Annotated in this window: 152 protein-coding genes, 1 pseudogene and 3 riboswitches (1 of these 156 cut by a window edge); of the genes and pseudogenes, 83 read left to right on the top strand and 70 right to left on the bottom strand. The window is 71.9% G+C overall.

Annotated features, from left to right (window positions below; translation table 11 throughout):
* Positions 1-1,317, top strand: a 1,317-nt coding sequence (locus tag ACGFIV_RS06585; protein WP_392832606.1) for a vitamin B12 dependent-methionine synthase activation domain-containing protein, incomplete at its 5' end; no start/stop codon positions are given.
* Between the two features lie 76 nt (positions 1,318-1,393).
* On the opposite strand, the gene ACGFIV_RS06580 is transcribed toward ACGFIV_RS06585, so the two are convergent.
* On the bottom strand, positions 1,394-1,900 hold the full coding sequence (locus ACGFIV_RS06580) for a DUF1772 domain-containing protein (protein ID WP_392832604.1): 507 nt from the start codon (positions 1,898-1,900) through the stop codon (positions 1,394-1,396).
* A 105-nt stretch (positions 1,901-2,005) separates the two neighbouring features.
* On the opposite strand from ACGFIV_RS06580, the gene ACGFIV_RS06575 reads away from it, so the two are divergent.
* Positions 2,006-3,010: an AraC family transcriptional regulator gene (locus tag ACGFIV_RS06575; RefSeq protein WP_392832601.1), complete on the top strand. Its 1,005-nt coding sequence runs from the start codon at positions 2,006-2,008 to the stop codon at positions 3,008-3,010.
* Between the two features lie 3 nt (positions 3,011-3,013).
* On the opposite strand, the gene ACGFIV_RS06570 is transcribed toward ACGFIV_RS06575, so the two are convergent.
* From ACGFIV_RS06570 to ACGFIV_RS06545, 6 genes are all read right to left on the bottom strand, one after another.
* A complete protein-coding gene (locus ACGFIV_RS06570; protein ID WP_358561592.1) occupies positions 3,014-3,766 on the bottom strand; it encodes a VOC family protein in 753 nt (250 codons plus the stop codon).
* A gap of 29 nt (positions 3,767-3,795) precedes the next feature.
* Positions 3,796-4,137 carry a hypothetical protein gene (locus tag ACGFIV_RS06565; protein ID WP_358561595.1) on the bottom strand — a complete coding sequence of 114 codons (342 nt, stop codon included), beginning with the start codon at positions 4,135-4,137 and terminating at the stop codon, positions 3,796-3,798.
* Positions 4,138-4,306: 169 nt separating this feature from the next.
* Positions 4,307-5,647, bottom strand: coding sequence for a lipase family protein (locus ACGFIV_RS06560; RefSeq protein ID WP_358561598.1), 1,341 nt, complete (start codon positions 5,645-5,647; stop codon positions 4,307-4,309).
* A gap of 186 nt (positions 5,648-5,833) precedes the next feature.
* Positions 5,834-6,514 carry a pyridoxamine 5'-phosphate oxidase family protein gene (locus tag ACGFIV_RS06555; protein ID WP_392832595.1) on the bottom strand — a complete coding sequence of 227 codons (681 nt, stop codon included), beginning with the start codon at positions 6,512-6,514 and terminating at the stop codon, positions 5,834-5,836.
* A gap of 165 nt (positions 6,515-6,679) precedes the next feature.
* A complete protein-coding gene (locus tag ACGFIV_RS06550; RefSeq protein WP_392832592.1) occupies positions 6,680-8,152 on the bottom strand; it encodes a sensor histidine kinase in 1,473 nt (490 codons plus the stop codon).
* Between the two features lie 581 nt (positions 8,153-8,733).
* On the bottom strand, positions 8,734-10,269 hold the full coding sequence (locus ACGFIV_RS06545) for a discoidin domain-containing protein (protein ID WP_392832589.1): 1,536 nt from the start codon (positions 10,267-10,269) through the stop codon (positions 8,734-8,736).
* Positions 10,270-10,808: 539 nt separating this feature from the next.
* Between ACGFIV_RS06545 and ACGFIV_RS06540 the strand changes: the two genes are divergently transcribed.
* The 10 genes from ACGFIV_RS06540 to ACGFIV_RS06495 all read left to right on the top strand — a co-directional run bounded on the left by ACGFIV_RS06540 (position 10,809) and on the right by ACGFIV_RS06495 (position 24,288).
* Positions 10,809-12,098, top strand: a complete 1,290-nt coding sequence (locus ACGFIV_RS06540) for an ROK family protein (protein WP_392832586.1) — start codon at positions 10,809-10,811, stop codon at positions 12,096-12,098.
* A 208-nt stretch (positions 12,099-12,306) separates the two neighbouring features.
* Positions 12,307-15,135: a carbohydrate-binding protein gene (locus tag ACGFIV_RS06535; protein ID WP_358560918.1), complete on the top strand. Its 2,829-nt coding sequence runs from the start codon at positions 12,307-12,309 to the stop codon at positions 15,133-15,135.
* Between the two features lie 143 nt (positions 15,136-15,278).
* On the top strand, positions 15,279-16,799 hold the full coding sequence (locus ACGFIV_RS06530; protein ID WP_392832583.1) for a ThuA domain-containing protein: 1,521 nt from the start codon (positions 15,279-15,281) through the stop codon (positions 16,797-16,799).
* A gap of 194 nt (positions 16,800-16,993) precedes the next feature.
* Positions 16,994-18,211, top strand: coding sequence for an inositol-3-phosphate synthase (locus ACGFIV_RS06525; RefSeq protein ID WP_358560912.1), 1,218 nt, complete (start codon positions 16,994-16,996; stop codon positions 18,209-18,211).
* Entirely contained in the window at positions 18,208-19,128 is a 921-nt protein-coding gene (locus ACGFIV_RS06520) for an SCO3242 family prenyltransferase (protein WP_392832580.1), read from the top strand. Before ACGFIV_RS06525 ends, ACGFIV_RS06520 begins: the two co-directional genes overlap by 4 nt.
* Positions 19,125-19,994 (top strand): sugar phosphate isomerase/epimerase family protein, encoded by an 870-nt coding sequence (locus tag ACGFIV_RS06515; RefSeq protein WP_392832577.1) that lies wholly within the window; start codon positions 19,125-19,127, stop codon positions 19,992-19,994. Before ACGFIV_RS06520 ends, ACGFIV_RS06515 begins: the two co-directional genes overlap by 4 nt.
* A gap of 52 nt (positions 19,995-20,046) precedes the next feature.
* On the top strand, positions 20,047-20,715 hold the full coding sequence (locus ACGFIV_RS06510; protein WP_392832575.1) for an EboA domain-containing protein: 669 nt from the start codon (positions 20,047-20,049) through the stop codon (positions 20,713-20,715).
* 16 nt (positions 20,716-20,731) lie between these two features.
* Entirely contained in the window at positions 20,732-21,586 is an 855-nt protein-coding gene (locus ACGFIV_RS06505) for a TatD family hydrolase (protein WP_392832572.1), read from the top strand.
* Between the two features lie 18 nt (positions 21,587-21,604).
* Positions 21,605-22,906, top strand: a complete 1,302-nt coding sequence (eboE, locus tag ACGFIV_RS06500; RefSeq protein WP_358551654.1) for a metabolite traffic protein EboE — start codon at positions 21,605-21,607, stop codon at positions 22,904-22,906.
* Entirely contained in the window at positions 22,903-24,288 is a 1,386-nt protein-coding gene (locus tag ACGFIV_RS06495) for a nucleotide pyrophosphatase/phosphodiesterase family protein (RefSeq protein ID WP_358551656.1), read from the top strand. The genes eboE and ACGFIV_RS06495 overlap by 4 nt, the downstream gene beginning before the upstream one ends.
* A 115-nt stretch (positions 24,289-24,403) precedes the next feature.
* Here the strand turns inward: ACGFIV_RS06495 and ACGFIV_RS06490 are convergent, their stop codons facing one another.
* The 3 genes and pseudogenes from ACGFIV_RS06490 to ACGFIV_RS06480 form a co-directional block, all read right to left on the bottom strand.
* Complete coding sequence (locus ACGFIV_RS06490; RefSeq protein WP_358551658.1) at positions 24,404-25,336, bottom strand: carbohydrate kinase; 933 nt, start codon at positions 25,334-25,336, stop codon at positions 24,404-24,406.
* 58 nt (positions 25,337-25,394) lie between these two features.
* Positions 25,395-25,940: an NUDIX hydrolase gene (locus ACGFIV_RS06485; RefSeq protein WP_358551660.1), complete on the bottom strand. Its 546-nt coding sequence runs from the start codon at positions 25,938-25,940 to the stop codon at positions 25,395-25,397.
* Positions 25,941-26,103: 163 nt separating this feature from the next.
* A pseudogene (locus tag ACGFIV_RS06480) lies at positions 26,104-26,454 on the bottom strand (DUF6010 family protein); the annotation flags it as partial.
* Positions 26,455-27,015: 561 nt separating this feature from the next.
* Between ACGFIV_RS06480 and ACGFIV_RS06475 the strand changes: the two are divergent.
* Both ACGFIV_RS06475 and ACGFIV_RS06470 read left to right on the top strand, forming a co-directional pair.
* Entirely contained in the window at positions 27,016-27,591 is a 576-nt protein-coding gene (locus tag ACGFIV_RS06475; protein WP_392832566.1) for a GNAT family N-acetyltransferase, read from the top strand.
* Positions 27,592-27,785: 194 nt separating this feature from the next.
* Entirely contained in the window at positions 27,786-28,700 is a 915-nt protein-coding gene (locus ACGFIV_RS06470) for a GNAT family N-acetyltransferase (RefSeq protein ID WP_358551670.1), read from the top strand.
* A gap of 5 nt (positions 28,701-28,705) precedes the next feature.
* On the opposite strand, the gene ACGFIV_RS06465 is transcribed toward ACGFIV_RS06470, so the two are convergent.
* The 6 genes from ACGFIV_RS06465 to ACGFIV_RS06440 form a co-directional block, all read right to left on the bottom strand.
* The gene (locus ACGFIV_RS06465; RefSeq protein ID WP_392832562.1) at positions 28,706-29,536 is read right to left on the bottom strand and encodes an SDR family NAD(P)-dependent oxidoreductase; all 831 of its coding nucleotides are present in this window, start codon (positions 29,534-29,536) and stop codon (positions 28,706-28,708) included.
* A gap of 40 nt (positions 29,537-29,576) precedes the next feature.
* Positions 29,577-30,269: a GntR family transcriptional regulator gene (locus ACGFIV_RS06460; RefSeq protein ID WP_358551674.1), complete on the bottom strand. Its 693-nt coding sequence runs from the start codon at positions 30,267-30,269 to the stop codon at positions 29,577-29,579.
* A 71-nt stretch (positions 30,270-30,340) separates the two neighbouring features.
* Positions 30,341-31,123 carry an acetoacetate decarboxylase family protein gene (locus ACGFIV_RS06455; RefSeq protein WP_358551676.1) on the bottom strand — a complete coding sequence of 261 codons (783 nt, stop codon included), beginning with the start codon at positions 31,121-31,123 and terminating at the stop codon, positions 30,341-30,343.
* 48 nt (positions 31,124-31,171) lie between these two features.
* The gene (locus ACGFIV_RS06450; protein ID WP_358551678.1) at positions 31,172-31,921 is read right to left on the bottom strand and encodes an amino acid ABC transporter ATP-binding protein; all 750 of its coding nucleotides are present in this window, start codon (positions 31,919-31,921) and stop codon (positions 31,172-31,174) included.
* Positions 31,922-31,925: 4 nt separating this feature from the next.
* The gene (locus ACGFIV_RS06445) at positions 31,926-33,029 is read right to left on the bottom strand and encodes an amino acid ABC transporter permease (protein WP_358551680.1); all 1,104 of its coding nucleotides are present in this window, start codon (positions 33,027-33,029) and stop codon (positions 31,926-31,928) included.
* Positions 33,030-33,031: 2 nt separating this feature from the next.
* Positions 33,032-33,901, bottom strand: a complete 870-nt coding sequence (locus tag ACGFIV_RS06440; protein ID WP_358551682.1) for an ABC transporter substrate-binding protein — start codon at positions 33,899-33,901, stop codon at positions 33,032-33,034.
* 289 nt (positions 33,902-34,190) lie between these two features.
* Here ACGFIV_RS06440 and ACGFIV_RS06435 point away from each other — a divergent pair, with 289 nt between their 5' ends.
* Positions 34,191-34,991, top strand: coding sequence for an SAM-dependent methyltransferase (locus ACGFIV_RS06435; RefSeq protein ID WP_358551684.1), 801 nt, complete (start codon positions 34,191-34,193; stop codon positions 34,989-34,991).
* Positions 34,992-35,116: 125 nt separating this feature from the next.
* Positions 35,117-36,517, top strand: coding sequence for a protein kinase (locus ACGFIV_RS06430; RefSeq protein WP_358551686.1), 1,401 nt, complete (start codon positions 35,117-35,119; stop codon positions 36,515-36,517).
* 113 nt (positions 36,518-36,630) lie between these two features.
* On the opposite strand, the gene ACGFIV_RS06425 is transcribed toward ACGFIV_RS06430, so the two are convergent.
* Both ACGFIV_RS06425 and ACGFIV_RS06420 read right to left on the bottom strand, forming a co-directional pair.
* On the bottom strand, positions 36,631-37,407 hold the full coding sequence (locus tag ACGFIV_RS06425) for an alpha/beta fold hydrolase (RefSeq protein WP_392832556.1): 777 nt from the start codon (positions 37,405-37,407) through the stop codon (positions 36,631-36,633).
* A 153-nt stretch (positions 37,408-37,560) separates the two neighbouring features.
* Positions 37,561-38,949 carry a tannase/feruloyl esterase family alpha/beta hydrolase gene (locus tag ACGFIV_RS06420; RefSeq protein WP_358551690.1) on the bottom strand — a complete coding sequence of 463 codons (1,389 nt, stop codon included), beginning with the start codon at positions 38,947-38,949 and terminating at the stop codon, positions 37,561-37,563.
* Positions 38,950-39,371: 422 nt separating this feature from the next.
* Between ACGFIV_RS06420 and ACGFIV_RS06415 the strand changes: the two genes are divergently transcribed.
* The 8 genes from ACGFIV_RS06415 (at position 39,372) to ACGFIV_RS06380 (ending at position 48,335) form a co-directional block, all read left to right on the top strand.
* Positions 39,372-40,130, top strand: a complete 759-nt coding sequence (locus tag ACGFIV_RS06415; protein ID WP_358551692.1) for an ABC transporter ATP-binding protein — start codon at positions 39,372-39,374, stop codon at positions 40,128-40,130.
* Positions 40,117-40,881: an ABC transporter ATP-binding protein gene (locus ACGFIV_RS06410; protein ID WP_358551694.1), complete on the top strand. Its 765-nt coding sequence runs from the start codon at positions 40,117-40,119 to the stop codon at positions 40,879-40,881. Before ACGFIV_RS06415 ends, ACGFIV_RS06410 begins: the two co-directional genes overlap by 14 nt.
* Before the next feature lie 94 nt (positions 40,882-40,975).
* The gene (locus tag ACGFIV_RS06405; RefSeq protein WP_392832552.1) at positions 40,976-42,220 is read left to right on the top strand and encodes an ABC transporter substrate-binding protein; all 1,245 of its coding nucleotides are present in this window, start codon (positions 40,976-40,978) and stop codon (positions 42,218-42,220) included.
* 113 nt (positions 42,221-42,333) lie between these two features.
* Positions 42,334-43,197, top strand: a complete 864-nt coding sequence (locus ACGFIV_RS06400) for a branched-chain amino acid ABC transporter permease (RefSeq protein ID WP_358551698.1) — start codon at positions 42,334-42,336, stop codon at positions 43,195-43,197.
* Positions 43,194-44,213: a branched-chain amino acid ABC transporter permease gene (locus ACGFIV_RS06395; RefSeq protein WP_358551700.1), complete on the top strand. Its 1,020-nt coding sequence runs from the start codon at positions 43,194-43,196 to the stop codon at positions 44,211-44,213. Before ACGFIV_RS06400 ends, ACGFIV_RS06395 begins: the two co-directional genes overlap by 4 nt.
* 64 nt (positions 44,214-44,277) lie before the next feature.
* Positions 44,278-45,063 carry a 3-hydroxybutyrate dehydrogenase gene (locus ACGFIV_RS06390; RefSeq protein ID WP_358551702.1) on the top strand — a complete coding sequence of 262 codons (786 nt, stop codon included), beginning with the start codon at positions 44,278-44,280 and terminating at the stop codon, positions 45,061-45,063.
* A 54-nt stretch (positions 45,064-45,117) separates the two neighbouring features.
* Positions 45,118-47,022 carry a helix-turn-helix domain-containing protein gene (locus ACGFIV_RS06385; RefSeq protein ID WP_358551704.1) on the top strand — a complete coding sequence of 635 codons (1,905 nt, stop codon included), beginning with the start codon at positions 45,118-45,120 and terminating at the stop codon, positions 47,020-47,022.
* A 290-nt stretch (positions 47,023-47,312) separates the two neighbouring features.
* Positions 47,313-48,335 carry a LacI family DNA-binding transcriptional regulator gene (locus tag ACGFIV_RS06380; RefSeq protein WP_392832546.1) on the top strand — a complete coding sequence of 341 codons (1,023 nt, stop codon included), beginning with the start codon at positions 47,313-47,315 and terminating at the stop codon, positions 48,333-48,335.
* Positions 48,336-48,353: 18 nt separating this feature from the next.
* Here the strand turns inward: ACGFIV_RS06380 and ACGFIV_RS06375 are convergent, their stop codons facing one another.
* The gene (locus ACGFIV_RS06375; protein WP_358551708.1) at positions 48,354-51,437 is read right to left on the bottom strand and encodes a BTAD domain-containing putative transcriptional regulator; all 3,084 of its coding nucleotides are present in this window, start codon (positions 51,435-51,437) and stop codon (positions 48,354-48,356) included.
* 1,000 nt (positions 51,438-52,437) lie between these two features.
* Between ACGFIV_RS06375 and ACGFIV_RS06370 the strand changes: the two genes are divergently transcribed.
* The 3 genes from ACGFIV_RS06370 (at position 52,438) to ACGFIV_RS06360 (ending at position 57,876) form a co-directional block, all read left to right on the top strand.
* Positions 52,438-52,899 carry a hydroxyisourate hydrolase gene (locus tag ACGFIV_RS06370; RefSeq protein ID WP_358551710.1) on the top strand — a complete coding sequence of 154 codons (462 nt, stop codon included), beginning with the start codon at positions 52,438-52,440 and terminating at the stop codon, positions 52,897-52,899.
* Positions 52,900-53,008: 109 nt separating this feature from the next.
* On the top strand, positions 53,009-54,859 hold the full coding sequence (gene leuA / locus ACGFIV_RS06365) for a 2-isopropylmalate synthase (RefSeq protein WP_392832625.1): 1,851 nt from the start codon (positions 53,009-53,011) through the stop codon (positions 54,857-54,859).
* 224 nt (positions 54,860-55,083) lie between these two features.
* On the top strand, positions 55,084-57,876 hold the full coding sequence (locus ACGFIV_RS06360) for an AAA family ATPase (protein WP_392832542.1): 2,793 nt from the start codon (positions 55,084-55,086) through the stop codon (positions 57,874-57,876).
* A gap of 48 nt (positions 57,877-57,924) precedes the next feature.
* Here the strand turns inward: ACGFIV_RS06360 and ACGFIV_RS06355 are convergent, their stop codons facing one another.
* Both ACGFIV_RS06355 and ACGFIV_RS06350 read right to left on the bottom strand, forming a co-directional pair.
* Positions 57,925-59,196 (bottom strand): hypothetical protein, encoded by a 1,272-nt coding sequence (locus ACGFIV_RS06355; RefSeq protein WP_392832539.1) that lies wholly within the window; start codon positions 59,194-59,196, stop codon positions 57,925-57,927.
* 150 nt (positions 59,197-59,346) lie between these two features.
* On the bottom strand, positions 59,347-62,802 hold the full coding sequence (locus ACGFIV_RS06350; protein WP_392832536.1) for an AAA family ATPase: 3,456 nt from the start codon (positions 62,800-62,802) through the stop codon (positions 59,347-59,349).
* A gap of 121 nt (positions 62,803-62,923) precedes the next feature.
* On the opposite strand from ACGFIV_RS06350, the gene ACGFIV_RS06345 reads away from it, so the two are divergent.
* The 3 genes from ACGFIV_RS06345 (at position 62,924) to ACGFIV_RS06335 (ending at position 65,643) form a co-directional block, all read left to right on the top strand.
* Positions 62,924-63,964 carry a GTPase family protein gene (locus ACGFIV_RS06345; protein WP_392832532.1) on the top strand — a complete coding sequence of 347 codons (1,041 nt, stop codon included), beginning with the start codon at positions 62,924-62,926 and terminating at the stop codon, positions 63,962-63,964.
* Between the two features lie 55 nt (positions 63,965-64,019).
* Positions 64,020-64,232, top strand: a complete 213-nt coding sequence (locus tag ACGFIV_RS06340; protein WP_392832529.1) for a hypothetical protein — start codon at positions 64,020-64,022, stop codon at positions 64,230-64,232.
* A gap of 220 nt (positions 64,233-64,452) precedes the next feature.
* On the top strand, positions 64,453-65,643 hold the full coding sequence (locus tag ACGFIV_RS06335; RefSeq protein WP_358555379.1) for a hypothetical protein: 1,191 nt from the start codon (positions 64,453-64,455) through the stop codon (positions 65,641-65,643).
* Here the strand turns inward: ACGFIV_RS06335 and ACGFIV_RS06330 are convergent.
* Complete coding sequence (locus tag ACGFIV_RS06330; protein WP_392832628.1) at positions 65,618-66,091, bottom strand: hypothetical protein; 474 nt, start codon at positions 66,089-66,091, stop codon at positions 65,618-65,620. The two genes, ACGFIV_RS06335 and ACGFIV_RS06330, sit on opposite strands and share 26 nt — an antisense overlap.
* Between ACGFIV_RS06330 and ACGFIV_RS06325 the strand changes: the two genes are divergently transcribed.
* The 10 genes from ACGFIV_RS06325 to ACGFIV_RS06280 all read left to right on the top strand — a co-directional run bounded on the left by ACGFIV_RS06325 (position 65,976) and on the right by ACGFIV_RS06280 (position 77,895).
* The gene (locus ACGFIV_RS06325) at positions 65,976-68,099 is read left to right on the top strand and encodes a tetratricopeptide repeat protein (protein WP_392832622.1); all 2,124 of its coding nucleotides are present in this window, start codon (positions 65,976-65,978) and stop codon (positions 68,097-68,099) included. The two genes, ACGFIV_RS06330 and ACGFIV_RS06325, sit on opposite strands and share 116 nt — an antisense overlap.
* Entirely contained in the window at positions 68,096-69,010 is a 915-nt protein-coding gene (locus ACGFIV_RS06320; RefSeq protein ID WP_358555371.1) for a protein phosphatase 2C domain-containing protein, read from the top strand. Before ACGFIV_RS06325 ends, ACGFIV_RS06320 begins: the two co-directional genes overlap by 4 nt.
* Positions 69,003-70,292, top strand: a complete 1,290-nt coding sequence (locus ACGFIV_RS06315) for a VWA domain-containing protein (protein ID WP_358555368.1) — start codon at positions 69,003-69,005, stop codon at positions 70,290-70,292. The genes ACGFIV_RS06320 and ACGFIV_RS06315 overlap by 8 nt, the downstream gene beginning before the upstream one ends.
* A 2-nt stretch (positions 70,293-70,294) precedes the next feature.
* Positions 70,295-71,152, top strand: a complete 858-nt coding sequence (locus ACGFIV_RS06310; protein WP_358555365.1) for an FHA domain-containing protein — start codon at positions 70,295-70,297, stop codon at positions 71,150-71,152.
* Position 71,153: 1 nt separating this feature from the next.
* Positions 71,154-72,620 (top strand): hypothetical protein, encoded by a 1,467-nt coding sequence (locus ACGFIV_RS06305; RefSeq protein WP_358555362.1) that lies wholly within the window; start codon positions 71,154-71,156, stop codon positions 72,618-72,620.
* A gap of 13 nt (positions 72,621-72,633) precedes the next feature.
* Complete coding sequence (locus ACGFIV_RS06300; protein ID WP_358555359.1) at positions 72,634-73,479, top strand: glutamate ABC transporter substrate-binding protein; 846 nt, start codon at positions 72,634-72,636, stop codon at positions 73,477-73,479.
* A gap of 267 nt (positions 73,480-73,746) precedes the next feature.
* Complete coding sequence (locus ACGFIV_RS06295) at positions 73,747-74,982, top strand: amidohydrolase family protein (RefSeq protein ID WP_392832522.1); 1,236 nt, start codon at positions 73,747-73,749, stop codon at positions 74,980-74,982.
* Positions 74,983-75,038: 56 nt separating this feature from the next.
* Positions 75,039-75,494, top strand: a complete 456-nt coding sequence (locus ACGFIV_RS06290) for a TIGR04076 family protein (RefSeq protein WP_358555353.1) — start codon at positions 75,039-75,041, stop codon at positions 75,492-75,494.
* A gap of 88 nt (positions 75,495-75,582) precedes the next feature.
* Complete coding sequence (locus tag ACGFIV_RS06285; RefSeq protein WP_358555350.1) at positions 75,583-76,728, top strand: LLM class flavin-dependent oxidoreductase; 1,146 nt, start codon at positions 75,583-75,585, stop codon at positions 76,726-76,728.
* Between the two features lie 3 nt (positions 76,729-76,731).
* Positions 76,732-77,895 carry an alpha/beta hydrolase gene (locus tag ACGFIV_RS06280; protein ID WP_358555347.1) on the top strand — a complete coding sequence of 388 codons (1,164 nt, stop codon included), beginning with the start codon at positions 76,732-76,734 and terminating at the stop codon, positions 77,893-77,895.
* A 10-nt stretch (positions 77,896-77,905) separates the two neighbouring features.
* On the opposite strand, the gene ACGFIV_RS06275 is transcribed toward ACGFIV_RS06280, so the two are convergent.
* Positions 77,906-78,337 carry an Lrp/AsnC family transcriptional regulator gene (locus ACGFIV_RS06275; protein WP_358555345.1) on the bottom strand — a complete coding sequence of 144 codons (432 nt, stop codon included), beginning with the start codon at positions 78,335-78,337 and terminating at the stop codon, positions 77,906-77,908.
* A gap of 145 nt (positions 78,338-78,482) precedes the next feature.
* Between ACGFIV_RS06275 and ACGFIV_RS06270 the strand changes: the two genes are divergently transcribed.
* Positions 78,483-79,367, top strand: coding sequence for a tryptophan 2,3-dioxygenase family protein (locus ACGFIV_RS06270; protein WP_358555342.1), 885 nt, complete (start codon positions 78,483-78,485; stop codon positions 79,365-79,367).
* A gap of 86 nt (positions 79,368-79,453) precedes the next feature.
* Here ACGFIV_RS06270 and ACGFIV_RS06265 read toward each other — a convergent pair whose 3' ends face one another.
* Entirely contained in the window at positions 79,454-80,083 is a 630-nt protein-coding gene (locus ACGFIV_RS06265) for a cupin domain-containing protein (RefSeq protein ID WP_358555339.1), read from the bottom strand.
* Positions 80,084-80,308: 225 nt separating this feature from the next.
* Here ACGFIV_RS06265 and ACGFIV_RS06260 point away from each other — a divergent pair, with 225 nt between their 5' ends.
* From ACGFIV_RS06260 to ACGFIV_RS06225, 8 genes are all read left to right on the top strand, one after another.
* Positions 80,309-80,848 carry a 2Fe-2S iron-sulfur cluster-binding protein gene (locus ACGFIV_RS06260; protein WP_358555394.1) on the top strand — a complete coding sequence of 180 codons (540 nt, stop codon included), beginning with the start codon at positions 80,309-80,311 and terminating at the stop codon, positions 80,846-80,848.
* Positions 80,845-81,822 carry an FAD binding domain-containing protein gene (locus ACGFIV_RS06255; RefSeq protein ID WP_392832515.1) on the top strand — a complete coding sequence of 326 codons (978 nt, stop codon included), beginning with the start codon at positions 80,845-80,847 and terminating at the stop codon, positions 81,820-81,822. Before ACGFIV_RS06260 ends, ACGFIV_RS06255 begins: the two co-directional genes overlap by 4 nt.
* Positions 81,822-83,912 carry a xanthine dehydrogenase family protein molybdopterin-binding subunit gene (locus tag ACGFIV_RS06250; protein ID WP_392832512.1) on the top strand — a complete coding sequence of 697 codons (2,091 nt, stop codon included), beginning with the start codon at positions 81,822-81,824 and terminating at the stop codon, positions 83,910-83,912. Before ACGFIV_RS06255 ends, ACGFIV_RS06250 begins: the two co-directional genes overlap by 1 nt.
* Positions 83,913-83,927: 15 nt before the next feature.
* Positions 83,928-85,856, top strand: a complete 1,929-nt coding sequence (locus tag ACGFIV_RS06245) for an FUSC family protein (protein ID WP_392832510.1) — start codon at positions 83,928-83,930, stop codon at positions 85,854-85,856.
* Between the two features lie 315 nt (positions 85,857-86,171).
* On the top strand, positions 86,172-87,062 hold the full coding sequence (locus ACGFIV_RS06240; RefSeq protein WP_358561434.1) for an ABC transporter permease: 891 nt from the start codon (positions 86,172-86,174) through the stop codon (positions 87,060-87,062).
* 95 nt (positions 87,063-87,157) lie between these two features.
* Positions 87,158-88,219 (top strand): glycine betaine ABC transporter substrate-binding protein, encoded by a 1,062-nt coding sequence (locus ACGFIV_RS06235; RefSeq protein ID WP_392832507.1) that lies wholly within the window; start codon positions 87,158-87,160, stop codon positions 88,217-88,219.
* Complete coding sequence (locus ACGFIV_RS06230; RefSeq protein WP_358562116.1) at positions 88,206-89,012, top strand: ABC transporter ATP-binding protein; 807 nt, start codon at positions 88,206-88,208, stop codon at positions 89,010-89,012. The genes ACGFIV_RS06235 and ACGFIV_RS06230 overlap by 14 nt, the downstream gene beginning before the upstream one ends.
* Before the next feature lie 66 nt (positions 89,013-89,078).
* Positions 89,079-89,951: a TauD/TfdA family dioxygenase gene (locus ACGFIV_RS06225; protein WP_358562113.1), complete on the top strand. Its 873-nt coding sequence runs from the start codon at positions 89,079-89,081 to the stop codon at positions 89,949-89,951.
* A gap of 33 nt (positions 89,952-89,984) precedes the next feature.
* Here the strand turns inward: ACGFIV_RS06225 and ACGFIV_RS06220 are convergent, their stop codons facing one another.
* The 11 genes from ACGFIV_RS06220 to ACGFIV_RS06170 all read right to left on the bottom strand — a co-directional run bounded on the left by ACGFIV_RS06220 (position 89,985) and on the right by ACGFIV_RS06170 (position 103,389).
* Positions 89,985-92,144 carry a hypothetical protein gene (locus tag ACGFIV_RS06220; protein ID WP_392832503.1) on the bottom strand — a complete coding sequence of 720 codons (2,160 nt, stop codon included), beginning with the start codon at positions 92,142-92,144 and terminating at the stop codon, positions 89,985-89,987.
* Between the two features lie 270 nt (positions 92,145-92,414).
* Positions 92,415-93,479: an L-histidine N(alpha)-methyltransferase gene (egtD, locus tag ACGFIV_RS06215; RefSeq protein ID WP_392832500.1), complete on the bottom strand. Its 1,065-nt coding sequence runs from the start codon at positions 93,477-93,479 to the stop codon at positions 92,415-92,417.
* A gap of 69 nt (positions 93,480-93,548) precedes the next feature.
* Complete coding sequence (gene egtC / locus ACGFIV_RS06210; RefSeq protein WP_358559145.1) at positions 93,549-94,271, bottom strand: ergothioneine biosynthesis protein EgtC; 723 nt, start codon at positions 94,269-94,271, stop codon at positions 93,549-93,551.
* A 1-nt stretch (position 94,272) separates the two neighbouring features.
* On the bottom strand, positions 94,273-95,571 hold the full coding sequence (egtB, locus tag ACGFIV_RS06205) for an ergothioneine biosynthesis protein EgtB (protein WP_392832497.1): 1,299 nt from the start codon (positions 95,569-95,571) through the stop codon (positions 94,273-94,275).
* A complete protein-coding gene (egtA, locus tag ACGFIV_RS06200; RefSeq protein WP_392832494.1) occupies positions 95,568-96,803 on the bottom strand; it encodes an ergothioneine biosynthesis glutamate--cysteine ligase EgtA in 1,236 nt (411 codons plus the stop codon). Before egtA ends, egtB begins: the two co-directional genes overlap by 4 nt.
* A 514-nt stretch (positions 96,804-97,317) precedes the next feature.
* Positions 97,318-98,427, bottom strand: coding sequence for a glycerophosphodiester phosphodiesterase (locus ACGFIV_RS06195; RefSeq protein ID WP_392832491.1), 1,110 nt, complete (start codon positions 98,425-98,427; stop codon positions 97,318-97,320).
* A 144-nt stretch (positions 98,428-98,571) separates the two neighbouring features.
* On the bottom strand, positions 98,572-99,105 hold the full coding sequence (locus ACGFIV_RS06190) for an HAD domain-containing protein (protein WP_392832488.1): 534 nt from the start codon (positions 99,103-99,105) through the stop codon (positions 98,572-98,574).
* A 93-nt stretch (positions 99,106-99,198) separates the two neighbouring features.
* Positions 99,199-100,377: an MsnO8 family LLM class oxidoreductase gene (locus ACGFIV_RS06185; protein ID WP_392832485.1), complete on the bottom strand. Its 1,179-nt coding sequence runs from the start codon at positions 100,375-100,377 to the stop codon at positions 99,199-99,201.
* Positions 100,378-100,440: 63 nt separating this feature from the next.
* Positions 100,441-101,496, bottom strand: a complete 1,056-nt coding sequence (locus tag ACGFIV_RS06180; protein WP_392832483.1) for an LLM class flavin-dependent oxidoreductase — start codon at positions 101,494-101,496, stop codon at positions 100,441-100,443.
* A gap of 61 nt (positions 101,497-101,557) precedes the next feature.
* A complete protein-coding gene (locus ACGFIV_RS06175; RefSeq protein WP_392832480.1) occupies positions 101,558-102,136 on the bottom strand; it encodes a GNAT family N-acetyltransferase in 579 nt (192 codons plus the stop codon).
* Positions 102,137-102,183: 47 nt separating this feature from the next.
* Positions 102,184-103,389, bottom strand: coding sequence for an LLM class flavin-dependent oxidoreductase (locus ACGFIV_RS06170; protein ID WP_392832477.1), 1,206 nt, complete (start codon positions 103,387-103,389; stop codon positions 102,184-102,186).
* A 99-nt stretch (positions 103,390-103,488) separates the two neighbouring features.
* Positions 103,489-103,596: riboswitch (SAM riboswitch) on the bottom strand.
* 316 nt (positions 103,597-103,912) lie between these two features.
* Between ACGFIV_RS06170 and ACGFIV_RS06165 the strand changes: the two genes are divergently transcribed.
* On the top strand, positions 103,913-105,064 hold the full coding sequence (locus tag ACGFIV_RS06165) for a glutathione-independent formaldehyde dehydrogenase (protein ID WP_392832474.1): 1,152 nt from the start codon (positions 103,913-103,915) through the stop codon (positions 105,062-105,064).
* A 59-nt stretch (positions 105,065-105,123) separates the two neighbouring features.
* Here ACGFIV_RS06165 and ACGFIV_RS06160 read toward each other — a convergent pair whose 3' ends face one another.
* Positions 105,124-106,164, bottom strand: coding sequence for a fatty acid desaturase family protein (locus ACGFIV_RS06160; RefSeq protein WP_392832471.1), 1,041 nt, complete (start codon positions 106,162-106,164; stop codon positions 105,124-105,126).
* A gap of 230 nt (positions 106,165-106,394) precedes the next feature.
* Positions 106,395-106,499: riboswitch (SAM riboswitch) on the top strand.
* Positions 106,500-106,537: 38 nt separating this feature from the next.
* On the opposite strand from ACGFIV_RS06160, the gene ACGFIV_RS06155 reads away from it, so the two are divergent.
* Complete coding sequence (locus ACGFIV_RS06155) at positions 106,538-107,875, top strand: NtaA/DmoA family FMN-dependent monooxygenase (RefSeq protein ID WP_392832469.1); 1,338 nt, start codon at positions 106,538-106,540, stop codon at positions 107,873-107,875.
* A 229-nt stretch (positions 107,876-108,104) separates the two neighbouring features.
* Here the strand turns inward: ACGFIV_RS06155 and ACGFIV_RS06150 are convergent, their stop codons facing one another.
* Entirely contained in the window at positions 108,105-109,016 is a 912-nt protein-coding gene (locus ACGFIV_RS06150) for a TIGR03619 family F420-dependent LLM class oxidoreductase (protein WP_392832466.1), read from the bottom strand.
* A 423-nt stretch (positions 109,017-109,439) separates the two neighbouring features.
* On the opposite strand from ACGFIV_RS06150, the gene ACGFIV_RS06145 reads away from it, so the two are divergent.
* Positions 109,440-109,673: a hypothetical protein gene (locus ACGFIV_RS06145; protein WP_358560308.1), complete on the top strand. Its 234-nt coding sequence runs from the start codon at positions 109,440-109,442 to the stop codon at positions 109,671-109,673.
* Positions 109,674-109,707: 34 nt separating this feature from the next.
* Here the strand turns inward: ACGFIV_RS06145 and ACGFIV_RS06140 are convergent, their stop codons facing one another.
* Positions 109,708-110,697: a nucleoside hydrolase gene (locus ACGFIV_RS06140; RefSeq protein ID WP_358560306.1), complete on the bottom strand. Its 990-nt coding sequence runs from the start codon at positions 110,695-110,697 to the stop codon at positions 109,708-109,710.
* Positions 110,694-111,773 carry a hypothetical protein gene (locus ACGFIV_RS06135; RefSeq protein ID WP_358560304.1) on the bottom strand — a complete coding sequence of 360 codons (1,080 nt, stop codon included), beginning with the start codon at positions 111,771-111,773 and terminating at the stop codon, positions 110,694-110,696. Before ACGFIV_RS06135 ends, ACGFIV_RS06140 begins: the two co-directional genes overlap by 4 nt.
* Before the next feature lie 336 nt (positions 111,774-112,109).
* On the opposite strand from ACGFIV_RS06135, the gene ACGFIV_RS06130 reads away from it, so the two are divergent.
* A complete protein-coding gene (locus tag ACGFIV_RS06130) occupies positions 112,110-113,453 on the top strand; it encodes a lanthionine synthetase LanC family protein (protein WP_392832461.1) in 1,344 nt (447 codons plus the stop codon).
* Positions 113,454-113,539: 86 nt separating this feature from the next.
* Here ACGFIV_RS06130 and ACGFIV_RS06125 read toward each other — a convergent pair whose 3' ends face one another.
* The 3 genes from ACGFIV_RS06125 to ACGFIV_RS06115 all read right to left on the bottom strand — a co-directional run bounded on the left by ACGFIV_RS06125 (position 113,540) and on the right by ACGFIV_RS06115 (position 115,870).
* Positions 113,540-113,695 (bottom strand): hypothetical protein, encoded by a 156-nt coding sequence (locus ACGFIV_RS06125; RefSeq protein WP_358561992.1) that lies wholly within the window; start codon positions 113,693-113,695, stop codon positions 113,540-113,542.
* 262 nt (positions 113,696-113,957) lie between these two features.
* On the bottom strand, positions 113,958-115,028 hold the full coding sequence (locus ACGFIV_RS06120; protein WP_358561989.1) for an ABC transporter ATP-binding protein: 1,071 nt from the start codon (positions 115,026-115,028) through the stop codon (positions 113,958-113,960).
* Positions 115,025-115,870, bottom strand: a complete 846-nt coding sequence (locus tag ACGFIV_RS06115; RefSeq protein ID WP_392832457.1) for an ABC transporter permease — start codon at positions 115,868-115,870, stop codon at positions 115,025-115,027. The genes ACGFIV_RS06120 and ACGFIV_RS06115 overlap by 4 nt, the downstream gene beginning before the upstream one ends.
* A gap of 109 nt (positions 115,871-115,979) precedes the next feature.
* On the opposite strand from ACGFIV_RS06115, the gene ACGFIV_RS06110 reads away from it, so the two are divergent.
* The gene (locus ACGFIV_RS06110) at positions 115,980-116,801 is read left to right on the top strand and encodes a DUF1206 domain-containing protein (RefSeq protein ID WP_392832454.1); all 822 of its coding nucleotides are present in this window, start codon (positions 115,980-115,982) and stop codon (positions 116,799-116,801) included.
* 113 nt (positions 116,802-116,914) lie between these two features.
* On the opposite strand, the gene ACGFIV_RS06105 is transcribed toward ACGFIV_RS06110, so the two are convergent.
* Both ACGFIV_RS06105 and ACGFIV_RS06100 read right to left on the bottom strand, forming a co-directional pair.
* Positions 116,915-118,012: an arabinogalactan endo-beta-1,4-galactanase gene (locus tag ACGFIV_RS06105; RefSeq protein WP_392832451.1), complete on the bottom strand. Its 1,098-nt coding sequence runs from the start codon at positions 118,010-118,012 to the stop codon at positions 116,915-116,917.
* An 89-nt stretch (positions 118,013-118,101) separates the two neighbouring features.
* A complete protein-coding gene (locus tag ACGFIV_RS06100; protein WP_392832448.1) occupies positions 118,102-120,135 on the bottom strand; it encodes a beta-galactosidase in 2,034 nt (677 codons plus the stop codon).
* A 207-nt stretch (positions 120,136-120,342) separates the two neighbouring features.
* Between ACGFIV_RS06100 and ACGFIV_RS06095 the strand changes: the two genes are divergently transcribed.
* The 5 genes from ACGFIV_RS06095 (at position 120,343) to ACGFIV_RS06075 (ending at position 125,089) form a co-directional block, all read left to right on the top strand.
* Complete coding sequence (locus ACGFIV_RS06095) at positions 120,343-121,659, top strand: ABC transporter substrate-binding protein (protein ID WP_392832445.1); 1,317 nt, start codon at positions 120,343-120,345, stop codon at positions 121,657-121,659.
* A 2-nt stretch (positions 121,660-121,661) separates the two neighbouring features.
* Positions 121,662-122,549 carry a sugar ABC transporter permease gene (locus tag ACGFIV_RS06090; protein WP_358555711.1) on the top strand — a complete coding sequence of 296 codons (888 nt, stop codon included), beginning with the start codon at positions 121,662-121,664 and terminating at the stop codon, positions 122,547-122,549.
* Between the two features lie 5 nt (positions 122,550-122,554).
* Entirely contained in the window at positions 122,555-123,430 is an 876-nt protein-coding gene (locus ACGFIV_RS06085) for a carbohydrate ABC transporter permease (protein WP_392832443.1), read from the top strand.
* 36 nt (positions 123,431-123,466) lie between these two features.
* On the top strand, positions 123,467-124,468 hold the full coding sequence (locus ACGFIV_RS06080; protein WP_392832440.1) for a LacI family DNA-binding transcriptional regulator: 1,002 nt from the start codon (positions 123,467-123,469) through the stop codon (positions 124,466-124,468).
* Between the two features lie 210 nt (positions 124,469-124,678).
* Positions 124,679-125,089 (top strand): hypothetical protein, encoded by a 411-nt coding sequence (locus ACGFIV_RS06075; protein ID WP_392832437.1) that lies wholly within the window; start codon positions 124,679-124,681, stop codon positions 125,087-125,089.
* 180 nt (positions 125,090-125,269) lie between these two features.
* Here the strand turns inward: ACGFIV_RS06075 and icmF are convergent, their stop codons facing one another.
* The 3 genes from icmF to ACGFIV_RS06060 form a co-directional block, all read right to left on the bottom strand.
* Positions 125,270-128,482 carry a fused isobutyryl-CoA mutase/GTPase IcmF gene (icmF, locus tag ACGFIV_RS06070; RefSeq protein ID WP_392832433.1) on the bottom strand — a complete coding sequence of 1,071 codons (3,213 nt, stop codon included), beginning with the start codon at positions 128,480-128,482 and terminating at the stop codon, positions 125,270-125,272.
* 147 nt (positions 128,483-128,629) lie between these two features.
* Complete coding sequence (gene glyA / locus ACGFIV_RS06065) at positions 128,630-129,955, bottom strand: serine hydroxymethyltransferase (RefSeq protein WP_392832430.1); 1,326 nt, start codon at positions 129,953-129,955, stop codon at positions 128,630-128,632.
* A gap of 125 nt (positions 129,956-130,080) precedes the next feature.
* Positions 130,081-130,647 carry a YceI family protein gene (locus tag ACGFIV_RS06060; protein WP_392832427.1) on the bottom strand — a complete coding sequence of 189 codons (567 nt, stop codon included), beginning with the start codon at positions 130,645-130,647 and terminating at the stop codon, positions 130,081-130,083.
* 118 nt (positions 130,648-130,765) lie between these two features.
* Here ACGFIV_RS06060 and ACGFIV_RS06055 point away from each other — a divergent pair, with 118 nt between their 5' ends.
* The 3 genes from ACGFIV_RS06055 to ACGFIV_RS06045 all read left to right on the top strand — a co-directional run bounded on the left by ACGFIV_RS06055 (position 130,766) and on the right by ACGFIV_RS06045 (position 132,137).
* Positions 130,766-131,296, top strand: a complete 531-nt coding sequence (locus ACGFIV_RS06055; protein ID WP_392832424.1) for a MarR family winged helix-turn-helix transcriptional regulator — start codon at positions 130,766-130,768, stop codon at positions 131,294-131,296.
* A 378-nt stretch (positions 131,297-131,674) separates the two neighbouring features.
* On the top strand, positions 131,675-131,917 hold the full coding sequence (locus ACGFIV_RS06050; protein ID WP_358555677.1) for a DUF6400 family protein: 243 nt from the start codon (positions 131,675-131,677) through the stop codon (positions 131,915-131,917).
* On the top strand, positions 131,904-132,137 hold the full coding sequence (locus ACGFIV_RS06045) for a hypothetical protein (RefSeq protein WP_358555680.1): 234 nt from the start codon (positions 131,904-131,906) through the stop codon (positions 132,135-132,137). Before ACGFIV_RS06050 ends, ACGFIV_RS06045 begins: the two co-directional genes overlap by 14 nt.
* A 38-nt stretch (positions 132,138-132,175) precedes the next feature.
* On the opposite strand, the gene ACGFIV_RS06040 is transcribed toward ACGFIV_RS06045, so the two are convergent.
* Positions 132,176-132,940: an MOSC domain-containing protein gene (locus ACGFIV_RS06040; RefSeq protein WP_392832419.1), complete on the bottom strand. Its 765-nt coding sequence runs from the start codon at positions 132,938-132,940 to the stop codon at positions 132,176-132,178.
* Positions 132,941-133,033: 93 nt separating this feature from the next.
* On the opposite strand from ACGFIV_RS06040, the gene ACGFIV_RS06035 reads away from it, so the two are divergent.
* Positions 133,034-133,660 carry a YigZ family protein gene (locus ACGFIV_RS06035; protein ID WP_358555686.1) on the top strand — a complete coding sequence of 209 codons (627 nt, stop codon included), beginning with the start codon at positions 133,034-133,036 and terminating at the stop codon, positions 133,658-133,660.
* Here ACGFIV_RS06035 and ACGFIV_RS06030 read toward each other — a convergent pair.
* On the bottom strand, positions 133,657-134,238 hold the full coding sequence (locus tag ACGFIV_RS06030; RefSeq protein WP_358555689.1) for an XRE family transcriptional regulator: 582 nt from the start codon (positions 134,236-134,238) through the stop codon (positions 133,657-133,659). The genes ACGFIV_RS06035 and ACGFIV_RS06030 overlap by 4 nt on opposite strands.
* Positions 134,239-134,285: 47 nt before the next feature.
* Here ACGFIV_RS06030 and ACGFIV_RS06025 point away from each other — a divergent pair, with 47 nt between their 5' ends.
* The gene (locus tag ACGFIV_RS06025) at positions 134,286-135,152 is read left to right on the top strand and encodes a class I SAM-dependent methyltransferase (RefSeq protein WP_392832415.1); all 867 of its coding nucleotides are present in this window, start codon (positions 134,286-134,288) and stop codon (positions 135,150-135,152) included.
* Between the two features lie 53 nt (positions 135,153-135,205).
* Here the strand turns inward: ACGFIV_RS06025 and ACGFIV_RS06020 are convergent, their stop codons facing one another.
* The gene (locus ACGFIV_RS06020; protein WP_392832412.1) at positions 135,206-136,861 is read right to left on the bottom strand and encodes an ATP-binding protein; all 1,656 of its coding nucleotides are present in this window, start codon (positions 136,859-136,861) and stop codon (positions 135,206-135,208) included.
* A gap of 267 nt (positions 136,862-137,128) precedes the next feature.
* Between ACGFIV_RS06020 and ACGFIV_RS06015 the strand changes: the two genes are divergently transcribed.
* On the top strand, positions 137,129-137,809 hold the full coding sequence (locus tag ACGFIV_RS06015) for a TetR/AcrR family transcriptional regulator (RefSeq protein WP_392832409.1): 681 nt from the start codon (positions 137,129-137,131) through the stop codon (positions 137,807-137,809).
* A gap of 119 nt (positions 137,810-137,928) precedes the next feature.
* Here the strand turns inward: ACGFIV_RS06015 and ACGFIV_RS06010 are convergent, their stop codons facing one another.
* Complete coding sequence (locus ACGFIV_RS06010; protein ID WP_358555705.1) at positions 137,929-138,495, bottom strand: helix-turn-helix domain-containing protein; 567 nt, start codon at positions 138,493-138,495, stop codon at positions 137,929-137,931.
* A gap of 123 nt (positions 138,496-138,618) precedes the next feature.
* On the opposite strand from ACGFIV_RS06010, the gene ACGFIV_RS06005 reads away from it, so the two are divergent.
* A complete protein-coding gene (locus tag ACGFIV_RS06005; RefSeq protein ID WP_392832406.1) occupies positions 138,619-140,232 on the top strand; it encodes an MDR family MFS transporter in 1,614 nt (537 codons plus the stop codon).
* Between the two features lie 131 nt (positions 140,233-140,363).
* Positions 140,364-140,774 carry a DUF3592 domain-containing protein gene (locus ACGFIV_RS06000; protein WP_392832403.1) on the top strand — a complete coding sequence of 137 codons (411 nt, stop codon included), beginning with the start codon at positions 140,364-140,366 and terminating at the stop codon, positions 140,772-140,774.
* Positions 140,775-140,802: 28 nt separating this feature from the next.
* Here the strand turns inward: ACGFIV_RS06000 and ACGFIV_RS05995 are convergent, their stop codons facing one another.
* Positions 140,803-142,782: a serine protease gene (locus ACGFIV_RS05995; RefSeq protein ID WP_358561806.1), complete on the bottom strand. Its 1,980-nt coding sequence runs from the start codon at positions 142,780-142,782 to the stop codon at positions 140,803-140,805.
* Between the two features lie 142 nt (positions 142,783-142,924).
* On the opposite strand from ACGFIV_RS05995, the gene ACGFIV_RS05990 reads away from it, so the two are divergent.
* The gene (locus ACGFIV_RS05990) at positions 142,925-143,857 is read left to right on the top strand and encodes a Ppx/GppA phosphatase family protein (protein ID WP_358561809.1); all 933 of its coding nucleotides are present in this window, start codon (positions 142,925-142,927) and stop codon (positions 143,855-143,857) included.
* Positions 143,858-144,011: 154 nt separating this feature from the next.
* Entirely contained in the window at positions 144,012-144,431 is a 420-nt protein-coding gene (locus tag ACGFIV_RS05985; RefSeq protein ID WP_392832399.1) for a hypothetical protein, read from the top strand.
* A 102-nt stretch (positions 144,432-144,533) separates the two neighbouring features.
* Here ACGFIV_RS05985 and ACGFIV_RS05980 read toward each other — a convergent pair whose 3' ends face one another.
* From ACGFIV_RS05980 to ACGFIV_RS05960, 5 genes are read right to left on the bottom strand one after another with little or no spacing between them, the layout of a single operon-like run.
* On the bottom strand, positions 144,534-145,844 hold the full coding sequence (locus ACGFIV_RS05980; protein ID WP_392832395.1) for an AAA family ATPase: 1,311 nt from the start codon (positions 145,842-145,844) through the stop codon (positions 144,534-144,536).
* A 34-nt stretch (positions 145,845-145,878) separates the two neighbouring features.
* On the bottom strand, positions 145,879-147,348 hold the full coding sequence (locus ACGFIV_RS05975) for a hypothetical protein (RefSeq protein WP_392832392.1): 1,470 nt from the start codon (positions 147,346-147,348) through the stop codon (positions 145,879-145,881).
* Between the two features lie 57 nt (positions 147,349-147,405).
* Positions 147,406-148,515, bottom strand: coding sequence for a hypothetical protein (locus ACGFIV_RS05970; protein WP_392832389.1), 1,110 nt, complete (start codon positions 148,513-148,515; stop codon positions 147,406-147,408).
* 28 nt (positions 148,516-148,543) lie between these two features.
* Complete coding sequence (locus tag ACGFIV_RS05965; protein ID WP_358553731.1) at positions 148,544-149,326, bottom strand: hypothetical protein; 783 nt, start codon at positions 149,324-149,326, stop codon at positions 148,544-148,546.
* A 54-nt stretch (positions 149,327-149,380) separates the two neighbouring features.
* Entirely contained in the window at positions 149,381-151,057 is a 1,677-nt protein-coding gene (locus ACGFIV_RS05960) for a protein kinase (protein WP_392832386.1), read from the bottom strand.
* Between the two features lie 164 nt (positions 151,058-151,221).
* Here ACGFIV_RS05960 and ACGFIV_RS05955 point away from each other — a divergent pair, with 164 nt between their 5' ends.
* A complete protein-coding gene (locus tag ACGFIV_RS05955; RefSeq protein WP_358553727.1) occupies positions 151,222-151,833 on the top strand; it encodes a TetR family transcriptional regulator in 612 nt (203 codons plus the stop codon).
* A 22-nt stretch (positions 151,834-151,855) separates the two neighbouring features.
* Here ACGFIV_RS05955 and mctP read toward each other — a convergent pair whose 3' ends face one another.
* The 3 genes from mctP to ACGFIV_RS05940 form a co-directional block, all read right to left on the bottom strand.
* Positions 151,856-153,463: a monocarboxylate uptake permease MctP gene (mctP, locus tag ACGFIV_RS05950; protein ID WP_358553726.1), complete on the bottom strand. Its 1,608-nt coding sequence runs from the start codon at positions 153,461-153,463 to the stop codon at positions 151,856-151,858.
* Complete coding sequence (locus ACGFIV_RS05945; RefSeq protein ID WP_392832382.1) at positions 153,460-153,690, bottom strand: DUF3311 domain-containing protein; 231 nt, start codon at positions 153,688-153,690, stop codon at positions 153,460-153,462. Before ACGFIV_RS05945 ends, mctP begins: the two co-directional genes overlap by 4 nt.
* 336 nt (positions 153,691-154,026) lie before the next feature.
* Positions 154,027-155,625 (bottom strand): CocE/NonD family hydrolase, encoded by a 1,599-nt coding sequence (locus ACGFIV_RS05940; RefSeq protein ID WP_358553723.1) that lies wholly within the window; start codon positions 155,623-155,625, stop codon positions 154,027-154,029.
* Positions 155,626-155,955: 330 nt separating this feature from the next.
* On the opposite strand from ACGFIV_RS05940, the gene ACGFIV_RS05935 reads away from it, so the two are divergent.
* Positions 155,956-158,109, top strand: a complete 2,154-nt coding sequence (locus ACGFIV_RS05935) for an anthranilate synthase component I (RefSeq protein WP_358553721.1) — start codon at positions 155,956-155,958, stop codon at positions 158,107-158,109.
* 178 nt (positions 158,110-158,287) lie between these two features.
* Positions 158,288-159,514: an FAD-dependent thymidylate synthase gene (thyX, locus tag ACGFIV_RS05930; protein WP_358553719.1), complete on the top strand. Its 1,227-nt coding sequence runs from the start codon at positions 158,288-158,290 to the stop codon at positions 159,512-159,514.
* A 103-nt stretch (positions 159,515-159,617) separates the two neighbouring features.
* On the opposite strand, the gene ACGFIV_RS05925 is transcribed toward thyX, so the two are convergent.
* Together ACGFIV_RS05925 and ACGFIV_RS05920 are read right to left on the bottom strand one after the other, a co-directional pair.
* Positions 159,618-159,923 (bottom strand): hypothetical protein, encoded by a 306-nt coding sequence (locus ACGFIV_RS05925; RefSeq protein WP_358553717.1) that lies wholly within the window; start codon positions 159,921-159,923, stop codon positions 159,618-159,620.
* Positions 159,924-160,114: 191 nt separating this feature from the next.
* A complete protein-coding gene (locus ACGFIV_RS05920; protein ID WP_392832377.1) occupies positions 160,115-161,338 on the bottom strand; it encodes a globin domain-containing protein in 1,224 nt (407 codons plus the stop codon).
* A gap of 544 nt (positions 161,339-161,882) precedes the next feature.
* Here ACGFIV_RS05920 and ACGFIV_RS05915 point away from each other — a divergent pair.
* Positions 161,883-162,569: a gamma-glutamyl-gamma-aminobutyrate hydrolase family protein gene (locus ACGFIV_RS05915; RefSeq protein ID WP_358553713.1), complete on the top strand. Its 687-nt coding sequence runs from the start codon at positions 161,883-161,885 to the stop codon at positions 162,567-162,569.
* A 34-nt stretch (positions 162,570-162,603) separates the two neighbouring features.
* Here the strand turns inward: ACGFIV_RS05915 and ACGFIV_RS05910 are convergent, their stop codons facing one another.
* Both ACGFIV_RS05910 and ACGFIV_RS05905 read right to left on the bottom strand, forming a co-directional pair.
* A complete protein-coding gene (locus tag ACGFIV_RS05910; RefSeq protein WP_358553711.1) occupies positions 162,604-163,785 on the bottom strand; it encodes an acyl-CoA dehydrogenase family protein in 1,182 nt (393 codons plus the stop codon).
* Between the two features lie 62 nt (positions 163,786-163,847).
* Positions 163,848-164,438 (bottom strand): methyltransferase domain-containing protein, encoded by a 591-nt coding sequence (locus ACGFIV_RS05905; RefSeq protein ID WP_358553709.1) that lies wholly within the window; start codon positions 164,436-164,438, stop codon positions 163,848-163,850.
* Positions 164,439-164,667: 229 nt separating this feature from the next.
* Between ACGFIV_RS05905 and ACGFIV_RS05900 the strand changes: the two genes are divergently transcribed.
* The 8 genes from ACGFIV_RS05900 to ACGFIV_RS05865 all read left to right on the top strand — a co-directional run bounded on the left by ACGFIV_RS05900 (position 164,668) and on the right by ACGFIV_RS05865 (position 174,998).
* Positions 164,668-165,246, top strand: coding sequence for a CDP-alcohol phosphatidyltransferase family protein (locus ACGFIV_RS05900; RefSeq protein ID WP_358553707.1), 579 nt, complete (start codon positions 164,668-164,670; stop codon positions 165,244-165,246).
* 99 nt (positions 165,247-165,345) lie between these two features.
* A complete protein-coding gene (locus ACGFIV_RS05895) occupies positions 165,346-167,847 on the top strand; it encodes a mannose-1-phosphate guanyltransferase (protein ID WP_358553705.1) in 2,502 nt (833 codons plus the stop codon).
* A gap of 363 nt (positions 167,848-168,210) precedes the next feature.
* Complete coding sequence (locus ACGFIV_RS05890) at positions 168,211-168,714, top strand: FHA domain-containing protein (protein ID WP_358553703.1); 504 nt, start codon at positions 168,211-168,213, stop codon at positions 168,712-168,714.
* A gap of 12 nt (positions 168,715-168,726) precedes the next feature.
* Positions 168,727-169,401: a MerR family transcriptional regulator gene (locus tag ACGFIV_RS05885; RefSeq protein WP_358553701.1), complete on the top strand. Its 675-nt coding sequence runs from the start codon at positions 168,727-168,729 to the stop codon at positions 169,399-169,401.
* Positions 169,402-169,532: 131 nt separating this feature from the next.
* A complete protein-coding gene (locus tag ACGFIV_RS05880; protein ID WP_248958545.1) occupies positions 169,533-170,003 on the top strand; it encodes a bifunctional nuclease family protein in 471 nt (156 codons plus the stop codon).
* 146 nt (positions 170,004-170,149) lie between these two features.
* The gene (locus ACGFIV_RS05875) at positions 170,150-170,773 is read left to right on the top strand and encodes a MerR family transcriptional regulator (RefSeq protein WP_358553699.1); all 624 of its coding nucleotides are present in this window, start codon (positions 170,150-170,152) and stop codon (positions 170,771-170,773) included.
* A 144-nt stretch (positions 170,774-170,917) separates the two neighbouring features.
* A riboswitch (glycine riboswitch) is annotated at positions 170,918-171,043 on the top strand.
* A gap of 170 nt (positions 171,044-171,213) precedes the next feature.
* Positions 171,214-174,072, top strand: a complete 2,859-nt coding sequence (gene gcvP / locus ACGFIV_RS05870) for an aminomethyl-transferring glycine dehydrogenase (RefSeq protein ID WP_358553697.1) — start codon at positions 171,214-171,216, stop codon at positions 174,070-174,072.
* 104 nt (positions 174,073-174,176) lie between these two features.
* On the top strand, positions 174,177-174,998 hold the full coding sequence (locus ACGFIV_RS05865; RefSeq protein ID WP_358553695.1) for a tetratricopeptide repeat protein: 822 nt from the start codon (positions 174,177-174,179) through the stop codon (positions 174,996-174,998).
* Positions 174,999-175,038: 40 nt separating this feature from the next.
* On the opposite strand, the gene ACGFIV_RS05860 is transcribed toward ACGFIV_RS05865, so the two are convergent.
* Complete coding sequence (locus ACGFIV_RS05860) at positions 175,039-175,437, bottom strand: hypothetical protein (RefSeq protein WP_358553693.1); 399 nt, start codon at positions 175,435-175,437, stop codon at positions 175,039-175,041.
* Positions 175,438-175,517: 80 nt separating this feature from the next.
* Here ACGFIV_RS05860 and ACGFIV_RS05855 point away from each other — a divergent pair, with 80 nt between their 5' ends.
* Complete coding sequence (locus ACGFIV_RS05855) at positions 175,518-176,111, top strand: alpha/beta family hydrolase (RefSeq protein WP_392832365.1); 594 nt, start codon at positions 175,518-175,520, stop codon at positions 176,109-176,111.
* 30 nt (positions 176,112-176,141) lie between these two features.
* Here the strand turns inward: ACGFIV_RS05855 and ACGFIV_RS05850 are convergent, their stop codons facing one another.
* Entirely contained in the window at positions 176,142-176,342 is a 201-nt protein-coding gene (locus ACGFIV_RS05850; RefSeq protein ID WP_363918037.1) for a DUF5999 family protein, read from the bottom strand.
* A 324-nt stretch (positions 176,343-176,666) separates the two neighbouring features.
* Positions 176,667-177,266 carry a TetR/AcrR family transcriptional regulator C-terminal domain-containing protein gene (locus ACGFIV_RS05845; RefSeq protein WP_358560477.1) on the bottom strand — a complete coding sequence of 200 codons (600 nt, stop codon included), beginning with the start codon at positions 177,264-177,266 and terminating at the stop codon, positions 176,667-176,669.
* 160 nt (positions 177,267-177,426) lie between these two features.
* On the opposite strand from ACGFIV_RS05845, the gene ACGFIV_RS05840 reads away from it, so the two are divergent.
* Complete coding sequence (locus tag ACGFIV_RS05840) at positions 177,427-177,804, top strand: hypothetical protein (protein ID WP_392832361.1); 378 nt, start codon at positions 177,427-177,429, stop codon at positions 177,802-177,804.
* A 194-nt stretch (positions 177,805-177,998) separates the two neighbouring features.
* On the opposite strand, the gene ACGFIV_RS05835 is transcribed toward ACGFIV_RS05840, so the two are convergent.
* The 3 genes from ACGFIV_RS05835 to ACGFIV_RS05825 form a co-directional block, all read right to left on the bottom strand.
* A complete protein-coding gene (locus ACGFIV_RS05835) occupies positions 177,999-179,435 on the bottom strand; it encodes an RNA polymerase sigma factor (RefSeq protein WP_358560481.1) in 1,437 nt (478 codons plus the stop codon).
* 279 nt (positions 179,436-179,714) lie between these two features.
* A complete protein-coding gene (locus ACGFIV_RS05830) occupies positions 179,715-180,068 on the bottom strand; it encodes a hypothetical protein (RefSeq protein ID WP_358560483.1) in 354 nt (117 codons plus the stop codon).
* A gap of 78 nt (positions 180,069-180,146) precedes the next feature.
* Positions 180,147-181,104, bottom strand: the 3' portion of a protein-coding gene (locus tag ACGFIV_RS05825; RefSeq protein WP_358560494.1) for an AMP-binding protein. The gene runs 176 nt beyond the window's last position; only the last 958 of its 1,134 coding nucleotides appear in the window; the start codon falls outside the window, past its right edge — the gene reads right to left on this strand; the stop codon is at positions 180,147-180,149.

The raw sequence follows: 181,104 nt of genomic DNA, 5'->3' as shown, positions 1-181,104 counted from the left end.
GTGGAGGGGGAGTCCAAGGGGCGGATCGTGCTGGCCACGGTCAAGGGTGATGTGCATGACATCGGGAAGAATCTGGTGGACATCATTTTGTCCAATAATGGTTATGAGGTGGTGAATCTCGGGATCAAGCAGCCGGTGTCGACGATTTTGGAGGCGGCTGAGGATGGTAAGGCCGATGTGATCGGGATGTCGGGGTTGCTGGTGAAGTCGACGGTGATCATGCGGGAGAACCTGGAGGAGATGAACGCGCGGGGGATTTCGGGGCGGTTCCCGGTGCTTTTGGGTGGGGCGGCGTTGACGCGGGCGTATGTGGAGCAGGATCTGGCCGATGTGTTTCAGGGTCAGGTGCGGTACGCGCGGGACGCGTTCGAGGGGTTGCGGTTGATGGACGCGTTCATGGCGGTCAAGCGGGGGGTGGAGGGGGCGGCGTTGCCGCCGTTGCGGGAGCGGCGGGTCAAGGCGGGTGCGAGGTTGGTGCGTACCCCGGAGGCGGAGTTGCCGGCTCGTTCGGATGTGGCGGCGGGTAATCGGGTTCCGGTGGCGCCGTTTTTGGGGGAGCGGGTGGTGAAGGGCATTCCGCTGGGGGAGTACGCGGCGTTTTTGGATGAGCGGGCGACGTTCATGGGGCAGTGGGGGCTGAAGGCGGCCCGGGGGGGTGAGGGGCCCTCGTATGAGGAGTTGGTGGAGTCTGAGGGGCGTCCGCGGTTGCGGATGTGGCTGGAGCGGATGCAGACCGAGGGGCTTTTGGAGGCGGCGGTGGTGTACGGGTATTTCCCGTGTGTCAGCGACGGCGACAGCCTGATCGTCTTGGATGAGGCGGGGGGCGAGCGGACGCGGTTCACCTTCCCGCGGCAGCGGCGTGACCGGCATCTGTGCCTGTCGGACTTCTTCCGCTCCCGGGAGTCGGGGGAGGTGGATGTGGTGGCGTTCCAGGTGGCCACGATGGGGAGCAGGGTGTCGGAGGCGACGGCGGAGTTGTTCGCCAAGGACGCCTACCGCGACTATCTGGAGTTGCACGGGTTGTCGGTGCAGCTGACCGAGGCGTTGGCCGAGTACTGGCACGCGCGGGTGCGTTCGGAGCTGGGGATCGGTGGCCGGGAGTCGCTGCAGGACATGCTGAAGGTGAACGTGACCGGGTGCCGGTACTCGTTCGGGTATCCGGCGTGCCCGAATCTGGAGGATCAGGTGCAGTTGTTCGAGCTGCTGGACCCGGCGCGGATCGGGGTGTCGTTGTCGGAGGAGTTCCAGTTGCATCCCGAGCAGGCGACCTCGGCCCTGATCGTGCACCACCCCGAGGCCAGCTACTTCAACGTCTGAGACGCTGGACGGGTGCCGTGCGCCGGCGGCGTACGGCACCCGTAGGGGAACGACTCCCGTAGGGGAACGACTCCCGTCACACCGAGGTCGAGTTCTGCCCGAACAGGACGAGCGCCCAGGTGAGGCAGCCGAAGGCCGCGGTGGAGGCCACCGCGCGGACGACGTTCCAGCGGACCCACCGCGCCTCGAACCGCTCGCGCACGGCCGCGAGCGACATGGCGTGATCGGATCCCGCCGCCTCCAGCTGGTCGTTCAGCGGCACGTTGACGGCGAAGGTGACGATGAGCACCACCGCGTACAGCGCGAGCGCGGCCACGATCCAGAGCAGCGCGGCGCCCGTGCCCGCGCGGAGGGCGAGCACCGCGGCGAGCGCGGTCAGCACCGGCGCGCCGAGGAACGCGAGCAGGAACCAGCCGTTGAGGATGGCCACGTTGATCGATCGCATGGCGCTGACGAAGGTGCGGTCGTCCGTCCGGTTCAGCCCGAGCATGACCGAGATGGCGTAGGCGTAGAACAGGCCCGCGACGAGCCCGGTGATGATCGTGGCGGTGACCAGGGTGGCTCCTCGTGCCAGGTCCGTCATCGCGTCCTCCTTGGTCTCTTCATGCCGACAGTCAATCGCCCGCACCATGAGACGGGCCATGGTCGAGAAGCGCGATTCCATGTTCAGGCGTCTAGAGTGAGCCGTATGGACACCCTCGCGAGCATGCTCGACGGGCCGAGGGCCAGGGGCGCCTTCCTGCTGCGCTCGATCCTCACCCCGCCCTGGTCCCTGCGCGTCCAGGACGGGGCGCCGCTCACCCTGGTGGCCATGGTGCGGGGCGAGGCGTGGGTGGTGCCCGACGGCGGCGAAGCGGTCCGGCTGAGCCCGGGGGATGTCGCGATCATCCGGGGCCCCGAGCCGTACACGGTGGCCGACGACCCGGCCACGCCTCCCCAGGTGGTCATCCATCCGGGCCAGCACTGTGCGACCCCCGAGGGGGAGCCCCTGGCCCAGGCGATGGACCTGGGCGTCCGCACCTGGGGCAACAGCCCGTCGGGGTCGGCGGTGATGCTCACCGGCACCTACCAGATGCGGGGAGAGATCAACCGGCGGCTGCTCGCGGCGCTGCCCACGCTGCTGGTCCTGCCGGGCGACGCCTGGGACTGCCCGTTCATCGCCCTGCTCGGCGACGAGATCGTGAAGGACGAGCCGGGCCAGGAGGCCGTTCTCGACCGGCTGCTCGACCTGCTGCTCATCGCCGTCCTGCGCGCCTGGTTCTCCCGTCCCGAGGCCGGGGCGCCCGCGTGGTACCGCGCGCACAGCGACCCCGTGGTGGGCAAGGCCCTGCGCATGCTGCACAACAACCCCGGCCATCCCTGGACGGTCGCCACGCTGGCCGAGGGCACCGGCGTGTCCCGCGCCGCGCTGGCGCGCCGGTTCACCGACCTGGTCGGCGAGTCTCCCATGGCCTACCTCACGGGCTGGCGGCTCGCCCTGGCCGCCGACATGCTGCGCGAGTCCGACGCCACCGTGGGCGCGGTGGCGCGGCAGGTCGGGTACGGCAGCTCCTTCGCGCTCAGCACCGCCTTCAAGCGCGTACACGGCGTCAGCCCGCAGGACCACCGCAGGCACCGCGTCCACGAGGAGGCCGGCGGCGCGGGCCCGGCGCCCCTCCGCGAGAAGGCCGCCGTGGCCGGGACGCCGCTCTGAGGTTCAGGCGCTGGTGATGACGGCGAAGCGCGCGCCCGACGGGTCGGCGAGCTCGGCGAACCGGCCGACGCCCTCGGCGCCCACAGCGGGGGCGACGACCCGGCCGCCGAGCTCCCGCGCCCTGGCGACCACCTCGTCGCAGTCGGAGACCTCGAAGTACGGAAGCCAGTGCGGGGTGTCCCCCTCCTGCAACGGCATGACGCCGCCGAGGCCCGGGTCGTCCCCCTCGGCGGTAGAGACGACGATGTAGGTCATCTCGCCGAACGGCATGTTCTCGCTGGTCCAGTCGAAGACCTGCGCGTAGAAGGCGCGGATCGCGTCGGGCACCGGGACGTACAACTCGGTCCAGGCGAGGGACCCGGGCTCGGCGACGAGGTCGAGCCCCCTGACCTCGCGGGGCTCCCACAGGGCGAACTCGGCGCCTCCGGGGTCGGTGCACCCGGCCATGCGGCCGCTGGTGAAGACGTCGAACGGCGAGACGCGCACGGCGCCCCCGCACTCCTCGACCGCCTTGGCGGTGGCGTCCGCGTCAGGGGTCTGGAAGTAGAGCGTCCACGCCGAGGCGCCGGGGTTCGGGCCGGCGGCCGCGACGGTCAGGCCGTCGAGCCGGAAGAAGCCGTAGCCCCCCGAATCGGGGCCGGCCGGCTGGAAGCTCCAGCCGAACAGGGCGCCGTAGAAGGCGGCGGCGGCCTCGGGGTCGGGGGTACCGAGCTCGACCCAGTTGGGGGCACCGTCGACGTGCGGGGTGGTGAGCATGGCTGTGCTCCTTCGCAAGAGTCTGGGGGTCAGGCGGGCTGGACCTGGACGCTGTGCGTGCCGGTGAGCGTGCGCTCGCCGACCGTGCCCGCCGGCACGCGCGTCGCCGCGTGCAGGAGGCCTGACCTGCAGTTCGCGCCGGAGTAGACGATGACGTCGGCGTTGGTCGCGTTGATCACCTGGACCCGGCTCAGAAGGCGGAACGAGGGAAGCCCGTAGCACCCGGGCGCCGGATCGAAGAACTGGTTGCGGGTGACCCCTTCGGTCGTGATGATCAGCTTCCCCGTGGCCGCGACGGCCGGACCTGGGGCCGCGAGGATCAGTGGCGCGGTGGCGAGCAGGGCGCTGAGGGTGGTCAGGACACGTCGCATGGCTCTCTCCTCAACCGTGGAACTCCAGCACGATCATCGTAACCGAGAGTGACCACAAGCTCACTGAAGTGTCGCGCCGCCGGGTCGGAACGGGAACGCGACCGCCGGCCCGCCCGAAGGCGGACCGGCGGTCGCGAGGTGCTCTGTCCTGGGGCCTGACCCGCGGTCCCTAGTCCCCGAACTCGTTCTGCACTCCGGGCGGGGTCAGCGCGGAGATGTAGTGCTGCGGGAGATGGTCGTCGATCGAGTAGACGGCGGGCAGCGAGCGGGTCGCCTCGAACCTGCGGGCGATGTAGGCCATCGCCGACATCGGGATCCCGAGCAGGCCCGCCATCTGCGGCGTCGGATGCTTCCGCGTCTCCCAGTGGCCCTTCCTCGACTGCGAGGCGCACCGCGGGTAGGTCAACATGTTCACGATGCTGTTGCGCAGGTGCGGCACCCGGTAGTGGTGCTCGCGGCCGAAGTGGCGGAAGGGTCCCGACGCGGTGGACGGCAGGTGCGGGACGACGTCGCTGTCGTAGACGTAGCGGATGACGTTGTCGCGGAGGAACTCGTCGGTCTCGCACGCCTCGGCGAAGCTCGGGTCGCCGATCATGGGCTGGCCGTAGGTGTAGACGGCCTTGAGCCGGTCGGCGAACGCCTCCCTGTACTTGCGCTCGTGCCTGATCATGACGCCCATGAGCGCGGCCATGGCCCCGCCCATGCTGTGCCCGGTGATGTACAGCGCCTCCAGGTTCCCGTCGAGCCGGGAGGGGTCGACGCCGTAGCCGCCCTCGCCCTGCGAGGAGCCGTTGGCCGAAGAGGCGCCGTCGCCGCGCATGCCGCGTATCGGCCGGCGGTCGCACGCGTGCCGTAGGGCGTCCATGACCTCGTACCGGGTCGCGCGTACGTTGCGGTAGACGCCGGCGTGGACCGTCGAGCACGGGTCGCTGATCTGGTAGCCGATGCGCTCCGGTTCGACGTCGATGTTGCTGAGCCAGTCGATGAAATTCAGCGGGTCGGTTCCGCGGTAACACAGGATCCCGACTTTGCCGTTCCTGCTCTGGATCAGGTAGGCGGTGGAACTGATCAGCATGGCGTCCACGGACGTCTGGATCATGCGGACCTGGTTGTCCTCCAGGCCCATTCTCGCCATGATCATGGAGAGGGTTCTGGGGTCCGAATAGGAATAGGCCGCGCAGGTGGCCATGAGATGCGCGATTTCGGGATCCGGATGGTCGACGGCGTTCAGCAGCCGCGTCTCCAGGTTCTTGTAGACCGGGAATCCGGATGTCTCGCGATGTCCGTACGGCCGGAGTTCGTCGTAGGTAGGCGCCTTGGCGTCCCGGTTCCACAGGCCGGTCATTTCGAGGATGTCCCGCATCCTCTGGTCCGACTCCCGTGAGAGGTCTCCCGCGACGTCCGGTTTCCTGGCCCCGCTCACCACCTTTCCGGCGCTGGGCTGGCCGACCGCGGCCCCGACTGGCTTATCCGACTGGCGACTGTTCCTGGTGGTATCCACGCTTGCCACGCCATACACCTTCCGTCATCGACGGTGCTCTCGATTGATACGCGGTCTCCGTGATGAGCAGGACAGCATCGCCACTCGCGCTTGACGCGCGCCCGAGATCCGCCTGTCTTTCACAATTTCCTAGACATCCCGGGTCAAATCTCATGCGCTCGCAAACTCATTTCCAGAGCGGTGCCGCGTGCGGTCCTAAACGAACCGCCGGTGCGCGCGGCCGGCGATGTGGGGCGGCGGGGTGAGGCCTTCGGGCAGCAGCGGATCGGGCTCGGCGTCGCCCCAGACGGCGTGCAGGGGCAGGACGCCCGCCCAGATGCCGAGCGCGGCGTCGGGCCCGTCCCCGTCGTCGGGCGGGCCCGTGCGCACCTTCACCGACGCCTCGTCGAGCGAGAGAGCCAGAAGCGTCGTGGCCGCGAGCTCCTTGCGGCTGGGGCGGCGCGCGTACTCCCACTGGCCCGGAGCGGCGTGCTCGGTGAGCAGGCGGAGACCGGCGAGCTTCTCCTCCGGGCCGGTCACCACACGGGGGACGCCGTAGATCATCGCGCTGCGGTAGTTGACCCCGTGCTCGAAGACCGAGCGGGCCAGCACCAGCCCGTCGACGTGGGTCACCGTGACGCAGACGGACGTCTCCGGGGCGGAGATCAGGCTGCGGCCGGCGACCGAGCCGTGGAGGTACAGGGTGTCGCCGTCGGCGCCGTACACCGTCGGGACGACCATGACCTGTCCCTCGACGGTCACTCCCAGGTGGCACACGAAGCCCGCCGCGAGGATGGCGTCGAGGACGTCGCGGTCGAGGCTGCCCTGTTCCCGCAGGCGGCGGTGCGTGGTCCGGTCCGTCTGGGTCAGGCTCCGGCGCTGGGGGGACGTGGTCATGCCGGCTCTCTCCCTGGGTACGGTCGGCGCCCGGCCCCGGGCGGGGGGCCGGCCGAGCGCGCGCACGCCGCCGTGATGCGTCGGCGTTTCGAGCCGATGCTACCGATTCCGTGGTGTTGGTACGAGATCTGGCACTGAATCCGTTGTCGCGGGGCCTTGGAGGCCTCAGCGGGAGGAGGAGGCCGCGAGCGTCACCGGGACATCCCGCGTCAGGGCCGGAAGGTGCTCGGAGATCGGGAGCCGCAGGACGAAGCGGGCACCACCGGCCTCCGATTCCCCGGCCTCGATGGTTCCGCCGTGGGCGCGGGCGATGTCGCGGACGATCGCGAGGCCGAGACCCGTGCCTCCCCGGTCGCGGCAGCGCGAGGCGTCCAGCCGGGTGAAGCGCTCGAAGATCCGCTCCCGGTCCGCCTCGGCGATGCCGTCCCCGTCGTCGGCGACGACCAGCTCGGCGAACTTCCCGTCGCGGCGCACCTCGACCAGCACGACGCACCTGGCGTGCCGCTGGGCGTTGTCCAGCAGGTTGGTCAGCACGCGCGCGATCTGGGTGTCGACGGCCCTGACCATCACCCCGGGGGTGAGCCGCAGCCGCACGGGCACCCGGTCGGCGCGCCGGGAGACCTCCATGCGGGCCGACTCCGCCAGGTCCACGTCCTCCAGGGCGCTGGGCGCGCCCGCGCCGACCTTCGCCAGGAGCAGCAGGTCGGTGATGATGGCCTGGAGCCGGTCGACGTCCCCGAGCGTACGGTCGAGCAGATCGTCGAGGTCGGTGTCCTCCGGATGCATCCGCGCCTCCTCAAGCTGGGCACGAAGGCCCGCGATGGGGGTACGGAGCTCGTGCGAGGCGTCGGAGGTGAACTGCCGCTGCGCGGCGAGGACATGGTCCATCCGCTCCTTGGCGTTCTCCAGGCGTTCCAGCGTGCTGTTGACGGTCCTGGCGAGGCGGGAGATCTCGTCGTCGCCCGCGGGCTCGGGAACGCGGCTGCTCAGGTCGTTGACGTTGGTGGCGGCCAGCTCGGTGCGAATGGCCTCGACCGGCCGGAGGGTCCGGCCGGTGATCTTCCAGGTCGCCCAGGTCGCGAGGGAGACCAGCACCGCGACCTGGATCGCGAACAGGGCGTCGAAGACGCCCGCGGACACGACCCCGCGGATCGGGCCGCCCGCGTAGACGGTGTTGGAGTCGGGGCCGAGGCTCACGCGGACGGCCGAGACGCGGACGCAGCCGAGCTGCGCGAAAGCGCAGGTCTCCACGTCCTTCTGCGGGTCCGCCGCCGTGGGCCGCACCGTGCTCAGCGGCGCGAGCCCGCGCACGGCGGGGGAGGAGGCGATGACGCGGCGGTCGGGCCCGACGAGCTGGACCAGGTCGACGCCGGGGACGCTGCTGGTGATGACGGGGTCCGTCAGCTTGCCCGCCCGGTCGGCCGCCGCCATCAGGCCGGCCGCGCGCCGGGCGTCCAGCCAGCCGGCGTTGTCCAGTTGCTGGCGCGCGACCATGCCCGCGAGCACCCCCGAGGGCACGAGCAGGAGCATCGCGAGGATGGCGACCAGGGCGGTCACCCGTCCGCGGATGGACCGAGGCCGCCACGACGTCAGCGCCCGCCGCAGCGGGGGTGACGGGGATGGGAGTCTGGCACGCACGCGGGTGTCCTCCTGATGGCGTGGTCATCGGAGCTGACCACGGTGGCGATGTGACCCCGGGCGCGGGATCGCCGCACGTCGGGTTCCAGGGCTGCCGTGTGGTGGAGCAGTCGGGCGGATCATCGCCGGGACCCTGGATGTGGTGGTCACGACTGCCCCGGATTTGGAGCCCCGTCACCTCGTCGCGCGTGATGCCGGGGCCGCGCCGCATCGGCGGGCGCTCTGCGGGAAGCGCCGGCAGGACGTACGGCACGCTGGGCGCCGCCGGACGTGCTCCCGTCACCCGGGCACGGACCATGCGTTCGCGGTCTGCGCGCCAACGGGCGACTCGCCAGGCAACAGCAACTTAGCATATGCCCCAAAATGGCGCAAATCGGGCAAAATTATAGCGTGATCAGGTCACACCGGGGTCAAGCACGGGCGATGTTCGCCTGGACGGTCCAAGGGGGGCCCGGCCCGTATGCCGGAAGACCGCCCGGCTGGAAGCCGGACGGTCACCTGGCGCCTGGTTCCGAGGACCTCCCCCTCCGGCCCGGCCGCGATCGGCGGCGGCCCTCAGGGCGTGGAACCTCGATGGGCCACTACGTGCGGTAGACCTGGAACTCGGAGATCTGCGCGGCGGGCCAGCCGGTGTTGCCGGTGAAGTAGAGCTGGAGCCCGCGTACCGAGGTCGGGGGGAAGGTGATCGTCACGGTGTTGCCGGTCGCCGGGTTGAAGGTGTAGTCCCGCGACCCCACGATCGTCGCGTACGGCCAGCCGGGGGTCTGGTTGGCCTTCACCGTCAGGGTCTGGGTCCTCGTCCCCCAGGACGAGGACGGCGGCAGGGTGAGCACGATCTTGCTGACGCTCGTGAGGGGCGCCCCGAGGTCGAGGGTGAGCGTCTGCGGGAAGGCGTTGTTGGCGCTCTCCCAGTAGGAGAGGGCGTTGCCGTCGTTGGCGTAGTACTGCCAGAAGCCCGGTGTGGAGCTGCTCGCGGTGATCGGCTTGCCCAACGCGAGGTTCGGGTTGGGGGGCGTGGTGGTGCCGGTGAACTGGTCCACCCAGTACTTGGTCCGGTCCAGGTAGGCGGTCTCGGCCGCCACGCCCGTCTTGCCGTAGGCGCCGTTGAAGGTCTGGTAGCCGAACCCGGCGGGAGGGGCCGAGGACGCCGGCTCCAGCACCGATCCTTCGTGCCACTCGTTGAACGAGGTGACCGACACCCAGCTCGGCGGCCCGCCGTTGGCGGCGGACAGGGCGTTCTGCCACTCGGTGTCGTAGGTGGCGCCGTTGTTCCGTGCGAGCGTCGGGGTGGTGTTGCCCGGCACGGCGCGGTCGTCGATGTACCCGGGGCCGACTGACGGCGCCCAGACCAGGCCGTTCGCGTTGCAGAAGTCGGCGGCGCCCTTCCAGCCGGGCGCGGTCGCGCCGGCGATGGCGTCGTAGGTGTACATGCCGCCGAAGTGCGCGACCTTGGAGGTGTCGGTGGTCTGCGCCAGCACGATGCTGCTGGACTTCACCTGCTCCAGCGCGGTCCAGTCGGTGATCCGCAGGCTCTCGAAGACGTAGAACGCGCCGCGGTTGCCGTGCGCGGCGTCACGGTAGAACGCGGGGCTGCCCCCGTACCGCGAGTTGATGTAGTTGACGTCGGCGACCGTCGACGCGGCCGTGCGGCCGGGGTACGGCTCCAGGTGCCAGGCCACCTTGATCCCGAATCGCGCGGCCGTGTCGAGGACGCCCGCCGCGAGCTGGTCCTCGTACGAGCCCTGTCCCCACCAGCTGAAGACGATGACGCCCGCGCCCGACTGCTGGATCCACCGCATGTGCTGGCTCACCGCGCCGGCGAGGTCGCCGGAGTCGTACGCGCCGAACTTCGGGTAGAGGTCCGCGCCGATGTCGTTCGGCGGGGTGTGGCCGCCCTGTTGCCAGTGCCGGTAGCTCCCGGCCACGGCGGGGGAGCCGTACCACGGGTAGTAGAACAGGTGGACGTCGGTGTTGGTGCGCGCCGCGGCGGCGGCCGGGGCTCCGGGGGCGACGTAGGGGGCGGCTCCGGAGGCGAGGGCCGGTTGAGCCGGGACCGACATCAGACCGGACGCCACGAGCAGGACGGCAGCGGCTGTCACGCTGCGCCAGTTGGGCATGGTGTTGACTCCTCGCGTCGATGGGGGCCGCGCCCGCCGGTGCCGCGCCGGCGGGCGCCCCGCGTGTCCGCTTACTCCGCGTTGATGCCGGCCGGCCATGGTAGGTCCTGGTCCTTCCATGGCCGGCCGGAGAGGGGGGTCCCGTCCATCCGGCCGATTCGAGCGGCACCACCGCGGCGGAGCCGAAGTCGGCGGGAACGGCTCCGTCGCGGGTCTTGTCGGCCGGACGGACGGGGGCATCAGGGGACGATCACCGCAAGTCTTCTCGTGAAATTTCATGCATCAACGAGCAACTTGCGGGCTTACGGAACTTATTTGCAGGACTTGTCGAATTAAAGAGCGCCCTTCGGTCACGTGCAAGTGTCGAAGCGCTTCGCCTTTCGTAACGCTTCCGTAACGCGAGCCGCCGTGCTGGGCCGACCTCGGCGAGTCCGGGGATGCGAAGTCGTTACCACCTGCGGGTGTTTACGTCAGCATCTCGCCGTGTTAGAACTCGGTTAATTGTTCTTGGATACATACAAACTGGGTCTGGTGATGGCGTGGCGCAGAGGCAGCCTCCGGCTCGCGCGGCAGGAGTCCGCGCGCAGGCGGCGGGTCACGCCTCGCTCCGCCGCGCCAACCTGGCCCTTGTGCTGCGTCACCTGCGCGACGAGGGATCCTGTTCCCGCTCCGACATCGCGGACGCGACCGGCCTGCACCGGGCGACCGTCTCCAGCCTGATGGCGGAGCTGCTCGACCGCGGCCTGGTCCGCGAGGTGGGCATCGAGCACGTGGGCGCGGTCGGCCGCCCCCGGCGGGCCGTGGCGCTGGACGGCTCCCACGTGGGCGTCCTCGGCACGGAGATCAACGTCGACTACGTCGCCGTCTACGGCACCGACCTCGGCGGCCGGGTGCTGGTCGAGCGGCGGGTCGGCTTCGACGCCATGGGCATGGGCCCCGACCGCTCGCTCAAGGAGCTGGGCCGGGTGGCCAAGGACGCCATCGACGACCTCGTCCGCGCCGGGGCCTCCCCGGCGGGCATCGGGGTGGCGGTTCCCGGCCTGGTGGACGTCGCCCGTGGTCACGTGGCCTTCGCGCCCAACCTCGGCTGGCGCGACCTGCCCCTGGCCGAGCGGCTCCGCGCCGAGATCGGCGACGTCCGGGCGCCGGTCATGGTCGACAACGACGCCAACCTCGCGGCCCTGGCCGAGTACACCGGCGGCGTCGCCGCGGGCACGGCCGACATGGTCTACCTCACCGGCGAGGTGGGGGTCGGCGGCGGCATCGTCGTCGGCGGCCGGCTGCTGCGCGGCGCGGACGGGTTCTCCGGGGAGGTCGGGCACCTGCCCGTCGACCCCACGGGGAGCCGCTGCGGCTGCGGGCGCACCGGCTGCTGGGAGACCAAGGTCGGCCTGGCCACGCTGGTGAGGGCGGTCACGCCCGAACTGGCGTACGAGCTCGGGACCGCGCCGATGCCCGACCCCGAGGAGCGGGTGGCCGACATCGCCCGCGGCCTCGCCCAGGGCGACCCGCGCATGCTGGCCGCGGTGGCGGAGGTCGGGCGATGGCTGGGGCTCGGCGGCTCGATCCTGGTCAACCTCTTCAACCCGAGGGTCATCGTGCTCGGCGGCTACTTCGCGAAGCTGGCCGAGCGGCTGATCCCGCCCGCCCAGGCGGAGCTGGAGCGCCTGGTGATCGCCGGGCCCGCCGCCCGCTGCCGGTTCCTGGCCTCCGGCCTCGGCTTCGGCGCCGCGTCACGCGGCGCCGCGAGCATGGTGGTCGACCAGGTGATCAATGACCCCGCCGCGATCGGCCTCGCGGCGACCCCAACAAATTTGGCAAGGAGCTGACGATTTCTTTCATGATTTGATAGGGTTTTTGCAGAGCAAATCAGAGCCGGGTCGTACGCGGGCCCGGCGGCTTCGCAACCTGGAGGCGGCACTCCTCCGGAGGCACGGCGGCACAGCACAGAGCACCCCCCAAACCGCAGTACCCGGCAACAAGCGCGGCGGCGCGCGCCTTGCCTGACTGACCCCCCAAGTCAGGAAAGGACCCCCCATGTCACCACGTCCTCGGTCGTGGACACGACTACTCGCCTCGGTCACGCTGGTGATCTCCGGCGGCTTGGCGACGGTTTCGGCCACCGGTCAGGCGGCCGGCGCCTCCGTGATCCCGGCCTCCGACTACCAGCAGGTCAGCCTGGCCACCGGAGGCGCGGCGCTCGGCGAGGCCATGTCCCTCGCGGTGCTCCCCAACCGCTCGGTGATCCACACCGCCCGTGACGGCACAGTCCGGGTCACCACCGCGGCCGGCAGCACCAAGCAGGCCGGCAAGCTCAACGTCTACACCCACGACGAAGAGGGCCTCCAGGGCGTCGCGGTGGATCCGGGCTTCGCGACCAACCGCTACGTCTGGCTGTACTACTCGCCGAGGCTGAGCACGCCGGACGGCGACGCGCCGACCAGCGGCACGCAGGCGCAGTTCGACGCCTGGAAGGGCAACCTGAACCTGTCGCGCTTCACCCTGAACGCCGACGACACGCTCAACATGGCCAGCGAGAAGGTCGTGCTCCAGGTCGCCAACGACCGTGGCCAGTGCTGCCACGTCGGCGGGGACATCGACTTCGACGCGGCGGGCAACCTGTACCTCACCACAGGTGACGACACCAACCCGTTCGAGTCCAACTCGTACTCGCCCCTGGACGAGCGCACCGACCGCAACCCGCAGTTCGACGCCCAGCGGTCCTCCGGCAACACCAACGACCTGCGCGGCAAGCTCCTGCGCATCCACCCGGAGCCCAACGGCACCTACACGATCCCCTCGGGCAACCTGTTCCCGCCGGGAACGGCCAAGACCCGGCCCGAGATCTACGGCATGGGCTTCCGCAACCCGTTCCGCATGTCGGTCGACAAGGCCACCGGGATCGTCTACCTGGGCGACTACGGACCGGACGCGGGCGGCCCCGACGCCAACCGCGGCCCCGGCGGGCAGGTCGAGTTCGACCGGATCACCAGCGCGGGCAACTTCGGCTGGCCGTACTGCACCGGTACGAACACCACCGCCGAGACCTACAACAAGTACACCTTCCCCAGCGGCCCCTCGGGGGCGAAGTTCGACTGCGCGGGCGGGCCGACCAACGCGTCCTTCCGCAACACCGGCGTGGCCAAGCTGCCCGCGGCCAAGCCGAGCTGGATCAGGTACGGCGGCGAGGCCGGCTCCCCGCCGGAGTTCGGCGGCGGCTCCGAGTCACCGATGGGCGGTCCGGTCTACCGGTACGACGCGAACCTGAACTCCAGCGTGAAGTTCCCGCAGTCCCTCAGCGGCAGGTTCTTCGCCGGCGAGTACGGCCGCAGGTGGATCAAGGCCATCGAGGTCAAGGCCGACGGCGCCTACGGTGACATCGGCGACTTCCCGTGGACCGGCACGCAGGTCATGGACATGGCCTTCGGCCCGGACGGCGCGCTGTACGTGCTCGACTACGGCACCGGCGGCAACAACCAGGCCCTGTGGAGGATCGAGTACATCGGCGGGACCAACCGCAACCCGATCGCCAAGGCCTCCGCCAACAAGACCTCGGGTCCGAGCCCGCTCGCGGTGACCTTCTCCTCGGCCGGAAGCTCCGACCCCGAGGGCGGCGCGCTGACGTACTCGTGGAACTTCGGCAACGGCGCCACCTCCACCGCGGCCAACCCCTCGTACACCTACACCACCAACGGCACCTACACGGCGACGCTGACGGTCCGCGACCCGCAGGGGCTCACCGGGACGGCCAGTGTCATCGTGAGCGTCGGCAACACCGCCCCGACCGTGACGCTCACGCAGCCGGTCGACGGCCAGCTGTTCTCCTTCGGCGACACCGTGCCCTTCCAGGTCACGGTCAGCGACCCGGAGGACGGCACGATCGACTGCGGCAAGGTGACGGTCACCTACTCGCTGGGTCACGACAGCCACGCCCACCAGATCACCTCCAAGACCGGCTGCAGCGGATCCATCGCGGTCCCGGTCGACGGTGAACACGACGCGGCGGCGAACATCTTCGGCGTCTTCACCGCCTCCTACACCGACAAGGGCGGCCTGACCTCGACCAGCACCCGGACCCTGCAGCCGAGGCACCGCCAGGCCGAGCACTTCGGAGCGCAGTCGGGCATCCAGACCGCCGACCACGCCGGGGCCGAGGGCGCCAAGACCGTCGGCTTCACCGACAACGGCGACTGGATCTCCTTCACGCCCTACAACGTCTCCAACGCCCAGAGCATCACCGCTAGGGTCTCCTCCGGCGGCGCCGGCGGCACGCTGGAGGTGCGCGCGGGATCGGCGACCGGCACCCTGCTCGGGTCCGTGGCCGTCACTCCCACCGGTGGCTGGGACACCTTCGTGAACGTCACAGGGAACCTGAGCAACGTCCCGGCCGGCACCACGACGCTGTACCTGGTGTTCAAGGGTGTGACCGGTCAGGGCAACCTTTTCGACCTCGACGCCTACACCCTCAACACCGGCGCCGGCACCTCCACCACGACCGAGGGTGAGGCCTACACCTCGCAGTCCGGCGTGCAGCCTGCCGGCCACGCGGGTGCCAGCGGCGGCACCACGCTCGGGTACATCGACAACGGCGACTGGGCCGGGTACTCGCAGGTGAACACCTCGGGCGCGAAGACCTTCTCGGCCCGGGTGTCCTCCGGCGGCCCCGGCGGCACCATCCAGGTCCGCTCAGGCTCGCAGACCGGCACCCTGCTGGGCTCGGTCAACGTCGCCAACACCGGCAGCTTCGACAACTTCACGACGGTGTCCACGACGCTGACCGGTTCGGCCTCGGGGCCGCTGTTCCTGTCCTTCACCGGCGGCTCGGGCTCGCTGCTCGACGTCGACACCTTCACCATCACCCGCTAGCGGCACGGCCGGCGCGGCGCGAGGCACCCGGTAGGGGCCCGCGCCGGGCCGGGATCGGCGAACCCGGCGCGGGGTCAGCCCGCGCCGGTCGCGCCGTAGACGAAAGGACAGCCATGTTCCGCGCCCTACGAGGTGGTCTGGCAGTGATCGCCGCCACCCTGATCGTCACCCAGTTCGCTCCCACGGCCGCTCACGCCGCGGACCCCGCCTACAAGGTGCTGGTCTTCTCCAAGACCGCCGGATTCCGGCACGACTCCATCCCCACCGGCATCCAGATGATCCGTGACCTCGGCACCGCCAACAACTTCACCGTCACCGCCACCGAGGACGCCACGGCCTTCACGACGGCCAACCTCGCCCAGTTCAAGACGGTGGTCTTCCTCAGCACCACGGGCGACGTCCTCAACGACGCCCAGCAGACCGCCTTCACCTCCTACGTCAACGGTGGCGGCGGCTACGTCGGCGTCCACGCCGCGGCCGACACCGAGTACGACTGGCCGTACTACGGCCAGCTGGTCGGCGCGTGGTTCAAGAGCCACCCGGCGATCCAGCAGGCGACGGTCAAGAACGAGGACCGCACGCACCCCGCCACCTCCGGCCTCGCGGCCACGTGGTCGCGCACCGACGAGTGGTACAACTACCGCACCAACCCCCGCTCGACCGTCCACGTGCTGCAGAGCCTGGACGAGAGCAGCTACTCCGGTGGCGAGATGAGCGGGGACCACCCGATCACCTGGTGCCACCCGCAGGTGAGCGGCCGGTCGTTCTACACCGGCCTCGGCCACACGATCGAGTCCTACGCGGACCCGGCCTACCGGGCGCTGCTGCTCGGCGGCATCAGGTACACGGCGGGCATGGTCACGGCCAACTGCGCCCCTCCCACCGGACCCCCTCCGGGCGGCACGATCGAGGCGGAGTCGTTCACGTCGCAGTCGGGCGTGCAGGCCGCGGGCCACGCGGGGGCCAGCGGCGGCAACACGCTCGGATACATCGACAACGGTGACTGGGCCGGGTACGCGTCGGTGAGCACCGCCGGGGCGACCGGGTTCACCGCCCGCATCTCCTCGGGCGGGCCGGGCGGGACGATCACGATCCGCTCGGGCTCGCAGACCGGGACCGTGCTCGGCTCGGTGGCCGTGCCCTCGACCGGTGGCTGGGAGAACTTCCAGAACGTGTCCACGACGCTGACCGGTTCGGGGTCGGGGCCGCTGTTCCTGACGTTCACCGGTGGCGCCGGTTCGCTGTTCGACGTGGACACCTTCTCGCTGACCAAGACCGCCGTCCCCGCGACGGTGGAGGGCGAGGCGTACACCTCGCAGTCGGGCGTGCAGGTCGCGAACCACGCGGCGGCCAGCGGCGGCAAGACGGTCGGTTACATCGACAACGGTGACTGGGCCGGGTACGCGTCGGTGAGCACCGCCGGGGCGACCGGGTTCACCGCCCGGATCTCCTCGGGCGGCGCGGGCGGGGCGATCCAGGTCCGCTCGGGTTCTCAGACGGGCACCCTGCTGGGCACGGTGACGGTTCCGTCGACCGGCAGCTTCGACACCTTCCAGAACGTGTCCACGACGCTCAGCGGTTCGGCGTCCGGACCGGTGTTCCTGGTGTTCACCGGTAACGGGGGCTCCCTGTTCGACGTGGACACCTTCACGCTCACCAAGTGATCCATAGCAATTCGTAGGGGTCATCTCTGCCCGGAACACCCTCATTTGGGTGTTCCGGGCATCGGCGGTGTTCCGGACGTACAGATGTACGGTCCCGCGGGCGTCCCGGCGATGGGAGCCGGGGCGGAGACCCTGTGCACGACAGCAAGAGGCCGGCCAGTCGGCGGCCGGCTCGTGAGAAGAAGGAGATGCTGATGGACGTCGGGATCTGGCTGGTGGGGGCACGGGGATCGGTGGCCACCACGGTCGTCACCGGGGCGGCGGCGTTACGGTCCGGGCTCGCGGCGCCCATCGGATGCGTGACCGAGGGGCCCGATTTCGCGGGTGCGGGACTGCCGCCACTGGACAGACTGGTCTTCGGCGGCCACGACATCGCGAGCACGCCCCTGCCCAAGAGGGCCGAGGAGCTCAGCCGGGCCGGGGTCATCCCCCCGCCGCTCGCCGAGCTCGTACGCCACGACCTGGAGGCGGCCGACGCCGAGATCCGGCCCGGCATCGCCGCCGCCGCCGAGACCCGGCCCGGCCCGTCCGCCGGAGAGCGGGCCGGTTCCGTGGAGGGCACCGAGATCGGCGACACGGCCGGGGAGGAGACCCAGGCCGCCGTCGCGCGCAGGCTGATCCGCGACATCACCGACTTCCGCGAGCGCCGGGGCCTCGCCCGCGTGGTCGTGATCCACGTCGCCTCCACCGAGCCGCCCGCCGTGCCGCACCCGGCACACCAGAGCCTGGAAGCGCTGACCGGCGCCCTGGAGCTCCCGGGGAACGTGCTGCCGCCCAGCTCGCTGTACGCCTTCGCCGCGCTCAGCGCCGGCTGCCCGTACATCGACTTCACCCCCTCCACCGGCGTGTCCCTCCCCGCGCTGGACGAGCTGGCCCGCGCGCAGGGGGTTCCGTACGCGGGCCGTGACGCCAAGACCGGGGAGACCCTGGTCAAGACGGCGCTGGCCCCGATGTTCGCCGACCGCGCCCTCGCCGTGCGGTCCTGGTCGGGGACGAACCTGCTCGGCGGGGGAGACGGCGCCACGCTGGCCGACCCCGCGGCGGGGGAGAGCAAGAAGATCTCCAAGGACCGGGCGCTGCCCGGCATACTCGGTCATCAGGTCGAGGGCCAGACCCACATCGACCACGTGCCGCACCTCGGCGACTGGAAGACGGCCTGGGACCACATCACCTTCGAGGGCTTCCTCGGCGTGCGGATGACGCTGCAGTTCACCTGGCAGGGCTGCGACTCGGCGCTCGCCGCGCCCCTGGTGCTGGACCTCGCCAGGCTGATCGCGCGCGCGCACGAACGCGGCCGTTCGGGGGCGGTGAAGGAGCTCGGCTTCTTCTTCAAGGACCCCCTCGCCCTGGACGAGCATCGCCTCCAGAGCCAGTACGACCTGCTCCGCGCCTTCGCGGGGACGCTCGCGTGAGCCTGGACCTCGCGACGCTGGCCGAACTGGTCCGGGCCCCCGCCGCGCTCACCGTGCCCGGTGACGTCTCCGCCGGGGGAGCGGTCAGGCCGGGCCTCGCGCTGTCGTCGGTCTGCCTGTACTGGGCCGGCATGGCGCTGAACGACTACGCAGACCGCGACCTGGACGCCGTCGAGCGGCCCGAACGTCCCATCCCCTCCGGCCGTGTGCGGCCGGGCCAGGCGCTCGGCCTCGCCGCCGGGCTGACCGCCGCCGGCCTGGTCGCCGCCGCCCGTACCGGAGGGCGCGGAGCGCTCGGCGTCGCCGCCGGGCTGGCCGCCGTCGTGTGGGCGTACGACCTGGGCCTGAAGGACACGGCGGCGGGCCCGCTGGCGATGGCCGCCGCGCGCGGGCTGGACGTGGTGCTCGGAGGCACGTCGGGCGCCTCACCCGGACAGGGGAAGGCGCGCATGCTCGCGGCCGGAGCCGTGGCCGCGCACACCTACGGTGTCACGGCGCTGAGCCGGGGGGAGGTCGGGGGAGGATCGAAGGCCAGGTCCGCCACCGCACTCACCGCGACGGCCGTGGCCGCCGGGCTGGCGGCCGCGCACGTCTCGTCGGTCACCTCCGGCCCTGCGGCCGATGGCGGACCCGCCGTCCCACGGGGGCGTGCGGGCGGCGCGCCGGTCGCGATCCGCAGGCTGGCCGGGTTCGGGCTCACGGCGGCGTACGCGGGGCTGGTGGGGCGGGCGCAGCTCGACGCCGCCCGCCACCCCGACGCCGGACGGACCCGGGCGGCCGTGGGACAGAGCATCCTCGGGCTGCTGCCCCTGCAGGCCGCCCTCACCGCAGGGCGCGGGCGGCTCGCCACGGCCGTGGCGCTCACGGCGGCCCACCCCCTGGCCAGGAAGCTGTCGAGAAAGGTCTCCCCGACGTGAGATTCGGCTACGGCACCAACGGCTTCAGCAACCACCGCCTGGACGAGGCGCTCGTCGTGCTGGCCGACATGGGGTACGACGGCGTCGCGCTCACCCTGGACGCCGGGCACCTCGACCCCTACGCCCCCGGCCTCGGCCACGAGGTCGACCGCGTCGCCAAGCGGCTGCGCGACCTCGACCTGTCCGTGGTGATCGAGACCGGCGGGCGCTACGTCATCGACCCGTTACGCAAGCACCACCCGACGCTGCTCCACCCCCCGCAGGCGGCCGCGGCCCGCGTCGACCTGCTGCTGCGCGCCGTACGGATCGGCGCGGACCTCGGCGCGGAGGCCGTCTCCTTCTGGAGCGGGATCCGCCCTCCCGAGGTCGGGGAGGACGAGGCCTGGCGGAACCTCGCCGCCGGGGTCGCGGCCGTACTGGAGGAGGCCGGCTCCCGTGACGTCACCCTCGGCTTCGAACCGGAGCCGGGCATGCTCGTCGACACGATCGGGGCGTTCGAGCGCCTGCGCGAGCTGGCCGGAAGGCCGGAACGGCTCGGCCTGACCCTGGACATCGGCCACTGCCGGTGCCTGGAGCCCGAACCGGTGCCCGACTGCGTGCGCAGGGCCGGGCCTCACCTGGTCAACGTACAGATCGAGGACATGCGGCGGGGCGTGCACGAGCACCTGGAGTTCGGCGAGGGAGAGATCGACTTCCCGCCGGTCCTCGCCGCACTGGAGGAGGCCGGGTACCGGGGCCTGGTCAGCGTGGAACTGCCCCGGCACAGCCACGCCGCACCCCTGGTCGCCGCGCGCTCCCTCCGCTTCCTGCGCGAGCTGGAGCCACCCGGCGACGCCCGGGGCCGGCGCGAGGGAGCCACGCCGTGAAGACAGGCCACGCCCTGCGGGGCGTCCGAGCCTTGAGAGGTGGGAGACGACGATGACCACGTCATACGTACCCGGGACCGCCCTGAGCGAGGAGGGCGCCCGCTGGCTGCGGACGTCCGCCGAACGGATCCGCGCCGACGACGGGGCGCTCGCCGCGCTGTTCCCCGCGGCCGGGCGGGCCTGCGGCCGGGCGCCGATCCCCGGTGAGCCGGACTGGACCGTCGACCAGGCGGTCCGGGCCGAGCTGCTGCTGGCGCTGTCCAGCAGGGGGGCGGCGCTCGGGCGGACGCTGTTCGACCTGTACGCCCACGGGGACGCCGCCGAGCGGCTCGCCGTGCTCAAGGGGCTGCCGGCGCTCGACGCGGACAGGCGGCTCGGCGACCACGGGCTGCCGATCGTGCGCGACGCGCTGCGCACCAACGACGCCCGCCTGGTGCGGGCCGCCCTCGGCCCCTACGGGGCGGAGCACCTGCCCGACCACTCCTACAGGCAGGCCGTGCTGAAGTGCGTGTTCATCGGCGTGCCGCTCGGCTCCGTGTCCGGCCTCGACCGGCGGGCGGACGCGGAACTGGCCAGGATGCTGGCCGACTACGCGCAGGAGCGCCTGATGGCGGGGCGCGAGGTGCCCTCGGACGTGTGGCCCCTGGTGGAACCCCATCCGGCCGTGCTGACGAAGGTCCGCGCCCTGCTCGCCGAAGGTCACCCGCACGCCTCCGCCTGATCGAAGAGGAACCCTCATGCGTATTTTCGACCCGCACATCCATATGACCTCGCGCACGACCGACGACTACGAGCGCATGTACGCCGCCGGCGTGCGCGCCGTGGTCGAGCCCGCCTTCTGGCTGGGCCAGCCGCGCACGTCCCCCGACACCTTCGCCGACTACTTCGACGGACTGCTCGGCTGGGAGCCCTACCGGGCCGCGCAGTTCGGGATCGTCCACCACTGCACGATCGCGCTGAACCCCAAGGAGGCCAACGACCCGCGCCTGCGTCCCGTGCTCGACCTGCTCCCGCGCTACCTCGCCAAGGACCGGGTCGTCGCGGTCGGCGAGATCGGCTACGACGACATCACCCCCGCCGAGGACGAGGCCCTGGCCCGCCAGCTCGCCCTGGCGATCGAGCACGACCTGCCGGTGCTCGTCCACACCCCCCACCGCGACAAGGCCGCCGGCACCCGGCGCACCCTCGACGTCGTCCGCGAGTCGGGCCTGCCGCCCGAGCGGGTGCTGGTCGACCACCTCAACGAGATGACGGTCGGCATGGTCAAGGAGAGCGGCTGCTGGATGGGCTTCTCGGTCTACCCCGACACCAAGATGGACGAGGACCGGATGGTCGCCATCCTCAAGGAGTACGGGGCGGAGCGGACGCTGGTGAACTCCGCCGCCGACTGGGGGCGCAGCGACCCGCTGAAGACCAGGGCCGTGGGCGACGCCATGCTCGCCGCCGGGTTCTCGGAGACCGAGGCGGAGACCCTCCTGTGGGACAACCCGGCCGCCTTCTACGGCCAGAGCGGCCGCCTGGACCTCACGGACGTGACCTCCGGCCAGGACTACGCCGGCAACAGCATCCTCCGCGGAGCCCCCCGTGACTAGCCGGATCGGAGCGTCGTCATGAGGTTCCTGCATCCGGACGGGTCGGTGGTCCACGTGGCCTACTGCACCAATGTCCACCCCGCCGAGGACGTGGCCGGGGTGCTCGGACAGTTGCGGCGGTACGCCGGGCCGGTGCGTGAAAGGCTCGGCGTGCCCCGGCTCGGGGTCGGGCTGTGGCTGTCGCGGCCGGTGTGCGACGCGCTGACGGCCGAGCCCGGTGAGGCCGTACGGCTGCGGGAGGCGCTCGCCGAGCACGGCCTGGAGGTCGTCACCCTCAACGGGTTCCCCTACCAGGGATTCCACGACTACGAGGGAGAGAGCGACGCCGGGTCGGCCGTGCCGGGGTCGCCCAAGCTGCGGGTCTACCATCCCGACTGGACCACCGAGGCGAGGCTCGACTACACGCTGGCGCTGGCACGCGTGCTCGCGGGCCTGCTGCCCGACGATGTCCGGTCGGGCAGCGTCTCGACCCTGCCGCTCGCCTGGCGCACCCCCTGGACGCCCGAACGCTCCGATGCCGCGATGCGCGTGCTCGACCGGCTCGCCGAGGGACTGGCGGAGGTGGCCGCCACGACGGGCCGTACGATCCGGGTCGGGTTCGAGCCCGAGCCCGGCTGCGTCGTGGAGAACACGACGCAGGCGGCGCGCCACCTCGGAGGGGCCGACCACGACTACCTGGGCGTCTGCCTGGACGCCTGCCACCTCGCCGTGCAGTTCGAGGACCCCGGCCAGGCGCTTGCCCGCCTCGCCGGGGCCGGGCTGCCGGTGGTGAAGCTCCAGGCCTCCTGCGCCCTGCAGGTCGACGACCCCGCCGACCCGGCCGCCCGCGAGGCGCTGGCGGCCTTCGCCGAGCCGCGCTTCATCCACCAGACCCGCGAACGGGGCGACGGCACGCCCCGGCCGGAGACGGGTCACGACGGCGAGGCGGCGGACCGCCCAGGCCACGGCGACGTCTCGCACGGGACGGACCGCCCAGGCCACGGCGACGTCTCGCACGGGACGGACGACCTCGGGGAGGCGCTCGGCGGGGAACTGCCGGGAGAGGCGCCGTGGCGGGTCCACTTCCATGTCCCGCTGCACGCGACGCCCGCCCCGCCACTGGCCTCGACCCAGGAAGTGCTCGACGAGACCCTGCGCGCGCTGCTCGCGGGACCCTCGGCGCTGACCCGGCACGTCGAGGTGGAGACCTACACCTGGCAGGCGCTGCCAGAGGACCGGCGACCCGAGACCGACGAGGCACTGGTGGAGGGGATCGCGCTGGAACTCGCCTGGATGCGCGACCGCCTCATCGACCTCGGACTGAAAGAGGAGACCCCGTGACGATCGGAACGAACGGCGCCGTGAGGCCGCTGGTGGTCATCGACGTGGTCGGCCTGACCCCCCGGCTGCTCGAATCCATGCCCAACCTGGGAAGGCTCGGCCGCCCGGCACCGCTCGGGACGGTGCTCCCGGCCGTGACCTGCTCGGTGCAGTCGACCCTGCTCACCGGAGCCCTCCCGCGTGACCACGGCATCGTCGGCAACGGCTGGTATTTCCGCGACCTCGGTGAAGTCCTGCTGTGGCGCCAGCACAACGCCCTCGTCGAGGGGCCCAAGATCTGGGACGACGCCCGCAGGGTCCATCCGGGCTACCGCGTCGCCAACATCTGCTGGTGGTACGCCATGGGCGCCGCCACCGACTTCACGGTGACGCCCCGGCCCATCTACCACGCGGACGGCCGCAAGGGCCCCGACTGCTACACCACCCCGCCGTCGCTGCGCGTGGACCTGACCCGGGAGCTCGGCAGCTTCCCCCTGTTCTCGTACTGGGGCCCCAAGGCGGGGATCGCGTCCAGCCAGTGGATCGTGGACGCGTCCAGGATCATGCTCGCCCGGGAGAAGCCCGACCTCACGCTCGTCTACATCCCGCACCTCGACTACGACCTCCAGCGGTTCGGCCCGTCGGGGCCCGAGGCGGTGGCCGCCGCCCGTGAGATCGACGCCGCGCTGAAGCCGCTGCTCGACGACGCGGACGCCATGGGCGCGGTGACGGTCGTGCTGTCGGAGTACGGCATCACCGACGTCTCCCGCCCGGTCGACGTCAACCGGGTCCTGCGCCAGGAGGGCCTGCTGTCGGTCTACCGGCAGGCCGGGATGGAGTACCTCGACCCCTGGACCTCGCGCGCGTTCGCCGTCGCCGACCACCAGCTCGCCCATGTCTACGTCAAGGACCCCGCCGACGTGGCCAAGGTGCGGTCCATCCTGTCGGCTCTGCCGGGCGTCGACGAGGTGCTCGACGAGGCGGGCAAGGCGGCGCACGGACTCGACCACGCGAGGGCCGGGGAGCTCGTGGCCGTCGCCACTCCCGAGTCGTGGTTCACCTACTACTACTGGCTCGACGACGACCTCGCCCCGGACTTCGCCCGGCTGGTCGACATCCACCGCAAACCCGGCTACGACCCCGCCGAGCTGTTCCTCAACCCCGAGGACCCGTTCGTGAAGGCCAAGGCCGGGATGGCGCTCGCACGCAAGACCCTGGGCTTCCGCTACACGATGCCGGTCGTCCCCCTGAACCCGGCCCCCGTGCGCGGGAGCCACGGCCGCCTCCCCAGCGACCCCCGCGACGCCCCCGTCCTCCTCTGCAGCGACCCGCTGGACCAGGACGCGTACGCCGCCACCGAGGTCAAGTCCCTGTGCCTGCGCCTGGCGGGGATCACGACGTAACCCCTCGCGAAGGAGCGACCGCCTCGGAAGCCATGCCCGGCATGGTTTCCGAGGCCCCCTCCGCTGGGCGATCCCGCTTGCCGTCCGGTCGTGAGCCTTGGTCGTACCAGGGCGGTCAGGTGCCGAGGAACCGGTCCACGTCGCCGCGACCCGGAGGGTCGGCACCCGGGCGGGTACACGTCAGGGCGGCGACCGTGATCGCGTCGTCCAGCACCGACGACAGCACCTCCGGGGCGACGGCGCGCAACGTATCCGGCTCGACCAGGTTCCTCCGTACCAACGAGGAGAGCAGGCCGGCCGTGAACGCGTCGCCCGCGCCGACCGTGTCCGCCACCCGTACCCTCGGGGCCGGCCGCTCGATCGCGACCCGCCGTGTCACGGCGAGCGCGCCCGCCGCGCCCAGGGTCAGCAGGACCAGGCAGGGGCCGGCGGCCAGCCAACGGCGGGCGACCGCGCCCGGGCTCTCCCCTGGGTACAGCCACGCGACGTCCTGTTCGCTGGCCTTGACGACGTGGCAGTGCGTGATCAGTCGCTCGACGTGTTCGCGTGCGGCCTCGGGTGGGCCGAGCAGCGCCGGGCGGACGTTGGGGTCGAAGCTGACCAGCAGCCCCGCCGTCCTGGCCGACCGCATCGCGGCCTCGACCCGCGCGGCGCCCGGTGGCAGGAAGCAGGCCAGCGAACCGGTGTGCAGGACCTGGGCGGCGGCGGGAAGCGGCTCCAGTTCGCCCTGGGCCCACTGCCAGTCGGCGGTTCCTGTGACATAGAAGTCGTACTCCGCCGAACCATCGGGCGTGAGTCCGACGACCGCCAGGCTGGCCGGTTCGCCGGCCTCCACCGCGCGGGCCAGGTCGACGCCGCTGGCCTCGGCGTGCTCCCGCAGCCGCCGGCCGAACGCCGACCGGGACAACCGCGCGAGCAGGCTCACCTGCTCGCCGAGCCGCGCCAACCCGACCGCGACGTTGAGCGGGCTCCCGCCGGTATGGGCGGTGTACCGTCCATCGTCGTCCTGGATGAGATCGATCACCGCTTCACCGACTACCGCCAACACGACGCCGCTCCCATTCTGTCCGTGGCCGGTTTCCCGGTATCGGGGGCCGGATGCCCGATTATGGCGGCGACGCGTCCAGAGGGAGTCCGTCTTCCAGGTACGCCGTCCGCCCGGCGCGGAGCGCGGACGTCGCGGCCCTGATCCGGCGGGCCGGCCGCGGCTCCAGCGGGACACCGTCCATCTCGTCGGCCGCGACGAACTCGAACCGCTCCAGCTCGTCCGGGCACAGCCGGATGCCGGGGACCTGCTCGGTGGAGAGCATCCCCGCGTCGAAGACGAACATCAACCCGCTGTCCCATGGCGGGCGGGGCGGAACCCAGTCGACGCAGAGCAGGCGTCCTACCGGAAGTTCGAGGCCGAGCTCTTCTTCGAGCTCGCGAGCACATGCCGCGAACGGCGACTCGTCCGCCTCCAGCATCCCGCCCGGGATGTCCCAGTGGTCCTTGTAGGTGGGGCACACCACCATGATCCGCTCCGCCTCGTCCCGGATCAGCGCCCCCGACGCCGACCGCACCCGTGGAAGTCCGGCGATGAACGAGATGTCGGGACTCCTGCCCTCACCCGCCCGCCGTTCCTGATCGGCCCTCTCCGGGAACACGCTCATACCGCGATGCACCTCTCTTCGGAGTAGTCGCCCGTCGTCGACGTGCTTCACCGGTACGGCCTCACCACCGGTGTCCGCGTCGACGGCGGTTGTTCCCTGGGGCCTGCCCGTTCACTCATGGGGCGGTGGCCGCGGAGCGCACGCGGAGATGCTTGAACAGCCCTCAGGTCGCGCCGCTTCGCGACCGGTCCAGCGTTCCTCGCCGGGAACGGACGAACTCCACGAGCGAGGGGCCGCCGCGGAGGCACCACAGGGCGATGACCGGGTCGCAGATGGCGCAGCCCAGGGAAGAGTCATGGGCGAACGGGATGATCGGGTTGCCCTTGAGATGGTGCAGGACATCCCACGCGGTGTGCAGCAGCCAGCCGACGCCGATGAACGTCCACGACTCCAGCCCCCGGTAGGCGCAGTAGGTGGCGGCGGGGACGAAGGCGAACTCCCAGCCGCCCAGGCCACCGCCGCTGAGGTAGGCGGCGCCCGCCCCTGCCACCATGACGGCGTTGAAGGGGCGCCGGTGCGGTTCGGTCGGCGTCGCTCACCGCGCCCGGGTGACGCGCCTCGGCGGACTCGCCCGACGCCAGCGGTTCGGCGTTGTCGAGCGTCAGCGACCATTGCACCGCGACGAGTTGGGCCGAAGCCAGCCGGGCGGTGAGCGGCGGGACGTCCGCCGTCTCGCGCAACGCCTCGGCTGTGGGGATGGGTAACGTCCTCCCTCGTCGCGCCGCCACAGTGTTCAGTGTTCGGCCGCCGCCCTCCTTCTCCGTCACAGGTGTGCTTTGTGTTCGGCGCCGAAGCGGTGGGGTGTGGTACGGCGATCTCGGCGCCGCCGTGCGGCGGCCGACCCAGTGAGCGTTCGTGGACACCGCCTAAGACTGGAGGTGGGATCGGTGGCGGCCCAGGTGTAGGAGGGCCGGGCAGGTCAGGCGGGCGCCGGAGCGGGTGGGAGGGCCTGGGGTGACCCGCATCGGCTTGTACGTCAAAGGCTCATGGCCCGGCCCCTGCCAACGCCACCACAGGATCCTGACCGAACGTTCTGTGTACAACCCCGTGCTCCCGGAGACGCGATAATCGAGGGATGTCGATCTTCCTGGAGACCAACCGACTGACGCTGCGTCGCTTCACCGATGCTGACGAGGACAACCTGGTTGAACTCGATAGTGATCCTGAGGTCATGCGCTTCCTCAACGGTGGCAGGCCGACTCCCCGCGAGGAGATCCGCTGCCAGGTCATGCCGGCACTTCTCGGCTGCTACGAGCGATTCAAAGGTCTCGGGTTCTGGGCGGCGGAGGAGAAGGCCACCGAACGGTTTCTGGGCTGGTTCCACTTCCGACCGCGCAAGGACGAACCACGTGACGGCGAGCTCGAGCTCGGCTATCGGTTACGCAGGTCGGCGTGGGGCAAGGGCTACGCCACCGAGGGGTCGCGTGCATTGGTCGACAAAGGGTTCACCGAGTTGGGAGTGGAACGGGTGCTCGCAGAGACGATGACGGTCAATCTCGGCTCCCGGCGCGTGCTGGAGAAGGTCGGCCTGACACTCGTACGCACCTTCCACCGCGACGGGCTGGACGCCATCGAGGGCTTCGAGCATGGCGTGGTCGAGTACGCGCTGGCCAGAGCTGACTGGGAACGTGAGCATCGAGAGATTCGCTAAGAACTCGCCGGCCTGATCGAGTTCCGCACTTAACGGAACAGCCGGTTCGCACGCAAGGCCATGAGGTCCACTGTCCCCTCGCGTGGTGCGCGATCCGGTGCCCCTCAACACGCGGTGTTCCTCCTGGCAAGGAGGACGGGCGAACGCGTCCTAGGGTAAGGAGCGTCGCGGATGTTCGCAGGTGGGGAGTGCCGGTGGGGGAATACAGCGTGCGGGTCGCGGGGGACGCGGACATGCCGGGCGTGCGGGAGGTGGCCTCGCACTTCGAGCTTCTGGACGACTGGGAGGGCATGCCGGACTTCCTCGACGCCGAGCGGGAGTTCGGGACGCTGCTCGTCGGCGAGGTCGACGGGCGCGTCGTGGGTTTCGGCGGGGTGATCCGCCGGGGCGAGGTCTCCCACCTGGGTGACCTGTTCGTCCTGCCCGACCATCAGTCGTCCGGGATCGGCCGGACGATCCTGAGCCGGTTGCTGCCGTCCGACACGCCGCGGGTCACGTTCGCGTCGGACGACCCGAGGGCGCTGGGGCTGTACATAAGGCAGGGGATGCGTCCGGTGTGCCCCCTGATCTACCTGATCCACCATCCGGGGGAGGATTCCGGGCCGCGAGGGTCCGGGGTACGGGATGAGAAGGCGCCGGACGGGCCGTCCGCGCGGGGACCGTTGGCCGGGCCCCGGGCGGAGGCCGGCGGACCGTCCAGTATGCGGGAGGCCAGTATGCGGGAGGCCGGTGTGCGGGAGGCCGTGAAGCTGGACGCCCGGATCTCCGGGGGTGACCGGGCCGGGGCCCTGGCCTGGTACGCGGGCCTTCCGGGGGTGACGGTGCACGTCACCGGCGGAGGGTACGCGTTCGCCCGGCGGACCGTCGAGGACCTGGAGGTGGGGCCGGTGGGTGGTGAGACCCCGCAGGACTGCGCCGACGCGGTGTTCGCGGCGGTCGCCGCGCATCCGGGTGTCGACGAGGTCCAGGTCGCGGTGCCGGGCGTGCACCCGCTCCTGCCCCGGTTGCTGGACGCCGGCTGGGAGATCGACGACATGGACACGTTCATGTCGACCGAGCCGGGCCTGGTGCGGCTGGACCGCTACCTCCCCCATACCGACCTTGGATAGGCCCTCTACACGGCGACCAGCCAGCCCCCGTCGACGGTCAGAGTGTGGCCGGTGACGTAGGCGGACGCGTCGGAGGCGAGGAAGATCACGGCCCCGGCCAGATCGCCCGGCTCTCCGACTCGGCCGAGCGGGATGTGCGTCCTGACCAGTGACTCCTCGACGTCCTTGGTGGGCAGCAGGTCCGAGGTCATCGCGGTGCGCATGTATCCGGGGGCGATGGAGTTGACCCTGATCCCGTACTTGCCCCACTCGTAGGCCATGTTCTTGGTCACCTGGACGACGGCGGCCTTCGAGGCGTCGTACACCGAGGAGCGCTCGCCGTCCACGACGAGGCCGCCGATGGACGACACGTTGACGATGCGCCCGCCGCCGCGCTCGCTCATCCGGCGCGCCGCGCGCTGGGCGACGAAGTACGTGCCGCGCAGGTTGATGGAGAGCGTGGTGTCGAACTCCTCCGGTGTGGCGTTCAGCGCGTCGTTGCGCAGGGAGACGCCCGCGTTGTTCACCACGATGCCGGGGCACTCACCGGCGGCGTCGAGCGCGTCGAACGCGCTGTCGATGCTCTCCAGTGAACGGGCGTCCATCTCCAGCGGCAGGCAGTCGACGCCGTTCTCCTCAAGGTACGCGCAGCACCGGCGGGCGGCGTCGAGGCTGACGTCCGACGCGACGACCCTCGCGCCGGCGGCGCCGAGCGCGAGGGACTGCGCGCGCCCCAGCCCTCCGGCCGCGCCGGTGACCAGGGCCGTCAGGCCGTCCAGTGAGAAGAGGCCGTTCGGGGAGAACAGGGTGTGCGGGGAGGGCAGGGTGTGCGGGGCGGAAGTGGTGGTGGCCGGCATTTCGCGGAACTCTCTTTCGAGCCAGGCCCGCCTGGGTGGCTTACAGGCCGTAGTTGGTGAGGATGTCGGCGATCTGCTGAGAGTCGTGCAGCACGTGCTTGCGGATGTGCTCGCTGGCGGCCTCCGGATCCCCCTCGGCGATCGCGGCCGCCAGAGGGCGGTGGTCGACGCCGGTCCAGTCGGGGGTCTCGACCACCTTGGAGCAGAAGTACCACTGCCGCAGCGCGAGGTTGAAGTGGATCTCAGCCGTGGTCGCGAGGTAGTCGTTGCGCGTCATCTGGTACATGCTGCGGTGGAACGCCGCGTCGAGGTCGATGCACTGCTGCAGGTCGTCGGTCTCGTACTGCCGCTCGGAGATCTCGGCGAGCCGCTCCTTCTCCGTGCGTGAGCCCCGGCCGCACGCGAGCGCGGCCGAGAGCCCTTCGAGCTGGAGCCTCAGCTCCATGACGGACCGCGAGTCCTTCAGCGCGATGTCCGTGGCGAACGTGCCGCTGCGCGGATAGATCACGACCAGCTTCTCGAACTCAAGCCTCCGGATCGCCTCGCGCACCGGAGACGTGCCGACCCCGAGGGCGGTACGGAGCTCGGGCTCGCTGAGCCTCTCTCCGGGCATGATCTCCACGCGCACCAGTCGCGACCGCAGCCTGGCGGTGGCGGACTCGCTCAGCAGACTGCTGGCCGATGGCTCGCCGGCGCCCGTCTTGGCGTTGTCGCCGACGTAGGCAGAACACACTTTGCGACCTCTCCGCACGAGGCCGCCCGTAGGGACGGGCCACCGCGTGCACGACTCTCAGCGGCTGTTGGTCAGAGGGAACGGGCCTCGCCGGGGTCGTGCGCGGTGCTCGCCAGCACATCGTCGACGACGGTGGAGATGCCGTTCTCCACGGTGCAGGCGTAGTCGCCCACGGAGTACTCGCCGCCCAGGACCTCCACGATCTTGAGGCTGACACCGTTGACGGAGAGCGCGGGGCCCAGCTCGACCTCGGCGGGCCCGAAGGTCTTGCGCTGGAGCGCGAAGTCCCTGGAGGTGTCGCGGGAGATGATCTCGAAGGTCGTGAAGCCGGGGCCGTTCGCCTCGGGGAGAGCGTGGACCTGCAAGTGGGGGTACATCGTCATGTCTGCCCAGGACTCGTTCGAGTAGCCGTCGTCGGAGGTCATCGAAATGCCGAAGATCAGGCTACCGGCTCTGCTCACCGTGCCCGCAACGGCGTTCCCGTCCTCGACGAGCCCGATCTCGCCGTACTGCTTGGGATAGCCCCACACCTCACGGCCGAACGCCACGCTCCACGGCTGGTCCTCGAACTCGAAGAAGTAGGTGACGCCCACGTGGTCGCGGTACCGCACGGGGATCACCACGCCGGAGTCGTAGAAGGGACCCGGGGTGGCGTTACCGAAGTCCGCGATCTGCACCACGAACCGGTCGTCGGCGAGTTCGAACGGGGTCGGCTCCAGCAGTGCTTCGAGGTTCGCCCGGTCGCCCCGGCAGTAGACCGACAACGTCCGCAGATCCTTGGACCAGTACGGCTGGTCGCCGCTCGGGTAGCCGAGGTAGGCGAAGAAGTTCTTGACGTCGTAGTTCTGCTTCATGATTGAGATTCCTGTTGTCGTGATGTGGTGACAGGCCCGCCGGGACGGTCAGTTCCGGCCGGCCTCGTGGATCTTGCGAAGGAACGTCCGCAGTTCGGGCGCGCGAGGAGCGTCGAAGATCTCCTCTGGGGGGCCCTGTTCGAGGATCCTGCCCCTGTGCAGGAAGCAGATCTTGGAGGAGATCTCGCGGGCGAAGGGCATCTCGTGGGTGGTCATCATCATCGTGATGCCGTCCTCGGCCAGCTCGCGGACCAGGTTGAGCACCTCGATCACCAGCTCCGGGTCCAGGGCCGAGGTGATCTCGTCGAGCAGCAGGACCTCGGGCCGCATCAGCATCGCGCGTGCGATGGCCACGCGCTGCTGCTGGCCGCCCGAGAGCTGGTCGGGATAGGCGCCGACCTTCTCTTTCAGGCCCACGCGTTCGAGCATGACCCTGGCCTCCGCCTCGGCCCGCTCCTTGGTCGCCACCCCGGCGCGCACGGGCGTGAGCGTGCAGTTGCGCAGCACGCTCATGTGCGGGAAGAGGTTGAAGCTCTGGAAGACGATGCCGACACGGCGGCGGAGCCTGACGAGGTCCACGCCCTCCCCGGAGATGACGTCGCCGCCGAGCGAGATCCGCCCGCCCTGGATCGCCTCAAGCCCGTTGACGCATCGCAGCAGCGTCGACTTCCCCGACCCGGAGGCACCGATCAGGGTGACCACCTCGTGCCGGTCGACGGCCAGGTCCACCCGGTCGAGCACCGTGGTGTCGCCGTACCTCTTGGTCACCTGGTCGAGCTCGACGAATGCGCTCCCCACCGGCTCAGCCCCCCTTCTTCTTCGTGCTCGACCTGGCGAGCATGTAGTCGACGAGACGGGTCTGCGGGATGGTGACGAGCACGAACAGGACGCACACGGCCGTCACCGCGGAGAGGTTGAAGTCGTTCGCCGAGTAGATCTTCGCCTGGCTGAACGCGTCGATGATGCCGACCACGATCACCAGCGAGGTGTCCTTCTGCAGCCCGATGAACGTGCTCAGCATCGGCGCCGCGATGTTGCGCGCCATCTGCGGCAGGATGACGAACCTGAGCACGTCGGGCTGGGAGAGTCCCATCGACAGCGCCGCCGAGGTCTGGCCCTTGTTGATGGACTCGATGCCCGAGCGGTAGAGCTCGGCGTTGTAGGCGCTGTAGGTCAGGGCCAGCGCCACGACCGCGTACAGGATCGGGCCGCCCTCGCTGAGGACCGGCACCTCCGTGATCGGGAGCCCGAAGCACACCAGGTAGATGAGCACCACGGACGGGATGCCGCGGAAGACGTCGATGTAGGCGACGCACAGGGCGCGCACGGGCCAGAACCCCTTGCCGGGGAGCAGCCTGCCGACGGCGAGCACGAGCCCGAACAGCATCGCCAGGACCTGCGCGCCGAGGGCGATCTCGACGTTGACGAGCAGCGCCCTGCTCATGTCCGCCATGCTCTTCGCCATGAACTCGGGGTTGAAGAACGTCTTCTGCACCGCGCCGTCGTTGGTGAAGACGAGCAGGCCCACCAGCGAGACCAGCACGACGAAGCCGGTCAGCCCCAGCGAGGCGATCGAGGCGTTCCTCGACCGAGCGGCGGCCTCGCGCGCGGCGACGTACCGCTTGGCCTCCCATTCCTGCTCCGACAGCCTGCCGCGCCGGTACGCCGCCAGCAGCGGGCCGCCCACGATCGCGGCCGGCAGCACGAGCCCGAGGACCACGCGCGGCGGCCCGCCGATGGTCATGGTCGCGCCGGCCAGCTGGTAGCAGAGCACCAGGGCGAGCAGGGCCAGGACGGCGGCGCCGTTGAGGTACCCGCGCGTGCTCAGCGGGCGGGCGTACGCCACGGCCGTGCCGCCGGGCGCTTCCCCGCCGGAGGTCCGCGCGCGGGAGCCCCGGACGCTCATGCTCAGGCCGCCCAATCGGGAAGCGCGTTGGGGTCGCCGCCGAGGATCGGGTTGAGCCACTTGTTCATGATCGCGTCCAGGGTGCCGTCCTTCTTCATGTCGGCGATGATCTGGTCGACGACCTGGACGTTCGGCGATCCCTTCGGGAAGAGCGGGGCGACGTCGCCGCCGACCGGGTACTGCCCGATCACCTTGAGCTTGCCGCCCGAGCTCGCGGCCCGCGGCATGACGGTGGCCGTGTCGTTCAGGGCGGCGTCGATCTGGCCGGCGAGCACGGCGTTGAAGAGGTCGTCGTTGGAGTTGAACACCCGCACCTGCTTGGGCTTGAGGGTGTCCTGGACGAATTTCAGCTGCACCGAGCCGGCGAGCACGCCGACGGTGGCGTCCTTGATGGTCGCGGACGTGAGGGCCGAGCCGGGCTTCACCAGCACCCCCGAGTGGTAGGTGTTGTAGGGAGCGGAGAAGTCCACGACCTTGCGACGCGCCGGGGTGTCGTAGATGTCCCACACCGCGAAGTCGAAATCGGATGACTTGGCGGTGACCAGGGCCTCGAACGAGGCGTTGACCAGCTTGATCTTCTTCAGGCCCGCGCGGTTGGCGATCTCCGCGTCGAGACAGTACATGTACCCGCCGTCCACGCTCTCCAGCGTGTTGCCCCGATAGCCCGCCGGATAGGGGAGCGACGCGGCGACGGTGAGGGCGCCCTCCCGCATGGTGGTCAGCTTGTGGATGGGCGGGTTCTCGGTGACCTCGCACTCTCCGAAGGACGACCCGCTCTTCGCGGAGGTGTCCTGGCCGCCGCCGCAGCCGGCGAGCACGAAGAGCGCGGCCGCCACGGCCGCCGCGCCGCTGATCTTGAACGGCTTGTTCACGCTGCACCTTTCCCTGGTTGGTCTGACCGCAGCGCCGTGGACCCCCGGCTCTGCGCTTCACTCAAGTTGATATTTATCTAAAATGTCAGTGATGTTCGGGTGACATTACACAGGTGTTCTAGGTTGTGCCAGTGTGGGCGAAGTGTCCGTTATGGAAATGAGCTGTGCCACCTGGCCTACGGGTGCGGCGGACAACCGCGGCGAAGCCTGAAATGATCAGACCCGACCGCATGCCACCAGAACCCCGCTCACCGGTGGCGTCCCGACCTCCACGACGAAGAGTGCTCTCATGGCAGATGAAAAGCCCTCCGCGCAGATCGACACCACGACCCCGCATTCGGCCAGGGTGTGGAACTACTGGCTGGGCGGTAAGGACAACTACTCCATCGACCGGCAGGTCGGCGACCAGGTCCTCCAGGTGTACCCGGGGATCGTGGACGTCGCCCGGCACTCGCGGGCCTTCCTGGGCCGGGCGGTGCGGCACCTGGCCGGCGAGGCAGGGATCACCCAGTTCCTGGACCTCGGCACCGGGCTGCCGACGGTCGACAACACCCACGAGGTCGCCCAGCGCGTCAACCCCGCCTCCAAGATCGTCTACATGGACAACGACCCGCTGGTGCTGGTACACGCCCGCGCCCTGCTGACCAGCACGCGGGAGGGCGTGTGCGACTACGTCGACGCCGATGTCCGCGATCCCGCGTACGTCCTCCAGCAGGCGGCCCACACCTTGGACTTCACCCGGCCGATCGCGCTGATGATGCTGGGCATCCTGGGCAACGTGTGGGACGACGAGGAGGCGACCGCGATCCGCGACCACCTGGTGGCGGCGCTGCCGCCGGGCAGCTACCTGGTCCTGGAGGACGGCACCAACGCCGTCGACCCCGAGGCCGCCGCCCAGGCGGAGAAGACCCGCGCCGAAGCGGGCGACCCCTACAAGCTGCGCACCCCGCAGCAGATCGCCGCCTACTTCGACGGCCTGGAACTGCTGGAGCCGGGCGTGGTGTCGGTGTCACGCTGGCGGCCCGAGGCCACGCCCTGGGGACTGCCCGACGAGGTCACCGCCTTCTGCGGCGTCGCCGCCAAGCTGTAGACGAGCGGTGGAGCCGCCCTCCGGGAGCGTCCCGCAGGGGCCTCGCCGCCGGTGATGACATGGACGGCCGGTGATGCGTTCCATCCGGTGGAATACGAAGGTAAAGCCAGGGTACGGTCCCGATCATGGCCGATTCGGAGAAGCCGGGACGATTGGTGGCAGGGCGCTACCGGCTTGAGGAGCCGCTGGGGCGCGGCGGCATGGGGATCGTCTGGCGGGCCTTCGACGAGCTCCTCGGGCGGGGGGTCGCCGTCAAGGAGCTGCACTGCATCAGCGGGCTCACCGCCGAGGAGCGCGAGATCTTCACCACGCGCACGTTCCGTGAGGCCAGGGCCGCGGGGCGGCTGAGCCATCCCGGTGTGGCGGCGGTGTACGACGTGTTCGAGGAGGCCGGGCACCCCTGGATCGTCATGCAACTGGTGCCCTCCCGGACGCTCGCGTCCATCGTCGCCGAGGAGGGTCCGCTGCCGCCCCGGCGGGTCGCCGGGATCGGCGTGCAGGTGCTGGCGGCACTGGGCGCCGCTCACGCGGCGGGCGTGCTCCATCGGGACGTCAAGCCGGACAACGTGCTCGTGACCAGCGACGGTGACGCCGTGCTCACCGATTTCGGCATCGCGACGCTGGAGGACGACTCCCCGATGACCCGGACGGGCGTGCTCATGGGCACGCCCGCGTTCATCGCCCCCGAGCGGGCGGCGGGCGGCCAGGCGGAGCCGGCCTCGGATCTGTGGTCGCTCGGCGTGACGTTGTTCCTGGTGGTGGAGGGCAGGTCGCCGTTCCACCGGGGTCACGCCCTGGCCACGCTCGCCGCCATCATGTGTCGCGATCCGGCGCCGTTCTCCCTGGCCGGCGCGCTGGCCCCGGTGATCGAGGGGCTGCTGGTCAAGGACCCGGCCGAGCGGATGACCGCCGCCGAGGCGGAGCGGGGGCTGCGGGCGGTCGCGAGCGGGCAGGCACCCGAGCCTGTACGGACGGCGGCCAGGGGCCCGTCCACACCACCGGTAGGACCTGCGGCAGGGGGCTCTTCCACGCCACCGGTATGGACGGCGTGGGGGCGTTCCGTACCACCGGCTGTGGCGGGTGGCGGGCGGCGGGACCTCGTGGTCAGGAGCGCGGCCCTGGCCGTGTTCGTGGGCCTGGCGGTGGGCGGGGTGGCGTATGCGACGGCGTCCGGGCCGGCTCCCGGGCTGGCTCCCGGGCTGGCCGCTCCCGGCGTCGGCACCCCCACCGTGACGGTGTCGGCGATCCGCACCGTCACCCCCGGGCCCAGCGCGCGTCCGGTTGTGACCGATCAACCCACGACTCAGCCCACGACGGTGCCGGTCGCCGGCAGGGAGACGCGCGAGCCGTCCACAGGGGCTCCGCCTTCCAAGGCACCGGTCACGTCACCCACAGGCTCCGGCCAGAGCAACGGCAACGGCAACGGCAACGGCAACGGCTCGAACGGGAACCACTACGGCTGGACCAAGAACAAGAAGAAGAAGCCGAAGAAGGTCACGTCCGCCGGGAACGGCAAGGGCAACTGATCTCGCCCGGGCGCCCGCCGGCGCCCGAGCCGGCCGCCCAGATGATCGCCGGTCGGCATGGCGTGGTCGATCGGCGAGGCGTGGGTGGTGGTGTTCGAGGCGGCCAGGGCGAGTCAGGTGGTGAGGAAGTCCTTGACGACGGGGGCGACGACGGCGGGGACTATGTGGTGGGTCTGGCCCGGCAGGGAGACGAGCCGGGCGTGGGGGAGGGCCTTCGCGACCGTCCGCGCGGCCTCGCGCATCCCCTCGGGGCTCTCCTCGCCGGCGATGACGAGCGTGGGCACGGTGACCGCGGCGGCCAGTTCGGCCGGGATCGACCCGTCACCGGTGATGGTCACCTCGTAGACGAGGGTGTGCGCCATCTTCTCCAGCGCGGCGCGGAAGGGCGCGTCGCGCAACTGGACCACGACCTCGGCGGGAATCCCGACCACCTTCGCCTGGAAGTACTCGACCGCGTCGCCGCGGCGCCCGGCCGACACCAGCTCGGACAGGCGCGCCGCGGCGTCCTCGGTGGGCGCGGGCGCGCTCCCGGCGGTGAACGGCGGCTCGTACAGCGCCAGCCTTGTGATCGCGAGCCCACGGGCCGCCGCTCTCATGGCCAGGACGGCGCCGGAGGAGTACCCGAACACCGCCGCCGATCCGCCCGCTTCGGCGATGAGGGCGTCCAGGTCGTCGATCTCGCGGTCGACCGCGTACGGCGAGGTGTCCCCGCTGTCGCCCCGGCCACGGCGGTCGTAGGTGAAGACGGTGAAGCCGGGTGCGAGGGCCTCGGCCAGCGGCGTGCCCGCCGACCGCTCGTTGAACGCGCCGACCACCATGATGAGCGGCGGCCCCTCGCCCACCCGGTCGTACGCGATAGGGGTGCCGTCGCTCGAACGCACCTTGTTCATGGGGATCACTTCCATTCGTGAACGCGTGGGCCCGTCCCACCGGCGGACAGGTCCGCCGGGAGGATCCGGTCGCTCTCCCGATCGGGCGTCTCGGCTCGGCCTGCCCATCACAGCGGTGAGCCTATCCGCTCGGTGCTTCACCAGGGACGACGCTCACCTCGCGGGGAGCGAGCAGGTGTTGGCCAGGTCACCGGAGGCGGGGCGGGGGAGGGTCGCGTCGGCGGGTGGCGCGTCGCCGCGCGTGGTCCAGCCCTCAAGGGCGGTGAAGGCGCTGCGGAAGCACGGCAGGATCGGGCGCAGCAGGCCGGGGAAGGCGTCGTAGAGTCCGTCGACGTGGTTGCCGCCCTCGACCCGGTAGTAGCGGTGAAGCGGGTCGCGTCCCTTCGACCTGATCAGCTTCTCGTAGACGTCGGAGTCCTCGCCGATGGGCAGCAGCGTGTCCAGCGTGCCGTGCAGGGTGATGAGGGGCCGCCCGATGCGCCCGGTGAGGGCGATGCGCCCGACGGCCTTCTTCACGGCACGGGGCCGGGCGGCGTAGTCGTAGTCGGTGTCGCACCCCGGCGTCCCCGAGGCGCAGTACGGCGTGCCCGCCTCGGTGGCGCCGTCGTAGGTGGGGTCCAGTTCCTCACGGTAGAGCCGCTGCGTGAGGTCCCAGTAGACCTTGTAGTGGTAGTCCCAGAGCGGCTCCGAGCCGGGGGCGAAGCCCGCGGCGATCATCGCGTCGTGGGCGGCGGGGTCGCCGGTCGCGGCGTACGCGGGGTAGGCCCGGAGCGCGGCGGGCAGGGAGGTCATCAGGTTCGGCCCGTTCTCCCGCCAGAGGGCGCCCTCCCAGTCGACTCCGCCGCTGTACAGCTCGGGGTGGTTCTCCAGTTGCCAGCGCACGAGGTAGCCGCCGTTGGAGATCCCGGCCGCGTACGTCCGGCGGGGCGCCCGGCCGTATCGCTGCGCCACGACCGCCTTGGCGGCGCGGGTGAGCTGGGTGACGCGGTCGTTCCACTCCACCAGGGCGTCCCCGGGCTTCACGCCGTCCTGGTAGAACGTCACGCCGCTGTTGCCCTTGTCGGTCGCGGCGTACGCGTACCCCTGGGCGAGCACCCAGTCGGAGATCGCGAAGTCGTTGGCGTACTGCCGCCGGTTGCCGGGCGTGCCCGCGACCACCAGGCCGCCGTTCCAGCGCTCGGGCAGCCGGATCACGAACTGGCTGTCGTGGTTCCAGCCGTGGTCGGTGTTGAACGTCGAGGTGTCGGGGAAGTAGCCGTCGATCTGGGCGCCCGGCACGCCGGTCGGGTTGGTGGCGCCCGCGGGGGCGAGCCCGGCCCACTCGGCGGCGATCGAGTGCCCGGACGCGACCGTGCCCGCGGTGGTCAGGTCGTCCAGGCACGCGGAGATCTGCTTCTCCGCTCCCGGCACCCTGACGCGCTCGACGCCCGCGCAGCGAGCGGCGGCGTCTGCGGCGGACACCGGCCCGATCAGGGAGGCGCCGATCACGGCGGCCGTTGCCAGGCCCAGTAGCCGGCCACGCCGGCGTCGGGTGGATCGCATGGGGACTCCTCAGATGGCGTGCGACATGCTGTTGATCGAGTGACCGCAATGGTGGTCATCCACTGTGAGCCAGGCCACGTACGCGACCTCCACAATTCACCCCTCCGATATGTCGGGCGCGCCCATGTGCCCGGCCGACGAAGCTCCACAGGGGGCGCGGCGACCATCCCGGAGGCGCGCGCCGGTGGGCCTGCGCCATATGGCCGGGCGACGAAAAGACGGTCCCACCAGCGTCGCGGCCCGGGGACCCACGGAGAGTGTGGGCCGCCGCCGCCTTCCGGCCGCGCAATATGTGCCCCTGCCACATGGAACCCCTTCCCGGGCTCGCTTAGTGTCCGCGTCACAGCGACTTCGTCCGTTAACGCCAAGGTGACCTGGACGAAACCATCGGACGACGCCGGGATGAGCCACGAGGAGGCCATATGGACGGTCCCGTCCTGCGGGCGAAGGGCCTGGCGAAGGAGTTCCGGGGCTTCCGCGCCGTCGACGGGGTGGACCTGGACATCGCGGAGGGCAGCGTGCACGCGCTGGTCGGGCCCAACGGCGCCGGCAAGACCACGCTGTTCAACCTGCTGACCGGCTTCCTGAAGCCGAGCGCGGGCCGCATCCTGCTCGGCGAGCGCGACCTGACCGGCAGGCGCCCGGAGCAGGTCGCCCGACTCGGGGTCGCGAGGTCCTTCCAGATCACCAGCCTGTTCCCGCAGATGACCCCGCGCGAGCACGTCGAGCTGGCGCTGGCGGGCGCCACCGGGATCACCTGGCGGTTCTGGCGGTCGCACCGGCTGCTCGACCGGTTCCGCGGCCGGGCGCTGGAGCTGCTGGACCAGGTCGGGCTGGCCGGGCACGCCGAGATCCCGGCGGGCACGCTCGCCTACGGCCACAAGCGCGCCCTGGAGCTGGCCCTCGCGCTCGCGCTGGACCCGAAGGTGCTCCTGCTGGACGAGCCGACGGCCGGCATGGGCGTCGAGGACGTCGACCGCACGGTGGAGCTGGTCAGGAAGGTCCGCGACGGGCGCACGGTCGTGATGGTCGAGCACAACATGAGCGTCGTGTCCAGCCTGGCCGACCGGGTGACGGTCCTGCAGAGCGGCCGCGTGCTGGTCGAGGGCCCGTACGCCGAGATCCGGCATGACCCCCGCGTCATCAGCGCCTACCTGGGAGACGCCAATGCCGAGCACTGACACCGGCCCCGAAATCAGCCCCGAAACCGGCCCCGAGAGCGGGACCCACGCCGGCCCGATCCTCCGCGTCGGCGGCCTGTCCGCCTGGTACGGCGAGGCGCAGGTGCTGCGGGAGGTGTCGATCGAGGTGGGGAAGGGCGAGATCGTCACGCTGGTCGGCCGCAACGGCGCCGGCAAGACGACACTGCTGCGCTGCCTGATGGGCCTGCAGGGCCGTTACGCGGGGGACATCGCCTTCCTCGGGACGGACATCACCCGGCTCCCCGCGGACCGGCGGGCGCGGCGGGGCCTCGGGTACGTGCCCGACGACCGCGGGGTCTACTCCACGCTCACGGTGGAGGAGAACCTGACGCTGCCGCCCGCCGTCGGCCCGGACCCCTGGCCGCTGGCGCGGGTGTACGAGACCTTCCCCCGGCTGCGGGAGCGGCGTTCCTTCCCCGGCACCAAGCTCTCCGGCGGCGAGCAGCAGATGCTGGCCCTCGCCCGCGTGCTGCGGATGGGCGCGCGGCTGCTGCTCTGCGACGAGCCGACCGAGGGACTGTCCCCGCTGATCGTCCAGCAGATCGGCGAGATCCTGCGCGAAGTGAAGCGGCAGGGCACGACCGTCCTGCTGATCGAGCAGAACGTGCACTTCGCCGCGACGGTCGCCGACCGGCACTACCTGCTCGCCGAGGGCCGGATCGTCGAGTCCCTGGACAACGACGAGATGCGGGCCCGGGAGCACGAGCTCCTCGACTACCTCGGCATCTGATCCGCACCCACTGGATCGGCGGCCCCGGACCTGATCCGGAACATCCCGGATCGGCCGTCCCGGAACCCACCCGAAGAACCGACAGGAGACCTACATGAGAGCTCTGGGCCGAGCGGCCGCCGTGGTGGCGGCGGGAGCCACGATCGCCGGTTGCGCCGGCGGACCCGGCAGCGGGGGGAGCGGGGACAAGATCAGCGACGGCAAGGTGGTGCTCGCCGTGCTCAACGACCAGTCGGCGATCTACGCCGACCTGTCGGGCAAGAGCAGCGTCGAGGCCGTCAACATGGCCGTCGCCGACTACAGGGCGAAGTACGGCGACAAGGCGGTCGCGAAGGACATCGAGGTCCTGTCCGCCGACCACCAGAACAAGCCGGAGGTCGCCAACTCCAAGGCGCAGGAGCTCTACGACCGCCAGCACGCCGACGTCATCCTCGACGTGCCCTCGTCGGCGGCGGCGCTCGCGGTGGCGGGGGTCGCCAAGGGCAAGAAGAAGATCTTCATGGACATCGGCGCCGCCACCACCGAGCTCGAAGGCGCCCAGTGCAACAAGTACACGTTCCACTACGGGTACAACACCTACATGCTGGCCCACGGCACCGGCGAAACGGTCACCAAGGACGGGTCGAAGAACTGGTACATCGTCTACCCGGACTACGCCTTCGGGCAGGACATGCAGAAGAACTTCACCGCGGCCGTGAAGGGCGCCGGGGGCACGGTCATCCAGAGCGACCCCGCGCCGTTCCCGAACGACAACTTCTCCACGTTCCTGCTGAAGGCGCCGGGTCTCAGCCCGAAGCCCGAGGTGCTCGGCACCATGCAGGCCGGCGGTGACCTGGTCAACCTGGTGAAGCAGTACAACGAGTACAAGCTGCGCGACAAGGGCATCGGCCTGGCGGTCGGGCTCATGTTCATCACCGACATCCACTCGCTCGGCCCTGACGCGCTCGCCGGCACCAAGTTCACCGACGCGTGGTACTGGAACACCACCCCCGAGAACCGTGCCTGGGCCGACAAGTTCCAGGCCAAGGTCAACAAGCGGCCGAGCTTCCCCAACGCCGCGAACTACTCCGCCGCCACGCAGTACCTGGAGGCCGTGCAGCGCGCCGGGACCGACGGTTCGGACGCGGTGGTCAAGGAGCTGGAAGGCTTCAAGTTCCAGGACGTCTTCGCCCGGAACGCCACGATCAGGGCCCAGGACCACCTGCTCCTGCACGACGTCTCGCTCGCCCAGGTGAAGCCGTCGAGCGAGGTCAAGGAGCCCTGGGACTACGAGAAGATCCTCAGCACCATCCCCGCCGACCAGGCCTTCCAGCCCGCCGACCCCGCCTGCAAGCTCTGAGCCCGTCCGGGCGCGGCCACCCCGCGCCCGGGTTCCGAGCCCCGGCCGGGGTACTCCGGCCGCACGCCCCACGGCGGGGCCGCCCGCCCCCGCCCGTCCCCTTGGAGGTCACCGTGCTTCAACAGGCGTTCAACGGCCTGGTGGGTGGCGCCTTCTACGCCCTGCTCGCCCTCGGCCTCGCCGTCATCTTCGGCATGCTGGGCGTCGTCAACTTCGCCCACGGTGCCTTCTACATGCTCGGCGCGTTCGGCTCCTACGTGCTGCTGGACTCGTTCGGCGTGAACTTCTGGGTCGCGCTGGTAGCGGTCCCCATCGTGCTCGGCCTGGCGGGCATCGTGCTGGAGCGGCTGTTCATCCGGCGGCTGGCGCCGCTGGACCCGCTGTACAACTTCCTGTTCACCTTCGGCCTGGCGCTGGTCCTGCAGGACCTCGTCAAGCGGGAGTACGGCGTGCAGTCGCAGCCCTACCCCCGCCCCGAGCTGCTGTCGGGCACCGTCGACCTGGGGTTGTTCGGCTACCCGGCCTACCAGGTGTTCGTGCTGGCCGTCTCGGTCGTCGTCTGCGCCGCGGTCTGGGTGGTCCTGACCCGCACCCGCGTGGGCATGATCGTGCGCGCCGCGACCGAGCGGCCCGAGCTGACGCGGGCCCTCGGCATCGACGTCGGACGCTGGGTCACCCCGGTCTTCGGGTTCGGCATCGCGCTGGCCGGGCTCGCCGGAGTGCTCGCCGCCCCGATGCGCGCGGTCAACCCGCTCATGGGAGGCGACCTGATCATCACGGTCTTCGCGGTCGTGGTCATCGGCGGGCTCGGGTCGATCTTCGGCTCGGTGGCGGCCGGTTTCGCGATCGGGCTGATCTCCGCGCTCGGCAACCTTTACATACCCGCCCTGTCCCAGACGCTGGTGTTCATCCTGATGGCCGTCGTGCTGCTCTGGCGGCCCGCCGGCCTGTTCGGGCGCGAGGAGGCGCTGTCGTGATCCTTTCCCGGCTGGCCGCGAGGCCGATCCTGCTCGTCGCCGGGCTGTTCCTCGCCCTGGTCCTGCCTTGGATGGTCTATCCTCCGGTGGCGCTGGACATCGCCTGCTGGGCGCTGTTCGCCGCCGCGCTCGACCTGCTGCTCGGCTTCACCGGGCTGCTGTCCTTCGGGCACGCAGCGTTCTGGGGCGGCGCCGCGTACGTCTCCGGCCTCATCGCGCTGCACAGCGGGCTGCCCTTCCCGGTCGCCGTGCTCGGCGGCGCGGCGTTCGCGGCCGTGCTCGCGGTGCCCATCGGCTACCTGTCCGTACGTCTGCGCGGCATCTACTTCGCGATGGTCACCCTGGCCTTCGCGCAGATGGTCTACTTCGTGGTCAACCAGTGGCGCGACCTGACGGGCGGCGAGAACGGCCTGCAGGGCGTCCCGCGCGAACTGCTCGGCCTGGACCTGTCGGACTCGTTCGTCTTCTACTACGCCGGGCTGCCCCTGGTCCTCATCGGGTTCGTCTCGGTGTGGCGCGTCGTCCGATCGCCGTTCGGCAGGGTCCTGGTCTCGATCAGGGACAACCCGGCCCGCGCGCGGGCCCTCGGCTACCCGGTCCAGCGCTACAAGCTCCTGGCCTTCGTCCTGTCGGCCGGGCTGTCCGGGCTGGCCGGGGGGCTCTTCGCCATCGGCCACGGCTTCGCCTCGCTGGAGAGCGTGTACTGGACCACGTCCGGGCAGGCCGTGATGATGGTCGTCCTCGGCGGCATCGGCACGCTGTGGGGCGGCGTCATCGGCGCGGCCCTGGTCGTCGAGCTGAACGACTACCTGGTGACCGCCGGGTTCGAGGGCATCGGCATCGTCACGGGCACGATCTTCGTGGTCGTGGTGCTGGTGTTCCGGCGGGGCATCTGGGGAACGGCACGCCACCTGCTGGAGGCGCGCTCCGGTGGCCGCCGGCCCGGGGAGCCCGGCTCCGCGGGCGCTCCGAACGGGGCGCCCGCCCCCAGTCAGGGCGTCGGCTCGCCGGTGTAAGCCCTGACCCCCTATCGCTGTTCGAATAGCTCGTCGCATTACCGTACTTCTAGGAGCAACTGCTGTGGTTTCAACGAGCGTGACCGCCGGGAAGGTGGCCGAGGTGGATCTGACCGGCCGGCGTGCATTGGTGACGGGCGGAGCGAGCGGCATCGGCCGGGCCTGCGCCCGGCGGCTGGCCGGCGCGGGCGCGGAGGTGGTGATCCTCGACGTCCGCGAGGAGGTGGCGCGCGAGGCCGCCGAAGAGATCGGCGGGCTGGCGCTGGCCGCCGACCTGACGGACCTGGCGGCCGTCGACGCGCTCGACTGCGGGGGCGTGGACATCCTGGTCAACAACGCCGGCTTCCAGCACGTCGCCCCGATCACCGAGTTCCCGCCGGAGATCTTCTCCGCGATCCTCAAGATCATGGTCGAGACGCCGTTCCGGCTGGCCAGGCGGACCCTGCCGGGGATGTACGAGCGCGGCTGGGGCCGGGTGATCAACATCTCTTCGGTGCACGGGCTGCGCGCCTCGCCGTACAAGGTCGCCTACGTCACGGCCAAGCACGCCCTGGAAGGGCTGTCCAAGGTGATAGCCCTGGAGGGGGCTCCGCACGGGGTCACCTCCAACTGCGTGAACCCCGCCTACGTGCGCACGCCGCTGGTCGAGGAGCAGATCGCCGACCAGGCCCGTGTCCACGACCTCGACCCCGACCAGGTCGTGGAGCAGATCATGCTGGCCCCTGCCGCGATCCGCCGGCTGATCGAGCCGGAGGAGGTCGCCGAGAGCGTCGCCTACCTCTGCTCGCCGCAGGCATCCATGATCACCGGAGCGTCGCTCACCATCGACGGCGGATGGACCGCGCGCTAGCGCCGCCCATAGCGCATCGGGGGATAAACCGTGATCAAGGGGACAATGAACCCCATGAGCTGCACCGTCTTTCTCGAACTGCTCGCCCGGGAGGCTCCGCCGGTCGAGTTCGAGGCCCCACTGGTCGAAGCCCGCGCCGCCGGAGCCGCCCCCGAGGTTCTCGCCGAGCTCGACCGTGCCAAGCTCGCCGCCCTGCGCGTGCGCGCCCTGCTGGAGCACCGCGCCCGCCGCGAGGCCGAGCTGTCGGCGCTGTTCGAGACCGCCGGCGACCTGGCCGGGCTCCGTGACGTGGGCGCCGTGCTGGAAGCCATCGTCCGGCGGGCCCGCAGGCTGCTGCACGCGGACATCTCCTACATGACGCTGCACGACGCCGACCGCGGCGACACCTACATGAGGGTCACCGACGGCTCGGTGTCGGCGGCCTTCCGCGCCCTGCGGCTGCCGATGGGCGCAGGGCTCGGCGGCCTGGTCGCCCAGACCGGCACGCCCTACACCAGCCCGGACTACTTCGCCGACGAGCGGTTTCGCCACCGCACCCACATCGACGTCGCCGTCAAGGAGGAGGCGCTGGTCGCCATCCTCGGGGTGCCGATGCGGCTGGGCGCCCAGATCATCGGCGTGCTGTTCGCCGCCAACCGCAGCGCCCGTCCCTTCGCGCAGGAGGAGGTGGCGCTGCTGGCCTCGCTCGCCGCGCACGCCGCCGTCGCCCTGGACAACGCCCGCCTGCTGGAGGAGACGCGTACGGCGCTCGGCGAGCTCAGCGCGGCCAACCGGCTCATCCAGGCGCGCAGCGCGGCCGTGGAGCGGGCGGCGCAGGCCCACGACCGCATGACCGGCCTGGTCGTCCGGGGCGGCGGGGTGGAGGACGTCGCGGCCGTCGTCACCGACATCCTCGGCGGCGCGCTCATGGTGCTCGACGCGGACGGGCGCAGGCTCGCGGCCGTCGGCTCCGTCGGCGACCTGGACGAGGCCGAGGTGGCGGGCGCCGCCGCCGCCTCCGGGGGCCTCGGCCGCACCGTGCAGCGCGGCGACCTGTGGGTGGCCTCGGTGGCCTCGGGAGCCGAGATCCTCGGCACGCTGGTCCTGCGCACCCCCGACGAGGTGTCCGGCGCCGACCAGCGGATCCTGGAGCGCGCCGCCCTGGTCACCGCACTGCTCCTGCTCTTCCGCCGCACCGCCGCCGCGGCCGAGGGCAGGGTGCGCGGAGAGCTCCTGGACGACCTCCTCACCGGCAGGGACGTCCACTCCGACGCCCTGTACGGCCGGGCGCGGCTGCTCGGGGTCGACCTCGACGCCCCGCACATCCTGGTCGTCGCCCGGCATCGCGCGGGGGACCCGGGGCCCCGGCAGCGCACGGCGTTCTGGGCCTCCTCCGACGCCGCCTCGCGGCACGGGCTGGTGGCCGCCCGGGGCGAGGAGACCATCCTGCTGCTGCCCGGCGTCAATCCGGGGGCGGCGGCCCAGCGGGTCGCCAAGGAGCTCGGCGGGTCCCTCGGGACGCCGGTCACGGCGGGGGCCGCGGGCCCGGTCCAGGGCCCGGCCGCCGTGGCGGGCGCCTACCGCGAGGCCCGGCGCTGCGCGGAGGCCATGCTCGCGCTCGGGCGCGCGGGGGAGGGGGCGGGCTGCGACGAGCTGGGGTTCGTCGGCCTGCTCATCGGCCAGGACCGGGACGTCGCCGGATTCCTGGAGTCGGCGCTCGGGCCCGTCCTCGCCTACGACCGGCGGCGCGGCACCACGCTCGTCCAGACCCTGGACACCTACTTCGCCGCCGGATCCAGCCTGTCGCGCACGGCCGAGCGGCTGCACATCCATGTCAACACCGTCACCCAGCGCCTCGACCGGGTCGGAAGGCTCCTCGGCGACGGCTGGCAGGCGCCGGACCGGGCCCTGGAGATCCACCTCGCCCTCCGCCTCAACCGCCTGCGCCCGCTGAACCGCCACGAACCCCCGAGCGAATGAGACGCATCTCACGTATCGCTGTCGCAATAAGTCGACGAGATTGCGCAATATTGCCGGAGTGTTAACCATCCACCGGTTGCTCCGGCCGGACGGGTCCGGCATGGCGCGGATGCCTTATGGCGGCGGGTGTTCCGCTCCCGCGGAGCTTTGTTCGGTCTCTAGCTGTGGTGATGCGCGGAGGCCGGGAGATCTCCCGGCCGGGGCTCTCCAGCGGGGCGCGACCGGCCTTCCCATAGCCGATGGCTATGGTGTCAGCGGCTTGCGTCGCTTTTTGCCGTATGCTTGCGGGCGTGACGCGTCGACTTGCGGAAGTTGCTAAGAAGGTCGGGGTCAGCGAGGCCACGGTCAGCCGGGTGCTGAACGGCAAGCCCGGGGTGTCCGACTCCACCCGCGCGGCCGTGCTGACCGCGCTGGACGTGCTGGGATACGAGCGGCCGACGCAGCTGAGAGGCGAGCGCGCCCGGCTGGTCGGCCTCGTGCTGCCCGATCTCGGCAACCCGATCTTCCCCGCCCTCGCGGAGGTGGTCGGAGGCGCCCTCGCGCAGCGCGGCTTCACCCCCGTGCTGTGCACGCGCACGGCCGGAGGGCTCTCCGAGGCCGACTACGTCGAGATGCTGCTGGAGCAGCAGGTCTCCGGGGTGGTCTTCGCCGGCGGGCACTACGCCGAGGCCGACGCGCCCCACGAGCACTACCACCGGCTCCTCGGGCTGGGGCTGCCCGTCGTCCTGGTCAACGCCGCGGCCGGCAGCCTCGACTTCCCGCGCGTGTCGACCGATGACGCGGTCGCGGTGGAGCAGGCGTTCAGCCACCTGATCTCGCTCGGCCACGAGCGCGTCGGCCTGGTGCTCGGCCCGGAGGACCACGTCCCCTCGCGGCGCAAGCTCAAGGCGTTCACCCTGGCGGCGCGGCGCGCGGGGCTGGAGATCGGCCCTGGCGCCGTCGAGCGCAGCCTGTTCTCCCTCGAAGGCGGCCAGGCCGTGGCCACGCGGCTCGTCCGCGAGGGCGTCACCGGCATCATCTGCGCGAGCGACCCCCTGGCCCTCGGCGCGATCCGCGCGGTGCGCCGCCTCGGCCTGTCGGTGCCGCAGGACGTCTCCGTCGTCGGCTTCGACGACTCCTCCTTCATGAACTGCACCAACCCGCCGCTGACCACGGTGCGCCAGCCCATCGAGGCGATCGGCCGCGCCGCGGTGACCCTGCTGGTCAACCAGATCGAGGGGGCTCCGCCGGCCGCCGAGGAGCTGCTCTTCGAGCCCGAGCTCGTCGTCCGCGGCTCCACCGCGCCGGCCAAGGTACGGGCGCTGGCGGCCTGAGGGCCGGTGGCGGGGCCCTCAGTCCTTGAGGCTCTGCTCGGCGAGCCGCTGGGTGAGGTGCTCGCGCATCTGCTGCGCGACCGGGGCGTCCATCTTGTCGGTCAGCGCGAGCGCCTGGGTCAGCGAGTCCTGCGCCGCCTCGCCGTCGCCCGCCGCCTGTTGCGCGTCGCCCAGCCTGATCAGCGTCCTGGCCTCCTGGAGCGGCATGTGCATCTGCCTGAACAAGGTGAGCGCCTGCTCCAGATGGATGACCGCCTGGGGCGCGTCGTCCCGGGTCTTGGCCAGCTCACCGAGGCCGAGCTGGACCCGTGCCTCCACGAGGTGCTCGCTGGAGGTGCTCGCCAGCATCAGCGAGCGTTGCAGCGCGCTCTCGGCCTCGGGGAGCTCCCGTCGCCGGAGCCGGGCGACGCCGAGCCCGTGCAGGGCGTACGCCTCTCCGGTGGGGTCGCCGATGTTGCGCACCACGTTGAGCGCCTCCTCGAACACCTCCACCGCCAGCGCCGGCTGGTCCGACTGGAGGTAGGTGTGGCCGATGCGGTGCAGCACCTGCGCCTCGACCCTCCTGCTGCCGCTCCGGCGGCTCAGCTCCAGTGCCTCTGAGAGCAGGCGCTGCGCGCCGGGCAGGTCGTCGAACTCCAGGCGGAGCTGGGCCAGGTTGTGCAGCACGTACGCCGAGGCGACCTGGTCCCCGTTGCTGCGGAAGATCTCCAGAGCCCGCCTGTAGTGGGCCTCGGCGTCGGCGAACCTCCCGCTCAGCCGGTCGAGGAACCCGATGTTGCGGATGACCAGGGCCGTCCCCTGGCTGTCACCGACCTCCTCGAACAGCTGGACCGCCGCCTCGAAGTCGCAGCGCGCGTCGCCGAACCGCTGCTCGGTGATGTAGAGCGAGCCCCGGGAGTAGAGCATCGCCGCCTGACCGCACCTGTCCTGCGCCTGCCGGGTGGCCGTCAGCGCGATCTGGTGGGTCTCGCGCCAGTCGTCGAGGTACACGCGCGACTCGAAGAGCGTCACCGAGCTGATCGCCAGGTCCCAGCACAGGTCGACGAACCCGGCCTGCGCCGCCTGGCGTATGCCGGACACGAGCATGGAGCGCTCGCGCTCGTACCACTGGAGGGGTGAGGCGACCAACTGGTCGACCAGCTTGGCCGGAAGCGGCCACCTGGGGGCCTGGCTGTGGATCTGGACGTAGTCTCCGCCGTACTCCCGGCGGTGCGCCGCCTCGGCGAGGAACAGCAGCCCGCCGAGGACGCGCGCCAGGGCCGCGTTGCGCTCGCCGGCGGTCTCCTCGGCCGCCAGGCGCTCCCGGGCGAACACGCGGATGAGGTCGTGGAAGCGGTACTGGCTGTGCACGCCGTACCCGACGCCCGTGGTCTCGATGAGCTGCGCGTCCGCCAGGTCGTCGAGCAGGTCCTGCGCGGTGACCAGGGGCTGGTCGAGCAGGGCCGCGCTGACCCAGGCGGAGAAGATCTGGGCGTCCAGGATCGTCAGGCGGCGGAACAGCCGCCGGGCGTCCTCACCGACGCTGTCGTAGGTCAGGGAGATGCTGGCGCGGATCCCCATCTCGCCGTGCTTGAGCTCGTCGAGCCTGCGGGTCTCGTCCTCCAGGCGGCTGACGAGCTGCTCGATGCTCCAGTGGGGACGGGCCGACAGGCGCGCCCCGGCGATGCGGAGCGCGAGCGGCAGGTGGCCGCACAGCTCGGACAGGGCCTCGGCGGCCTCGATCTCCGACTGCACCCGCTCGATCCCGGCGATGCGGGAGAGCAGGTTCACCGACTGGTCGGAGTCGAAGGTCCCCACGTCCACGTGGACGGCGCCCGCCAGCCCCGCGAGGCGGCTGCGGCTCGTGATGATGACCGCAGAGGACGGGTTTCCGGGGAGCAGGGGGAGCACCTGGCTCTCGCTGCCCGCGTCGTCGAGGACGATCAGCATCCTGCGGTCGGCGAGCATCGCGCGGTACATCTCGGCTCGTTCCTCAAGGCCGTCGGGTATCGCGGTGCCGGACACGCCGAGCACGCGCAGGAACCGCTCCAGCACCTGCATGGGGCTGGTGGGGCGGGACGCGGCGCCGTGCAGGTCGGCGAAGAGCTGGCCGTAGGGAAAGCGCTCGCCCACACTGTGGGAGGCGTGGATCGCGACGGTGGTCTTGCCGACGCCGGGCTTGCCGACGATCACGATGATGGGCACGGCGAACCGCGAGCGGTCCTCGGTGGCGAGCATCAGCCGCTGCCGGATGTCCTCGATCTGCTTGGCGCGGCCGGTGAAGTCGGCGATGTCGGTCGGCAGCATTCCCGGGATGCCGGGGACCGTCGGGGCCGGCTGGATCTCCACCTTCTCCGGCACCGGGGGCGCGGGCGGGTCGAGGCTCTCGTCGGAGGTGAGGATCGCGTGTTCGAGCTGCTGCAGCCGCTCGTTGGGCTCGATGCCCAGTTCCTCGATCATCGTGCGGCGGGCGTTGCGGTAGACCTGCAACGCCTCGGCCTGCCGTCCCGATCGGTACAGCGCCGTCATCAGCTGGCCGCGAAGCCGTTCACGCAGGGGGTACTCGTCGGTGAGCTCGGTCAGCTCGCCGACCAGCTCGTGGTGCCGGCCGAGGTCCAGCTCCAGCTGGATGCAGTCCTCGTTGGCGGTGACGCGGTTCTCGGTGAGCCTGCTCGCCGCCGACTGCACGAGCCTGCTGTCGATTCCGTCGAGGGCGGGCCCGCGCCACAGCGACAGCGCCTCGCGGTAGTGCTTGATCGCCTCGTTGACGTTGCGGGCCTCGCGGGCGTGCCGGGCCCGCAGGGTCAGGCTCTCGAAGCGCTGGGCGTCGATCTGGTCGGCGGCGACCCGGATCGCGTATCCGAGCGACTGGGTGGAGATGATGTCCGGGTTGCCGTGGGCGGCGAACAGGCGGCGGAGGGACGAGATGCAGATCTGCACCTGGGCGCGGGCCGTGGTGGGGGGCTCGTCGCCGTAGATGGCCTCCATGAGCCGGCCGATGGTGACGACCCGGTTCACGTCGAGCAGGAGGACCGCGAGCACGATCTGCTGTCGGATTCCCCCGAGATCCAGCCGGCGATCGCCCTCGGTCGCTTCGAGAGCTCCCAGAATCCCGAATTCCACCTGCATCTCCTCGCATGAAAAGCTCGCGGCCCGTTCCGGAAGTTCGCTCACCCTCCGATGCGAGAGGTACCAGGTGCGTGGTCCAGGAGATCCACCCCGTAGTAAACATCGGCATTGGCCGTCCGTGACACTGTGCGCAGATACTGTCGGGCGCGAGCTGGTCACATATGGCGATGTCACTTATGTCTGGATCGTACTACTATACGAGGTTCGGATCTATAGAGAGTGTGCGAATAATTTCTGAATCCGCATACTTATTTGCGCGTGCAACCATCTGAGGGTGCTGGGTCGGGATCCGAACTGTGATATGTCCCGGTATAGGGTAGTTTTCGGGGAGCTTGTCAGGGGCTCTGGTAAACCAGGTGACGTGTGGGAGAAGTGGTCCGGCGAGGCCGGATGCGGACACGGGAGCCGCGACGTGGCTCCGGACGGCTCAGCCCCAGGGAGTGTTGCCGCCGGCGGCCCTCAGCGTGGGCCGGGACGCTTTTGTGCCTGATGGGGACGCCGTGAGCGAGGGGAACCCCGCGCGGGCCGTGACCGCTGCGGGAAAGGCTCCGGCGCCGGCGATGGAGGCGGATAGGGAGCCCCGGCGGCAGTTGTGAGCGCTCATTTCGCTGACCTCTTCGTGGTGTCGCAGTGGAGTGTTTGTCAGCCGATCGGCTGGAACACCGTCAACGTAGAAAGCGCCACCATTCGGTTCTTATCGGATCTCTTCTCGCCTGGCATCTGTCCAGGTCACGACGCATATCGGCGATTTCTCATGTTTCGCCCAGATTGTCGGATGGGGGTCTTCGCCGGGGTGCCGGGAGGGGTGCGAAAGCGGTGTGACCTGCGGCGGGATGTCCCGGGGCGGCGTCGAGTGATAGCCGTGAATAGCCGGGCGAAAGTGAACCGATAGCGGCCTGCGGCACTCTGACGCGCAGGCCGGGACTGGCCGGTGCCACCGGCATCTTCCTGCCCCCGGATACGCATGCGCGTCGGGCCGGGGACGGCGGGCCGGGTGGACGACCTCTTCGCCGGGCTGCTCGCGCGCGCGTCGCGCGGACGGCGCCGGCGACCGGCGCGCCGGCCGCGATGGCGCTTGGAGCTGTCCGTCTTGGCGGGCCGGCAGATAGGTGTTCTTGACATGAGTATTACTGCGCAAGCGTTGGACGGCGTTTACGGCCGCTCGGCCGCCGGCGTGCGTGCGCGCCTGGAGCGGGACGCCCACGGCGGCTGGCAGGATCTGGCCGACGCGGAGACCGACAGCGAGGGCCGGATATGCGAATGGCGAGACAAGAAACTCGACCGCGGTCTTTATCGCATCAGGTTCGACAGCGACTACTACTTCGTCGGCCTGGGGCTGAGTGCGGCCTATCCGGAGATAATCGTGACTTTCCGAATGCAGGATGAGACCGACGCCTACCAGATTCAGGTGATGCTTTCCCCGTATTCGTATTCCACTCATTTCAGGATCGCGTGATCGACGGTATTCGAGCTGTGGCCCGTCCCGGCCTCCGTCGTCCCGAGCGAGGCGCGGCGCCCGGGGTGGTCCAGGCGGAGAAGGGAATCCGACAGTGACGACCCCCGGCATTCCGAGCGCGGCGGACACCGCGCACGCCCCGAAGGCGGGCAGGCCTCCGGCCGCCCGCTACCACCCGTCCACGCCCGTGGACCTCCCCGGCCGCCTCTGGCCGGACAGGACCATCGCCTCGGCTCCGCGCTGGGTCTCCACCGACCTGCGCGACGGCAACCAGTCGCTGGCCAACCCCATGACCCCCGACCGCAAGATGGCGATGTTCGACCTTCTTGTGCGCATGGGGTATCGGGAGATCGAGGTCGGGTTCCCGGTGGCGAGCCAGGACGACTTCGCGTTCGTGCGCAGGCTGATCGAGCGCGACCTGATCCCCGACGACGTGCGCGTCTCGGTCCTGGTGCAGGCGCGTGACGAGCTGATCAGGCGCACGGTGGAGAGCCTCGAAGGCGCCCCGCGCGCCACGATCCACCTGTACAACGCCACCTCGCCGCTGTTCCGGCGCGTGGTGTTCGGGATGAACCGCGACGAATGCAAGGACCTCGCGGTACAGGGAACCCGGCTGGTCATGAAATATGCGGACAAGTTGCTGAGCGGGTGTGACCTGGGTTTCGAGTATTCACCCGAGCTCTTCAACGACACGGAGCTCGATTTCTCCCTGGAGGTCTGCGAGGCCGTGATGGACGTCTGGCGGCCGGGGCCCGGGCGCGAGATCATCCTCAACTTCCCCACGACCGTCGAGCGCTCGCTGCCCAACGTGTTCGCCGACCAGATCGAGTGGCTGGACCGCAGCCTCTCCCGGCGGCGGCACGTCTGCCTGTCGATCCATCCCCACAACGACCGCGGCACGGGCGTCGCGTCGTCGGAGCTGGCCCTGCTGGCCGGGGCACAGCGCATCGAGGGCTGCCTGTTCGGCAACGGGGAGCGGGCCGGAAACGTCTGCCTGGTCACGCTCGGGCTCAACCTGCTGACCCACGGCGTCGACCCGGGCATCGACTTCTCCGACCTCGACGGGGTCCGCCGCACGGTGGAGTACTGCAACGAGATCCAGGTCCACCCCCGCCACCCGTACGGCGGCGACCTGGTCTACACCTCCTTCTCGGGCTCGCACCAGGACGCGATCAAGAAGGGCTTCGACGCCATGGAGAAGGCCGCGGGCGAGGCGGGGGTCCGGGTGGGAGAGCTCCCCTGGGAGATGCCGTACCTGCCGCTCGACCCCCGGGACGTCGGCCGCACGTACGAGGCGGTGGTCCGGATCAACAGCCAGTCGGGCAAGGGCGGCGTGGCGTACGTCATGAGCGCGCGGCACGGGATGAACCTGCCGCGCCCGCTGCAGGTCGACTTCGTCGGCGCGGTCCAGGAGATCGCCGACGCCGAGGGCGGGGAGATCACCCCCGACCGGGTCAAGCGGATCTTCGACCGGCGGTACGTGGAGTACCCCCTGCTCCCCATCCCGCTCGTCTTCACCGGCGAGCCCGTGACGGCCGAGCTCCACATCGACGGCGAGCGGTTCGACGTCGGCGGCGCGCGGTCGGACTCGGTCCGCGAGGTGCGGGGCGCGCTCGCGCGGTGGGGCGTGGACGTACGTGCCGTGCACCGCACCGCGTGTCCCCCCGCCGTGAGCCGGGAGGCCGAAGGGTGCGCGGTCGTCTACGCCGAGTGCCGGGTCGGCGGAGGCACGTTCTGGGGCGCGGGCGTCGACCGCGACGTGGAGGCGGCCTCGCTGTCGGCGGTGCGCTCGGCCGTCACCCGGGCCCGGCTCGACGCCGTGCCCGGCACCTCCCCGGCCGGGGCCGTGGCGCCCTCGCAGGTCGCGGCCGAGGCCGTGCCGGCCCAGGCGGGCAAGCCCGCCGACCACGGCGTGCCCGCGCCGCGTCCGTCCCGTCCGTCGATGGCCTCGCGGCGATAGCCGCGCGATAAGGGCTGGAAGGCGCCGAAGCCTAACGTGGCCATTGTTAGAAAAAACGGACAAGTACGGACAATCGGAAAGGCGCCACGATCATGCGGCGAGTTCGGCTGGGAAACGACGTGTTGTGCGCGATTCATTGGATCCGCTCACATCGTTGGTCCTCAAGGCTGTGCTTCTGATCCGCGGCGACATGTGAAATTCGTCGGGAAAAAGGGAGGCTCGTCATGAGCCTGATCGAACGACAGGAGGCACTTGCCTCCCTGGAGGGCCTACTCGCCAGCGCCATCATGGGAAAGGGCCGGGTCGCCCTGGTAAGCGGTACCGTCGCCACCGGTAAGAGCGAGTTGCTGCACAGCTTCGCCGAGCAGGCCGCCGAGCTGGGCGCGCTGCCCATCACGGCGACGGGCTCGCTCGCCGAGAGGGACCTGCCGCTCGGCGTCCTTGGCCAGCTCATCCAGGACGCCCCGCTGGTCCTTGAGGAGCGTGAGCGCGCCATGGCCCTGCTGCGGGAGGGCGCCCGCACCGTCACGTCGTCCGGTCCCGAGACCGACACCCTGAAGCAGGTCGACGCGCAGATCGTGCACGCCCTGTGCACCGTGCTGCTCGAACTGTCAGAGCGCTACCCCCTGATGATCGTGGTTGACGACGTGCACCACGCCGACCGGGCGTCGCTGCTCTGCCTGGCCTACCTGTCGCGCCGGGTGCGGTTCGCCTCCATCGTGGCGGTGTTCAGCCACTCCACCCACGGGCGCTACGCCGAGACCTCCTTCCCGACCGAGCTGCTCCGCCAGCCCCACTGCCGCCGCGTCCAGCTCGCCCCGCTGTCCCAGGCCGGGGTGATGAGCCTGGTGGCCGAGCAGCTCGGGACCCAGGGCGCCGAGCGGTTCGCCGGCGAGTGGTACGCGCTCAGCGGCGGCAACCCGCTGCTCGCCGCCGGGCTGGTGGAGGACTACCAGGCCGCCACACGGGCCGCGGGAGAGCCCCCCGCCGAGCTCGTCCCCGGGGACGGATACGGGCAGGCCGTCCTCGCCTGCCTGCACCGCGCCGACCCGAAGATGCTCCAGGTCGCGTGGGGGCTCGCGATCCTCGGTGAGCCCGGATCCCTCGACCAGCTCCTGGACGTCGGCCCCGACTTCGTGTCCCGCGAGCTCCAGGCCCTCTCCACCGCCGGGCTGCTCACCATGGGCCGCTTCCGCCACGAGGCGGCCCGCGCGGCCGTACTGGCCGAGCTCGACCCCGGCGAGCGGGGCACGCTGCACCGCCGCGCCGCGGAGCTGGCCTACGACAGCGGCGGCTCGACCACGGTGATCGCCGAGCACCTTCTCCACGCCGGGCGCGTCGACGACCGCTGGGCGGTCGACGTCCTGGAGGACGCCGCCCGGCACGCGCTGCGCGACGGCCGCGTCGAGGCCGCCGTGGACTACCTCCGCCTGGCCTGCCGGATCAGCACCGACGACCACCAGCGGGTGAGGATCACCACCGCGCTCATGCGCGCCGAGTGGCGGATCAACCCGAGCACGCCCACCGGCCACTTCCCCGAGCTGACCGACGCGCTCCACCGGGGGCAGCTGCGGGGCAGCGACGCGGTGGTGCTGGCCAAGGCCCTGATGTGGCACGGCCGGTTCGACGACGCGCAGGACGTGCTGAAGCACCTCAGCGAGTCGGGCGAGAAGCTGGACGCCGACACCGTGACCGAGCTCGTGGTCACCCGCCCCTGGCTGCGCTGCTCCTACACCCCGTTCCTCTCCCAGCTTCCCCAGGTGACCGGCGAGCAGTCCCGCGCCGCCATCCTGTCGGTGGCGGCCTACCGGCGCCTTGAGTCGGCGATCACGCTCGCCGCCGTGCTGACCAGGGGGCCACGCGACGAGATCGTGGCCGTGGTCGAGCGGATCCTGCGCAGCTCCCGCCTCGACGAGATGTCGATGGACACCGTGGAGAGCGCCCTGCTCGCCCTCACCTACGGCGGACGGCCCGACAAGGCGGCGCCGTGGTGCGACCTGTTCATCGACGAGGCCTCCTCCAGGCACGCCCCGAGCAGGCGGGCACGGCTGTCGGCGATCAGGGCCGAGATCGCGCTCCGCCAGGGCGACATGCTCGGCGCCGAGTTCCACGGCCGCCTCGCCCTGGACATCATCCCGCTGAGCGGCTGGGGCGTCGCCGTCGGCGGCCCGCTGTCCAGCCTCGTGATCGCCTCCACCGCCATGGGCAACCACGACGCCGTCAACGAGCTGCTCGACCAGCCCGTGCCGGACGCCATGTTCCAGACCCGGTGGGGACTGCACTACCTGCACGCCCGGGGCCGCTACAGCCTGGCCACCGACCACGCCCAGCTCGCGCTGCGGGACTTCCAGCGGTGCGGGGAGCTGATGGGCAGGTGGGACCTCGACGTGCCCTGGCTGATCCCGTGGCGGACCGAGGCGGCCGAGGCGTGCCTGCGGCTCGGACGGCCCGACCAGGCCCGCCGCCTGGTGGAGGAGCAGATCAGGCGCTGCGGGACCAGCGCGCCGAGGGTGCACGGCATCGCCATGCGCCTGCTGGCGGCCACCAGCGAGCCCCGTCACCGTCCCATGCTGCTCCGGCAGGCAGGCGACCTCCTGCAGTCGGGGGGAGACCGGTACGAGCTGGCGCGCGTGCTCGTCGACCTCACCGAGGCCTTCCACGCGCTCGGCGAGTACCGGCGGGCCGGGATGATCGGCGGCCGTGCCCGCGCGGTCGCGCAGGAGTGCCACGCCGACCCGCTGAACAGGTCGCTCACCCGGGACGGCGACGCCGGCGCCGCCGCGGTCACCGGCTCGGCCACCGAGGTCGCCGACGTGACGGCCATCCTGAGCGACGCCGAGCGGCGGGTCGCGGTGCTGGCCGCGGCCGGCTACACCAACCGCGAGATCGCCGACAAACTGTACGTCACGGTCAGCACCGTCGAGCAGCACCTGACCCGCACCTACCGCAAGCTGGACATCACCAGCAGGGCCGAGCTGCCCTCCACCCTGGAGCTCGGCACCTCGATGCCCGCCTGAGACGGCACCACCCCAGAACCGCCTGAACCGCCTCCGCCGCGGGAGCGCTCATGTCGCCCAGCGCGGTCCCCCCGGAGCCCCCGGCGTTCCCGGCCTCCATGGCCGACGCCGCCTCGGGCCGGGGAGGAGACCGCTTCGCGTGAGGCGGAGCTCGCGCAGGGCGCGCGCCGCGCCGGTCTGCCTCGCCAGATCGAGCGCGCGGCGCGCGACCTGCGCGCAGCGTTCGCTCTCGTGCGCGTCGGCGTACGCGTGGGCCAGGCGGGCCAGGTCGTAGGCGGTCGCCGCGCTCGTCTGGGCGGAGGCGAGCTCCCGTTCCAGGATCTCGATCGCGTCGTCCAGGTGGCCGAGGTCGAGGAAGCACTCAGCAGCCAGCACCTCGTGCAGCGAGGGGGAGTAGCCGAAGGTGTACCTCGTACGCTCCTCCGGCTCGGCCTCGGGCGGCTCGGCGGACTCCTCCAGGCGGCGGTGGCACATGTCCTCCTCCCCGGCCATGGCGTGGCCCCGTGCCTCGCGCAGGCGGGTCAGCGCCGCAAGGCGCGGGGAAGGGGCCGCGTGCTCCCTGATCGGGCGTTCGCGGGCGGCGACGGCGATCTCCACCACCTCGCCGGGATCGCTGCGCGGGCCTGTCAGCCCGGCCCGGCCGGCCAGCGTGTACGCCACCAACCGCTCGTCCTCCGACTGGCCGGCGGCGCGCCGGGCCCGGTCGGACCACCGCAGGGCCTCGCCGAGGTCGCCCGCCTCGTACCGCATGCGGCTGATCGTCTCGGCGTCCTCCGACGAGAGCATGATCAGGGCCCGGCGCACGGACGGCCTGGCGTCGCCGTGGAAGCCCTCGATCAGGGTGAAGACCGGGGACAGGACGTCGGCCAGGTCGGCCGGGCGGCGGGAGGACCGGGCACAGGCGTCCAGGAGGGCTTCGAGGTAGGCCACGGTCTGGAGGTCGGCCCGTGCCGGGTTCTCGATCGCCCGGCCGGTCCGCTCCTCCTCCTCGGGTGTGAACCGGCCCGGCACCAGCGGGACGCCCGTCAGGTGGTGCCAGAGCGCCGTGCCGGCGGGCTCCCCGCTCTCGCCGAACAGGTCCGCCTCGCCCGCGCCGTAAAGGCGGCAGAGCAGCTCGGCGTGACGCTCGCCCGGGCGCCGCTCGCCGGTCTCCCAGGAGCGCACGGTCTCCGTGAGCCCCCGTCCGGCGGGCAGGCGGTCGCGGGTGTCCTCGTCCGCCTCGGCCGCGAGGCGCCGCCCGAGCTCCTCACGGCTCCACAGCCTGCCCCGCCGCCAGGCCCGTAGCCGCGCGGCCCAAAGGGGGATGTCGATGGCGATCATCGCGGCTCCTTCCGACACGCGTGCCCTGACGACTGCCGTCCCCCATCCTTCGCCGTCCCCGTGGGTCCGTCATCCCCCAACCTGAGGATGAACCCTTCGCCACGCGGCCTTCGGGCGCCCGCCGCGTGAGGTCCGTACAGGGGGGCGTCGTCACACCAGGAGCGAGCGGGCCTCGGCGGACACCCGCGCCATGCCCAGGCGGTCGGCCAGGCGGAGCGAGCGGTGCAGCAGGCGGGTCGCCTCCCCGGCCGGGTCGGCCGGGTCGAGCAGCCGCAGGGCCTTGGCGCGGTCGAGCTGGATCCTCGCCATGTGCGGAGGCGCGGCGGACACCATGCGCGTCGCCTCCTCGTAGCAGCGCAGCGCCCCGGCCGCGTCCCCGGCGGTCATCGCCAGCAGCCCGCGGAACCGCGCGGTCGGCCCGAGCAGCGCGGTCGGCCACCCGGCGAGCACGATCTCCTCGGGATAGGCGGCCAGCCGGTCGCGCAGCAGAGGCACGTGGGCGTCCAGCCCGGCTCCCTCGACGCCGGCCTCGGCGATCAGGGAGCACGCCTCGGCCAGGACCGCGAGCGTCGGCACCGTCCATCCGTGGGGCGGCAGCGCCTCCAGGCCGGACGTCTCGCGCACGATGGCCGCGAGCCGGTCGGCGGCCTCGTCGTACTGGGCGGCCTCGCACAGGGCGAGCACGTGCGCGGCCCGCCAGATCGGGAAGTACCCGTGCTGCTCGATCTGCCGGGCCAGCCCCGACCCGAACAGCTCGCTCATGCGTCCCCGCTCGTGGAGCAGCCAGTAGTACTGCCCCATCCACGTCTGCTGGAGCGTCTCCGCGGGGACGGCCTGACCGGCGGCCAGCTCGTCGACCATGCGCCGGGACTCGCCCATGAGGCGCTCCTCGGCGCGCTGGAAGTCGCCGTTCCACAGGTCCATCACCGTGTCCAGGGTGTTCTGGAGCCAGGGGCCGAGCACGCGGGGGTTGCGGGCGACGTGCCTGCGGTGGCTGTCGACGGTGCCGAGCGCCTCGCCGAGCATCCCGAGCCTGAGCTGGTCGATGGCCAGGGCGACCATGGCCTCGCTCTGGAAGTAGGCAGACCCCGCCTTGATCCCCGCGTCGTGGAGCCGCGCCGCGATGTCGAGCAGCTCGCCCGGGCGGGCGTGGTCGAACAGGGCCCACCGGCACTCGTTGAGGACCTCGCAGCGCACGAGGGGGTCGCCGTCCACAGGAAGCTCCCGCAGCGTGGCGCGGGCGAGCTCCACCTCCGGGGGCGGCCCGCCCGGGCCGGCGCTCTGGCCGACCGCCATCGTCTGCTTCTTGGCGAGGTGGGCCTGCAGTTGCAGGCGCAGCGCCACGGCCTCCTCGCCGGAGTCGTCGCCGAGCCCCGCGATGCCGGCCTGGAGCAGGTGGGTGAGCTGCTGGTCGACCTGGCCGGGCGCGGACCACCTGCGGGCCAGCCGGATGGCCGCCGCCGCCGCGAGTCTCGGCAGCCCCTCGGCGGTCTGGTAGGCGGACAGGTAGCGGCGTCCCGCCTCGTCCATGTCGCCGCCGTCGCTGAGCGCGTCGCCCAGCGTGATCAGCAGGCCGGCGCGGGTGACGGGGTCGCACCGGAGCCCGAGCCCGATGTGCGCCCAGGCGACCGCGCTCTCGACGCCGAACCCGCGCTGCTCGGCCCGTGCCGCGTCCAGGCAGGCCGCGGCGGCGCGCTCCTGCGGGACGCCCGCCCCGGCGGCGCGCGCGTGCTGGGCGATGCGCACCGGCAGGGCGGGATCGACCCAGCCCAGGGTGGTCGTGCGCTCGGACAGGGCCTCGAAGGCGCGGCGGTGCAGGTCCCTGGCCAGGGCGGGATCGCGCTTCAGGTCGTCCAGCACGCCCTCGCGCGAGCGGTCGTGCGGAAAGCACACCCGGTCGTGGCCCTTGATGGCGTTGCCCGCCGCGGCCAGCGCCTGGTCGCGGTCGGCCTCGCCGGGTGGGAGATCCAGCATGCGCGCCACCAGGGAGGTGTCGATGTCCAGGCCCAGCGCGGTGATCGCGGCGGCCGCGAGCCAGCGGAAGGCGGGACCGGCCCCGGCGCGGGCGGAGCGCGGCTCGCCGTGCTCGGAAAGGTCGCACAGCTCCAGCGGCAGGCCGTCGGTGGCCCGCGCGGCCTCCTTGGTCTCGCCGGGCGTCGGCTCCCTGCCCCATACCTGGCCGAGCCACTGCCCCACCTCGTCCAGGGTCAGCGGGGACACGGTGACCGTGTCCATGGCCTCCTTCCAGTGCGCGGCCTCCGCTCTGGTGGCGAGGACGAAGCCCACGGGGGCGGGGCCGAGCCCCCTTCTCACGTGCTGGAGCAGTTCCTCGGCGTACGGGCTGAGCAGGTGCGCGTTGTCGAAGGCGACCAGGAGGCCGTCACCGGCGGCCCGGCGCAGCAGGGTCGTCAGCAGGAAGGTCAGCTCCCTCGGGTCGCGCTCGTGGCCGGGCCGGACGGGGGAGCCGCCGAGCGCGCCCGCGGACATCAGCTTCTCCAGGGTGTCCCGCTCCTGGGTGCTGATCGGCTCGGCGGGGCTCGACAGGTCGCGTCGCAGGTGCGCCCAGAGCGCCCCGGAGAGATCGCGCCACGGTTGCAGGCCGTCGAGTTCCCTGCACATGACGGTCACCATGCGCACCCGCGTGCGTGCGGCCACGCGGGCTGTCTCCCTCAGCGGGCGGGTCTTGCCGATGCCGCCCACGCCGCACACCGCGAGGGCCGCGGGGTCGCCGCCGCCCAGCCGGTCGATCAGGCGCGAGAGCTCCAGCGTCTCCCGCCGGCGGCCGACGAGGACGGGGGGCCCGCCCTGCTCCTCAGGCTCACTGCCCGTGCCGAGCGGCGCCCCTACGTCGAAGCCGTGCTCGTGCAGGGCCAGCAGGTCGTCGGCGCGGCGTACGGCCTCGTCGCCCCGCGAGTGGAGGCGGCGCCGCTCGACGACGCGCCGGGCCGCGGCCCCGCCGTCCTCGCGCAGGGTGGTGAGGAAGCGGAGCAGCCACACCGCGGTGGTGTCGTCCTGCCCCTCGCCGACGACGCCCTCGGCGAGGAAGCCCGCGTCCTCGTAGCGGCCCCGCTGGAGCGCGATCCTGGCGACGAGCCGCACGAGCTCCCTGCGCTGCTCCTCCAGCTTGGCGCGGTAGGTCTCGCAGACCCACGGCAGGCTCCAGCCGGCCGCCAGCGATGCGAAGGGAGCGCCCCTCCACTCGCCCGCCGCCGCGCGCAGGGCCGCCATGGCCGCGGTGAGGTCGCCCTCGTCGTACAGCTCGCGCCCCTCGCGCAGCCGCCTTTCGAACCGGGAGGCGTCCAGCGTCGCCGCCAGGTGACCCTCCTGCCGCTCCACCAGCTCGTAGGCGTGCGACCACTTGGCGGGAGGGATGTCGAGCCCGCTGCCCGCGAGGGCCTGCCGCAACCGCGACAGCGGGGGCGCCACGTCGGCGACCGGCCAGTCAGGGCCCTGCCCGAGCGCGGCGGCCAGGGTGCTCTGCGGGATCGGGTTCCTGGCCGAGACGAGCATGGCGAGGGCCTTGGCCGTCTGCGGGAGGAGCTTCCTCGGCGCTCCGTCCACCAGGATCGAGACCTCGCCGAGCAGTCTGATATCGAATATCGCCACGTTCACCGCCGGGATCGGTTCGCGATTCGCAATCGACGGCCTTCCCCGCAAGGTCATCGCAAGGATCAATGGCCACGATGGGGCCGGTGGCAGAAAACAGCCGTAAAGACTTGTTAACGCTATGACGTGGGGTGAGCGCGTGGCAAGGATCGACCGAATTTCGGTTGACGCGCTCGACGAGCGCCAGCTCGAAGAGGTCAGGCAGAGCGTACGCCAGGAACGTGACGCCGAGGCTAATAAGGCTTTAAGTGTAGCGATAATGGGTCAAACGGGTGTTGGAAAGTCGTCATTGCTCAATGTCCTGTTCGGCACCCGGTTGCCGGTGGGAGACCTGAAACCGGCCACCTGTGAGCCGCGAGTCATCTCTATTCCCGGCAATTCCGGCCATACGCTGACATTCTGGGATATGCCTGGAATTGGGGAGTCGGCGGGCGCCGACCTCGCGTACAGGTCGATGTACCTGGACAGGCTGTCCGAGTCCGACGTCGTCATCTGGGCCGTCCACGCCGACAGCGGGTCGGCCGCCGAGGAGACGCGCCGCCTGAACCGGATCCTGCGGGACGCGGACCCGGAGCTGCGGCGCCAGGTCGTCAGCAAGCTGACGTTCGTCCTCACCAAGGCGGACACGCTGACCCCGCCGCCGTGGATCTTCGACATGCGCGGGCCCCACGGCTCCTTCGTGCCCAGCCCGGCCCTGGCCGCCCGGCTGGAGCGCAGGGCCGCCCACGTCGAGGAGACGGTCGTCGCGCCGTGGTGCGACCTGCTGCGCGCCGGCACGTACAACACCGGGGAGTTCACGGTGTCGGACGACCGGCTGAGCTTCGACAGGCACGCCGTTCGCTATCGGGGCCATTTCACCGAGCAGGTGCGCGAGCGGTACTCCGCCGCCCATCCCGAGCACGCCGCGGTGTTCTCCCGCCTGCGCGACAACCATCGCGTCCTGCCCTGCTCGGCGCTGTTCCGCTTCAACCTCGCGCGGCTGATGGTGAGCGTGGTCAACAAGCTGGGGCCCACCGCGGTCTTCCGGTTCCAGCGGGTGCTGGACGACGCCGCCGAACTGGCGGGCGTGCCGGTCTCCGCGATGCGGGAGTACGGCAACTTCGTGGTCTGGGACGGCGTCCGCGGCGTCAGGGCGTTCGACCTGGCCCGGTTCCCCCTGTGACCGCCCACCGGGGGCCCGCGGGAACCGCCGTCCCACCGGGTGCGGGAGACCGGCCGTGATCGACGACGACGAGATCCTCCGGACGGTGGAGGCGAGGCGCCGGGAGGACGCCGAGTACCTCACGCGGCTCGACTACGCGGTCCAGTACCGAGACGAGGCCGCGATCGAGCACCTCATCAAGGCGGCCGTCACGCGGCGGCTCGGCGTCGTCGCCGACGTGGGCTTCGACGTCGTCAGGAGCATCTGGAACTGGCTCGTCGCGCGCTGATCCGTGGCGCTTCCCGCGTTCCTTCGGTGCCCGCGCGACGTGCGGAGACGCCTCTCACCCCCCGCCGGCCTCCCTTGTGTAACGGCGATGTGACCGGTATGTGATCGAATACCGGCCCACGCGGACCCCCCGGGCGCACGCGCGCCTCCAAATTATGGAAAGAATGTGTATGTAGATGGACTAGTCCGTCCGACACCGGGGGAGGCGCGGAGCGTTGGGCATGCGTGGGGCAGCCGGCCCGTCGATGAGCCTTGCGGCGATCGACGACGCCCTGCGCCGCCGCATGGACGAGCGCGACCGCATCGCCGGCGACCTGCTCGACCTCGACGGCCACCCGAGCCACGAGCTGCTCAAGGGCCTGACCCCCACCGGCGAGACCGGGCGGCGCTGGGAACAGGCGCGGGTCAGGCTGGTCACCCTGTGGTGGCTCTTCGACACCTATCGCCGGGTGCTCGACCGCGCCCAGGAGCTCAGGGCCGCCGGCAGGCCCGACACCGCCTCGCTGACCACACTGCTCACCGGCCCCTCGGTGGAGCTCAAGCCCGACGACGTGCCCGTCGAGAAGCGCTCCCTGCTCCGGGCCGTCGGCGAGTGGATCACCCTGGACGTCGTCCTCGCCCGCATGGACCAGGCCTACCGCGAGGTCGCCGAGACGATCGGGGCCGTGGACGCCGCCTGGAGCACGCTGCTCCCCAAGCTCGACGAGACCGACGCCGGGCGCCGCGCGGCGGGTGACCTGGCGCGCGAGCTCGGCACGCCCGACCCCGCGCTCGACCGCCTCGACGCCGAGGCCGTCCGCCTCCGCGCCGCGGTCACCACCGACCCCCTGGGCTCCCTCGCCCTCCGCGGCGAGCTGGACGCGACGGCCGCCGCCGTGGCCGCCCGCCGCGCCGCGCTGGAGCAGGCCGTGCGGGTACGCGACGAGTACGCCGAACGGGCACGCCTGCTCGGCGAGCGCATCGCGCGCGTCGCCGATGCGGAGGACGAGGCGCGCCGGATCCGGGACCTGGTCACCCAGAAGATCGCCTCGCCCGTCCTTCCCGAGCTGCCCGACCAGGCGCCCGCGCTGCGCGACCGGCTCGGCGCGCTCGGCACGGTGGAGGGCCGCTGGCTGGAGCTGGTCGAGCGGCTGACCGGTCTCGAACGCGGGGTCGAGGAGGCGCTCGCGCAGGCGGGCAGGGTCGCCGAGTCGATCGGCGGCCTGATCGGCCGCCGTGACGAGCTTCGCGGCCGGCTCTCCGCCTACCAGGCGAAGGCCGTGCGCCTCGGCCACGCGGAGGACGTCACGCTCGCCGGGCTGTACGGAGCGGCGCGCGACCTTCTCTGGTCGGCGCCGTGCGACCTGCGGCGGGCCACCGTCGCGGTCGCGGAGTACCAGCGGGCCATCACTCGGATCGGAGCGGCCGGATGACCAAGTGCACGCAACCCGGATGCGCCGGGACCGTGGTGGACGGGTACTGCGACACCTGCGGCATGGCCCCCGCGCCCGAGCCCGCCCCGGCCTCCATGGGGCCGGGGAACGGCGGTCTGCCGAACGGGCCCGCGTCCGCCGTGCAGGGCGCGCCGCTGGGCCCTCCCGGCGTCGGCGCGTCGGGCCGTCCGGGGACCGCGTGGCCCTCGACGTCCTCCGGCGTGGTCGCGCCTTCCCAGGGCGCGCCGCCCTCCGGTACGGCCGCGGGACGCCCCGCGACCGCGTGGCCCTCGGGGGGAGGGCCGGCCTCAGGCGGGCCGCCGCCGGGCTCGATGACCAGGCCGTCCATCGGCGTCCCCGGCACGGCCGCCACCAGCTCGTCCGGCGCGGCGTCGACCGGCTTCGGCGGCGGCTCCCGGCGCACGAGCACCCGGGCCCGCAGGGGCATGCTCGGCATGGGACTGGTCGAGGTGCCCCCGGTGCCCTACCGGGACCCTTCGGCGGTCGTGCTCGCCAACCCCGTGGTGCCCGAGGACCGGCGCTTCTGCGGCAACCCCGACTGCGGCAAGCCGGTGGGCCGCCGCAGGGACGGCCAGCCGGGCAGGCCCGAGGGGTTCTGCCCGCACTGCGGCCAGCGTTTCTCGTTCACGCCGAAACTCCGCGACGGCGACCTCGTGGCCGGGCAGTACGAGGTCAAGGGCTGCCTGGCCCACGGAGGCCTCGGCTGGATCTACCTGGCCGCCGACCGCAACCTCGACGGCCGCTGGGTCGTCATGAAGGGCCTGCTCGACACCGGTGACCTGGAGGCGCTCGCCGCCGCCGAGGCCGAGCGGCGCCACCTCACGGCGATGGACCACCCGAACATCGTCAAGATCTTCAACTTCGTGAACCACCCCGACCCCGGCACCGGGACGATGGTCGGCTACATCGTCATGGAGTACGTCGGCGGCGAGCCCCTGCAGGACCTGCTGCGCAAGCGGCTCAGGGAGACCGACAACCGCGAGGCGCTCCCGCTGTCGCAGGTCATCGCCTACGGGCTGGAGATCCTCCGGGCCTTCGGCTACCTGCACGACCGGGGCATGCTCTACTGCGACCTCAAGCCGGCCAACGTCATCCAGGTGGAGGAGCAGCTCAAGCTCATCGACCTCGGCGCCGTGCGGCGCGTGGACGACGCCGACAGCGCGATCTACGGGACCGTCGGCTACCAGGCGCCGGAGATCGCGTCCCAGGGCCCCTCGGTGGCCTCCGACCTGTACACCGTGGGCCGCACGCTCGCCGTGCTGAGCCACCCGTTCAGCCCCACCAGCGGCGGCACGACCACACCGCTGCCCGACCTGGGCCCCACCCGCGAGTCCTACCAGCGGTTACTGCACCGGGCGACCGACCCCGACCCCGGCAGGCGCTTCCAGAACGCCGGGGAGATGTCCGACCAGCTCGTCGGCGTGCTCAGGGAGACCAGGGCCGCCGAGGAGGGCATCCCGCACGGCGCCCAGTCGGGCGTGTTCGGCCCCGAGCGCACGGCCGTGGGCACCGACCTGGCCCCGGCCACCACCGGCCAGGTGTTCGGGGCGCTCGCCCGGCTGGACGCCGCGTCCGCGCTGCCCGTCCCCCTGGTAGACCCGCTCGACCCCGCGGCGGGGTTCCTCGCGGGCCTCACCTCGGGCAACCCCGACGAGCTGATCGCCGTGCTGGAGTCGGCGCCTCCCACCCCGGAGACCTCGCTCGCGCTGATCAGGGTGCTGAGCGAGCTGGGCCGCCCCGTCCCCGAGGCCCTGTACGCGGCGGCGGGGAACGACCTGCCGGGCGACTGGCGGCTCTGGTGGTACCGGGGGGTCGCCGAGCTGGCCTCGGGCGACGCCGGCCTGGCCGTGCGGTACTTCGACGGGCTCTACTCCTGGTTCCCCGGCGAGAGCGCGCCCCGGCTGGCCCTCGCGTTCGCGCTGGAGGCCGCCGGGTCGAGCGCCGAGGCCGCCCGCCACTACGCGGCCGTCTGGCAGACCGACCGTTCCTTCGTCAGCGCCTGCTTCGGCCTCGCGCGCATCCGGCTCGCCGCCCACGACCGCGCCGGAGCCACCCACGCCCTGGACGAGGTGCCCCCGACCTCCATCCACCGCACCGCCGCCCAGGTGGCCGCCGTGGCGGTGACCGTACGGGGGCAGGCCCCGGCCGAGCCCGAGCTGGTCGCCGCCGGCGAGCGGCTGCGGAACCTCAAGCTGGACTCCCGCGACCGCGACGGGCTCGCCTCGGAGGTGCTTGAGAGCGCGCTCGCCAGGTTCGTCACCGGCCAGTCGGCGTCCGGCGGCGGCACGCTGCTCGGCACCCCGCTGAACGAGCGGGGCGTGCGAGGCGAGCTGGAACGGGTCTACCGCGCGCTCGCCAGGTCGGCGGGCTCCACCGAGGACCGGCACGCCCTCATCGGGCGGGCCAACGCCGTGCGCCCGAGGACGATGCTGTGAGCGGCTCCTGTCCCCGGTGCGGGACGCGCGTCCTCGCGGGTGAGGCGTTCTGCGAGGGGTGCGGTCACGACCTGTCCTCGGCGGCAGGCGCGGCCTGCACGGCCTGCGGGTCGGCGAGCGTGGGCGCGGACGGCTACTGCGAGAACTGCGGCATGCTCCAGCCGACGGGCCGCGACCACGTCGAGATCGAGCTTCCGGTCTCGGCGGGCGTCAGCGACCGTGGCCTGCGGCACAGCCGCAACGAGGACGCCATGGCCCTGCTCGCCGTCGGGCCGGCGTCGGTCGTGGCGGTGGTCTGCGACGGGGTGTCGACCTCCCCCCGCCCGGACGAGGCGTCCCAGGCCGCGGCCGACCTCGCGGCGGCGACCCTCGCCAAGAGGCTCGCCGACGGCGACGACGCCGAGACGGCCACCCGTGAGGCCGTACGCCTGGCGGCCGACGCGGTCGCCCTCTCGGCCAGGCCCGGCGAGGACTCGCCCGCCTGCACCTACGTCTCGGCGGTGGTCGCCGGGCGGCACGTCACGGTGGGCTGGGTCGGCGACAGCCGGGCGTACTGGCTCGGCTCGCAGTCGGCGCTGCTCACCACCGACGACGCCACCCCCGGCACGCACATGCTGACCGCGTGGCTCGGCGCCGACGCGGGCGAGGTCGTGCCGCACATCCGGACCTTCACCACCGACGGGCCTGGAGTGGTGCTGCTGTGCAGCGACGGCCTGTGGAACTACTACCCGGAGCCGGAGGCGCTGGCCGCCACGGCGTTGAACGAAACCCCTCTCGCGGCGGCGCGGCGGCTCGTACGGCTGGCGAACGAGGCGGGCGGGCACGACAACATCACCGTCGCGGTCATCCCGTTCGGACAGGGGGAGCGGGCCGACACCACGGTGGCATTCCCGAAGGAGAGAAGTGACTGACTTCACCATTCGCGTGGACCAGAACAAGTACCTGCCCGCGGGGAGCCAGGAGGTCCACGGGATCATCACGGTCGAGGCGAGCGGTCCGATGGAACGCGCCCCGGTCGCCGAGGCGGCCGAGGTGATCATCGTCGACACCTCGGGCTCCATGTCGTACGGCAAGATCGCCGAAGCCCGCAAGGCCGCCCAGGCCGCCGTCGACACGCTCCGCGACGGGGTCCACTTCGCGGTGATCTCCGGGAACCACCAGGCCGAGGTGATCTTCCCGGGCGGCGGGCGGCTCGTCCCGGCGGACGCTCAGAGCCGGCACGCCGCCAAGGACGCGATCTCCCGCCTGCGGGCCGAGGGCGGCACCGCCATGGGACGGTGGCTGCGCCGCGCCGCCGACCTGTTCAGCGCCCACCAGGTGAACCACCCCGGCGCGATCAGGCACGCCATCCTGCTGACCGACGGCAAGAACGAGCACGAGCCCGCCCCCGAGTTCGACGCCAACCTCGCCTACTCCTCCGGCAAGTTCGTCTGCGACTGCCGCGGCGTGGGCACCGACTGGGTGGTCGCCGAGGTGCGCAGGATCGGCTCCACCCTCCTCGGCAGCGTGATGGACATCCGCAGGCCAGAGGAACTGGAGGCCGACTTCCGGGCGATGACCGAGGCGTCGATGGGCAAGACCGTCGCCGACGTCGCGCTGCGCGTGTGGACCCCCCGGGCGGCGACGCTGAACTTCGTCAAGCAGGTGTCCCCGGCGCTGGAGGACCTCACCGGCCGCCGCACCGAGGTGGACGCGCTGACCGGCGACTACCCCACGGGCGCCTGGGGCGGCGAGTCGCGGGAGTACCACGTCAGCGTGCGCGTGCCGGCGGGCAACGTCGGCCAGGAGATGCGCGCGGGCCTGGTGAAGCTGGTGCTGCCCGGCACCGGCCAGGTGCTGGCCAGCGGCAACATCCTCGCCCAGTGGAGCGACGACCCCGTCCAGTCCACCCGCATCAATCCCAGGGTCGCCCACTACACCGGGCAGCAGGAGCTGGCCTCGCTCATCCAGGAGGGCCTGCAGGCGCGCAACGACGGCGACGAGGAGACCGCGACCGCGCGGCTGGGCAAGGCGCGCGGCATCGCCAAGGAGGCCGGCAACGAGGCGACCGCCAAGCTGATCGAGAAGGTCATCGACGTCGATCCCGAGACGGGAACCGCCCGCCTGAAGCGCGTCGTCGACAAGGCGGACGAGATCGCGCTCGACGTGGGATCCTTCCGTACCGTCCGCCTGCGCAAGGACCCGGAGAACTGAGGATGGCCACCTGCCCCGTAGGGCACGACTCCTCCGACGAGGAATACTGCGACATCTGCGGCGCGCTGATGTCGGGCACCCCGGCCCAGGGCGTGCCCGGACCGGGGGCGTCCGCCGGTCCCGCCGTGCCTCCCGGTGCCCCGGGAGGCGGCGGGCAGCCCGGCGCTTGCCCCGACTGCGGGGCGCCGCCCAGCGGCCGCTTCTGCGAGACGTGCGGCTACGACTTCGTGCTCGGAGGCGGCGCCCGCACATCCCAGCCCGCCGCCGCGCCCCCCTCTCAGCCGGTGACCTCCGCCCGGCCCGCCCCGCCCTCCCAGCCGTGGCAGCCCGCGCAGCCGGTGCGGCCCGGCCAGTCCTGGCAGCCGGCCCAGCCCGTCGAGTCGCCGCGATCGTGGCAGCCCGCGCCGCCCGTCCAGCCCGCCTCTCAGGCGACGCAGGGCGGCACGGGGCAGGCCCCGGCGGGCGGCTGGGTCGCGGTGATCGCCGGCGACCGCGCCTACTACGACGCGATGATCGCGCAGGGCGGCCCCGACGCGGCGTGGGTGGCGTTCCCGCCGTACTGCCCGGAGCGGCTGGTCCACCTCACCGGCGCGGAGATGCGCATCGGGAGGCGCAGGCAGTCGCGGCCCATGGTGCCGGAGATCGACCTGTCGGAGCCTCCGGAGGATCCCGGCGTCTCGCACCTGCACGCCGTGCTGCTCGCCCAGCCTGGGGGCACCTGGCAGCTCGTCGACCCGGGCTCGGCCAACGGAACGCTGGTGAACGGCGAGGCCGTGGAGGTCAACGTCCCGGTTCCCCTCGCCGACGGCGACCGCGTGCACGTCGGCGCGTGGACCGTCATCACGGTGCGGAAGGCCTGAGATGACACTTCCCGCTCCGGCGTCCGCCGCCCCCGCTCCCGTCGTGGCCCCCGATCCCGCCGCGCCTCCCGCGCCCGCCCCGGGCTTCGCGCCCACGCGCCGCGACAGGAGGGTGCGCACGGTCCCCGGGCGCATCCGCCTGTTCGCGGCCCTCGCCGTGGCGGCCGTCCTGCTGCTATTCGCCACGGTGACCCTCGCGATCGGGCACGCCAAGGACGGCCTGAACGCCATCGGCCACACCGCGGGCCCGCAGGTCGTGGCCACGGCCGACCTGTACTTCGCGTTGAGCGACATGGACGCCCAGGTCGCCAACCTGCTGCTCACGGGCCGCAGCGCCGGGGTCGGCCCGGGCCGCCAGGCCACGCTCGACCGTTACGACGAGCGCCGCTCGCAGGCCGACCGCGCCGTGCTGCAGGCCGCCGACCTTGCCAGCGGCGACGCCACCGAGCAGGTGACCGTACGGGCGCTGCTCGACGGGCTCGGCCGGTACGAGCAGCTGGCCGCCCGCGCCCTGGTGCTCGACGAGCAGTCGGGCCATGGGGCCGGGCCGCCCCCGCAGGCGGTGCTCGACGTCTACCGCCAGGCCACCGACCTGATGCGGCTCGACCTGCTGCCCAAGGCGTACAACCTGACCCTCGACAGCGGCACCATCGTCAGGCACGCCTACCTCGCCGAGCTGTCCGCCGTGCAGTTGGGGCGCGTCTGGGTCGCCCTCGGCGGGGGGCTCGCGCTCGCCGTGCTCGTCGTGCTGCAGGTCTTCCTGAGCCGGAGGTTCCGCCGGACGTTCAACCTGCCGCTGCTGGTCGCCACGCTCGTCACCGGCGCGCTGACGCTCGCTTCGGTGCTCGTCCTGCACCACGAGGGCGGCGTGCTCACCGACGCCAAGGAGAACGGTTTCAACTCGGTGCTGGCGCTGTCGCGGGCCCGCGCCATCGGCAACACCATGCACGGCGACGAGAGCAGGTACCTGCTCGACCCGCAGCGCGCCGACACCTACGAGCAGGTGTACCTCGACAAGTCGCAGGCCGTGCTGTACGTCCCGGGCGGCAACCTCGACAAGTACTACGCCGCCGTGGACGCCGGGGTGGCCGCCTATCCCGGGAAGGCCGACTTCCTCGGTTTCTACGGCTCGGAGGCCGCCCACATCACCCTGCCCGGCCAGCGCGACGCCATCGGCGAGGTGCTCAAGCGCTACCAGGCGTTCCAGCAGAACGACCGGCGGATACGGCGGTCGGCCGAGGGCGGGATGGGGCGCGAGGCGATCGACGACGCCATGGGACCCGCCTTCGGCGCGTACGACGAGGCCCTGGTGCGGCTCACGGCCCTGCACCGCGACGCGTTCGACTCCGCGGTGCGCGACGGCGACGGCGCGCTCGGCGGGTGGGACCTGGTGCCGCCGGCCGCGGCGCTGGCCGCCATCGTGCTGATCCTCATCGGTGTCCGGCCCCGGCTCGCCGAGTACCGCTGAAGGGAACGTCTTGATGGTCACGCTCACTCGGAAGCGCCGCGCGGGGCGCGGGGAAGGTCATACCCGGCGCGCCGCCGCCGTGGCGCTGGTCGCGGCGGTCGCGATCCCGCTCGCCGCGTCCTGCGGCGCCGGCGCCTCGATCCTCAACAAGGACTCGCTGGTCATCGGCGTGAAGCCCGACCAGCCGGGGCTCGGGGTCAAGGCGAAGGACGGCACCTTCAGCGGGTTCGACGTCGACGTCGCCTCCTACATCGCCCGCAAGCTCGGAAAGCCCGCCACGTTCGTCGCGGCGCCCTCGTCGGAGCGCGAGAAGATGCTCAGGGGCGGCACGGCGGACCTCGTCGTCGCCACCTACTCGATCACGGCCGAACGCAAGACGAAGGTGTCCTTCGGCGGGCCGTACTACGTGGCCCACCAGGACACGCTGGTGCGCGCGGGGGAGAGCGGCGTCACCAACGTGCGCGACCTGCGCGGCCGCAAGCTCTGCCAGGTCACCGGGTCCAACTCCTGGCGCCGGGTGAAGGAGGAGCGGAAGATCCCCGTCACGCTGGTCTCGTCGGCGTCGTACAGCGAGTGCGTCCGCGACCTCAAGGCCGGCACCGTGGACGCGGTCTCGACCGACGACCTGATCCTCGCGGGGTTCGCCACCTCCGGTACCAAGATCGTCAACGCGCCGTTCAGCGACGAGAGGTACGGCGTGGGCATCCGCACCGGGGACGTCGACGGCTGCGAGGCGGTCAACAAGGCGATCACCGAGATGTACCAGGACGGGACCGCCAAGAAGCTCCTGCAGAAGTGGTTCGCCAAGTCCGGCCTGGCCCTCAGCTACACCGTCCCGCAGTTCGAGGGCTGCGGCTGACCGGTCGTGCGGGCCGCCGGAGCGCCGCGGGTGGCCAGGTCGTGCGGGCCGCCGGAGCGCCGCCGCCGGCCCGCCGTGTCCTCGGCGAGGGCCGTCACGCCCACGCCCGAGCGGACATATGGCCTATTTCGTGAAATTTCGTGAACAAGGGGGAGCGTCTGAGGTGGGGGTGGCGTGGGACATCCTGTGTGGACGGCTATATTACGGGTGAACAAGCCGCGCTCTTGTTCATGAACTTCGGGTTCTCTCATGGATCGAGGCCGGCCGATGGGCGACATGATCATCGTCAACTGCACGGTGGTCGACGGCAGGGCGGCCGATGGCCTCGGACCGATCCATGACGCGGCGGTGCTGGTCCAGGGCGACCGCATCGCCGCCGCCGGGCCTCGCGAGGAGCTCCTCGAACGGGCGGGGGACGTCAGGCGCGTCGACCTCGGCGGCGCCTACGTCACACCCGGCCTGGTGAACATGCACACCCACCTGTCGCTGTCGCTGCCCGGCCAGGGCGGTGAGAGCGTCAGGGCCATGGGACCGCACGACCTCGCCCTGTACATGGCGGACGGCGCCCGCCGCACCCTGCACTGCGGGGTCACGACGGTGAGATGCGTGGCCGAGAAGGACCACGCGGACTTCGCGCTGCGGCGCGCGATCGAGTCGGGCAGGGTGCCGGGGCCCCGTGTCTTCACGGCCGGACGGGCCCTCGTCTGCACCGGAGGCCACGGGCACGACGGCGCCGACACCCTGGAGTGCGACGGGCCCGGCGAGTTCCGCCGGGGCGTGCGCGCCCAGATCAAGGCGGGCGCCGACCTCATCAAGGTCATGATCTCGGGCGGGATCGCGGGCGAGCACGAGCGGATCGACACCCCGCAGCTGTTCGCCGACGAGATGGAGGCCGTGCTCGCCACGGCGCACGCGTGGGGGCGCAAGGTCACCGCGCACGCCGGCCCCGCCGAGGTGATCGCCAAGGCCGTGGAGCTGGGCCTCGACTGCGTCGAGCACGGCTACGAGCTCACGCCCGAGGTCGCGGCGGCGATGGCCGGGCGCGGCACGGCCCTGGTGCCCACCCTGCTGGTAACGCGGTGCAAGGAGTTCTTCGACGAGCTCGGGGTGCCCGAGTGGATGCAGTGCCGGTCTCTCGGCGCGGGCCCCCGGCACCTGGAGAGCTACGCCATGGCTCTTGAGGCGGGCGTCCCGGTGCTTCTCGGCAGCGACATGCCGCCCTTCTGGCAGTTCGAGGGGACGAACGCGACGGTGCGGGAGCTGGAGTACATGTCGGAGGCTGGCCTCGGCCCGGCCGGCGCCCTTCACGCGGGGACGCTGGGCCCGGCCCGCTGGCTCGGCGCCGACGCGGACATCGGCACCGTCCAGGCCGGCCGGTACGCCGACCTCATCGCGATGGACGCCGACCCGCTCGCCGCCACTTCGTCCTTCCGCGCGGTCCGATGGGTGATGAAGGGCGGCGAGATCGTCCGCGACGACCTCGCCGGATGGCCGGCCTCGTGAAGCGCGAGCCTGGCGGCCGGGACCACGCTCAGGAAGATCCAGAGGAGGGGTTCACCGTGTCAGAACCGGAAGCCCGGGACGGCAGGGGACCCGCCGAACCCGAGACGGGAAGCCGGCGGGCCGGCCCCGGAGAGCCGCAGGAGTCCGGCGGAGCCGGTGAATCCCGGAGTGGCACCGAACGGGCCGTCCCCGAAGAGGCCGGGAACATGGAGTTGTACGACCTGAGGGTCGTGGTCGATCGGATCGAGGGCAGGTCGGTCTGCGGAATGCGGGTCGGCGACCGCTTCGAGCTGGAGCGGAGCGCGCACCTGCGCCTGCCGGACGGCGAGCATTTCTGCGTGTACGCGCTCGCCGCGGTGCTGCCGTTCCTCGCGGCCAAGCAGCGCGACCTCGCGGCGGGCGACTGGCTCGCCCAGGACTCGCTGTTCGCCTGCCCCGACCCGGAGGAGCGGCTGGTGATGCGGGTGGAGCGCACCCGCCGCCGCCGGATGAACTCCGCGGACCTGACCTGACCTGGGGGACCGCCGTGCTCCTCACGGATGACGGCCCGGCCCCCACCTATGAAGACGTGCTTTACATGGAAGTCTTGGAGGAATCCCGATGAACGTTGCCGAGATCGGGCTCGGCCTGCAGAGCGACAAGCGGCCCGGCGACTACGCCCGGCTCGCGCGCCGGGCCGAACGGCACGGGTTCGACGTGCTGACCGTGTTCGGCGACCTCATGTACCAGCCGCCGATCTTCCCGCTGCTGGAGATGGCCGCCGCGACCGAACGCGTGCGGCTCGGCGCGGCGTGCCTCAACCCCTACTCGCTCGCCCCGTACGAGATCGCCGGGCAGCTCGCGACCCTGGACCTGGCCTCGGACGGCCGCGCCTACCTCGGCCTCGCCCGGGGGACGTGGCTCGGCGAGGTGGGCATCGCCCAGCCCCGGCCGCTCACCGCGCTCGCGGAGGCGGTGGAGGTCGTCTACCGGCTGCTCGGCGGCGACCTGGCGGGGTATGAGGGGGAGGTGTTCCGCCTCGCGCCCGGCACGCGGCTGCGCTACGCCGTCCAGCGGCCCCGCCCGCCGCTGCTGCTCGGCGCGTGGGGGCCGAAGGGCGCGGCGCTGGCCGGGCGCGTCGCCGACGAGATCAAGGTGGGCGGCAGCGCCAACCCCGCGATGGTGCCGGTGATCCGCGAACGGGTCCGCGCCGGCGCCGAGGAGGCCGGGCGCGACCCCGGTGACATCGGCGTCGTGCTCGGCGCGGTAACCGTCGTCGCCACCGACGGCCCGGCGGCCAGGGCGAGGGCGCGCACCGAGGTCGCCATGTACCTCGCGGTCGTGGCCGAGCTGGACCCGACCGTCGACATCCCGGCCGACCTGCTCGCGCGGGTGCGAGAGCTGGTCGACGCGGGGCGGCACCGGGCCGCCGGAGGGCTGATCCCCGACGACCTGCTCGACCTGTTCGCGTTCTCCGGCACCCCCGAGCAGGTGGCCGCGCAGGCGCAGACGCTGATCGACGCCGGCGTGCGTCGGGTGGAGTTCGGCACCCCCCACGGCCTCGACGACGACCGGGGCGTGGAACTGCTCGGCGCCGCCGTCCTTCCCATGCTCGACCGCTCCGGCGGCACGACCGCGCAGGTCGAGGACCATTCGGACGACGCCCAGCCCTACGGCGCCGCCTCATCCGTGCCCGGCCGTACGCAGGAGCCGCGGCCGTACGGCGCGGCGCGGGCGACCGGACGACCGCGGCACGTGGAGGTCTGAGACATGCGGGTGCTCGTCGTGGCCGGTCCCGGTCTGGTGGCGGACGCGGGGTTGCTGGAGGAGGTGACGGCGGCCGAGGCCGCCGGGCTCGGGGTCCCGGGCCGCCTCACGGTCGCGGGCGACGTCGCCGCGCTGCGGGCCGCGCTCGACGGCACGGAGGAGGACTGCGCCGTCGTCGCCCTGCCCGGTCCCGAACCTGCCGCCAGGCGGCTCGTCGAAACCGCCCACGCCTTCTCCCCCCGTACGGTCTGGCTCGATCTGGCCAGGGTGGGCCCGCTCCCGGCGGCGGGAGGCGCCGCCCACCTGCAGGGACGCGGCGTCTTCGGCCTCTCGTGGGCCATCCGCCACGCGGTGCACCGGTTGCGGCGGCCCGCGCGCCGCGTCCCGTACGGCGGGCACGCCGACCAGTGGGGAGAGCTGCGGCTGCCGCCCTCGGCCGACGGCACGCCCCTGCCGGTCGCGGTCCTGGTCCATGGCGGCTACTGGCGGTCGATCTGGGAGGCCGACCTCATGGACGGGCTCGCGATCGACCTCGCCGACCGGGGCTACGCCTCCTGGAACCTGGAGTACCGCCGCCCCGACCCGCACGGCTGGGAGGCCACCACCGGCGACGTGGCGGCGGGGGTGGCGGCGCTGAGCGGGATCGACGCCCCGCTGGACCTCGGCAGGATCGCGGTCGTCGGCCACTCGGCGGGCGGCCAGCTCGCGCTCCTAGCGGCGGCCGGCACGCAGCGCGGGACCGACTCGCAGCGCGGGACCGGCACGGGACGCGGGGGCGGCACGGGACGCGGGCCGCGGGTGGCGCTCGCGGTGTCGCTGGCCGGGGTGCTCGATCTGGTGGAGGGGGACCGGCGCCGCGTCGGAGCGGGGGCCGTCGCCGACGCGCTGGGAGGCGCCGCCACCGAGATCCCCGAGGTGTACGCCGCGTCCAGCCCGATGGAACGGCTTCCGCTGGGGGTGCCGCAGCTCGTCGTCCAGGGCTCCTCGGACGACCCCGACCTGCTCGACTCCAGCCGCAGGTACGCGCGGGCGGCGGGGCAGGAGGCGTCCTACCTGGAACTCCCCGGCGACCACTTCGACGTGATCGATCCGGCCACGCCGATCTGGCGGGCCACCGCACGCGAGATGGGCGGTCGCCTCGGTGCCCCCGCGAGCGGTCCGGGCTGACGAGCGCGCGTCAGTCGTCGGCGGGGGTGAGGGGGCGCCAGGGGATGGGGCTGGAGAGCATCATCATGCTGGAGGGCTGGCCGTAGGGGGCCAGGCGGTCGATCAGCTCCTCGAAGGCGCCCATCGAGGTGGCGGCCACGCGCAGCAGGCAGCAGGTGTCGCCGGTGACGCGGTGCACCTCGATGATCTCGGGCCAGGCCAGCGCCTTCTCGTCCCTGAGCACGCAGCGCACGCCGTAGCACGACATGCGGATCAGGGCGCTCACCTTGCGCCCGGCCCGCGCGAGGTCGACCCGCGCGTGGTAGCCGGTGATCACCCCGGTCTCCTCCAGCCGCCGCACGCGCTCGGCGACCGCGGGCGCCGACAGGTGTACCCGCCGGGAAAGCTCGCTGTAGGACAATCTCGCGTCCGCCTGCAGTTCGGCCAGAAGGGCCCAGTCCATCGCGTCCACGGTCACGCTCCGTCATCCGCAAACCGAAACCGTCCTGCGCGTTCCGTTCCAAAAGTGAAACGGCCGTATCGCCACTGACTCATCATTTCACTAAAATTCTATCTAAGTGAACATGGAGGTGAACTAGGGGGATGCGATGACGAGCAGACGGCGGGCCGGAGGTGCCCGGGTACGAGCGGTGGGCGCGCGGCAGCGTGGCTCCCGGGCGGTGGCCGAGCACGGCGCGCCCACCCTGGAGTTCGCGTCCGGCACCCCGTACGACGACTACGTGGCGGCGGAGGTCCTGCACGGGCTCCAGCGGCCGGTCACCGACGTGCCCGAGGAGCGCGCGTTCCTGGTGACGACTCAGGTCATGGAGCTCTACTTCGGGCTGATCCGGTCGGAGTGGCGGCTGGCGCAGCGGATGCTGGACGCGGACGAGGTGGTCGAGGCGACCGCCGTGCTCGCCCGGAGCGTGCGGTACTTCGAGGCCCTGAACGCGGCCTGGGGGGCGCTGAGCTGGCTGACCCCGAAGCAGTTCAACGCGTTCCGCGACGCGCTCGGCGAGGCGTCCGGCTTCCAGTCGGCCATGTACCGGCACCTGGAGTTCCTGCTGGGGAACAAGTCCGAGCCGCTCACCCGGCCGCATCGGCGCAGCCCAGAGGTCTATCGCGAGCTTCTGGAGGCCCTGGAGCGCCCCAGCCTGTACGACAGCGTGCTGGCGTTGCTCGCCAGGCGGGGGTTCGCGATCCCGGCCGTGGAGGATCCCGTGGCGGAGTACGCCGCGAGCCCGCTCGTGGAGGCGGCATGGGTCGAGATCTACGCCGGGCGCGGGCCGGGCGACGAGCTGTGGGCGCTGGGCGAGACGCTGACCGACCTTTCCGAGCGATTCTCCGACTGGCGCTACCGGCACCTCATGGCGGTGCGCCGGTCGATGGGGGCCAAGCCCGGCTCCGGCGGATCGAGCGGCCTGAGCTGGCTGGAGCGGAGCCTGAGCCGCGACGTCTTCCCCGAGCTGTGGTCGGCCCGCACGGTGATGTGAGCCGGCCCCGGCCCCGTTCTGCGAATGCCCACGCGGTGGTGTTCATGGTGTTCTGTCCCACGTAACAGAACGTCGTCCCGGGTGGGTCAGAACAGCCGGGGCGTCACCACCGACACCACGGTGGTGACGCGGTCGGTGTCGTTGTACATGGCGTGCGGCACCGTGGAGCGCAGGTGGACGCTGTCGCCGGGGTACAGCCGGTGCTCCACGCCGTCGACCTCGTACAGGAGCTCGCCGTCGAGGACGAACGCGAACTCCTCGCCCGCGTGGCCGTAGGCGTCCTCGCGGCGCCCGCCGGGGGCGATGTGCACGAGCAGCGGTTCAAGCACGAGGCTCGGCCCCCGGGCGGACAGCATGCGGTAGGTCTGCTGGCCCGACACGTACTCGGTGGCCGCCGTCGCCGCGCGGGTGAGCGTGAAGTGGGACGGTAGCCGGGCGACCGTCGCCCGCTCGCCGTCCGCCTGCTGGTCGTCGTCGAAGAACTCCGCCACGCTCCGGTCGAGCGCCGCCGCCACGCCGTTCAGCGCGGTCAGGCCGATGGAGGAGATGCCGCGCTCGACCTGAGAGAGGAATCCGATCGAGAGCCCGGAACGGGTGGACAGGCCGCGCAGGGTGAGGCCGCGCTCCTTCCGGAACCGGCGCATCCGGGCGCCGACCGCGTCCTGACGCTCGCGGTCGTCGCGATCGTCGCGGCCCTGCTGCTCCGAGGTGCCCACCGGAAGCCCTTCTCGATCGAGCGGCGCGGCCGCGCTATTTGATCCAGCCAAACATATTTCACAACAGGCGACGCCCCCGTGCCAACCTGCGCTTTCCACAACCATTCCGGCGAGGTGGTACCACGCGCCCGCACCCTGCCGGTCGAAGGGGCAGGGATGAACGTTTCGTGAGATAGGGCGGGTGGAACCTGGGGTAGGGAAGCGCGGGTGAAGGGCGAAGCTGACATGACCCCGGACGCCGCACCGGCTCCGATCACCGCCGACCTCCGGCTTTCCGTCAACGGCGGGCGGCATCCCGTCACCGTGGACAACCGGGAGACGCTCCTGGACACGCTGCGGGAGCGCCTCGACCTCACCGGTTCCAAGAAGGGCTGCGACCACGGGCAGTGCGGCGCGTGCACGGTGCTGGTGGACGGCAGGCGGGTGAAGTCCTGCCTGACCCTCACCGTCACCGTGGACGACAGGGACATCACCACCGTCGAGGGGCTCGCCGAGGGCGGCACGCCGCACCCGTTGCAGGAGGCGTTCATCGAGTACGACGCCCTGCAGTGCGGCTACTGCACGCCGGGGCAGCTCTGCTCGGCGGTCGGCATGCTGGCCGAGGCGGCCGAGGGGTGGCCGAGCGCGGTCACCGCCGACCTCGGCGCCGACCAGGGGGCGGTGAAGCTCGACGAGGACGAGATCCGCGAGCGGATGAGCGGCAACCTGTGCCGGTGCGGCGCCTACCCCGGCATCGTCGCGGCCATCGGCGAGGTGGCGGGGTGAGGCCCTTCTCCTACGAGCGCGCCTCCACCGCGCGGGCGGCGGTGGACGCGGCCGGGGCGGACTCCATGTATCTCGGCGGGGGCACGAACCTGGTCGATCTCATGCGTCTCGGTGTCGTCTCACCCGGCGCACTGGTCGACGTCACCCGCATCGCCGCCGACGCGATCGAGGAGACGCCCGGCGGCGGCCTGCGCGTCGGGGCGGCGGTCCGCAACGGCGACCTCGCCGCCCACCCCCTGGTACGGCGGCGCTACCCGATGCTCGCGCAGGCCGTGCTGTCGGGGGCCTCGGGGCAGATACGCAACATGGCGACCGTGGGCGGCAACCTGCTCCAGCGCACCCGCTGCTCCTACTTCCAGGACGTCACCAAGCCGTGCAACAAGCGGAGCCCCGGCTCGGGCTGCCCCGCCCGCGCGGGGGACCACCGCAACCTGGCGATCCTCGGCCATTCCGAGAGCTGCGTCGCCACCCACCCCTCGGACATGGCGGTCGCGCTGGCGGCGCTGGGCGCGGTGGTCCACGTGGAGGGCCGCGAAGGTCCGAAGAGCGTGCCGATGCCGGGCCTGCACCGCCTTCCCGGCGACGAGCCCGAGCGTGACACCGTGCTGGAACCCGGCGACCTGATCACGGCGGTGGAGCTGCCCGCGCTGCCGTTCGCGGCCCGGTCCCGCTACCGCAAGGTGCGCGACCGGGCGTCGTTCTCGTTCGCGGTGGTGTCGGTGGCGGCGGCGCTGGAGGTCTCCGGCGGGGTGGTGCGCGACTGCCGCGTCGCCCTCGGGGGCGTCGCGCACGTCCCGTGGCGGGCCGAGGCGGCGGAGGCCGCGCTGCGCGGGGCGCCCGCGACGGAGGCGGAGTTCGCCCGCGCCGCCGACGCCGAGCTGACCCGGGCCCGGCCGTTGCCGCTCAACGGGTTCAAGGTGCCGCTCGCCCGAAACGTTCTGATCCGTGTTCTCGCCGATCTCGTGGAGATGTGATGACCACCACCGGCACGAGGTATGTCGGCACCGCACTCGACCGGGTGGACGCCCTGGAGAAGGTCACCGGCCGGGCCAGGTACGCCTACGAGAACCGGCCCCGCGACCTGGTCTACGCCTATCCGGTGCAGGCGACCATCGCCCGGGGCGAGATCGTCCACGTCGGCGTCGACGGCGTGCTCAAGCAGCCCGGGGTGATCGCGGCCATCTGGCAGGCCAACGCCCCCCGGCTCGCGCCCTCCGACAACGCCGAGCTGGCCGTCCTGCAGTCCCGCAGGGTGGCGTACCGGGGGCAGTACATCGCGGTCGTGGTGGCCGAGACCTACGAGGACGCCAGGGAGGCCGCCGGGCTGCTGCGGATCGAGTACGCGGCCGAGGACCACGACGTCGAGCTGTCGGCCGGCCACCCGAGGATGTACCGCCCCGACCACGTCAACCCGGACTTCCCGTCCGACGCCCAGCACGGCGATCCGGACGCCGCCCTTCTCGCCGCGCCGGTCACGGTCGACGCGACGTACAGCACGCCGGCCGAGCACAACAACCCCATGGAACCGCACGCCACGGTCGCCGTGTGGGACGGCGACGGGCTGACGCTCTACGACTCCACCCAGGGGGCCTCGGCGCTGCGCACGGTGATCGCGCCGCTGTTCGGCATGCCGCCCGCCCAGGTGCGCGTCATCTCCCCCCACGTCGGCGGCGGATTCGGGTCCAAGGGCCGCGCCCACCCCCACGTGGTCCTCGCCGCCCTCGCCGCCAAGCAGGTCGGCCGCCCGGTCAAGCTCGCGGTGACCCGCCGGCAGATGTTCGCCGTCACGGGGTACCGCACGCCGACCGTGCAGCGGGTGAGGCTCGGCGCCGAGGCCGACGGGCGGCTGATCGCGATCACGCACGACGCGTACGAGCAGAGCTCCACCCTCACGGAGTTCGCCGAGCAGAGCGCCGTGGCAACCCGCATGATGTACGCCGCCCCGCACCGGCGCACCACCCACCGGCTCGTACGGCTCGACGTCCCGACGCCCTCCTGGATGCGCGCGCCCGGCGAGGCGCCGGGCATGTTCGCGCTGGAGTCGGCGATGGACGAGCTGGCGTCCGCGTGCGGCGTCGACCCGGTGGAGCTGCGGATACGCAACGAGCCCGCCAAGGACCCCGAGACCGGCCTGCCGTTCAGCTCCAGGAACCTGGTCGCCTGCCTGCGAGATGGCGCCCTGCGCTTCGGCTGGGCCGGCCGCGACCCCGAGCCGGGGATCCGGCGCAGGGGACGGATGCTGGTCGGCACGGGGGTGGCGGCGTCCACCTACCCGGTCTACCGCGCCCCCTCGACGGCCGCCGTCCGGGCCGAGCCGGGCGGCGGGTACACGGTGCGCCTCGCCGCCGCCGACATCGGCACCGGCGCCAGGACCATCCTCACCCAGATCGCCGCCGACGCCCTCCGCGCGTCCCCCGGCCGGGTGAAGGTGGAGATCGGCGACAGCGAGCTGCCCAAGGCCTCCCTGGCGGGCGGGTCCATGGGCTCCGCCTCGTGGGGCACGGCCGTGGTCAGGGCCTGCGAGATGCTCCTCGCGGAGCTGGAACGCCGGGGCGGCGTCGTGCCGCCCGCCGGGGTCGAGGCCGTCGCCGACACCAGACAGGAGGTCCGCGACCAGGCGAAGTTCGCGCGACACGCGTTCGGCGCGCAGTTCGCCGAGGTGGGCGTGGACGCCGACACCGGCGAGACCAGGGTGCTGCGGCTGCTCGGCGTGTTCGCCGCCGGACGGATCCTCAACCCGAAGACCGCGCGCTCGCAGCTCGTCGGCGGCATGACGATGGGTTTGTCCATGGCCCTCCTTGAGGAGAGCGTCATGGACCGCGAGTTCGGCGACTACCTCAACCACGACCTCGCCCAGTACCACATCCCGGCCAACGCGGACATCCGAGACATCCAGGCGTACTGGGTGGACGAGGACGACCCGCACCTCAACCCCATGGGCTCCAAGGGCATCGGCGAGATCGGGATCGTCGGCACCGCCGCGGCCGTCGCCAACGCCGTCCACCACGCCACCGGCGTCCGGATCCGGGATCTGCCGATCCGCCTGGACAAGCTGGTGCGCTGAGCGCGGCGGGAGCACATGACCGGGCTCTTCCGGCGTCCCGCCGACCGGCTCGCCGAAGCCGCCCCCGGCTGGCTGCTGGAGACGGTGCGTCCCGCCCGGGCACGTCCCCATTGGAGGGCCATGGCGCGCGTCGCGGCCTCGGTCACGATCCCGCTTGTGGCAGGCTGGGCCGCCGGGCGGATCACACTGGGCCTGCTGCCCGCCATGGGGGCCATGGCGGCGGCGCTGGCCGACCGGGGCGGCTCGTACCGGGCCCGGATCATCCGCATCGCCTCGGCCGCGGCCGGAGGCGCGGCGGGCTACATGATCGGGCACGCGGTGCGGGGGCTCGGCTGGTGGACGGTGCCCGTCGTGGTCGTCGTCTCGGTGGTGTCCGCGCTGGTCAGCACGAGCGGGGCGGCGGGCTCGCTGAGCGCGCTCCAACTGCTGGTGATGACGGTGCTCGGCATCGGCGTGCCCTACCCGCAGACGTCCCTCGCGGGCGCTCTGGCCTACCTTCTGGGGGCGGCGTGGGCGCTGGTGCTGTCAGTGGCCGCCTGGCCCGTGCGTCCCCGCGCCGCGGAGGAGGCGGCGGTCGGCCAGGTGTACCGGGAGCTCGGCCACCTCTTCGAGGAGCCGGGGCCGGACAGGGCCGTCGCCCTGGCGGCGTTCGACACCACGCTCAAGAACGCCTACGAGACCGTGTTCGGGGCCCGCTCGTCGGCGGCGGGGCCCGATCAGGAACGCACGCGGCTGGTCGCCCTGCTGAACCAGGCCTCCCAGACACGCCACGCGCTGGTCTCGCTGAACCAGGAGAACCGCGAACCGCCGACGGAGATCGCCCGCGTCGTCCGGGCGGTCTCCGTCGCCCTGTCCGGCGGTGACCCGCCCGCGGGGACGCCGAGGTGCGAGGCCGGCTCGCCCGCCCTGCGGGCCCTGCGCTCGGCCGTGGAGGAGGCCGTCGAGCTGGTCTCGGGCGCGGATGTGACGGCCGGGCAACTGCCCTACGAGCGCGTCGGGTACGGCGCCAGGCTCAGGTCCGCCTGGGAGCGGATGCGGCACGGGCACCTGACCCGCGTCTACACGATCAGGCTGGCGCTGTGCATGGGAGCCGCGGCGGCGATCAGCGAGCTGCACTGGATCCAGCGTTCCTACTGGACGATGCTGACCGTCGCCCTGGTGCTGAAGCCCGACTTCGGCTCGGTGTTCGCGCGGGCCCTGCAACGGGGGATCGGCACCGTCGTCGGCGCGGTGATCGGCACCGTGGTGCTCTCCGTGGTGCCCTACGGCCCGGCGATCCTGATCCCGATCGCCGTCTTCGCCGCGCTCCTGCCGTACGGGCAGCAGCGCAACTGGGGGCTGATGTCGACGTTCCAGGTGCCGCTGGTCGTGCTGCTCGTCGACCTGCTGACCGGCGCGGGCCCCAAGCTGGCGGAGATCCGGCTGGTGGACACGCTGATCGGCTGCGCCATCGTGCTGCTCCTCGGCTACCTGCCGTGGCCGGCGAACTGGCAGGCCCCGGTGGGGCCGCGCTTCGCCGACGCGGTGTCGGCCACGGCGCGCTACCTGCGGCACGCCTTCGACCGGGACGACCCGAGACGCGCCCTGCTCCACCGCGAGGCGTTCGACGCCCTGGCGGACCTGCGCACGGTCTTCCAGCGGGCCCTGACCGAGCCCCCGATGGTCAGCAGGCGCGTCACCACCTGGATGCCCGCGATGACCGCGCTGGAGCACGTGGCCGACGCCACCGCCGCCACCGTCGCCCGCACCGACCACGGCGCGCCGCCCCCCTCGGGCGAGGCGGTCCGGGCGGCCGCGAAGTCGCTGGACGACATCGCCGAGAGCGTCCGCGCCGGCCGCCCGGCCGGTGACCGGCCCGAACCGGTGGGCGACGACACCCTGGAACGGGTCGACCACGCCGTCCGCGGCCTCCACGCCACCCTCTCCGAAGCCGCCACCCGCTGAGCCGTGTCCCCGGATCCCGGACCAGGAGCGGACGGCCGGCAGGACCATGCCGGGGGACGGGCACGTGAGGACCCGGTCCGAGAGTGGGGTTGTTAAATCCCCTCATTTACGGTAGGAAATGGGTATGTTGATGAGCCCGTTGCTCGTCCGGCGGCTTCATGTGGACCTGTGCCGCCTCAGGGGTACGACCCGCCGTCCCTGACCGCGTCCACCGGCCGGTGAAGGGCGCGAGCCGCCGGCCGCTCCTCTCCCTCGCCCACCACGCCGTCACGGCGTAACGGAGCGAACCGAAGGCGTGCCCCCCGGAGCGACCTCGTGACCTCTCCCGTCTCCTTCCACCCCGACCCCGCCGCCGACGCCGGAGCCGAGCATGCCGGCGCGGGGGCGGGGAGCCCCGTGCCCACGGCGGCGCCTCGCGACCGCGCGCCGGGGTACCGCAGGCTCGGCGTACGGCTGCTGTCGATCGCGGTGCTCCTGGCGCTGTGGCAACTGGCCGCGAGCGTGACGCGGAACCCGTCGTTCATCCCCTCGCCCCGGGCGGTGTGGGACCAGCTCGTCCTGACCTCGACCGTCCACGACGGGATCCGGGGGTACAGCGGTCACCTCTTGGTCGAGCACCTCGGCGTCAGCCTCCGCCGCATCCTCATCGGCTCGGTGCTCGGCGTCGTGGCCGGGCTCGCGCTCGGCGTCGTCATGGGCACCGTGCCCTGGATCCGCGTCGTGGCCGAGCCGCTGGTGACCTTCGTCCGCGCGCTGCCGCCCCTGGCGTACTTCAGCCTGCTGATCATCTGGTTCGGCATCGACGAGACCCCGAAGCTGTGGCTGCTCACGATCGCGGCGCTCCCGCCGGTCGCGGTGGCCACCGCCTCCGCGGTGTACGCCGCCCCGGCCGGGCTGGTGGAGGCCGCACGGGCGCTCGGAGCGACCCGGTGGAACCTCACCAGGGACGTCGTGCTGCCCAACGCCCTGCCGGAGATCTTCACCGGCGTCCGGCTGGCCGTGGGCATCGCCTACTCCTCCGTCGTCGCGGCCGAGACCATCAACGGCGTGCCCGGCATCGGCGGCATGGTCCGCGACGCGCAGCGCTACCTCCAGACCGACGTCGTCGTGCTCGGGCTCTTCGCGATCGGCATCTCCGGCCTGCTCATCGACGCGGTTCTGCGTGTCGCGGAGAACCGGCTCATCCCCTGGCGCGGCCGCGCCTGACCGGCGTCCACCCCCACGATCCACAACGCCCCCTACGGACCAGAACCGCCCGTACGGACCGGAAGTCCGTACGAACCAGACAAGGAAACCCGTCCATGGCCCGACCACGCCTCAGGCGCCTGCTTCTCCTCGCCGCCGCCGCCGTGACGGCGGCCGCCCTGACCGCGTGCGGTGACGGCGCCGCCTCGGGCGGAGCCGCCACGGGCGGCGCGGGGGAGGCGGCGAAGACGATCCGCATCGCCTACCAGGCGTTCCCGAGCGGCGACCTCATCGTGAAGAACCAGGGCTGGCTGGAGGAGGCGCTGCCGGGCTACCGCGTCACGTGGACCAAGTTCGACTCCGGCGCCAGCATCAACACCGCCTTCGTCGCCAACAGCGTCGACATCGCCGCCATCGGCTCCAGCCCGGTGGCGCGCGGGCTGTCGGCGCCGCTGAACATCCCCTACCAGGTGGCGTTCGTCCTGGACGTGGCCGGGGACAACGAGGCGCTGGTCGCCCGCGACGGCGCGGGCATCTCCTCGGTCGCGGACCTGCGCGGCAAGAAGGTGGGCACCCCGTTCGCCTCCACCGCCCATTACAGCCTGCTCGCGGCCCTGGACAGGGCCGAGGTCCCCGAGTCCGACCTGACCGTCGTCGACCTGGAACCGCAGGACATCCTGGCCGCCTGGACGCGCGGCGACATCGACGCGGCGTACGTCTGGCTGCCGGCGCTCGACACCCTCAAGAAGAACGGCAAGGTGCTCGTCAGCAGCCGCGAGCTCGCCACGGCGGGCAAGCCAACGCTGGACCTCGGCGTGGTCTCCACCGCCTTCGTGAACACGCACCCCGACGCCGTCGACGCCTGGCGCAAGGTCGAGGCGAGGGCCCTCACGCTGATCGCGGGCGACAGGGACGCCGCGGCCACCGCAGTCGGCGCGGAGCTCAACATCAGCCCGGCCGACGCCCGCGACCAGCTCGGCCAGGGCGTGTTCCTGGCGCCGGCCGACCTCGCGGGCCCCGAGTGGCTGGGCACGCCGGACAAGGTCGGCGGGCTCGCGCAGAACCTGGTCAGCGCCGCCGAGTTCCTCAAGAAGCAGCAGAAGATCGACGCGGTGCCCGACCTCGCGACCGTACAGAAGGCGATCTACAACAAGGGGCTTCCGAGTGCGCTCTCCTGACATCGCCGACCCGGCCGCGCGGACGGCGGAGGCCGCCGCCGTGGACGTGCGCGAGGTGGAACACGTGTACGGCCGGGGCCAGGCCGCCGTCACCGCGCTCGGACCGGTGTCCCTCACCGTCCCCCCGGGCGCGTTCCTGGTGCTCGTCGGGGCGTCGGGGTGCGGCAAGAGCACCCTGCTCCGCCTCATCGCCGGGTTCGAGGCGCCCACCTCCGGAACCGTGCGCATCGGCGGCGTCGAGCCGGTGCCGGGCAGGGGAGCCGGGGTGGTGTTCCAGCAGCCGAGGCTCTTCCCCTGGAAGACCGTCGGCGGCAACGTCGAGCTGGCCCTGCGCTACGCGGGGGTGCCCCGCCAGGAACGGCTGCGCAGGGTTCCCGAGCTGCTGGAACGGGTCGGCCTGCACGACGTCGCCGACCGCCGCATCTGGCAGATCTCCGGAGGCCAGCAGCAGCGCGTGGCCATCGCCAGGGCTCTGGCCGCCGACGATCCGCTGCTGCTGCTCGACGAGCCGTTCGCCGCCCTGGACGCCCTCACCAGGGAACGGCTCCAGGAGGACCTGCGCCAGGTGAGCGCGGAGACCGGCCGCACCTCGGTGTTCGTGACCCACAGCGTCGACGAGGCGGTGTTCCTCGGCAGCCGTGTGGTCGTGCTCACCCGGCGTCCGGGACGGGTCGCCCTCGACGTCGAGGTCGGCCTGCCGAGGACCGGGATGGAGCCCGGCGAGCTGCGCGCGCTGCCCGAGTACGCGTCCCTGCGCGCCACGATCGGCCACGCCGTGCGCGCCGCCGCCTGAACCCGGCCACCGGCCGGCTGAGACCACCCGAGACCACCGAGACCATCCGAGACCGGAAGGACCGAGATGACGTACACGTCCGAGCACTCAATCACCGGCCTGACCCTCGACCCGCTGGGCCCGAACTTCGGCGCCGAGGTCGTCGGGCTCGACCTGGCCACGGCGACCGACGCCGAACTCGCGGCCGTGCGGGCCGCGCTCGTCGACCGCAAGGTGCTGTTCTTCCGCGGGCAGGGCCTCGACGAGGACGGCCAGGTGGCGCTCGGGCGGCGCCTCGGGGAGCTCACCGTCTCCCACCCCGTCGTCGGAGGCGTGGACGACGCGCATCCCGAGATCTACGCCATCGACAGCGCGGACGACGGCTTCGCCGACGTGTGGCACACCGACGTCACGTTCATGCCCCGCCCGCCGATGGGGTCCATCCTCCGCGCCGTCAGCCTGCCGGTGTCGGGCGGTGACACCAACTGGGCGGACAGCCAGCTCGCGTACGACTCCCTGGCCGGGCCGGTGCGGGAGATGGCCGACCAGCTGACCGCGGTGCACGACGGCAACCGCGAGTTCGGCTACTACCTGGCCCAGCGCCGCGGCGGCAGGGGCAACGTCTGGGAGGGCGAGACCGTCACCCGGCTCGATCCGGTGGAGCACCCCGTCATCCGCGTCCACCCGGAGACCGGGCGCAAGGGGATCTTCGTCAACCCGGGGTTCACCTCCCACATCGTCGGGGTGTCGGACGCCGAGAGCCGCGCCATCCTCGACCTGCTCTACGCGCACCTGACCAAGCCCGAGCACGTGGTCCGTCACAGGTGGCGGGCCGGTGACGTCGCCATGTGGGACAACCGCAGCACGGCCCACTACGCCAACCGCGACTACGGCTCGGCCCACCGCGTCATGCACCGCGTCACCCTGCGCGGAGACCGGCCCGCCGGCCCCTCCCGCTGACGCCGCGGGACCCCTGAGACGCCCCGGCGACGGTCAGGCGTCCTCCCAGAGGACCTGGCGAGGGGGCCGGGGGAGGCGGACCGCGCCGCTGCGGTCGGCCAGGGCGACGGCTTTGAGCAGCAGGGGGTGCCCGTCGCCGAGCGGCGGGCGGCCGTGGGAGAGGGGCGTGCGGTCGACCAGGGGGGCGAGGAGGTCGTCGAGCCCGTCGAACCGGCCGGTCTCGAACCGGTGGGCGGCCTCGTCGTAACGGCCTTCCAGGAGCAGCGGGTGCGTGGGGTCCAGCCCGCTCGCGGTCAGGCGCGCCAGCCCGGCGCGGTGACGTTCGGCGGCGCCCTCGTCACCTCGCGCGTCCTCGCAGCGGGCGGCCAGCAGCAGCGTCCGCGCGCGTCCGGGCGGGTCGCCCGGGTCGGCCTCGGCGGCGCGGACCCCCTTGAGGGTCGTGGCCGCCGCCGCCGGGTCGCCGCTCCACAGCTGGACCTCCGCCGAAGCGCGCCGCACCGCGAGGACCAGGGCGTCGGACGGCGACCCCGCGAGCAGGGCCGCCAGCTCCTCCAGCGCCCCCAGGGCCGTTCCGGTGTCGTCCCCGAGCGCCATCGCGAGCGCGTGCGCGGTGCGGGCCTCGGCCCACAGGCGGAAGGAGACGTGCCGGGCGAACCAGTCGTCGAGCACCGGAGTTCGTTCGAGCAGCCGCAGGACGGCGCCCGGGTCCCGCAGGGCCAGCTCGACCTGCGCCAACCGCACCGTGTCGTGGTTCGGCCAGTAGGCGGTCGGCTGGAGCAGGTCGGCGCGCTGCCGCCCGGCCTCCTGGAGCAGGTGACGCGCCTCGATCGGCTGCCCGGCCTCCAGCAACGCCTCGCCGAGGGACACGCGCGCCGCCACCACGTTGATGTCGCCGGGGTCGCCGAGGCGCGCCTGCCGGTCGGCGACGACGGCCTCGGCCTGGGTGAGGCCGTCCGCCACCCTCCCGGCACGGGTGGCCGCTCGGGCGGCGGCCTGGGCGGTCAGGGTGAAGCGCCTCCAGGCCGATGACACCCCCGTGGCGCCGTCCGCGCCCTTCGCGCGCGCCGAGCGTGCCTCCTCGATCAGCCGCGCCCCCTCGACCGGGCTGCCCTCCTCCACGAGCACCTCGCCGAGGTTGTGACGCGCCCGGGCGGCGTAGGAGGCCGCGACCTCCGGGTCGTGGATCTTGACCTCGGTCTCGGCGATCTCCAGGGAAGAGGTGAAGCCGGCCCGCGCGGCGTCCAGGTCGCCGTACCTGAGCAGGGCGAGCCCCCGCCGGCTCTGCACGTCACAGCGGGAGCGCAGGCCGGTCTCCGTGCCGGACTCGGGGGCCGGGAGCAGTCGTGACAGCTCCTCGGCCTCGCGGGCGGCCCGTTCGAGCAGGATCCCGGTGTCGAGAAGGGACCGCAGGACGTCGGCCTGGGCGTCCGCCTCGGCGCGCGTGCCGTCGCCGCCCCTCCGCGCGGCGTCGCGGGCCCGTTCGGCCACGTCGAGGTCGTTGATCCAGGTGCCGGCGAGCGGGACGAGGTGCCTCTCGTACCAGTGGGCGCTCAGGGCCGCCGCCTGCCGGTCGACGGGCCCGTCCGGATCGTCGGTCAGCGCGTCGAAGGCGAGGTCGGACAGCTTCTCCGCGCAGGCCCGCGCCCAGCCGGGGGGAGGCAGGCACATGGCGTGCGCCGCCGTCGAGATCACCGGGGCGAGGTGGTCGGCGTAGGCGACGACGCGGCCCGCCCAGCCCGCGGCGGCGACCCGTCCCATGGTGGTGTCCGGCCAGCTCGGCGGCCCCTGCGGAGCGGACTGGCGTTTCTCCGATGTCGCGATGTCACCGATGCCGAGCTGGACCTGCTGGGTGAGGAACGCCTCCGCCCGGTGGAAGCGGGCCACGAGGAGCAGCGCCTGGGTGACGAGGTCGCGCGCCTCGACGAGACCGGCGGGGGACTCTGGCCGCTCGGGCGGGCCGTTCCGGTCGGCGAACTCGACGAAGGCGTGGTGGAGGGCGAGGGCGACCAGGACCCGGCGGCTCTTCACCTCGTTGTAGAGCCACACGGCGCTGCGGCGCCCGCTCTGGCCCTCACGCGAGAGCCGCACGGCCGAGGCGACGTCCTCGGCCCTGACGAGGTGGTAGTCGGTGTGGCGGAGGACCCCTGCCGCGGCCTCTCCGATCGCCGAGAGCCGTCTTTCCTGCGCCGACACCTGGAAACCTCCTCCGTCAGGGCTGCGGTTCACGCATGTGAAGGGATATCAACGGCAAAAGCCATATTGATCTCCAAAGCATATATCTCGGACATGTAGCGGGCTTCATGGGGCCGGTGCCGTGCGGACGCCGTTCACGAGGGGCGGAACGAGGTTCTCACCTTTCGCCGCGCCCGGAAAGTGGCCGCTACGCGACCGGGGAAGCCCCGGTACAGGCGGGTCGATCCGGCCCGCCAAGTACCAATATTTCGGCTTTAGAGTATTTTATCACTAATGCCGTTTATTTACGGATTCGCGCGTCGGTCGCGTGCGGCGGGGCCGCTCCTCGTCGCGCCGCCCGATCTCGGGAATGTACGCCAGGACCAGGGCGAAGTCCCGCGCGGGATCGGTGTACCAGCGGCCCAGCGTGAACCCGCTGCGCATCAGCTCGCCCTCCAGGCGGTACCGGTAGAACTTGGCGCTGATCTCGGTGCGCATCTCCTCGCCGGCCTTGAAGGACACGGTCAGGTCCAGCTCGCGGAAGCGCACGCGCATCGGGCGGCTGGCGCGCAGCCGCATCTCGACCCGGTGCAGCTTCCCGTCGTAGAGGGCGACGTGGTCGAAGGCCTGGGGCATGAAGTCCGCGCCCAGTTCGCGGTTCATGACGGTCAGGACGTTGCGGTTGAACGCGGCCGTCACCCCGGCGGCGTCGTCGTACGCCGCCACCAGCCGTCCGGTGTCCTTCACCAGGTCGACCCCGAGCAGGAGGCTGTCGCCCGGGGACAGGGTGGCCCGCAGTTCGGCGAGGAAGGACTCCCTCGCCTCGTGGTCGAGGTTGCCGACGGTCCCGCCGAGGAACGCGACCAGCCGCCTTCCGACGCGGGGCAGCCGCGCGAGGTGCCGCTCGAAGTCGGCGCAGACCGCCCAGATGGCCAGGCCGGGGTAGGCGTCGGCGACCCGGTGGGCCGCCGCGTCCAGCGTGATCGCGTCCACGTCGACCGGCGAGTACGTCTTGAGCGTCCCTGCCGCGCTGAGCGCCGAAAGGAGGATGACGGTCTTCTCGCTGGTGCCCGAGCCGAGCTCGACCAGCGTCTCCGCGCCCGCGAGCCGGGCGATCTCGGCGGCGTTCTCCCGCAGGATGGCGAGCTCGCGCCGCGTGGGGTAGTACTCGGGCAGCCTGGTGATCTGCGAGAACAGCTCGCTTCCCGTGGCGTCGTAGAACCACTTGGGCGGCAGCCATTTGGGCGCCGAGGTCAGCCCGGTACGGACGTCCTCGGCCAGGGCCCTGCGCAGGTGGTCGGGGCCGAGGTGGTTGACCGTGTACAGGAACGGCAGCGGAATCTGTGTGACGGACACGCGGGCCTCCTGGTGTGACGGTGGATCGGTGGCTCCTACAGGGTCGGAAGGTCGGTCGTCCGAGGGGGGTCACAGGGGGAGGATCCGCACGCCGCCCGAGGTGGCGAGGACGAGATGGCGGTCCGGTACGGCCTCCCAGCCCGGCCGGCCGTCCAGCGGCTCGCTCGCGAGCAGCACGCCCTCGCCGCGCGGGACCTCGCGGTGCAGGAACAGGGTCTCGTTCCAGGCGGTGGCGGCCACGGCGTCGCCGCCCGTGACGATCAGGTTGAGCCGGGCGCCGGGGTCGTCCGCGCCGGCGCGGGTCACCACGTCGGCGACCGCGTCGCCCAGCGGGATCCCCGTGCCGAGCCGGGTGAACACCGCCGCCGCCAGCCAGGCCGAGTCGCAGGTGCTCTCGGGTTCGCGGCCGTCGGCGAGCGGCCTGACCGCCTTGCGCGCCACCCTCCCGTTGTGGCTGAGCAGCCACCTGCCCTCGGCGAAGGGCGCGGTGGCGGACTCCTCTATCGGCATCCCCGGGCTCGCGGAGCGCACGGCCGCCAGCAGGCACCCCGAGCGGGCCGAGGCCGCGAGACCGGGCAGGTTCGCGTCCGTCCAGATCGGGACGCTGCGGCGGTAGCGCACCGGTTCCCGGCGCCGAGCGTCGTACCAGCCCATGCCGAAGCCGTCGGCGTTGACGGCGCCGCACCGCTGCAGGCGGGGCGCGTAGGACTGCCTGAGCAGGCCGTGCCCGGGTTCCTGGATCAGCGACGCGATCGGGTGGGGCGCGCCCAGCCATGCCGCGTGGCGGCACACCTTAGGACTCCTCCGCGGACGCCGTACGGGCGCAGCGGAACCCGGCGAAGATCTGCCGCCGGGCCGGATGGTCCCAGTTGCGGAACGTGGTGCGGACGGCCGTCGGGTGCGTGGCCCATGATCCGCCGCGCAGCACCCGGTAGGTCTCGCCGAAGAACACCTCGCTGTACTCGCGGTAGGGGAAGCTGCGGAAGCCCGGGTAGGGCAGGAACCACGAGCCGGTCCACTCCCACACGTCGCCGATCATCTGCTCGGCTCCGTACGCGCTCGCCCCGGCCGGGAAGGCTCCCACCGGGGCGGGCCGGGAAGCCCGGTGCCCGAGGTTGGCGTGCTCGGGCACCGGGTCCGCGTCTCCCCACGGGTAGCCGCGCGCCCGGCCGGTCGCCGGGTCCCATCCGCAGGCCTTCTCCCATTCGGCCTCGCTGGGCAGCCTCCTGCCCGCCCAGCGGGCGTAGGCGTCCGCCTCGTACCAGCTGACGTGCTGCACGGGCTCCTCCGGGGGCACCGGCTCGGTCCGCCCGAAGCGCGTACGCCACCACGCGCCGCCGTCGCGGGCCCAGAACAGCGGGGCGGACACGGCCTTGCCCGCGCGCCAGCGCCGGCCCGCCGGGCTCCACCAGCGCGGGTCCTCGTACCCGCCGTCCTCGACGAACGCGGCGTACGCGCCGTTGGTCACCGGGAAGCGGTCGATCCAGTAGGCGGGCAGGTCGACCCGGTGCGCCGGTCGCTCGTTGTCGTAGGCCCAGGGCCGCGTGCCGGTCCCCGCGGTGAACGGGCCGGCCGGTACGAGCACCTCGCCGCCCCCGGTCCGTCCCGGGGGCAGCTCACCGTCCCGCACCAGGCCCGGCTCTCCCGACAGCTGAAGGGTCGCGAGCATCGTCTCGTCGTGCTGGTGCTCGTGCTGCAGGACGAGGCCGAACACGAAGCCGTCCGACCGGAGCGGCTCGGGATCGCGCAGGTCGACGGCGTCGAGTACGTCGAGCACGCGTCCGCGCACGCCCGCGATGTACGCGCGAGCCTCGGCGGGGGCGAGCAGCGGCAGGTCTGGGCGGTGCGCGCGCGGGTGCGCGAAGGCGTCGTAGATCGTGTCGATCTCCGGCCGCAGCGGGGCGGCGCCGCCGACCTCGCGCAGCACCCACAGCTCCTCGTAGTTGCCGACGTGGGCGAGATCCCACACCAGCGGTGACATCAGCGTGGAGTGCTGGCGGACCAGCACCTCGTCGTCGGCGTCGGTGTAGGCGAGCGACCGGGTGCGCCCCCGCTCCAGCTCGGCGGCGATCCGCTCCTTGAGGCCGGTCATGCCGGGACCTCCTCACCGAGCCAGGCGATGCCGTGCGGGCCGGGCTCGCGCACGCGCGTCAGCAGGTCGAGGGCGGGGGAGCGGCCGGTGGTCACGTGGCGGTCGGCGAAGGCGTCCACGTCCGCGACCAGGGCGGGGCCCGCGCCGAGGCGAGGCAGCGCCTCGATGGCGGCGCGGAAGCAGTCCTCGGCCGCCCGGCGCAGCCGCGCGTCGCCGAGACCCACCTGGGCCGCCTGCCACCAGCGGTCGGCGAAGGCCTCGGCCGAGGCGAGCGCGGTGTCGGCGGCGCGGTCGTCCAGCAGGAGCGCGGAGGTCACGGCCACGCAGGCGGGCCACGAGCCCGGGTGCAGCGCGTCGAGGTAGCGGATCTCCAGCCAGCCCCTCGGCCGTACCGGCGGGAACACGGTGGTCGCGTGGTAGGCCAGGTCGCGCGCGGTGGGCTTGCGGCCGACCAGGCCGGGGGAGCTCATCCAGTCGCCGAAGGTGGCCCGGCTCGGCGGGGTGTGGTGGCGCGTGTACCTCTCGCCGACCAGCATGAGGCGGGCGTCCATCAGGTACCTCGCCCACGCCGCGGCAGGGTCGCCGTCCCACACGAGCGGGCGGGTGCGTGTGGGGTCGAGGTGCAGCCATACGGCCTGACGTCCCGACATCCACCCGCACGGCCGGGAGGCGACCATCGGGGAGTTGGCGAACGCGGCGTTGAGGACGGGGCCGAGGCGGTTGGCGCGCTCCCACCGGGTCGCCGGGCTAGCACCGAGATCCACGTTGACCTGGATGGACGCGGTCAGGCACATCATCATCGGCCCGTACGGCACGCCGAGCAGCTCGGCCATCGCGTCGTAGCGCGGCTCCCGGAGCTGGCGCAGGGGCGGCCGTACCGGGTCCAGGCCCATCCCGGCGAGCACCAGGCCCTCCTCATGCAGGGCAGCGCGCACGGCCTGCACGTCGGCGGCGGCGCCGGCGACGGCTCCCGGCAGGCCTCCCGGCGGGCCGGACAGCTCAAGCTGGCCTCCGGGTTCGAACGTGACGGCGCTGCCGCCGGGCAGCAGGGGAAGGACCCCGGCGATCCGCTCGACCGCGACCTGCCGCGAGGGATCGGAGCGGTCGAAGACGAGGAACTCCAGCTCGATGCCGATATCGTCGCCAGGTGTGCCCTGAAAGCACCGTTGCGCGAACCCTTCCACGTCCGCCAGGTCGCGGACTCGCGCGTCGCTGTACTCCGTACCGATCATGGACGCTCCTACGCTGAGGTGTGTACGGTCGGCAGAGCTCTGGGGACCTCCCGTTCGCGGGGATCGGGTCGCAAGGGCGGCAGAGGGCCGTGAGGGCCGCGAAGGGCATGGAGAGCCGGGCATGAGGTGGGGTGCGGTGGACGCCCCGGCGGCGGGCGTGGCGGGAAAGGATTCCACCCGGCGAGGGGCCGCCTCGCGGGTGCGTGATCGCCGGCCGGAGATGCGGCGTGGGCGAGATCGAACGGCCAGTGGGATGGGCTGAGCCCCCTGCGGACCTCCGAGTTCCGATCACTGCGGCGTTTGACTAAGCATCTCGTACCCGTCGTTACGCCACATGAAGCCCAAAGGGGACGTTCGCCTCAAACAATACGATCTACCCACATAACAGGATGCGCAGGGCCGGTGTGGCGGGGCGCCCGCCCGATGAGGTGCCCGGGACCGGCGCCACCCGGGGGCGGAACGCGAAAGCTCCGCCGGGAACCGTGAAGGTTCCCGGCGGAGCGGGCCGGGCGGGTCAGTCCTCGGAGAGCAGGCGGTCGCGCGTGGCGCGGGCGATTCCCGGGTTGTCGGAGAACACGCCGTCCACCTTGAGGGTGTACAGCCGCTCCAGGTAGCGCATCACGTCTCCGGTGGCACGCGGGTAGACCGGGCTGTCCGGGTTGCCGAGCCGGTAGTCCACCGGAAGCTGGGAGTTCTCCGGCCGGACCGTCCAGGTGTGGACCAGAAGGCCCGCCCGGTGCGCGTCCCGTACCAGGGGCGTGGGCGCCTGCGTGCGGCCGTCGGGGCCGGTGGGCAGGATGCGCGTGGTCGCCACGCCGACGCCGTCGGCGTACCGGGCGATCTCCCGCAGGCCCTGCGGGGTGACGAGGTCGGTGTAGGTGCGCGGGTCGCCGGCCGCCACCAGGTCGTAGGGCGCGCCGCTCGCGTTGATGAGCTGGATGATCCGCAGGCGGGTGGCCGAGCGCAGCTCCTTGAGGTTCTTGGTCTCGAAGGACTGGATGAAGACGGGGGAACGCACGCTGTCCCAGCCGTGGCGCTTGAGGGCCGCGAGGAGCGGCTCCTCCAGCGACAGCCCGATCGAGTCGAAGTAGGTCGGATGCTTGGTCTCGGGGTAGACGCCCACGCCGTACTTCTGCGCGAGGTCGATGACCTCGTCGAAGGTCGGGATCTGGGCCAGCCCGTCGAACGCGGTGTTGTCGGGCCGCAGGTCGGGGACGCGCTCCTTGGCCCGCAGCGTGCGCAGCTCCGCCAGCGTGAAGTCCTCGGTGAACCATCCGGTGATCGCGACGCCGTCGATGGTCTTGGTCGTCCTGCGGTCGGCGAACTCGGGGTGGTTCGCGACGTCGGTCGTCCCCGAGATCTCGTTCTCGTGCCGGGCGACGAGGACGTGGTCCTTGGTCGACACCAGGTCAGGCTCGATGTAGTTGGCTCCGAGCTGGGCCGCCGCCTCGTAGGACAGGAGCGTGTGCTCGGGACGGATGGCACTGGCGCCGCGGTGCCCGATGATGACCGGCCCCCGGTCGTCGTGACCGCCCCTGGTCGTCGCGCTCGCGGGCTGGAGGGCGGCGAGCATCACCCCTCCCACGAGGACCGCCAGCGTACCGGCCAGCGTCTTGTTCCACATCAAAACACACCCCACTCTCAGGTCTCGCGGGGCACGCTAGTCTCACGAGCTGTACCCGGAGTGGCGGCGCAGTTAACGATCAAAGGTGCGCGTATGGCACATCTCCGGCACCTCCGGCCACCGGCATCTCCGGCCGCCGGCGCGTCACGGGGAGGAGGCGCCGGCGCCGTCGAGGTCGGGCGCGGCCCTGCCGGCCAGCCACTCGCGCGCCTGGGCGAGGTGGCGGTCCGTCAGGCCGGTCATGGGGTCCACCTCGACCAGCAGGAACTCGTCGACGCCCGGATGGTCCTTGAGGTACTGCCAGTCGGGGGTGCCGAGGCTGTCGTCGAACCAGACGAACGGGCGGCGGGCGACGTACTCCGCGACGTGCCGGGTCTTGAAGTGCTCGCCCGCGCGGCTGCCGGGGTCGCTGTTGACCGTGATGACCGGAAGGCGCGGCAGGCCGAGGCGCGGCGCGATCACGTCGTTGGCGTGCTGTTCCCAGGTGGTGGCCCACGCCAGCTCGGCCCCGGCGTCGCGGGCGAGCGCGGTGAGCAGGCGTCCGTGCCGGCGGTTCAGCAGGATCCTGTACGTCTGGCCGTCGAGGACGCACTCATGACGCCTCAGCCACGGCGAGTGCCTCCGGGCCGGGTTGAGGACCCCGTCCACGTCCAGCAGTACAAGGGGACGCTTGGTCACGTGCCTCTCCTCGGTCGTCGGTGCTGGATGCCATGATGCCGCCACCATGGCCCAGTCTTCCAACTCCGCGACGGGAGCGCCCGCGCCCCCCGGTCACGCGGGCGGGGCCGCACGCTCCGTTTCCGCCCGGTCCCAGGCCTCGGCGAGCAGCTCGTAGGAGCGCACGCGGTCGGCGTGGTCGTGGGCGATCGTGGTGACCAGCAGCTCGTCGGCCCCGGTCGCGTCCCTCAGCACGCGCAGCTTCTCCACCACGGTCGCAGGCGCGCCGACGAACTGCGTGTCCACCCGATCGGCCACCAGCAGCCGGTCCTCCTCACTCCATGAGTGGGCGGCGGCCTCGCGCGGCGAGGGGAAGGCGATGGCCCCCTCACCGGCGCGGATGCTGCGCACCCACAGCCCGTACGGCGAGGCCAGCTCGCGCGCGGTGGCGTCGTCGGCGGCGACGACCGCGTCCGCCGAGACGACGACGTACGGCGCTGCCAGGCTCGCCGACGGCTTGAACGCGGCGCGGTAGGCGTCCACCGCCTCCAGCACGCTCGACGGGCTGACGTGGTAGTTCGCGGCGAAGGGCAGGCCGCGCTCGGCCGCCACCTGGGCGCTCTGGCCGCCGCTGCTGCCAAGGATCCAGACCTCGACGTCCGCGCCCTCCCCTGGCACGGCGTGCGCGTCGAGTCCCTCGGAGGACAGGTACGTGCCGGACAGCAGGGCCAGGATGTCGTCCACCTGGTCGGCGAAATCGGGGGACTGTGCCCCCGGCTGCTGCAGCAGCGACGCCCACAGCGCGAAACGCGGCGAGGTGAGCAGGTGCGCGAAGGAGAACGGCGGCGGGATGAGCAGGCCGTGCGTGTCGCGGGCGGGCCGTGGCTCCTCGTGGCGGGGCTCGGCTCCGGCGCCGTCCTTCAGCTCCTTGAGGGCCTCGGCCCGCCGCTGCCCCGACCGGCCGAGGCCGAGGTCGATGCGGCCCGGGTACAGGGCGTCGATCGTGCCGAACTGCTCGACCACGGCCGCGGCGGTCTGGTGGCCCAGCTGCACGGCTCCCGAGCCGACCCGGATCCGGCTCGTCGCCGCCGCCACCAGCGCGATCAGCACGGCCGGGGCCGAGCTGGCGACCCCGGGGGTGAAGTGGTGCTCGGCCAGCCAGTACCGGTGGTAGCCGAACTCCTCGGCGCGCCGGGCGAGGTCGATCGTGTTCCGCAGGGCGTCCCGGGCGGTGCCGCCGGAGACGATGGGGGCGAGGTCGAGGATGGACAGCGGGGTCCGATGGGATGACATGTCTGCCTTTCGGTGCTGGACCGGATGTTGGGGGGCCTGGAGGCGGCGGTGGGGTGAGGGGGCTCAGGCGGTGACCGGCAGGGGGAAGGGCCTGCTCGGGATGTCCCTGCGCAGCACGGGCGCGATCTCGCTCTGGAAGAGCTCCAGCGTGGCCCGGTGCTGCTTGTCGGTCAGGCCGTCGGCGTCGGCGCTCAGGTGCATGACCTCGTGGCCGAAGCTCTCGTGGTAGCGGTGGACCTTCTCGATGATCTGCTGCGGGCTGCCCACCAGGATGGAGCTGCGCTCGATGGCGTCCTCCAGCGTGGGGAACACCGGCTCCAGGCCTAGCCTGCGGAACATGGCCAGCCGCGCGTCGAAGATCGGCCGATAGGTCTCGACCGCCTCCTGGGAGGTCCTGGCGCCGTAGTAGCCCGCGGTGCCCGCGCCGACCAGCGCTTCGGCCGGATCGTGCCCGTAGAACTCCCAGCGCTCCCGGTAGTAGCGGATCAGCTCGGCGTAGGGCTCGATCGGGTTGGTGACGTTGGCGGAGAACAGCGGGTCGCCGTACTGGGCCGCGAGGTCCACCGACTCCCTGCTGGTGGCGCTGCCGTGCCACACGCGGACCGGCCGCTGGAGCGGGCGCGGCCAGGTCTCGGCCTCGCGCAGCTCGGGGCGGAAGCGGCCGGACCAGGTGACCTTGTCCTCGCGCCAGAGGCGGCGGAACAGCTCGTAGGACTCGCGGTTGCGGTCCCACTGGTCCTCACTGGTCACGTGGAACAGCTGTGCCTGCGCGGCGCCGTTTCCCTTGCCGATGATGAGCTCCAGCCGGCCCCCCGACAGGTGGTCGAGGGTGGAGTAGTCCTCGAAGGCCCGCACGGGGTCGAGCAGGCTCAGAGTGGTGACGGCGGTGAACAGCCGGACCTCGGAGGTTCTGGCGGCGATGTGGCTGAGCACGACCGGCGGAGAGGAGGAGATGAAGGGACGCTCGTGGCGCTCTCCGACCCCGTAGCCGTCGAAGCCCAGCTCCTCGGCCAGGACGGCGTTGTCGACCACCTCGCGCAGCCGTGCCGTGGTCGGCTTCAGCTCACCGGTGATGGGGTTGGGCCCGTGGACGATCAGTGTGATGGCGAGGAACTTCATGCGGGTTCCGTTTCGGCGGCCGGCTCGGCCGGCCGCGGGATCGTGTCCTCGTTGGAGGGCTTCAGGAGCCGATGACCTTCTCGAAGCAGTGCGAGTAGGGCAGCGGCTCGTAGGGCGGGAAGATGGGGATCGGGGTGTAGCCCTCACGCTCGTACAGCCGTACGGCGTCGGGCTGGCGGTCGCCGGTCTGCAGGATGACCCGGGCCGCGCCGAGCCCGCGCGCCGCGGCCTCGGCCGCCGACAGCAGAGCCGTCGAGACCCCTGTGCCGCGATGGCCGGGCGCGACGTACATCCGCTTGAGCTCCAGGTCGGCCCCGGCCCGGCGCAGCAGCAGGTGACCCACGGGCACGCCTTCCGCGCTGTAGGCGACGCCGGTGTAGGCGACGGTCGCGGAGTCCACGTCCATGCCGCGCGGCAGATGGCCGGGGTCGGCGAGGCGGTCGGCGTAGCGCGCCCGCAACTCCTGGCCCATCGCCTCGCGCAGCGCCACCGCCGCCGGGTCGTCGTAGGCGACGCCCCTGACCGTGGTCGTCGGGGCGGCGGTGGTGAGCGCGGCGGTCGTGATCTTCACCCGCGCGGCGGTGTCCCCGGCGCCGGTCTGCGGATGGGCGGTGCTCGGCAGCGGGCGCGCGGACGTCATCGTCGCCTCCAGGTCGGTTCGCGGGGCTCGGCGGGGGTTCGGCGGGCTCAGACGGCGGTTGTGGCGTAGCGGTTGGCCGGAAGGGGCAGCCCGAGCAGGCCGCGCAGCGTCGGCGCCTCGTACGCGCGGCGGAAGACGTCCCGGCCCTGGAGCACGGGCACCAGGCCCCGGGTGATCGCCCTCAGGTCGGAGGGCAGAACGCCGGGACGCAGCCGGTAGCCCTGGATGCCCGCCTCCCGCCAGTCGAGGAGCAGGTCCGCGAGGCGCTCGGGGGTGCCGGTGAACACCGCCGCGTCCGAGACGTGCTCGGCCCCGTCGAGCTCGTCGAGCCGGGACCTGCGGTCCGCCGCCGTCCGTGCGTCGGCGTCGAGGTGGACCAGCAGGTCGGCGAAGACGAGCAACGGCTCGCCCGGCCGGCCCACGGCCGCCTCCGCCTCGCGGACCTCCGCGACGATCGCGCGCGCCTGCTCCTTGTCGTGGGGGGTGACGTAGACGACGTCGGCGCCGCGCGCGGCCAAGCGGTACGCCGGGCTCGCGTGCGCGAGGGCGGTGACGAGCGGCTGGCCCTGCGGCGGCCGAGGGGTGATCGCCGGGCCCTTGACGCCGAACCACCGGCCCTGGAAGTCGACGTAGTGCAGCTTGTCGCGGTCGACGAAGCGGCCGGTGGCGACGTCGCGGATCACGGCGTCGTCCTCCCAGCTGTCCCACAGGCGGCGCACGACCTCGACCGCGTCCGCGGCCTCCTCCAGCAGGTCGCTCACGTGCCCGGCCGGCTCGGGGGCCTCGTGGTCGGCCGGCCGCAGCACCGGGAACTCCCGGCGGCCGAAGTGCCCGGCCTCGGTGTGACGGCCGGAGACCTGCGCGCGCCACCCGGCGCGCCCGCCGCTGACGTGGTCCAGGGTGGCGATGCCGGTCGCGACGTGGAAGGGCTCGGTGTGGGTGGTCGTGGCCGTGGGCACCAGCCCGACGCGGCCGGTCACCGGCGCGATCCTGGCCGCGAGGAGCACGGCGTCGAGCCGTCCGCGCACCTGGTCGGTACGGTCGTCGGGGCCCTCGTACGAGGACGACTGCGGGCCGAGGGAGTCCTCGATCGTCACGAAGTCGAGCAGGCCGCTCTCGGCCTCGGTGGCGAGATCGGTCCAGTAGCGGGCGGAGAAGAGCTCTCGCGGGCGGGCGGACGGGTCGCGCCACGCCGCGGGGTGCCAGCCGGCACCGTCGAGGGCCGCGCTGATGTGGAGGGGAGTGGGCGGCATTCGGGGCCTCTTCCTCTTGCTGTGACGGCGGGGCTTCGGCGAACCGCGATGCCACCGCTCGCACCCCCCACATCCAGCCGATCACCGCCGGCCGGGGCCGGCGTTCGCTTGCGGGACGCTTCCGCCCCGCCTGGTCGTCACCTGGAGCACCCTGCGGACGCGGGGTTGCCGACCAGCAAGCCAGGGCTTTTCGCTGGTCTCGTGACCTCAATCGACGATAGCCCCGCGCAGTAAAGTATGCAATTCCTACCTGATTACTTCCAAAACTGCGATCGCTTGGGCGGTGACGGCGCCCGCGCTCCCCGGGCCGCGCTACATGGATGGGGGATGTGCCGCGCCGGGGGCCGGGTCATGGTCGAACGGAGACGCGAGACCGCGGGGTCCCGTCCACTTGGCCGCGTCCGGGCCCCTCACGCGGAAGGGGAGGGCGGCGGCCGGGTGGCACCGAGGTCGTGACAGGGCCGCCCGCGGACGGGCGGTGCGGACGGCGGCCTCGCCCGCATCCCACTTCAGGAGGACGACCATGAAGGCACTCGTTTACCACGGACCTCGCGACGTCAGCGTGGACGAGGTACCGGATCCTCGGATCGAGGAGCCGCGCGACGCCATCATCAAGATCATCACGACGAACATCTGCGGGTCGGACCTACACATGTACGAGGGCCGCACCGACATGGAGCCGGGCAGGGTCCTCGGCCACGAGAACTTCGGCGAGGTCATCGAGGTCGGCGGCGCCGTGGAGCGCGTCAGCGTCGGCGACCTGGTCTCGATTCCGTTCAACGTCGCGTGCGGTGGGTGCAAGAACTGCAACGCCGGGTTCACCAACTACTGCATCAGGGCCAATCCCGACTATCCCCGACTCTGCGGCGGGGCGTACGGCTTCGCCGACATGGGCCCCTGGGAGGGCGGCCAGGCGGAGTTCCTCCGGGTTCCCTGGGCGGACTTCAACTGCTGCCGGATTCCCGAGGACGGTCTCGACAAGCAGAACGACTACGTGATGTGCTCGGACGTCTTCCCCACCGGATACCACGCCACCGAGATGGCCGGGCTGCGCCCGGGCGAGTCGGTCGTCATCATGGGGGCCGGCCCCGTCGGGCTCATGGCCGCGCTCTCGGCCGTGGTGAAGAGCGCCAGCAAGATCATGGTGGTGGACCGCCATCCCGACCGCCTGGCCCTGGCGGAGAAGATCGGCGCCATCGCGATCGACGACTCCAAGGGCGACCCGGTCGAGCGGGTGCTGGAGCTCACCAACGGAGAGGGGGCCGACCGGGGATGCGAGTGCGTGGGCTACCAGGCGCACGACCCTCAGGGCCACGAGCACCCCGACGACACCCTCAACAAGCTGGTGGAGTCGGTGCGGTACACCGGCGGCATCGGCGTCGTGGGCGTGTTCGTCCCGGAGGACCCGGGAGGCGTCGACGATCTCGCCAGGCACGGACGGGTACCGCTGGAGTACGGCTGGCACTGGTACAAGGGCCAGACGATCGGCAGTGGCCAGTGCCCGGTCAAGCGCTACGACCGACACCTGCGCAACCTCATCCACACCGGCAGGGTCGAGCCGTCGTTCATCCTCTCGCAGGAGCTGCCGCTCCGCGAGGCGCCGGACGCCTACGCGCACTTCGACAAGCGTGAGCCCGGCTGGACCAAGGTGACGCTGAAGCCCGGCCTCGGATAACCGGCCCGCGGGCGCCGTGCCGCCCCCGTCGCCGGCCCTGTGGCCTCGGTATCGGCCGCTCAGCGCTCCCGGGCTCGCAGCGGGGCGCCCGCTTGGTGCATGTGGCGCAGGGCCTGGGCGTACGAGCTGTACAGGCTGCTTTCGAGATAGGGGATGCCCAGCTCCGCGCAGTAGGCCCGGACGATCGGCTGGGCCCTGCGCAGGTTGGGCATCGGCATGCTCGGGAACAGGTGGTGCTCGATCTGGTAGTTGAGCCCGCCGAGGGCGATGTCCACCATGCGCCCGCCCCGCACGTCGCGGGAGGTGAGCACCTGGCGGCGCAGGAAGTCCGGGCGCTCGTCACCGGTCATCATCGGCATGCCCTTGTGGTTGGGCGCGAACGTGCAGCCCAGGTAGACGCCGAAGATCGCCTGGTGCACGGCGACGAACAGCAGCCCCTTGCCGGGCGGCAGGACCGCGAAGACCGCCGCGAGGTAGGCCGCGAAGTGGACGACGAGCAGTGTCCCCTCGACCCCCCGGTGCTTGAGCGACGGCCGCCCGAGGGCCCGGAAGCCGGCCACGTGGAGGTGCAGGCCCTCCAGGGTCAGCAGAGGGAAGAACAGGAACGCCTGCCAGCGGCCGATGTACCTGGCCACGCCGCGGCTGACGGCGGCCTGCCGCTGCGACCAGACCAGGACGTTGGGGGAGACGTCGGGGTCGTGGTCCTCGTGGTTGGGGTTGGCGTGGTGCCTGGTGTGCTTGTCCATCCACCAGCCGTAGCTCATGCCGACGCCGAGGTTGCCCGCCACCCATCCCGCGATCTCGCTGGTACGCCGGGAACGGAAGACCTGCCGGTGCGCGAGGTCGTGGGCGACGAGCGCCACCTGGGCGAAGACCAGCGCGAGGAACGCCCCCACCAGGAGCTGGTACCAGGAGTCGCCCACCATGAAGAACGCCACCCAGCCGGCCACGAACAGGCCCGCGACGACGCCGAGCCGCAACGCGTAGTAGGCGGGGCGCCGGTCGAGCAGTCCGGCCTCGGTGATCCGGCGGGACAGCCGGGCGAAGTCGCTGCCGCGCGCCTCCCGATCCGGGGCTTCGATCGTGGATGAGCTGGTCACAGGTCTCCTCACGTGGTGGCGGATCGATGACCGCGTCAACCCTGGGGATGCGCCGCGTTGCGTTTTTCGAGATGGGTTGGGGCGGCCCCGTCCAAGACTGTCGGGATCGCCGGGTTCGGCGATATCCAGGCACCACGCCGGTACGCGGTAGTGCTAGCCCCACCATGACGAGGCCCCGGCGCCGGGTCGGGTGGTTGACAGGGAAACCTATTTTTCCTACCTTTTAACTAGGTATTGAGCCGACGCAAGGGCCCGGTCGGCCGGCGACCCTCGCTCCGCGCGGGGTGCCCCGGAGAACACCTGGCGGCGTGGCAGGCACGTCGCAGGCGCGGCCCCCGCGCGGGGGTCCGGATCGAAGCAGGAGGATCCTCCGATGAGCAGGCCGCGCAAGCAGGTTCACCTGGCGGCGCACTTTCCCGGCGTCAACAACACCACGGTCTGGGCCGATCCCCGGTCCGGGAGCCAGATCGACTTCTCCTCGTTCCGCCACCTCGCCGCGACGGCCGAGCGGGGGAAGTTCGACTTCTTCTTCCTGGCGGAGGGACTGCGGCTGCGCGAGCTCAAGGGCCGCATCCATGACCTGGACGTCGTCGGCCGCCCGGAGTCCCTCACCGTCCTTTCCGCGCTCGCCGCCGTCACGACGCGGCTCGGCCTGGCCGGCACGGTCAACGCCACGTTCAACGAGCCGTACGAGCTGGCGCGGCGCCTTGCCACGCTCGACCACCTGAGCGAGGGCCGCGCCGCCTGGAACGTCGTCACCACGTCCGACGCCTTCACCGGGGAGAACTTCCGGCGTGGCGGCTTCCTCGACCGGGCCGACCGCTACAACCGGGCGGCCGAGTTCCTCCAGCTCGCCCGCGAGCTGTGGGACTCCTGGCGGCAGGAAGCCGTCGTCGCCGACCCCGGGACGGGGGTGTTCGTACGGCCGGACGGGATCGCCCCGGTGCGGCATCGAGGCCCCCAGTTCGACGTCTCCGGCGTGTTCAACGTTCCGCGCGGCCCGCAGGGGCACCCGGTGATCATCCAGGCGGGCGACTCCGACGAGGGCCGCGAGTTCGCCGCGTCCACCGCGGACGTCATCTTCAGCAGGCACGGCACCCTCCACGAGGGCCAGGCCTTCTACAGGGACGTCAAGGGCCGGATGGCCAGGTACGGCCGCACGGAGGACAGGCTGAAGATCCTTCCCGCCACGACGTTCGCGCTGGGCGACACCGAGGAGGACGCGGCGGAGAACGCCGCCGAGATCCGGCGGCGCCAGGTGGGCCCGCAGACGGCGATCGCCTTCCTGGAGCAGGTCTGGGGGAGGGACATGTCCGCCTACGACCCCGAGGGCCCGCTGCCGGACCTCGACCCCGACCTGTCGGGCGGGGTGTCGGCGGGACGGGTGCCGATCGGGGACCGGGCGGAGGTGGCCGCCAAGTGGCGTGCCCTCGCCGACGAGAAGAAGCTCAGCATCCGCGAGCTGGTCATCGAGGTGACGGGCCGCCAGAACTTCGTCGGCACGCCGGCCTCCGTGGCCGCCCGCATCGACGAGTTCGTCCAGTCGGACGCCGCCGACGGCTTCATCCTGGTGCCGCACCTGACCCCGGGGGGCCTGGACGACTTCGTCGACCACGTCGTGCCGATCCTGCAGGAGCGCGGCGTGTTCCGCGCCGACTACACCGGCACGACGCTCCGCGACCACCTCGGAATCCCCCAGCCCGGCGGGTGACCGCCGGGCACGCCCGCCGCGCGGCCTCACAGGGATGCCTGAGCGCGCGGCGGACGACGGCGGTGCCGGTCGCGGGACCGTGCCCGCTCCGGACGGCGGTGCCGGTCGCGGGACCGTGCCGGCTCCGGACGGCGGTGCCGGGTCGCGGGACCGTGTCGGCTCCGGACGGCGGTGCCGGGTCGCGGGACCGTGTCGGCTCCGGACGGCGGTGCCGGGTCGCGGGACCGTGTCAGCTCCGGACGGCGGTCTGGAGCTCTTCGAGGAGCCCTATCTCCTCGTCGATGTCGGTCGCGGCCATGCTGGCGAGGAGCACGTGGTCGACGCCGCCGCCTTCGAGCCGCTTGAGGTCCTCGGCGATCTGGCGCGGGGCCCCGCCGAGGAACGGGCGGTCGCCGCCCAGCGGCTCGCGGGTGATCGGCACGTTCGCCCGCGCGATCACGGTGAGGGAGGAGGCGTCGCGTCCGGCCTGGCGTGCCGCCTCCCGGAAGTCGCCCGCGAGCCGCCGCACCGCCTCGTCGGAGACGGCGATCGGGTTCAGCCCGTCCGCGATCCGCCCGGCTCGCCGGATCCCCGCGGGCGTCATGGCGCCCAGCAGGATGGGGATCGTGGCCTGCACCGGCTTCGGATTCACCTCCGAGGAGGCGATCCGGTAGAACCGGCCCTGGTACTCCACCGGGTCGGGACCCCAGCACGCCCGCATCGCGGCGACCACCTCGTCCATGCCCGCGCCCATCCGGCGCATCGGCACGTTGGCCGTCTCGAACTCCTGGGGCATCCATCCCTGCCCCAGGCCCGCGATCACGCGCCCGCCGCTGAACTGGTCCAGGGTGGCGAACCGGCGCGCCAGCACGACCGGCGGGTGGAACAGCGCGTCGATGACGCTGGTCCCGAGCTTGATCCGCTCGGTGAGCGCGGCGACGTAGCTGAGCGTCTCAAGCGGCTCGTACGTCAGCCGATAGACCTCCGGGATCCGCTGCGGCGGACCCCCGCCGGGCTGGGGAAGCTCCGCGAACGGGCGCAGGAGCCGCTCGTAGGTCCACAGCGAGTCGTAGCCCAGCCTCTCGGCCTCTTGGGCATAACGGGCGATGTTCGCGGGTGACGCGAGTGCCCTGGACGTGGGAAGCGCAACGCCGAGTTCCATGCACGATCCTCAGGTAGTGGGAACGGACCGATCGCCGACATTCCTGGTCGCTTTCACAGGGTAGCCTCCTCGATCTTGAGACAAGCCGCCTCCTCGGCCCCTGGCCGGTCTCCCGGTCGATCGGCTCCCGCGCTTAGCTCCAGCCTTCCAAGGGGCCGTGAGTATTCCTGAAACAGATGGAAAAGGATGCGCCCATCGCGGCCGCCCCGCCCTCGTGAGTGCGGTCACGCCCCATACGGCCCCGCACGGTTCGCATATCCTCTGGGGCACATCACATATCGCCCGGCGAGTGGCATGGGCGGGTCTCCGTGGAGCAGGATGACCTGATCCGTCCTGGCCCGATGCGCCGTTCGCCACACTCCGGTACTCGGGACGGCCCGAGCCCCGGCACTCCACCAGACCCGCTACCGCGAGGAGACCCCGTTGAGCACCGCACCGAGGACCGACAACCTCGATCTCGCCACGACCGCCCGGGAGATCGCGGACAGCGCGCCCGCGGGCTCCCTGAGCCACGCCGCCGCCACGTCGGTGGCCATCACCTGCGCCACCACCCGGGACATCTCCGAGGCGCGGGCCGCGCTCGACGGCGTCACCCCCGCCGACGTCCGCGAGGCCGCGCTCGATCTGTTCGTCCGCCTCGCCGCCGGGGCCGAATAGGCGCCGTGCGGGGCCGCCGGCCTGAGCGCGGGGCTCACGGCCGGGTCAGCGTCCGGACGAAGCCGCCGGTGAACCCGGCCGCGTCGACCGCGGTGATCACCCGGGTGCCGGGCGCCCTCTCGTACGGGAAGGGCGGGCCCAGGTCCTCGGCGGCCCGCGCCGCCCCCACGCCGGTGGCCGTCACCCGCGTCGGCCGGGCCCGCCACAGGGACCCCTCGCGGACGACCTCGACCGGCCCGAGCGTGGCGGCCGTCGCGAGGCCGGGGTCGAGCAGGATGCCCGCCGCCAGCGGGTCGTGCAGCGGGACGACCCTCCGGCCCCGCTCCTTCTCGTAGAAGTCCAGATAGGGGCCGAGGATCTCGGCGGCGAACCGCGCGATCGGGGTACCGGCCGCGCGCAGTGCCCTGATGTCCGGTTCCTCCAGGATCGTCGTCGCGGTGACGTTCACCCCCACCATGACCAGTTCGTTTCGCGGGGCGCTGACCACCATCCGGGCCGCCACGGGGTCGCGGGCGACGTTGACGTCAGCCATCAGCGCGTCGCCGGGGGCGGCGTACGGCCCGGAGCCGCCCATCAGCACGACCGAACGATACTTTGTAAAGAGCGCCGGGTCGGCGCGCAACGCCAGGCCGAGGTTGGTCAGCGGCCCGAGTGCCAGCAGGTCGAGCTCGCCCGGCCGCTCGTCCGCCAGCCGTACAAGCAGCTCGGAGGCCGTCTCCCCGGTCACCGACGGCATCGGGCGGTCGTAGCCGAGATCGCCGAGGCCGTCCCGGCCGTGGGCCTCGCGGGTGACGCGCACGGTGGCGGACAGCGGCTCGGCCGCGCCGCGCGCGATCGGCGCCGACATCCCGAGCAGCCGGGTGACGTACCCGATGTTGCGGACCGCGTCCCGCTCAAGGCAGTTGCCGAACACCGAGGTCACGGCCACGATCTCCGCGTCCGGGCGCCCGGCCAGGTAGAGCAGCGCGAGGGCGTCGTCGATGCCGGTGTCGGTGTCGACGACGACGCGGTGGGCCGCGCTCATGGCGCGGGCGGTGCCTCTCCGGCGAAGCCGTCGTCCCCGCCCGAGACGGTGGCGAAGTGGTCGGACACGCGGGCGGGCACGAACGCGCCGCGCTCGGTGACGATCCGGGTCACCAGGTGGGGCGGCGTGGCGTCGAAGGCCGGGTAGTAGCCCCGCGTGCCCTCGGCTGCGGTGCGCCTGCCGAGCACGTGCAGGACCTCCTCGCCGTCGCGGTGCTCGATCTCGACGTCCCCGATGCCGGGCGAGAGCGGGTCGGGAGCGTGGGAGAGCGCGTAGAACGGCACGCCGAACGCCTGCGCGGCGAGCGCCACCGCGAGCGTGCCCACCTTGTTCACCACGTGGCCGTCCATGGTCACACGGTCGGAGGCGACCAGCGCCACGTCGGCCAGCCCGTTCGCCAGCGCGGACGGCACCATGCCGTCGGTGATCAGGGTGGGGCGGTAGCCCATCTCGACCAGCGTGGCGGCGGTGAGCCTCGCCCCCTGGAGGTAGGGCCGGGTCTCGGTGCAGACGAATTCGAGCCGCTTGCCCATCTCCTCGGCGGCCTGGACGGCGCCGATCAGGTAGGCGTCGCCCCAGCAGTGGGTGAGCACGCGGGCGCCGTCCTCCAGCAACTCCGCGGCGTGCCGGCCGAGGGAGCGGATCCCGGCGCGGTAGCCCTCGTCGTGGGCGGTCGCCGCCTTCTCCACGGCGGCGACCAGCTCCTCCCCGGACGCTCCGGCGAGCGGGCCGTCCACGGTGTCCGCCAGGATCGCGAGCACGGCGTCGCGGATGTGGTTGTTGGTGGGCCGGGTGGCGATCAGCCTGCGCCCGGCGGCGCGCAGCCGGTCGGCGGCGGCCCCGGGGGCGGCGTCCCGCGCCTCCCGGGCGGCGAGGATCATGCCGGCGGTCGTGGCGAAGTGCGGCCCCGTGCTCTGCGTGACCATCCGCTCGATGGCGACCGCGACGTCCTCCATGGTGGCGCAGTGCACCCATCGGCGTTCGAACGGGTAGACGCGGCGGTCGAGGATGTCCACCCCGTCGGGGGTCGTCCGCACCGAGTCCGCCAGTGCCGGTACGTTCCTGATGTCACTCACCGGGCCATCCCTTCCGCGCGGACCGGGCCGGGTTCCCGCGTGTCGCGTCCCCGTCCGGTGCTCACCCTCTCACTGAACAGCCTCACGCCACCGGGAGGCAACCGGATGGCCTCCCATCCCCATGTTTCCGGTAGTGCGGTCGCGACCCCAGGAGAAGCGGTCGAGCGCGGTCCGATCTCGGCGCGATGGCAAAGTTGGCTTATCCAGCGGGCGGGGTTCGTGAGATTCTTCTAGTGCGGCCGATGAGGAAGTCGGCCGTGCCTTGCGTCAATGCCCGCCGATTGCATAGTTTTCCTACCAAGTTCGTGGGATACTAGGCCGCGCAGAGGAGGCGACATGAGCCCTGACCGGAACCACCCGTCGTGGCCGCGCGCCGAGAGCCCCTTCACCGCGGCGATCATGGCGGGCCGCTGGATCCGGTCGGCGGCGGTCGACGACGAGCGCGGGCGTCACTGGCGCGCCAACCCCGACCCCCGGCGCCAGTCGGCCAGGTCGGGCCATCCCGGCTCGCTGTACGCCGGGGCCGCGGGCATCGTGCTGTTCTTCCTGGAGCTCGCCGCGGCGACCGGGCACGAGGCCTACCTGGAGGACGCCCGGCAGGGCGCGCGCTACCTGGCCGCCACCCTGAGGGACGAGGCGGGCCTGTCGCTCTACCACGGCCTCGCCGGCATGGTGTTCGCGCTGGCGGAGGCGGGGTGGGCGACCGGTGACGAGAGCCTGGAGGTCGCGGCCAGAGCCGGGGCCGACCGCGTCGTCCGCAGCCTCCGCAGGACCGACGGCGGCGTGGGCTGGACGGGCGACCCCGCGCAGCGCGGCGACGGCGGCATCATCCTCGGCCTGCTGCACGCCTCGGGCATCCTCGGCGTCTCGGCGTACGAGGAGATCGCCGTCGAGGCCGGGTCGCGCGTCGCCGACCAGGTGGTGCCCGGGCACAGGTTCGGTCAGGACGGGTGTCCCGACCTGCCGGTGGACGCCGTCACGCCCGGCTTCCTGTCCGGCACGGCCGGCACCGCCTTCCTGCTCGCCCGGCTGTACGGGGTGACGCGGGACAGGCGGTTCCTCGACGCGGCACGCAGGGGGGCCGACTTCGTCCGCACCGTCAGCACGGTGAGCGACAAGCACGTCCTGGTGCCGCACCACGTCCCGCAGGGCCGTGGCCTGCACTACCTCGGCCTGTGCTCGGGGTCGGCCGGGGTGGCCCGCATGTTCTACGAGCTCTACCGCGTGACGGGGGACCAGGGCGACCTCGACTGGGTGCGGAGGCTCGCCGCCGGCATCATGTGCAGCGGCGTCCCGCGCCGCCAGACCGCCGGGTTCTGGAACGTGGCCTGCCAGTGCTGTGGTTCGGCGGGCCTGCTGGAGACGTTCGTCGGGCTGTGGGCCGCGACAGGGGAGGTGTCCTACCTCGACTTCGCCCGGACCCTCGGGGACAACCTGATCGGCCGCGCCACCGGCCACGACGACGCCGGCTACCGGTGGTACCAGGCCTACCGCCGGCTGCGGCCGTGGGAGGTGACCGCCGACACCGGTTACATGATCGGGGCGGCGGGCATCGGCTCCGCGCTCCTCCACCTGGACGCGGCGGGGGTGACGGGCGAACCTCGCCGGGTCATCCTGCTGCCGGACAACCCGTTCCCCGCCATCCCGGTGCCGGCCTCGGCGCTGCGCCGCTCGCCGTGACCTCGGGCCGCCCGCCGTCGGGCGTCCGAGGCCCCGGTTCGACGGCCTGACCGGCGGCCCTCGCGACGGGGGCGGGGGAGCGGCGCTCAGTCGGCGGGGTGGGCGGTGCCCGCGTCGCCGTTCTGTCCGGTCAGGGTGCGCACCGTTTCGGTGAGATGGGCCACCTGCATCTCGAGGTTGAGAACCCGGGCCTCCAGTTCGACGGAGCTGGGGGGCTGGTATGCGGCGATCTGCCTGGGCATCGGCGACCGGTCCCTTCCATTGTGGTCAGTGCGCGGACGTGAGGGGACGCGGGGGGTTTCCGTCGCGATCCCAGCCTCCTACCTCTTCCCACACAGCTGCCTGGCAAGCACAAACGCTTCCAACAAGGCTACGTGACTTTGCGATGATCTACCTTGGGCCGCGCCGCTCCGCGCGGCGGAGGCCGTCCGGGCGCCCTTCCCGCGATCATCCGGACGGCCCTCCCGCGATCGTCCGGGGAGTCTTCCCGCGACCGCCCGCGCGTCACTCCGGCGTGCGCGCGGGATAGGCGTGCGTCTCGGTGGGCCTGATGACGGCCCACACCTTCTGGCCCAGCGACAGGCCGAGGGTGGCCACGGCCGGGGCTGTGAGGTCGGCGGAGGCGGCGATCGGGCCGTCGAGGTGGACGCGGATGCGGTCGCCGTGCCGTTCGATCCCCTCGACGGTGCCCTGCCACATGTTCCGGGGCGAGCCCTCCGGCCGGGCCGGGTGGAGCATGACCGCCGACGGCGGGAAGGCGACGAACACCGGGCCGTGCAGGTCCTCGGTCACGGTCAGCGTGAGCCCGCGGCCGGTCACCGGGTCCTCCGGGAGCCCGCCGATCGACACCTCGTGCCCCCGGGCCTCGCCCCGGTGGAGGTTCAGCCCGACGAGGCGGGCGACGTGGTCGGTGCGCGGGTGGCGGGCCACCTCCGAGGGCGTGCCCTCCTGGACCAGGTGGCCGTCCTCGATCACGATGAGCCGGTCGGCCAGCGCCATGGCGTCGACCGGATCGTGGGTGACAAGGAGGCAGGCGCCGGTGAAGCCGGTCAGATGGTCGCGGAGCCGGGCCCGGACGGGAAGGCGCGTGTGCGGGTCGAGGGCGGCGAGCGGCTCGTCCAGGAGCAGCACGCGGGGCCGTACGGCGAGCGAGCGGGCCAGCGCCACCCGCTGGGCCTGGCCCTCGGACAGCTCGCCCGGCATGTCCCCGAGGTGGTCGCCGAGCCCGACGTGCCGCAGCCAGGCGGTCGCCGCGCGCCGGGCCTCCGCCCGGGTCGCCCCTCGGGACCGGGGCCCGAAGGCGACGTTCCGCAGAGCGCTCATGTGGGGGAACAGCAGGGGATCCCGGCAGACCATGCCGAAGGGCCGCTGCTCGGACGGGCGGGCGTGCACTGGAGCCCCGTCCAGCAGGATGTGCCCGCCCGAGGGCCGGGTGAGGCCGGCCAGGACCCGCAGAGCGGTGGTCTTGCCGGCGCCGGCCGGCCCGAGCAGGGCGACGACCTCTCCGGCGCCGAGCCGGATCTTGAGGTCGAGCCGGAACCGGGGGCGGTCGAGGAGCAGGTGGGCGTCCATCATGCGACGTTCACCCAGCGTCCCCGAAGGCAGGCCAGGACGGCGACGCACACCAGGAGCAGGACCAGGCTGAGCGCCATGGCGGCCTCCGGGTCGCTCTCCAGGGCGCGGTAGACGGCCAGGGGCATGGTCTGCGTCCGCCCGGGGAGGCTGCCCGCGAAGGTGACCGTCGCGCCGAACTCGCCGAGCGCGCGGGCCCAGCACAGTACGGCCCCGGCGGCGATCCCCGGAGCCATCAGGGGCAGGGTCACCCGGCGGAAGACGGTCCAGCGGGAGGCGCCGAGGATGGCCGCGGCCTCCTCGAAGCGCGCGTCGGTGCTCCTGAGGGCGCCCTCGACGCTGACGACGAGGAAGGGCATGGCCACGAAGGCCTCCGCGAGCACGACCGCCGCGGTGGTGAAAGGGAGCGCGAGGCCCAGGGTGGAGTCCAGCCAGGCGCCGACCAGCCCGCCCCGGCCGAGCGCCAGCAGCAGGGCCAGGCCGCCGACCACGGGCGGCAGGACCAGCGGCACCGTGACCAGGGCCCTGACGACGCGCCTGCCGCGGAACGCCACGCGTGCCAGCAGCCAGGCCAGCGGGACCCCGGTGAGCAGGCAGGCCGCGGTGGCGGCGGTGGAGGTCACCAGCGACAGCCGGAGAGCCTCCATCACGCGGGGCTCGGCCAGGCGGGCGGCGAGCGTCTGCCAGGGCGCCCGTGCCAGCAGTCCGGCGAGCGGGAGCACCAGGAACGCGAGCCCGATCGCCGCGGGCGCCATCAGGATCACGGGAACGCCGCCCGCTCCGTCATGGGGAGCACGGCGGCCGGCGTCCCGCGATCGCCGCCGCGTGGCTGTGAATACCCTCATGCCGCTTTCCTCCCCTGGATTCCGCTTCGGGACTCCCACACGGCGGGGCGGGACGTTTATCTTCGCCCCAGATGTGTAGATGGGAGGACGAATCGAAAGGAGCGGGCCCATGAACTCCGTGACCTCAGCCGGTCACCAGGCGCGGGGAGCCGCGCGGCAAGCGACCAACAGCCGGACGTTCGAACGGCTGACACGGTTCGGGATGGCGTGCAGGGGTGTGCTCTACGCTCTGATCGGCATCCTGGCGCTGCAGATCGCCTTCGGGGGCGGAGGGAAAGAGGCGGACAAGACCGGCGCCGTGCGCACGGTCGCCGAGCAGCCGTTCGGCACCGTCCTGCTCTGGCTGCTCGCCATCGGTTTCCTCGCCCTCGCGCTGTGGCAGGCCTCCGAGGCGCTGATGGGAGGCCGGAAGGCCAAGGACCGCGTCGAGGCCGTCGCCCACACCGTGGTCTACGCCCTGGCCGTCGGCACCATCCTCAGCTTCCTGCTGCGCGGCACCACCGGCAGCTCGACCGACGAGCAGTCCAAGGACCTGACCGCCACCGTCATGGACTGGCCCGGCGGTCAGATCATCGTGGGCGCCGTCGGTCTCGGTGTCATCGCGCTCGGCCTGTACTGGATCTACCAGGGTGTGAAGAAGAAGTTCTGCGAGCACCTGCGCACCGGCGAGATGTCCCCGAAGACCCGGGGCGTCGTGGAGAAGCTCGGCATGGTGGGGTACTGCGCGCGCGGGGTCATCGCGGCGGCGGCGGGCGTCTTCCTCATGCAGTCGGCGATCACCTACGACCCCGAGGAGGCCAAGGGGATCGACTCCACGCTGCGCTCGCTCGCCGACACGCCGCTCGGGCCGTGGCTGCTCGTCGTCGTCGCGCTCGGCCTGGTCGTGTTCGCCGTCTACTGCTTCTGCGAGTCCCGCTGGCGCAGGACCTGACAGCTTCCCGATCGCACGTCACGACGGACCCGGCCGGCTTCCCGCCCGGGTCCGTTCCCTTTGTCAACGGATGCCGGCTCCGGTGTCCCGCGCCGGGAATCCCTGGCGGCGGCTCAGGGGGTCCATCTGACGTTCGGGTTGAGGTGGCCGGTCCAGTCGAAAACGGCCATGTTGTCCCAGCCGTCGCCGCTGCCGTTGATGTTCGCGGGGTCCCAGCCGTTGCCGGGCACCGCGTACCAGGTGGGCTCCCAGTAGAAGACGCCGACGGCGCCCGCGCCGCGGGCGGTGTTCTGCACCGCGGCGAACTCCGCGCCCTGCCCCTGCCAGGTGAGGGCGTATCCCGAGCACCCGGAGGTGATCGAGTTGCTGGTGGAGTCCGCGTTGGCGGAGGTGAACGGGTACGCCGTCTCGGCGATGACGACCGGCTTGCCGTAGCGGGACCGCACGTCCGAGATGACGCTGGACAGGTTGGACAGGGTGCCGTGCCACATGCAGTAGTACGACAGGCCGGTGATGTCCCAGGACACGCCCTTGGCCCTGATGCCGTCGTAGAACCAGCGGGCGTTGGCGTCGCTGTCGGCGTCGGCGGTGTGGATGATCACCTGGGTGCCGCTGTCGCACGCCTTGGTCGCGTTGTACCCGGCCTTGAGCAGAAGGCTCAGGTTGGTGAAGTCGTTGTTGACGACCTTGCCGTCGTTCCACAGCATGCCGACGTTGATCTCGTTGCCGATCTGCACGCTGTCGGGCGTGGTGCCCTGCGCCTTGAGGCTGGAGCACACGTCGTAGGTGTAGTTGTAGACGTCGGTCTGCAACTGGCCGATGCCGTGGCTGGACCAGGCGGCCGGCTTGTACTGTTTGCCGGGGTCCGCCCAGGTGTCGGAGTAGTGGAAGTCGACCAGCAGCTTCAGGCCCTTGGACTTGACGGTCCTGGCGTACGCCAGCACCTTGGCCCGGTTGTTGTACCCACTGGCCGGGTTGTTCCAGACGCGCAGGCGGACGTAGTTGACGCCGACGCCCTTCAGGATGTCCAGCGGGTCCCTCTGGCTGCCGCTCGCGTCGTAGTACTTGGCGCCCAGGTCCAGGGCGCGCTGCGCCGTGGAGACGTCGGCGCCCAGCATGGTCAGGGAGCCGGTGGCCGCGGCGTGCGCCGGCTGTCCGGCGGGCAGAGCCGCGGCGGCGCACAGGAGCAGCGCCGCCAGGATCTTCTTCATGGTTCCTCCGGTCAGGAGAGGAGTTGTGGACGGCCCCCCGTTTCCCCTCGGCACCGCGCGTGGTCAGGTTCCGCGCGGGGCGAGGGCGTCTATGTGCGGATGATGGTGACCCCTCCGCCGGGCACCGTCGCCGACCCGGCGTAGTGGGCGCCGTCGAGCACTCCCGTGCCGGTCACCCCGTCGACCGTCACCGGCTCGTCCGCGTGGTTGACGAGGAAGACGTGGTCGCCCCGCCGTACGATCTCCAGGGTGTCGGGGAGGTCGCGAGGCCGGGACACGCCCGCGCGGTCGAGAGCCAGGGCCAGGAGCCCGCGCAGGCCGGGGGCGTGCTCGGCCCCGTCGCCGCGCGGGTCGAGGGCGGTGGCGACGTACCAGGCGGTGCCCGCGCCCAGGTCGTGCCGGGTGACCGCGGGGTGTCCGGCGTCGGGCCCGTCGGCGAAGTCGTAAAGGGCCCGCGCCCCCGCCAGGCGTACGCGCTCGGACCAGACGCGGCCGGTGGGCCGCGGCCGGGCATCGGTGCCGGGGGTCCCCGGCGACGGGCGGAAGCCGACCGTCTCGTGCTCGCGCAGCGGGTGGAACTCCTCGACCGACAGGCCGAGCACCTCGCGCAGCGCTCCGGGGTACGGGCCGGCGTGGATGGTGTCGTTCTCGTCGACGATGCCGGAGAAGTACGACACGAACAGCTGGCCGCCGGCCTCGACGTAGCGGTGCAGGTTCTTGGCCGGTGCCTCGCCGAGCAGATAGGAGCTGGGCAGGACGACCAGCTTGTACGGGGACAGGTCGGCCGAGGGATGGACGAAGTCGACGGTCACGTGCTCGCGCCACAACGCCTCGTAGAAGGCTTCCATCCGCTCCCGGAACCGCAGGTCGGCCGAGGGGCGCCACTCCAGTTCTAGTGCCCAGTAGGACTCCCAGTCCCAGACGACGGCCACGTCGGCCTCGACCCGCGAGCCGCGGACCGGCGCCAGCTCGTGCAGGTCGGCGCCGAGCTCCACCACGTCCCGCCAGATCCGGGAGTCGGTGCCGGCGTGCGGGAGCATGGCCGAGTGGAACTTCTCGGCGCCGTGGCGCGAGGCGCGCCACTGGAAGAACAGCACCGAGTCGGACCCGCGTGCCACATGGGCGAGGCTGTTGCGGCGCATCTCTCCCGGCCGCTTGGCGAGGTTGCGCGGCTGCCAGTTGACCGCGCCGGTGGAGTGCTCCATCAGCATCCAGGGGCGGCCTCCGGCGATCGAGCGGGTCAGGTCGGCGGCCATCGCCAGCCCGATGTGCGGGTCGGCGCGCTCGGAGTCGAGGTAGTGGTCGTTGGCGACCACGTCCACCTCCGCCGCCCAGCGCCAGTAGTCCATCGGCTTGCAGTTGGGGATCATGAAGTTCGTGGTGACGGGAAGGTCGCTGTACCGCCGGATCACCTCGCGCTCTCCGCGGAAGCAGGTGATGTGCGCGTCGACGGAGAAGCGCATGAAGTCGAGCTGGAGCCCGTTGAGGAGGCCGGCCGGAGCCATCGCGGGCGGCTCGACCTCGTCGAACGAGCCGTAGGTCAGCCCCCAGAAGGTGGTGCCCCAGGTGGCGTTGAGCGCGCCTATCTCGCCGTACTTGTGCCTCAGCCACGCGCGGAACGCCGCGGCCGAGGCCGGGCAGTAGCAGTGCGCGTTGGCCCAGCCGTACTCGTTGTGCACGTGCCACATGGCCAGGGCGGGGTGCGGGCCGTACCGGGCGGCCAGGGCCGTGACGACCCGCTCCGACGCCCTGGCGTAGTCGGGCGAGCTCGGGCAGAAGCTGTGCCGCGAACCCCCGCCGAGCACGTGGCCCTCCCGGTCCACCAGCCGGCTGCCGGGGTAGCGGCGCCGGAACCACGCGGGCGGTGAGGAGGTGGGGGTCGCCAGGTCGACGCGCACGCCGGCCGAGTGGAGCAGGTCGAGGATCCGGTCCAGCCGCGCGAAGTCGTACTCGCCCTCCTCCGGCTCGATCAGTCCCCAGTTGAAGACGCCCACCGTGACCAGGTTCACCCCGGCCTCGCGCATCAGGCGGACGTCCTCCCGCCACACCTCCTCCGGCCACTGCTCGGGGTTGTAGTCCCCGCCGTACGCGAGGCCCTCGGGCAGGACGGGGTATCCGGGCACGTGTCCCCCTCAGGAAATGTTCTGTGAACGTGCACAGTAACGCACAACCGGTCGTCCGAGAAGGTATCGAATGTCTTCCCTGATGGATGCCGCACGTTAACAACCACGTAACAGTCATTGACGCCGTTGAGCGCATCTCCCAGTCTGTGAACGTTCCCAGAGACTCGCAGCCTCTGGCGTCCCCTCGCCATCCGCCTGGAGGAACACATGCGCACGAATCGGCTAGCAGCGACGGCGGTGGCGATCCTCGCCACCGCGCTCCTCACGGCGTGCTCGGGCAGCTCCGGCGAGCCGTCCTCGACGGCCGCCGGCAAGAGCGTGGCGCCCGCCGGCCCGGTCAGGCTGACCTACTGGACGTGGGTACCGAGCATGGACAAGATCGTCGAGGGGTGGAACCGGACCCATCCCGGCATCCAGGTGACGGTGAGCAAGCAGGCCGGGGGCGACGACGCGGCGGCCAAGTTCCTGACCGCCGCCAAGGCGGGCAACCCCCCTGACCTGGTCCAGGCCGAGTACCAGATGCTGCCCTCGTTCGTCGCCGCCGACGCCGTGGCCGACATCACGGCGGAGACCGCACAGGTCAAAGGCGAGTTCGGCGAGGGGATCTGGGGCCTGGTCACCCTCGGCACCGACGCCGTCTACGCGGTCCCGCAGGACAGCGGGCCCATGATGCTCTACTACCGGCGGGACCTGTTCGAGAAGTACGGCATCGAGGTCCCGAAGACCTGGGACGAGTACGCCGAGGCGGCCCGTACCGTGCGCAAGAAGGACCCCAAGGTGTTCCTCGGCACGTTCTCCAGCAAGGACCCGGGCTGGTTCACCGGGCTCGCCCAGCAGGCGGGGGCCCAGTGGTGGTCGATCAACGGCGACGCCTGGAAGGTCGCCATCGACGACGCGGCCACCCAGAAGGTCGCCGGCTACTGGGGCGGCCTGGTGAAGGAGGGCGTCATCGACACGATGCCGTACTTCACCCCGGAGTGGAACAAGGCGCTCAACGACGGCACCTTGCTCACCTGGCCGTCGGCCGTGTGGGGGCCGGGCGTGCTGTCCAGCAACGCGCCGAAGGGCAAGGGCAAGTGGGCCGTCGCCCCGCTGCCGCAGTGGAACGCCGGTGAGAGTCACAGCGGGTTCTGGGGCGGATCCTCCACCGCCGTCGCCGCGAAGTCGCCCAACAAGGCCGCCGCCGCCCAGTTCGCCGCCTGGCTGAACACCGACCCGCAGGCACTCAGGGCGCTGATCGACCAAGGCGCGGTCTATCCCGCCTCCACCAAGGGAGGCTCGCTGCTCACCACCCCGCCCGGCTACTTCTCCAACCAGCCCGGCTTCTGGCAGCAGGCGGCCGCGATCGGCGCCTCCGCCCGCGGCTTCACCTTCGGCCCGGACGTCAACGTGACGTACAACGCCTACAAGGACGCGTTCGACAAGGCCGTCGCAGCCAAGGCCGGCTTCCCGGCCGCGCTCCGGACGATGAAGGACGTCACGGTCGCGGACATGCGCAGGTCCGGCTTCACCCTGGCCCAGTGACCATGGCGAAGCGCGGCGAAGGCGCCCGGCCCGGCGCCGTGCCCTACCTGTTCCTCGCCCCGGCCATGGTGCTGTTCGTGCTGTTCCTGGCCGTGCCGATCGGCTACACCGGCTACCTGAGCCTGCGGCGGACCAAAGTCTCCGGCCTCGGGCTCGGGAAGGGGGCTCGCAAGGAGATCTTCGCCGGGCTCGGCAACTACGCCGCCGCCGTGGGTGACGGCGAGCTGTGGGCGGGCTGGCTGCGGGTCATCGGCTACGGCGCGCTCGTGCTCGCGCTCATGCTGGGACTCGCCCTGCTGTTCGCGCTGATGCTCGACGCGAAGCACGTCCGCTTCGCCCGGTTCACCAGGATCTCGATCTTCCTTCCGTACGCCGTGCCCGGCGTCGCGGCGACGCTGATGTGGGGCTTCCTCTACCTGCCCAGCCTCAGCCCCTTCGGCGCCCTGCCCTTCCTGAGCGCGGGCGCGGTGACGTTCTCGATGGCCAACGTGGCGGTCTGGGGCGGCACCGGCTTCAACATGCTCGTGCTCTACACGGCGCTGCGGGCCGTGCCTCGCGACTACTACGAGGCGGCCAGGATCGACGGTGCGGGCGAACTGCGGATCGCGCTGAGGATCAAGATCCCGATGCTGACTCCGGCGATCATCCTGACCACCGTGTTCTCCCTCATCGCGACCATACAGGTGTTCACCGAGCCGACCACGCTGCGGCCGCTGACGAACACGATCAGCTCGACCTGGAGCCCGCTGATGAAGGTCTACCGCGACGCGTTCGTCACCGGCGACCTGTACTCCGCGGCGGCGACCTCCATGGTCATCGCCGCGATCTCCCTGGTCCTGTCCTTCGGTTTCCTGCGCGTGGTGAAGAACCGCGCCTTCGGGGAGACGTGAGGGCCGTGACCATCCTGACCACGCCCGCCGGCCGTGACCGTCCCGCGAGACGACGGCCGTCCGGGATCGCGCCGGCCGCCGTGCTCGTCCTCGGCGCGATCTACACCCTGTTCCCGATCGGCTGGGTGGTCGTCGCGGCGACCAAGTCCAAGGCCGAACTGTTCTCCACCTCGACCTTCGCACCCGGCACCGGCCTGTCGTCCAACCTCGCCGACCTGTTCGCCTACCGTGACGGCGTCTTCTGGCTCTGGCTGCTCAACACGGTCCTGTACGCCGGAGGCGGCGCCGTGCTGTCGACCGCGGTGTCCACGATCTCGGGTTACGCCCTGGCCAAGTACGACTTCCCCGGCCGGGATCTCATCTTCAACCTGCTCATCGGCGGCATCCTGGTGCCCTCCGTCGTGCTGGCGATCCCGCAGTACCTCCTGTTCTCCAAGATCGGCCTGGCCGACACCTACTGGTCGGTTCTGCTTCCCCAGATCCTTCATCCGTACGGCATCTACCTGGCGAGGATCTACACCCAGGCCGCGATCCCCGCCTCGCTGATGGAGGCGGGCCGGCTGGACGGCGCGGGCGAGTGGCGCCTCTTCCGCCAGGTGGCCCTGCCGATGCTGACACCGGGAATGGTGACGATCTTCCTGTTCCAGTTCGTCGCGATCTGGAACAACTTCCTGCTGCCGTTCATCATGCTGGGCGACGATCACAAGTTCCCCCTGACGATCGGCCTCTACACGCTGCTGGCCGCGGGGGCCAACCAGCCCGCGCTGTACAACCTGATCATCACGGGCACGGTGCTCTCGCTCGTCCCGCTGATCGTGTTGTTCCTGACCATGCAGCGCCACTGGCGTACCGATCTGTCCAGCGGGGCCGTGAAGAGCTAGACCAGGGCAGGGCCACGACCAGGGAACAATGGGGGCATGGCGAAGCGTCCGACCATCCACGATGTCGCGGCGGTGGCAGGTGTGTCCCGGGGGACGGTCTCCCGGGTGCTCAACGGCGACCGGTACGTCAGCACGGCCGCCCACGCCGCGGTGCGCCGCGCGATCGCCGAGACCGGATACATCCTCAACCGCAACGCCCGTAGCCTGGTGACGCAGCGGACGGGGTCGGTCGTGATGGTGCTGTCGGAACCACACGAGAAACTGTACGAGGACCCCAACTACAGCGTGACCATCCGTACGGCCGTGCGGCGTCTCGCCGAGCGCGACATCTCACTGGTCATGATGGTAGCCGGGGACGACGGCGACCGCGACCGGGTGGTCCGCTACGTGCGCGGCGGCCACGCCGACGGGGTGTTCCTGCTGTCCACGCACGCCGGCGACCGCATGATCGACGCCCTGGTGGACCTCGCGGTACCCACCGTCGCGCTGGGCGCGGTCATCGGAAGGGAGCAGGTGATCCCCTACGCCGCGGCCGACGACCGTGAAGGGGCCAGGCAGATGACCCGCCATCTGATCGAGCGCGGCCGCAGGAAGATCGCCACCATCACCGGCCCGATGGACACCCCTGGAGGCATCCAGCGCCTGGAAGGGTTCGCCGACGTGCTCGGACGCAAGGCGTCCAAGAAGCTCGTCGAGCACGGCGACTGGACCCAGGCCGGCGGGGAGGGCGCCATGACCCGGCTGCTCCAGCGTGTCCCCGATCTCGACGCCGTCTTCGTGGCCTCCGACCTGATGGCCGCGGGCGCCCTGGCCGCGCTGCGTGCCGCCGGACGACGGGTGCCCGACGACGTCGCGGTGGGCGGATTCGACGACTCGTCGGTCGCGGCCTCCACGCATCCCCCGCTGACCACGGTCCGCCAGCCGCTCGCCCAGGTGGCCGAGGAGACCGTGCGGTTGCTGCTCGCGCTCATCGACGGGGCCGGGCACGTCGGCCCGGTGGTCCTGCCCACCCGCCTGATCACCCGGGAGTCCACCTGACCTCGCCGTGGCGAGCGCCGCGTGGAGGGCCACGTCTCATACTCATCGGCCAGAGCGCCGGATCGTCATGTGGGCTGAATGTTTCACGAACCGAGCGCCGTCGGCCGTGGGGGCCGATTCCTCGAATTGACGGCATTTCCCGCGTGATTTCCGCGCGGCGGACTCCGGGCGCTCGGTTCGGCGCTGGTCACGACCTGCGCGTTGATCGTGGTGTCCACGCAGCTGCCCGCCGCCGCCGGCTCCGTCACGCTGCGGGCCACGGTGGACTGCCTCAATAACAACTATTACGGCGACACCAGCGACTGGTACCCCTCGGGCCCGCAGGTCTACACCTCACCGCCCTCCACGAACACGCCGGTGCCGGGCGGCGGCCTGCTCGCGGTTCCGGCCACGCACGCCTTCCAGTTCACGCAGACGCTGCCCAGCGGCGCCACGACCGTGGGAGTGGCCGCCCTATGCAGCAGCGGCCACCAATACGGCGACTACACCGGGGCGAACGGGGCCACCGGCATCCCCTCGGGAACCACCATCGTCACCGGCAGCTGGGTCTGCTCCACCGGCCCGTTCTACCCCGGCCCCTGGCTCACCAACTGCGCCCTGCAATCGGTCTCGTTCAGCTGACCGCTCGGCCGATCTCACCCTCTTCGGGCGACCGTGGTGTCCATGAGAGCGTCCAGTCCCGGGAAAAAGGATCCCGGGACTGGACCGCTCGGTGGAAGAAAATCCGGCCCGTCGGTGAACACCCCGAAGAAACGCTCGAGTTCCTCCCCCGATATCGCCGGCGAATTCAGGTGCGGGACATTAGACGTTGCGCCGGTACTGGCCCCCGGCCTCGAAAAGCGCCTCGGTGATCTGGCCCAGGGAGCAGACGCGGGCGGCGTCCATCAGGGCGGCGAAGGCGTTGCGGTCGGACATCGCGGCGTCCCTGAGCCGCCGCAGCGCCTCGGGCGCCTCGGCCGCGTGCTCCTCCTGGAACGCCCGGAGCCGGGTCAGCTGGCCGCGCTTCTCCTCCTCGGTGCCCCGGGCCAGCTCCAGCGTGCCGTGCTCGGTCGCCCCCTCGGGGTTGCGGAAGGTGTTGACCCCGATGATCGGCAGTGACCCGTCGTGCTTGCGGGTCTCGTACAGCATCGACTCGTCCTGGATGCGGCCCCGCTGGTAGCCGGTCTCCATCGCGCCGAGCACGCCGCCGCGGTCGGACAATCGCTCGAACTCCGAAAGGACGGCCTCCTCGACCAGGTCCGTGAGGTCGTCGACGATGAACGACCCCTGCAAGGGGTTCTCGTTGACGGCCAGGCCCCACTCGCGGTTGATGATCATCTGGATGGCCATGGCCCGGCGCACCGACTCCGGGCTCGGGGTGGTGACCGCCTCGTCGAAGGCGTTGGTGTGGAGGCTGTTGCAGTTGTCGTAGATCGCGATCAGGGCCTGCAGGGTGGTGCGGATGTCGTTGAAGTTCATCTCCTGCGCGTGCAGCGACCGGCCCGAGGTCTGGATGTGGTACTTCAGCTTCTGCGACCGCTCGCCCGCGCCGTACCTGTCGCGCATGGCGACCGCCCACACGCGGCGTGCCACCCGGCCGAGGACGCTGTACTCCGGGTCCATGCCGTTGGAGAAGAAGAACGACAGGCTCGGCGCGAAGTCGTCGACCGCCATGCCCCGGGCGAGGTACGCCTCGACGTAGGTGAAGCCGTTGGCGAGCGTGAAGGCGAGCTGCGTGATCGGGTTGGCCCCGGCCTCGGCGATGTGGTAGCCCGAGATCGACACCGAGTAGAAGTTGCGCACCTGGTTGGCGATGAACCACTCCTGCACGTCGGCCATCATCCGCAGGCTGAAGTCCGTGGAGAAGATGCAGGTGTTCTGCCCCTGGTCCTCCTTCAGGATGTCGGCCTGCACCGTGCCGCGCACCGTGGCGAGCGTGGCCTTCCTGAGGGCCTCGGCCTCCCCGGCGTCAGGGTCGCGCCCGCTGCCGGCCCGGAAGCGCTCCATGGCCTGGTCGATCGCGGTGTGCAGGAAGAACGCCAGGATCGTCGGGGCCGGCCCGTTGATGGTCATCGACACCGAGGTGCTGGGCGAGGCCAGGTCGAAGCCGTCGTACAGGGCCTTCATGTCGTCGAGGGTGGCGATCGACACCCCCGAGGTGCCGACCTTGCCGTACACGTCGGGCCGTTCCGCCGGGTCGTTTCCGTACAGGGTGACCGAGTCGAACGCCGTCGACAGGCGCACGGCCGGCTGGCCGTCCGACAGCATCTTGAACCGCCGGTTCGTACGGAACGGGTCGCCCTCGCCGGCGAACATCCGGATCGGGTCCTCGTCGTCCCGCTTGAAGGGGAACACCCCGGCGGTGAACGGGAACCGCCCGGGAAGGTTCTCGGATCGCAGGAACCGCAGCAGCTCGCCCTGGTCGGTGAACCTCGGCAGCGCCACGCGCGGCACGCGGCTGCCCGACAGCGAGGTGCGCCACAGGGGCGTGCGCAGTTCCTTGCCCCGCACGGTCACCACCAGCTCCTCGGCGGAGTAGGCCGCGACCGTCCCGGGCCATCCGTCCAGCAGGGCGCGCGCGTCGCCGGGCAGCTCGGCGTCGGCGCGGTCGCGCAGCGCGTCCAGCGCCGAGGCGTCACCGCCCTCGGCGGCCAGCAGGGCGCGCACCTCGGCGAGCTGCTGGCGGCGGCGCGCCACCTCGGCCTGCCGCGCGGTCTGCCGGTGGTACTCCCGCACGGTCTCGGCGATCTCCGCGAGGTACCTGACCCGGGCCGGGGGCACGATCGCGGCGCCCAGGCTGGAGGTCGTCACCGAGGTGCCGGGCAGCAGCCCCGGGCTGCGCGGCAGGCCCTTCCCGCCGAGCCGCCCACGAAGGGCCTGGTAGAGCGCGGTGACGCCGTCGTCGTTGAACCGCGCGGCCACGGTGCCGTAGACCGGCATGGCCTCCGGTGAGGTGCCGAAGGCCTCGCGGTTGCGCACCATCTGGCGCCGCACGTCGCGCAGGGCGTCCTCCGCGCCGCGCCGGTCGAACTTGTTGATCGCCACGACGTCGGCGAAGTCGAGCATGTCGATCTTCTCCAGCTGGGAGCTCGCGCCGAACTCCGGGGTCATGACATACAGCGAGACGTCGCTGAACGGGACGATCGCGGCGTCGCCCTGGCCGATGCCGGGGGTCTCGACGATCACCAGGTCGTTCCCGGCGGCCCGGCACACGGCGATCACGTCGCCGAGGTGCTCGGGCAGCTCGTGGGACCCGCGCGTGGCCAGCGAGCGGAAGAACACGTCGGAGCCGAGGCTGTTCATCCGGATCCGGTCGCCGAGCAGGGCGCCGCCGCCCCTGCGCCGGGTCGGGTCCACCGCGATCACCGCCACGCGGAGCTTGTCCTCGTAGTCGATGCGCAGCCGCCGGATCAGCTCGTCGGTCAGCGAGGACTTGCCCGACCCGCCGGTCCCGGTGATGCCGAGCACCGGGACGTGACGCCCCGCGGCGGCGGCGCGCACCGAGTCCAGGTACGGCCGCCCGGCCCGGCCCGCCTCGACGTAGGTGATCGCTCTGGCCACGGCCCCGTGGTCGCCGCCAGAGACGGCGGGCGGCTCGGCGCCCTCGGTCAGGTCGACGTCGCACGCCTCGATGACGCCGTTGATCATGCCGGTGAGGCCGAGGCGCTGGCCGTCCTCGGGGGAGAAGATCTTGGCCACTCCGTGGGCCTCGAGGGCGGCGATCTCGTCCGGGACGATGACCCCGCCGCCGCCCCCGTAGACCTTGACGTGCCCGGCGCCCCGCTCGCGCAGCAGGTCGACCAGGTAGGTGAAGAACTCGACGTGACCGCCCTGGTAGGAGCTGATCGCCACGCCCTGCGCGTCCTCCTGGACGGCCGCGGTGACGATGTCGTCCACCGACCGGTCGTGCCCGAGGTGGATCACCTCCGCGCCCTGGGCCTGCAGGATGCGGCGCATGATGTTGATCGCCGCGTCGTGCCCGTCGAACAGGGCCGCCGCGGTGACGACTCGCACGGGATTGGCAGGTACGTACACCGGCGCTCCTCGGGAAGTTACTAGGACGTCCTAGTAAATTGTAGGACGTCCTAGTAACCCAGGGGAACCGGTGCGGGGGTTCGGCCGGGTGAGGTGGGGGACGGGCCTCGCGGCGAGCCGGCCTCCGCGCCGTCCGGCCGGCCGCCGTCACCGCCCGCCGGTGACCGATCTTCGGAGGGCGGCGGTGTCGGGGAGGACCGCCGCCGGGTCCTCGCCCTTGATCAGGATCCGGGCCATCAGCTCGGCGACGGCGCCCATCTGATCGGGTACGAAGCCCCGGCGGGTGATCTCCTGGGTGCCGATGCGCAGCCCGCGCATGGGCTCGCCGGGAGGCTGGCAGGGCAGGCCGATCCCGCTGAGGTAGACGCCTCCGGCCGCGAGCGCGCGCGCCGCCTCGTCCCCACCGCCGAAGGCCGCCGCGTCCACCGCGACGTGGTGGGAGGCCGTCCAGCCGAGGTCCGCCGCCGCCACGGTGAAGCCGGCCCCCTGGAGCGCGCGGGCCAGCGCCAGGGCGGCGGCCATGCACGCGTCTGCGTAAGCGGGGCCGGTCTCGGCGAGCTCGGCGGCGGTGACCGCCAGCGGGGCCAGGCGGGCGGCGTCGTAGTTGGCCGTCAGCCCCGGGTAGGCGGCCGCGGAGACCCGTGCGGCCAGTTCCTCGTCCCTGGTCACGATGGCCGCGCCGGGAGGGCCGCCGAACGACTTGTAGGTCGACATGGTCAGGATGTGGGCGCCGTCGGCCAGCGGGCGCTGGAACCGGCGCCCGGCGATGAGCCCGGCCACGTGCGAGGCGTCGTAGACCAGCGTCGCGCCCACCTCGTCGCACGCGGCCCGTACCGCGGCGACGTCGTGCGGGAACAGCATCAGGCTGGCGCCGACCACCACGATGGCGGGGCGCTCGCGCCGGAGGAACCCCGGCAGCAGCGCGTGGTCGATGGTGAACCCGGCCGCGTCGTACGGCAGGTCCACCACGCGCAGGCCCCGGACCCCCGCCACGCCCTGGGCGTGGTGGCTGGCGTGCCCGCCGGCCGCCTCGGGCAGCACCGCGATCGTGTCCCCCGGGCGGGCGAAGGCGGTGTAGCACGCGAGATTGGCCAGCGTCGCGCTCTGGAGCCGCACCTCGGCGAACTCGCCGTCCATCAGGGAGGCCATCCGCAGTGGCGCCAGGGTCTCCAGCACGTCCAGGTGTTCCAGCCCGGCCTGGAACTTCTCGCCCGGCCAGCCCATCGACGGGCGGCTGGACACGGCTGCCTCGTGCACGGCGAGTGCCCGGGGGCTCATCGTGTTGGTGCCCGCGTACAGCACGACGCCTTCCTCGTCGAAGGCGCGGCGATGCTCGCCGAGGGTGCCGGTCACGGTCCGTACGACCTCGGCCGCGTCCTGCCCGGCGAGTACGGATTCCAGCTCAGAAAGCCGCCGCTGGGCGCGGGCGGAGGCCCAGGGGGCGACGCGGCTGAGACCTTCCAGGATGACCACTCCGTTCGATGCGCGCTTCCTTGTCCAGGATGTGCTCGACGGTAAGGCCGGAGCCAGGGGATCCACCACCGGCGACCGCGGGGGATCTGGAAGGCCGTCTCCTGCGACCGCGGGCAACCGGTGGGTCAGGCGGCGGGAGTCACCTTGACGGCGGAGATGTCGAACTCCAGGGTGATCTTCTCAGAGACCATGACGCCGCCGGTCTCCAGGAGCGCGTTGAAGTTGATGCCGAAGTCCTTGCGCTTGACCACGGTCCTGCCCTCGAAACCCACGCGCTCGGCCCCGAAGGCGTCCTTGGCGGAGCCGGTGTACTCGAAGTCGATGGTGACCTCGCGGGTGACGTCCTTGATGGTCAGGTCGCCCGTCACCTGAAACTCCGTCGCGCCGACCTGCTCGACGGCGGTGCTGGCGAAGGTGATCACCGGGAAGGTGGGGGCGTCGAAGAAGTCGTTGGTGCGCAGGTGGCCGTCGCGCTGCTCGTTGCGGGTGTCGACGCTGGCGACCTGGATCGTCACCTCGGCGTGCGACTTCGAGGGGTCGTCCGCGTCGAGGTAGGCCGCGCCCTCCCACTCGTTGAAGGCGCCGTGGACCTTGGTGACCATCGCGTGGCGCGCGACGAAGCCCAGGCGGCTGTGCGCGGTGTCGAACTGGTACCGGCCGGTGAGCTCGGGGCTGAGGGTGCTCGTCGACATATGGGACTCCCTTGAAAACGGGTTCGAGTGCGTTTCACGTGCGCTTTCGCGCGATGTTGATGCATCAGCAAGTTAATCGAAAGATGTTGATGCGTCAACATTCGGTAGGATCGCTGATGTGACCGAGACCCGCTGGCTCGACGAACGCGAGCAGCGCATGTGGCGCGCCTTCGCGACCATGCGCCGCCGGCTCGACAGCGCGATGGAGCGGCACCTCAACGGCGAGAACCTGTCCATGGCCGACTACCAGCTTCTCGTCCCGCTGTCCGAGGCCCCCGGCGGCAGGATCCGCGCCCGCGAGCTGCGCCGGTTGGCCGGCTGGGACCGCAGCCGGCTCTCCCACCAGCTGCGCCGCATGGAGCAGCGCGGGCTCGTCGGCCGTGAGGACTGCCCGGGGGACGCGCGCGGCACCGTCATCCGCCTGACCTCCGAGGGCCGCTCCGCGATCGAGGCCGCCGCGCCCGGTCATGTCGAGACCGTGCGGCGCCTGTTCATCGACGTCCTCACCCCGGAGGAGATCGAGACCCTGACGTCGATCGCCCAGCGGGTCCTCGCCCGCATCGCCCAGGACACCTTCGGGCCTGGCGAAACCGCCGGTACGGACGCGCCCGTGGACCAGGACCCGGGAGAGGCCGCCTGCCCCGGCTGAGCCTTCACCCCGTCGAGCCGGGCTTGCTGCCCGTCTTCCCCTCTCCGGTATGGACGCGGCGCTCTCCGGTACGGGCGCGGCGCGAACCGCCCGGAGCGAAAGGCGGGGCCATCCGCCGTGGTCGACGCCGGCGGCCGTGACGAGTATCACGTGACTTTACCCGCCCCGGAACCCCGAATGCCCTATAGGCGACATAAGGTACTGAAACGGACATGAATGCGTCCGTACGGGGGCTTCCGTACCAAGGAGAGGCCCCGCGTGGTCAAACACACGCGGCCCGGCCCTGGTGATGGCGGCGCTCTCAACAGGACGTCGCCGCCGATCACGTCATCCCCGTTCATCGTCCCATCCGTTCATCGTCCTACGGGAAGTCTCCTCATGAGCCACGACGGCGCGCACCTCGTCTTCGAGATGGATCTCGCGCTCCACGAGGCGCGCAGGCGGGCCGAAGTGGTCGCCGCGCTCGGCCCCGACTGGGATCCCGTGGCGGTCATGCGGGCCGAGGAGGAGGCCTGCGACCTCCTCTACTCCGGTCTCGACGAGCGTCAGCGGGAGACCTACGAGATGCTCGTGGCCGCGGGCGTGCTCCCGCGACGAGAGGCGGGCCGTGCTTCCGATTGACCCCCACGCCGACATCGCCCGCCGGGCCTGGATCTCCTGCCCCCGGTGCCTGGACGACCGGGACTGCGCCGACTGCGGCTCGGGCCGCAACTGCGGGGACCACTGGCGCTACCTGCTGAGCGCCACCGGGAGCGTCCTGCACGTGCAGTGCCCGGGATGCGCCCACCTGTGGGCCCACGAGACCCACTTCGGCAAGGGCGGCAGGCCCCCCTCCGTCTGACCTCCGTGGGCGGCGCGACCGCCCGTAGGGATGGCAGCCTAGGTCTGCGGCGGCACGAGGCCGGCGGCGTCCCCGAACTCGATCGACACCTGGTCGCCCACGTGGACGACGCCGGAGCGGACCACCCGCGTCATCAGGCCGAACTTGTTGTCGTGCTCGGTGATGAGGTGCTTTTGCAGCTCGGGCCAGCGCCGGCGCCCGTGCGGATCCCAGCTCGGCACCGCGCACCGGATGGTCGGCCCGGTGTGGTCGCCCGTCACGGCCAGGACGACTTCTCCGATGGTGAGCGTGACCCCCTGGCCGAAGGACTCCTCCGCGAACGCCGGGGTGTCGCCGCGCAGATGGATGTTGGGGCGGAAGCGCAGCAGGTCGACCTCCTCACCCATCTCCTCGGCGAGGCCGTTGAGCGAGGCCTCGAAGGTGACCAGGACCGTGGGTCCGCGATCTTGCTGGCCGTCCGCCGCGCGCAGGGACAGCGGGATGTCGTACGCCTCCGCGAGCGCGGCCGGAAGGTCGGGATCGTCCCAGGCCCATGCCGCGCCGCTCTCGGAGTACAGCACCGGAGGGCCGGGCGGCTCGGGGGAGCCGTCGCAGGTGGCCGGGTAGGCCGCCTCCCAGGTGAGCATTCGCGGGATCTGCCGCACCGTGAGCCGGTTGCCCTCGCGGCCGGGACGCTCGTCGACCAGGGAGTACGCCCGGTCGCCCGCCAGTCCGCGATGGTCCAGGCGGGCGGCGGCGACCCGCTCGCCGCGCAGCGACTTCACGGGCCAGCGGTAGAGGCCGTCGATCACTCCCCGATGCATACCTCCGATCCTAGGGTCGGCCGATCCTAGGATCGGCACGAAAGGCGCCGATCCACGGGGCGGAGGGCCGGAGGCCGGGGCTAACCTGTCCGCATGGCCGAGCCGTACCTCACCGTCAGCGCGTTCACCGAGCACGAGATCGAGGTCAGGCGCTCCCGGTTCATCTGCGCGCTCATGCCGGTCACCGACGAGAGCCGGGCGGCGGAGTTCGTGGCCGCGCGCAGGAAGGCCCACCACGCGGCGCGGCACACCTGCTCGGCGTACGTCATCGGCGGTGACCGGCGGATCCAGCGGGCCGACGACGACGGCGAGCCCTCCGGCACCGCGGGCGTCCCGATGCTGGAGGTGCTGAACCGGCGTGGCCTCGCCGACGTGATCGCGGTGGTGACCCGGTACTTCGGGGGCATCCTGCTCGGCGCGGGCGGTCTCGCCCGCGCGTACGGCGGGGCCGTCACCGAGGCCCTGGACGAGGCGAAGATCCTCACCATGGTCCCGGCCCGGGTCATGACCGTCCGCGTCGGGCACGCCCAGGCCGGACGGCTGGAGAACGACCTGCGCGCGGCCGGTCACGCCGTACGGGACGTCTCCTACGGTGCGGACGTGGCCGTCCAGGTCGGTGTAGGCGTGGCGCGGGTGGCGGAGTTCGGCGAGTGGGTCGCGGGGGCCACGGCCGGCCAGGCCACCGTCTCACCCGGCCCGCTGGTGTACGTCCGGACCTAGCCCGTCTCGTCGGCGTGCAGGTGGGCGCGCTCCCCGTCGTGGTCGAGGATGGTGAGGAGCTCGACGGGGCCGTCATGGGCGCCGATGGCGTGCGGAATCATGGTCGAGAACTCGGCCGCGTCGCCCGGTTCGATCAAGATGGTCCGCTCGCCCAGGTGCAGGCGGGCCGTGCCGGACAGGACGGTGAACCACTCGCGGCCGGGGTGTACGCCCCGCTGGCCGGGTCCGGTGGGCCGGTCGGGGGTGATCCGCATCTTCGCGATGGTCACGCCGTTGAGGGAGCGTTCGCGGGACAGGAGCCAGGTCGTCAGTCCCCGGGTGTGTTCGGGCTGCGGCCGGATCACCACGTCCTCGTCGTCGGCCGACTCGACGAGCTGGTCGAGTGTGGTGTCCAGGGCGCGGGCGATGGGGACCAACTGGTCCAGGGCGATCCTGCGGTGCCCGGTCTCGATGCGGCTCAGGTTGGAAGGGCTGAGATGGCAGCGGGCGGCGAGGGCGTCCAGTGACCAGCCCCGGGCCAGCCGCAGGCCGCGGATGCGCTGGCGGATCACGCTGTCCAGGTCGAACTCTTGCGTCATAGGCAAGATTGTATGCTGAAGGAGCATGAGGCATTTAGCGTGAAGGCATGACCCATGACTCTTACCAGCACCAGCACCAGCACCAGCACCAGGACGGCGGCGGGGACGCGCGCCATGACGAGGCAGGGCTGGCGGACCTGCTGGACCTGGACGCCGAGGTGGCCGGCTCGTACCTGGACGAGGTGACCGAGTGGGCCGCGCGGCACGCTCCGGAGGCTCCGGAGGCGATCGCCGACGTGGGAGCGGGAACCGGCGCCGGCAGCCTGGCGCTCGCGCGGCGCTTCGGGGCGGCCGAGGTGGTCGCGATCGACAGGTCGGCGTTGATGCTCGAACGCCTCCGGGCGGCGGCGCGCGGGCGGGGGCCGGCCGATCGGCTGCGCCTCGTTCGGGCCGACCTGGACGTCGCCTGGCCGGCGATCGGTGCGGTCGACCTCGCGTGGGCGGCCTCGTCGTTGCACGAGTTCGCCGACTCGGAACGGGTGCTCCGCGACGTCCACGCGGCGCTGAACCCCGGCGGTCTGCTGGTGGTGATCGAGATGGACGCCCTGCCCCGCTTCCTGCCCGACGACCTCGGGCTGGGCCGGCCCGGCCTGGAGTCACGCTGCCACGAGGTGGTGGCGGAGGCGCACTGGAACGCGCACCCGGACTGGCGGTGCCACCTGGAGCGGGCCGGTTTCGAGATCGCCGGGCAGCGCGGCTTCACCATCGAGCCGAGCCCGGCGCCGCCGGCCACCGGGCGCTTCGCGCGCGCCTACCTGAGCCGCATCCGCTCCGTCGTCGAGAGCCGGTTGGCCGCCGACGACCTCGACGTCCTCGACCGTCTCCTGGCGGACGACGACCCCGAGGGCCTCCTGCGCCGCCGCGACCTGACCGTCCGCGGCACCCGGACCGCCTGGGCCGCTCGCCGCCCCTGAGCTCGCTGGACCACTTTCGGAGCGACCCGGGTCTCGGCGCGAACGTCACGGCCTCAGCCGGCGAAGGCGCTTCCGGGCGACCTGGTGTCCGGCACGGCGAGGTCCGGGCGGTGGCCGGTGAGGCCTGGGCCGGAGGCGGTGAGGCCTGGTCCGGAGGCGGGGAGGGTGAAGACGAAGCGGGTGCCCTCGGCGCGCTCGGTGTCTAGGTGGATCCGCCCGCCGTGGTACTCGACGATCTTCTTGCAGAGGGCCAGGCCGATGCCCGTCCCCTCGTAGTCCTGACGGTTGTGCAGCCGCTGGAAGATGACGAAGATCTTCTCCGCGAACCGCGGCTCGACGCCGATCCCGTTGTCGCCGACCGACAGCTCCCAGAAGTCCCCGGCGCGGGCGACACCGATCCGCACCTCGGGATCCCGGTCGGGGGAGCGGAACTTCACGGCGTTGCCGATGAGGTTCTGCCACAGCATGGCGAGCAGGTTCGGGTCGCCCAGGACCTCGGGCAGCTCGGGCCGTACGACGACGGCGCCGGTCTCCTCGGTCAGCGTCTCCAGGTTGGCGAGGGCCCGGTCCAGCGGCTGGTCCAGCGGTACGGGCACGCGCTCGCTCTGCTCACGCCCCACCCGCGAGAACGCCAGCAGCTCGGCGATCAGGGACTGCATCCGCTTGGCGCCGTCCACGGCGAACGAGATGTACTCGTTCGCCCGCTCGTCGAGCTGGGCGGCGTACCGGTGCTGGAGCAGCTGACAGAAGGCCGTGACCTTGCGCACGGGCTCCTGCAGGTCGTGGGAGGCGACGTAGGCGAACTGCTCCAGCTCGGCGTTGGACCTGCGCAGCTCGCCCGTCTGCTCGCTGAGCAGGTCGGTCTGCTCCTGCAGGCGCTGGTGCGCGTCGCGGGAGATGGAGAGCTCGGCGGAGATGCGCCGCCGGATGGCGTCGACGTCGGCGGCGAGCATGGTGATGTCGCTCGGCCCCCTGATGTCGATGGCATGGTCGAAGTCTCCGTCGGCCACCTGCCGCGACGCCGTCCCGAGCCTGTCGAGGGGACGGAGCACGGCGTAGCGCAGCAGCAGGCCGACGGAGATAAGCGTGAGGACGAACATCGCCAGGATGGCCGCGAAGACGATGTTCCGCCACAGCCGGGCCCGTCCGAGCTCGACGGTCGCGGCCGTCCGCGCCCGCGACAGGTTGTCCGCCTGGCCGGCCACGGCGGTGCGGATCCGGTCGAAGGAGGTCTTGCCGGCCTCCACCTGGACGGGCCCGACCGTGCCCGGCCCCTGCTCTGCGACCGTTTCCACGACCGGTCGTGCGTACCCCGTCCGCCAGGAGCCGGCGCTCACCTCGATCTCGTCGAGGTCTGCGAGCAGCGGGCTTCCCGCGATCGACCGCCTCAGGGCGGCGACGGCTGCCCGCTCCTGCGCGATGCCCTGCTCGAAGCCGGCGAGGAACTCCTGCCGTCCGCTGAGGACGTAGCCGTGCACGCCCGCCTCCTGGTCGAGCAGGGCGCTTCGCAACCGCTCGGACGCCAGAAGGCCAGGGGTGATGCGCTGGATCAGCTCGTCGGAGGCCCGGGTGGTGCGGTCGAGCGCCCAGGTGCCGAGCCCGGCGGAGACGGCCACCAGGAGGGTCAGGATCGCCAGAGTGCCGCTGAACCACGAGCGCGTGGTCAGGCGAGGCCACCTCGCCGCTCGGCCGTAGCCGGAGATGCTCAAACCTGGCCCTCCCTCGTTCACCGTCCAGATCACCGACGCGCCGGCGTGGCCGGAGGTGAGGAATCCGACGGACCCCGGACGCCTCTATCCGGGCGATGTCGCGTGAAATCGCCTTGTTTCGCTTCCTCAGACGCCTCGGTTCAAACCCGGGTGGACCCCTGACCTGGCTTCCGCTCCGCCCCGGCCTCCCGGTCGCGTCCGTTCGGCAGAGGGTTCGGGTGCGAGACCGCTTGACGGAGTGAGTCCTCACTCCGTACCGTTGGTGTCATGACAGACACGAGAATCCGGCGCAGGGCGCCGGGAATGAGCCCGGAACAGCGACGCGACATGATCGTCAAGGTGGCGTTACCGCTGGTGGCCGAGCGCGGCGCCGCCGTGACCACCGCCGAGGTCGCCAAGGCCGCCGCGATCGGGGAGGCGACGATCTTCCGGGTGTTCGCCGACAAGGAGGAGCTGCTGAACGCCTGCGTCCTGCAAGCCCTCAACCCCGAACACGTGCTGGAGGAGATCGCGGCCGTGCCGCTCGACCAGCCCCTCGCCGCGCGGCTCACCGAGGCCGCCGAGGCGCTCCGAGCCCACCTCGACCGCATGGGGTCGGTCATCGGCGCCCTCCACGCCTCGGGCCTGCGGCGCGGCAGGCCCGACCCCTACCAGCGCGGCCCGGAGCCCGGCAGAAGAAGCGAGGAGGCGAGCGGTGGCCCGGCGGAGGGCGAGGACGGCGGCCGGGACCGGGCGGGCGCCCTCGGCAGGGACGCCTCGGCGGCCCGCACCGTGGAGGCCGTCGCCGACCTGTTCGAGCCCGAGAGGGAGTCCTTCCGCCTGCCTCCCGAGCGCCTCGCGGCGATCTTCCTCGGCATGCTGTTCAGCCGCCCGCGCTTCCCGGCAGGCACGGCGCCCGCGGGCCTGGACGAGCTCGTCGACGTCTTCCTCAACGGAGCCGTCCGGTGAGCGCGACCCCCGGCCGCGCGATCGTCCCCGCCGCCGGCCACCCGCTCCGCGCGCGCGGCCTGTGTTTCACGGACGCCGCGCGCGGCCTGTGCGTGCTCATGCCGCCGGAGTGACACCCGTCATCGGCCCGCGGGACAGCGCTCGACGAGATCCAGGGCGACCTCCAGGGCCGCGGTCTTGCGCTCGTCGTCGGTGAGATCCTCGTCCTTCAGCAGGAACCACGCGGCGTGCAGGGTGAAGATCGCCATCGAGCTCCTCAGGCGCTGGGCCGTGGAGTCGTCCTCGTCCCACAGGATCCCCACGAGGGCGCTCATGAGGTTGCGCATCTTCTCCAGCTTGGGATGATGCCGGAGCGCGGTCTGGTTGCGCTCCATGAACCTCATGAACGCGTGGTGGTGGCTGCCGTAGAGCTCGTCGGCGTAGCGCCGGACGAACTCGCGCCTGGTCTCGATCGTGGGGGGCTGGCTCTGACCCCATTTGACCAGGCGTTCCACCATGGCCTGCCGGTCCTCGGCCAGGCTCGCCACGATGTCGTCCTTGGTCTTGAAGTGGTAGTACAGCGCGGCCTTGGTCACCCCGAGGGACTCCGCTATCTCCCGCAGCGATGTCGCCTCGTAGCCCTGCTCGGTGAACAGTTTGAGGGCGATCTCCTGGATGCGGACTCGCGTGTCGGTGGTTTCCCTCATGGCTCCTCAGACGCTCCCTGTATCCCCTAATTAACTTGACGGTCGGCAAGTAAGGTATCTACCTTTAGTGTAATCACTAGCCGGTCGGCAAGTAAGTAGGCACTCTCTAGGGGGCGTAAAAGAATGACGGAGACCGCGGCCGAACCAGTTCCAGGGCGCCGGCGGGAGGTCATGGTCGTCCTGCCGGGGCTCATGCTCGCCATGATCCTGGCCATGCTGGACAACATGATCGTCGGCACGGCCATGCCGCGCATCGTCGGGGAGCTCGGCGGCCTGGCGCACCTTTCGTGGGTGGTCACAGCATATGTCCTGGGCACCACGGTCTCGACGCCGATCTGGGGCAAGATCGGCGACCTCTACGGCCGTAAGACGATCTTCCTGGCGTCGATCGCCATCTTCATGGTCGGTTCGATGCTGTGCGGCATGGCCGGGTCCGACCTGTTCGGGGGCACCTCAGGCGGCATGGGCGAGCTCATCGGCTTCCGCGCCATCCAGGGCCTCGGGGCAGGTGGCCTCATGGTCAACGCCATGGCCATCATCGGTGACCTGGTTCCGCCCCGCGAGCGTGGCCGCTACCAGGGCATCATGGCCGCGATGATGTCGCTGGCGATGATCGCCGGCCCGCTGGTCGGCGGCTTCATCACCGACCACCTGAACTGGCGCTGGGCCTTCTACGTCAACCTGCCCATCGGCGCCGTGGCCTTCATCTGGCTGGTCTTCCGGCTGCACCTGCCGAAGTACCGCACCGAGCACCGCATCGACTGGCTGGGTGCCGGCCTGCTCGGCGTGGGCATCACCGCGCTCGTGCTGATCACCACCTGGGGCGGCAACCAGTACGACTGGGGCTCCTGGCAGATCCTCGGCCTCGTGGCCGTCGCCGTGATCACCTTGGCGGCCTTCATCCCGGTCGAGCGCCGGGTCGCCGAGCCGATCATGCCGCTGCACGTGTTCAAGGACCGCAACTTCACGCTCATCTCGCTGATCGGCTTCCTGCTCGGCTTCGCGATGTTCGGCGCGATCAACTTCCTGCCGCTGTTCCAGCAGACCGTCCAGGGCGCCTCGGCGACCAACTCGGGGCTTCTGCTGCTTCCGATGATGGCGGCGGCCATGGTGGTCTCGCTCTTCGTCGGGCAGGCGATCACCAAGACCGGCAAGTACAAGATCTTCCCGATCGCCGGCGGCGCGCTGATGGCGATCGCCATGTGGCTGCTCTCGCTGCAGGACGTCAACACCACCCGCTGGGAGACCGGCCTGTTCATCGCCGTCCTCGGTCTCGGCATGGGCGGTCTCATGCAGACCACGATGCTGATCGCGCAGAACAGCGTCGAGCAGAAGGACCTGGGCGTGGCGAGCAGCGCCTCCACCTTCTTCCGGTCCATCGGAGGATCGTTCGGGGTGTCGCTCTTCGGAGCGGTCTTCAACAACCAGCTCACGTCCAACCTCACCGAGAAGCTCGGCCCGCAGGCCGCGCAGATGGCGGAGGGCGGCGGTGGCCGGCTCGACCCCGCGTCGCTGGCCCAGCTTCCCGCCCAGGTGAGGATCGGCTTCCTGGAGTCGCTGGCCTCGTCCATCTCCAGCGTGTTCTTCTGGGCCATCCTGTTCGCGATCCTGGTGCCGGTCCTGGCGGCCTTCGTCAAGGAGATCCCGCTGCGCAGCGCCCCGGTGGCCCCCGCCGGGGAATCCGGGCCGGACGACGACCCCGCCAAGCGCACGGCGGCCGTGGGCGCCCTCGACTGACCCGATCCCGCCTCTCCAACGCGGCGGCCGTGACCACCACCGTGGCCACGGCCGCCGTCGCGTTCCGGCCCGCGAAAGGCCGGGCCCCCCAGCCGGCGTTGGCGCATCCTCAGCGGTAACAAGGAGTTCACATGTCCGTCACTGCCTGGCTCGTGCTCGCCTTCGGCCTCGCCGCGCTGGTCTTCGGTGGCGTCGGCGCCGGGCTGCTGCTGTCCCAGCGCGACTTCCGCCGGATCGCCCACCGGGTACCGGGCCAGGTCGTACGGCTGCGTCCCAGCCACTCCAGCGAGGGGACCGTCTACTACCCCACCATCAGGTTCACGACGGCGGACGGCCGGCCGGTCGAGGTCGAGGGCAACGTCGGCTCCAGCCCGCCGATCGCCCCGGTCGGCGCCGAGGTGCCGGTCCTGTACGACCCCGCCAGGCCGGACCGCATGCGCGTGGACACCATGCTCGGCGGCAACCTCATAGGAATGGTCTTCGCGGGCACCGGCGCGGTATTCCTGGTGGTGTGCATCGCCGTGGTCGCCTTCGGCGGCTGACCGTCGGCCGGGCGGAGGGCGCGAGCGGTCAGGGGAGAGTCTCGCGGATGGCACGGGCGATGGCGGGGTGGGCGAGGTACTCCTCGATCAGGTGGGCGCGTTCCAGCCGGTTGTCCACGGCCGTCTCCTCCAGAGGACCGTCCCAGTCGTCGCGCAGCGGGCACCCGATGGCGACGGGATCGGCCGGGCTCCACACGTTGAGCCAGCGGGTCACCTGGGCGGGGCGGTGGGGTCCGCCGGAGAGCAGGCGGGTGTACACGGTGTCGAGGCCCAGCGGGCTGCCCGCGGTGACCAGCAGGGGGACCTCCAGGGTGGGGGGAAGCCGGGTGAGCAGGTCCATGGCCACCACCGTGCCGAGGCTGTGGGTGACCAGCACGACCGGGCCCGAGGCGGGGAGCGTCTCGCACACCGCGTCCAGCACCGTGCGCCTGATGTCCGGGTCGTCGAGGTAGGCCGCCACGTCGCGGAAGATCTTGGCGATGAGGAACCGGTCCAGGTTGGTGGTGGCCGCGAGCCAGCTCAGCATCCGCTGCAGGGGAGTGGTGAGCCCTTCGCTCACGCTGTCGGCGGGCATGCGCGCCTTGGCGGCCGCTTCGGCGATCATCTGCTCGTACAGCAGCCGGGTCGTGGGGGAGGAGGGGGCCAGGGCCGCGGCGACGTTGTCGCTCACCGCCCCCGCGAGCACGGGCGCCGCCTCAAGGCCCGTCACCGCGTCGAGGAAGCGGTCACCGTAGAACGGCAGCCACACGTCCCCCGGGTCCACCAGGGGAGAGCCCGCCAGGGTGAGGCCCTTGTTGAGCCCGGCGGTCCACTCCCGGCGGATGGCCTCGGGGTCCCTGCCCTCCTGGCTGCGCCCGTGGACGAAGACAAGGCGGCCCGTGCCGCCGAAGGCGGAGGGGCGGCCCGCCAACCCGGTGACCTTCGAGGTCCCGGCGGGGGCGCCGAGCGCCTCGGCCCAGGCGGGGGACACGGTGAGCCCGGCCGCGGGGCCCATCTCGGCCAGCAGGGCCTGGACCGGAGCGGAAGGCCGCAACCGGGCGAGGCGGGCCAGGATCACGCTGACCCGCACGCCCTCGTTGGCCACCCAGTCCACGGCGTCGTCGCCGTCCCCCGGCGACCAGGGGTGCCCGTCCTTGCGGACCCAGCGGCCCTGCTCGTCGACGCGGGGGATGCCGGAGTGGTGGAGGGCGACGACCTCCCACTGGTCGTTGAAGACGGGGGAGCCGGAGTTACCGGGCTCGGTGTCGTTGGTGTAGTGCAGGAAGTCGTCCAGTTGCATCGACAGCTCGTTGTGCCGGATGGAGATCTCCTTGAGCCGCCCGCTCGGATGCCCGACGATGTTGACGGGCTCGCCGATGACGACCTTCCCCTGCTGGGCGACGAGGCGGTTCCAGCCGAACACCTCGCCCGCGCGCCTGCCGTCGGGGCCAGGTCTCACCGCGACCAGGGTGAAGTCCAGATGCAGGTCGGTGATGAAGCACGCCTCCGGTTCGAGCCGGAACCGCGCCGGGACGGCCGGCTCGTTGTCGAGGTTCACCTCCGCCCCGAACTCCACGACGAGGTCACGCGCGCTCTCCTGGTTCGCCAGCACGTGGTTGTTGGTCATCAGCAGCGCCGGGCCGACCAGGAACCCCGTTCCCCGGGGGAGGAGCCGCCCGCCGTCGTTCAGCGAGATCCTGGCCACCGTCGCGGCGGCCCGCGTCCCCCGGGCCAGGAAGTTGACCGCCTGGAGCTCGCTTGACTCGCCGATGATCTGTTCGAGCAGGCGTGGACCCGAGGGGCCGCCCTCGGCGACCACGCGGGCCACCGCGGCGACGGGCAGGTCGCCCCGGCGCAGGAGACGCTGCGCGCGGGCGGCGAGCTGGTGCTCCCCGTCGAGGACCGCGAGGCCCTCCGCCCGGCGCCGGCTCAGGTTGGCCTCGCGCGGGCCCGTGGTCTCCGCGTACCGCCGCGTGGCGGCGTCGGTCTGCCGGGCCTTGGCCGTGCCGGGATGGTGGATCGTGCTCATGGGCCGCCGCCGGTGGTGAACGCGTGAAGGTGGACGCTCTCCAGCCTCCGCCACCCGGGCGGCGCGCGCATGAGTACTCCCCTACTCAAGCTACGGGGAGGGATCTTTCGGCGTGTTCTCACGCGAGTAGTAGCGTCTGCTCATGCGACTTGGCGTCCTGGACATCGGTTCCAACACGGTGCACCTCCTGGTGGTGGACGCCCACAGGGGCGCGCAGCCGCTGCCGGCGTACTCGCACAAGGCCGAGATGCGGCTGGCCGAGCACCTCCACGACGGGGACAAGCTGTCCCCCGGGGGCGAGCGCGAGCTGCTGCGGTTCGTTGAGGACTCCCTGCGCATCGCCGAGGACAAGGGCGTGGAGGACATCATGGCCTTCGCCACCTCGGCCGTACGGGAGGCGGTCAACGGGGAGGACGTCCTCGGCCGCCTGCGGTCCGCGACCGGCGTGGACGTCCAGGTCCTTTCCGGGCAGGACGAGGCGCGGCTGACGTTCCTCGCCGTGCGGCGCTGGTTCGGCTGGTCGTCCGGGAGGCTGCTGGTGCTGGACATCGGCGGCGGCTCCCTGGAGATCGCCTCGGGGGTGGAGGAGGCGCCGGACGTCGCGGTCTCGCTCCCCGTCGGAGCGGGGCGCATGACGCGCAGGTGGTTCAGCGCCGACCCGCCTCCCGCCGAGGAGGTGCGGAACATGCGCAGGCAGGTGCGCGCTGAGATCGGCAGGATCGTCGGCGACGTGGTGAAGTACGGCCGCGCGGACCACGCGGTGGCGACGTCCAAGACGTTCAAGCAGCTCGCCCGCATCGCCGGGGCCGCTCCGTCGGGCGAGGGGTCCTACGTCAAGCGGGTGCTGAACCGCGAGGACCTGTCGCGCTGGACCGAGCGGCTCACCACGATGAGCAACTCCCGGCGCGCCGACCTGCCCGGGGTCTCGGTGGGGCGCGCGCCGCAGCTTCTGGCGGGCGCGGTCGTGGCCGAGGCCACGATGGACCTGTTCGACACCCCCGAGCTGGAGATCTGTCCCTGGGCGCTGCGCGAGGGCGTGATCCTTCGCCGCCTGGACGGCATGCCCGGTTCGTGACCCATGACGTGACGGTCGTCACACGGGTCCCGCCGATGTGCCGTGGCGCCCTCCGTGTGCAGGAGAATCAGTCTTTCCACCTGCGTATGGAGAAGTGTGAGCGCGCTCATCCAGGGCACGTGTCCACCGCGACAACACAAGAGGAGGATGGGCGATGATGGCGCTCATCGGCGCGGCCTACACGATGCTGGCCGTTCTGATGCTCACGGGACTCGCCCTCATACTGATCGCGGTGATGACGCTGATCTGCCTGGCGTTGATGGCCTCGACCACGAGTCCCGAGCCCGAGGCCGGCGCGGCCGACCGGCGAGAAGGACCCGCGACCGCCGCGGGCCGCGTGGAAGGCGTCCCCGCCGAGGTCCCTCGGGCCCGGCGGGAGGGTCCGGCGGCCGAAGGCCCTCCGGCCCGGCGTGAAGGGCTCGCGGCCCGGCGTGACGGCCGACCGGCGGCGTCCGGCGAGCGCGAGACCGCGACCCGGCCCGTCCAGGGCCGGCGTGACGCCCGCCCGGTCGTGGGCCAGTGGGACGGCCGCGCGGCGGTCGTCAGGGGCGGGGGACAGCCAGGGGTGTGGTGAGACGTCCCCCCGCCGCCGGTCCCGCGAATCCGCCCAGAAGCGGAGTCGGTCCCGCGAATCCGCTCAGAAGCCGAAAGAGCCGAAAGAGCCGAAAGAACGGCGTCACCGGGGCGGCGCCGCCTCCACGCGGTGCTTGGCGAGGTGGGCCAGCACCGCCTGGTTGGCCTCCCAGCCGTCGGGGAACTTCACCGGGACGTTCAGCCGCACCGCCTCGGAGGACGGATGCGCGTCGAGCAGCTCGGGGATCCCCGCGCGGGCGACCACGACGCAGGCGTGCCGGTGCCGCGAGGTGAGCACGCACAGCCGTCCGGACTCCAGGTGGAAGGCCGTCGCGTCCCTGCGCCCCGAGAGCGGGTGCAGGACGATCGTCACGTCGTACTCGCGGCCCTGGAGGCGGTTCGCGGTGTCCACGGTCACCCCCTCGGGCAGGCCCGTGGCCTGGATCGCGGCCACCTGGTCGCGGTGCGCGGCGCCGATGGCGACGCGGCCGGGCGTGACCGGGTGCTCGCCCCGCTCGGAGCGCGTGACGGGCGCGCGCTGCAGCAGCCGCGCGGCCAGCACGGCCACCGCCTGGACGGCCTCGGCGTCGGTGCGCACCGTGTGCCGGCTCGGCAGCTCGTACAGCGCCCAGCCGGACTCCGCCGCCTCCTCCAGCGCGGCGTCGTACGCCGTGCGCATGCCGCCCGCCGTGAACGACAGGCCCCGGTCGCCGGGCCCGGTGCCGGCCTTGAACCCGGTGTAGGGGTAGAACGCCTCCGACACGACGGGGGCGGCCGAGGCGGGCAGCCTCCAGGACACCGGGAGCCGGTGGACCGGAAGGTCGGGATTGTGACGCAGGAGCACGGCCACCGCGCTCTGGAGCGGATCCCACGACAGGCCCGCCCAGCGGTCGCCGTCCACGATCGAGAACGGGTCGAGCTGGCCGGGGTCGCCGACGAACAGCGCCCGCTCGAACAGCCCCGCGATGCGCAGCAGCTTGTCCGAGCGCATCTGGTAGGCCTCGTCGACGATGGCCCACGGCCACTTTCGGTCGCCGACCCAGGCCCACTTGTCGGCGGTGGCCACCACCACCGCCGGGTCGCCGAGATCGGGCAGCTTGGTGCCGACGCTCGCCTTCCCCACGACCCGCCGCGGTACGACGTAGTCGGCGGCGGAGAGCCGGCCGATGGGCAGGCCGGGATGCTCGGCCGCCAGCCGGACGATCAGGTCGTCCACCTGCTCGTTCGTCTGGGCGATGATCATCAGGGGCTCGCCGGTGGCGGCGAGGTGCCCGGCGGCCCTGACCACCAGCGTGGACTTGCCCGCGCCCGGAGGCGAGTCGACGACCACGCCACGGTGCCTGGGCAGGTCGGCGAGCACGGCGTCGACGACGCCTGCCGCCTCCGCCGCAGGGGAGACGTGCCTCCCGGTCATGTGCGCCGCCGGGTCCGGCGGGAGCGCCGCGTCCTCATGACCACTCCTCCTCTGGCTCCTCGTCGGCGGGGACGTGCTCCGGCGGCGGGCCGCCGTGGGTCCACGGGGTGTCCTCGGGCGCGGGCAGACTCGCCGGGGGCTGGAACTCGTCGGTGAGGGCGGCGTAGCACAGGCGCTCGCCGACCTCCGGCACGGCGCCCGGCGTCGCCGCCTTGCCGCGCCCCATCCCCTTGACGATCTTCAACGTGACGTGCTCGCCGGAGATCTCGACGACCTCGGCCTGCTGGCCGCGCCGTTCGGGCGTGCCGAGCCGCGCGCCGGGCGCGAGCCGTACCGGGTCGCTCGTGCGCAGGGTGAGCAGCGGCCGGAGCTTGCGCCCCCGGCCCTCGCCCTCGGCGTGGTCCGGATCGGTGGCGACGACGGTGCCGGTGAACGCCTCGCCGGTCAGGCGGTAGGCGGCCATGACCAGCGGATCGTCGTAGGCCCGCTGCGCGTCGTAGGAGGCGCGCGCCCGTTCCATGCGGGCCAGCCGCGAGGCGGCCCCGACCGCGCTGTCCCGCTTCGGCTGGGGAGGGCCGCCCTCGGCGAGCTGGGCGGCGAAGTTGGTGAAGGCCGCCCGGTCGGCCTCCCAGCGGACCGCGGCGCCCGGCCCGGCGGGCAGCGCGCCGAGCAGGCCGATGGCCCGCCACATCAGCCGCCAGGTCGGTTCGAGCTGGGAGCGCACCGCCTCGCCGACCCTGGCGGCGGCCCGGTCGCCACGCGTCTCCTCGTACGCCCTGATGGCGGGCGCGAGCACCTCGGTGTCGAAGCCGGGGTCGGTGGCAGGGCCCGCGGGCGGCCAGATCAGGGGATCCTCCGCCTCCCGGGCGGCGCTCGCCCCGCTCATGCCCGGCGGCGGGTCGATCCAGCTCACCAGCGAGGCGAGGTTCGCGTCCTCCAGCGCGCTCTGCCCGGTCGCCCAGTGCAGGGAGAGCGCCTCGGTGGCCGCCATGAGCAGGGCGGAGCCGGGGTACTGCGCCCGCTGGGCCAGGAAGGTCAGCCACCGGCCCAGCACCGGCACCGAGGGGTGCACGGCGTACGGCCCCTCGGCGCGGCGGAACCGGGTGGAGCGGCCCAGCATGTGGACGAAGGCGACGGCGCTCCGGTTCGGCACGATCAGCTGCGGGGCGTCGACGCAGCGCTCGTACGGCTCCGCGCCGCGCCGCTCGACCGTCTCCGTCGCCTTCTGCAGGCCCTCGACGTACGGCAGGAGGATCTCGGCCAGCTCGGCGGCGAAGGCGAACCGCAGGTCGCGGTCGCGCGGCTGGGGGACCACGAGCAGCCGGGGACGATCGGGATCGGTGCCCGCCATCGCGGCCAGCGGCGCCGCCGCCTCACCCGCCATCCGGAGCGGGATGAACACCATGGGCCGCTCGGACAGGTGGCAGTGGCGCACGGTCGCGAGCCGCCGCGCCGTACCCGTCTGGACGGCGCGCAGGCGCGCGAGCGCGGCCAGCGTGCTCACGACACCCCCGCGACCGGAAGGCTCAGCATGGTCTTGGACCTCCGTGGACGGGGGTGCTCACGACACCTCCGCGTAGATGCGGTCGGCCAGGCGGAGCAGGCGGGCGATCTCCTCCTGGCCCTCGCCCGGGGTGAGCGAGCCGTCGGCGAGGCCCAGCGCCTCGGCCACGGTCGCCACCCCGCCGAGCGCGTCGCGGACCTGACGTCCGAGCAGGTCGGTGGAGCCCCCGGCCGCCGCCTCGTCCCGGCAGAAGAAGCACAGGTCACAGGTCGACAGGCAGTCGGGCGCGTACCGGGCGTCGACGCCGCGCACCGCGTCACGCAGCTCCGCCACCGGGCGGGTCGGCACTCCCTCGGCGTCCAGCGCCAGGTCGAAGGTCAGCTCGGGCTCCAGCGCGTCCACGATCGCGCCGACGCGCGTCATGCGGGCGAGCTGCCGTCTGAGCACGGCGAGCTCCCTGCGCACGTCCACCAGCGTCGCGGTGGGGCGGTTCGCGAAGTTCTCGGGGCACACCAGCACGACGTCGTGGGACACCCGCTGGGGATCGTGGCCGAGATCCTCCAGAAGGTTCCTCAGCGCCAGCACGTACACGGCGGCCTGGCGGGCCGCCGCCGCGACCTTCTCTGGCTCGGCCTGCCCGTCGATGACGGCGAACGACTTGATCTCCACGATGTGGAACCGGCCGCCCAGCCGGAACGCCACCACGTCGGGCTCCAGGTAGGAGCTGTGGCCGGCGATGTCCAGCCGCAGCAGCGGATGGTCGTAGAGCGTGCCCGCGTCGTCGCCGTCGCGGGCCGCGGTGTCGATGAGCTTGCGGGTGTGGGAGTGGCGCAGGTGCGCGGACGGGTCGCCGCCGATGTCGCCGAGATCGGTGTACGCCGCCAGAGGGATCGGCAGGCCGAGGAGCTCGCGGAGCAGCCTCAGCAGTTCGGCGCAGCCGCTCTCCTTGACCAGCGCCTCGAACAGGTTGCCGCGGGTGATGGCGAAGGGCGACTGGCCGAAGGGCGCGGGAAAGCCCAGGTGGGTGGCCGTCGCGTCCTTGTCGATGCCGGCGGCGTCCAGCACGGCGCGGCGCGCGCACCCGGGGTTGGCCGCCAGGGCGGCGATGGCCCGCGCGTCGTGGGGGCGCGGCGGCACCGGGCCGCGCAGCCGGTCGAGTCGGTCCACCTCGCGCCTCTCTTCGGGCCGTTCCACCTCACGCCTCTCTTTGGACCAGGGTCAGGACGGTGCCGCCGAACAGGCGCTCGGCGTCACGCAGCCGGTCGCGCGCGCGGCCGGCGATCTCCGCGCGGGCCGCGGCGTCGGCGGCGGCGTGGACCTCCAGCTCCGCCTTGGCCGCCTTGACCACGGTCACGGGATCGGGCGCGGCGCCAGGGACGTTGTGTGCCAGCCGGGACAAAAGCCGCTGCGCGCTCGGCGGGGGCGGCTCACCGGCCTCGGCCAGCCGGATGATGTGCCCGGCCACCCGGATCGCGGTGGTCAGGAAGTCGACACGGGGGCTCAGCGGCCCGACGACCCGTTGCTCCAGCGGCCAGGTGCTGACGGCCAGCAGCCCCCGGGAGGCGGAGAGCCGATCGGTGAGCGCGGCGCACAGGTAGTACGGCCGGGCGAACGGCGAGGTGCGGAAGGACCGCTCCTCGTCCCTGCGCAGGCTGGTGAGCTGGGTGCCCTTGAGCGAGCCCGCGCGCAGGGCCCCGTGCACGGCCACGATCATCTTGGCGGCGGCGGGCACGCCGAGCAGGGTGAGCGCCTGGTGGACCTGCTCGCGGACCGGGAGCAGCGAGCCGGGTCGCGCTTCGTCCTCCTCCTCGCGGGCGGGGTCGTGGGCGGTGAGCGCCTGGTCCCACGCCCGCTCCGCCCTTCGGAGCTCGGCGCGCAGCGACCGGGCGAGGACGCTCTCGCGGGCTCGCACGGCCTGCCGGATCTCACCGCGGAGCGCGGTGATGCGCTCCTCCAGATCGTCCAGCGATTCACTCACGCCCGGAGCGTACCAACAGTTCCCTTGAGTTCCAGTGATTTCCAGGCGTGTGCCTCAGCTCAGGGGCCTGAAGTACGTGCCGGGCCGGTCCTGGCCGATCACCCCGCCCACGCACCGGTAGATCCGGACGCCCTGCTTGAAGGCCTCCGGGGTGGGCGGCAGCACCGACACCATCCATTTGCCGGGGGCGATGGCCTTGGCCGGGCCGTACGTCGACTGGATGAGCACCGGCATCGAGCAGAGCTTCTTGACCGTCGGATGACCTTCGAGGTCCTCCATGTCGTAGGTGATCGTATCGGCGGGCATCGGGGCCACGGCGAAGGTCTCCCACGCGTGGGTCTCCTCGCAGCCGCGCCTCTTCACCGTCACCGACCCCGCGGTCGAGACGATGCCGCCCCAGCACTCGGCCTCCCGCCCGCACGCGGCGTTCGCGCCCGCGACCGCCGCGGCCGGGCAGTTCTCGGTGGTGGTGCTCACCTCGCCCGCCGTCACCTTCGAGCCGGGGGCGGAGGAGATCGCGCTCGGCGGGTCGTACCCGTTCGGCGTGGTCGTCGCGGTGACGTTCCCGGGCACCTGGCCCTCGTGCAGCATGATCGCCGTCCCGATGGTCAGCAGCAGCGCGAACACGCCCGCGACCACGACGTACATCCCCGCCTGTGAGGACGGCGCCGGCGCCTGGGGAGGCCGCGTGACCGCCGACGCTCGCGCGCCCGGTCCCGTCGCGCCGCCCCGCGCCGGGCGGCCGTTTCCCGCATCGCGCGAGGACGGCCCGGACGGCCGGGGGGCGGGACGCGACGCCCCGGGATGCCCGGGCGGCCCGGCGTGCGCGGGCGACGCCGCCGGCCGCGGTGACCTGGACGGCGTGGCCCCGGACGGCGCCGCGTGCGCGTCGCGCGAGGCGGGGAGCGCGGAGGCCGGAAGGGACGACAGCGCGTCCCTCAGGGCGGCGGCCGAAGGGATGCGCTCGCGGGGATCGGTGGCCATCCCCGCCCGCAGGACCGCGGTCAGGCCCGCGGGGACACCGGGGATCTCCGGGATCGGCCGGCGGTGCATCGCCATGATCATCGCGATGTTCACCACCCCGCCCTCGGGGAAGCGCGGCGGCCGGCCGTTGAGCAGGGCGTACAGCGTGGCCGACAGCGAGTACACGTCGCCGGCAGGGCTCGGCTCGGCCAGCTCGAACGCCTCGGGCGGCCCGAAGGCGGGGGTCAGCGACTCGCGCGTAACCGACATGTCGCCCTCGGCGTGCGCGCTCGTGGCCAGCCCGAAGTCCGACAGCGCCACCATGCCGTAGCCGTTGACCAGGATGTTGGCCGGTTTGACGTCGCGGTGCAGCACGCCCGCCGCGTGCGCCGCCGCCAGCGCGTCCGCGATGCGCACGCCGATGTCGCGGACCTCGCGCGGGCCCAGGGGCCCTTCGCCGCGCAGCCGGTCGGCCAGCGACCCGCCGGGGCACAGCTCCAGCACCATGTACGGCCGGCCGTCGCCGAGCACGCCCGCGTCGTAGACGTCGGCCACGTGGGGATGACCGGACAGGGCCCCGGCCGAGGTGACCTCCCGCATGAACCGCCGCCGGTCACGCTCGGAGACCAGCACGCGGTTGTCGACCTTGAGGGCGACCTCGCGGCGCACGGCGAGCTGCCGGGCGCGGTAGACCACGCCGAATCCGCCCTGCCCGAGGATCCCGAGCACCTCGTAGCCCGGCACCTCCGGCGCTCCAGGCTCGGTCACCTTCCACCTCCATCGCGGCACGCGAGCGGCACACTACCGGAACGGTTCGCCGGTGTATGGGCAGAGATCACACTTTCGCGCTGATCGGGTGGTGATAGGGGAGGGAGTCCCCATGATCCGGCGACAGCGGTACGTGACCGTGAAGTACCCCTATGCTGTCCTGCATGGCGACCGTGGCGGGGATCGGCGGACGGGATCCGGACCGGCGCCGGGCGCTGCTCGACGCGGCCGACCGGGTCATCCGGCGCGAGGGCCCGCAGGCGTCGATGGCGGCCATCGCCGCCGAGGCGGGCATCACCAAGCCCATCCTCTACCGGCACTTCGGCGACAAGAGCGGCCTCTACCAGGCGCTGGCCGACAGGCACATCCGCACGGTGATCAAGCAGCTGCGCCGCGAGTTCGCAAGGGCCCGCACCGGCCTGCGCACCCGGGCCCGGGCCACCATCGAGACCTACCTCGACATGATCTCGGCCAACCTCAACCTCTACCGCTTCCTGTTCCACCGCGCCGGCGCCGAGGACAGCCGCACCCACTCCCACATGGCCGGCATCGTGCGCAGCCTGGGGGAGGAGCTCGGCGCGGTCATCGCCGCCGACGGCACCGTGTCCGACCCGGTACGTGCGCAGATCCTCGGGCACGCGTTCGTCGGCATGGTGCAGACGACGGGCGACTGGTGGCTGGAGCACCATGAGGTCGACCGGCGGCAGGTGGTCGAGAGCCTCGTGGACGTCATCGTCGCCGCCCTGGAGGGAACCTTCGCGCCGGATCCCTCCTGAGCGCCGGCGCGGAGGCGGGCCGTCAGCGGGAGCCGGACAGCTCGATCTCTTGGACCCGGGGGTCGCCCTCGTCGGCCAGGTAGTCGGAGGGGCGGGTGGCGTCGTCCCCGTCGGCGAACTTGCCGGCCCGCGCGATCAGCGTCCCGGCGACCGCGACGACGAGGTTGACGGCCAGGGCGAGGAAACCGGCGTAGATCGTCATCTTGGTGTCCAGGCCCAGCTTCGACAGCGCGAACGCCGAGCCGCCGAAGTGGGCGTGGTCGGTCGCCGGGTTGGCGACGTTGTAGAGCATCAACATGCCGGACGCCATGCCGGCGGCCCACCCCGCGATCAGGCCGCCCCGGTGGAACCAGCGGGTGTACAGGCCGAGGCCGACCGAGGGCAGGGTCTGCAGGATGATGACGCCACCGATGAGCTGGAGGTCGATGGAGAACTGCGGGTCGATCAGCAGGATGACGAGTACCGCGCCGATCTTCACCACGAGCGAGGCGATCTTGCTGACGGCCGCCTCCTGGGCGCTGGTGGCGTCCCGCCTGACGTACTCCTTGTAGATGTTGCGCGTGAACAGGTTCGCGGCGGCGATCGACATGATGGCGGCGGGGACGAGCGCGCCGATGCCGACGGCGGCGTAGGCCACCCCGGCGAACCAGTCGGGGAACATCTTGTCGAACAGCAGCGGTACCACCGTGTTGGCGTCCGCCTTGCCGCCGGCGGTGACGGGCTTGATCCCGGCGGCGATCGCCATGTAGCCGAGCAGCGCGATCAGGCCAAGGAGCAGGCTGTATGCGGGCAGTGCGGACATGTTCCGCTTGATCACCCCGCGGTTGCGCGCCGCCAGCACCCCGGTGACGCTGTGCGGGTACAGGAACAGCGCCAGGGCCGACCCGAACGCCAGCGTGACGTACTGGAGCTGGTTGTTCGGGTTGAGCAGGATGCCGTCACCCGGGGCCGGGGTGGCGTCGAACTTGGCCCGGGCCGCGTCGAAGATCGAGCCCCAGCCGCCGAGCCTGCTCGGGATGTAGATGATCGCCACCAGGATGACCAGGTAGATCAGGCCGTCCTTGACGAACGCGATCAGCGCGGGCGCGCGCAGGCCCGACTGGTAGGTGTAGGCCGCGAGGATCGCGAAGGCGATGATGAGCGGCAGGTCGCCGGTGACGCCCATGGTCTTCAGCACGGCCTCGATCCCGACGAGCTGCAGCGCGATGTACGGCATGGTGGCCACCAGGCCCGTGATCGCGATCAGCAGCGCCAGGGTGGGGGAGCCGAAGCGGGCGCGGACGAAGTCGGCCGGGGTGACCATGCCGTGCACGTGGGCGACCGACCACAGCCGGATCAGCACGAGGAACACCAGCGGGTAGGTGACGATCGTGTACGGCAGGGCGAAGAAGCCCGTCGCCCCCGCGCCGAACAACAGCGCGGGCACGGCCACGAACGTGTAGGCGGTGTACAGGTCGCCGCCGACGAGGAACCACGTGATCCACGAGCCGAACTTCCGGCCGCCGAGCCCCCACTCGTCCAGTGTCGCCAGGTCGTCGGGACGGCGCCAGCGGGCCGCGACGAACCCCATGCCGCTCACGACCACGAACAGGATCGCGAAGACGATCAGCTCGGTGACGTGCCCGCTCATCGCCCGCTCCGCTTCTTGCCCACCTGGTAGACGATCGTGGTGGCGCCGACGCCGAGGATGATGAACGCGAGCTGCAGCCAGTAGAACAGCGGGAACCCGAACAGGCGCGGCTCGTCGGCGTTGTAGAGGGCGGGGATCAAGGGAATCGCGATCGGCACGAGCAGCAGCCGGTTCCACGGGCTGCGATCGCTTCGGGCCGGGCGCTGATCGCTGGGTGGCGTCGTCAACACACTCTCCTAGGGAGAAGAGAGGCGTAACTAGCCTGATGGGGCTAGTTATCCGGTTGTGCGGAAGCGTAATTTCGCGACGGGGTCGCGCGCCTCACCATTCGCCGAACGGACCTGTTGGCGCGCCGAGCGGCGACGCCGGCGCCGCCCGCAGGGGCACGGGGGCATCGGTCCAGGTCAGCGGTGGTGTCGCGGGTGCCGTACGCCTCCGGGGCGGGCACTTCGGCGACGGTATCGGGCCGGTCGCCGAACACGCGTCCGCAGCGCCTTGACAACGCTGCCCGCATCTCGTAAAGACCGGTGAAAAGTCGTGCCGGGGACGGCTCGCAGGGGTCGTCAGCTCGCGGCGTGGGGCAGGATGACGGCCGAGGGATGGTCCGGGTCGTGGAAGATCTCCTGGTCGGCCGCGACCGACAGGTGGCCGGTCCCGAGGGGCTCGCCGGTTCCGAGGTTGCGGGCCAGCCGGGGGTAGGCGCCGCTCGCCACGTGCACGCGCACGCGGTGACCCTTCTTGAAGCGGTGGGCGATCGGCCACAGGTCGACCTCGACGCGGCGGACGCCCTCCTCGTCCTCCGGCGGCGCACCGGGCAGAAGGCGCCGTACGCCCTCGCACACGTTGAGCGAGGTGCCGTCCGGATGCACGTCGCACACCCGGACCACCAGGTCGGTGTGGCGCGTGCTGGATCTGAGGAACACCTCCGCGGTGACCGGGCCGATCAGGTCGAGGTCCTCGCCGAGCGCGTCGCCGGTGTAGACGAGCACGTCGGAGCGCCCCTCCAGGCGGCGGTTGTCGCGGGGGGCGGAGTTCCCGAGCAGGGTCGGCCCGCCGGAGACGGGCGTCGGCCGCGCCGGGTTGTAGCGGTACCGGTCGGGATAGGACCCGGCGGCCGGGTTGGCGGTCGCCAGGCCGAACCCCGGCTGCAGGTGCCAGCGCCGCTTCCTGGTGCCGGGCACGGGCCAGTCCTCGAAGTCGCGCCACTCGTCCGCGCCCGTGACGTACAGCCGCACGGGGCTGGCGCGCAGCCCGGAGGTGTCGCCGAGCAGGTGGGCGCGGAACCAGGCGAGCGCGTCGAGGTTGGCGAGGCGGCCGTGCCGCACGTCGGCGTGGTGCCACGGCCCGACCGTGAGGTACGGCCGGCGCCCGGCGGCCCGCATGGCCATGTAGTCCTTGAGCTGCCATGGCAGGAAGACGTCGTACCAGCCGCCGGTCATGGTGACCGCCGCGTCCACCTCGCCCACGGTGGCCGAGAAGTCCCTCTTCTTCCAGAACGGCACGGCGGGGTCGGCGTGGTGGGTGAGCACCTCCTGGAAGAACGGGAGCTGCCGGCCGGCCGCCAGCACGTCGAGCTCTCCGATCGGCCGCCCGGAGAGCACGGCCCGCTGGGTGCGGCGGGGGGCGAAGAACACCGCCGCCCCGCTGAGCGGCCCGGACATCAGGGCGGTGAGCGTGCTCCAGCTCAGCGTGGACTCAAGGGCGAACGAACCGCCGACGTAGGCGGCGTCGCGGAACTGCGACGCGGTGACCTGGGTGGCCATGGCCTTCAGGTCCGGGCCCGCGTACGGCGCGATCGCCCACTGCGCGTAACCGAGGTAGCTGGGGCCGTGCATGGCGAAGCTCCCGCCGTACCAGGGCTGGGCCCGCATCCACTCGACCGTCGCGAGGCCGTCGTCCTGCTCGTCCAGGGGGGTGAGCTCGCCGCCCGACCCGAACCCGCCCCGGCAGCTCTGCAGGATCACCTGGAAGCCCTGCCGCGCGAAGGCCCTGCCGTACGCCAGCCCGAACAGGCCGCGCCTGCCGTACGGTGAGCGGATGAGGATGGTGGGGGGCCTGCTCACGCCGATCGGGATGTAGCGGTCGGCCAGCAGGAGGACGCCATCCGGCATGGGGACCTGCACGTCCCTGTGGACGACCACCCTGTACTGAACCCGAGCCATGAGCGCTCCTGCCTGTAAGCGGAGTCATACCCCGGTTGATGTAAGCAGCGCTTTACTCACTGGTAACATGCTAGTGCTATCGGCCGCCGGGCGCTGTGACGTATGTCACTCATCCGGCGTCCGTCCCCGCGCCGGGCTGTTGGCCGAAGAAGTGGCGGCGGGTCCGTAAGGCCGCTACCATTTGGCCATGCGAACGATTTCACCTGCTCAGTGGTGGCGCCGCTCCTAGGCGGCGCATGTTTCGCATTCATTTCGGACGGCCGCCCCGGGAGGCGGCCTTTTTCATGCCCACCCGGGGCCAAATCGAAGATCCAGAAGGGCGAGGCAAGGGTGGACACGAGCGGATATACAACCGCGGGCGGCATCGGTGTCGAGGTGACGACCGCCGACGTTCCCGAGTCCGTGCTGGAGGAGGTGGTCTCCTCCCTCGGCGAGCGGCGCGGCGGCGTGCTGTCCTCGGGCATGGAGTACCCCGGCCGGTACAGCCGATGGCACCTCGCCTACATCGACCCCGTCCTGGAGATCGTCGCCCGGGGACGCGAGATCTCCGCGCGGGCGCTGAACGAGCGCGGCAGGGTCGTGCTGCCCGCCGTCACCTCCTGCCTGCTCGCCGCGGGCAAGACCACGACGGAGCCGACCGTGGACCACGTCGAGGTCCACGTCGCCGAGTCCGAGGACATCCTGCCCGAGGAGATGCGCAGCCGCCGTCCCACGGTCTTCACGGCCATCCGCGAGGTGATCGCCGCCTTCGCGGGCGACGACGAGCACCTCGGGCTGTACGGGGCGTTCGGCTACGACCTGGCCTTCCAGTTCGAGCCGATCAGGCAGGCGCTCGAACGCGAGGGCGACCAGCGCGACCTGGTCCTCCACCTGCCCGACCGGGTCATGGTGATCGACCGCAAGCGGGAGACAAGTCGGGAGTACCTCTACGAGTTCACCGTCGACGGCGTCTCGACCCGCGGCCTCCCGCGCACCGGGGAGTCCGTCCCGCTTCCCCCCACACCCACCCAGATCCCGAAAAATCCGGAGCAGGGGGAGTACGCGGAGGTCGTGGAGGCCGCCAAGCAGAAGTTCCGGCGTGGCGACCTGTTCGAGGTGGTCCCCGGGCAGGTCTTCCACGCCTCCTGCGACGACCCCTCCGGCTTCTACCGGGGCCTGCGCAAGATCAACCCCGCGCCGTACGAGTTCCTGTTCAACCTCGGCGAGGGCGAGCACCTGGTCGGCGCCTCGCCGGAGATGTACGTCCGCGTCCAGGGCGACAGGGTCGAGACCTGCCCGATCTCCGGCACGATCGCGCGCGGCGCCAACCCCGTGGAGGACGCCGAGGCCATCCGCACGCTGCTCAGCTCGGTGAAGGAGGAGTCCGAGCTGACCATGTGCACCGACGTCGACCGCAACGACAAGTCGCGCATCTGCGTCCCGGGCACGGTCCAGGTCATCGGCCGCCGCCAGATCGAGATGTACTCCCGCCTCATCCACACCGTCGACCACATCGAAGGCCGGCTGCGCCCCGGGTTCGACGCCCTGGACGCCTTCCTCACCCACATGTGGGCCGTCACCGTCACCGGGGCGCCCAAGACCTGGGCGATGCAGTTCATCGAGGACCACGAGGCGACCGCCCGGCGCTGGTACGGCGGCGCCGTCGGCTACCTCGGCTTCGACGGGTCGATGAACACCGGCCTCACCCTGCGCACCGCCCAGATCCGCGACGGCGTGGCGACGGTCCGCGCCGGCGCGACGCTGCTGTTCGACTCCGACCCCGGCGCCGAGGAGCGGGAGACCGAGCTGAAGGCCAGCGCCCTGCTCGGCGCCCTCGCCGCCGTCGGCGCCCCGCCGGAGCGGGCCGTGCCGGCGGCGTCGGCCGAGCGCCCGGGGGAGGGGGTGAAGGTCCTGCTCGTCGACTACGAGGACTCCTTCGTCAACACCCTCGCCGACTACTTCCGCCAGCACGGCGCCGACGTCGTCACCCTGCGCCACGGCTTCCCGCTCACCATGCTCGACGAGGTCGCCCCGGACCTGGCGGTGCTCTCGCCCGGCCCCGGGTGGCCGTCCGACTTCGGCTGCTCCGACCTCGTCGGCGCCCTGTACGCCAGGGGGCTGCCCGTCTTCGGCGTCTGTCTCGGCCTGCAGGCGATGGTCGAGCACGCGGGCGGCACCCTGTCGCTGCTGCCCCACCCCGAGCACGGCAAGAGGGGGCTGGTCCGCAGGGTGGGCGACAGCGCGCTGCTCGACGGGCTGCCGGGCGAGTTCACCGGCGCCCGCTACCACTCGCTGCACGCCAAGCAGCCTGAGGTGAAAGGCTTCACGGTCACCGCGCTGACCCCCGACGGCGCGGTCATGGCCATCGAGGACACCGTCAACCGCCGGTTCGGCGTCCAGTTCCACCCCGAGTCCATCCTCACCGCCGAGGGCGGCGCCGGATCCCGGATCGTCGCCAACGTGTTGAGGCTGTGCCGGGGTTCGGTGGAGGCGGCGGAGAAGTAGCGGCCGAAGCCGGGGCGCGCCCTCAGAGTCCACAGGCCGGACACCGGCGTGAGGGCGCGACCCGGCGGCGGGCGGCCGTGGCGCCTGCGATCACGATCCGCCGCGACATCCCCCGAAGCGAAGCCACTCCGTTACGATGTGGGCGGCCTAGACGAGGGGGATCCGAGGCGTGGAATTCGTGAGCGATGTGACGGTGGAGCTGGTCAGGCACAGCGCGGCCGACTCCGACGTGGTCTGGGCCGCCCGGGTGTCCACCGCCGGGGAGCAGTCCCTGGAGGCGGTCCACCAGGATCCCGAGCGCTCCAAGGGCCTGATCAACTTCCTCATGCGCGACCGGCACGGCAGCCCGTTCGAGCACAACTCGATGACCTTCTTCATCAACGCGCCGATCCTGGTCTTCCGCGAGTTCCACCGGCACAGGGTCGGCTGGTGCCTCGCAGGCGATTCCGAGATCACGCTGGTGAGCGAGAAAGGGCATGTTCGCCGCCGGACCATCGCGGAGCTCTACCGGCTCTGGCATCACGGCGTCGATGGCACCAGGCCCCGCGCGGGTGGGGGAGCGCCGCAGTACACGCGCCGTGACCATGTGCGGTGTTTCGACGAGACGACCCTGCTGGAGTCACAGGGCAAGATCCTCGATGTCATGGAGTCCGGGGTCAAGCGGCTGATCCGTCTCGGCACCGCGAGCGGCCGGTCGCTGAGGTGCTCCGTGGACCACGCCGTCCTCACTCCCGAGGCCTGGCGCAAGGCGGGGGAGCTGGAGGTCGGAGACAAGGTCATGATCGGCGAGACCGGGCCGCGTCCCTCCGAAGCGCCCACGCGCGGAGGAAAGCCGCCGGTCGCCGAACCCGACCCGATCGTCTCGATCGGTGACGGCGGCGAGGAGATGACCTACGATCTGTCGGTCGAGGGCCCCTGGCACAACTTCCTTGCCAACGGCGTGGTCGTTCACAATTCGTACAACGAGGAGAGCGGAAGGTACCGCGAGCTTCAGCCGGTCTTCTATGTGCCCGGGCGGGCGCGGAAGCTCGTGCAGGAGGGCAAGCCGGGCCGCTACCAGTTCGTCGAGGGCGACGACGAGCAGCACAAGCTGGTGACCGAGACCATGGAGAGCTCCTACCGGCGGTCGTACGAGGCCTACCAGGAGATGCTGGCGGCGGGCATCGCCCGCGAGGTCGCGCGGGCCGTGCTGCCCGTCGGCCTGTTCTCCTCCATGTACGCCACGTGCAACGCCCGCTCGCTGATGCACTTCCTGTCCCTGCGCACCAAGGACGAGCGCGCGAGCGTGCCGTCGTTCCCGCAGCGCGAGATCGAGATGGTGGCCGAGAAGATGGAGGCGTTCTGGGCCGGGCTGATGCCGCTCACCCACGCCGCCTTCAACGCCGCCGGCCGCGTCGCCCCCTAGCGGGGCGCAGCGCTCAAGGGTGCCGTGCGCTCCGGCACCCCGTCGCCGCGCTGAGAGTCGGCCGGCCCGCACCCCCCGGTGGCGGGCCGTCATCGGGGGCTCTCTACAGGGCGGGAAGCACGTAGACCTCCGCGCCCGGGGGTAAGGCGCAGGCCAGCCCGCCTAGGCGGCGGGCGTTCTCCCCGCACACGAACATGCTGATGTGGCGGCGGATCCCGCCGTGCTCGTCGCAGAGCCGCTTCTCCAGCAGGGGGTGGGTGCGCCGCAGGGTGTGGAGCGCCGCGCCCAGCGTGGGGCGGCTCTCGTCGGAGTCGGCGACGGCGAAGACGCGGACCTCGGTGGCCCCGCTGCCCCAGTGCCCGAGCGCGCTGGGCAGCACGAATGTCACGAGCGTGACCGGCTTGGCCATCGGAGTCAGCGCACCGCCGTGGCGACAGGCAAGGCCCGTGCGACGTGGGGGGAGGAACGCCTCGTGTCGGCGGCGAGCAGGGTGCCCTGCATGATCGCCCTTCCTTTCGCGGTGTCGGGGCCGCATCGCCTGTCCCCCCGGCTCGGCGTGGTCGCCCGATCGGCATGTCGGCCGCTGCGCGCGGATCGGCATCATCGTGTCACGTTGCCCGGGCACCCGCCGGACTCCGCGTGATTTGGGTGATCAGTTCGCCCGGATAGTCCGCTGATATCTGGTTGCTCGCGGGAACTCGGCCGCGACTCCCCGGGGATGGGGTCGCAGTGGATGCGCGCCGGGGGCACACCCTCGTTCTGGAGCCGCCGCACGGTCTCGTTGACCATGGCGGAGGGGCCGCAGACGTACACGTCGTGGTCGGCCCACGAGTGGAAGCGCTGTACGACGTCCGGGAGCGAGCCGCGCATGCCGTCGTAGCCGGGCTCGCCGGACACCACCGGCAGGACCCGCAGCCACGGGAAGGCGGCCTCCATGCGGATCAGGTCGTCGAGGTCGTACAGCTCGCCGGCGGTGCGGGCGCCGACCAGCAGGTGGATGTTCGGGCGGCGGCCCGAGGCGATGACGTGCTCGATGATGGCCTTGAGCGGGGCGAGGCCGGTGCCCCCGGCGACGCAGATGATGTCGCGCGCGTGCTCGCCGTCCGGGGGCGCCATGGTGCCGACCGGCGGGCCGAGGAGCACGGTGTCGCCGATCCGCGTGTGCGAGACCAGGGCCGAGCTGACCCACCCGCCGCTCACGGCGCGCACGTGCAGCCTGATGGTGTTGTCGGGCCGCGGGGCGTTGGCGATGGAGAACGTGCGCCAGACGCGCGGCCAGCGGGCGACCTGCAGGTTGACGTACTGCCCGGGGACGAAGTCCATCGGGGTGCCGGGACGCAGAGTGATGACGGCGACGCCGGGCGCGCGCAGTTCGTGGTCCACGACCTCCGCCAGCCACCACGCGGGGGCGACCCCGGCGTCGGCCTCGGCCGCCTCGATCATGAGGTTGGCCGCGACCGTGTAGGCCGCGACCCACGCGGCCTCGATCTCGCTGGTCCAGGTATCGCCGGCGAAGCGCTTGATGGTCGCCAGCAGCGCGTTGCCCACGGCGGTGTAGTGCTCGGCCAGCACGCCGTACTTGCGGTGGTCCCTGCCGAGCTGGCTCAGGTAGGAGCCGAGGCTGTCGGGGCTGTCCAGGCTCCAGACGATGCGGGTGAGCGCGCTGAAGAGACGGTCCCGCTGGACGTCCATGGCGGGGGGGAACATGCTCCGGAGGTGTGGGCCCTCAGCGAACAGCCGCCCGTAGAAGTACGCGACGGCCTTGCCCATGACGGGCTCGACGGCTGAGAAGCTTTCCTTTACTAGACGTGGATTCAACGACATATATAGACGCCACCCTAATTGACCGGATTTAGCATCCGATCTCGTTGTGCCACCTCCCTGACGGTCCGGGTACGAGCGTCCGGCGGCCCCAGCTCAACCGAGCGCTCGAATTGGAGTCTTCCATTCCCTCTTGAGCCCCACAACCGTTTCACCACAAGGTGACGGGAAATCGAACTCTTTGTAATTGACGGGTGATTCTCCGTAATGAATTCCGGGGTGGGGGCGGATGTACATGAAAGAGAATCACATTCATCTTTTCCCGGGATGCCATTTCCGGGTCCTCGTCCGGGTCGCGACTCGGGCCTGCTGATTTCGTGGATACCGGCGGACCGTTCCACACCGGCACCCGGCGTACCGGCAGGGCGGCGACGGGGCGGGGGACGGGCGTGGGCCGTGGCACAGATGTTGCGGAAGTGACGTGACTGATACCCCGAATACGTGACATACCGGAAATGTTGTGCGCCATGATGGGCTTGCCACTGCTGATGGGCTGGGTGCCGCCGTGACATGGCGGCACGACCTCGCGCGAGCCCCTGGAGACCGTATGTCCCGACCGCTGATCGGTATCACCACCTACTTCGACGCCGCCCGATGGGGCACGTGGGTCCGCGAGGCCGTGCTCTCGCCGCCCGCCTACGCGAAGGCGGTGGACAGGGCCGGGGGTTCCCCCGTGCTGATCCCCCCGCTGAGCCTGGGAGCGATCGACGGCTACGTCCGCGGCCTGTCGGGGCTCATCCTGGCCGGCGGCGTGGAGGTCGATCCCGGCGCCTACGGCGAGGAGCGGGACGAGAGAGTGGAGGAGCCGCAGCCGCAGCGCGACAGGTTCGAGATCGGGCTCGCCCGCGCGGCCGTCCAGGCGGGCGTCCCCGTGCTCGGCGTGGCGCGCGGCATGCACATCCTGAACGTCGCGCTGGGTGGCACCCTGATCCGGTGGCTGCCCGAGGCGGTCCACCACGAGCGGCACGCCGCAAGCACGCCGCACGTGATCCAGGTGAGCGTCTCCAGCAAGGTCGGCAAGGCCGTCGGTGACCGCATCGAGGTCGCGATGCCCCACCACCAGGCCCTCAAGCGGCTCGGCGAGGGACTGCTCGCCGTGGCGTGGGCCGACGACCAGATCGTCGAGGGCGTGGAGCTCCAGGGCCACCGGTTCTGCGTGGGCGTCCAGTGGCACCCGGAGCGGGGGGACGACAACCGCCTCGTGGACGCCCTGGTCGAGGCCGCCATGCCGTGAGGCGCGGGGTTCGGCGGCTCAGAGGCCCGCGTGCTCAGAAGCTCCGGGGCAGGCCGAGCACCTGGGTCGCCAGGTAGTTGAGCAGAAGCTCCTCGGTGACGGGAGCCACCTTGCCGATCCGGGCGTCCGCCAGCAGGCGGGCGACGGGGTACTCCAGGGAGTACGCCATCCCGCCGTGCGTCTGGAAGGCGTGGTCGGCCGCCTCCCAGGCGACCTGCGAGGCGGTGAGCTTGGCGATGTTGGCCTCGGTGCCGCACGGCAGGCGCCGGTCGAACAGCCAGGCCGCCTTGTAGAGCATCAGCCTCGCCAGCTCGATCTTCGCCTTGACCTGCGCGAGCGGGAAGGCGATGGCCTGGTTCGCCCCGATCGGGCGGCCGAACACCTCCCGCTCCTTGGCGTAGGCGACCGCGACGCGCAGCGCCACCTCCGCGCCGCCTAGGGCGCTGGCGCCCAGCAGGATCCGCTCGGGGTTGAGGATGTCCCACAGCACGGCCGCCCCCTGGTCGACCTCGCCGAGCACGCTGGTGGCGGGCACCCGCAGGTCGTCGATGAAGACCATGTTGGACGGGGTGGTGTTGGCGCCCATCTTCGGGATCGGCCGGTAGGAAAGCCGCCCCGCCGCCACCGCCTCGGGCACGTTCACCAGGAAGACCGTGAGGCCGTTGGTGCGCGGCCTGGCCTCGGCCGCCGGGATGGTCCGGGTGACCAGCAGCATCCAGCTGGCGCGCTGGACCCCGGTGATCCAGATCTTCTGCCCGTTGATAACGTACTCGCCGCCGTCGAGGCGGGCGGAGGTCGAGATGGCCAGGGAGTTCGACCCGGCGTCGGGCTCGGTGAGCGCGAAGCACGTCTCGATCTCGCCTGCGGCGAGCTTCGGGAGCAGCGCCGCCCGCTGCTCGCCCGAGCCGTGGCGGGCGATGGTCAGCGCGCCGAAGCCGGGGGTCAGCACGTAGGTGAACGCCGATCCGCCGGCCGAACCCGAGGCCGACAGGGTCTCGGTCGCCACGGTCAGCTCCAGCAGGCCCTGGCCGCCCCCGCCGTACTCCTCGGGCACCGCGAGGCCGAGCCAGCCGCCCTTGGCCAGCTCGGACCACACCTCCTCCGGCCAGCGCTTGTCCGCCTCGCACCGCTGCCAGTAGTCCATGTCGTAGCGCGAGCAGATGTCCGCGACGCCGCGCTGTACGTCGCGGGCGCTCTCCGGAAGCGTGAAGTCCACCGTGATCACTCCATTCCCGTTGCCGCGCAATGGTAGAGCGAAGCCCGGCGGCCGTGCGAGGGTCAGGAACGCGGGCGCCTGGCGAGGTAGACGAAGGCCGGAGGCACGTTGCCCCACACCGTCCGGCTCGGCACGACCTCCTCGAACACCTCCAGCAGGCGGCGGCGGAAGCGCATCGCCGGCGGCAGCGTACGGGCGTGCAGGTAGGCGAAGGTGGTCAGGGTCCCCGCGGGCGTCAGCGTCTCGCGGATCGCCTCCAGCAGCCGGTCCTGGAGCGCGGAGGGGAAGGCGGCCCAGGGCAGCCCGCTGACCACCACGTCGGCCCGGTCGAGCCCGTGGTTGGCGAGGATCTTGGGCAGGTGCGCGGCGTCGCCGACGACGACCTTGGCGCCGGGGTGCCGTTCGGCCAGCCCCACGGCGAGCCGGGCGTTGATCTCGACGGCCAGGTGGTGGCCCCGCCCGCCGAGACGCCGCTGGATCTCCTTGGTGAACACGCCCGTCCCCGGGCCGAGCTCGACGATGACGGGGTCCCCGCGCTCGGGAACCGGAGAGGCGACCACCCTCGCCAGGCGCTGTGAGCTGGGCGCGACCGCCCCGGTGGTGCCGGGCGAGCGCATGAACTGCCCGAAGAAGACGGCTGCGTCATTGGCCATGGCACCGACCTTAAAGAAGAAAATGGTCTGCTGCTTCCACCGTTCGGCCGATCTCGTGATCGCCTGGAGGACCCCGTCTCCGACTTGAGGAGGATCCCGTCATTCGTCCCCGGAGAACGGGCGCGGGTGCGTCCTTTCACGATACGCATCGCGGCCAGGCTCGCCCCCGCCGCCGCCCGGGGCCGCGCACCGGCTAGGGTCGGCACCAGGTTCACGAGGGGAGTCACGGGTGAGATCGGCGGAGGACCGGATCTGGACGGTTCCGAACATGCTCAGCCTGCTGCGGCTGCTCGGCGTGCCGGTGTTCCTGTGGCTGGTTCTGGGGCCCAAGGCCGACGGGTGGGCGCTCGCCCTGCTCATGGCGGCGGGGTTCTCCGACTGGCTCGACGGCAAGCTGGCCAGGGCCTGGAACCAGACCAGCAAGCTGGGCAGGCTGCTCGACCCGCTCGCCGACCGGCTCTACATCCTGGCCACGCTGATCGGGCTGACGTTGCGCGAGGTCATCCCCTGGTGGCTGACCGCCCTGATCGTCGGCAGGGACGTCCTGCTGCTGCTCGGCGTTCCGGTCCTGCGCAGGCACGGTTTCGGGTCGGCCCTGCCGGTCCACTTCCTCGGCAAGGCCGCGACCGCCAACCTGCTCTACGCCTTCCCGCTGCTTTTCCTGGCGTCCCACGACGGTTGGTACGCCGACATAGCCCGGATCTTGGGATGGGCCTTTGCCATCTGGGGAACAGGTCTGTATTGGTGGGCGGGGGCGCTGTACGTGGTTCAGGGGCGCCGGCTCATCGGAGGGGCGAGCCGGGCATGAGCGATCGTGGGGGCCCGTCCCGGCGAGTCCCCGCGGCCACTACTGCCCGCGCGAGCGTGACCGTGTGCCCACCGTGACGAAACAGACGGAGGGTGATCTGTGAAGGCCGTCGTGATGGCGGGCGGGGAGGGGACTCGGCTGCGGCCGATGACCGCCAACCAGCCCAAACCCCTACTTCCCGTGGTCAACCGGCCGATCATGGAGCACGTGCTCCGCCTGCTGAAGCGGCACGGCTTCACCGAGACCGTCGTCACCGTCCAGTTCCTGGCCGCCCTGGTGCGCAACTACTTCGGCGACGGCGACGAGCTCGGCATGAGCCTCCACTACGCCACCGAGGAGATCCCGCTCGGCACGGCGGGAAGCGTGAAGAACGCCGCCGACAAGCTGCGCGACGAGCGCTTCCTGGTGATCTCCGGGGACGCGCTGACCGACATCGACCTGACCGACCTGATCCGGTTCCACGAGGAGAACGGCGCCCTCGTCACCATCGGGCTCAAGCGCGTGCCGAACCCGCTGGAGTTCGGGATCATCATCGTCGACGAGCAGGGCAGGGTGCAGCGCTTCCTGGAGAAGCCCACCTGGGGGCAGGTCTTCTCCGACACGGTCAACACCGGCGTGTACGTGATGGAGCCGGAGGTCCTCGACGAGGTCGCCCCCGGGGTCCCGGTCGACTGGTCGGCCGACGTCTTCCCCAAGCTGCTGGCCCAGGGCGCGCCGCTGTACGGGTACATCACCGGCGGCTACTGGGAGGACGTCGGCACCCACGAGAGCTACCTCAAGGCGCAGGCGGACGCCCTGTCGGGCCGGGTCAAGCTGGACGCCGACGGCTTCGAGCTCTCCCCGGGCGTCTGGGTCGCCGAGGGCGCCTCCGTCGACCCCGACGCCATCTTGAAGGGCCCGCTCTACATCGGCGGCTACGCCAAGGTCGAGGCGGGCGCCGAACTGCGGGAGTACACCGTCCTCGGCGACAACGTCGTGGTGAAGGAGGGCGCGTTCCTGCACCGCGCCGTCGTCCACGACAACGTCTACATCGGGCCGAGCGCCCACCTGCGCGGCTGCGTGATCGGCAAGAACACTGACGTGATGACCGGCGCGCGCATCGAGGAGAACGCCGTCGTCGGCGACGAGTGCGTGATCGAGTCCGAGGCCTACGTCTCCTCCGGCGTCAAGATCTACCCTTTCAAGACGATCGAGGCGGGCGCGGTCGTCAACACCAGCGTGATCTGGGAGTCGCGCGGCCAGCGAAGCCTGTTCGGGCCGCGCGGGGTCTCCGGCCTCGTCAACGTCGAGATCACCCCCGAGCTGTGCGTGCGCCTGGCCAGCGCGTACGCCACCACCCTGAAGAAGGGCGCGTCGGTCATCACCTCGCGCGACTCCTCCCGCGCCGCCCGCGCCCTCAAGCGCGCGGTCATCAGCGCGCTGACCGCGAGCGCGATCAACGTGCTCGACCTGGAGGCCGCCCCGCTGCCCGTCGCGCGCTTCCACACCTCCAACGAGACCGCCTCGGGCGGCATCGCCCTTCGCACCACCCCAGGTGACCCCCAGAGCGTCGACATCATCTTCATGGACGAGAACGGCGCCGACCTGTCGCAGGGCGCGCAGCGCAAGCTGGAGCGCGTCTTCTCCCGGCAGGAGTTCCGGCGCGCCTTCCCCGGCGAGATCGCGGAGCTGAGCTTCCCCGCCAGGGCCGTGGAGGACTACACCCGCGAGCTGCTGCGCTGGGTCGACATGTCCGGCGTGCGCGACGCCGAGATGAAGGTCGTCATCGACTGCGCGGGCGGCACCTCCTCCCTGGTGCTCCCGAGCCTGCTCGGCCGCGTCGGGGTGGACGTCCTCACCGTCAACAACCGCCTGGACGACGCCTCGCCGACCGAGACGCTCGCCGAGCGCCGCAGGGACCTCCAGCGCCTGGCGGAGCTCGTGGGGTCCTCCAGGGCCGCTTTCGGCGTACGTTTCGACCCGGTGGGGGAGCGCGTCTCCCTGGTCGACGAGATGGGCCAGCTGATCAGCGAGGAGCGGGCGCAGCTGGTCGTCCTCGACCTGGTCGCGGCCGAGCGACGCGGCGGCCGGGTGGCCCTGCCCGTGACCACCACCCGCGTGGCCGAGCAGGTGTGCCGGTTCCACGGGGCGCAGGTGCAGTGGACCTCCACGGCCCTGGACGCCCTCACCTCGGCGGCTGCCGACCCCGATCTGATCTTCGCGGCGGACGGGCGCGGCGGCTTCATCGTGCCGGAGTTCGCGCCCACGGTCGACGGCCTGGCCGCCTTCCTGCGCATCCTCGGGCTGGTGGCCCGCACCCGGCTGTCGCTGAGCCAGATCGACGCCCGCATCCCGCAGGCGAAGATGCTCAAACGCACGGTTCCGACCCCGTGGGCCGCCAAGGGGGCGGTCATGCGGTCGGTCGTCGAGGCGGCCGACGGGTACCACCTCGACACCACCGACGGCGTGCGCGTGGTCGAGGAGGACGGAGGCTGGGCCCTGATCCTCCCCGACCCCTCGGAGGCCGTGACCCGTATCTGGGCGGAAGGGGACGACCTGGACGTGGCACAGGGCCTCCTGGAGCGCTGGGCGCGGGTGGTGGAGCACGCCGCGGGCACCTGAGCGCCCGCCCCGGCAACGGGAGCGTTCTGCCCCGAACCGGCCGTTTCCGGTCACATTTGAACGGCGCGCCGCATGGACCGGAGGGCGGCGCGGGCGGTAGCTTTGGACCGGCGTGGCGAGCCGGGTCGGAAGGAACGAGGGGCGAGCGCCGTCAGGAGATACGCGAGCCCCCGTCAGCGAGGACCGAGCGAGCCCCACCAGCAGCATGTCCGAACCCGCGAGCCTGCCCTCATCTTGACCTTTGCGACTCATCAGCGTAAGTTGCGGCATTCGCAGTCTGAGCAACTATGAGAAGCGAAGAACCGAGGCACGCCGCACAGAGCACCGTCGCCGCGACTTCGCGGTAGGAGGCCGAGCCGATCGATGCCGAGCGTCTACTGCACGCAGTGCGGTCATGCCAACCCTGACGACGCCCGTTTCTGCTCACGGTGCGGGTCGCCGCTGAGTCGTGTCGAAAACACGCCGGGGGACACCACCTCCACGATCTCACTCAGTGGGATCGAGGCGATGGACGGCGACGCGACGGGACAGACGCTCATCCCCGATCGGGCCTCGGTCGAGCAGCTGCCGGCCGGCACGGCCCTGCTGGTCGTGATGCGCGGGCCCAACGCCGGGAGCCGGTTCCTGCTCGACAGCGACCTCACCACGGCGGGCCGTCACCCCGAGAGCGACATCTTCCTCGACGACGTGACCGTTTCGCGCAGGCACGCGGAGTTCTACCGGCGGGGCGACTACTTCACCGCCAGGGACGTCGGCAGCCTCAACGGCACCTACGTCAACCGGGAGCGCATCGAGGAGCTACCGCTCTCCGGCGGCGACGAAGTCCAGATCGGCAAGTTCCGGCTGGTGTTCCTCACGCGTGGGTGAGGAGGAACGGTGATGGGCGCGCAGGCAGCCAGGGCGTTCATGAGCATCGGGGAAGTCCTCGAGATCCTGCGGGGCGACTTCCCCGACGTCACCGTCTCCAAGATCCGCTTTCTCGAGGGCGAGGGGCTCATCGAGCCCCAGCGCTCCCCTTCGGGGTACCGCAAGTTCACCCACGCCGACGTCGAGCGCCTGCGCTACATCCTCACCGCCCAGCGTGACCGCTACCTTCCGCTGCGCGTGATCAAGGACCACCTGGACACCGCCGAGCGCGACGGCGTCACCCGGCCCCGCGCAGTCGGGGCCGAGCCGCCGGTCGCCGAGATCCGGCTGAGCCGCGCCGAGCTTCTGGAGGCCGCGGCCCTCGACGAGGAGACCCTCGTGGAGCTGGAGGACTACGGCCTGCTGACCCCGGTCGCGCGGTGGTACGACGCCGAGGCCCTCACCGTCGCCAGGGCCTCAGGGGCGCTCGGAAGGTTCGGGCTGCACCCCCGCCACCTGCGGGTGCTGAGGGCCGCCGCGGAGCGCGAGGCGGGGCTCGTGGAGCAGGCCGTGGCGCCGCTGCTGCGCCGCCGCGCCCCCGGCGCCGTCGATCAGGCCGAGGAGACCGCTCGCGAGCTCTCCGCCCTGCTCCTGGAGCTGCACGCCGCCCTGGTGCGGGGCGGTCTGAGGGGCATTCTGGGCCGCTGAAGGAGGCGCCCGGACATTTCGGGGTGCGGGGATGTTACGTTGAATTTTGCGGCGATGGTCACGCCGCGAGCCGAGAGCCGCAAGGGAACGGGCCCGGAGCGGGCCGGCGACCCAATGAGACGGAGCAGCCTGTGTTGCAGATGGAGGTCGTGGGGGTCCGTGTCGAGATGCCCTCCAACCAGCCCATCGTCCTGCTCAAGGAGGCGAAGGGTGAGCGTTATCTGCCGATCTGGATTGGGATGACCGAGGCCACGGCCATCGCTCTGGCACAGGCAGAGGAGCCGCCACCCCGGCCGCTCACCCACGACTTGTTCAAGGACGTGATCGAAGCTCTCGGCGTGCGGCTGCAGACGGTCAACATCGTGGCCCTGCGCGACGGGATCTTCTTCGCTGACCTGGTGTTCTCCAACGGTGTCGAGGTGAGCGCACGCCCATCCGACTCGATCGCGTTGGCTCTTCGCACCGGTGCCAGCATCTTCGCCAGCGAGGATGTCGTGCGCGAGGCCGGCGTCATCATCCCTGATGATCAGGAGGACGAGGTCGAGAAGTTCCGTGAGTTCCTGGACACGATCACGCCCGAGGACTTCGGTCGTGCGGGTTAGCCATATCGGGCATTTACGCTTCACGACGCGCCGGGCGGGATCGTTGACTGAGCATCGCGCCAGTCCTACGGTGCAAGGGAAACCACGGTTGTAATTCACGAACCCCCAGATCAGACCGTGGGATGAGAGAAAGCCGGAGGTCCGCAGTGGCGGTCAGCAGCGGCGAGGGAAAGACGGCCGGCCAGCATGATCCGGCCCAGCGCCAGTCGGCGCGGGAGCGCGCGGGCGAGCAGGGCCTGTTGTTCGACGAGCGGCCGGCGTCGCTGCCCGCCGACGTGGGATACCGCGGCCCGACGGCGTGCTCGGCGGCCGGCATCACCTACCGCCAGCTCGACTACTGGGCGAGAACCCAGCTGGTCGAGCCGTCGGTACGGGCGGCGCAGGGCTCGGGGTCGCAACGGCTCTACAGCTTCCGCGACATCCTCGTTCTCAAGGTGGTCAAGCGCCTGCTCGACACCGGGGTGTCGCTCCAGCAGATACGCACCGCCGTGCAGCATCTGCGGGAGCGCGGGGTCAACGACCTGGCGCAGATCACGCTGATGAGCGACGGCGTGAGCGTCTACGAGTGCACCTCGGCCGACGAGGTGATAGATCTGCTCGAAGGCGGCCAGGGCGTGTTCGGCATCGCCTTGGGCGGGGTCTGGCGCGAGGTCGAGGGATCCCTGGCGGAGCTGCCGGGGGAACGCGCGGAGCCGGCCGACCGGACCTCCACGGAGGAGCACCCGGGTGACGAGCTGGCTCGGCGCAGGAAGGCCCGCAAGACAGGGTGACCCCGGCCACTGTGTGAGTGGAGATCCCGTGGGGACGGGGCTGGATCTTCGTGAACCCGCAGGTCAGGGGCAAAGTACGGCAAACCCGGGCAATAGGGGTAGCCCCTAAGTCGGGGCGGGACGGTACGATTGGCGCAAGGCTTATGACCCTGTGCGGGAGAGTCCCTGGCACGGGCCGGTTCCGCGCTCCACGCGGTGCCGGCGTGTGACCCGGGCGCCGAAGGAGCAACCTCCCCGGAATCTCTCAGGCCCACGTACCGCACGGGTGAGGCGACTCTGGAAAGTAGACATGCCCGCCAGGCGTGTCTCACCGACGGTGCAAATCCGCTTTTATGGGGATGAAGCTCTCAGGTCGCGATGACACATCGCGCTGACAGAGGGGGAGACCCGGCATACGCGCGCGCTCCAAGCGCTGGTCTCCACACCCTCAGGAGGGCCCCATGACCGATCGGTCACCGCTTCGCGACCTGTCCGCACCGCCCTTCGCCACCCGGCACATCGGCCCCGCGGACGCCGATCAGGCGCGCATGCTGGAGGCGGTGGGTTACGAGTCGGTCGGCGACCTGATCGCCCTGGCGGTGCCCGGGACGATCCGCGCGGAGGGCCCGCTCGACCTGCCCGAGGCGGCGAGCGAGACCGAGGCCATCGCCGAGCTGCGGGCGCTCGCGTCCCGCAACCAGGTGCTGACCTCGATGATCGGGCTCGGCTACCACGACACGATCACCCCCGCGGTCATCCGGCGCAACCTGCTGGAGAACCCGGGCTGGTACACCGCCTACACGCCCTACCAGCCGGAGATCTCGCAGGGACGCCTTGAGGCCCTGCTGAACTTCCAGACCGTGATCAGCGACCTGACCGGGCTGGACGTCGCCGGCGCCTCGCTGCTCGACGAGGCCACGGCCGCGGCGGAGGCCATGACGCTGGCCCGCCGCGCCGGGCGGGCCAAGAGCCCGGTGTTCGTCGTGGACGCCGACGCCCTCCCGCAGACCAAGGCCGTGCTGGCCACCCGCGCCGAGCCGCTCGGCATCGAGCTCGCCGAGGCCGACCTCCGCCAGGGCCTGCCCGGCGGCGAGCTGTTCGGCGTGCTCGTCCAGTACCCGGGCGCGAGTGGCGAGATCAAGGACTTCCGCGCCGTCGCCGACGAGGCCCACGCCCGCGGCGCGCTGGTGGTCGCCTCCGCCGACCTTCTCGCGCTGACGCTGGTCGAGGCGCCCGGCTCCATGGGCGCCGACATCGCCGTGGGCTCCTCCCAGCGCTTCGGCGTGCCCTTCGGGTTCGGCGGCCCCCACGCCGCGTACATGGCGGTCCGCGAGGGGCTCCAGAGGCAGATGCCCGGCCGCCTGGTCGGGGTGTCGCAGGACGCCGACGGGCGCCCCGCGTACCGCCTGGCCCTGCAGACCCGCGAGCAGCACATCCGCAGGGAGAAGGCCACGAGCAACATCTGCACGGCGCAGGTGCTGCTGGCCGTGATCGCCGGCATGTACGCCGTCTACCACGGCCCCGAGGGGCTCCGGCGCATCGCCCAGCGCACCCACCGGCACGCCGCCGTCCTCGCGGCCGGGCTGCGCGGCGCCGGCGTCGAGATCGCGCACGACGACTTCTTCGACACCGTGCTCGCCCGCGTCCCCGGCCGTGCCGCCGAGATCGTCGCGGCGGCCCGCGACAGGGGCGTCAACCTGCGCCTCGCCGACGCCGACCACGTGGGCGTCTCCTGCGACGAGAAGACCACGGCCGACGACCTCCGGGCGGTCTGGGAGGCGTTCGGCCTCACCGGCATCGTGCTGGACGACCTGGACACCGCCACCTCCGACGCGCTGCCCGCCGAGCTGCTGCGCACCACGGACTTCCTGACCCACCCGGTGTTCCACTCCCACCGCTCCGAGACGGCGATGCTCCGCTATCTCCGGAAACTTCAGGACAAGGACATCGCGCTCGACCGGTCGATGATCCCGCTGGGCTCCTGCACGATGAAGCTCAACGCCACGACCGAGATGGAGCCGATCAGCTGGCCCGAGCTCGCCGGGATCCACCCCTACGCCCCGGCCGACCAGGTGGAGGGCTACCTGCGGCTCATCAAGGACCTGGAGGGCTGGCTGGCCGAGGTCACCGGGTACGACGCCGTCTCGCTGCAGCCCAACGCGGGCTCCCAGGGCGAGTTCGCCGGCCTGCTCGCGATCCGCGCCTACCACAGGGCCAACGGCGACAACGAGCGCGACGTCTGCCTCATCCCGTCGTCGGCCCACGGCACCAACGCCGCCAGCGCCGTCATGGCGGGCATGCGGGTCGTCGTGGTCGCCTGCGACGACGACGGCAACGTCGACGTCCCCGACCTCATCGCCAAGATCGACAAACACCGCGACCGCCTGGCGGCGATCATGGTGACCTACCCCTCCACGCACGGCGTGTTCGAGGAGACGATCACCGAGATCTGCGACCGGGTCCACGAGGCCGGCGGGCAGGTCTACGTCGACGGCGCCAACCTCAACGCCCTGGTCGGGCTGGCCAAGCCCGGATCGTTCGGCGCGGACGTCTCCCACCTGAACCTCCACAAGACCTTCTGCATCCCGCACGGCGGCGGAGGTCCCGGCGTGGGCCCGGTGGCGGTCCGCTCCCACCTGGCGCCCTACCTGCCCGGCCACCCGCTGGAGGACAGCCCGGTGGGCCCGGTCTCGGCCGCGCCCTTCGGGTCGGCCGGCATCCTGCCGATCTCGTGGGCCTACGTCAGGATGATGGGCGCCGACGGGCTCAAGGCGGCCACCGAGCAGGCGATCCTGTCGGCCAACTACCTGGCGCGGCGACTCGCCCCGCACTACCCGGTGCTCTACACCGGCCGCGAGGGCCTGGTCGCGCACGAGTGCATCGTCGACCTGCGCCAGATCACCAAGGAGACCGGCGTCACGGTCGACGACGTCGCCAAGCGCCTGGTCGACTACGGCTTCCACGCGCCCACCATGTCGTTCCCGGTGGCGGGCACCCTGATGATCGAGCCGACCGAGAGCGAGGACCTCGCCGAGCTCGACCGGTTCTGCGACGCCATGATCGCCATCCGCGAGGAGATCGCCAAGGTCGCCTCCGGAGCCTACGACAGGGCTGACAACCCGCTGAGCAACGCCCCGCACACGGCCGACTGCCTGGCGGCCGACGACTGGGCCCACCCCTACACCCGCACCGAGGCGGCCTACCCCGTGGCGGCTCTCCGCGAGGCGAAGTACTGGTCACCGGTCCGCCGCATCGACCAGGCGTACGGCGACCGCAACCTCGTGTGCTCCTGCCCCCCGCTGGAGGCATACGAAGACTAGGCGACGAGCCTCGGGCGCCCGTCCGCATCGGCATAATATGTCGCGCGCGACGGCGCGCCCGCGTCGCGAGGCCCGGGAACCCCCTATCCGGAGAAGAGGTCCCGATGGCGGCGCACGAGGTGCAGTCCGGGCGGTCGATCGACGACGCGCGGAGGCTGGCCGAGAGCGGTGAGCTCGACGCCGCGGCCGAGATCTTCACCGAGCTGGTCGCCGACGAGCAGGAGGCCGACCGTGCCCAGGCGGCCGTCGGTCTCGCCGTGGTGCTGGAGCAGCGCGGCGACGTGGCAGGGGCCAGGGCAGCGGCCCGTACGGCCCTTGCCACCGGACACCCCGAGTACGCCGCCCAGGCGGCCTGCCACCTGGCGCGCGGGTTCGAGAGGGACGACATGGCCGACCAGGCGCGTGCCGCCTGGCAGGCCGTGATCGGCGTCGGCACCCCGGCCTACCTGCCCGCCGCACACCTGGCGCTGGCGCGCATCGCCGTGAGCCAGGGGGACGACCGCGAGGCCGAGGGGTCGCTGCGGGCGGCGCTCGCCACCCGCGACCCCGATGCGGGTTCCCTGGCCGCGCAGCGGCTCGCCGAGTACCTGCTGGCCGAGGGCGAGCCCGGGGAGGCCGCCGACGTGTTGATCGAGGCGCTCGACGTGCCCGGCGTCGCCGACTCCGGCCGCCTGCGGGTGCTGCTCGGCATCGCCCACCTCGACATGGCCTGCGGGGAGTTCGCCGCCGCCGCCGAGGGCGGCCAGGACACCGACAGCGCGGCCCTCGCCATCGAGCTCCTCGCCCGCACCCTCCCGCTGCGCGGGCGCGACGCCGACGCCGAGACGGTGTGGACGTACGGCCTGGAGCATCCCGACGAGGGTGTGGCCGAGCAGGTGCGCCTGCGCCTGCACCGTGACGACGAGCCCGCCGGGGACGGCGGCTAGGCGGCGCCCTCACCCCTGATGCCCTGCGTGAGGCGGCGGCTCAGCGGCGGCGGCGGCCGAACGCCGCGGCGAGGTTGACCAGGACGATGCCGGTCCAGGCGAGGAACAGCCCGGCGAGGCCCGCCTGCGTGGCGGCGATCGCCGTCAGCGGGACGCCGATGCCCAGCGACCCGAGGGCGATGGGGATCGTGCCGTCCCCCTGCTTGTGCGGCTTGGCCTGGCCCGGGGGAGCGCCATGCGGCCCGGCGAAGCCACCGGGCCCAGGGTGGCCCTGGTAGCCGTTCTGGGCCGTGACCTCCGACCGCACCCGCGCGTCGATCGTGGAGTCGATCTTCTCCAGGAAGGACTCGATCAGCGCGTGCTCGTAGTCGGGACCGAGGTCACGACGGGCCTCGACGGTGGCGCGAAGCTCGTCGCGGGGGAGAGAGTTGTCCGGCACCCTCCTAATCTGGCACAGACGCACCGGTGGGGCATCCCCCAGGAGTAGGAGAGATGTTCTCCGCGGGTAGCGTGTCGGCCATGCGCATCGTGACACCCGCAGGCCCGGCGATCGTGGAGGTGGACGAGGTACCCCGGCCACGGTTCCTGTTCGTCCTCACACACGGGTCCGCGGGGGGAGTCGAGGCGCCCGACCTGCTGGCCGTGCGCGACGCGGTGTCCGCCATTGGGGGTACGGTCGCGCGGGTCCTGCAGCCCTTCAGGGTCGCCGGCGCCCGCGCGCCGGGGTCACCGGCCAGGCAGGACGAGGCGTGGACGACGCTGGTGGCGGCGGTCCGCGAGCGGTTCCCCGGCCTGGCCCTCGTGCAGGGCGGCCGGAGCAACGGGGCCCGGGTGGCCTGCCGCACGGCCCGCGCGGCCGGAGCCGAGGCGGTGGTCGCGCTGGCCTTCCCTCTGCACCCGCCGGGCAGGCCAGAGCGCTCGCGGGCGGGGGAGCTGCGCGAGGCGGGCGTCGACGTGCTGGTGGTCAGCGGTGACCGCGACCGTTTCGGCGTGCCAGAAGAGGCGGATACGACACGCCTGGTCGTGCTCGCCGGCGAGGGACACGACCTCAGCAAAAACCCCGCCCAGGTGGGCGAGGTCGTGGCGAGCTGGCTCTGCCCCCGGTTCCCCTGATGTCAGGCGGCTGATCTCAGGGCGGTGATTTCAGGCGGCGCTGATGGCGAGGTCGGTGGGACGGTGCGGGGCGATGACCGCGCCGTTGGGCAGGAGCTCCCCGGTGTCCTCGAAAAGCACGATGCCGTTGCACAACAGGCTCCACCCCTGCTCGGGGTGTGCCGCGATCGTGCGGGCGGCTTCGCGGTCCGGCGCGGTGGTGCTCGGACAGGACGGCTCATGCGGGCACATCGGCGTGCCTCCGGTTTTCTCTCTCGATCTGGTGCTCGGCCGGGGGACCTCCGTGCCGGTGTCTGTCTCCGGACGGCTCCCCCACCCCCGTTGGACGGAGACGAGCGCTGTGTGGTTGACGTGTGCGGTGCCGCACACCTACAGAGTAAGTGTGCTGCGGGTCACACGCGGGCGACATAGCCCGTTGGGACGGTTTCGATCCTTCGATTAGGGGGTCCGGGGGGGTCCATCGGGCTGGTTCGGCGCTGTGACCTGCGACACAAGCGTGCCTCACCGAAGATAACGGTCCAAGCACGACTCGCCGCCGAACCGATAAACGAAAGGTTACGACTGCGCAAGGCCCCTGAGCAGGGCGTCGAGACCACGCTCGAAAGCGGCCACCGCCTCCTCTCCGGACTCGGGCCGGGACACCTGCGGGGCCCCGGGGTCCTCGCCGTCGCCCGCCGGGCCGATCGCCCAGCCCGACCGCTGGATCTCCACCGCGACGCTTCCCAGCACGTACGCCCGCAGGGTGCGGACCGCCCGCGCCGAGTCGCCGAGGCCCGAGGCGGCCAGTTGCTCGGCCTGCTCCCTGATCGCCAGGAGCGCGGTGCCCTGGGGCGGCTTGGTCAGCGCGAGCGCGAGCACCCCCGGATGCTCCAGCAGCGCCGCCCGTGCCGCGTGAGCCCAGGCGCGGGCGATCTCCTGCCAGCTCGCGGGGCCGGCGTCCGGGACGGTGACGGTGGTGACGTGCTCGGCGAGCGCGTCCATAAGGGCCTCCTTGCCCCGCGGCAGGTGGTGGTATATCGCCATCGCCTCCACCTGCAGGGAGTCGCCGAGGCGCCGCATCGTCAGCCGGCGCAGGCCCTGGCCGTCGGCGATGTGGAGGGCGGCGTCGATGATGCGCTCGCGGGACAGGGGGATGGGAGGTCGCTTGGCAGGCATAGGAGGCATGATCCGCACAATGGCTTACTTTGTAAAGGGCGCCACGCCGTGCCGCTGACCGACCTCCTCCCCGGGCCGCGTACGCTAAGGCGAGCAACCGACGCCGGATCACCGGCGATGTGCCGAGAAAGGGCGAGCGATGGCGTTTTTCCGTCCCAGTGTGAGCCGGGAGGCGGAGGTCAGGCACCACGCCGACCAGGAGGTCGGGAAGAGCTTCGCGGAGCTGCTGGAGAAGGCCCGTGGAGCGGAGCGCGTGCTGCGCCGCACGCAGGCCTCCCACGCCGGCGTCGCGGAGCTGCGGGCGGCGGGGCTCGCCTTCGACCGCGCGCTGACCGACGCTCTGCGGGCGGCGGAGGCGGCCCAGCGGGCGTCCTTCGGCGTGAAGGCGTACGACGACCGCATCCGGCGGCGCAAGGGCGTCGCCACCCCCGAGGGGGCCCGGTGGACCGCCGAGGTCACCAGGCTCCGCACCCTGCGCGAGGAGAACCGGCTGACGGGCATCGCCCGGGTGCCGCGCCCCTTCGCCCCCGCGCGCTGAGGCTTCGCGCCACGGGCTTCGCGCTTCGCGCGCCCGGACACCGGCGGGGGGGGGGGGGGGGGGGGGCGGGGGCGGGGGGGGGGGGGCGCCGCCCCCCCGCCCGGCGGCGGGGGGGTGCCCCCGCGGGGCGGCGCGCGCCCCCCCCCCCCCCCCGGCGGCCGCCCCCCCCCCCCCCCCCCCCCCGCCGGTGTCCGTCAGCTCGCCCAGTCGAGCAGCGGGCGGGTGTTGCTCGGGTGCCGCAGCTTCGAGAGCGACTCCTTCTCCAGCTGGCGGATCCGCTCCCGGGTGAGCCCCAGGTGCTTGCCGATCTCGTCGAGCGTGTGCGGCTTGCCGTCGATCAGCCCGAAGCGCAGTGCCATGATCTTGGCCTCGCGCGGCGTCAGGTTGCCCAGCACGCCCCGCAGCTCCGCGCCGAGCAGCTGCCGGTCGACGACCTCCGAGGCCTCGGGGGCGTCGACGTCCTCGATCAGGTCGCCGATGGTCGTCTCGCCGTCCTCGCCGATGGTGGCGTTGAGGCTGATCGGCTGGCGGCTGGTGCGCAGCAGCTCCTCGATCTGGTCCGGAGTCTTGTCCAGCTCCACCGCCAGCTCCTCGGGGGTGGGCTCGCGGCCGAACCGCTGGTGCATGTCGCGCTCTATGCGCGAGAGCTTCGACAGCAGCTCCAGGACGTGCACGGGAAGCCTGATCGTACGGGCCGAGTCGGCGAAGCCGCGCTGGATCGCCTGGCGGATCCACCACATGGCGTACGTCGAGAACTTGTAGCCCTTGGAGTAGTCGAACTTCTCCACCGCGCGGATCAGCCCGAGGTTGCCCTCCTGGACCACGTCGAGCAGCGCCATGCCACGGTCGGTGTACTTCTTGGCCACCGAGACCACCAGGCGGAGGTTGGCCTCCAGCATGTGGTCCTTGGCGCGCCTGCCGTCCTCGGCCACCCACTCGAGGTCGGCGCGCCGGGCGGCGGACAGGGTCTCGGTCTCCAGCTTGTGCTCGGCGTACAGGCCGGCCTCGATGCGCTTGGCCAGCTCGACCTCCTCCGCCGCGGTCAGCAGGGTGCGCCGGCCGATCGACTTGAGGTAGGTGTGCACCGAGTCGCCCATGACCGAGGACTGGTCGTCCAGGTCGAACGTCTCGCTCTGGAGCTCGTTCTCCTCCGGCTCGTTCCAGCCGTCCCCTGGCTCGGCGGCGGCCTCGTCGTGCTTGGCCGGGGACGCCTGCGACGCGGCGGGAGCGGGAGTGGCCCCGGCCGTCTTGCGCGTGGTCCGGCGAGCGGTGCGCCGGGGGCGGGTCTCGACGGTCCCCTCGGGGGCTTCGGCGGTCTCCGCGGTGGTGATCGTGGTGCTGGTCATTGCGCTCTTCGCGGTAGTCTTCATCGTGGTGCTCTTACGGGTCTTTCTCGCCGGGCTGCCGGTCCCCGAGCGGGGCTCGTTCTCCGCGGCCAGGCTCACGCCGGCCTCGGTGAGGTCACGCAGGATCGACCGGCCCTTCGCGGGGCTGATCCGCGCCGACGAGAACGCCTCGCGGAGCTCCGCGAGGGAAAGGTGACCTTGCGCTCGCCCTCGGTCGAGGACCTGAGCGAGAGTCGTCGGGGTCGCCTCGCGCTCAGTCGAGGTCGCCACGGCGGTTCGGGGCATGAGCACACCTCCTCCGTCACGGAGTCGTCTTCTGGGTCGATGGGGTGGCGCGGCGTTCGGCGTTCGGCGCACCAGTATCAATAACGTCAGGCGCCGTGGTTTGTTCCCGCCCGGCGCGTGGCCGTCGCCAATCGCCTCCTGATCGTCGCGCTCATCGTCGCTGGTCGTCCCCCCTCTGCCCGAGATCGGGGGCTCGACACCGGATCGGGGGATCCGCCGCTCGACACGAGGAGAGGCGGGCCGCCGTCCGGCGACCCGCCTCCCATCAAGCCCGCGCCGTTACTTCGGCTTCTTCTCGGGGGTGATGACAGGGATCGGGAGCGGCTCGGCGCTCTCCATGCGCTTCTCGGTCCAGAACTCGGCGACCTTCTTCGGGTCGGGGTTGACGTCGTCGTTGGTGACGACGAACTCCTCCGGCGACCTGGTCGGCTCGGCGTTCTGCGGGACGTCGGGGCCGGGGATCTGGCCCGGCGCCTCGCCAGGGCCGTAGGGCGCGGAGCCTTCGCTCTCCTGGCTGACCCCGCTTGGCGTGCGGACCCCTCCCGACGCGGCGGCCGCCGCCACGGAGATACCCCCGGCGAGGACCACCCCCACCACTCCGGCGGAGATCCACATCTTGCGGGTTGGGTTCATCAAGGCGTCCTTCCTAGATCCAGCTGCCTGTATGACGCGCCGGACGCGACTTCCGGTTCCCTTGACGGGCCATTGTGGTCAAGAAGCATCCCTTATGCCAGCAAACCCGGAAATATCCCGGCGTATCGCTAAAAGATCGTGCTTGCCGTTCGGCAGCAGCGGGAGCAGGGACCGCAACGCCAGCGCGCGCGGCGCGGCGTACCCGGGCAACCGCCGTTTCACCAGGGCGCGCAGCTCGCCGAGGGCGGGGGGAGCGGCAGGGTCGGCGGCGACGACCACCGCGACGACCTCCTCGCCCCACTCGGGATCAGGACGGCCGACCACGACCGCCTCGCGGACGCCGGGGTGGCCCGCCAGGATTTCGGCCACCGCCCCGGCCACGACCTTCTCGCCCCCGGTGTTGATCACGTCGTCGGCGCGGCCCAGCACCCGCAGCCGTCCCTCGTCGAGCACGCCGACGTCGGAGGTCAGGTACCAGCCGCCGTCGAAGGCGGCCTCGGTGAGGCCGGGGCGCAGCCGGTAACCGGAGAACAGCACCGGCCCCGCCAGGCGCACCCGCCCTTCCGGCCCCACCTTCACATCGACCCCGTCGAGCGGGACGCCGTCGTAGACGCAGCCGCCACACGTCTCGCTCATGCCGTACGTGGTGACGACCCGCGCCCCGCACTCCCTGGCCGAGGCGAGCAGGCCGGGCGGCGCGGCGGCCCCGCCGAGCAGGATCGTACGGAACCGCGACAGATCGGCGCCGACATCGATCATGCGCCTGAGCTGGGTGGGGACCAGGGACACGTGCGCGGCGCCGCTGTCCGCCACCGCGCTGGGGGAGAACCGCTCGTGGATCAGCGGCGCTGACCCGCTCAGCAGCGCCCGCACCAGCACCTGAAGACCCGAGACGTGGGAGGGGGGCAGGCAGCACAGCCAGCGCTCACCCGGCCGGGCCGAGAGCCGCCGGAGCGAGGCCGACGCCGACGCCCGCAGCGCGGAGGCCGCCAGCTCCACCCCCTTGGGCGTGCCCGTGGAACCGCTGGTCGCGATG

It is taken from the genome of Sphaerisporangium sp. NPDC049003 (assembly GCF_043197795.1).
Lineage (GTDB): Bacteria > Actinomycetota > Actinomycetes > Streptosporangiales > Streptosporangiaceae > Sphaerisporangium.
The sequence above is the reverse complement of the archived record's forward strand: the minus strand, read 5'-3'. Positions and strand labels throughout refer to the sequence as shown.

What these genes read in the sequence shown, in the direction of transcription:
- ACGFIV_RS06475 (WP_392832566.1), top strand. Translation starts at nt 27,016, where the DNA reads ATGTCGATCTTCCTGGAGACCAACCGACTGACGCTGCGTCGCTTCACC.
- egtA (WP_392832494.1), bottom strand. Translation starts at nt 96,803, where the DNA reads ATGATCGGTACGGAGTACAGCGACGCGCGAGTCCGCGACCTGGCGGAC.
- ACGFIV_RS06410 (WP_358551694.1), top strand. Translation starts at nt 40,117, where the DNA reads ATGCCGAGCACTGACACCGGCCCCGAAATCAGCCCCGAAACCGGCCCC.
- ACGFIV_RS06180 (WP_392832483.1), bottom strand. Translation starts at nt 101,496, where the DNA reads ATGAAGTTCCTCGCCATCACACTGATCGTCCACGGGCCCAACCCCATC.
- ACGFIV_RS06275 (WP_358555345.1), bottom strand. Translation starts at nt 78,337, where the DNA reads ATGGACTGGGCCCTTCTGGCCGAACTGCAGGCGGACGCGAGATTGTCC.
- ACGFIV_RS06310 (WP_358555365.1), top strand. Translation starts at nt 70,295, where the DNA reads ATGGCCACCTGCCCCGTAGGGCACGACTCCTCCGACGAGGAATACTGC.
- ACGFIV_RS06095 (WP_392832445.1), top strand. Translation starts at nt 120,343, where the DNA reads ATGCGCACGAATCGGCTAGCAGCGACGGCGGTGGCGATCCTCGCCACC.
- ACGFIV_RS06245 (WP_392832510.1), top strand. Translation starts at nt 83,928, where the DNA reads ATGACCGGGCTCTTCCGGCGTCCCGCCGACCGGCTCGCCGAAGCCGCC.
- ACGFIV_RS06125 (WP_358561992.1), bottom strand. Translation starts at nt 113,695, where the DNA reads ATGCCCAGGCAGATCGCCGCATACCAGCCCCCCAGCTCCGTCGAACTG.
- ACGFIV_RS06555 (WP_392832595.1), bottom strand. Translation starts at nt 6,514, where the DNA reads ATGACCACGTCCCCCCAGCGCCGGAGCCTGACCCAGACGGACCGGACC.
- ACGFIV_RS06300 (WP_358555359.1), top strand. Translation starts at nt 72,634, where the DNA reads ATGGTCACGCTCACTCGGAAGCGCCGCGCGGGGCGCGGGGAAGGTCAT.
- ACGFIV_RS05980 (WP_392832395.1), bottom strand. Translation starts at nt 145,844, where the DNA reads ATGACCGGGAGGCACGTCTCCCCTGCGGCGGAGGCGGCAGGCGTCGTC.
- ACGFIV_RS05865 (WP_358553695.1), top strand. Translation starts at nt 174,177, where the DNA reads ATGGCGGCGCACGAGGTGCAGTCCGGGCGGTCGATCGACGACGCGCGG.
- ACGFIV_RS06235 (WP_392832507.1), top strand. Translation starts at nt 87,158, where the DNA reads ATGGCCCGACCACGCCTCAGGCGCCTGCTTCTCCTCGCCGCCGCCGCC.
- ACGFIV_RS06080 (WP_392832440.1), top strand. Translation starts at nt 123,467, where the DNA reads ATGGCGAAGCGTCCGACCATCCACGATGTCGCGGCGGTGGCAGGTGTG.
- ACGFIV_RS06565 (WP_358561595.1), bottom strand. Translation starts at nt 4,137, where the DNA reads ATGCGACGTGTCCTGACCACCCTCAGCGCCCTGCTCGCCACCGCGCCA.
- ACGFIV_RS06445 (WP_358551680.1), bottom strand. Translation starts at nt 33,029, where the DNA reads ATGAGCGTCCGGGGCTCCCGCGCGCGGACCTCCGGCGGGGAAGCGCCC.
- gcvP (WP_358553697.1), top strand. Translation starts at nt 171,214, where the DNA reads ATGACCGATCGGTCACCGCTTCGCGACCTGTCCGCACCGCCCTTCGCC.
- ACGFIV_RS05850 (WP_363918037.1), bottom strand. Translation starts at nt 176,342, where the DNA reads ATGTGCCCGCATGAGCCGTCCTGTCCGAGCACCACCGCGCCGGACCGC.
- ACGFIV_RS06345 (WP_392832532.1), top strand. Translation starts at nt 62,924, where the DNA reads ATGACGTGGGGTGAGCGCGTGGCAAGGATCGACCGAATTTCGGTTGAC.
- ACGFIV_RS05890 (WP_358553703.1), top strand. Translation starts at nt 168,211, where the DNA reads ATGCCGAGCGTCTACTGCACGCAGTGCGGTCATGCCAACCCTGACGAC.
- ACGFIV_RS05985 (WP_392832399.1), top strand. Translation starts at nt 144,012, where the DNA reads ATGATGGCGCTCATCGGCGCGGCCTACACGATGCTGGCCGTTCTGATG.
- ACGFIV_RS06140 (WP_358560306.1), bottom strand. Translation starts at nt 110,697, where the DNA reads ATGAGCGCGGCCCACCGCGTCGTCGTCGACACCGACACCGGCATCGAC.
- ACGFIV_RS06420 (WP_358551690.1), bottom strand. Translation starts at nt 38,949, where the DNA reads ATGCGATCCACCCGACGCCGGCGTGGCCGGCTACTGGGCCTGGCAACG.
- ACGFIV_RS05925 (WP_358553717.1), bottom strand. Translation starts at nt 159,923, where the DNA reads ATGGCCAAGCCGGTCACGCTCGTGACATTCGTGCTGCCCAGCGCGCTC.
- ACGFIV_RS06010 (WP_358555705.1), bottom strand. Translation starts at nt 138,495, where the DNA reads ATGAGGGAAACCACCGACACGCGAGTCCGCATCCAGGAGATCGCCCTC.
- ACGFIV_RS06195 (WP_392832491.1), bottom strand. Translation starts at nt 98,427, where the DNA reads ATGTGGAACAAGACGCTGGCCGGTACGCTGGCGGTCCTCGTGGGAGGG.
- ACGFIV_RS06025 (WP_392832415.1), top strand. Translation starts at nt 134,286, where the DNA reads ATGACCCATGACTCTTACCAGCACCAGCACCAGCACCAGCACCAGGAC.
- ACGFIV_RS06545 (WP_392832589.1), bottom strand. Translation starts at nt 10,269, where the DNA reads ATGCCCAACTGGCGCAGCGTGACAGCCGCTGCCGTCCTGCTCGTGGCG.
- egtB (WP_392832497.1), bottom strand. Translation starts at nt 95,571, where the DNA reads ATGACCGGCCTCAAGGAGCGGATCGCCGCCGAGCTGGAGCGGGGGCGC.
- ACGFIV_RS05885 (WP_358553701.1), top strand. Translation starts at nt 168,727, where the DNA reads ATGGGCGCGCAGGCAGCCAGGGCGTTCATGAGCATCGGGGAAGTCCTC.
- ACGFIV_RS06570 (WP_358561592.1), bottom strand. Translation starts at nt 3,766, where the DNA reads ATGCTCACCACCCCGCACGTCGACGGTGCCCCCAACTGGGTCGAGCTC.
- ACGFIV_RS05905 (WP_358553709.1), bottom strand. Translation starts at nt 164,438, where the DNA reads ATGGCCAATGACGCAGCCGTCTTCTTCGGGCAGTTCATGCGCTCGCCC.
- ACGFIV_RS06000 (WP_392832403.1), top strand. Translation starts at nt 140,364, where the DNA reads ATGTCCGTCACTGCCTGGCTCGTGCTCGCCTTCGGCCTCGCCGCGCTG.
- ACGFIV_RS06435 (WP_358551684.1), top strand. Translation starts at nt 34,191, where the DNA reads ATGGCAGATGAAAAGCCCTCCGCGCAGATCGACACCACGACCCCGCAT.
- mctP (WP_358553726.1), bottom strand. Translation starts at nt 153,463, where the DNA reads ATGAGCGGGCACGTCACCGAGCTGATCGTCTTCGCGATCCTGTTCGTG.
- ACGFIV_RS06280 (WP_358555347.1), top strand. Translation starts at nt 76,732, where the DNA reads ATGCGGGTGCTCGTCGTGGCCGGTCCCGGTCTGGTGGCGGACGCGGGG.
- ACGFIV_RS06425 (WP_392832556.1), bottom strand. Translation starts at nt 37,407, where the DNA reads ATGAACAAGGTGCGTTCGAGCGACGGCACCCCTATCGCGTACGACCGG.
- ACGFIV_RS05830 (WP_358560483.1), bottom strand. Translation starts at nt 180,068, where the DNA reads ATGAACCCAACCCGCAAGATGTGGATCTCCGCCGGAGTGGTGGGGGTG.
- ACGFIV_RS06175 (WP_392832480.1), bottom strand. Translation starts at nt 102,136, where the DNA reads ATGACGTCCGCGCGCCCGCTGCCGAGCACCGCCCATCCGCAGACCGGC.
- ACGFIV_RS06485 (WP_358551660.1), bottom strand. Translation starts at nt 25,940, where the DNA reads ATGAGCGTGTTCCCGGAGAGGGCCGATCAGGAACGGCGGGCGGGTGAG.
- ACGFIV_RS05955 (WP_358553727.1), top strand. Translation starts at nt 151,222, where the DNA reads ATGGCGACCGTGGCGGGGATCGGCGGACGGGATCCGGACCGGCGCCGG.
- ACGFIV_RS05855 (WP_392832365.1), top strand. Translation starts at nt 175,518, where the DNA reads ATGCGCATCGTGACACCCGCAGGCCCGGCGATCGTGGAGGTGGACGAG.
- ACGFIV_RS05835 (WP_358560481.1), bottom strand. Translation starts at nt 179,435, where the DNA reads ATGCCCCGAACCGCCGTGGCGACCTCGACTGAGCGCGAGGCGACCCCG.
- ACGFIV_RS06415 (WP_358551692.1), top strand. Translation starts at nt 39,372, where the DNA reads ATGGACGGTCCCGTCCTGCGGGCGAAGGGCCTGGCGAAGGAGTTCCGG.
- ACGFIV_RS06405 (WP_392832552.1), top strand. Translation starts at nt 40,976, where the DNA reads ATGAGAGCTCTGGGCCGAGCGGCCGCCGTGGTGGCGGCGGGAGCCACG.
- ACGFIV_RS06225 (WP_358562113.1), top strand. Translation starts at nt 89,079, where the DNA reads ATGACGTACACGTCCGAGCACTCAATCACCGGCCTGACCCTCGACCCG.
- ACGFIV_RS05845 (WP_358560477.1), bottom strand. Translation starts at nt 177,266, where the DNA reads ATGCCTGCCAAGCGACCTCCCATCCCCCTGTCCCGCGAGCGCATCATC.
- ACGFIV_RS06115 (WP_392832457.1), bottom strand. Translation starts at nt 115,870, where the DNA reads ATGAGGGTATTCACAGCCACGCGGCGGCGATCGCGGGACGCCGGCCGC.
- ACGFIV_RS06295 (WP_392832522.1), top strand. Translation starts at nt 73,747, where the DNA reads ATGGGCGACATGATCATCGTCAACTGCACGGTGGTCGACGGCAGGGCG.
- ACGFIV_RS06505 (WP_392832572.1), top strand. Translation starts at nt 20,732, where the DNA reads ATGCGTATTTTCGACCCGCACATCCATATGACCTCGCGCACGACCGAC.
- ACGFIV_RS06120 (WP_358561989.1), bottom strand. Translation starts at nt 115,028, where the DNA reads ATGATGGACGCCCACCTGCTCCTCGACCGCCCCCGGTTCCGGCTCGAC.
- ACGFIV_RS06110 (WP_392832454.1), top strand. Translation starts at nt 115,980, where the DNA reads ATGAACTCCGTGACCTCAGCCGGTCACCAGGCGCGGGGAGCCGCGCGG.
- ACGFIV_RS06030 (WP_358555689.1), bottom strand. Translation starts at nt 134,238, where the DNA reads ATGACGCAAGAGTTCGACCTGGACAGCGTGATCCGCCAGCGCATCCGC.
- ACGFIV_RS05990 (WP_358561809.1), top strand. Translation starts at nt 142,925, where the DNA reads ATGCGACTTGGCGTCCTGGACATCGGTTCCAACACGGTGCACCTCCTG.
- ACGFIV_RS06510 (WP_392832575.1), top strand. Translation starts at nt 20,047, where the DNA reads ATGACCACGTCATACGTACCCGGGACCGCCCTGAGCGAGGAGGGCGCC.
- ACGFIV_RS05995 (WP_358561806.1), bottom strand. Translation starts at nt 142,782, where the DNA reads ATGAGCACGATCCACCATCCCGGCACGGCCAAGGCCCGGCAGACCGAC.
- ACGFIV_RS06360 (WP_392832542.1), top strand. Translation starts at nt 55,084, where the DNA reads ATGAGCCTGATCGAACGACAGGAGGCACTTGCCTCCCTGGAGGGCCTA.
- ACGFIV_RS06250 (WP_392832512.1), top strand. Translation starts at nt 81,822, where the DNA reads ATGACCACCACCGGCACGAGGTATGTCGGCACCGCACTCGACCGGGTG.
- ACGFIV_RS06035 (WP_358555686.1), top strand. Translation starts at nt 133,034, where the DNA reads ATGGCCGAGCCGTACCTCACCGTCAGCGCGTTCACCGAGCACGAGATC.
- ACGFIV_RS06325 (WP_392832622.1), top strand. Translation starts at nt 65,976, where the DNA reads ATGACCAGGCCGTCCATCGGCGTCCCCGGCACGGCCGCCACCAGCTCG.
- ACGFIV_RS06185 (WP_392832485.1), bottom strand. Translation starts at nt 100,377, where the DNA reads ATGTCATCCCATCGGACCCCGCTGTCCATCCTCGACCTCGCCCCCATC.
- ACGFIV_RS06050 (WP_358555677.1), top strand. Translation starts at nt 131,675, where the DNA reads ATGAGCCACGACGGCGCGCACCTCGTCTTCGAGATGGATCTCGCGCTC.
- ACGFIV_RS06575 (WP_392832601.1), top strand. Translation starts at nt 2,006, where the DNA reads ATGGACACCCTCGCGAGCATGCTCGACGGGCCGAGGGCCAGGGGCGCC.
- ACGFIV_RS06330 (WP_392832628.1), bottom strand. Translation starts at nt 66,091, where the DNA reads ATGCCCCTGCGGGCCCGGGTGCTCGTGCGCCGGGAGCCGCCGCCGAAG.
- ACGFIV_RS06270 (WP_358555342.1), top strand. Translation starts at nt 78,483, where the DNA reads ATGACGAGCAGACGGCGGGCCGGAGGTGCCCGGGTACGAGCGGTGGGC.
- ACGFIV_RS06355 (WP_392832539.1), bottom strand. Translation starts at nt 59,196, where the DNA reads ATGATCGCCATCGACATCCCCCTTTGGGCCGCGCGGCTACGGGCCTGG.
- ACGFIV_RS06130 (WP_392832461.1), top strand. Translation starts at nt 112,110, where the DNA reads ATGAGCCCTGACCGGAACCACCCGTCGTGGCCGCGCGCCGAGAGCCCC.
- ACGFIV_RS06260 (WP_358555394.1), top strand. Translation starts at nt 80,309, where the DNA reads ATGACCCCGGACGCCGCACCGGCTCCGATCACCGCCGACCTCCGGCTT.
- ACGFIV_RS06155 (WP_392832469.1), top strand. Translation starts at nt 106,538, where the DNA reads ATGAGCAGGCCGCGCAAGCAGGTTCACCTGGCGGCGCACTTTCCCGGC.
- ACGFIV_RS06005 (WP_392832406.1), top strand. Translation starts at nt 138,619, where the DNA reads ATGACGGAGACCGCGGCCGAACCAGTTCCAGGGCGCCGGCGGGAGGTC.
- ACGFIV_RS05920 (WP_392832377.1), bottom strand. Translation starts at nt 161,338, where the DNA reads ATGTCGTTGAATCCACGTCTAGTAAAGGAAAGCTTCTCAGCCGTCGAG.
- ACGFIV_RS06580 (WP_392832604.1), bottom strand. Translation starts at nt 1,900, where the DNA reads ATGACGGACCTGGCACGAGGAGCCACCCTGGTCACCGCCACGATCATC.
- ACGFIV_RS06305 (WP_358555362.1), top strand. Translation starts at nt 71,154, where the DNA reads ATGACACTTCCCGCTCCGGCGTCCGCCGCCCCCGCTCCCGTCGTGGCC.
- ACGFIV_RS05940 (WP_358553723.1), bottom strand. Translation starts at nt 155,625, where the DNA reads ATGGCTCGGGTTCAGTACAGGGTGGTCGTCCACAGGGACGTGCAGGTC.
- ACGFIV_RS06060 (WP_392832427.1), bottom strand. Translation starts at nt 130,647, where the DNA reads ATGTCGACGAGCACCCTCAGCCCCGAGCTCACCGGCCGGTACCAGTTC.
- ACGFIV_RS06165 (WP_392832474.1), top strand. Translation starts at nt 103,913, where the DNA reads ATGAAGGCACTCGTTTACCACGGACCTCGCGACGTCAGCGTGGACGAG.
- ACGFIV_RS06535 (WP_358560918.1), top strand. Translation starts at nt 12,307, where the DNA reads ATGTCACCACGTCCTCGGTCGTGGACACGACTACTCGCCTCGGTCACG.
- eboE (WP_358551654.1), top strand. Translation starts at nt 21,605, where the DNA reads ATGAGGTTCCTGCATCCGGACGGGTCGGTGGTCCACGTGGCCTACTGC.
- ACGFIV_RS06285 (WP_358555350.1), top strand. Translation starts at nt 75,583, where the DNA reads ATGAACGTTGCCGAGATCGGGCTCGGCCTGCAGAGCGACAAGCGGCCC.
- ACGFIV_RS06170 (WP_392832477.1), bottom strand. Translation starts at nt 103,389, where the DNA reads ATGCCGCCCACTCCCCTCCACATCAGCGCGGCCCTCGACGGTGCCGGC.
- ACGFIV_RS06335 (WP_358555379.1), top strand. Translation starts at nt 64,453, where the DNA reads ATGCGTGGGGCAGCCGGCCCGTCGATGAGCCTTGCGGCGATCGACGAC.
- ACGFIV_RS06465 (WP_392832562.1), bottom strand. Translation starts at nt 29,536, where the DNA reads ATGCCGGCCACCACCACTTCCGCCCCGCACACCCTGCCCTCCCCGCAC.
- ACGFIV_RS05915 (WP_358553713.1), top strand. Translation starts at nt 161,883, where the DNA reads ATGTCCCGACCGCTGATCGGTATCACCACCTACTTCGACGCCGCCCGA.
- ACGFIV_RS06455 (WP_358551676.1), bottom strand. Translation starts at nt 31,123, where the DNA reads ATGAAGCAGAACTACGACGTCAAGAACTTCTTCGCCTACCTCGGCTAC.
- ACGFIV_RS06150 (WP_392832466.1), bottom strand. Translation starts at nt 109,016, where the DNA reads ATGGAACTCGGCGTTGCGCTTCCCACGTCCAGGGCACTCGCGTCACCC.
- ACGFIV_RS06105 (WP_392832451.1), bottom strand. Translation starts at nt 118,012, where the DNA reads ATGAAGAAGATCCTGGCGGCGCTGCTCCTGTGCGCCGCCGCGGCTCTG.
- ACGFIV_RS06015 (WP_392832409.1), top strand. Translation starts at nt 137,129, where the DNA reads ATGACAGACACGAGAATCCGGCGCAGGGCGCCGGGAATGAGCCCGGAA.
- ACGFIV_RS06040 (WP_392832419.1), bottom strand. Translation starts at nt 132,940, where the DNA reads ATGCATCGGGGAGTGATCGACGGCCTCTACCGCTGGCCCGTGAAGTCG.
- ACGFIV_RS06430 (WP_358551686.1), top strand. Translation starts at nt 35,117, where the DNA reads ATGGCCGATTCGGAGAAGCCGGGACGATTGGTGGCAGGGCGCTACCGG.
- ACGFIV_RS06385 (WP_358551704.1), top strand. Translation starts at nt 45,118, where the DNA reads ATGAGCTGCACCGTCTTTCTCGAACTGCTCGCCCGGGAGGCTCCGCCG.
- ACGFIV_RS06525 (WP_358560912.1), top strand. Translation starts at nt 16,994, where the DNA reads ATGGACGTCGGGATCTGGCTGGTGGGGGCACGGGGATCGGTGGCCACC.
- ACGFIV_RS06090 (WP_358555711.1), top strand. Translation starts at nt 121,662, where the DNA reads ATGGCGAAGCGCGGCGAAGGCGCCCGGCCCGGCGCCGTGCCCTACCTG.